The following is a 229,671-nucleotide window of genomic DNA, read 5'->3' as shown; positions in this document are numbered from 1 at the left end:
TCTCGCCCTCCAGGGTGCCCCAGGGCTGGGCGAGGATGGCGTCGTGGGTGGGGCCGCCGCCGCGGCCGACGGTGCCGCCGCGGCCGTGGAAGAGGCGCAGCCGGACGCCGTAGCGGTGGGCGACGTCGCGCAGGCGGCGCTGGGCGCGGTGGATCTCCCACTGGCTGGTGGTGATGCCGCCGAACTTGGAGGAGTCGGAGTAGCCGAGCATGACCTCCTGGACGTCGCCGCGCAGGGCGACGAGACGCCGGTAGGAGGGGTCGGCGAGCATGTCCTCGAGGATGGTGTCGGCGGCCTTGAGCTCGTCGGTGGTCTCGAGCAGCGGGACGATGCCGATCTTCGCCCAGCCGGCGTGCAGGTCGATGAGCCCGGCCTCGCGGGCCAGCACGGCGGCGGCGAAGACGTCGTCGGCGCCCTGGCACATGGAGATGATGTACGACTCGATGACCTCGGGTCCGAAGACCTCCAGGGCCCGCCTGACGGTCTGGAACACGCCGAGGGTCTTCTCGCCCGCGGCGTCGACGGGCGCCGGGGTGGGGGCGAGCGGCCTTCTGCTGCGCAGTTCCTTGGCGAGCAGCTTGGACCGGTAGTCGCGGGGCATGTCGGCGTACCGCCACGACTCCTCGCCGAGCCGGTCGAAGAGCTGGCCGAGGGCGTGGTGGTGGGCGTCGGCGTGCTCGCGCACGTCCATGGTGGCGAGCTGGAGGCCGAAGGCGGCCAGGGTGCGGATCGTACGGGCGAGGCGGCCGTCGGCGAACAGCCCGCCGCGGTGTTCGCGCAGGGAGGCCTGGACGATGCGCAGGTCGGTGATGAGTTCGCCGGTGCCGAGGTAGTCGCGGCCGGGTTCGTGCCCGGTGCCCTTGGCGAGGCGGAGCTTGGTGTTCTCCAGCTTCTGCCGGATGCAGGTGGCCTTGAGCCGGTAGGGCTCCTCGGCGTTGAGCCGCTTGTAGCGGGGGCTGATCTCGGGGAGGGCGTCGAGGTCGGCCTGGAGGGAGGTCAGCAGTTCCTCGGTGGCTCCGGCGTAGCGGATGGAGTTGGAGAGGAAGCCGCGCAGTTCGTCGATCATCTCCAGGGCGTCGTTGATGCCGTGTTCGTGCTGGAGGATGAGGACGTCCCAGGTGACCTGGGGGGTGACGTTGGGGTTGCCGTCGCGGTCGCCGCCGATCCAGGTGCCGAAGGTGAGGGGGCGGGTGTCGTCGGGGAGGTGGACGCCGACGCGCTCCAGCTCGGCCGTGAGGTCCTCCAGGACGTCGCCGACCGCGCCGGCGTGCAGCTCGTCGAGGTAGTAGATGGCGTTGCGGGCCTCGTCGGCGGGCTCGGGGCGCACCACGCGCAGTTCGTCGGTCTGCCAGACGAGGTCGATGTTCTCGGCGAGCCGGGTGTCCAGGCGGCGCCGGTCGGTGGCGATGACCGGGGTGTCGAGGAGGGCCGCGATCCGGCGGAGCTTGTTGAGGACGGAGCGGCGGGCGGCCTCGGTGGGGTGGGCGGTGAAGACGGGCCGCACGTTGAGGTGCCGCACGGTCTCCCGCAGGTGCTCGGGGTCGGCGTCCTTGAGCCGGTCGGCGGTGCGGGAGAGCAGCCCGCCCTCGGCGGCGCGGCGGGCGCGCAGTTCACGGCCGCGGTGCACCTGCTCGGTGACGTTGGCGAGGTGGAAGTAGGTGGAGAAGGCGCGGACCAGCTTGGCCGCGGTCTGGAGTTCGGTGCCCCGCAGCAGCTCGGCGGCGGCCTCGCCGTCCTCACGGGTGAGTCGGCGTACCTTCTCGACGAGGTCGAGCAGTTCCGGGCCCTCCTGGCGGACCAGGGTCTCTCCTAGGAGATCACCCAGCCGGCGGATGTCGGCACGCAGCTCGCTGCTCGTCGTGGTGGTCTGGTCGTCGGCACTGCTCACAGGTGCGGCTCCTTGCAGTGTTGAAGCTCGTCTGGGAGGGAACCCGGACGGCGTCTCGCGCGGCGTGCGCCGCTCACGGGCCGGGCGTCCGGGCAGAAATCAGAGCGGACCGCGCTGTCCGACCGACCTCAAGGATAGGTGCCGACCCGGACGCGCAGGCTCACGGGCTCTTGCCGCCGGGCGACGCACTGCCATACTTACGTTGCCGTAGGTTACGGAACCGTAGGAAGGCCGTCGGTTCCGCGGCCCGGCACCGACCCTCAGTCCACATACCCCACAGGGGACACGTATGACCTCAAGTTCCGACGTGCTCGACGAAGCCTCGAAGCAGTCGCGGTCCGACGACGTGGCGCCCTCCGCCACGCTGGGCGGCGAGCGCAAGCGTTCCATCGAGCAGATCACCCTGCTGCTCTTCATCACCGTCCCCTTCCTGGCGCTGGTGGCGGCGGTGCCGCTGGCGTGGGGGTGGGGGGTGAGCTGGCTGGACCTCGGTCTGCTGGTCTTCTTCTACTTCCTCGGGTGCCACGGCATCACCATCGGCTTCCACCGTCACTTCACGCACGGGTCGTTCAAGGCGAAGCGGCCCCTGAAGATCGCGCTGGCGATCGCGGGGTCCATGGCGGTCGAGGGCCCGCTGGTGCGGTGGGTGGCCGATCACCGCAAGCACCACAAGTTCTCCGACGCCGACGGCGACCCGCATTCGCCGTGGAAGTACGGGGAGACGGTCCCGGCGCTGATGAAGGGCCTGTGGTGGGCGCACATCGGCTGGATGTTCGACGAGGAGCAGACCCCGCAGGACAAGTACGCGCCGGATCTGATCAAGGACAGGACGCTGCGCGCGATCTCCCGGTGGTTCATCCTGTGGACGGCGCTCTCGCTGGCGCTGCCCGCGCTGATCGGCGGCCTGGTCACCATGTCGTGGTGGGGCGCGTTCACCGGTTTCTTCTGGGGCTCGCTGGTCCGGGTGGCGCTGCTGCACCACGTGACGTGGTCGATCAACTCGATCTGCCACGCGGTCGGCAAGCGTCCCTTCAAGTCGCGCGACCGCTCGGGCAACGTGTGGTGGCTGGCGGTCCTGTCCTGCGGTGAGTCCTGGCACAACCTGCACCACGCCGACCCCACGTCCGCGCGCCACGGGGTGGAGCGCGGGCAGCTGGACTCCTCCGCCCGTCTGATCCGCTGGTTCGAGCAGCTGGGCTGGGCGTACGACGTGCGGTGGCCGTCACGCTCGCGCATCGATTCGCGCCGCTACTCGGTGGAAGGCGGCGCCCGGCAGGGGACGGAGTCCGCCGAGGCGGCATGATGGTCGCTGTGGCGACCGACTCCAGCAGCACCCCGAGCAATGACAAGCCGCGGCGTGCGCGCCGCACCCGGATGACCGGTGCGGAGCGCCGCCAGCAGCTGCTGGAGATCGGCCGCACCCTGTTCGCGGCGAAGGGCTTCGAGGGCACGTCGGTCGAGGAGATCGCGGCGAAGGCCGGGGTCTCCAAGCCGGTGGTGTACGAGCACTTCGGCGGCAAGGAGGGCCTGTACGCGGTGGTGGTGGACCGCGAGATGCGGCGCCTGCTGGACATGGTGACCGGTTCGCTGACGGCCGGCCATCCCCGCGAGCTGTGCGAGCAGGCCGCGTTCGCGCTCCTGGACTACATCGAGGAGTACACGGACGGTTTCCGCATCCTGGTCCGGGACTCCCCCATCCCCCAGTCGACGGGGTCGTTCGCCTCGCTGATCTCGGACATCGCCACGCAGGTGGAGGACATCCTGGGCCGGGAGTTCAAGAGCCGCGGCTTCGACCCGAAGCTGGCCCCGCTGTACGCGCAGGCCCTGGTCGGCATGGTCGCCCTGACGGGCCAGTGGTGGCTGGACGTCCGCAAGCCGAAGAAGGCGGAGGTGGCGGCCCACCTGGTCAACCTGGCCTGGCACGGCCTGGACGGCCTGGAACCCAAGCCGCGGCTGATAGGTCACCGCAAGTCCTAGCAGGGGTGCTCGCCGCCTGTGGTTCACGGCGGCGAGCACCCCCTCAGGCCTGCTTGACGGCGACGGCGAAGACGCGGCGGAAGCGGAACGGCGTGCCGTGGGGGGTGGCGGGGTAGGCGGCGCGCAGGGCGTCGCGGTACTCGGCGACGAACGCGTCCCGCGCCTCCGGGTCGTCGGCGAGGGCGGTCAGGACCGGGCGCAGGCCCGTGCCCGCGACCCAGTCGAGGACCGGGTCCTCGCCCGCCAGCAGGTGGACGTACGTCGTCTCCCACGCGTCGGTCGCGCAGCCGAGTGCGGTCAGGCGCTCCAGGTACGCCTCCGGCCTCAGCACCGCCTCGTCGTGGCGCAGGACGCCGGACAGGCGGGCGCGGTGGCGCGGGGAGGCGGCCAGTTCGCGCATCAGTACGTGGCTGGGGGCGTCGAAGTTGCCCGGCACCTGGAAGGCGAGGGTGCCGCCGGGGGCGAGTCCGGCGATCCACTGCGGGAACCGGTCCGCGTGCCCCGGAATCCACTGGAGTGCGGCGTTGCTGACGATCAGGTCGCAGGGCTCGTCCGGTGTCCACGTGCGGACGTCGGCGTGGGCGAAGTCCAGCCGGCCGCCCCCGGGGGTCGGGCCCTCGTGGTCGACGTGGGCCCTGTCGAGCATCCCGGGCGAGTTGTCGTAGCCGGTGATGCGGGCGGTGGGCCAGCGGCCGGCGAGGAGCGCGGTGACGTTGCCGGCGCCGCAGCCGAGGTCGGCGATGCGCGGCCGGTCCCCCGGCGGCTCCGGGACGCGGGCGAGCAGGTCGGTGAAGGGCCGGGCTCGGTGACCGGCGTGACGCAGGTACTGGGCGGGGTCCCAGGTGGGGGTCGCTGCGGACATGGTGCCTCCCGATCGCCGATGACGGGTGCCCAGCGTCACCCCACATCCATCTCGACGTCAAGATGTTTGACATCAAGAGACTTCACGTCGACACAACCACTACACTGATCGCCATGGAGGACGAGGTCGATCGGCTGGTCGCAGCGTGGCGCCGGGAGCGCCCGGACCTCGACGTGGAACCGCTCGAGGTGCTCAGCCGGGTGAGCAGACTGGCCCGGCACCTGGACCGGGCGCGCCGGCTCGCGTTCACCGAGCACGGCCTGGAGTCCTGGGAGTTCGACGTCCTGACCGCGCTGCGCCGCGCGGGCACGCCGTACCAGCTCTCCCCGGGGCAGCTCCTCACCCAGACGCTCGTCACCTCGGGCACCATGACCAACCGCATCGACCGCCTCACCAAGAAGGGCCTGGTGGAGCGGCTGCCCGACCCCAGTGACCGACGCGGGGTCCTGGTCCGGCTCACGGACGAGGGCCGCGACCGCGCCGACCAGGCACTGGCCGGTCTGCTGGCGCAGGAACGGGCGATCCTCGGGGAACTCACCCGCGCCCAGCGCGGTGAACTGGCCGGGCTCCTACGCCAGTTGACCGCCCCGTTCGACAACGTCCCCGGTTAGGTCGACGGGCCCGACACCCGCCCGGCGGGCAAGGGCCACCGCGGCCAGGGTGGAGTGCACGCCCAGTTTCCCGAGGACGTTCTGCATGTGGGTGCGCACGGTGTGCGGGGACAGGTACAGGCGCTCGGCGACCGCCTTGCGCCCCAGCCCCGCCACCATGCACCGGAGCACCTCCCGCTCGCGCGGGGTCAGGGACTCCACGAGCCGCTCGCTCTCGGTGCGGTGCCGCCGGGCGGCGGTCAGTTCGCGCAGCACGCCGGTGAGCAGCGCCGGCGGCAGGTGCGTCTCGTCGCGCAGCACCCCCCGGATGACGGTGAGCAGCCGGTTCAGCGAACAGTCCTTGGCCACCCAGCCGGAGGCTCCCGCCTGCAGGGCGAGCGCGGCCCGCGCCGGATCGTCCTTCCCGGCGAGCACGACGATCCGTACCTGCGGCTGCGCCGAACGCACGCCGGTGACCAGCGATATCCCGTCGACGAGCCCGTCCTCGTCACCGGCCTGCACGGGTACGGCCGGCCGGCCGCCCGGCACCCTGCCGCCCAGATCGGCGTCGACGAGCAGCACGTCGAAGCGCCGTCCCTCGGAAGCCGCCCGCTCCAGACAGCGCAGCGCGGCCGGGCCGCTGCCCGCCGCGGACACGTCGACGTCCGGCTCCGCGGCCAGCGCCGCGGCCAGTGACTCGGCGAAGATGCGATGGTCGTCGACGACCAGGACTCGAACGCGAACCACGAAACCCCCTTCCCCAAGCTCTTCCCAGAGCAGGGAACTACCCCATCGTCGGAGGACGACACCGGCGCGGGTACGACGCCGAGGTCACCGTCACTTCACTCACCGGACGTGCGACGGACCACCGCGGCCACACGGCCGCCGCCGTGCGACAGCCGCCGGCCCCGCCTCGGACGCCGTACCCGACTGTCTCGCCCCCTGAACGGCGCCGGCCCCCACCGGCGCTGAACATCAGAGTACGGGCGGGGGCCGGGAGCGGAAGGTTATTTGCAGAACTGGCGGCCTTACGCGTTTATGGTGAGCCGCATGTTTCGTCTTGAGACAGAAGTCGACAAGGCCCGACGTGATCTGCTCCGCAGGCGCCTGAGGGACACCAACACGGCGGCCTCACCGGTCCTGCGCGCCCTGCGCGGAACCCCGGGTGAGCGTGAAGCGCCTTTGCACGTGTGGGCGTTGGACGCGAACGGTGATCTCGCGGGCGGTCTGGTCGGCCACACCTGGACGGCCTGGCTGCACGTGACGTACCTCTGGGTCGACGGCGGCCACCGGGGAGCGGGGCTGGGCTCCCGCCTGCTGGCGGAGGCCGAACGCGTCGCCGCCGCCGAACGCGCCTGCACGGCCTCCCGCGTGGAGACCTGGGACTTCCAGGCCCCGGAGTTCTACAAGCGGCAGGGCTACGAGGTGGTGTGCGTGATCCCCGACTACCCGCCGGGGATCACCGAGTACACCCTGACCAAGGCGCTGACCTGAGACTCAGCGCACCCGCCGCGCCCCCGCCGACGGCACCGCCCCGAAGACCCGGGGGGTCTCGAACCCGGCCGTCGCGAACGCCTCCTCGACCGCCTTGGTGACGGCGGGGACGTCGGCCTCCTCGGCCAGGACGATGGCCGAGCCGCCGAAGCCGCCGCCGGTCATCCGGGCGCCGAGCGCGCCCGCGCCCACCGCCGTGTCCACCACCAGGTCCAGTTCCGGGCAGGAGACCCGGAAGTCGTCCCGCAGGGAGGCGTGCCCCTCGACCAGGACCGGGCCGATCGCCCGGGTGTCACCCGACTCCAGGAGCCGGACCACGCGTTCGACGCGCTCGTCCTCCGTCACCACGTGGCGGACCAGCCGGCGCACCTCCTCCTCGTCACCCAGCCGCTCCAGCGCCGCGTCCAGCTCCTCGAACGGCACGTCCCTCAGCGCGTCCACGCCCAGCAGGGCCGCGCCCTTCTCGCAGCCGGCGCGGCGCTTGCCGTACTCGCCCTCGCTGTGGCTGTGCTTGACCCGGGTGTCGACGACGAGCAGGCGCATGCCCTCGGCGGCCAGGTCGAAGGGGATCTGACGCTGTGTGAGGTCGCGGGTGTCGAGGAACAGGGCGTGACCGGTCTCGCAGCACGCCGAGGCCGTCTGGTCCATGATGCCGACCGGGGCGCCGACGTAGACGTTCTCCGCGCGCTGGCACAGCCGGGCCAGCTGCCGGCCGCGCAGCCCGAGGCCGAACAGGTCGTTCAGCGCCAGCGCGACCACGACCTCCAGGGCCGCCGACGACGACAGGCCCGCCCCCGCCGGAACCCTCGAGGCGAGGTGGACGTCGGCTCCGGTGACCGCGTGCCCGGCCTCGCGCAGCGCCCACACCACACCCGCCGGGTAGGCGGTCCACCGCTTGTCGGACGCGGGGGCGAGGGCGTCCACCGCGAGTTCCACGACCGGCCCGTCCACGTCGGCGGAGTGCAGGCGCAGTACGCCGTCCTCGCGCCGGGACACCGCCGCGACGGCGGTGTGCGGCAGCGCGAACGGCATGACGAAGCCGTCGTTGTAGTCGGTGTGCTCGCCGATCAGGTTGACCCGGCCCGGCGCCGCCCACACCCCCTCCGGCGCGGCCCCGTACAGCTGCTCGAACCGCTCGGCGACGGACCCGCTGGTCTCGCTCATGCCCTGACCCCTTGCCCCTTCGTTGCCTTCTCCCCGGCCTGCTCGGCGCGCCGCCGCGCGAACTCCCACGCGTCCGCGACGATCCCGGCGAGGTCCGCGCGCGACGGGTTCCAGCCGAGCTTCTCGCGGGCCACGGCGGCCGACGCCACCAGGACCGCCGGGTCGCCGCCGCGGCGCGGGGCCACGACCTCGGGCACCGGGTGCCCGGTGACCCGGCGCACGGTCTCGACGACCTCGCGGACGGAGAAGCCGTTGCCGTTGCCGAGGTTGCAGATCAGGTGCTCGCCGGGCGCGGCGGCCCGCAGCGCCAGCAGATGGGCCTCGGCCAGGTCGGCGACGTGGATGTAGTCGCGCACGCAGGTGCCGTCGGGCGTCGGGTAGTCGTCGCCGTAGACCGAGATGGCCTCGCGCCGTCCCTGGGCCACCTGCAGCACGAGCGGAATGAGATGCGACTCGGGGTCGTGGCGCTCGCCGTACCGCCCGTACGCACCGGCCACGTTGAAGTAGCGCAGGGAGACCGCGCCCAGTCCGTGGGCCCTGGCCTCACCGGTGATCATGTGGTCGACGGCGAGCTTGGAGGCGCCGTACGGGCTGGTGGGGCTGGTCGGGGCGGACTCGCGGATCGGCACGTCCTCCGGTTCGCCGTACGTCGCCGCCGTGGAGGAGAACACCAGCCGGCGCACGCCCGCCTCGCGCATCGCGCCGAGCAGCGCCATGGTCCCGCCGACGTTGTTGTCCCAGTACTTCTCCGGCTTCAGCACCGACTCGCCGACCTGCGAGAAGGCGGCGAAGTGCAGCACGCCGTCGAACGAGGAGTCCAGCCATTCGGCGGCATCGCGGATGTCGCCCTCGACGAAGGAGGCGTCCGCGGGGACGCCTTCGCGGAAGCCGGTGGAAAGGTTGTCGAGCACGACGACCTCGTGACCGGCCTCGATCAGATGCTGGGCGACGACACTGCCGACATACCCCGCACCCCCGGTGACCAGGTACTTCCCGCTCATGAACTCGCTACCTCCCGCAGTCGCTCGGCCGCGCGCTCCGGCGGCACGTCGTTGATGAACACGTTCATGCCGGACTCGGAGCCCGCGAGGAACTTCAGCTTGCCGGACGTGCGGCGGATGGTGAAAAGCTCCAGATGGAGCGCGAAGTCGTCACGCGTGACGCCGTCGAACTCCTCCAGCGCGCCGAACGGCGCCTGGTGCCAGGCCGCGATGTACGGCGTGGGGGGCTCACCTTCGCCGAAGATCCGGTCGAAGCGCTTCAAGAGTTCCAGATACACCTGGGGGAACTCTGTGCGCGCCGCCTCCTCGAGACCGAGCAGGTCGGGCACCCGGCGCCTGGGGTACAGGTGGACCTCGTAGGGCCAGTGCGCCGCGTACGGCACGAAGGCCACCCAGTGGTCACTCTCCAGGACGATCCGCCCGCCCGCCGTTTCCCGCTCCACCACGGCGTCGAACAGGTTCTCCCCGCCGGTCGCCTCCTTGTGCGCGGCCACTTGGCGCAGCATCAGGGCGGTGCGGGGGGTGGTGAAGGGGTAGGCGTAGATCTGCCCGTGCGGATGCTGGAGGGTGACGCCGATCTCGGCCCCCCGGTTCTCGAAGCAGAACACCTGTTCAACGGAGGGCAGATGCGACAGCTCGGACGTCCTGTCGGTCCAGGCATCCAGCACCAGGCGGGCCTGCCGCTCGCTCAGGCCCGCGAAGGAGGCGTGGTGGTCGGAGGTGAAGCAGACGACCTCGCACCGGCCCGAGTCCCCGGCGAGCGAGGGGAACCGGTTCTCGAAGACCACCACGTCGTACGACGAGTCGGGGATCTCGCTCAGCCGTTCGCCCTCGGAGGGGCACAGCGGGCACTCGTCGGCCGGCGGGTGGTACGTGCGCCCCTGACGGTGCGAGGCGACGGCGACGGAATCGCCCAGCAGCGGGTCGCGGCGGATCTCGGACGTGGTGACGGTGGCGTCCAGCGGACGGCGGTCCACGGCGTCCCGCACGGTGTTGTCGGCGAGGTCGTAGTAGACGAGCTCGCGACCGTCGGCCAGTCGGGTCGAGGTCTTCTTCACTGCCGCACTCCTCTACACCCACCAATCATCCAACAGAATCAAACATAACACATCACAACCCACCAGTGGATCGCCCTCATCACAATCAAACAAAGAACGTCAACGAAAGTGTTCAATTACTGAACACGGAGGCGTAGGTTCCGCACCGGATCAGTTCGCGAACGAAGCGAGTGTGTATGCAAACCCCCACATACCTAGCCGCAGAGCTTCGACTCCCCACCAACTGGCTGGACTACACGATCCTCGGGATCTACTTCGTCGTCGTGCTGGGCATCGGCTTCGCCGCCCGCCGCTCGGTCAGGACCAGCCTCGACTTCTTCCTCTCCGGACGCTCCCTGCCCGCCTGGGTCACCGGCCTCGCCTTCATCGCGGCGAACCTCGGCGCGACCGAGATCCTCGGCATGGCGGCCAACAGCGCCCAGTACGGCGTCTACACGACCCACTGGTACTGGATCGGCGCCATCCCCGCGATGGTGTTCCTGGGCCTGGTGATGATGCCGTTCTACTACGGCAGCAAGGTCCGCTCGGTCCCCGAGTTCCTGCTGCTGCGCTTCGACAAGGCGGCCCACCTGCTCAGCTCGATCCTCTTCGCGGCGGCCGCCATCCTGATCGCGGGCGTCAACCTCTACGCCCTCGCGATCGTCGTCGAGGCCCTCCTGGGCTGGCCGCAGTGGGTGGCGATCGTCGTCGCCGGCTTCTTCGTCCTGGCCTACATCACCCTGGGCGGCCTGTCATCGGCGATCTACAACGAGGTCCTGCAGTTCTTCGTCATCCTGGCCGCCCTCATCCCGATCACGGTCCTCGGCCTGAAGAGCGTCGGCGGCTGGGACGGCCTGTCCGACTCCCTCACCGAGGCGCGCGGCGACGACTTCATGACCGCCTGGGGCGGCACCGGCATCGGCAGTGACAACCCGCTCGGTGCCAACTGGCTGACCATCATCCTCGGCCTCGGCTTCGTCCTCTCCTTCGGCTACTGGACGACGAACTTCGCCGAGGTGCAGCGCGCCCTGTCCGCCAAGAACCTCTCGGCGGCCCAGCGCACCCCGCTCATCGCGGCGTTCCCGAAGATCTTCATCGTGTTCCTGGTGATGATCCCGGGCCTGGTGGCGGCGGTCCTGGTCCCGAGGATCGGCACCGGCGGCTCGGACCTGCAGTACAACGACGCGATCCCCTACCTCATGCAGCAGCTCCTGCCCAACGGCGTGCTGGGCATCGCCGTGACCGGCCTGCTGGCCGCGTTCATGGCGGGCATGGCGGCGAACGTCTCGTCCTTCAACACCGTCTTCACCGCCGACATCTGGGCCAAGTACGTGGTGAAGCACCGCGAGGACGCGTACTACGTCCGCTTCGGCCGCCTGATCACCGCGGTCGGCGTGCTCGCCTCCATCGGCACGGCGTTCCTGGCCAGCTCCTTCTCCAACATCATGAGCTACCTCCAGACGCTGTTCTCCTTCTTCAACGTGCCGATGTTCGTGGTCTTCATCATCGGCATGTTCTGGAAGCGCGCGTCCATGAAGTCGGGCTTCTGGGGTCTGATCGCCGGCACCACCGCCGCGATGGTCAACTACTTCGTCATCTACAAGCAGGGCATCATCGACATCCCCTCCGACCAGGGCGCCAACTTCGTCTCCGCGATCGCGGGCTTCGTCGCGGGCGCGGTGGTCATGGTCGCCGTGTCGCTGTTCACCGCGCCCAAGCCGGCCGAGGAACTGGAGGGCCTGGTCTACGGCACGCGCTCCCCCGGCATGGCGGAGCCGCCCGCGGAGGGCGACGACGCGTGGTACCGCAAGCCGGCGCTGCTCGGCTGGGGCGCGGTGATTCTGGCCGCCGCCTGCTACATCCCGTTCTCGTTCTGACCGCGGGAGGATTGAGAGACCATGTCCGAGCACTACTCCGAGCGTGATCTCCAGCGGGAGATCACCGATCTGGAGACCAAGTCCGCGACGGCCGCCCGGTTGTTCGACATCCGGCGGATCATCGGTGGGCTGTTCGTCGTGTACGGCGTCATCGTCACGATCGCGGGCTTCACCGCGTCCGACGCGGACATCGACAAGGCGGAGGGCGTCAACATCAACCTCTGGACGGGGCTGGGGATGTTGATCCTCGGCCTGCTGTTCCTGCTGTGGCTCAAACTCCGCCCGACGGCTCCGCCACCGCCGGACGCCGTACCGGACGAGCGGGAGGAGTAACCCGGGCGCGGGTTGCGCCACCCTCCCCGGCAGGGTGCCCCGCGCGGGTACCGACCGGCGGAGGTGGCGCAGCCCGGCGCTCACGGGGCGCCGTCGCGCCCACCCTCCCCCATCGCCCCAGCGGCACGACTGCCCGCGGGAACGGCCGGCGCGGCACGACCGCCCGCGGGAACGACGGCGGAGGAGGCGCGTACGCCGCGTAAGGCGCGTACGGCGCGGAGGGGACGGGGCGGGGGTGTGCGCCCGCAGCGGCTGGTGCGAGTCAACGCCCCGCACCTCCACCGAGAGGCCCGATCGCGCCAGTCCGAGGACGTACACCCCCGACCCGGCCCCGACCCACCCACCGGCACCAGGCGCTACGCGCACCCCCACCGCACAGCCCGCTGCGCCGCAGGCATCAGTCGAGCGGGCCCGCCCGGTCCAGGAGGCCGGTCCGCGCGGCCAGCGCCGCCGCCTCAAGACGCGAACCCACGCCCAGTTTCATCAGCACCCGCTGCACATGCGTCCGCGCCGTGGACGGCGCGATCCCCATCCCCGCCGCGATCAGCCGGGTGTCCTCCCCCTCCGCCACCCGCACCAGCACCTCCACCTCCCGGGGCGTCAGCATCTGCAGCAGCCGCTGCCCCTCGTCGTCCGGCTGCGCCGCGGGATTGAGCAGCTCCCCGAACGCCCCCTGCAACAACTGCGGCGCCACCGCCGCCTCCCCCGCCCGCGCCTTCATGATCGCCCGCTCGACACCCTCGATGCGCTCGTCGTGCCGCACGTACCCCGACGCCCCTGCCGCGAACGCCGCCGCGATCCCCCGGGGCGACGGCACCGGCCCCAGCACGACCACCGCCACCTGAGGCCGCTCCCGCTTGATCTTCACCACCGGATCGAACGCCCCCGGCTCCGCCGGCGCCGCCGTCCCCAGCAGACACACCTCCGGCGCCCTGCTGATCACCAGATCCGCCGCCCCCACCGCCGGCGCCGCCGCGGCCAGCACCCGGTGCCCCCGCAGCTTCAACGCCGAGGCCAGCGCCTCGGCGAGCAGTCGGTGGTCGTCGACCACCAGCAACCGCACACCCATCGAACAACCAACCCCCCACACCAACGCACCCCCGGACCCCCGGATGCCCCCGGATGCCCCCGGAAGCTACACGCTTGTTCGACGCCGCGCTCCCCCTACCGGCGAGAATCGCCCCGGATCGCCGAAATTCTCGCATTCGGTGGCGATGAGCGCATGATGAGCGGTACGCGCACGGCCCCGTCCCTGAGCAGGGACGGGGCCGCACAAGAAACCGCGCGAACGATCAGCCGGTGCCGAACGCGATGACCAGATACTCCTTGTCCCCCGTCGAGAAGTCACTGGCGTACACCTTCGACATGTACAGACCCCCCTGCGAGTACAGGAGCTCCGCGGACGTCGGCAGCATCCGCCCCTCGACGTCCCGCACGCTCTCCGTCGCCGGGTTCTCCAGGAGCACGGTCTGCTTGAAGGTCCCCCCGTCGATGCTCACGATCTGCCCGCCCTTGTCGTAGGGCGGACGCTTGTACGCGATCACGTTTCCGCCGTCCATCCGCAGCGGAGTGATCTCGTAGTCGTCACCCGCGTCGGCCCGCTGACCGGTCTGCTTGCCGGTCGCGAGGTCGAACGCCACGACCTCGTTGGTCTGGCCGTACGAGTCCCCGCTGCCCTCGTGCTCCTCCGTCGCGATGTACAGCCGGTCGTTGCCGACCGTCAGCCCGGTGCAGTTCTCCATCTTGTAGATGGCGTCGCAGCGGGCCGCGAAGTCGTCGCCCGGCGCGGAGATGCGCTGGCGCAGCTTGCCGGTCTTGTTGTCGATGGAGAAGAAGTCCGAGATGCCGCTGCCGTCACCGGCGGAGTCACCGACGTCGGCGGCCACGACCAGCGGGTCGGTGGACACGACGGCGGCGTACTCGATGCCCTCGTCCATCTTGTACTCGGTGACGACGTTCCCGGACTTCGGGTCGATGGTCTGGATGTGGAGCTGACGCTGCTCGTACGAGCCGCACTTGCGGACCGCGACCAGCTTCTCCCCGCCGCCGTACCCGGAGTCGTAGCAGGAGTCGGACGTCTTGGGCGCCCACAGCTGCTTGCCGGAGGCGATCTCCCAGGCGGCGCCGCCGCTGGTGCTGCCCGCGGCCACGGTGCCACCGCTGAGGGTGACGTTGTTGAAGCTGATCGGCATCGTGCCGGACTTGGCGGACTTGGACCACAGCTGCTTGCCCGCCTCCAGGTCGACCACCGCGACCTGGGTGCAGGCCTGCGGCTCACCCTTGGCCGGCATCGCCGGCTTGTGGACGATCGCCGTCTTGTTGTCCTCGGTGACGTGCATGGTCGCGCTGCACACCGGTCCGGGCAGGTCGATCGTCCACTTCTCGGTGCCCTTGGCGCGGTCGTACCCGACGATCTCGGCGATGCCGCTCTTGGCGTACACGGTGTCGGTCAGCCAGGAACCGGATGTGTCGATGCTCGAGACGCCCTTGGGCACCTTGGGCGCGGGCACCTGGAAGAGCACCTTGGAGGCGGTGTCGGCGGGAGCCTTCTCCTTGGCTCCGCCTCCGGAGGAGGAACCCCCGGTCCCGCCCCCGCCCTCACCGTTCTTCTCTTCCTTGCCCCCGCCGCCCTCCGCGGTGGTCTTCTTGTCGTCGTCCTTGCCGGACGCGTACCAGACCCCGCCGCCGACGATCAGCGCGATGGCCACGACCGCGGCCACGATGATGGCCATCTGCGCGTTGAACTTCTTCCCGCCACCCGGCTGCGGCTGCATGGGCATGGTCGGCGGCTGCGGATACCCGTACCCGGGCTGCCCGTACGGCCCCGGCTGCTGCGGCTGCCCGTAGGCCCCCGGCTGCGGCTGCCCGTACGGCCCGGGCTGCTGCCCCGGGTACCCGTACCCGGCGGCCGGCGGCTGCTGCGGGTACCCGTATCCGGGCCCCTGCGGTGCCGCCGGAGGCGCGGCAGGCGGAGCGCTCTGCGGAGCCTGCGGATACCCGTACCCGGGCTCGGGGGCCTTGTTGAGATCGGGACCCGTAGGAGCGGACGGCTGCTGCGGAGGCTGCGCGGGCTGCTGCGAAGCGTTCTGCGGAGGCTGCGCGGGCTGCTGCGAGGGATCCTGCGGCGGCCCGAACCCCGGCTGCTGCGGGGGCTGGTTGGGCGGCGGGGGCGGCTGGGTCATGACGTGAGTACCTCGGGGAAGGGGACGACGGGCGGCGGGAAGGTGACGGGAGCGGCGCTCACTTGCCGTAGGCGAGCATCAGCTTCTCCTTCGACTCGTCGTTTCCGGTCAGCCGGGTCGTCGAGATGTAGAAGCGCCCGTCGACCCAGTCGATCGCCTTGCTGAAGAAGCTGTTCTCGATGTCCGCGACGCCCTGCGGGTTCTGCATCAGCTCGGCCGGCTTGTGGCTGCCGCCCGCGAGGGGAAGGGCGACGACTTGGCCGCCCGCGTTGTACGAGGGCTCCACGTAGGCGATGAGCTTGCCGTTCTCGGTCTTCATCGGGACCATCGACTCCTGGGCCGGGGAGGATTCCCGCCACCGCTCCTTGCCGTTGTCGAGGCTGATCGCGACGATCTCGTTGGCTCCGGTGGTCGCCTCGGTGGGCAGGTAGAGGGTGTCCCCCTCGACGACGACGCCCTGGCAGCCCTGGAGGTCGCGCGCGAGGATGGCCCAGCCGCAGCCGGGGTCGAAGTTCTCGTCGACCGCGACCTGCGAGCGCAGCGTGCCGCCGGCGGTGAAGGCGGCGATGTTCCAAGCCTTCTTGTCGCCGTCCTCGTCCTTGGTCGCGTAGATGACGACCGGGTCGACGGAGAAGGCGCGCTCGACCCTCCAGCCCTTCTCGTACGCGTAGGTCCACTTGACCTTGCCGGTCTTCGGGTCGAGCTCCCGCACCTCGTCGTGGGCGTTGTCGCCGCCGGCGCCGCAGGACGCGACCTGGATCAGCCGCTCACCGCCCGCGAAGGCGGCGGGGAAGCAGGGTGCGTCGCCGTACTTCTTGGCGTCGAACATCTCCTTGCCGGTGCGCACGTCGTAGGCCGTGCCGGACTGCGAGCGGCCCACCATCAGCGTGTTGCCGGTGAGGGACATCTCGATGGAGAGCGCGGAGTCGAACAGCTCGCCGTCGTCGACCTTGGCCGTCCAGCCCTTCTCGCCGGTGTTGAGGTCGACGAGCTGGAGCTGGTTGCACTTGGCGCGGTCGCTGCTGCCGCTCATGTAGGCGATGACGACCTTGTCGTCGGACGTCTTCTGCGAGGTGACCGAGCAGATCTTCTGCGGGAAGGCGATGGTCTCCCAGGTGGGCTTGCCGTCACCGACGTTGTAGGCGGAGAGCTCCTTGTAGGCCGCCTTCACCGCGGTCTTGTCGGTGATCCACATGCCGGGGGCGTCGGCGCCGGAACCGGGGGCGTCGGGCGCCTCCTTGTACCAGAGCACCTTGGACTCGCCGTCCTGGCGGCCCTCGTTGAGGTTCTCCGGGTCGTCGCCGCCGTCACCGCTGCCGTCACCGGGGTTGACCGGGGCGCCGCCGGAGGTGTCCGGCTTGGGGTCGTCGGTCTGCTTGGAGACCGGCTTCTTGTCCTTCTTGCCGTCGTCGCCGGAGACGGCCCACACGGTGCCGCCGATCACCAGCAGCGCGGCCACCGCGGCACCGGCGACGAGGGCGGGCCTGCCCTTGAAGGGGTTGCGGGAACCGGATCCGCCGGGCGGGGTGCCGGGCGCCCCGGGGAACTGCGGCTGCGGGTACCCGTACCCGGGCTGCCCGTACGGCCCCGGCTGCTGCGGCTGTCCGTAGGGCCCGGAGGCGTACGGACCTGAGGTGTAGGGGCCCGGCTGCTGGGGAGGCTGCTGCGGATAGCCGTACCCGGGCTGCGGCGCACCGGCCGGCGGTCCCTGCGGGGGCGGCGTCTGCGGTGGCCCCTGCGGGGGTGGCGGCGTCTGCGGCGGTCCGAACCCACCACCCGGCGGCGGTTCCTGCGGCGCTCCGAAGCCACCCTGCGGCGGCTGGTTGGGCGGCTGAGCCATCAGCGCTTTCCCCCTTGCTCACTGATTTTTAGCCACGCCCTGAGGTACGTGTTGAACCCAGAGTCGTCTTCAGACGGTTGTCAGACGGCTCTTTCTATCACCCGGTACCGACATGCCACCGGGCCGCGTCCGCCCCTGTTCCCAAGGGAGGACCGGCCCGTGATGCGCCCGTTACTGACCTTCACGCCGTCTCCACGCGGCGCGCGCTCCCCGCGTTCCGGCGCGCGGCGGGGCTCGCGCGCCGGTTCAGGCGTCCTCGGCCAGTTCCAGCCAGCGCAGTTCCAGTTCCTCCCGCTGGCCGGTCAGCTCCCGCAGTTCGGCGTCGAGTCCGGCCACCTTCGCGAAGTCGGTGGCGTGCTCGGCGATGGTGGCGTGCAGCGCGCTCTCCTTCTCGGAGATCCTGTCCAGCTGGCGCTCGATCTTCTGGAGCTCCTTCTTGGCGGCGCGCTGGCCGGCGGCGCTCCTCTCCGGCGCCGCGCTCTGGGACGCCGCCGCCGGTACGGCGGCCGCCGCGGCGGCGGCCTCCTCCATCCCCTTGCGCCGCTCCAGGTACTCGTCGATGCCGCGGGGCAGCATCCGCAGGGTGCCGTCACCGAGGAGCGCGAACACCCGGTCGGTGGTGCGCTCGAGGAAGAACCGGTCGTGGGAGATGACGATCATCGAACCGGGCCAGCCGTCGAGGACGTCCTCGAGCTGGGTCAGGGTCTCGATGTCGAGGTCGTTGGTGGGCTCGTCGAGGAAGAGGACGTTGGGCTCGTCCATGAGGAGGCGGAGCAGCTGGAGCCTGCGCCGCTCACCACCCGAGAGGTCCCCGACCGGCGTCCACTGCTTCTCCTTGTTGAACCCGAAGGTCTCGCACAGCTGACCTGCGGTCATCTCGCGCCCCTTGCCGAGGTCGACGCGCTCACGCACCTGCTGCACGGCCTGGAGCACCCGCCAGCCGGGGTCGAGTTCGGCGACCTCCTGGGACAGATAGGCGAGCTTGACGGTCCTGCCGACGCGGATGCCGCCCCCCGCGGGCTGGACCTCCCCCTCGCTCCTGGCGGCCTCCGCCAGCGCCCGCAACAGGGACGTCTTGCCCGCCCCGTTGACCCCGACCAGACCGATCCGGTCCCCGGGCCCGAGCTGCCAGGTCACGTGCTTCAGCAGCACCTTGGGCCCGGCCTGGACGGTGACGTCCTCCAGGTCGAACACCGTCTTGCCCAGGCGTGTGGAGGCGAACTTCATCAGCTCGCTGCTGTCGCGCGGCGGCGGCACGTCCTTGATCAGTTCGTTGGCGGCCTCCACGCGGAACCGCGGCTTCGACGTCCGCGCGGGAGCGCCGCGCCGCAGCCAGGCCAGCTCCTTGCGGACCAGGTTCTGCCGCTTGACCTCCTCGGTGGCGGCGATGCGTTCGCGCTCGGCGCGGGCGAAGACGTAGTCGGAGTAGCCGCCCTCGTACTCGTACACGTCACCGCGCTGCACGTCCCACATGCGGGTGCAGACCTGGTCGAGGAACCACCGGTCGTGGGTGACGCAGACGAGCGCGGACCGGCGGGTGCGCAGGTGCTCGGCGAGCCAGGCGATGCCCTCGACGTCGAGGTGGTTGGTCGGCTCGTCCAGGACGATCAGGTCCTGCTCCTCGATGAGCAGCTTGGCGAGCGCGATGCGGCGCCGCTCACCGCCGGACAGCGGTCCGATGACCGTGTCGAGGCCCTTGGGGAACCCGGGCAGGTCCAGCCCGCCGAACAGCCCGGTCAGCACGTCCCTGACCTTGGCGTTCCCGGCCCACTCGTGGTCGGCCATGTCGCCGATGACCTCGTGCCGGACGGTGGCGGCGGGGTCGAGCGAGTCGTGCTGGGTGAGCACACCGAGCCGCAGCCCGCCGGAGTGGGTGACCCGCCCGGTGTCGGCCTCCTCCAGCCGGGCCAGCATCCGGATCAGCGTGGTCTTGCCGTCCCCGTTGCGCCCCACGACCCCGATCCGGTCCCCTTCGGAGACGCCGAGGGAAATCCCGTCGAGCAACGCACGCGTGCCGTACACCTTGCTGACGTTCTCGACATTGACCAGGTTGACGGCCATTTCTCTCCTGCCCGGTGGATCGATCAGCTTTCAAGCGTAGGCCCTCGCGGGCGCAGGTCGACGCGCCGGGAGATCGTCACTCCTTGTGATGACCTGATCGGAAACGGGCGGCTACCGTAGAGGGCAGGCAGCAGGATCCCGTCCATGGGAGGAACCATGACCGGCGAGTCCTTAGAGCACCGCCACCCTCACTGGCCGGTGCCACCCCAGGACGGCTACACCGTGGACGACCTGTTCACGCTGCCTGATCTCCCGCCGCACACCGAGTTGATCGACGGGAGCCTGGTTTTCGTCAGTCCGCAGCGCCGTTTCCACTTTCTCGTGATCGACCTCTTGGTCAGCGGACTACGCGATTCCCTCGGCCCGGACTTCAGCGTCGAGCGGGAGATGACCGTGGTCCTGGACGAGCACAACGGCCCGGAGCCCGATGTCAGCGTGGTTCGAGCCGACGCGGTCACAGGGTTGGACCAGACCAGTTTCAGGGCCAAGGACGTCCTGCTCGCCGTGGAGGTCGTCTCACCCGACTCGTCAGACGACCGTAGCCCCCGGTACCGGACCTGCCGCCGTACGCACCGTGCGGCAGGTGCCCGAAGCCCTCAGGGCTCCGGCGATCGCCTCCGCCGCCCCCGCGTCCGGGGCGAGGAACGCCGTCGTCGGCCCCGACCCCGACACCAGCGACGCCAGTGCCCCCGCCGCACGCCCCGCCGCGAGGGTGTCCGCCAGTTCCGGGAACAGCGACAGCGCGGCGGGCTGGAGATCGTTGGAGACGGTCGCGGCGAGCGCGTCGACGTCCCCCTTGGCGAGCGCGTCGAGCAGTTCCCGTGAGGCCACCGGCACGGGAATGTCCCGGCCCTCCGCCAGCCGGTCGAACTCCCGGAAGACCGCCGGTGTCGACAGCCCCCGCGCGGCCATCGCGAACACCCAGTGGAAGCTGCCCCCCACCTCGAGTTCCGTCAGCCGTTCGCCCCGCCCGATGCCCAGCGCCGCCCCTCCCACCAGGCTGAACGGCACATCGCTGCCCAGCTCGGCGCAGATGTCGAGGAGTTCCCCGCGCGAGGCACCCGTGCCCCACAGCGCGTCGCACGCCAGCAGCGCGCCCGCGCCGTCGGCGCTGCCGCCCGCCATGCCGCCCGCGACGGGGATGTCCTTGGCGATGTGGATGTGGACGTCCGCGTCACGGCCGTACCGCTCGGCGAGCACCAGGGCGGCGCGGGCCGCGAGGTTCGTGCGGTCCAGGGGGACCTGACCGGCGTCGGGGCCGGCGCAGGTCACCCGCAGCTCCTCGGCCGCGGTGACCGTGACCTCGTCGTGGAGGCCCACCGCGAGGAAGACGTTGGCCAGGTCGTGGTAACCGTCGGGGCGGGCCGCGCCGACCGCGAGCTGGACGTTGACCTTGGCGGGGACGCGGACGGTGACGCTCACTGCTGACCGGGCTCCTCGTTCTCGGCGTTCTCGGCGTTCTCGGCGTTCTCGGTGTTCCCAGCGTTCCCGGCGTTCCGAGTGTTCCCCGCGTTCTCGGCGATGCGCGCGAACTCCTCCACCGTGAGGGACTCGCCCCGGGCCTGCGGCGACACCCCGGCGGCGACCAGCGCCGCCTCCGCCGCGGCCGCCGACCCCGCCCACCCGGCGAGCGCGGCCCGCAGGGTCTTGCGGCGCTGGGCGAAGGCCGCGTCCACGACGGCGAACACCTCGCGCCGGGAGGCGCTGGTCTTCACCGGCTCGGCACGGCGGACCAGCGAGACCAGCCCGCTGTCCACGTTCGGAGCGGGCCAGAAGACGTTCCGCCCGATGGCTCCGGCCCGCTTGACCTCCGCGTACCAGTTGGCCTTGACCGAGGGCACGCCGTACACCTTCGAGCCGGGTGCGGCGGCGAGCCGGTCGGCGACCTCCGACTGGACCATGACCAGGGTGCGTTCGATGCTCGGGAAGTTCTCGAGCATGTGCAGCAGCACCGGGACGGCCACGTTGTAGGGGAGGTTCGCGACGAGCGCGGTCGGGGCGGGGCCCGGCAGCTCGGTGACGTGCATCGCGTCGGAGTGGACCAGCGCGAACCGGTCGGCACGCCCGGGCATGCGGGCGGCGACGGTCGCTGGCAGCGCGGCGGCGAGGACGTCGTCGATCTCGACGGCGGTGACCCGGTCGGCGGCCTCGAGGAGCGCCAGGGTGAGCGAGCCGAGTCCCGGGCCGACCTCGACGACCACGTCGTCGGGGCGCACCCCGGCGGTGCGGACGATACGGCGGACCGTGTTGGCGTCGATGACGAAGTTCTGGCCGCGCTGCTTGGTGGGCCGTACGCCGAGGGCGGCCGCCAGTTCACGGATGTCGGCGGGGCCCAGGAGGGCGTCTGGGGTGGGGCTGGTCACGGGACAAGGGTACGGGGCGGCCGGGGCCGCCCAGGTCACCCCCGCAGGCGGGCCCCGCGGTGCGGCCACGCGCCCGCGCCGCTGCGCACGTACAGCTTCCTGGCGCGGTACGTCTGTTCCGCCGCCGGCGCGTCCCGGGGCCGTCCGTGCGTCCGTCAGTAGCCGAAGGCGCGGGCCGTGTTCGCCCCGAGGGCCGTGGCCAGGCTGTCCTCGTCGATGCCCCGTACGGCCGCCATGGCACGCACCGTGACCGGCACCAGGTAGGGGGCGTTGGGCCGGCCGCGGTAGGGCACCGGGGTCAGGAACGGCGCGTCGGTCTCCACCAGGACCAGTTCCAGCGGGGCCACGGCGAGCGCGTCCCGCAGGTCGCCCGCGTTCTTGAAGGTGACGTTGCCGGCGAACGACATGTAGTACCCGGCGCTCGCGCAGATCTCCGCCATCTCGGCGTCCCCGGAGTAGCAGTGGAAGACGGTGCGCTCGGGGGCGCCCTCCTCCTTGAGCACGCGCAGGACGTCGGCGTGGGCGTCGCGGTCGTGGATCACCAGTGCCTTGCCGTGCCGCTTGGCGATCTCTATGTGGGCGCGGAAGGACCGCTCCTGCGCCTCCTTGCCCTCCGGCCCGGTGCGGAAGTAGTCGAGGCCCGTCTCTCCGACGCCCATGACCTGGGGCAGCGCGGCCAGCCGGTCGATCTCCGCGAGCGCCTCGTCCAGCCCCGCGTCCCCGCCCGGCTCGCGGGCCCCCTGCCGGGACCAGCCGTCGGGGTCGCCATGGACGATCCGCGGGGCCTCGTTGGGGTGCAGCGCGACCGTGGCGTGGACGGCGTCGTACGCCGCCGCGGTTTCCGCCGCCCACCGGGACCCCTTGAGGTCGCAGCCGACCTGCACCACCGTCGTCACGCCCACCGACGCGGCCTTGGCGAGGGCCTCCTCGACCGTGCCGGACTGCATGTCGAGGTGGGTGTGGGAGTCCGCGACCGGTACCCGCAAGGGCTCCGGGAGCGGCGGGGCGGCGTTCTTGTCGGGGGCGTTCGCAGACATGTCCCCGATCCTACGGAAGCGCCGCCCGGGGCCGTGTCCGGTGCGCGGCCGCCGCGTGGGAGCGGCCGGCCCCCACAGCCGTCGGCCCGCGACGCACCGCGCCCCTAACGGCGTTCCCCGGAACCGGCGTCTCCGCCGGCGTTCTTGGACGCGACCACCGCGTCGAACACCTGCCTCTTGGGCAGCCCCGCCTCCACCGCCACCGCGGCGATCGCCTCCTTGCGCCGCTCCCCCGCCTCCTCCCGCACCCGCACCCTGCGCACCAGCTCGGCGGCGTCCACCTCCCCGGGTCCCCGCTCGGGCGCGCCCTCGACCACCACGGTGATCTCCCCGCGGACGCCCTGAGCCGCCCACGCGGCCAGCTCGGCCAGCGGGCCGCGCCTGACCTCCTCGTACGTCTTGGTCAGCTCCCGGCAGACGGCGGCCCGGCGCTCCGCACCGAACACCTCGGCCATCGCGGCGAGCGTGTCGTCGAGGCGGTGCGGAGCCTCGAAGTAGACGAGGGTGCGCCGTTCCCCGGCGACCTCGCGCAGCCGCCCCAGCCGCTCCCCGGCCTTGCGGGGCAGGAACCCCTCGAAGCAGAACCGGTCCACGGGCAGCCCGGACAAGGCGAGCGCGGTGAGGACGGCGGACGGTCCGGGCACCGCGGTGACCTTGACGTCCCGCTCGACGGCCGCGGCGACCAGCCGGTAGCCGGGGTCGGACACGGAGGGCATGCCGGCGTCCGTCACCAGCAGCACGCGCGCTCCGCCCGCCAGTTCCTCGACCAGCTCGGGCGTACGGGCGGACTCGTTGCCCTCGAAGTACGACACGACCCGCCCCTTGGGCGTGACGCCGAGCGCCTGGGTCAGCCGCCGCAGCCGGCGCGTGTCCTCGGCGGCGACGACGTCGGCGCCGGCCAGTTCCTCGGCGAGCCGGGGCGGCGCGTCCGAGATGTCGCCGATGGGGGTGCCTGCGAGTACGAGGGTTCCGGTCACGCCCCCATCCTCCCAGTTGCGGACAGAGGCGGGGCATACCGGCCATGCGCGGGACTCACACAGCGGGGTTCCCTACGATGGCGCGGTGACCAGTACCGCGTCCTCCACGGACACCCGGCAGGAGCAGTCGTCGCTCGACGAGCGGCAGACGTGGCAGCAGCGGCTGCGCCGTTTCGGCTACCAGGCGTCGGGCCCCAGAGGGGACGTCCGTGACCGCCTGGTCCCGCCGTACACCGAGCCCTCGGGCCGGCTGTGGACGACGCTCGGGGTGTCGCCGCCGCTCGCGCGGCGCATCACCCGCTGGTCGGCGTGGGGCGGTCCGCTGCTGGTCACGCTGCTGGCGGGGGTGCTGCGGTTCTGGAACCTGGGCCGCCCGAAGGCGGTGATATTCGACGAGACGTACTACGCCAAGGACGCGTGGGCGCTGATCCACCGCGGGTTCGAGGTCAACTGGGACAAGAACGCCAACCGTCTGATCCTGGACTCGGGCGGGGACGTCCCCATCCCCACCGACGCGGCGTACGTGGTGCATCCGCCGGTCGGCAAGTACGTCATCGGGCTGGGCGAGCTGATGTTCGGCTTCGACCCGTTCGGCTGGCGGTTCATGACCGCGCTGCTGGGCACGCTGTCCGTGCTGATGCTCTGCCGGATCGGCCGGCGGCTGTTCCGTTCGACGTTCCTCGGCTGCCTCGCGGGCGCGCTGATGGCGGTGGACGGGCTGCACTTCGTGATGAGCCGGACCGCGCTGCTGGACGGCGTGCTGATGTTCTTCGTGCTCGCGGCCTTCGGCTGTCTGGTGGTCGACCGGGACCGGGCACGGGAGAAACTGGCCGCGGCGCTGCCGGTGGACGCGGACGGCCGGACGCGGCCGGACGCGGAGGTCGCCGAGCACACCCGGATCGGCTTCCGTCCCTGGCGGCTGGCGGCGGGCCTGATGCTGGGCCTGGCGATCGGCACCAAGTGGAACGCCCTGTACATCATGGCCGCGTTCTGCGTGCTGGCGGTGCTGTGGGACGTCGGCGCGCGCAGGGTCGCGGGCGCCCCGCGGCCCCGGACGGCGGTGCTGAGGCGCGACCTGGGCTGGGCGTTCCTGTCGACCGTGCCGGTGGCGGTGGTCACCTACTTCGCGTCCTGGATCGGCTGGATCCTCTCGCCGTCCGACGGCACCGGCGGCTACTACCGCGACTGGGCGGTCAAGGACGGCCGCGACAGCGACTGGTCCTGGCTGTTCCCTGACTGGTGGCGCAGCCTGTGGCACTACGAGAACCAGGTGTACGAGTTCCACGTGGGCCTGTCCTCGCCGCACACCTACGAGTCCAACCCGTGGAGCTGGATCGTCACGGGCCGCCCCGTGTCGTACTTCTACGAGTCCCCCGCGCCCGGCGTGGACGGCTGTCCGGCCGACGCGGGTGAGAAGTGCGCCCAGGAGGTCCTGGCCATCGGCACGCCGCTGCTGTGGTGGGTGGGCGGTTTCGCCCTGCTCTACGTGCTGTGGCGCTGGTTCTTCCGCCGGGACTGGCGGGCGGGCGCCATCGCCTGCGGCATCGCGGCCGGCTACGCGCCGTGGTTCCTCTACCAGGAGCGCACGATCTTCTTCTTCTACGCCATCGTCTTCCTCCCCTTCCTGTGCCTGGCCGTGGCGATGCTCCTGGGCGCGCTCGTCGGCCCGCCCCGCGCCGGCGACACCCGCCGCGTCGCGGGCGCGACGGCGGCGGGCGTGCTGACCCTGCTGATCGCGTGGAACTTCATCTACTTCTGGCCCATCCACACCGGCATCCCCATTCCGATCGACGACTGGCGGGCGCGGATGTGGCTGGACACCTGGGTGTAGCTGCGCAGACACGCCCTGGGAGCACGGCGGCATGCCGTGCCCTCAGGTTCGTTGTCGGTCGTTAGTGGTCGTCACTGGCCCCCCTCGGACGGCCCGGAGACGGCCCGGCGCTGGTCCCAGCAGATTTACAATGGGCCGATTACACCACCGTTGAGCAGGCCACTTCCCGCGCCGTGTTCCCACCAGATGAATTCCGGAGGAGGTGTTCCAGATTTCTCCCGGGCGGTAAGTTCAATTCCCCTCATTGAAAAAGCGCCTCAGGTCCGGGCCAGCGCGCGGCTTGGCCCGGAGATCTCTACACCCGGTCACCTCCGGAAGAGGTGCCATCTCGTACACGGCCTACTTCGACTTGACTGAGTGCAGCTCGGCGAGTACAGGACGGCGTTCCTTCCGGAAGGCCAAGGCTGCCAGCTGTTATTTGACGTGAATTTGCACGCCTGGAATTTCCAGAGTGGCGACGCTCACACCGTCGGGGGTTTCACACCCAGTGAGAACCACCTGCCTGAGATTACCAAACTGCATGAAGGCGTCACGCTCGGAGGGCACAACGCAGTTATGCAGATACAGGTAGGTCAACGAGGGCGGGGCACTTTTGAGCGCCGTGAGCCAGGCGTTCACATCGAATCTGTAGAGATACAGACTGCCGAGGCGGGACATTCCTGCGAGCTCCTCGAAGCCTGTCGCCATGACCTTATCGACGCCAACCAGATGCAGGTCGCGCAGGCCGGTGAGTTCGGTCAACGGACGCAGGTCATCCTTCGCCTCGATACGGGAGAGGCTGAGGAACCACAGCTTGGAATTCAAGCGCAAGGTGGCCAGGTCCAAGTCTTCAGAGACCGGAAGTGCAAGCCAGCTCAATTTTTTGAGGCCAGAGAGAATCGACAGCCCTCTCACTGAACCGGCACCAAACAGCAGGAGTTGCTCCAGGTCGGGATGAGCCTGAAGAACAGACAGGTCAGCCTCTTCCCTCATCGCGCTCACCCATAGCTGCCGCAGGGGAGGAAACTCAGCAAGAAACCCAAGTTCCCGCACTGGATGCTCTATCCGGACATGTGTCAGCAAACCCAACTGGCTGGCCACGCGGAGCTGGCCTGAATGATTGATCGATACCTCACGCTCCGCCAGTGGCAGCCGAGACAGAACATCATCGACATATGCGTCTGCGTCGAAGTAGTCCCATGCGCGGATGAGTTCATCGATGACCCCCTTACGCTCGTCTCCCACGTATCCTGCCAGCATTTCTCGAGATTTTTCACCCCCGATCAGCGCCACGGTCCGTACCGTCTGTTTTGCGGCTTTCTCAGTTAGTTGTCCCAATGACCGTGGCAACCAGCGCAACAGGCTGGATCCCACTGCCGCCAGCGCGGGCGGATCCGTTTGCCGCCTTGCCGGAAGCAACTTGGTCACGGCCTCATCCAGACGGTCTGCCAGCCCACTCGATACGGAAGGCAGCGTCTCCTGGCAGGCTGCTGCCAAGAGACGCAGCGTGCGCGCGTGCCGGGCTTCCTCCTTGGCGCGATCGAGGATGCCACCAAGCAGCTCTTCCCGTTGGCGAGTGTTGGCATGACCCGCCACCATAATGATCGTCTCCCGCCACAGATCCAGATGCGCTCGGCCGACCAGGTTGCCGATACGGTCCTCCTCCGCGGCCTCCTCGGCAGCGAGGTACTCCTGGAAGGTGCGATGTACAAAGTCCACCCGCCCCTCGGCGGGGGACCGAAGGATCCCGGAGCGGTGCCGTAGCTGCTCTAGAACCTGGTCGCCGTCCAGAACATCCAGGTGGCGCATAGCCCTCAGCTTCGCCGCAACGCACGCGGCCGCCCTCTCCAGATCGGTCTCGCTTCGATTGTTGTCTGACAACCGCCACGCGAGATCCCTCAGTATGACGAGTTTGTCACTGAGGCTGAGCTTGCTATCCACCGCACTTGGCACATTCCGATCCGCGTCCCGGTCGTGGACCAAAGTGTGCAGGGCGTTGCGATACAGCTCCATGCGATCTCGGGGGAGTTGACGTCCCCTGTTCAGATGCATTGCGCACAGCATGGCGGCCAACAACGGCGTACCCGCCAACGATTGAAGGTGCGCGCGGTCTTTGAGGCTGGTGAGCAGAGAGTGCTCGTATTGCGGAAGTTCATCTACGGCGCAGGGCAGCTCGCCACCCAGTTCGCGTACAGCTTGATGCCATTGCCGTACGAATGCCGCCAAGTCTGGTGGCGTCATCCGGTCCAGGTGGAGGGCTGCGAATTCCTCACGACACAGCCAGTCCGCGCTGGCCGCCGCAGGACGCGAGGTGACGACCACCCGTACACCGTCGTACTGCCCCAGCAGCTTGCGCAGCCAGTCCCGCACCCCTCGGCGTTCCCGGTCGAGTAGCTCGTCCACGCCGTCGATCAGGAGCAGTACCTTGCCGCCGTCGAGTTGTCGCTCCACCCACCCCCTAGGCATGATCCCGGTAATGGGCCCAGCGATTCCGTCAAGCATCGCCTCCGGGTTGGGGGGCGTGCGGCCGCTATACTCACGCAGCTTGATGAAGATAGGGGTGAGTCCGTTCCAGTCGGCCAGCTCACCCTTAAAAGCCCCGCGCGCCGCCATAATGGCCAGCCAGCGCAGCAAAGTCGTCTTGCCCGAGCCAGCCTCGCCCCGCAGCAGTACACGGGGCGCGCCACTCAACGCGGCCTCAACCCGCATGCCGGAGCTCTCGCCCCCAACTTCCTCCCAGTAGCTCATGTCGGGCCTGACTGGTGGTAGGTAGCGGGCAACACGTTGACGCTTCCCGTCGTCCCCGGTGGCCCGCAGGCTGACGTACGCGACAGACAGCCGTACACGGGGTGCGGTCGCCTGGTCAGACGTTCGACGGAACAGTTCCACTTCGTCGAGGTCCCTGCTGACCAGTTCCAGGTACCTCCGGCGGAAGGCCGTGTCATGGTCCGTGCCGTCCGGCGCGAACAGGGAACGATCCGGAAGGCGTTCCAGGATTCCCGCTACCTCGGCACCCAACGTGGCTGTTCGTGCTAGCAGTTCCCCCGCTGCCCGCTCCTCGAAGACCGGCAGGCTCCGCACAACGCGGACGTAGTACTCGACGCATTCGGCAAAGAGCACCTCGTACAGGCGGGATTCCGCCTCGTTCAGACCGACCGGTGCGCTCGTGGAACCGGTGATGCAACGGATGAGCTCGGCCGGGTGGGCGTTCGCGGCAAGGAGAGCCTCGTCTGAGAGGTCCGCCCGCGTAAACGTGTCGACCACGCCATCGATTACAGCCTGACGGCCGCCTTCCTCCAAGCTTTGGAAAGCGTGCTTCAGAAACGGTTCCAGCCGGTCGAACACCGCGTTGGTGATCTGCTCAAACTGTTGCCTGACCTCGCGCTGGAGCCGCACGCCGCGTACCCGTACCCGGACTAGCTCCTCCATCGACAGCAAGCGCTCCTGCTCCTGCTGCTTGCCTCCCAGCCACAACTTCCCCGCTGCATTCGCCACGGCCGTACCCAGCCGTAACGCCGCCGTCTCCGCGAACATTGGCACCCCTCCTCCGCGAACCTAGTCATTCTGACAGCAGGCAATGGCAGAGGGGTCTACAACCGAAGAAAGAGTCCTCCCCGGCGCTCGTTCCCGCAGTTACCAACTTATGAGGGCGCCCCCGCACTGCGTCAGCACGGGCCCTGCCTAGAGCTGACCAGGCAGGGCCCAGTCTGGCCCAGCAGGCTTTGGACCTGCCAGCAATGTGTACGAGCACCCCTGGCCTTGCTCGACACGGGCCCCGGACCGGGGAGGCGGCAAAGCTGTGGAGCCAATGGGCCCCAGCCATGACATATCCCTATTTCCACGCTGCAGTGTCTGCCACGAGTCGGCTTGTGAACCCAGCATTGCGCAGGCACTCGTACGCTGCGGCCACGTCATCGGGGATGCGCTGTTCGATCATGAATCCCTGTTGAGGATAGATCATGAGCCGCTGCTGCGCACCGACCAACATGTCGATGACCAGGCGTGCGTCTCCGATCGAGTCGACGTAGTCAGCCAGGGTCATGGGCGTGGAGGCGCTGACCCACTCGACTTCGGGCCACAGTTTGCGTGCAGTCGCGTAGGCCCGTCGTTCCTCGTAGGGCTTGCTGACCAGCAGGACGGACGAGACGGCGGCCCGGTGCTCCTCGAGCAGTGCGCGCGAGAAGCGGATGTTCTCTCCTGTGTTCCGGGCTTGCGGCTCAACGAGGATCACATCGGCCGGCACCCCCAGTTCCATCGCCCGCTCGCGGTAGTGCTCAGCCTCGCCACGCGGCATGCGGTCGCGTGTGGTGCGGCTGGTCGCCCCAGTGAAGACGATCAGCGGCATCATGCCCCGGCGGTAGAGATCAGCGGTTGTGTCCGCGACTCCGAGATCATGACTGCCGAGTCCGATCGCGACAGAACATGGGCGCAGATCGTGCCCCATCTGCTGGAAGTCCCAGAGCCGTTGAGCGTCGGCCCATGCCTGTGCTGAGATCACTTGCTCTCGCCCTCCGCTTTCGCTGAGTCGGGGACCTTGAAGTCGTACGTCCAGGAGAAGCGCGTCGCCGCGTGAACTCCGATGGCGAACTCCACCACGGTGCCGTCGGCCGTGTACGTCGTCCGATGCAGCTCCACCACCCATTCGCCCGGCGCGAGCTGGAGGAGCTGAACTTCGTCCGCCGTGGGGATACGTGCGAACAGCGTCTCCTGCATGTGGTCGATCTCGTATCCGGCGTCGTACAGGACACGGAAGCCACCGCCCCGGCCGGCGGGCCCCGGCGTCGGGTCGACGATGCGCGTCCCTTCCACGTGCTCGGGGCGGTAGTAGCTGGTCAGCGTGTGCGTCGGCTGTGAGCCTTCCTTGACCACGCGCGCACGTGCGTAGACCTCCGCGCCCTCCGGCAGACCGTGCGCCTGGGCGACGGCGGCCGGCGCCGGGGCACGGCTGACGGTCTGGGTCTGTTCGTTCCGCTTGTACGTGCGTCCGGACGCCACGCGGTCCGCGATGAACGCCACCTCATCGCCGTCCCGCCACTTGGCCTTGTCGTACCGCGCGATGCCGAGCCGCTTGAGCGGGGCCCGCTCACGGACGACCGTGCCGTGTCCGCGCGACGACGTGACCAGCCCTTCGGCCTCCAGCGCCTTGTAGGCCGCGTGGACCGTGGACTTCGAGCCTTCGCCCGCTTCCACTAGGTCCCTGATCTGCGGCAACTGGGCACCGGGCGCGTACTCGCCGTTCCTGATCTGTTCGGCCAGTCGGTCCGCAATCTCCCGCCACTTGGGCGCCATGCAGCACTCCTCTCGACATCGACCAGTGAAACACAGTCCCAGGACTGTTGACAGTCCTGGGACTGTGCGCCATGGTCTTACTGAGCGGCTCACAGTCCTAGGACAGCGAGCCCGGAGCGTCCCTATTGGGCTGCTCCTATGCCGCCCGGAGGGCTCCGTGAAACGGGCTCGAAGGAAGCGCAAGCGCCTTGAGAACTTCACACAGGGAACTGCCGGTAACCCGTGGTCCGCCTGCCCGAAGGGGTCGGAAACAAGGCGGAGAAGACCGGCGCACCCCGTACGGCACCCGATCGGTTCGAATCCGGTCCGGGGTACTTCGGCCACTGCTCAGTGGCCGAGCCGCGTGTGACACGCGGCTTTCTCCAACAACGGCGCACACCCCCGGAGGGCCAACTCCGGGGGTGCTGTTCGGGCCGTTCCACCGCTGAGAGGAACACGACCCAATGGAGCACATCGTCACTGTTCAGGACGCTGTTACCGCGTTCGCCGACTTCATGGAGCCGACGAACGCCGAGCTGGACGCGATCGAGCGGGAGATGCCCGTCATCCTGGCGGACGTCGACCTGCTGGACGCGCACATCACCACGCTGGACCGCACGCCGACCGAGCTGGACAACCGGCGCATCCGCCGGGCCCGCCGCCGCGCCCTCGCCGCCCGCGTCGCCCTGCTCAACCACACCACGGCCGCGATCCTGCCCGGGGGTGCGGCGTGAAGACGCTGACCGCGCAGATGTCGAGCACCGGCAGCGCCTGGCGCCTGTACGTCGTGCTGTACGGAGTACCGGACTGGCCGGCCTTCCGGTGGGAGCGGTTCAGGCCGGTGCCCACTATGGCAGAGCGCCGGAAGGCATTGGCCGCCCTCGGCTACGAGGTGGCGCCGGGTGCGGAGTGGTCCTGGACGGAAGACCACCGAGACCCCGACGACGACTCCACCCCGGTCGCGCTGATCGCGGCCGTCACGGTGCGCGGCCGGGACGGGGGCGCCGCATGAGGGCCAAGACCGTTCTGCCGGCCGTCGCGATGACGGCCGTGTCCATGGTTCTCACCCTCGCGGTGGTCGTGATGTGGCTCGGTACGGCGGTGCCGTGGCCGGTCGCCGTGGTCGTCGGTCTCGGCATCGACGGGGGCTGGCTGGCCACCCTCGCCTACGAACGCCGCCTGGCCGCGCAGGGCGACCACAACCGGGCCGTGACCGCCGTCGGCTGGTCGTTCGGCTTCCTCGCTGCCGGCGTATTGGTCGCGCACGCGCTGACCGCGGAGCACTCCGCCGGCGCGTGGCTGGCCGTGGCGTGGCTGCCGATCGCGGCCAAGGCCCTGTGGCTCGTACATAGTCTGTGGGAGCGCACCGCGCTCACCCCAGTCGCACTAGATGCCATCCGCGGGATTCAGCAGGAGGCGCGCGACGAGGCGGCCGTGGCCCGCGCCCGACTGCGCGCCGAGGCGGCCACCGAGGAGACCAGGCTGACGGCCGTGACGGAAGCTGGGGCCCGCATCGCCCGCGTCCAGGCACGGACCGCACAGACCTTGTCGTCGGCGTGGTCGACGCTGGAGACGGCCCGCACCGGCGAGGAGACCGGCAGGGCGCTGACCAGCGTGACGAACCGCGTCACACCCGGTGTCACACCCCGCTGGGAACTCCCCGTATGGGGGCCGATCGAACCGGTTGCGGCACTGCCGTGGGAGGCCGGTCCGGCGCTCACCGATGACGTCCTGGACGTCATCGTCGACGAGATCCGCCGCAGCGAGACCCCAGCCCTGTCCTACCGCGAGATGGCCGCCCGCTTCCGGGCCGCTGGCCACTCCGCCTCCGAGGTCCGTCTTCGGGCCGCGTGGAAGCGCGTCGCCTGATCGCTACAGGTTCTCGACGAACCGCATGACAGCGTCCCAGACGCGATGCCAGCGGCGGTGCCGCTTGCTGCAGTAACGGCGCCTGCGCCACCAACCGCGCGGCTGTTCCACCGGCACACCACACCACCTGCACGGCCGCGTACGGACCGCGGTTTCCCCACCCATGCCGCACACCGTAACCGCCTGCTTGTTCCCGCACAGACGCGAAGGGACCACCTGATGAGCAACGCTGATCTGCGTCGCCTGGACCGCGAGATCCGGGCGACCACGAAGAAGCTGGAGGCCGTGCGGCGGGGCGAGCTGTGGCCGCTGAACGGCCGCGAGCGCCGCGTCATGCTCCGCGCCGCCGCCAGTGGCACCTACCGCGTCGCCCGGGGCCGCAGCACCGGCCGCGCGGAAGAGCGGATCGAGTCCACCGGTAGCGCTGCTGAGATGCGGCTGACCGCGGAACTGTCCGCCCTGCACGCCGAGCGCCAGCGGATCGTCACCGAGACCGCCCGCGCTAAGGCGAAGCGGAAGTCGTCCGGCTGGTTCTGACCAGCCATTTCAGTGCCGGGGTGGCCGCCTCTTTCCACGGATCCGGCCACCCCGGTGCTCTCCTTCACTCCCGCCCCCGCAAAGGGGGCAGTCAGGAGCTCTCCCAGCATGTCTGAGAACGTCGTTCACCTCCACAAGCACACCGATCCACCCGCCGCCGACACCGCGCCCACAGTGCTCACGGTCGTACCCGACGCGCCGCCCGCGCGGCCGGTGCCGTTGTGGGTGCGCTCCGGCCGCGCGGTGAAGACCGCGATCACGCACGAGCGCACCAAGTCGGCCGGCCGCGCTGCGGTCCGGCACGGTCTGTACACGTTCAACGGTGGGCGGATCGTGGCCCGCCGCACCTGGGACGGCCGCACCGGCTCCCGCTACGAACGGATGATCCGCGCGGCGGAAGCTGCGGGGAACCTGGAAGCGGCCGAGGAGTGGGAGGAGCGCTTTCAGCGCTTCCGCGCCGCCCGCCACCACCGCCGCATGGACCTCTTGCACTCCCCGGTCGACGCCGCCAAGGGCGTCGCCGTGGGCGCCGGCATGAGCGTCGGGGCGCTGGTCGCCCTCGGGGTCGTCATGGCCGTTAGCACCGGCGACGCCAGGGACGTCATCACCCCGCTGTCGGCAACGGTCGATTTCGTCGCGCTGCTCATGCGGATCGTTCAGGTGGTGTGGGGGCCGCTGGTGTCGATCGGCCCGCTCCTCGCACTGCTGGCCCTGTGGTCGGTCGGCCGTAAGCAGCACGCCGCCCCCGCCTGGGCCCTGCCGACGAACGTCCGCTCCGGTGAGGGGGAGCCGATCACGCCGTCCATCGTCGTCAAGGCCCTCCGAGACCTCGGAGTGCCCGCCCTGGCCCGGGCCATCAAGGAGATGGGCGACGCCGGCGCGTCCATGCTCGGACCGATCACCATCGCCGGATGCGGCGTGGAAGTCGACGTGACCCTGCCTTCCGGGGTGTCGACCAACGAGGTACAGAGCAAGCGCCGCAAGCTCGCCGAGAACCTCACCCGGCACGAGCACGAGGTGTTCATCACCATCCCCCAGGCCGCCCGCACGGTGCGGCTGTGGATCGCCGACAGTGGGGCGCTGGACGAGCCGATCGGCCCCTCCCCGCTGGTCACCGACGACACGATGACCGCCGACTACACCAAGGGCAAGGCGCCGTGGGGGCAGGACCTGCGCGGCGACGCCGCCGCCCTGTCCCTGTATCAGCGCCACCTGCTCATCACCGGTCTGTCGAACCAGGGCAAGACCGTGGCCCTGCGGTCCCTGGCTCTGTGGCTGTCGCTGGATCGGTCGGTGCAGTTCCTCATGGGCGACCTCAAGGGCGTGGGTGACTGGGCCATGTTCGATGGGCTCGCGACCACGCTGATCCAGGGTCCGACGGATGAGCACGTGATCCAGGTGACCGAGATGGTTGAGGGTGCGGTGGATGAGATGAACCGCCGTATCCAGGCCCCGCCCGGCACCGTGTTCCCGCCGCTCATTGTGCTGGTGGACGAGGCACAGGTGGCGTTCATGTGCCCGGCCAAGGACGCCGACAAGCGCCCCTACGGCGGGTCCAAGGCGAACTCCCGCTACTTCATGGCCGTGCGCAAGATCCACAATCAAGGGCGGGCGGTGAACGTGCTGATGTGGCAGGGCACCCAGGACCCGACCAACGAGAACCTGCCCAAGCTCGTGCGCGAGGGCGCGCACACCCGCGCCTCCCTCGCCCTGGGCACCGAATCACAGGCCCGCATGGCGCTGGGGGACAAGGCCGTCGACGGCGGCGCCGCACCGAACCTGCTCCGGCCCGGCCTGGACCGGGGCACGCTGGTCGTCGCCTCCGACGGGATCACCATCCCGGCCGGACAGTCGTCCATCACGGTGCGCACGCACTACATCGACGACGACGCCGCCACCGCCATCACCGACCGGGCCAAGGCCCTACGCGACGGCGTCACCACCCTGCACGCCATCGAGCGGGGCCAGGAGCATGACCCGCTCGCCGACATCGCCGCCGTCATCGGCGACGCACCCCGCGTCCGCACCAAGGACGTCCTCGCCCGGCTCGCCGCACGCAACCCGGGCGCCTACGGCGGCTGGTCGTTCCTCGACCTCAAGCGCGTCCTCGACGACGCCGGCGCCAGCCCGTACAAGTCCGACGGCGTCATGGTCGTCGCCCGCGACCGCGTCGCCCGCGCCCTGACCGACCGCGACACCGACGGTTCCGCTTCCACCGACTGACGACAGGGAGCCAACCCGCTGCGGGTCAGGGAGACAGGGAGAACTCCCTGAACCCCTCCCTGACCGTCCTCCCTGACCCTGACCTGCACGAATGATCGTCCAGGGAGTCAGGGAGGCGCACAGGTCAGACCCCCGAAAGCCCGTCCACACGGCACCCCGAAGGGGGTGCCGTTGCCTCCCTGGCCATGTGCCGGAAGGGATTCCGCATGCATCCCGAACACGCCCACCGAGTGTCCGGCGAACGGGCTGTGACCACCTACCACCCGACCCCGATACGGCCGCCTGCCGTCGTCCACCCGGCACCGGTCGTCCACGTCCAGCCGGGCACCGTTCCGGCGGTCGCGAGCATCGTCCTGCCGGACGGCCGGATCGTCACCGGCTACGCCATCGATCACCCGCAGCCCGCCCCGGTCGCGGCTAAGCCGGCCGTCTCGCGCACGGCGGTGAACGTCGCCCTTGGGGGCGTTGGATTCCTCGCGGTGTGCGGCGGACTGCTGTTGCTCACCTCATTCATCGCCGCCCTGACGGCGTTCGTCTCCCAGCTCATCATCCTGGCCGCCGTCATCTTCGGCGGATGGATCGCCGTCCAGGTCCTCGGTTCGAGCGGCCACAAGGGCGGCACCACGGTGAACATCCGCCGGGCGGTGTTCAAGCGCAACCACTTCCACGGCTAGCTACGCCAAGGGCGGCCCCCGATTCCGCCAAGAACACCGGGGCCGCCCCTGTCCACCAGCCATCACCTGACCTGTGGAGGTCTCCCAGCATGACCCAACCCACCACCATCCGGCGAGTGCCCGGCCCACAGCCGCGGCTGCCCGAACCCCTGCGGACCGCACTGGAGCTGGCCGCTACCGGTGTGCCGGTGCTGCCCCTGCGACAGGGGAAGGTGCCGTTCGGCAACTGCCACCAGTGCGCGCGGAATGCGTGCGGTGGCCGGCCGAACATGAAGAGCGCGGGCCCGTGCGGGTGCCCCGGCGTCTGCCACGCCTGGGCCGCCGCCACCACCGACCCGGCCGTCCTCGCCTCCCCGGCCTGGACGGCCGCATGGCGGCGGGCCGTCTCCGTCGCCTACCACCCCGGCGGCGCCGGCCTGACCGTGGTGGACCTGGACGACCGGGCCGCCATCGCATGGGCCCGCGAGACCCTGCCCGTAACGCGGACCGTGGTGACGACGCGCGGTGAGCACTGGATCTACCGGGGCACCATGACGTCACACAACGCGGTACGGCCCGGCATCGACATCAAGTCCTCCATGTCCTACGCCCGTTACCTCGGACCCGGCGCCGGCACCATGACCGTCCTGCCGGACGTCGTCCGCGCGCTGGCCACCAAGGATCACTCCCCGGTCCGGCCGGTACTGCAGGCCGTCGCCATGCCCGCACGGTCCGAGGGTGGGGAGTGCCCGCACCGCACACCCGCCTATCTGGAGCGTGGCATCGCCATGGCCGAGCAGCGCATCACCGAGGCCCGCAGCGCGGTGCACGCGACCGTGTACCGGACGTTCCTCGCCGTGCTGTCCACGCACGGCCGGTGCGGCTGCTTCACCGACGCCCACATGACACGGCTGTTCACCGCCGCGCAGGCCAAGGGCGAGACCCTGCGGCACTGCACCGAAGCGTGGACCAACGCCCGCACCACGTTGGGACTGTGACCATGTCCGACGACGACAAGGCTCCCGCCCGCGAAGTCATCGCCGACTACGCGCAGGCGCACTTCCGGTACTTCCGCACCGCCGACGGGACCGTGTACGCGCAGAGGAACGGCCACCCCGTGGCCCGTCCGATCCGTTCCCAGGGCACCTCGGGCAGTCACCGGCAAGAACTCATGGTCGGCCTGTTCAACGACGGGCACGGCGTGTTCAACGGCACTGCTTTGAAAGAGGCACTGGACTTGATCGAGGCACTGGCGATGAGCCAGCGAGTACAGGCCGTCCACATCCGCGTCGCCCCCGGATTCGACGGCGCGACGTGGCTGGACCTGGGCCGCGACGACGGGCGGTCGGTCCGTATCCATCCCACCGGCTGGGACATCGCCATTCCCGACCCGCGTGAGGTGTGCTGGCGCCGTACCCAGCTCACCGGGGAACTGCCCCTGCCCGCCAAGGACACCGACGGCAAGGGCATCGACGCCCTGCTGCGGCTGTGCAACTTCGCCACCGCGGAAACCGAGTGCCTGGCCATCGCCTGGCTCATCGGCTGCCTCGGACCGTCCGTGCCTGTCCCCGCCCCCTTCCTCACCGGCCCCCAGGGCGCGGGGAAGTCCACCGGCGGCCGGATGCTCGTGCGGATCATCGAGGGCATGACCGGCGACCTGCGCCGGGCACCGAAGGACGAGGAGAACCTGATCGCGGCTGTGGCCGCCGGATGGGTCACCGCCCTGGACAACCTCTCTCACCTCGCCCCGGACCTGTCCGACCTGATGTGCTGCATCGTCACCGGTGCCGAGACCATCAAGCGTGCCCTCTACACCGACGGGGACGTCGTCCGCGCCCGCTACCGCCGCCCTCTACTGCTGACCGGCATCGACGTGGGTGTCATCCGGCCCGACCTCGCCGAACGGCTGTTGCCGCTACGCCTGGAACGCCCCCGCACCCGGCGTACCGAAGCGGAGTTGTGGGCCGAGTTCGAAGAGGCCCTGCCCGTGATCCTGGGCTCCCTCCTGGACCTCACCGTGCAGGTGCGCGCGGCGGATGCGGACATCCCCACCGACCTGCGCATGGCCGACTTCGCCCACCTGTGCGCGCAGCTGGACGCGGCGACCGGTCTCGGAGCGCTGGGCGCCTACCGGGCCGCCCTGGACGACCTGAACGACGACGTCATCGAGGGCGACCTCTTGGCACAGACCGTGCTGAAGCACGCCGCCGGCCTTGACGCCGGGGCAGAGCAGCGGATGACGTCCACCGAGTGGCTGCACTGCCTCACGGGCCTCTATAGCGGTGAGGAGTGCCGCCCCCTGCCCAAGGGGTGGCCGACCACGGGCAAGGTGCTCTCGGACCGTCTCAAGCGCCTTCAGCCCACCCTCGCCGCCCGCGGCGTCCTCATCGACTGGGGCCGCACCAGCACGGCTCGCTACATCGAGATGACCCGGCCCCCGGCCCCGCCGCCCCCGCACGAGCAGGCACCGGCGTTCTGACCGGCGGCATCACTCCCCTGCACAAGCAAGAGGAGCACCCCCGCCCGGCGTGCTCCTCTTGCTGTTCGGCGGCGCAGCCGCCCTGCGATGTCGCGCCGCGAAGCGGCTCCTTCTTCGCGCTTGAACCGCGGACCACAACAGACACCCCCCTTCTCTTGTCCGAAGGAAAGGGACGCTGCGTCACCTGCGTCACCCGAAGACGGCAAGCGCCCGGCGACCTGCTGTTACAGCAGTGACGCAGGTAGGCGGAGGCTGCGTCATCCCGTGTCACTCGCGTCATCTGGTGACGAGGACCTGTGTCACCAGATGACGCGTCCAGAAGCCTTGCGTCACCGCGAGACTGCAGGTCAAAGCGACGCGTGTCACAGGTGACGCGATGACGCAGGATTCCGCACCTCGGACAGAGGCGGCCATGCTCTCCCCGCTTGGAGTTCCTATGGCACAGCCGACAGACCCCGACCCCCGCGCCACTCTCCGGGGCGGCCTCCCCGACCGGTACCTCACCCCCGCCGACATCGCCGAGATGTTCGAGGTACCCCTGGAGACCGTCTACCAGTGGCGCAAGAAGCGCACCGGCCCGCCCGGCTTCCGCATCGGCAAGCACCTCCGCTACGACCCCGCCGACGTACGCGCCTACGTCACCGGCCTCAAGAACAGCGCCACCGCCGCCTAGTCAGACACCACCGCAGACAGCAGGGAGAGCCGCCGTGCGCGGCTCTCCCTGCTGTCTGTTGAGAGAGGATCGCCGCCCCATGGCAGGCCACATCCAAGACCGCTGGTACAAGACCGAAACCGACGCCAACGGGAAGCCCGTCAAGGCCAAGACCGACCGTCACGGAACGGGCCTCCGCTACCGCGCCCGGTACGCCGGCCCGGACGGCACCGAGAAGAGCAAGTCCTTCCGTGACAAGGAGCTGCGGCTCGCCAAGCAGTGGCTTGCGCACATCGAGGCGGACATGTCGCGTGGTCAGTACGTCGACCCGCGAGCCTCCCGGACGACGTTCCGGCAGTACGCGGAACGCTGGGTGCAGACGCACACCGGCGAGATCAACAGCCGTGAGGCCGCGGAGCGTCGACTTCGGCTGCACGCCTATCCCCACATCGGTTCACGGCCGCTCGGCTCCTTCAAGCCCGAGCACATCCGTACCTGGATCGCCGCCCTTGAAGCCACGGTGCCGGCGGAGTCGCACCGGCGCATCATCGTGGGCACCGTCTCCGCAGCGCTGAGCGCGGGCGACGACGGGCTACTCAGCAAGAACCCCTGCCGGGCCCGCACGGTGCAGCTCCCGAAGGCCGGTAAGCCGCGCGTCGTCCCGTGGACGGCAGAGCAGGTCTTCGGCGTACGCGCCGCCCTCCCCCGGCGCTATCAGGCCGCCGTCGATGCCGGGGCAGGATGCGGTCTGCGGCAGGGCGAGATCTTCGGTCTGGCCATTGACGAACTCGACCTCAAGGGCGGATGGCTGGCCGTGGGCCACCAACTCAAGCGGATCCGGGGCAAGTACGTGTTCGCCCTCCCCAAGGGCGGCAAGGTCCGGGACGTACCGCTTCCCAAGGCTGTGGCGACCGTGCTCCGGGAGCACTCGAAGGAGTGCGAACCGATCGACGTGACGCTTCCGTGGCGTACGCCGGACGGCCCTCTCGTGACCAAGCGGCTCATCTTCAGCGGGGTCGAGGGCAACCACGTACGCGTGAGCGTCTTCAACGATCACCACTGGAAGCCCGCCCTGGCCGCCGCCGGCATCATCCCCGAGGCGAAGCCGGGCGAGCGCTACGCGTCCGCGCGCGAGCACGGAATGCACGCGCTCAGGCACTTCTACGCCTCCGTGCTGCTGGACGCCGGCGAGAACATCCGGGCCCTGAGCCAGTACCTCGGTCACAGCGATCCGGGCTTCACCCTCCGGACGTACACGCACCTGATGCCGAGCAGTGAGGGGCGCACCCGGAAGGCCGTCGACAGCCTCTATCTGGCGTCCGATCCTCAAGATCACGGCCCAGAGACGGCCCAAGCCGCCTGATTCGGCCCCGGCCAGAGGCAAACGCCCTGGTCGGGGCCTCACCGGGCCGGATCACGCGAACTTCATCTACTTCTGGCCCATCTTCACCGGCACCCCCATCCCGATCGACGACTGGCGCTCGCGGATGTGGCTGGACACGTGGGTCTAGCTGGACAGACGCCCCACGGGGGCGCGGTAGAAATCGGCAGATCTACAGCGGGCTGGCTATACCTCCGTTGAGCAGGCGGCTTCCCCGCCAAGCCCCCGCCGAAGGACGCCTGGGGAAGGCATTTTCAGCTTCATCTCGGGCGGTGAATGGACCGCCACTACCGGGAGCAGCGGATACCGACATTCACCTTCAGATGAGACATGCCACCAGTAGGGTGCTGATTCGAGCGGGTGAACGGAGATCGCGGTGCGAAGATCGGGGCTGGGTTTAGGGCTGGCAGCGACGACGGTAGCGACCGTTGCCCTTGGCCTGTTCGTCAACTGGGCGTCAGAAGACGGCCCTGACCGATGGACGTGGACGATCGCTGCCCTGGCCGTCGCGGGCCTTGCCGGCATCCTGGCCACGCCCCAGCTGGCCGCCCGGATCCTCCGCCGCCGTGCGGTGGACATCAACATCGCAAAGCCGCGGCACCTGCAGGTCCAGCCAGTCGGCGCCTGCTGGGCGCTGCCCGGTCCCCTGACCCGAGCGGACGCCGGACGCGCTACCAAAGCGGCTCGATCGAAACGGTCCCCGGGAGACGGGTACCGAGCGATCGACCGATACCTCTACGACCTTGGAGGCGCCGAGGTCAATGTCACCGAGCGGCGCATCACGCTCCAGGGAGCGGAGCTCCCGGCAGTCGTGACCGCCATGCGTGCCGACGTCCGCGCCAGGACGAATGTGCTGACCGGGACGTTTGTCACAGTCGGGCTGGGAGGGGGTGAGGAGCCGCTCCGGATGGAGATGGACTTGGACAGCGACCAGCCGGCGTCCGCCTGGTTCGAGAACCAGGTGATCACCGTTTCGCCAGGCGAGAGCATCGTCGTCCACCTCAGAGCCACGGCGGTCGCATCCTCGGTGACCTGGGACCTCCTGATCGACTTCGTGGTCGCGGGAAGGACGTGGACGGAAAGGTTGCGGTCGGAGGACTTTCTGCTGAGGACCACGGGGCTGCCCTGCCACACCAGCACACACGAGTGCTACGACTCCAGCTGCACCACCCATGAGAATTACCAGGTGCACGCGCACATCGGCAGTCAAGAGCTCGTGATCTCCTGACCGCACTGCTCAGTGTGCCCGCTCCGGATGGACGCTGTTCCTGCAAGCACTACGTCGCCACCGAAAGTGCCGTGCCGCAGGCCACGCTCGAACCGAGCCGCTTTCACGGCTGACGCTCAGTGACTACGGCGCCGCCCTCGCCGGGGGTTCGGGGGCGGCCAGAACTCCTGCGTCACCACCCAGCCCGCGGCAAGTCCGACGGCCAACGAGAGTGCGCTGCCCCACGACTGTCCGGTCAGGACCCGCGCGAGCACCGCGCAACGCCCGTAGACCACCAGGGCGACGGCGAATCTCCGCAGCCGTGATCCCCGGCGTGACCGAGCCGATCGGGGCTCAGCACCGCCGTTCCGTGCCTCATCCGCCATGCCGGCCGGCTACCCCGAAGGGCACCCATGTGCGGCATGCGCGGCCCTGCTCACCACAGGTCCTGGACCGCCCTCGCCTTCCCACCCCGGAGGACCGCATGACAGCGGCGGTCGCGGATGTGGCTGGATACCTGGGTGGAGGGCACCGGTGATGGCCGGATCGCGCCGGGCCCGGTCTCCGTTCGGACAATAAACGGAAACAGACGTCCCGGTCGGCACTTCCGCCGCTTAGAGTGCTCACGCGTCGGGCTTTCTGAACACGTTCAGAAGACGTGGGGCGCGACGGGGGAGGGGATCGCCCGATGGGCAAGGGGGTCAAGGCCGCCGTCATAGGCGGTGTGTTCGCGGTGATGGTGGGAGGGGCCGGGTACGGGGCCTACAACATCGTGTCGGCCGTGAGCGGTGACGGAGGCGGCGGCGCGTCGGAGACGAAGAGGTCGGGGCCGCCGGACGGGGACGAGGTCAGGAAGACGGCCGAGGCGTTCTTCGCGGCGTGGGAGAAGGGGCAGGCGGACCGGGCGGCGTCGTACACGAACAACGCGCAGGAGGCCGGCCTGCTGCTGTCGGGCTACGGCGAGGAGGCGCACATCGGCGCCGTCGAGATCACGCCGGGCACGGCCACCGGCACCACCGTGCCGTTCACCGTGAAGGCGGCCGTCAGCCACGAGGGGAAGTCGAAGCCGCTGCGCTACGACAGCGAGCTGACCGTCGTGCGCGGGAAGACCACCGGGCGGGCGCTGGTCGACTGGAAACCGTCCGTCGCGCACCCGGACCTGAAGGACGGCGACACCCTCGTCACCGAGGAGTCCGCGCAGCCGCCGATCGAGGCCGTGGACCGCGACGGCACGGTGCTGACGAAGGAGAAGTACCCCTCGCTCGGTCCGGTCCTGGACACCCTGCGCGAGAAGTACGGCGCGCAGGCGGGCGGCAGACCCGGCGTGGAGCTGGTGATCAGGCACGCCGAGGGGGCCACGGGCGAGGCCGCCGCCGACACCCCGCTGCTGACCCTCGCCGAGGGCGAACCCGGCACGCTGCGCACCACCCTCAGCGCCGGAGTGCAGACGGCGGCCGAGAAGGCGGTGAAGGGGTTCGCCGAGTCGTCGGTGGTGGCCGTGAAGCCGAGCACCGGCGAGGTGCTGGCGGTGGCCAACCACCGTGAGGACGGGTTCAACGCGGCCTTCCAGGGGCAGGTCGCCCCCGGCTCCACCATGAAGATCGTCACCGCGGCGATGCTGATGGACAACGGCGTGACCTCGATGAACGGCCCGGCGCCCTGTCCGCCCTCCGCGGTGTGGCAGAGCCAGACCTTCAAGAACCTCACCGGCATGGAGCCGAACGAGAGCGCCACCCTCGCCGACAGCTTCCAGCGCTCCTGCAACACGGCCTTCGTCAAGCTGGTCGACGAGCAGCCGCTCACCGCGGACTCCCTCACCCGGGAGGCGCAGGAGCGGTTCGGGCTAGGCCGGGACGACTGGAAGACCGGCATCGCCTCCTTCGACGGCAGCGTCCCCGCCGTCAGCGGCCCGGACCGCGCGGCGAACGCCATCGGCCAGGGCCAGGTGCAGATGAACCCGCTGACCATGGCCTCGGTGACGGCCACCGCCATCACCGGCGCCTTCCGTCAGCCCTACCTCGTCTCCCCGGACCTCGACGGCCGGCAGCTCGCGCGGGCCAAGGGCCTGCCGGCGGGCACCGCCGCCCAGCTCAAGCAGATGATGCGGCTGACCGCCACCCAGGGCACCGGGCAGGAGGCCATGGCCGGCCTCGACGGCGACATCGGCGCCAAGACCGGGTCGGCCGAGGTCGACGGCAACGCCACGTCGGACAGCTGGTTCACCGGCTTCCGGGGCGACGTCGCGGCGGCGGCCATGGCCCAGCAGGGCGGCCACGGCGGCGACGCGGCCGGTCCGATTGTCGCAGCCGTGCTACGAGCAGGAGGCTGATCGCGTCATGTCCCGGGCGGGACTCTAGGGTGGTGGCCGTCGTGGCGCACCTGAGCGCCGCGGGGGGCCAGGGGGTCATGGGCGCCACGAGAGCCACGCGGGTCACGGGGAGCCCGGCGGGCAGCGGAGGAACGGACAGCAGTGGGGAACAGAGTGCGCGCCGGTGAGCGGCGGAAGACGAAGCCCGCCGTGGTCGGCGCAGTGATCGCCGTGGTCGTCGGGGGAGGCGGTTTCGGCGCCTACGCGCTGCTCGGGGGCGGTGCCGCCGCCGACGACGGCACCCGCACCGCCTCCGCGCGGGACGACGTCAGGACCGGCCCGCTGTCCGCCGACGAGGTCACCACCGCGGCCGGGCGTTTCCTCACCGCCTGGGCGTCGGGCAAGGTGAGCGAGGCCGCCGCCGCCACGGACGACCCGGAGGCCGCCGCCGCCCTGCTGACCTCGTACGCCAAGGACGCCCGGATCGGGGCCGTCACCCTCACCCCGGGCACCGCCACCGGCGCCGAGGTGCCCTTCTCCGTCAAGGGCACGGTGTCGTACGAGGAGGCCGGCAAGCCGCTGGCGTACGACAGCGCGCTGACCGTCGTGCGCCGGGCCGGGGACGGGGAGCCGCTGGTCCAGTGGAAGCCGTCCGTCGTGCACCCCGGCCTCCAGGAGGGCGACAGGCTGGTCACCGGCGAGGCGGGCACCCCGCCGGTCAAGGCGCTGGACCGGGACGGCGGTGAGCTGACCACCGGGAAGTACCCCTCCCTCGGGTCGGTGCTGGACGGACTGCGGGAGAAGTACGGCGAGAAGGCGGGCGGCGAGGCCGGCGTCGAGCTGCGCATCGTGCGCGGCAAGGAGTCGGAGAAGGCCAAGCTGTCCGACAAGACCCTGCTGGAGCTGAGCGAGGGCACGCCCGGCACGGTGAGGACCACGCTGAACCCGTCCCTGCAGGCCGCCGCCGAGGCGCAGGTGGCGAAGAAGAAGCGGGCGTCGGTGGTGGTGCTGCGCCCGTCGACCGGCGAGATCCTCGCGGTGGCGAACTCCTCGCGGGGTTTCAACACCGCGTTCCAGGGGTCGCTGGCCCCGGGCTCCACGATGAAGGTGATCACCGCCTCGATGCTGATCGAGAAGGGGCTCGCCTCGATGGACGAGAAGCACCCGTGCCCGAAGTACTTCAGCTACGGCGGCTGGAAGTTCCAGAACGACGACAAGTTCGAGATCAAGGACGGCACGTTCAAGGCGAGCTTCGCGCGCTCCTGCAACACGGCCTTCATCAGCCAGGCGCCCGAGCTGAAGAACGACGACCTGACCAAGCAGGCCCAGCAGGTGTTCGGGCTGGGGCTGAACGACTGGCAGGTCGGCGTGCCGACCTTCGACGGCTCGGTGCCGGTGCAGTCGGCGGCCCCGATGGGGGCCTCCCTGATCGGACAGGGCGGGGTGCGGATGAACCCGCTGAACATGGCGTCGGTGGCGGCGACGGTCAAGGCGGGCGTGTTCCACCAGCCGTACCTGGTCTCGCCGGAAGTCGACGGGCGCCGGGTGGCGACGGCCTCGCGCACCCTGTCGGCCGGCACGCTGGCGCAGCTGCGGGAGCTGATGTCGTACACCGCCTCCTACGGCACGGCGGCGGAGGCGATGGCCGGGGTGAGCGGTGACCGGGGCGCGAAGACCGGGTCGGCCGAGGTCGACGGGCAGAAGAAGCCCAACGGCTGGTTCACCGCGTACCGCGGCGACCTGGCGGCCGCCGGTGTGGTGCAGGCGGCCGGCCACGGCGGCTCGACGGCCGGACCGATCGTGGCGGAGCTGCTGAAGAACGGCGGCTGAACCCGGCCGGGGCCGGACGGGTCAGTGCGCGACCGGCTCCGCGGCGGCGGCGTACGTGCGGCGCAGGAACCGGGTCAGGGTCTTCGTCTCGAACTCCACCACCGAGACGCCCTGCGGGGCGTGGAACTCCACCACGGCCTGCACCCGGCCGCACGGCCACACCCGTATGCCGCCGCTGGCCACGGGCGCGCGCAGGCCCCGTTCCAGCAGGTCCCGCTCGACGGCCCACTCCCGGGGCACGGTCCCGGGCAGCCCCACGCGCACGCGCCGGGGGTCGGACTCGGGGTCGTAGCGCAGCACCACGGGGACGGCCCCGCGGTCCTCGAGACGGGGATCCGCATCCGTGACGATGTGGACTCGCGCGTACTGCTCGACAACGGACATCGGTGGGCCCCTTACGCTGCGTCCCTCTGTGCATGAAAGGCGTGCAATCCGTATACCCACCCCCGGTGCAATCGTGCATCGTTTCCGGAATCCGCGCGTCCGGGAGGCGGACATCACATATGAGATGGACGCCGGGCGGGACGAGCCACTCGCTCTTGCAAAAGACTCGCAACAGGCCACATCATCGAATCCGTGCACGCACCTGACGGATTCATCAACGCCCCCGTGTCCGCCGCGGCCGGACTCGCCGCCGCCGGCGCGATCGCCGTGAGCCTGCGCGGCGCGCGCAGGGAACTCGGGGGCACCTCCCGCTCGAGCGCTGCCGGGAGTGGGGGAGAGCGGACGGCCCCGCTGGCAGGCCTGGTGGCGGCGTTCATCTTCGCCGTGCAGATGCTGAACTTCCCCGTCGGGGCGGGTACCAGCGGCCATCTGCTGGGCGGCGCCCTCGCCGCGATACTCGTCGGCCCCTACACCGGGGTCCTCTGCGTCTCCGTCGTCCTGCTGATGCAGGCCGTCCTCTTCGCCGACGGCGGACTGACCGCGCTCGGCGTGAACATCACCACCATGGCGATCACCACGACGATCGTCGCCTACGCGCTCTTCCGCGGCCTGGTGAAGGTGCTGCCCCGCACGCGCCGCTCGGTGACCGCCGCGGCCTTCGTCGCCGCGCTGGTCTCCGTCCCGGCCTCCGCGGTCGTCTTCACGCTCCTCTACGCCGTGGGCGGCACCACAGACGTCTCCCTGGGCAAGGTCGCCACCGCCATGGTGGGCGTGCACGTCCTCATCGGCGTCGGCGAGGCCGTGATCACCGCCCTGACCGTCGGCGCGGTCGTCGCCGTGCGCCCGGACCTGGTGCACGGGGCACGCGGGCTGCGGCAGAGGCTGAAGCTGCGGGTGAACGGCGAACTGGTCGACGCCCCGGCCACCTCGGAGCCGGAGCCCGTCCCCGTCGCCGCCCGCTCCCGGCGCACGGTCTGGATCACCGGTCTGGTCACGTCGCTGGTCCTCGCCGGGTTCGTCAGCTTCTACGCCTCCGCGAACCCCGACGGCCTGGAGAAGGTCGCCACCGACCACGGCATCGACCAGAAGGCGGAGGAGCACGCGCTCGCCGACTCCCCGCTGGCCGACTACGGCGTCGAGGACGTCGACGACGCCCGGCTCTCCGGCGGCCTCGCGGGCGTGATCGGAGTCGGCGTGACGGTCGTCGCGGGCAGCGGCGTGTTCTGGGTGGTCCGCAGGCGGCGCACGGACGACAGGCGCACGGCCGCCGAGGCCGACTCCGGATCACCCACCGACGTGGGTGTCTGACATGGGTGCGGGCCACGCGCACAAGCTGTACCGGCACGGGCACTCGCCCGTGCACGCCCTGCCGCCGCACACCAAACTCGCCGCCGTCCTCGCCTTCGTCGTGGTCGTGGTGTCGACCCCGCGCGAGGCGATGTGGGCGTTCGCCGCGTACGCCGGACTGCTCGGCCTCGTCGCGTACACCGCCCGCGTCCCGGCCGGGTTCCTGCTCAAGCGGCTGCTGATCGAGGTCCCGTTCGTCGCCTTCGCCGTGCTGCTGCCGTTCGTGGCGGAGGGCGAGCGGGTCGGCGTCCTCGGGCTGTCACTGAGCGTCAACGGGCTGTGGGGCGCCTGGAACGTCCTCGCCAAGGGCACCCTGGGCGTGGCCGCCTCCGTCCTCCTCGCCTCCACCACCGAGCTGCGCGAACTGCTGCTCGGCCTCGAGCGGCTGAGGCTCCCGCCGCTGCTGGTGCAGATCGCGTCCTTCATGGTCCGCTACGGCGATGTCATCACCGACGAGATGCGGCGCATGAGGATCGCCCGCGAGTCCCGCGGCTTCGAGGCGCGCGGGGTGCGGCACTGGGGCGTGCTCGCGAAGTCGGCGGGCGCGCTGTTCATCCGCTCCTACGAACGCGGCGAGCGGGTGCACCTGGCCATGGTCAGCCGCGGATACGCCGGTTCGATGCCGGTGATCGACGAGGTGACCGCGTCCCGGGCGCAGTGGTCGTACGCCCTCGCCCTCCCCTGTGCCGCCCTCGTCGTCTGTCTGCTGGGATGGACCCTGTGAGTACTGCTTCGCTGGAGGTCTCCGGCCTCGCCTTCGCCTACCCCGACGGCCACCAGGCCCTGTTCGGCGTCGACTTCTCGATCGCGCGCGGCGAACGGGTGGCGCTGCTCGGCCCGAACGGCGCCGGCAAGACCACCCTCGTCCTCCACCTCAACGGCATCCTGACCGGCGGCACGGGCACGGTGCGGGTGGCCGGTCTCGAGGTCGGCAAGCGGCACATGGCCGAGATCCGGCGCCGGGTCGGCATCGTCTTCCAGGACCCGGACGACCAGCTCTTCATGCCGACGGTGCGCGAGGACGTGGCGTTCGGTCCGGCGGCGGCCGGGCTGAAGGGGGCCGAGCTGGAGCAGCGGGTGGACCGGGCGCTGGGCCGGGTCGGCATGGCGGAGTTCAAGGACCGCCCGCCGCACCACCTCTCCTTCGGCCAGCGGCGCCGGGTGGCCGTGGCGACCGTGCTCGCGATGGAGCCGGAGATCCTGGTCCTGGACGAGCCGTCGTCCAACCTGGACCCGGCCTCCCGCCGGGAACTCGCCGACATCCTGCGCTCCCTGGACGTCACCGTGCTGATGGTCACCCACGACCTGCCCTACGCCCTGGAGCTGTGCCCGCGCTCGCTGGTGCTCAGCGACGGGGTGATCGCGGCGGACGGTGCCACGGCCGAGCTGCTCGCCGACGACGAGCTGATGCGCGCCCACCGCCTGGAGCTGCCGTACGGTTTCGATCCGCGCTCGGTGCCGGCCGCGCCGGGCCGTTCGTGATGTCGTAACGATCGCGTCGGGTCGGCTCCGCCCAGGAATCGCAGGCGGACCGGCACGGTTGCACCCACTGTCACAGGCGAGCGGAAGGACCGACAGGAACGTGGACGTCGACGTGCACGGCACAGTGGCCGAAGGTTTCGAGCCGGTCCGGGAGGCGTTCGCCCGGAACTTCGAGGCGCTCGGGGACCGGGGTGCGGCGGTCGCCGTGTACCGGGACGGGCGCAGGGTCGTCGACCTGTGGGCCGGGGTGAAGGACGTCGACGGCGCGGAGCCGTGGCGGCGCGGCACCGCACAGGTCGTGCGCTCGGCGACCAAGGGAGTCGCCGCCGCCGTGCTCCTGCTGCTGCACCAGCGCGGCGAGCTGGACCTGGACGCGCCGGTCGGCCAGTACTGGCCGGAGTTCAAGGCGCACGGCAAGGAGCGGCTGCTGGTCCGTCACGTGCTCAGCCACCGTGCCGGGCTGCCGGTCCTCGACCGCCCGCTGACGCTCCGGGAGGCGGCCGACCCGCAGCGGGCCGCCGAGGCGGTGGCCGCCCAGGCCCCCGTGTGGGAGCCGGGCACGGACCACGGCTACCACGCGCTGACCTACGGCTGGCTGCTCGACGAACTGGTGCGACGCCTCACGGGCCGGGGTTCCGGCGAGTGGATCGCGGCGGAGATCGCCGCTCCCCTGGGCCTGGACCTGTGGGTGGGGCTGCCGGAGACGCAGGCCCACCGCGTCGGCACGGTCGGCGGGATCGAGGGGCCCGAGCCGTCCGGGGCCCTCCGCGCCCGACCCAAGCGCTCGGTCACCGAGGCCTACGCCGACCCGTCCTCCCTCGCCCGCCGCGCCTTCGCCGCGATCACTCCCTTCCCGGACCAGAACGACCCCGCGTTCCGGGCGGCGGCCCTGCCCGCCGCGAACGGGGTCGCGACGGCGGACGGACTGGCCCGGTTCTACGCCTCACTGATCGGCCCGGTCGACGGCGTCCGCCTCCTCGACCCGGCCACCGTCGAGCGCGCACGCGCCGAGGAGTCTGCGGGCCCCGACCGTGTCCTGGTGGTCGGCACCCGCTTCGGGCTCGGCTACATGCTGCACGGCAGCGCCTCCCCCTTCCTGGCCCCGGGCTCCTTCGGCCACCCCGGCCGCGGCGGCTCCCTCGGCTTCGCCGACCCGGAGTCGGGCATCGCCTTCGGCTATGTCACCAACGGCTTCCGCAGGACGGTGACGGCGGACCCCAGGGCCCAGGCGCTGATACGGGCGGTGCGGCGGTCGCCGGCGTTCTGATCAGACGTGGATCGGGTGCGAGGTACGGCCCGACGCGTCGTCGATCTCGCCGTGCGCCTTGGTCAGCATCTGCATGGCGAGTTCGTTCAGCGCGCGTGCGCCGGCGATCTCCTCGCCGACCCTGGGCTGATTCGCGTCGGTGTGGTGGCGGCTCGCGTGTCCGTTGGCCCGCACCTCGGTCCCGTCGGGCAGCCGGACCATCGCGACCGCGCGCGTGTGCTGGTCGTCCTCCATGAACTCCAGCTCCACATGCCATCCCACTGCGGTGTGCATCATGACGATCACCTCCGGAATCCTCTCGTTCCAGGGTGCTCCTCGTACCGCTCCCGTGCACCCGCCCGCGCCGGACCCGGGGGCTAACCCGCGCGCAGCATCAGCCCGATCCCGACGACCAGCAGCCCGGCCGCCGCGATGCGCGGCGCACCGAACCGCTCCTTGAAGAACAGGGCCCCGATCGCGGCGCCCACGATGATGGATGTCATACCCCGCTCATACAGTGATTGGCATGACCCGACTCAAGTTAGCCAGGACCGCCATCACACCGGGCGAACCCGCAGCGATCTACTGCCGCATCTCCCACACCAGGGACGAGGACCAGACCGGCGTCGACCGGCAGGAACGCATCTGCCGAGACATCGCCGAACGCCTCCAACTCCGCGTCGAGCCGGCACACGTCTACGTCGACAACAACCGCTCGGCGTGGCAGCGCGACCGAAAGCGCCCCGGTTGGGAAGCGATGCTGACGGCGATGGCGGACGGAGAGATCCGGCACGTCATCGTCTACCACCCCGACCGCCTCATGCGGCAGCCCAAAGATCTCGAAGAGCTGCTCTCCATCGCCGACGACAAGCGCGTCCTCCTCCACGGCGAGGCAAACCGCCGCGACCTCTCGGACCCCGATGACCGCTTCATCCTCCGCATCGAGGTCGCCCACGCGTGCCGCTCCTCCGACGACACGTCCCGCCGCCTCAAGGACGCCCTGAAGGACCACGCCCGCGAAGGCCGGCCCCACGTGGGCAACCGACCGTACGGCTACACCCGAGACGGCCGCGCGATCGTCGAGGAGGAGGCGGAGATCGTTCGTGAGGTGTACCGCCGCTATCTGGACGGAGAGTCGCCGCACGCCATAGCTCAAGATCTCGTCGCACGGGGAGTCCCCACGTCGAAGGGCAAAGCGTGGAACCCCGAGAACATTCGGCATCTGCTGTCGTCCCACTTCGTGGCCGGGCTGCGGTTCCACCTGGGCGAGGAAGTGGCCGTCGGAACATGGCCGGCCATCATCGACCGGGGGCAGTGGGACGAGGTGCAGCGACTCCGGGAGTACCGCGCCCAACAGCACCAGGACACGAAGAAGCGCCCTATTAGGAACTACCTCCTTCGCGGAGTCGCCACCTGCACGTGCGGTGCGCGCATGGGAGGCACGAACGGCGGCCGGTACGCCTACTACCGATGCACCCGCAGCGACAACACCGACCAGCAGAAGTGCAACCGCTCCATCTCTGCCGGGCCGCTCGAAGAGTTCGTTCGGGATGTGGCGATCAAGGTACTGACCAAACTGGACACCACCGGCTACGAGCCCGCCACAACCACGCGCCCGGAGCCCGACGTCATCGCCGACGAGAAGGACCGCGAGAAGCTCCGGGAGCTGAAGGAGCTGTGGCTCAACGACGACGACTTCTCGACCGCCGACTTCCAGGCGATGCGCGCACCGATCGTCAAGCGGATGAAGGAGCGGCAGCGCAAGACCGTGAAGCGCCCCGTTGCCGTCCTGGAAGGCATCGCCGGGCCGGACGCTGAAGCCAACTGGGAGAGCCTGGAGAAAGCAGGGGACTACGCACGGATGAACGCGATCTACCGCTTCTTGTTCGCCGCCGTGTTCGTCCGCCCACCGACAAGAAAGGGCCGGGGGTTCGACACAGACCGGGTAGACATCAAGCCGAACCCTCTCGACTAGATCTTCCAGTTGCTTCTAGTCACGCTCCAGTCACTCGCTCCAGGAAAGTACAGAGGCGTTCGAGCACACGGTGAGCGTCCTCCCGTTGGCGAGCGTCAGGGCTTGTGCAAGCAAGGAAGGCGGCTACAACGACGGGTGCGCCAATGCTGAAAGCCAACGTCTGGCGGGGCATGCCGAGAAGGTACGGCGTCGAATCGGGCCCCTGCTGAGGCTGTGCGGCTGTCTGCTGTCGTGCGCTTTTGGGTGACATAGGCGTAGTACATCAAGAGCCAATAATCTCGCTGTCAACTCCGGGTAACTCGGTCGGAAATGATCACTCTTGACTAAGTCAGCAGCACGATGCGCTTCCGACCTGTCAATTTCACGAATCATTTCGTCCAGCGCTGAGAAGCCGCGCGAGCCTCGCCGCGCTCCTCGGGCCTATGCGAGTGGGGAACTTAGCCGCCTGGCGCTCGACGGCCCGCGCCCATTGCTCGCTTCCGCGTCTCGTCACGGAAGTGCCTCCCGCTCTTCGCGAGAAATCTCGCGGTTGAGGGCGATGTCTTCAGCTACTCCAGCGGCTAGCAGCGCCGCGCCAGGAGTGTGGCCAGAGCCGACGTAACGCCAATGCGCATCCGCGATGGCGTCCGAGGTGTCGGCGTGGCCGACGTGCTCGGCGCGTTCGGCGCGTAGTGCCGCGTAGGTGGTTGAGTAAGCGCGGGACTTGGTGAGGATGTGGCCGCGGTAGCCGAGGGTGTGGGTCCAGGTGCGCAGGTGCAGGGGCACGTACTCGGGCAGGCCACCGAGGCGCCAGCAGGTGCGCATGAGGGTGCGGACGTGACCGCTCACGGGTGCCGTGTCGATGTCGGCCCAGGTGGTGACCTTGTGATCGGTGCCGGCGCCTGTCTCGCCTGCTCCTTTGGTGACGTACTTGGCGACGTACGCGGCGACCGCGTCATCACCGGGCCCGTCACCGTCGGCGTACAGCAGACGAACATCGAGTTGGACGCCCCAGCGCAGGAGCAGTTCGCCCACGGCCGGGCTGTAGGGAGTGCGGACCAGGACCCGCCCGGCGGAGGCGCGCACGGCGCCGGTAAGTCGGTCGGCCGTGCCCCAAGACGGGGGTTCGTCGGCCGGTCCGCCGGGACCGTCGAGGCGGACGACGGCATGCACGTGGACGGCCGCCCGCTTCTGATACTCGGCTACACGCGCGAAGGACAACCGAGCGTGGTGAGCGAAGCGGGACTGTACGAGGCCGGCCGAAGAAGCCAGGCGCCGCCGAACGTCGATGACGAAGCGGTCCCACAGCTTGGAGGCATACGCGTGCCACAGCACATGGCTGGTGTAGTCGTAGCAGTCGGGGCACAGGGGCTGACCGACGAGAGGATCGTTCGCGGTGTGCTCGGTGCCGCAGCCGAGGAGACGACCGTGTTCGCAAGTGCCGCCGTCACGGCGGGGACGGCAGCGTTCCCCGGTCCGATGCACGGGCCCGAAGGACGGCGCGGTCAGGGTGACGAAGAGCCGGGGACGGTCGCGGACTGTGGCGGGGACATTCTTGCCGCCGATCAGGCCCGCGCGGACCAGGTGGAAGGTGTCGCCCGCGTGGAGCCGGGAGCAGGGCGCGCAGACGGTTGCCCGGCGGTTGCGGCAGCGGACGAGGAGGCGCTCGCCGGGTTCGTCGCGGGTGTCGTACTGGCGGATGATCTCGCCGGTCGTCCCATCCACGGTGGTGGTGGCTCCGGAGAGGTGGACGGGGTGGGCGCAGCCGCCGGTGGCGGTGACCTGTTCCAGCCAGTGTGAGAAGTGCGGATCTTGAGCGATACGGATGGCATCACGGTCTGCTTCGGGGAGTTGGCGCAGGCGCGCCGCGCGGTCGAGGACGGCGCGCCTGTCAGCCGGGGTGAAGTCCGGGGTGATGGAGGTGACCTTCCGGGGTGGGCCGCCGCAGCGGCACGGATAATGGTGGGTGGCGCGTGGTCGGTCATGGAGATCACCTCTCTTGCTCGGCCGGTGGGCGGGTGGAATCAGCGAATGTTCCCGGTGCCCCGGCAGACGCGGCAGCGGCGCAGCCGTCCGGTCCAGGTCTTGCGGGCCCCGTCGCCCTTGCAATGCGGGCACCTCACGCGAGGCATAGGCATGGTGGTGTGTCCTTCCTGCTCAGGTGTGGGAGAAGCCGCTGATCACCCAGGTCACGAGACCGTGGACGGTGAACAGCACGGGCGTCTGGCCGAGGTACAGGCCGAAGAGTCCGACACAGACCGCTTCCCAGGCGCGGACGTCACGGGAGCGGACGAGGAGGACGGTGATGATCCCGAAGATCACCGCGAACGTGAACGCCGTACCTTCGCCGATCACTTGCTCTCTCCTTCCAGTGCCGCCAGGGCGCGGACGATCGTGAGCAGTTCCGGGGTCATGGCGGAGTACTTCCGGGCCGTGGCAACGGCCTCATCAGTGGGGGTAAGGTGCGAGCGGGCACGGCTCCAACCGCCGTCCGGCCCGGTGCACACTGCGACCCCCCGTTCCTCGGGTGTGATCGCTTGCGCTACGGCCACGGCGTCCTTGTTGAGATCACCCAAGGTCATCTCTGCCGTGCCGGGATCGTTGACCCGGTGGCAGATACGACCACCGAGCTGGGCCCGCAGCGCGGTGGCACCGGAGCCGAGGTCGGAGCCGACACGTTGCCCGGCGACGACCAGGTGCAGGCCGAGTGCGGCTCCGAGCTGGGCAATGCGGAGCAGGAGCGTGGAGCACTGTTCGGCTTCCGCCTTGCTCTCACGGGTGCCGTCGGACAGGTACAGCTCCGCGATCTCGTCGACCAGGACGACGACCGGCACGGGCCGCAGCTTGTCGGGCAGCTCCCAGATCGAGCGCACTCCGGCCGTACGGCAGGCGTTCATCCGCTCCTGCATGTCGACGACGAGTGCGGAGAGCACGGCGACCGCTTCGCGCCGGCAGGTAGCGAGGGCGCTCAGCCGCCCGGCGAACAGGCCGAGTTCCATGCCTCCCTTGCAGTCGATGCCGACCAGGGCGACGCGCTGCGGAGCAAGCTGGGTGATCAGCCGGGCCAGCAGGGTGGACTTGCCGGAGCGGGTGGCCCCGGCGATGAGCCAGTGCGGGACAAGCCTCAGGTTCATCACCCAGGCGCCGCCGCTCTCCAGTGCGCCGATGAGTGCGGAGAGGAGTTCGGCGGGAGCGGTGGCTAAGCCGGGCCGCTGGAGCGGGTCCGTGGCCATCGCGGACAGCAGGACCAAACCGCGTTCCGGTGAGGTGACCCGCACCGCGTGGACCCGCCATGCGTGCACCAGAGCATCGGACGCCTTCATGTACGTCGCCGGGGTCTGGCCCGCGTGCAACCGCACGGACACCGTCAGCCCCAGCCGGGTGGCGCGCGGGAACGATGCCCTCGGAGCGATCGGCCGGACCGGATCGCCCTTTACCACTAGGTCCCCGAGCAGACCGCGGGGCGGACGACGGGAAACGGCGAGGTCGTTGAGCATGGCGACCTTGCGCCAGGTGAGAACCACCCGGCACGCGGTGACGGGGTAACCGATCAGGTACCAGTGCCAGGCCGGACGGTGCCGGCGCACCAGGTCACCGACGACGAGCACCCAGGCCAGCACCGCGAGCGCGAAGGCGAGCAGGATCGGCCCCATCAGGCACCACCGCCCTTGCCGTGCGCGGCAGCGCCGCCGTGCACGGGGGTGATCGCATCAGCTCGGAAGCTGACACCGTGCCGGTCACCCATGGCCCACATGAACGCCGTCAGGCCGGTGACCTTGACGATCTGCCCTTCCTCGATGCCCTTGGGCTCGCCGGTCACCGCGATCTCGATGACGGAGATCCGCCGCCGGTCCTGCCGCACGGTGACCGCCACGGTGAACACCGGGTTGCCGTCCCGGTCCTTCTTCACCTCCTGTGTCTCGGGGTTGCTGATCTTCGCTTCCGGCGCGATGGCGCACCGCAGTACGCCCAGCCGCGCCGTGTCCACGGGAATGGACTGCATGTTTCTTCGGCCTCCCTGGCCAGTCAGGACGCCCATCACATTATGACGTCACTTGTCCTTACGAGTTATGACTATGGAGTGGTGCACTGCGAGGGTGCAACTACTTATGCTGACGAGTGATGACGCGCGTGCGACGTGCCTACAACACCGAACCGGAGAAGCCGAGATGACGGAGATCCAGCGCCCCGGAGCTCTCTACCAGCAGGTGGCCGCCGCCATCCGCGAAGCGATCCTGTCCGGCGAGTTCGCGCCCGACTCCCCGTTGCCGTCGGAATCCCAACTGATCACTCGTTACGGGGTCTCCCGCCCTACCGTGCGCAACGCGATCGCCGCACTGCGCGCGGAAGGTCTCATCGATGTACGGCACGGCAAGGGCAGTTTCGTACGCTCTGCCGGTCAGCCCGCGGTCACCATCGAGCGCCGTATCAGCCGCACCAGCGACGACCGGTTCACCATGCCCAACGGTGACGAGTGGGAGGAGGCCGAGGAGCCGACCACGTACCGCGCCCGCACCACCAAGGCCACGGGTCGCTTGCTCCAACTCGCCGAGGAAGAAGCGCTCTTCAGCTGTGAACGATTGCTGATCGACCCCGGCACCGGCACCCGCGCCATGCACCGCACACTGATCCCCTTCGAGGTGGCCGAAGCCGTCCCACTGCTGAGCAAGGAGCCGTGCAAGCGCCCGGCAGCGATCTACCAGCTGCTCGCCCAGGACGGACACGCCCTGTGGTGGTCGGAGACGGTCCGCGCCCGTATGCCGCTGCCCGACGAGCGCGCCACGCTCCAGCTCCCGGACGCGACCCCGATCCTGCACCTAGCCCGCGTTACGCACGGCACCGACGAACGCCCGCTGGTCCTCGAAGAACTGCGCGTCGGTGCGGACCGTGCCGAAATCGCCTACCGGATCACCGCCGACAAGCAGCCCGCCCGACGCCGCCAGGCGTGAGGGACGAGGCGCATCGGTCGAAACCGCCTTCACTTCCTCAAGGGCGCGCCTACGGCGCGCCGGGTCGCCCGGCCGCCCCGGCCGGGCTTGCGGCGTGGCCGCCGGTCCCGTCCGGTCGCCGAGCGCCCCACACCGCAGCCCACCCAAGGAACCGAAGCGTCGACGAACAGTCGCGGGCCGGGGCGTGGTCGGCCGGGGGTCGCCGGCCTCCGAGACTTTAGGCAGCTCCCATGGGGCGAGCCTCGAAGAACAGGGGGCCCATCGGGCACATACGCGGGCAGGACCAGTGCCTGCCCGATTCGCCGGGCCAGCGTAGGGCCCCCTGTTCACTCGCCCCATGGCAGCTACCGCCCAAAGTCTCTCCGGCAGGCGACGTGCCCACGCACGCCACTCACCAGCGAGAAGGCCCTTCACGACGCACCGCCGCTACCCTCGGCAAGTTGCCCCAGGAGCCCGGCGAGCAACTCAGCCGCTTCCGGCCGGCCCGCCAGCCGCACGACCCCGCGCCCGTCCCCGTCCCCGTCCGTCGAGGCGACAGCCCGCACGGCGGACAGCTCGAAGCCCACTCCGAGGAGCGCGCGGTTCAACCGGTCGGCAGCCTCACGCGCCGTGCGCCAGCCCGAAACGTAGTCGACTCCCGGCACCCACAGGCCGCAGTCGTCCCCTGCGACATCATCAAACCCATCGCTCAGCCAGCTCTCACCCGAGCCAGTCACCTTGCCCACCTCTGTCCCGATCCAGGTAACACATCGTCAAATCTCTTTGGACCAGGGCAAACACGCAGCACGACGGCCCCGGTACCATCAGGCACCGGGAACCGCCGCGTTCCCAGCCGGGCCACCCTTCGCTTTCCAGGGCTGATGGGGTGGCCCGGTCTCGGATTGTGGTTGTCAGGCGCGGCCCTCCGGCCGGGAGGGGAGCTCGCGGAGGTCCCGGAGGAGCCGCGCCCTGGCCGGAGGGGTCAAGCTCCGGCCGGTTACCGGGCCGCCCCCGCTCCCGATCGCGAAGGAGCAGAACAAGGGCAGCGGCCCGGAGATCATCAGATGGGCACGGGCTCTTCTTCGCCGTTCAGGTCAAAGCGGGCCCAAACCGTCTTTCCGCCGCGTTCCTCCGGCGTCCACCAGACCGCCGCCGCCAATCGCTGAGCGATGAGCAGCCCCCGACCGCTGTCGGGCAGCACCGCTTCAGGCAACTCTCCGAGCAGGCCCGACGAGAACGCCTCTCCCACCGGAAGCAGCGGAGGAGTCGAGTCCTCGTCGGCGACACCGATGAACAGCCACTTCGGCCACAGCTTGAAGATCAGGTCAACGCGCCGGCAGCCACCGGGGGCGGACAGATGCCGGTCCGGAACGGCGTGGTTCACCACGTTGCCGACCAGCTCCGAGACGACCAGCCGAGCATCGTCCACAACCGCACAGGCGCCCGCACCCCGGAGGAACGCGGCCGTCATGTAGCGCGCGACGCGCGCCGTGTCACTGAACTCAGCGAACAGCGTCAATGTCAGGAAGTGCCCGTCCGAGTACGGCTCCGGCGTCGCGAACCAGTGCGCGTACGCGTCCAGCTCACCCGCCAACCGTTCGGTCTTCCCCGCATCCATGACTTCCCCTTTCGAGGCTCCGCGGCCCGCATGGCACCGCTTGCTTCACGCACGCCAGTACACGGCGAAGCAGGCGTGGCCGGGAGCGTTCACCAGGGGGTTCACGTGAACACCGGCGAAGGCAAAGGGGGTTCATCAATGAACCCCCAAGGCTGATACTGCTGTGACACGATGAACACTCGCCGTCATTCTCGGGTTGGCAGGGGAGCATGAGCCGAGAGCCGAACGCGCAGTTGATCGCCGTCATGGAACAGGCAAAGGTCTCGAACAAGGGCCTTGCGAAGCGCATGAAGGACACCGCCGCCGCACGCGGCATCAACCTTGGAACGACTCACGTCTCCGTGCAGCGATGGCGAGACGGCGCGGGCATCCAACCTCAGACAGCGGCGATCATGGCGGACGTACTGAGCACCAAACTCGGTCGCCGTATCAGGCCCGGCGATCTCGGCTTCTTCGACCACGCGCGGCCCGCCGCCCCTCAGCCGGTCGGCTACCCGAACACCGTTCCCGAAGTGCTCGCCACGCTGGGCAGCCTTGCAGACGAGACCGTCGGGCCTCCCCCAGATGAGCAACTGATCGTTACCGACGGCGACCTCAGTTCAGCCGTTCTGTCGTGGATGATCGCGCGCCCCGACGGCATCCAGGCCGACCGTCCCGGACGCCAACGCGTCGGTATGCGCGATGTACGCGCGATCAGGGACGCCGCAGGCATGTTCATGCAACTCGACTTCAAGTACGGCGGAGGCCACGGCCACAAAGCACTGCGCCACTACTTCCGCCACGAAGTGCTGCCGCTGCTGGACGTCAGTTACAGCGAGAAGGTGGGCACCGCCTTATTCGGTGCCGCCGCCGAGGTCTCCCAGCTCCTCGCATGGACCGCGTACGACACCGGGAACCACCGGCTCGCCCACCGCTACCTGTCGTCCACGCTCCGTCTGACGCAGGTCATCGACGACCGCATGTTCGGTGCCCGCATCCTCGGCAACCTCAGCCACCAGGCGAACTACCTCGCCAACCACACCCAGGCCATCCAGCTCGCCCGCGCCGCCGTCGAGGGAGCCAAGGGCCGGGCCACCCCACGCGCCATGTCCAACTACTGGGCCATGGAGGCCCGCGCCCTCTCCAACGCAGGCGAGAAGGCCGGCGCGGCCCGCGCGATGAACGAAGCGGAACGCCACTTCGAACAGGCCGACAGCGCCGACGACCCGACATGGCTAAGCTACTTCGACGAGGCGGAACTCACGGGCGAGTTATGCCACTGCTTCCGTGATCTGCGGATGCGCCGGGAAGCCGTCGAGCAGGCACAGCGCGCCGTCGACAGCACCGACCCGGCATACGCCCGCACCCTGGGGTTCTGCCGCATGGTGCTCGCCCAGAGCCAGCTCATAGACGGTGACTTGGAAGCCGCGGTCACCACCGCGAGTCTCGCAGTCGACGGCGGAGACTCCCTCCAGTCCTCCCGCTTCCAGCGCTACGTGACCGACTTCCAGGCTGAGGTGAGCACGCATGCGGCCCACCCCGCCGTAGTCGCGTTCAACGAGAAGGTGAGCGAGGCACTCGCCCGCCTCGACGACGACGAGTAGCAACTACCACGGCCGCCAGTCCCGAGGCGCATCGTCGTTACGCACGGCTGAGATGCGCCGGCGGTACTCGGCAGCCGTCCTCTCGTCCTCCCGCACGTTCTGCATCAGCCAGGTTGTCATGCCGAACTCTTGGAGCCGACGGAGCGTGTCATAGCCGGGCCAGTCATACAGGTCCCGCCCATAGGCCCGCACGAAGTCGGCGTACTGCTCGTCCGTCTGCCATCTAAGGCTGTGATGCTCCGTGGCTGTGACCATCAGGTCCCACTCCGGATGATCGAAGCAGAACGCCTCGAAGTCGATCAGGATGACTTGACCCCGATCGTCCACCATCAGGTTCTGCACGTGGGCGTCACCATGAACAGGACCCTTGGGAGTCTCGAAGCTCAGCTCTTCGAACTGATCACGCAGCTCAGCCCAGCGCTTCCGCAAGAAGGCCCGGTCGTCCTCCGGGATCGGGGCCCGCCCGATCCGAAGCTCTTGCTTGCCGAAGGGATCGAACGAGGGAAACTCCACCCCAGCCGGCAACGTCATCGAGTGGAGATCCCGAAGGATGCCGCCCAGCTCCCCGTACGTTGCCTTGCGGTCACCCTCACGGATGAGATGCCAGAACGTCACCGGGTGACCGTCGACCACGCACGGCTGTTCGAGGTCATCGAGGATGCGGGCCCCGGGGAAGCCCTCACCCGCCAACCACCGCGACACCGCCACCTCGATACGCGCTTTGGGTAGCCACTCCTCCCCCCGCGCCACACGCACGACCACGGGCGCTGACGCCAGACGGAACAGAGCATTCTCCCCGAACCGGATCAGCTCTGCGCTCCCGTCCTCCAGCCCCGCCGACCGGCACGCAGCACGCATCACCCGCGCAGCCCTCTCCGACGTGAATCCCTCATCCGATCGAGCAGCGTCAACCGCCATGCCCGTACCAGCTCCCCTAGTCGCCCGCGATCAACCAGCGCACGCCTACGGGTGACCAACCCGACGTGCACCGGACACGACGACGACCGTACCGAGGTTTCAGAGGGGAGGACGAGAGCCAGTCTTCCCGTTTGGGTCCGCGAGACCTTGGAGATGGCACACCTGAGCCATGCTCTCGGCGCTGCTACAGGATCTGCCGGGCGATGTGACCGCCTGGCGGGCAACGAGAGTGAGCTGAATGTGCAGAACACTCCCTGGGGTGAGTCATGCTGTTGTACAACTGGTGTGGGTTCTGCTGTCACGTCGTCGACACAGCGCGCCGCAGACCTGGGCGGCGGTCAGCGCGTGAAGTAACTGGAGGTACCGACGTTGCCGATCGTTGACGGTCGATTTGCCCTGCCGAACGCTCCAATTAGCGAAGGCGGCCACGCTAAGCTCTTCAAGGCTGTCGACCTTGAAAACGATAATGCCGCTGTAGCAGTCAAAGTGTTCAATCCTTCGAAGGCATTGGATAACCGTGTTTTGCAGGCGGCCTGGACTAACGAGCTAAGCGCCTACCAGGCACTGGGAGATCACGCAAATCTCGCTAGACTTATCGACTGGGGCCGCTGTGACGACGGATCCCCTTATCTTGTCTTTGAGTGGCTAGATCAGGACCTCTTCGCAGCGCTTGACGGTCTCCAATTAGAGGGATGGGACGACTTTTGGCCAATAGCCAAAGAAGTCCTTTCGGGGCTTGCAGTAATACATGCAGAAGGCTTTGTACATAGAGACGTTAAGCCGGAGAATGTACTGACTTCCGCGACAGGCGGATACAAGATTGCCGATTTCGGAACTACGCGACTAGCCGAGACGGTGAGCCTTGGGTTGACCATGGCACCGCTTGGAACTGTTCCGTATGCACCGGATGAAAGAGGAACTCGGACACCGGCAGCATCATACGATGTATACTCTTTCGCCGTGCTGACCGTTGTCTGCCTGACGGGAAAAGTCCCTGTTGATTCGGATCAGGTGCGCAATGAATTTGCGAATCTAGATCTTCCACCAGATATCGCCGATGCACTCCGCCCCTGTCTCTCCGACATTCCGGACGACCGGCCGGCAAGTGCTGGCGTACTGAAGGCTCAACTTCAGATTATCCAGGAGCGCAGGGAAATTCGACGCGCTCCAGAAGTTGAGCTTTTCCTGGACTTTCCCGATCAGGTACTCCAAACGTTTTCGAAGCAATACGGTATATCTATCTCCAGGGTCCAAATATTGGACGATATCAGAGAGGTAGGCGCACTAGCCTTTGATGGGCGCGTAGGCGCGAAGCCGGATCTTCAACTGTGTGGACAAAAGTTCATGCTCCGCCTTCAGGAGCATAGGACTCGCTCCGGCCTTATGCGGGTGGTCCGTGTACAACGCGCTCCGGCACAAGTACTTGAACTAGCTCGATCCACTTGGTACCGGCCATCTCTCAAACTGCGTATGAGCTCGCCAACGGACCCACATGGAGCAGCGGGAGATCTGACTGAACTGTTGGAGCTGGTAACTGAGAAAGACGGGGAGCGCGCTCAACGAGAGGTTATTTCAGCGGACGCGGAGGCATTCTCACAATGGCGCTCGGCATTGAACGCCAAGTTCGCGCTGGAAAACGATAGAGGGATCCGAGTTAAGTACGATCGGTACCGTAGGGATGGCAACAGGATCCGATTCAGCGTCGAAGACGCGACAGGCATCGAAATCGGCGAAGCACGCCTAATCAAAGACAGGAACAGGCGAGTACTCTTTGGCGAAGTGGAAGGAATCGAGAACAATAACGTAATCCTCTACGTTACGAACGTGCGCAGAAATATCGATTCGCTCCCTCGTCAAGGGTACCTTGAATTTGACTCTGAGGCGTCGAAGTCAAAATTGAAGAGGGAAAGAGACGCGCTCGAGCGTATCATTAACCGGCGATCCATTCGCGGAGATCTCCGCGATATTTTGCTCGATCCTCGTAAGAGTGTGGTTCCGCAATCAGGTAACGTAGAAACGTATATTCAGCACAATCTCGACGAGGCAAAGAAGTCCGCAGTAGCCGCGTCACTCGGCGCACGAGACTTTCTCCTAGTCCAAGGTCCGCCAGGTACCGGAAAGACTACCTTTATCGCGGAAATGGTGGCTCAGCACCTGCGGCGGGACCCTGATTCAAGGATCGTGCTGACCTCGCAGACTCACATCGCTCTCGACAATGCTTTGATGCGCATCGCTGAGCTTGACCCCTCCGTCACTCTGCTGCGCCTGGGCCGCGCAGATAGACTGGCTAGAGATGTGGAACCGCTCTCAGTTCCATCACAGATGGATCATTGGCGCCAATCTGTAGTGGAGCAAAGCCGAGCCTTCGTTAAGGAGTACGCCTCTAGGCTTGGGATCGACCTAGATTCCGCTGAGATTAAAAGTGTCGCCACAGAATTGCAACGGCGTCAGAGTCGCGTGAAGGAACTCGAAGTAGAGTTGCGAGGCAAGCAAGAAGAACGCAGAGACCTCGTTTCTGAAATTGATCAGGTCAATGCAATGGCCGGCCCACTACTTGACATCGCCGCAAAGATTGAGTCCGCCGCAAAAGAGGGAGTAGGGACCGATCTTTCTACTGCGGCTGAGCGTTTTATCGAAATCGGGCTTGACCTCGCCTCCAAGCTCGAAACCGGAGGGCCCTTGGGGCAACGTCTTGTCGAGATGGAGTCATTCCTTGCTGATGCACAGGAACAACTTGAGTTGCAGCGAAGCCAGCGCGACAGCATGCGTAATCAGCTGATCGAAGACCTTGGTGCTGAGCCCAATCATGCGACTGATGATCTAATCAGTACAGCCTTGGCGCGCTCAGCGATCGATGATCCTCGCTTGGCTAGCCTGCAGCGTATTGCTGCCGAATGGGAAGAACGGTTCGGCCGCGGTAACGACTTCACGGCTGTACTGATCGCTCGAGCACAGGTGGTAGCCGCTACATGTGTGGGGCTTACTGGCGTGCCTGGAGCAGATACGTCTGCATTCGATTTGTGTATCATCGATGAGGCTTCCAAGGCGACAGCTACAGAGGCCTTGGTACCATTGGCAAACAGCCGTAAATGGGTCCTGGTCGGCGATGACCGACAGCTTCCCCCATTTGTAGAAAAGGCTTTGGAGGAGCCCGCTCTCCTCGATAGATATAAGCTCACTCGCGAAGAGTTGAGTGAAACACTTTTCTCGACGTTGTCAGAGCGACTTCCCGAACCGTGCCGCTTCTCGCTGACACATCAACACCGTATGCACCCATCTATCGGGCAGCTTGTAAGCCACTGTTTTTATCGGGACACGCTCACCTCCGAACCGCGAAACATGTCACCCATTATAGAGCGCGCATTGGGAACTACAGCCGTTTGGCTCGACACAAGCCGCCGAAGGGACCGGCGGGAGAGCCGTGCCGGCAAGAGCATCAAAAACAAGGGCGAGGCACGATCTATCGTGCAGTTGCTCGATAGGCTCCAGTGGGTCGCTCAACAGCAGTCTTCAGAACCGCTAAGCGTTGCGGTACTGACTGGGTACGAGGCTCAGAGGCGTGAGATTGTCGAAACTCTGGCTCCAGGAGAATTCTCTCGAGACTTGTTGAATGTGCGGGTTGCTACGGTTGATTCATACCAGGGCCAAGAAGCGGATGTAGCCATCTTCAGTGTCACGAGGTCAAACGAAAAGCATGAATTGGGGTTTCTGCGCAGCGAGCAACGGGTGAATGTTGCCGTCTCGCGCGCACGGGATTGCCTAGTCGTAGTAGGTGACGCAGAGTTTATCGATGTCGCGTCGGATAGCAATAACCCGCTACGAAAGGTGCTTAGCTACATGCGTCGATCTGCCGACTGCGAGGTTGAAGTGGTGGAGACTTCATGACTGAGCCCTCGACTGAAGACATCGTTCGCCGCTTGTCGAAACGATCCGGTTACAGACTTGCGACGTATCGTGAGGTAGGGCTTCCTTTTTGGGAAGTGCCAATACGCTGTCGCCTCTTGCAGAAGAAATCTGTCAGTGTCCTCGATGAATTTATCCTCAAGTGCATTCAGGCAGAACTTAGAAACAGCACCGATGTGGCCAATTTTCTCGGAATGCCTGAGCAAGTAGTCAATTCAATCATGGGGAAACTCGTTAATTCGGGGTGCCTGGCCGCCGTAGCGAGAAGTGCAACAGAAATCCATTACGTGATCACTGAGCACGGACAGAAGGTTCTGGCTGACCTTGCGGAGATTACACCCGAGGAACGGACCCTTCGTCTGGCTTTCGACGGCTTGACTCGTACGTACACCGTCGTGGATAAGGCTATGCGTTGGCGACCGAGAGATCTTCGCCAGTTTGACATTCTTGAAATCCCGGCATTTCCTGTTGACCCGCCATCAGTGGGTCCAGATGACACGGACAACATCAGTTCAGCGCTGCGAAGCGTAACGGAAACTGCAGAACATGAACTATTGACCGTCATGTCCCTTGATGGAAAAAGGGAAAAGTTCTTTGTCCGCGCAATTTCCTTGATTTTCCAATCGGTAGATCGTCCTGAAGAAGTGTATGTTAGCTTCGCAATCGATGGAAGGGTCAGCGAAGAGCACGACCTTGCGTTTGCCAAGGCCGAAGGGCAGCGGAAAGTTGGCATTCTCGGCCAGATCAATGATGGCGAATCTCCAGATTCGTTGCTGAGTGAGGAACTACTGAAGCAGCGTACTGACTCATCTGAAGTAGCTGCCATTAGGCGCACGACAGAGCGCTACCGAGCTCAACTTTCGGCCATCGAGGAAAAGGTGGCAGTTTCGGCAGATCAGCAGAGGGAAGAACTTGTAGACCACGCAGCGGTAGCGGCAAAGCGCCTGGACGAAGCTGAGACGGCCCTGGATCGTATCCCGGTACGCGTCTTGGAAGTTCACGAGCATGCACCGATGCTGACGAGAGCTTTGCTCTCGTCTAGCAATCGGTTGCTTGTCATCTCACCCTGGATTCGGGCGGCTATCGTAGATGGGCAGTTCATTGACAATATCCGTAAGCTGCTAATCGCAGGTGTCGAAGTCGTCATCGGTTATGGCATCGGGGATGACAGCGGCCTACGGGAGCGCGATCGACTAGCGGAAAACCAGCTAGAAAGACTCGCTGCGGAGTTCGCCAACTTCACTTTTGCTCGTTTGGGTGACACTCACGCGAAGGTCCTGATATCGGATGACTCCTTTGCCGTTATTACGAGCTTCAATTGGCTTTCCTTTCGCGGAGATCCAAACAGGCCGTTTCGAGACGAGCGTGGAACCATGATTACAATCAAGACTGAAATTGACCGTCTTTATTCAGATTATCTGAATCGCATCAAGAAAATTTCAGAACAGGGTGGTTGAGCGGGACAGCCTACATCTGTACCGCCAAGATGCTGGTTTACGCTGTGCCCCTTGTTCGTACGTTTCGGACCCGTGAAAGTCCATGCTCCGCTGGGCCGCCGAGCCGGCGTTGCCAATCTTCAGTGCTCAGTACTCGACCTGTAACCACAACCCATTTTCGGGCCGAGGTCATGGCGGCGTTCCCCCTCTACAGGTGATGAGTCCCCATGTATGCTCACGCCGTGTTAGTCGGGCGTTCGGGGTTTTGACGACAAAACGTCTGCCGTACTGCTCACGCGACGGCTGGCCCTTCACCGGGATAGGCGCCATGTGTGGAATCGCAGCATGGACACCAGCCCTCCCTCCAACTCCCCCTCTTGATGCGGAGTTCCAAGGAGTCGAGCCCCCCGCAAACCCAGGTTCGCGATAGCTCCCCTCAAACCCCTTGAACAGCGAAGTTATTACTGCGCGAGCAAAACTTGACTGAGGACTCCCGCAGGGCCGCGATCGGGGCGAGTGCCGCGCGGGTCTGGGCCCACAGGACGAGGGCGTACGCGGCCACGGACATCGCGGCCCCGAGCAGTCCGAGTCCGGCGTACGGCCGCAGCCGGGCGGCCGTCTCCCGCCGCCAGCGCCAGAGGGCGTACGCCGGGATCACCGTGCCCTGCACCGCCATCAGCCAGGCGATGTAGCCGAACGACGAACCGGAGGCGCGCACTCCGAGCCCGTCGACGACCGTGTACACGGCGATCGTCGAACCGGTCGCCAGCGCCGCCCCGATCGCCGCCCAGTCGGGCCGGTGCCCGCGCAGGCCCCACAGGGCGACGCCGGTCAGGCCCGCGCAGGACAGCGCGATCCCGGCGGCGGCCCAGCCGTCGGGCACCTCGTGCGCGAACACGGCGGCCAGCACCGTGACGACCAGGGGCGCGCTGCCCCGGGCGAGGGGGTACGCCTGGCCGAAGTCGCCCAGCCGGAAGGACGTCATCAGCAGCGCGTAGTACGCGATGTGGATCGCCGCCGAGCAGAACAGGTAGGGCCAGGCCCCGGCCGCCGGGAGCGGCACGAACGGCACCGCCGCCAGGCCGATCAGCAGCCCGCCGCCGGAGATCAGCGCGAACCCGACGAGCTTGTCGGTGATCCTGTGCGCGATGGCGTTCCAGCCGGCGTGGGTGACCGCGGCGAGCAGGACGGCCGCGGTGACCAGCGGGGTCACGAAGTGCGCTCGCGCACGTCCACCAGGGTTCCGCCGGCGTGGGCGATCAGGGCCTCGGGTGCCATCGGGAAGACGGCGTGGGGGGTGCCGGCCGCCGCCCACACGAGGTCGTGGTGGAGCAGCGACCGGTCGGCGAGGACGCGGGTCCTCGTCCGGTGGCCGAAGGGGGGTACGCCGCCGATGGCGTACCCGGTGGTCTCGCGCACGACGTCGGCCGCGGCCCGGGTGACCTTGCCCGCGCCGAGTTCCTCCCGCACCCGCTCGACGTCGACGCGGGACGCCCCGTCCATGAGCACCAGCACCGGCACCCGGTCCGCCGCGAAGATCAGCGACTTGCAGATCTGGCTGAGGTCGCAGCCGATCGCCGCGGCCGCCTCGGCGGCGGTGCGGGTGGCGTCCGGGAAGCGGCGGACCCGGGGGACGAGGTCCCCGAGCCCGAGGTCCCTCAGCGCCTCGGCGAATCGGGGGTGGACTCCGGAGCCCTCTGCGTCGGTGGCGGCTGTCGTCATGCGGGGCACGCTAGCGGTCGGTGCAGAGGTCACGCGACCACATTCCGCGGCTGACCGAACGAGGGAAGCCGGTGAGGGCGCCCCGTCCCCACGGAGCCCTCACCGGCTGGTTCTGTGCTCGTTCGGGCCGTCAGACCCGTACGAGTTCCCGGTCCTCGTCCTTGTCGCCGTCGCCGTCGTGCGCGCGCAGGCCCTCGCCCTCGACGTCCACGTTGGGCAGGGCGCGGTCCAGCCACTTCGGCAGCCACCAGGCCTTCGTGCCGAGCAGGGCCAGCACGGCCGGGACGATCGCCATGCGGACGACGAACGCGTCGAAGAGGACGGCGACCGCGAGGCCGAAGCCGATCATCTTGACCATCGAGTCGCTGGAGCCGATGAAGCCGGAGAAGACCGCGATCATGATCACCGCAGCGGCGGTCACCACCCGGGCGCTGTACCGGAAGCCGGTGACGACGGCCTGGCCCGGCTTCTCGCCGTGGACGTAGGCCTCCCGGATCCGGGTCACGAGGAACACCTCGTAGTCCATGGCCAGTCCGAAGACCACGCCGACCATGAAGATCGGCATCATCGACATGATCGGGCCGGTCTCCTCGACGCCCATCAGGCCGGACAGCCAGCCCCACTGGTAGACCGCGACGACCGCGCCGAGGGCCGCCAGCACGGAGAGCAGGAAGCCGAGGGCCGCCTTCAGCGGGACCAGGATGGAGCGGAACACCACGATCAGCAGCAGGAACGCCAGCCCGACCACCAGGACCAGGTACGGCACCAGCGCGTCGTTGAGCTTCTGCGAGACGTCGATGTTCATCGCCGTGGCGCCGGTGACCAGGACGTCGGCGTCGGTGTCGGCCTTGATGCCGGCGCCGGTGTCACGGATGTCGTGCACCAGGTTCTCGGTGGTCACCGAGGAGGGCTTGGACTGAGGGATCACGGTGATCGTCGCGGTGTCGCCGGCCTTGTTGGGCTGTGCCGGGCTGACGTTCACGACGTTGTCGAGGCCCTTGATGTCGTCGCCGGCCTGCTGGAAGACGGCGTCCGGGTCGTCGCTGTTCCTGGCGTCGACCACGACGACCAGCGGGCCGTTGAAGCCGGGGCCGAAGCCCTCGGAGAGCAGGTCGTAGGCGCGGCGCTGGGTGGTGGACGCCGGCTGGGAGCCGTCGTCGGGCAGGCCCAGTTCCAGCGAGGCGGCCGGGACGGCGGCGGCACCGAGGCCGACCACACCGAGCAGCAGCACGGCCAGGGGGCGGCGTACGACGAAGCTCGCCCAGCGGGTGCCCATGTTGGGGCGCTGCGCCTTCTTCCCGGCGCGGCCGCCGCCGAGCAGCTTGCTCTTCTCGCCCGCGGGGCGGACCCGGCGGCCCGCGTAACCGAGCAGGGCGGGGATCAGGGTGAGGGCGATCAGGACCGCGATGGCGACCGTGCCGGCGGCGGCGATGCCCATCTTGGTCAGCATCGGGATGTTGACGACCGACAGACCCACCAGGGCGATCACGACGGTCAGACCGGCGAAGACCACCGCGGAGCCCGCCGTGCCGACGGCCCGGCCGGCCGCTTCCTCGCGTCCGCGGCCCTCGGCCAGTTCGGCCCGGTAGCGGGAGACGACGAAGAGCGCGTAGTCGATGCCGACCGCGAGGCCGATCATCGAGGCCAGGATGGAGGTGGTGGAGCCGAGGTCGAGCGTGCTGGCCAGCGCGGTGATGCTCGCGACGCCGATGCCGACGCCGATGATCGCGGTGAGCAGCGGCAGACCGGCGGCGAGCAGCGAGCCGAGGGTGATGACCAGGACGACCGCGGCGATGCCGATGCCGATGATCTCGGCGGTGCCGGTCTCCGGGACGGCCTGCAGCGCGTCACCGCCGATCTCGACGGTCAGCCCGGAGTCGCGGGCGTCCTCGGCGGCGGCCTCGAGGGCCTCGCGGGAGGTCTCCTCCAGCTCCATGCCGGAGACCTTGTAGCTCACCGAGGCGTAGGCGATGGTGCCGTCCCGGCTGACGCCGCCGCCCTGGTACGGGTCGGTGACGCGGGCGACCTCGGATCCGCCGGCGAGGGTGTCGACGGTGTCCCGGACGGTCGCCTTGTTGTCGGCGTCGGTCATCTTCTCGCCGGCCGGTGCCTTGAAGACGACGCGTGCGGTCGCCCCGTCGGCGCTGGAGCCGGGGAAGCGCTCCTCGAGCAGGTCGAAGGCCTTCTGGGCCTCGGTGCCGGGTATGGAGAAGGAGGAGTTGCCGGCCGCCGGGGCGCCGGCCGCGCCGACGCCCGCGAGCGCCAGCAGCGCCACCCAGAAGAGGGCTACGAAGTGCCGTCGCCTGAAGGCGAACCGGCCGAGTCGGTAGAGGAAAGTGGCCACAGGGGCGTACTCCCGGTCAGGTCGTGGTTGCTTCGGGGCAGGGGTGATCAGCCCGACGACGATGGGGGTACCGCCCACGCCGTTCAGGCAATGGGGGAGGTGACGTCAGATGGTGGCTGACTGGGGCGGGACGGTCAGTGAGAGGGAACGCCGAGGGCGGGGAGGACCACGGCGTCGATGTACGAGGTGAGGAATTCCCGCGTGGGCGGCAGGTCGTCGATCAGCGTCCGGGTGGCGAACGCGCCGACGAGCATGTGCACCATGTAGTCCAGCGCCGGGTTGTCGGGGCTGACCTCGCCCCGGTCGACCGCGCGCCGGATCATCCGCCGGAACTCCTCCATCTCCGGCTCGACCAGGAGTTCCTTGAACGCCTGGCGGAGATCGTCGTTCTGGTGCACGGCCATGGCGAGCGCGCGCATCAGGGCGGCGTTCTGCGCCATGACGCAGTCGTCCTCACGCCCGACGACGGCGTGCAGGTCGCCGCGCAGGGTCCCGGTGTCGATGTCGGCGAGGCCGCCGGGCTTCTGGCTGCGCATCGCTCTCACCACCAGCTCGGCCTTGCCGCCCCACTGGCGGTAGAGGGTGGCCTTGCTGGACCGGGTGCGGGCGGCCACGGCGTCCATGGTGACGGCGTCGTAGCCGACCTCGCGGAGCAGGTCGAGCACGGCACCGTACAGCTCGGCCTCGCGCTCGGGGGTGATCCGGCTGCGACGTGCCGTCGCGACTTCACTCATCCCGCTCACCTTTCCGCTCCCGTCCGCACCGCGCCGGAGAACGACACGGTTTCGTACAGGACCAAGGTACTCCACCCCCTAACGAAACGAAACGGTTTCGTTCGTGTCCTGCGTCACGGTTGTCGGTGCGGCATAAGTTGCTGCGGTCCGTCCCGCGGAAAAGCATGGGAAAGGTGACCTACCTGCGTCTGCCGCACCTCAAGGACGACCTGCTGTGCTTCGTGGCCGAGGACGACCTCTGGCTCGCCCCGCTCGACGGTCCCGGCCGCGCCTGGCGGCTCACCGTCGACCGCACCAAACTCGGCCACCCCCGCTTCTCCCCCGACGGCCGGCACATCGCGTACACGAGCTGGCGCAGCCTGGATCCCGAGGTGCACCTCGTCCCGGTGGACGGCGGCCCCGCCCGGCGCCTCACCCACTGGGGCAGCTCCGACACCCGGGTCTGCGGCTGGGCACCCCCCGACGGCGACGGCCACGCCGAGATCCTCGCCGTCGCCTCGCACGGCGAGCCGTTCTCGTACTTCACCTGGGCCTACAAGCTCGCCTGCGACGGCAGCCCCGGCCGCAAGCTGCCCTGGGGCCCGGTGTCCGACATCCAGGTCGCCGACATCGCCGGAGAGCGCAGGTCACTGCTGCTCACCGGCACCCCGCCGCACGAACCGGCCTCCTGGAAGCGCTACCGGGGCGGCGCCACGGGCAGGCTGTGGCTGCACGGGCACCGGCTGCTCGACGGGCTCGACGGCCACCTGCACTCCCCCATGTTCGTCGGCGGCCGGATCGCGTTCCTCTCCGACCACGAGGGCATCGGCAACCTGTACTCGTGCGCGTACGACGGCACCGGCCTGCGCCGCCACACCGACCACGACGCCTTCTACGCCCGGCACGCCTCCAGCGACGGCACCCGGGTCGTCTACCAGTGCGCCGGCGACCTGTGGATCGTGGAGGACCTGTCCCCCGGTTCCGTCCCGCGCCGGCTCGACGTGACGCTGAGCGGGCCGCGGGCCGGCCGGCGCCCCTACCAGGTGCCGGCCGCGCGGCACCTGGACGGCCTGTCCGTCGACGAGACCGGCCGGGCCAGCGCCGTCGTCGTGCGCGGCAGCCTGTACTGGCTCACCCACCGCGACGGCCCCGCCCGCACCCTCACCGACACCCCGGGCGTACGGGTCCGGCTGCCGGAGATGCTCGGCGCGGGCGACCAGGTGGCGTACGTGACCGACGCCGAGGGCGACGACGCCGTCGAGATCGCCTCACTGCCCCGGGCCACCGGCCAGCGCGCGCCCCGGCGGCTCGCCGCCGGAAAGCTGGGCCGGGTGCTGGAGACGGTGGCCGATCCGGAGGGGCAGCGGCTGGCCGTCGCCGCGCACGACGGGCGGCTGCTGCTGGTCGACACCGGCGAGGAGGGCGGGGGCGAGGTCACCGAGCTGATCCACTCCGGCAACGGGCCGGTGCGCGACCTCGCCTTCTCCCCGGACGGGAGCTGGCTGGCCTGGTCCCACCCCGTGATCGGGCGGTCCCTGCGGCAGATCAAGCTCGCCCGGATCAAGGACCGGCTGGTCCTCGACGTCACCAACGGGCGTTTCGAGGACGAGAACCCCGTCTTCACCCGGGACGGCCGCTATCTCGCGTTCCTGTCCTGGCGCGGCTTCGACCCCGTGTACGACGTGCACACCGGCGATCTGTCGTTCCCGCTGGGCTGCCGCCCCTATCTGGTGCCGCTGTCGTCGGCGACGCCCTCCCCGTTCGCCCTCAGCCCCGAGGGACGCCCCGCCGCCGGCGGCCTGGACCCGGTCGAGCGCGAGGACGCCGAGGAGGGCGGCGAGGCCGGCGCGGTCACCATCGAGGCGGAGGGCCTGGAGAGCAGGGTCACGCCGTTCCCGGTCGCCGCCTCCAAGTACTCGGGCCTGTACCCGGTCGCGGGCTGCGGACTGGTGTGGCTGCGCTGGCCGATCTCCGGCGCGCTCGGCGAGACCTTCGCCAACCCCGACGACACCAGCGGCCGGCCCGCCCTGGAGCACTTCGACATCGGCAAGGCGAAGAAGTCCGAACTCGTCGCGGACCTCGACTTCTTCGCTGTCAGCGGCGACGGCACCCGGCTGGTCGTGGTCGACGAGGGCGAGCTGCGCGCGGTGCCCGCCACCGAACCGGGTGACGGCGACTCCACCGTGTGGATCGACGCCCGCCGCATCCTGCACGAGGCCCACCCCGCGGCCGAGTGGCGCCAGGCGTACGCGGAGGCCGGCCGCCTGATCCGCGCCTACTTCTGGGACCCCGGCATGTCCGGCGTCGACTGGGACGCGATCCTGGAGCAGTACCGCCCGCTGGTCGAACGTGTCGCCTCGCCCGACGAGTTCGCGGACCTGCTGCGCGAGGTGCTCGGCGAACTCGGCACCTCCCACGCCTATGTCACCGCCGCCCGCCGCAACGAGGGCCCCCCGCACTACCAGCGCCGCCAGGGCCACCTCGGCGCCGACCTCGTTCCGCGCGAGGACGGCTGGACGGTCAGGCGGATCCTGCCCGGCGACTCCTCCGACTCCCGGGCCCGTTCCCCGCTGGCCGGCACCGGCATCCGCGAGGGCGCGGTCCTCACCCATGTCGACGGCCGCCCGGTCGACCCCGTCACGGGCCCCTACCCGCTGCTCGCGGGCGCGGGCGGTACGACGGTGGAGCTGACCTTCCGCCCGGCCGCCGCCGGCACGGAGGGCGAAGGCCCGCCCCGGCGCGTCGCCGTCGTCCCGCTGATCGACGAGACACCGCTGCGCTACCAGGACTGGGTGGCCAAACGCCGCGCCGTGGTGCGGGAGTTGAGCAGCGGACGCTGCGGCTATCTGCACATCCCCGACATGGGCGGCTCCGGCTGGGCCCAGTTCAACCGCGACGTGCGCATGGAGATGTCCCGGCCCGCGCTGATCGTGGACGTGCGCGGCAACGCCGGCGGGCACATCAGCGAACTCGTGGTGGAGAAGCTGACCCGCACCATCATCGGCTGGGACCTCACCCGCGGCGCCCAGCCCGTGTCGTACGCCTCCAACGCGCCGCGCGGGCCGGTCGTGGCACTGGCCGACGAGGCGACCAGCTCCGACGGCGACATGATCACCGCAGCCTTCAAACTGCTGCGGCTGGGCCCGGTGGTGGGCCGGCGGACCTGGGGCGGGGTGGTCGGCATGACCGGCCGGCACCGGCTCGGGGACGGCACGGTCATCACCGTGCCGATGAACGCCGCCTGGTTCGACGCCTACGGCTGGTCCGTGGAGAACAAGGGCGTCGAACCCGACCTCGAGGCGCTGCGCACCCCGCTGGACTGGGCCGAGGGGCGCTACGCGGTGCTCGACGACGCGGTGCGGCTCGCCCTGGACCTGCTGGAGTCCAACCCCCCGGCGACCCCTCCCACCTACCGCGACGTACCCGACCGTTCCCGCCCGAAGCTGCCGCCGAGAACCTGACACGGGGAAGGGGCGCGACGCGAGAAGGGGTGCCCCCTTCGCCAGGGGCACCCCTTCTGCCTGCGCTTCAGCGCGTCAGCGCTTCAGTGCCGCGAGGTCAGACCTCGTAGTCCTGGTCGAAGCGCTCCTCGGACTCGCGCTGACGGCGCTGCTCGTCCATGTCCTCGTCGCGACGGCGACCGCGGTTCTGCAGCTGCTCCTTGCCCTGCTGGGCACGCTGCTTGGCCTGCTGCTGGAACTGCTCGGACTTCTCCTGGAACTGGTCCTTCATACCCATGTGGGTTCACTCCCGTTGTGGGGTGGGGGAACTTGCCCGACCAGATTCACACGGGCCGTCACCCTGCGCATGTCGATCACTTACGGACCGTAGCGCGATGCTGCTCATCGGCGTTGCCGCCGGCTCCGACCAGCCCCGTGCGGACACCGTCGAGCCGGTCGGCGAACCGCCGCATCTCCCGCTGCCCCACGGTTCCGATGACCGCGGGCAGGTAGCCGCGCACCCCCTGCATGCCCCGCAGCCACCACTGCCCGTACACATGGGCCGACCGCCGCTCGATGCCGGCGACCAGCCGGTCCACCGCGGGTCCCAGCGGATAGGTCTTGTTGGACGGCCACGGCAGCCGCTGCCGCAACTCCCGCATCACGTCGTCCTGGTCGGCGCCGCGCACCATGTCCGTGTCGGTCCACGACAGGTACCCGACGCCCACCTTCACGCCCCGGTACCCGACTTCGGCGCGCAGACTGTGCGCGTACGCCTCCACACCGGACTTGGAGGCGCAGTACGCGGTCATCATCGGCGCGGGGGTGATCGCGGCGAGCGAGGCTATCTGCAGCAGGTACCCGCGGCTCTCGGTGAGCAGCGGCAGGAAGGCCCGCGCGGTGACCGCCGACCCGATCAGGTTGACCTCGATCACCCGCCGCCAGGACTCCGGTTCGGACTCGGCGAACGGACCGCCCGTCGCCACACCGGCGTTGGCGACCACGATGTCGACCCGGCCGAAGCGCTCCCTCACCTCCGCCGCGACCCGGGCCATCGCCTCGTGGTCGGTGACGTCGGCGTACCAGTGGCCGCTGTCGCTGTGCAGCCGCGCGGAGACGTCCTTCAGCGCGTCCGGTTCCAGTCCGACCAGCGCCACCTTCACGCCACGCGCGGAGAGCTTGCGGGCCAGCAACTCCCCGACACCGCGGGCCGCTCCGGTGACGACGGCGACCTTTCCTTCGAGACTGACCCTGCTCATGCGCTCTCCTCGGCGGGTACGGGGCGGTGGGGGGCTGTCACATGGGCGGCGACGAGGTCCCGGATCTTCCCGGTGACCAGGTCCGGCGCCTCGACGGGGGTCATGTGGCCGATCCCGGGCAGTTCGGTGACGCCGAGGCAGTCCGGCAGCGCGGCGGCGAGCGAACGGGCGTGCGCGGGCGGGGTCAGCCGGTCCGCGGCACCGATGACGATCTCGGTGGGTACGCGCAACTCCCGTACCCCGTGGTCGAGGTCGAGCGTGCCGAGGACGAGCGACCAGGCGTGGCGCGCCGCGCGCGGGCAGGCGTGCACGATGCGGGCGCACGCCTCGACCATGTGCGGGGCCGAGGCGGGTCCCATCGTGGCGTACTTGAGGATCCGCCGGGCGAGGGGGGTGACCGGTCCGAGCGGGGCCCGGGATTCGAGCACGCGATGGGTCAGCCAGGTCCGCACCCGGCCGGGCCGCAGCGGCAGCACCGTCGACTCGTCCACCAGCCGCGAACTGCCCGTGCTGCACAGCAGTACGGCGGCGGCGTGCTCGCGGAACGCGGGCCGGCCGGACGCGGCCATCACCGTCATGCCGCCCATGGAGTGCCCGGCGATCACGGCCCGTTCGCCCGGGGCGAGGGCGGCGCCGAGCACGGCCTCCAGGTCGTCGGCGAGCGCGTCCGTGCTGCACGCCGGGCTCGCGGGTGTCCGTCCGTGGCCGCGCTGGTCGTAGGCGATGACCCGGTGGTCGGTGGACAGTGCGCGGATCTGCGCCGCCCAGAAGGCCGTCGAGCAGGTCCAGCCGTGGGCGAGCACCACCGCGGGCGCTCCCTCGGGTCCGTGCACCTCGACGTGCAGCCGGGCGCCGTCGGCGGAGAGGGCGGTCAGTGCGCGGGCGGCGACGGGCGGGGCGTACGGGCCGGAGGTGACGTGGGTCAGGCGGCTCATGCGGTCACCTCGGCGTTCTCCTGGGTGTCCTCCTGGGCGTCCTTCGCCGCGGCCGGGACGTTGCGGAGCACGGCGTACTCGGCGAGGTCGACCCGCCGGGTCTCCCGCCGGAACTCACTCGTCGTACCGGGCCAGATGGTCGTGTTGCGCCCGCTCGCGTCGAGGTACCAGCTGGTGCAGCCGCCGGTGTTCCACACCGTGCGCTTCATCCGCTCCTGCACCCGGTGGTTCCAGGCGCGCACGGCGCTGGGACGGGCGTCGAGGGCGACCCGGCCTCCGAGGACGTCGAGCTGGCGGAGGTAGTCGGCCAGGTAGTTCAGCTGGGACTCGATCATGAGGATCATGGAGGAGTTCCCCAGGCCGGTGTTGGGGCCGATGATCGTCATCCAGTTGGGGAACCCGGCGGCGGCCGCACCGCGCAGGGCCTGCATCCCGCCCGCCCAGGACTCGGCGAGGGTCCTGCCCTCCGCGCCGACGACCCGCTCGGCGATGGGCATGTCGGTGACGTGGAACCCGGTGCCGAACACGATCGCGTCGACCTCGGCCTCACTCCCGTCGGCGCCGACCACGGTCGAGCCGCGCACCTCGCGCAGCCCGCTCGCCACGACGTCGACGTTGGGCTGGGCGAGCGCCGGATAGTAGGTGCTCGACAGCAGGATCCGCTTGCACCCGATGCGGTAGTCCGGGGTGAGCTTGGCGCGCAGGGCCGGGTCCTTGATGGCGCGGCCCATGTTGCGCTTGGCCAGCTGCTCGACGAAGCCGAGCTCGCCCGGGTGCTTGGTGAACGCCTGGACCTGCAACTCCCGTACGCCCCAGAGCAGTCCGCGGCGCAGCTTGGTGGTGAAGGGGAGCGTGCGGTGCAGCGCGCGCTCGGCGCCGCTGATGGGCCGGTCGACGCGGGGCAGGACCCAGGCGGGGGTGCGCTGGAAGAGGGTCAGCCGGGACACGAGCGGCTGGACGGCCGGCACGATCTGGATCGCGGACGCCCCGGTGCCGACCATGGCGACCCGCTTGCCGCGCAGGTCGTAGTCGTGGTCCCAGCGGGCGGAGTGGAAGACCTTGCCGGGGAAGGTGTCGAGCCCCGGGATGTCCGGCAGCTTGGGCTCGGACAGCGGACCGGTGGCGGAGACCACCACGTCCGCGCTGAGATTCCCGCTGCTGGTCTCGATCTCCCACCGCAGCCGCTCGCCGTCCCACGCCATCCGCTTCACCTCCGAGTCGAAGCGGATGTGGGGACGCAGGCCGAAGACGTCGGTGACGTGCTCCAGGTAGGCGCGGATGTGCTCCTGCCCGGAGAAGGAGCGGGGCCAGTCGGGATTGGGCGCGAAGGAGAAGGAGTACAGGTGCGACGGCACATCGCAGGCGCACCCGGGATAGCTGTTGTCGCGCCAGGTGCCGCCGACGCTGCCCGCCCGCTCCAGGACGACGAAGTCGGTGATCCCCTCGCGCCTCAGCCGCACGGCGGCCCCGAGCCCGCCGAATCCCGATCCGACCACCGCCACCCGCACGTGCCGGTGCTCCTGTTCGTGCTCGTGCTCGGCCATCCCGAAGCCTCCACGCATCGCTCAGAACCCTGCCAGTGAACACTGGCGCAATGGGGAGAGTAGAGCAGCTCCGTACTGATGGGTAGGGGGCACGCGAGGAAACTTACCGCCGGTACGCCCTAGGCTTCAGGAGTGGCAGAAGACAGCGAGGGACCCGGTGAGCGGCGCGAGTACCGCATGGAGGAGCTGGCCAGGCTGGCCGGCATCACGGTGCGCACGCTGCGGTTCTACCGCGAACGCAAGCTGATCCCGCCGCCCCGCCGCGAGGGCCGTATCGCCTGGTACGACGACCACCACCTGGCCCGGCTGCGCACGATCACGGCGCTGCTGGAGCGGGGACACACCCTCAACGGCATAGCGGAACTGGCCGAGGCCTTCGACCACGGCCGCGACGTCGGCGAACTCCTCGGCGTGGACACCCCCACCGAGGAGACCCCGGTCCGCCTCACCCCCGAGGAACTCGCCGACCACTTCTCGGGCGAGGTCACCCCGGAGAACCTGGCCGCCGCGCTGGACCTCGGCTACCTCGGCGTCGACGGCGAGGAGATCGTGCACATCAGCCGCCGCCTGCTCGACGTGTCCTCGGCCCTGGTCCGCGAGGGCATCCCGCTCGCGGAGGTGCTCCGCGCCGGCGCGGAGGTCCGCACCCACGCCGACGTCCTGGCCGACCTCTTCGCCGCCCTGATCCTGCGCCACGCCCCGGAGGAAGCCGTCCACCGCCTGCGCCCGCTGGCCCGCAGCGTGGTCGACGCGGAACTGTCCCTGGCCCTGGACCGGCGCCTGCGCACGCGGGACTGACGGCCGCCGGGCAGTCACTCGCCGGCGAGCTCCGCCTGCCAGAGAGGGCTGGCGCAGTAGTGGTTGTCGTACCGCTCGGAGCCGGCCTTGATGTCCTCGACGGTGGCCTCCCCCCGGTACACGCGCTCCAGCAGACGGTAGTAGTCGAAGCGCTCCACGCCGGGGGTGAAGACGACCAGGACGTCGGCCTCCTCGCCTCGCGCCGGGGCGAAGGCGTGCGGCAGTCGCGGCGGCACCGTCACGAGGTCGCCCGGCTCCAGGGTGACGATCCGGTCGTCGAGCAGCACCCGCAGACCGCCGCCGAGGACGAAGAACATCTCGGTCATCCTCGTGTGGAAGTGCGCGGGGGCACCCGGGGAACCCTTGCGCAGGGTGGCCCGGTTGGCCGTCAGCGCCCCCTGCGTCCGGGAGGAGTCGGCGAGCAGGGTGATGAGGCTGGTGGCCCCGTCCTGCAACGTCTCGGCGGAGGCGGCACGGACGAGAACGGGGTCGGTGGACGCGTTCAAGGGTCTCTCCTCGGGCATGGTCGGCTGCGACGGCGAGGAGCGGACCCGCACGGTTGCCCCGGGCCGTCTCCGGCCCCGGCCCCGCGCCGGGCCCCCGTTCCTCGTGACCACCACGCTACGGAGGCGAAAGACCCCGCGTAGGGTGCATTCCCATGGCGGATTCATGGGTCAATCCGGCCGAGCGCGTCGGCGGCGACCTCCACCTGGACCTGGACACGTCCGGAGGCGGCAGCCGCCGCGCCGTGCTCGGGCGCGCGCTGCGCGAGGCGATGGCGGAGGGGCGGCTGGCACCGGGCACCCGGCTCCCGCCCTACCGGTCGCTCGCCGCCGACCTCGGGCTGGCCCGCAACACCGTCGCCGAGACCTACGCCGAACTCGTCGCCGAAGGCTGGCTGGTCGCCCGCCAGGGGTCGGGGACGCGGGTGGCGCCCAGGGCGACGCCGGCCGCTTCCCCGCGCGTACCCAAGCCGGTGCCGGTCCGCCCGGAGCCGCCCGCCCACAACCTGCGCCAGGGCCTGCCGGATGTCTCCTCCTTCCCCCGTGCGGCCTGGCTGGCCGCCGCGCGGCGGGCACTGAACGCGGCCCCCAGCGAGGCGTTCGGGCCCGGTGATCCCCGAGGACGGCCCGAGCTGCGACGCGCCCTCGCCGGCTACCTGTCCCGCGTGCGGGGCGTGCGCACCAGCCCCGAGACGATCGTCGTGTGCTCGGGTGTCGCGCACGCCCTGAGGCTGCTCTTCGGCGGGAAGGTACTGCGCGGCCCCCTGGCCGTGGAGTCCTACGGGCTGCCGTTCCACCGGTCGGTCCTGGAGGCCGCCCAGGTGCGGACCGTGCCTCTGACGCTGGACGAGCACGGGGCCCGCACCACGGAGCTGTTCACGCTGAAGGGGGTACGGGCGGCGCTGCTCACCCCCGCCCACCAGTTCCCCACCGGAGGGCCGCTCCACCCCGAGCGGCGGGCCGCCGCGGTGGACTGGGCGCGCGGGAGCGGAGGCGTGCTGCTGGAGGACGACTACGACGGGGAGTTCCGCTACGACCGGGAGCCGGTGGGCGCCGTCCAGGGACTCGATCCGCAGCGCGTCGTGTACCTCGGCTCGCTCAGCAAGAGCCTCTCCCCCGCGCTGAGGCTGGGGTGGATGGTGCTGCCGGACCACCTGGTGGAACCCGTGCTGCGGGCCAAGGGCGCGCGCGAGGCGTGGGCCGGTGTCACGGACCAGCTGACACTCGCCGCTTTCATCGAGTCGGGCCACTACGACCGGCACATCCGCCGGAGCCGGCAGCGCTACCGGGACCGCAGGGACCGTCTGGTCGCCCTGCTCGCCCGCCGGGCGCCGCACGTCGCACCCACCGGCATCGCCGCCGGGCTGCACGCGGTGCTGCGCCTCCCGCCCGGCATCGAACGGCCGGTGACCAAGGCCGCGGCCTTGCAGCGCGTCGCCGTGGACGGGCTCGCCGGCTTCCGTCACCCGGCCGCCACCATGCCCGCGTACGACGGCCTGGTCGTCGGCTACGCCGCACCTCCCGACCACGCCTTCGGCGCGGCGCTCGACGCCCTCTGCGGCATCCTTCCCCCGCCGCCCGAGGGGGACTGACGGCCGCGTCGGCGGGAAGGACGGGCGGACCCGTGGTGACCCCGGTCAGCCGTCCCGCAGGTCCCCGGCCGCCTCCCGCGGCGGTGCGGGCGCGGGTCGCGTACCGGCGCTCACCGGCGGGTGCCCCGCCGGCCGCTGCCCGGCACCTTGGCCGTGCTTGGCTCTCCCCCGCCTCGCGGGCGTCGGAGGTGTGCGGGTGCAGGCAGTAGTCGCAGCCGTTGAGCTGCGAGGACCGGCTCGTCCGTCATGGCCACGACGCTACGATCGTGAAGGACCCGGCAGAGGGCGTTCCGGTGCCCGGATCACGGGTCGATCCACAGGTCGATCGGCCCTGCTCCCGCTGCTCAGCCCGCGCCGGCGGGAACGCCGTCGAAGACCACCGTCACCGGCGCGTGGTCCGACCAGCGCTCGGCGTGCGTGGCGGCGCGCTCCACGTACGCCTTGACCGCGCGGCCCGCGAGCCCGGGGGTCGCCACGGCGAGGTCGATCCGCCACCCCGTGTCGTTGTCGAAGGCCCGGCCGCGGTACGACCACCAGGTGTACGGCCCGTCCACGTCCGGGTGCAGCGCCCGGACCACATCCACGTAGCCGCCGTCGGCCGGGTCGAGGACCCGGGACAGCCACTCCCGCTCCTCCGGCAGGAACCCCGAGTTCTTGGTGTTCCCGCGCCAGTTCTTCAGGTCGGCCTTCTCATGGGCGATGTTCCAGTCGCCGCAGACGACGACCTCCCGCCCGTCGGCGGCGGCCCGCTCCCGCAGCCCTTTGAGGTGGACCAGGAACTGATCCATGAACCGGACCTTCTCCTCCTGCCGCTCGGTACCGGCCTCCCCGGACGGCAGGTAGAGCGAGGCGACGGTCACCCCCGGCAGATCCACTTCCACGTACCGCCCGCTGCCGTCGAACTCCTCCGACCCGAACCCGATCCGCACGCGGTCGGGCTCACGCCGGGTGTACAGGGACACCCCCGCACGCCCCTTCGCCGCGGCGGGAGCGTGCACCACGTGCCACCCCTCGGGCTCCCGCACCCGCTCCGGCAGCTGCCCGGCCTCCGCCCGCACCTCCTGCAGACACAGCACATCGGCGGAGGTCCCGGCCAGCCACTCCACGAATCCCTTCTTGGCGGCGGCCCGCAGTCCATTGACGTTGACAGAGGTCACAGTGAGCATCAGGGCACGATACGACACAGCACGTCCGGGCGTGTTTTACGGTGTTCGGCATGGATATCCGCCGGGTCCCCTACGACCACCCCGACGCCGTGAAGCTGGACGCCGAAGTCCAGGCCGAGTACCACGTCCGCTACGGCGACGGCGGCGACGCCACCCCCATGGACCCGGCGGACTTCACGCCCCCGAACGGCGTCTACCTGATCGCGTACGACGAGGCCGGGGTCCCCGTGGCCTCCGGCGGCTGGCGCGCCCAGGACGCCAACGGCGAGGGCAACCGCGACGGCGACGCCGAGCTCAAGCGCATGTACGTGATCGAGCAGATGCGCGGCCGGGGCCTGGCCCGCCGCATCCTGGCCGCCCTCGAGGAGGACGCCCGCGCCGCCGGCCGCGTCCGCATGGTCCTGGAGACCGGCACCAAGCAGCCGGAGGCCATCGCCCTGTACGCCTCCAGCGGCTACGAGCCCTGCGAGAAGTTCGGCTACTACCGCTGCCACGAGGAAAGCCGCTGCTACGCCAAGCAGCTGCGGTAGAGCGCACCAGGGGCGCCCGCGTCCGCGTTCCGCAACTCCCGGTACGAGGTCCCCGCGGAGGTGAGGTCCGATCCGGCCCCGCGGAAGCGGGCGAACAGCCTGGTGGCGTTCCGGCGCGCCTCGCACACCGGCCCGGGACGCCGTCGTGCCGTCCCGGGCCCTGCGGTGCTCAGAAGCGGCTGACCATTCCGGGGATGCCCCGAGGTGTGGGAAGCGGCGGAGGGCTGACGCCCCAGCGCTCGTGCGCCGCCCCGGCGGCCCGGCAGGTCGTGTCCTTCGCCGGCAGTCTGCCGGTGGTCAGGTAGGTGGTGGCCGTCTTGTCGGCGCACGACTTGGTCCCGTAGACGCCGTGTCCGACACCTCCCACGACGGTGACCATCTTCGCCCCCTTCAGCGCACGGCGCAGGCCCTGCGCGCTGGTCAACGGCGTCTGGGGGTCCCACTCGTTCTGCAGGATCAGCGCGCGGACCTTGTTGTTGACCGCGGTCGCGGGCTCGCTGCCCTTCTTCCTCCAGAAGGCGCACGGCTTGATGTGGGAGGCGAAGTCGCCGTAGAGCGGGTACGTGGCCTTGTCCCGGACGGCGTCGTCGCGGTATCGCCCGGGATCGCGGGGCCAGTTGCGGGTGTCGGCGCAGACGACGGTCCAGAAGCCGGCATCGCCGTTGTCCTCGGGCACCTCACCGAACGACGGCGGAAGCGGCGTGGGCGTGGTGTGCTGCCGACGCGTGGACCGCGGCTTCTTCTCGGCGGCCTTCTTCAACTCGACGACCCACTCGGCCGCGTAGCGCACGCTGAAGAACATGGTGCGGCCGCCGGAGCGGATGTCGTCTCCGGTGGTCAGGACGTCGTCGAAGTCGATGGGCTTGCGGTCGGCCCGCGCGACCAGGTCGTAGAAGGTCTTGCGGACCGCCTCGGGAGTCCTGCCCAGCTTGTACGTGGAGTCGCGCTCGGCGGTCCACTCGGCCCACCTCGTGAAGGCCGGCTCGGCGCCCTCGGCCCATACCTGGATCATGCCGCGCCAGACCCGGGCCGGGTCGACCGCGCTGTCCAGCACGAAGCGGTCGGAACGCTTCGGGAACATCTGCGTGTAGACCGCGCCGAGGTAGGTGCCGTAGGAGTACCCGAGGTAGGAGATCTTCTTCTCGCCGAGTACGGCACGGATCACGTCCATGTCCCGGGCGGTGTTCCGGGTGGTGATGTGGCGCAGCCTGTCGCCCTGCCGGGCATCGCACTTCTCGGCGAAGGTCCGGGCCCACTTCACGTCCTTGGTGAACGTCCCGGGCTTGTAGGGCCGTTCCCAGTTCAGCTCCCCGGTCGTCAGGCCGCAGCCGACGGGGGAGCTCCGGCCGATGCCTCGCGGATCGAAGCCGACCAGGTCGTACTTCGCCTTCACGGCCTTCGGCAGTTCGCTCGCCAGGTACTGCGGCATGTCGACACCCGGCCCGCCCGGACCCCCCGGGTTGAGCAGGAGCACACCGCGGCGTTCCTTCTTGGTGCTCGTCTTCATCTTCGATATCGCGAGGCTCAGCTTCTTGCCGCCGGGGCGGCGGTAGTCGAGCGGCACCTTGATCGTGGCGCACTGGAGGGAAGCGGGCATCGCCTTGTCGCAGCGATGCCAGGCGGGTCTCTGCTCGAGGTACTGGCTGAGGGGGTTCTCCGCGGCCGACGCCGTGGCCGGGGTCAGCGCGGGAACCAGCGTGGCGACGGCACTGGCCGCCACCAGGAGGGCTGTTCGACTGCTTCGCACGTGGATGAGCGCCCTTTGCATCTGTCGCGTACAGGACGCACTCACCCTTCCGTGCAGGGGAGTTGGGCGAATCCCTCGCCGAGGCGGAGTTTCTCCGACCCCTGGCGGACGGGTTGCGGGACAGATGGTCCTCGAGTCGCACAACCGCGAACGGGTCCGAGGCATCTTGTTCAAGTAGGCCTGGGCGGCACGGTCCGGGCCCGGCCACGACCCCGCGCGAGGCGACCTCCTCGCCGCCCCCCGGCGCACACACGTCGAAGCCCCGGCCGGGATATCCCGGCCGGGGCTTCGAGCTGTGCGTGGACCTGAGGGGATTTGAACCCCTGGCCCCCTCGATGCGAACGAGGTGCGCTACCGGACTGCGCCACAGGCCCTTGCAACGAGTGAAACTTTAGCATCCCGATCGGGGTGCTCGGAAATCCGTTGACCGGGGGCTACTCGTTGGCGGCCTTCGGACGCTCGCCGTCCTCGTACTGGTCGAAGAGGGGGGTGCGGCCGCGCTCGCGGGAGCGGCGGGCCGAGGCCGCGCGGCGGGCGTCGCTGCGCTCGTCGGCGGGGACGGGGTCCGGGTCGGCCTCCTCGGCCGGGGCCGCCTCCTCGGCCGGTACCGCGCTCGAGCGGGCCGAGCTCCAGGTGTCCGGTGCGCCCAGGTCCACGTCGCTGGTGGCGCGCGGGGCGACCGGGGCGGTCACGTACGTCGGGAGCGGCACCGGGACGGGGTCCCAGCTGTCGCCGCCCTGGCCGGGGCGCCGCTGCCGCTCGCGCTGCTGGTCGACCCACTCGGCGTGATCGGTCTGCTCGACGAGCGCGCGCCGGTCCGCGGCGAGCGCGGTGAGACCCGGGTCGGCGACGACTCCGGCTTCCGGCCCCTCCGGTTCGTCGGGGTCGGCCTCGTCGACGGACGGGCGGCGGCGCGGCTGGCGTTCGCGCTCGCGCAGCCGCTGCGCGGCGACCTCGGCCTGGCGGCGGTCCATCTGGTAGGCGAAGCGGCGGCGTTCCTGGGAGCGCAGGTACGCGATGTACGCGCTCAGCAGCACGGCCGGCACCCCGGGCGCCCAGAGGAAAGCCAGTCCGCCGACCGCCGCGACGACCGCGCCGAGCGTGAAGGCGAGGAAGAGGAGCGTGGTGGTGCGCCGACGGCGGGCCAGCACCTTCGTGCGCCGGGCTCGCGCGGCGGCGGCCTGCGCCGCACGCACCTCGGAGGGCCGGCGGGCGGTCGGGACGCGTCCCGGCACGACGGCCGGTTCGGGCACCGGACGCCGTCCCACGTGCTCGCGGGCCGGCCGGCCGGGCGCCGGTTCCGCCGGCTCCTCGGGGGGTGACGGTACGGGCGCCTGGGTCTGCGGACGGGTCTGGGACACGGCGAAGGCCCGGACGTCCACCGAGTCGGTGATCGCATCCGGGTCGTGGGCGCCCTGCTCCCCCTCGTCGGCGGAGCGCGCCTGCAGGTCCTTGGCGTACCGGCGCTCCATGCCCGCCCGTCCGGACAACAATCGGATGGCGGTGCTGAAGCGTTCCGTGGGACGGGCCTCGTTCAGCTCGTCCTGCCTACGGAGCCACATCGGCACCAAGTAGGCGGCCCAGGCCCCGACAATGACTGCGTAGATGAGGCCGCTGCTGCTCACGCCTCACACGGTAGAGGGGTTTGGACGGGGCCATCCGCCAATTGGGCCGGTGTGTCGCACGATCTGGCTGATATTTCGAACTTTTTTTGTGACGGATGCGATCAGACAGCCACTCGAACCCGGAAATTCCGTACCCGCAGGCGGTCACCCGTCGCATTAATTCGAACGTTTATTCAATTTCCTGGTCCGTGCGGGATTCCCCGGTTGCGCCGGTCGTGTCCGGGCAGCTCCTGGCCGGACCGCTCCCGAGAGCGTGCCCGGTGCCAGCGGGCGAGCAAACCGCCGGGGACCTCCTCCGCCGTGAGCGCGAAGACGAGATGGTCCCGCCAGGCCCCGTCGATGTGGAGATATCGGGGCCGCAGCCCCTCCTCGCGGAATCCGAGTTTCTCCACCACTCTGCGGCTCGGCCCGTTCTCCGGGCGAATGCAGACCTCGATGCGGTGCAGTCCGACCGTGCGGAAACAGTGGTCCACTGCCATCGCCACGGCCGTCGGCACCACTCCCCGCCCCGCCACGGACTCGTCCACCCAGTACCCGACATGGCCCGAGCACATGGAGCCCCAGGTGATCCCTGCGACGGTCAACTGGCCGACCAGACGCCCCTGGTACTCGATGACGAACGGCAGCATCCGGCCGGCGCTCGCCTCCGAGCGGAGGTGGCGGACCATCTGACGGTAGGTCGGGCGGTGCGTGACCGGGCCGCTGGGCGTGGGCGGCGGGATCGTCGCCTCCCAGGGCCGCAGCCAGTCGCGGTTGCGCCGGTTGACCTCGCGCCAGGCCTTCTGGTCGCGCAGCTTTATCGGCCGGAGGACGATGTCGCCGTCCACCAGCTCGACCGGCCAGTGTGGGCTGTTCAGCTCGCACCCCCGCCACTGGCGTCCGGCCTCGGGTGGTCACCGCCGCGCAACTGGTCCACGGCGTGCTTCAGCAGCGGCTCCAGGACGGCCAGGCCGTCCTTCACCCCGCCGCTGGACCCGGGCAGGTTGACGATCAGGGTCCGGCCCGCGACCCCGGCGACGCCCCGGGAGAGAGCGGCCGTGGGCACCTTGTCCCGGCCGTACGCCCGGATGGCCTCCGCGATGCCGGGGACCTCGTGGTCGATCACCCGGCGGGTCGCCTCGGGGGTGCGGTCGGTGGGCGAGATGCCGGTGCCGCCGGTGGTCACGACGACGTCGTACCCGGCGTCGGCGCCCGCGCGCAGGGCGGCCTCGACGGGGTCACCGTCGGGGACCACCTGAGGCCCGTCGGCCGCGAAACCGAAGCGCCGCAGGCCCTCCGCGACCAGCGGGCCGCCCTTGTCCTCGTAGACACCGGCGGCGGCCCGGTTGGAGGCCGTGACCACCAGCGCGCGGTACGGCTCGCGCGGCGCGCCGCCGGCCGTCGCGTCGGGTGTCATGCCCGGCTCCAGTCGCCCGACTTGCCGCCCGTCTTCTCCTCCACCCGTACGTCCGTGATGACCGCCCCCTTGTCGACCGCCTTGACCATGTCGATCACGGTGAGCGCGGCGACCGTCACCGCGGTGAGCGCCTCCATCTCGACGCCCGTGCGGTCCGTCGTCTTCACGGTCGCCGCGATCTCCACGGCGTCGTCCGCGACCGACAGGTCCAGTTTCACACCGGAGACCGACAACGGGTGGCACAGCGGGATCAGGTCGGGGGTGCGTTTGGCGCCCATGATGCCCGCGATGCGCGCGGTGGCCAGCGCGTCACCCTTGGGGACGCCCTCGCCGCGCAGCAGCTCGATCACGCGCGGGGCGACGAGGACGCGGCCGGTGGCCCGCGCGGTGCGGGCGGTGACGTCCTTGGCGGACACGTCGACCATCCGGGCGGCGCCCGCCGCGTCGATGTGGGTCAGACGGGACTGCCCGGAGGATCCGGCGGGCTCGGAGGGTTCGGAGGGTCCGGGGGTGGCCCCCCGGGATGGCACGGTCATGATCGTGTGGCGCTCCCGGTCCTGGCCCGTCGCGGTGCGGCGCACGGGCCTGCTGTGCGCGACACGGTACCGCCAACGGGCGGCGCTCAGCCGAGCAGGACCACCTCGACCTCGGTGCCGGGCGGGACGGACTCGGTGTCCTCCGGGACGACGATCAGGGCGTTGGCCTGCGCGAGGGCCGCCACGAGGTGCGATCCGGCGCCGCCCACCGGCGTCACCGTGCCGTCGGCGCAGCGGCCGCGCAGGAACTGGCGGCGGCCCTTCGGCGAGGTCAGCGCCCGGCCCGCGGTGAGCTCCGCGCGGACCCTCGGCCGGTGCACGTCCGTCAGGCCCATCAGGGTGCGGATGGCGGGGCGGACGAACAGCTCGAAGGAGACGTAGGAGGAGACCGGGTTGCCGGGCAGGGCGAGCAGCGGCGTGTGGTCGGGGCCGATGGAGCCGAAGCCCTGGGGCTTGCCCGGCTGCATGGCGAGCCGGCGGAAGTCGACGCCGCTGCCGGGCTCGTCCTCGTCCGCCGCGTACGACAGCGCCTCCTTGACGACGTCGTACGCCCCCACGCTCACCCCGCCGGTGGTGACCATCAGGTCGGCGCGGACCAGCTGGTCCTCGATGGTGTCCCGCAGGGTCGCGGCGTCGTCGGCGACGGCGCCCACGCGGTAGGCGATCGCCCCGGCGTCCCGCGCGGCGGCGGTCAGGGCGAAGCTGTTGGAGTCGTAGATCTGACCCGGGCGCAGTTCCTCGTCGGGCTGGACCAGTTCGCTGCCGGTGGAGAGCACCACCACGCGCGGGCGCGGGCGCACCCGGACCGTACCGCGGCCGATGGCGGCCAGCAGGGAGATCTGCGGGGGGCCGAGGACGGTGCCGGCCTCCAGGGCGCGGTCACCGGCCCTGACGTCGCTGCCCTTGGCTCGCACGTGCGCGCGGGCCCCGGCCGGGCGGTACACGTTCACCAGCCCGGTGGCGCCCTCGGGGGCCAGGCTGCGGGCGCGCATCCCGGTGGCCGGACCCTCGCCGAGGCCGCCGTCGGTCCACTCGACGGGGACGACCGTCTCGGCGCCGGGCGGGAGCGGTGCGCCCGTCATGATGCGGGCGGCCTGGCCGGGGCCGACGTGGAGGAGGTCGGCCTGACCGGCGGCGACGTCCCCGACGACCTCAAGGGCCGCCGGGTACTGCTCACTGGCGCCCGCGATGTCCGCGACCCGCACCGCGTACCCGTCCATGGAGCTGTTGTCGAACGGGGGCAGGGACACCGGCACCGTGATGTCCTCCACCAGGACGCAGCCCTGGGCGTCGAGGAGGTTCAGCTCGATGGGTTCGAGGGGACGGACGGTCGCGAGGATGTCGTCCAGGTGCTCGTCCACCGACCAGAGGTGGTCCGGGCCTGCGGTGCGGGGCGCGGCGGTGCTCAACGTTGCTGCATCTCCTCGGTGACGTAACGGTGGAGCCAGGTCCGGAAGTCCGGGCCGAGGTCCTCACGTTCGCACGCGAGCCGGACAATGGCACGCAGGTAGTCGCCGCGGTCGCCGGTGTCATAGCGGCGGCCCTTGAAGACGACGCCGTGGACCGGGCCGCCGATCTTCTCGTCGGCCACGAGCTGCTGGAGGGCGTCGGTGAGCTGGATCTCGCCGCCGCGGCCGGGCTCGGTCTTGCGCAGTATGCCGAAGACGGCCGGGTCGAGGACGTAGCGGCCGATGATGGCGTAGTTCGAGGGCGCGTCCTCGGGGGCGGGCTTCTCGACCAGGCCGCCGATCTTCACGACGTCGGAGTCCGCGGTGGTCTCGACGGCGGCGGAGCCGTAGAGGTGGATCTGCTCCGGAGCCACCTCCATGAGCGCGATGACGCTGCCGCCGTGCTGCTGCTGGACGTCGATCATGCGCTGGAGCAGGAGGTCGCGCGGGTCGATCAGGTCGTCACCGAGGAGGACGGCGAAGGGCTCGTGGCCGACGTGCGGGGCGGCGCACAGCACGGCGTGGCCGAGGCCCTTGGGGTCGCCCTGGCGCACGTAGTGCATGGTGGCCAGGTCGCTGGACTCCTGCACCTTGGCCAGGCGGCCGGCGTCGCCCTTCTTCTGGAGGGCGGACTCCAGCTCGTAGTTGCGGTCGAAGTGGTCCTCCAGCGGGCGCTTGTTGCGGCCCGTCACCATGAGGACGTCGTCGAGACCGGCGGAGACGGCCTCTTCGACCACGTACTGGATCGCCGGCTTGTCGACGACCGGCAGCATCTCCTTGGGAGTGGCCTTGGTGGCCGGCAGGAACCGGGTGCCGAGACCGGCTGCGGGGATGACAGCCTTGCTGATCCGAGGGTGTGACTGTGACATGGCGGACACCATATCCGGTGCCTTTGCAGGGAATCTGTGACTCCGGTTAATTACTGCTCATATGAGCATATTGGAACGGTACGGGTACAGACTTGAGACACAACGACCGCGCGGACGAGTCTGACAAGCGGGTGCTACGACGCCAAATCCTTCAGGTGAGGAACGGCTTGACGGCGGATGACGTGCGGGAACGCGCGACCGCCCTGGCCCGGCAGGCGCTCGCGCTGCCCGAACTCGAGCACGCGCGCACGGTGGCGGCGTACGTCTCCGTGGGGAGCGAACCCGGCACGCTCGCGCTGCTGGACACGCTGCGCGCGCGGGGCGTACGCGTCCTCCTGCCCGCGCTGCTGCCGGACAACGACCTCGACTGGGGCGCATACACCGGGCAGGGCTCCCTCGCACGGGTGCGGCACGGCGGCCGCATGGCCCTGTTCGAACCGGCCGGCGAACGCCTCGGACCGGACGCCGTCACGGAGGCGGACGCCGTCCTGCTGCCCGGACTGGCCGTCGACGCGCGCGGGATGCGGCTCGGGCGCGGCGGAGGCTCGTACGACCGTGTCCTCGCCCGGCTGGACCGCGCGGGCGCGCATCCGGCTCTGGTGGTCCTGCTGTACGACCGCGAGGTCGTCGCGGACGTCCCCGGGGAACCGCACGACCGGCCGGTGCACGCGGTGGTGACACCGTCCGGGGTACGGCGGTTCGGCTGACCCGCTGAGGCACCCCCGGGCACGCGATCGGCCTCCACGCGCGCGCGTGGAGGCCGATGAGGGCGGTGGGCCGGCCGGGATCAGGGCTTGAGCAGCAGGGTGTCGCTCGTGCTGTCCTGGACCGCCTTGTCCGAGAACGGCCACTCCAGCAGCTCGCCCTCGGCCCACTTGTCCGTCTGGTCGACGTAGTGGGCGCTGTAGGCGTGCCCGGAGGCGCCGGTGAGGTTGATCCAGCGCGACTTGTCGAGGTCGCCGAGGTTGACCACCATCCGCATGGACGGCACCCACACGACCTCGTAGCCGCCGGCCGCGTTCCAGCCGGTCGCGTTGACCGTCGCCTCGCCGCCGCCGAGCTTCCACGGGCCGCGGTTGAGGGCGTACTGCAGGAAGCCGGGGCCCTCGGTGCCGAGCGTCTGGTTCTTCAGGAACAGGCGGTGCAGCCGGCCCCAGCTCCAGGAGTCGATGTCCTTGCCGAGCTTGGCGGTCAGCTCCCAGCGGGCATCGATCATGGCCCGCTTGAACAGCTCGTCACGGTTGTCGGCGCCGGGACGGGTGCCCCTCTTGGGCGTCGTCCACCACTCGCTGTCCTTGTCGTCCTTCAGCTGGCGGACCACCTCGAACCAGCGGTCGCCGCCGTCCGGCTGCGCCTGGTCGGCGGCGCGCCGGCCGCACTCGCGGACCTTGCCCGCCTCGTCGGCGGGGCCGGTGGTGTTGACCGGGTCGACCCACAGGCACTGGCCCTCAACCCGCAGCTCCTTGGGCAGCTTGTGACCGAAGGCGAGCTTGAGGACGTTGCGCCACACGGCGTTGAAGTAGGCGGCGGCGGCCGAGTCGGCGTCCTGGGTGTAGTCCCAGCCCTCCAGCAGCTTCTGCGCCTCGCGCACGGCCTTGTCGCCGGTGTCGATCTTCAGCAGGTCGGGCACCAGCAGCCTGGCGACGGAGCTCGAGTTGTCGAGCTGCATCTGCCGCATGTCCTCGGTGGAGATCTTGCCGCCGTCCTTGATCTTCGACTGGATCAGGTCGGTGATGCGCTGGCTGCGGGCGCCGTAGCCCCAGTCCGTGGTCAGCGTGTAGGGGTAGTCCTCGCCGACGACGGCCTGGTTGGCGGTGACGATGTAGCCGCGCTTCGGGTCGAACTCGAAGGGCAGCGCGTCCTGCTCGATCCAGCCGGTCCACTTGTAGTCGGCGTTCCAGCCCGGGGCGGGGACGGAGCCGTCGTGCTTCTCCGCGCGGGTGGGGATCTTCCCGGGCAGCGTGTAGCCGATGTGGCCCTCGGTGTCCGCGTAGACCAGGTTCTGCGACGGCACCTCGAACAGCGCGGCCGCCTCGCGGAAGTCGTCCCAGTCCTTCGCGCGGTTGATGGCGAAGACGGAGTCCATCGTGCGGCCCGGGTCCAGCGCGGTCCAGCGCAGCGCGACGCCGTAGCCGTCACCCCGGTCGGGGGCCGAGCTGTCGACGGTGGCCTTCTTGCCGGTCCTCACCAGTTCGTCGGAACGGTCCGACAGCAGCGGGCCGTTGTTGGTCTCGCGGACGACGATCTTCTGCGCCGTGCCGCCGGCGACCTCGATGGTCTCCTCGCGGGTCTCGAACGGCACGACCTTGCCGTCGTACTGGTAGCCGTCGCCGGTGATCTTCTCCAGGTAGAGGTCGGTGACGTCGACGCCGGAGTTGGTCAGGCCCCAGGCGATGTCCTGGTTGTGACCGATTATGACGCCGGGCATGCCCGCGAAGGTGTAGCCGGTGACGTCGTACTGGCACGTGGCCGAGACGCTGCGGCAGTGCAGGCCCATCTGGTACCAGACGGACGGCAGCGCGGCCGACAGGTGCGGGTCGTTGGCGAGCAGCGGCTCGCCGGTGATGGTGTGGTCACCGGAGACGACCCAGGAGTTGGAGCCGATGCCGTCGCCGTTGACGCCGACGGCGGTGGGCAGGTCCCGCATGACCTCCTGGAGGCCCGTGAGCTGGCTCTCCAGGGCGGAGCCACCGGTGCCGGTGCCGGTCCCGGTGCCTGAGCCGGTGCCCGTCCCCGTGCCGGTGCCGGTGCCGGTGCCCGTACCGGTCCCGGTTCCGGTGCCTGAGCCAGTGCCGGTTCCCGTGCCGGTCCCGGTGCCGGTACCCGTCGCCCCGCCCTGGTCGTACGCCCCGGTGAGCTCGTTGTACTGGCCCTCCTGGATCACCGGCTTGTTCCTGCTGTACGGGTACGCCGGGTACAGGTCGGCGATCTGCTTCGGGCCGAGGCGGCTGGTCATCAGCGCGCGGTCGATCTCGTCCTGCATGTTGCCGCGCAGGTCCCAGGCCATCGCCTTGAGCCAGGCCACGGAGTCGACCGGCGTCCACTCACCGGGCCTGTAGTCGTTCTCGAAGCCCAGCGCCGCGTACTCCAGGGAGATCTCCTTGCCCTCCTTGCCCTCCAGATAGGCGTTGACCCCCTTGGCGTACGCCTGGAGGTACTTCTTCGTGGCGGGGGAGAGCTTCTTGTCGTACTCCTCCTTGGCGACCCGGTCCCAGCCCAGGGTGCGCAGGAACTCGTCGTTGTCGACCTGGCCCTTGCCGAACATCTCCGACAGGCGCCCGGCGGTCATGTGCCGGCGCACGTCCATCTCGTAGAACCGGTCCTGCGCCTGGACGTAGCCCTGCGCCATGAACAGGTCCTCGTCGGAGGAGGCGTAGATCTGCGGGATGCCGTGGCCGTCGCGCTTGACGTCGACGGTCCCCGACAGGCCCTGGAGCGTGATCGAGCCCTTGGTCTGCGGGAAGGAGGCGCGCACGGTGCTGACGGACCAGTACCCCCCGTAGGCGACACCGCCGATCAGGGCCAGCACGAGGACGAGCACGATCAGACGGGCTTTGCGCCCTTTCTTCCTGCCGGACTTGCCGGCCTGCTGACCCGTGGAGGCGGTGGTGTCGGTGGGCATCGCTGTCCTTGCTGTCCTAACGCGAGCGGCAGGTCGGGCTGTGCTTTTAACTGAGCGCTGGAGCAACGATAGGCGCAGGGCTCCGCGCGCCTTGACGCGGAGTCGGGAACCAGCCCGGACGGACGTTCGATCTTGCCCTCGCGAGCGTCAAGAAAGCGTCAAGAGTTAGGTAAGGTAACGAAGTAGTTTGCCGCGGAAGCGGTGGATCGCATGCGATGTACGTGAGCTCACGCGCGGTGCGCCTGAGCCAGGGAAGGGAACGGCCGCTGACTGTCCACCACCTCAACCAGCTCCTGCTCGTCTGTTCGATCGTCCTGCTGGTCGCCGTCGCCGCGGTCCGGATCTCCTCGCGCAGCGGGCTCCCCGGCCTGCTCGTCTACCTGGGCATCGGTGTCGCCATCGGCCAGGACGGCATCGGCGGCATCCAGTTCGACAACGCCGAGCTGACGCAGGTCATCGGATACGCGGCCCTCGTCGTGATCCTGGCCGAGGGTGGTCTGGGGACCAAGTGGACCGAGATCAGACCGGCTCTGCCCGCCGCCTCCGCGCTCGCGCTGGCCGGAGTCGCGGTGAGCGTCGGGGTCACGGCGGCCGCGGCGCACTTCCTGACCGGACTGGAGTGGCGGCAGTCGCTCATCATCGGGGCCGTGGTGTCGTCGACCGACGCGGCGGCCGTGTTCTCGGTGCTGCGGAGAGTACCGCTGCCCGCGCGGGTGAGGGGCACGCTGGAGGCCGAGTCCGGCTTCAACGACGCGCCCGTCGTCATCCTGGTCGTCGCCTTCTCCACGGCGGGACCGGTCGAGCACTGGTACGTGCTGGTCGGCGAGATACTGCTGGAGCTGGCCATCGGCGCCGCCGTCGGACTCGCGGTGGGCTGGCTGGGTTCCCTGGGGCTGCGGCACGTGGCGCTGCCCGCCTCCGGCCTCTACCCGATCGCCGTGACGGCCATCGCCGTCGCCGCCTACGCGGTCGGCGCGATCGCCCACGGCAGCGGATTCCTCGCCGTCTACCTGGCCTCGATGGTGCTGGGCAACGCCAGGCTGCCGCACTGGCCCGCCACGCGCGGTTTCGCCGAGGGGCTCGGCTGGATCGCCCAGATCGGCATGTTCGTCCTGCTCGGCCTGCTGGTCACCCCGCACGAGCTGGGCGACGACATCGTGCCCGCACTGGTCATCGGGCTGGCGCTGACCATGGTGGCCCGGCCGCTGAGCGTGGTGCTGTGCCTGGTGCCGTTCCGGACGCCGTGGCAGGAGCAGACGCTGATGTCCTGGGCGGGGCTGCGCGGCGCCGTGCCCATCATCCTGGCGACGATCCCGATGGTGGAGGGCGTCGAGGCGAGCGAGAAGATCTTCAACATCGTCTTCGTCCTGGTCGTCGTCTACACCCTTATCCAGGGCCCGACGCTGCCCTGGCTGGCCCGCACGCTGCGCCTGGGCGGGGACCCCGGCGCCGCCGACCTCGGCATCGAGTCGGCTCCCCTGGAGCGGCTCAGCGGACATCTGCTGTCGGTCGCCATCCCCGCCGGGTCGAAGATGCACGGCGTGGAGGTCGGCGAGCTGCGGCTGCCGGCCGGATCCGCCGTCACCCTGGTCGTCCGGGAGGGGACGTCCTTCGTGCCGCTGCCGTCGACGGTGCTGCGCCGCGGGGACGAACTGCTCGTCGTCGCCACCGACCCGGTGCGGGACGCCGCCGAGCGGCGCCTGCGCGCGGTCGGGCGGGGCGGCAAGCTGGCCGGCTGGCTGGGCACCGGTGAATCGCAGGCGGAAGGCTGAGAAGGTGCTCCTTTTCACAGAAGCACAAGCCCCCGATCCCTGTATTATGCAAGCGACCCCAGATCGAACCAACTCTGCCTGACGCAGAGCTGGCGCGACCGTATGGCGGCCGGAACGCCCTGAGCTGTGGCGCCGGTATCCACCGCAGTCAGCGCAAGAGGACAGCTCTCGGCGCACCCGCCCGACCCGGCGCGGGCCCGCGCTACCAGGTGGCAGAAAGGCACGGGCCGTGGCATCCACGGTCACCACGTCGAAGGACCCGGCGGCCACCTCCCGTCCGGGATACGGCCGGCTGCTGCGCACGCGCGGCGCGTGGACGTTCCTCCTCCCCGGCTTCGCGGCACGCCAGCCGTTCGCGATGCTCACCCTCTCCATCGTGCTGCTGGTGCAGCACACCACCGGCTCGTACGGGGCGGCCGGCGCCGTCGCCGCCGTCACCGGTGTCGCCATGGCCCTGTTCGCCCCCTACAGCGGCCGCCTCGCCGACCGCCACGGGCAGCGCGCCGTGCTGGTGCCCGGTGTCCTGGTGCACGCGGTGTCCGGCCTCACCCTCACCGCGCTGGCGCTGACCGACGCACCCCTGTGGGCGCTGTTCGCCGCCGCCGTGCCGACGGGCGCCTCGGTGCCGCAGATCGGCCCCATGGTGCGCGCCCGCTGGGGCGTCAGGCTCAAGGGCTCCCCCCTGATGGCGACCGCGGCGGCCTTCGAGTCCGTCACCGACGAGCTCACCTTCGTCGTCGGACCGCTGCTGGCCACGGCCCTGTGCACGGCCGTCGACCCGGCCGCCGGTCTGGTCACCGAGGCCGCGCTGACCCTGATCGGCGGACTGCTGTTCGCGGCCCAGAAGGGCACGCAGCCCCGGGTGGCCCGCGACGGGCACGCGCGCGTGGAGCAGGTTCCCGCGCTGCGCGTCCCGGGCGTGCGCGTGCTGATCGTGACCTTCCTCGGTATCGGTTCCGTCTTCGGCGGCATGCAGGTCTCGCTGGCCGCGTTCAGCGAGTCGATCGGCAACCCCGGGCTGAACGGCGTCCTCTACGGCGTCTTCGCCGCGGGCAACATGCTCGCCGGCATCGCCTGCGGCGCGATCGCCTGGAAGACCGCCCCGCAGCGGCGCCTGATCCTCGCCTACGCGGCGCTCGCGCTGACCGCGTCCGCCCTGTGGACCGCCCACTCGGCGCTGCCACTGGCCGGGCTCGGCCTCCTGGTCGGCATGTGCATCGCACCCGCCCTGATCACCGGCTACACGCTGGTGGAGAGCCTGGTGCCGGCCGGGGCCCGCACCGAGGCCTTCACCTGGCTGACCGGCGCCGTCGCGCTCGGCCAGGCCGCGGCCGTCACGGTCGCCGGTCAGCTGGAGGACCGCCTCTGGGACGGCGCCGGGTTCCTGGTGCCGATGGCCGGTACGGTGCTCGCCCTCGTGACGCTGCTGGCGCTGCGATCGCGGCTGGTAACGAGCCCGCGCGGGCGCACCGTGGCGCGTGGCGTGGGTCACCGCGAGCCCGTCGCAGTGGACTGAGCCCACGGAATACGTCACTATGGACCGTCGTTAGCACTCATCGAGTGAGAGTGCCAGGAGGAAGACAGTGCCGACCTACCAGTACCAGTGCACCGAGTGCGGCGAGGGCCTCGAGGCGGTGCAGAAGTTCACCGACGACGCCCTGACCGAGTGCCCCGACTGCCAGGGCCGCCTGAAGAAGGTCTTCTCTGCGGTCGGCATCGTCTTCAAGGGCTCCGGTTTCTACCGCAACGACAGCCGCGGCTCCTCGTCGAGCAGCTCGCCGGCGTCGTCCAAGGCCTCCGGCACCGCCTCCGCTTCCTCGTCCTCCTCCTCGGACTCCGGTTCCGGTTCGAGCTCGTCGTCCGGTTCGTCCGGCTCAGGCAGCTCCGCCGGCACCACCGCCGCGTAGCGCCGAACATCTAGGGGACCTCGTCGTCGTCCGACGACGGGGTCTTCGGCGTATCCGGCGGCGGCTAGGGTGCGGAGCATGGCGAACATGGCGAAGGCCGAGATCGGCGTGATCGGCGGCTCCGGCTTCTACTCCTTCCTCGACGACGTGACCGAGGTCCAGGTCGACACCCCCTACGGGGCGCCCAGCGACTCCCTCTTCCTCGGCGAGGTGGCCGGGCGCCGGGTCGCCTTCCTGCCCCGGCACGGACGCGGTCACCATCTGCCGCCGCACCGCATCAACTACCGCGCCAACCTCTGGGCACTGCGGTCGGTCGGCGCGCGCCAGATCCTCGGGCCGTGCGCGGTGGGCGGCCTGCGGCCCGAGTACGGGCCGGGCACGCTGCTGGTGCCGGACCAGCTCGTGGACCGCACCAAAGCCCGGGTGGGCACGTACTTCGACGGGCTGCCGCTGCCCGACGGCACCGTGCCGAACGTGGTCCATGTGTCCCTGGCCGACCCCTACTGCCCCACCGGGCGGGCGGCCGCACTGAAGGCGGCGCGCGGCCGGGACTGGGAGCCGGTGGACGGCGGCACGCTGGTCGTGGTGGAGGGGCCGCGCTTCTCCACCCGCGCCGAATCGTTGTGGCACCGTGCGCAGGGCTGGTCGGTGGTGGGCATGACCGGCCACCCCGAGGCGGTCCTCGCCCGCGAGCTGGAGCTCTGCTACAGCTCCCTGACCCTGGTCACCGACCTCGACGCCGGCGCCGAGACCGGTGAGGGCGTCTCCCACGACGAGGTGCTGCGGGTGTTCGCGGCCAACGTGGACCGGTTGCGGGGCGTGCTGTTCGACGCGGTGGCCGCGCTGCCGGCGACCGCGGAACGGGACTGCCTGTGCTCATCGGCGCTGGGCGGTATGGACCCGGGGTTCCCGCTGCCGTAGCCGCAGGGGAGGCCGTAGGCGCGCGAGAGGCCGCAGCAGCGCGAGAGGGCGTAGCCGCGCGAGAGGCCGCAGCCGCGCGAGAGGCGGAGCGCCCCGTTCGGGTGGGCGGGTTCTCCACAGGGCCGTGAGGCGTCCACAGGGCCCGGCGGGCCGGGGCCGGGGGCCTCATCGTGGGAGCCGCAAGCCGGTCCCTCGTCGCAGGTGGTGGTCTCCGTGTCCCGTCGTCCCTCCTCGCTGTGCTCCCCCTCCCCCGCCGTTCCCGGCCCGCCCGGGGCCGACGTCCCTCCCCCGTGCGAGGTGCCGCACTTCGCTCCGGTCCGGGTGCGGGCCGGTCTGCCCCTGGCGGGCCGGCTCGTACGGCACCGGAGGCGGGCCGTGGCGGCCGGTCTCGCGGTCACGGCGGCGGCGCTCGTCGCGGCGGGCCCCCGAGACGCCGACCGGTCGCGCGGGCATCCCGGCGGGTCCCCTGCCGCCCGGGCCGCCCCGGCGTCCCCGGGAGACCGCCCCGTACGGCCGCGGCGCGCGGGGACGACGGTGACGGCGCCGGTGCGGATCGCCGACGCGGCGACGGTGCGGCTGCTGCGGCCGGGCGACCGGGTGGACGTGATCGCCGCCGAGGAGACCGCGTCCGGCGGCGAGGCGCGTGTGGTCGCGCGCGGGGCACGGGTGACCGAGGTGCCGGAACCGGCGGACGGAGCGGGCGACGGCGGGGCGCTGGTCGTGCTGGCGGTGCCGCGCGCCACCGCGGCCGGGCTGGCGGGCGCGAGCGCCACGGCCCGGCTGGCGGTGACGCTGTGGTGAGCGCCGCCCTCCCGGACCCGGCCCGCCGTCCCTCGGGCCCGTGGGGCGGACGCCGCGACTGGACAGGCCCGCACGGGTGTGACGTAGGTTGCGGAGCGCTTTCCTCCGCACCCGGCGCACGAGAAATGAGGCCTCCACGTGAGCGACCAGGAGAAGACGAGCGTCCTGCAGGGCTTCAAGGCCTTCCTGATGCGTGGCAACGTCGTCGATCTGGCCGTGGCGGTCGTCATCGGCGCCGCCTTCACCAACATCGTCAACTCCGTCGTGAAGGGCGTCATCAATCCGCTGGTGGGTGCGTTCGGCACGAAGGACCTGGACAGCTACAGCTCCTGCCTCAAGGGCCCCTGCGAGGGCACCGGGGACGCCGCGACCGGCGTCAGCATCCTGTGGGGCTCGGTCCTCGGCGCGACGCTGCAGTTCGTGATCACCGCGGCGGTCGTCTACTTCCTGATGGTGCTGCCCATGGCGAAGTACCTGGCCCGGGTGGAGGCCCGCCGCAAGGCGAAGGAGGGCGCGCGCGAGGTCGTCGAGATCACCGAGCTGGAAGTCCTCAAGGAGATCCGCGACACCCTCGTGGCGCAGCGCGGCCCGGGAGGACGGGGCGAGCGCTAGGCGCTTCGCCGGCTCAGAGGTGGTGGGGCGGCTTCTCGTCGAGGAAGCGCTTGAGATCGGCGGCGCCGTCCCCGGACGGGCGCTCGCCCCACCCGCGGTCCGTGTCGTCCGCGGACCGCTGGTCCAGCGGGTCGTCGAAGACCAGCGCGGGCTTCTGATCGCGCGGCGAGGGGTCGGGGGCGGTACTCATGACCCCAGGGTACGGCCGAGTCCGGCCGGGCAAGACTGGCCACATGACAGCTGACGCTCTGACGGATGTGGCCGGCGTGCGCGTGGGGCATGCGACGCGTACCGGCGACGGTTGGCTCACCGGCACCACGGTCGTGCTCGCGCCCGAGGGCGGGGCCGTGGCCGCGGTGGACGTGCGCGGCGGCGGACCCGGCACCAAGGAGACCGACGCGCTCGATCCGCGCAACCTGGTGCAGCGGGTCGAGGCGGTCGTGCTGACCGGGGGCAGCGCCTACGGACTCGACGCGGCGTCCGGGGTGATGGCCTGGCTGGAGGAGCGGGGGCGCGGGGTGCGCGTCGGTCCCGACCCCGCGCACGTGGTGCCGGTGGTGCCGGCCGCCTGTGTCTTCGACCTGGGCCGGGGCGGCGACTTCCGGGCCCGGCCGGACGCGGCCACGGGTCGTGCGGCGGTCGAGGCCGCGGCGGCGTGCGAGCCGGGCGCGCCGGTGCCGCAGGGCTGTGTGGGCGCCGGCACGGGTGCCGTGCTCGGGCAGGTGAAGGGCGGGGTGGGCACGGCGAGCACCGTGCTGGACTCGGGCATCACGGTGGCCGCGCTGGTGGTGGCCAACGCGGTGGGGTCGGCGGTGGACCCGGAAACGGGGGTGCTGTACGGGGAGTTCTTCCAGGGCCGGGTGCGCCACCCGGAGCCGGAGGTGCACCGGGCCGCGCTGCGGCGGCTCGCGGAGGTGGCCGAACGGAACGCCCCTCCCCCGCTGAACACGACGCTCGCGGTGGTCGCCACCGACGCCGGACTGTCCAAGGCGCAGGCGCAGAAACTGGCCGGCACGGCACACGACGGCATCGCGCGGGCCGTCCGGCCGGTGCACCTGCTGAGCGACGGCGACACCGTCTTCACCCTGGCCACGGGCGCCCGGCCGCTCGACGCCGCGGACCCCCTCGCCCTCAACGAGGTCCTGGCGGCGGGCGCCGACACGGTGACCCGCGCGATCGTGCGGGCGGTGCGCGCCGCGGAGCCGGTGGACGGTCCGGGCGGGGCGTGGCCGTCGTACGCAGAGCTGTACGGGCGGCGGTGAAAAGGCAGCGCAACCAGCGCCCCGGCAGGAAGAGTTGGCGCCCCGTGGAGCCGGGTGGGAATTTCTCGCGCGGCCCGGCCGTTTTCCGGCCATACGTTTTCTCGGTTCCTGGACACGATGTCCGACCGAGGGGCTACGGTATGCACCCACAAGGTGACATGCAGCAACGCCGGGAGAAACCTTGAGCGTTCCGTACGAGACGGCAGCGTACGAACCACCCGACTCGCCCGAGTCTCCGGAGGAGCACCTCGCGCGGCTCCTCGGCCGCGCCCTGAACTCCTTCGAGTTGCCGGACGAGACGATCCGGCGGCTGGACTGCGCGTTGGTGCACGACGGTTCACTGCACTCCGCGCACCACAGCGCGGGTATGCACCGGGAGACCTACCGGCACACCTGGCTGCTCGCCGACGGTTCGGCGGTCACGCTCTGGGAGCTGGTGCACAACACCGCGCCGGGCAGCGAGCCCCAGCACGAGGTGTACGTGGACGAGGAGGAGCTGCGCACGGCCACCGCCCGGCTGCCGTTGCCGGCGGACGCCCAGGACTTCGAGCTGCCGGTGACGGTGCAGCTGCTTCCGGCTCCCGCGCTGCGGCAGGTGTACGTTCCGGACGACTCCCCGGACCACGCGCGCCGTTTACTGCGCCGGGCGGAGAACACCGACCGGCCGGGCACGGAGACGGCCGCCCTGCTGACCACGGCGTGCGGGCACCGGATCACGCAGGCCTTCGGCCGCCCGGCCCGCACCGGACGGGCGGGGCTGTCCTTCTCCCTGTACGAGCACGCGTTCCTGCTCGGTGACGGCGCGGAGCTGTCCCTGTGGGAGGTGGAGCACACGGTGACGCCGGACGGACGGCACATGTGCGAGGTGTACGTCAGCGAGGACGCGGCGCGGGACGCCATGGAGCGCCGGGCGGCGCAGGTCTCCTGACGTCGGCCGGGGTGAGGCTCAGCCTCCCCCACTGAGGCGCCGTACCAGCACGGCGAAGGCGTCGCGCTCGGCGTCGGTGAGCCGTACCGCCTCCGCGTGGGGCCCCGTCCGCCGCTGACGCGGGATCGTCGGGGTGCCGTGGGGCGTGTGGCGTCGGCCGGCCTCGAGGGGGCCGCGTGCGCGGGTCCGCCCGCGTCGACGCCGCAGGACATCGGCCAGACCCGCCGCGCAGGCCACGGCCACCAGGGTGAGGACGGTGGCGCCCGTCGTCCGCGAGAGTGTCGTGTACTCAGGCATGCGCCCCAGTACACACCACGGTCCGGGACTTTGGACCCGGACCGTAATGATCGTGATCTATATCGCAGTAGGCATGAACCGCGCACACCTACCCAAACGGACGCATCACCGTCGGACTACGCGGCCACCGCCTCCTTGGCCCGCGCCGCCGGGGCCGCGCCCTCGCCGTGGGGTGCGCCGGAGGCTCCCGGCACCGGCCCGCGCAGGCCCTTGAGGACGATCACCAGGGCCGCCGTGACACAGACGCCCGCGGCGACGGCGACCAGGTAGAGGAGCGGGTTGCCGATCAGCGGGACCACGAAGATGCCGCCGTGCGGGGCCCGCAGGGTGGCGCCGAAGGCCATCGACAGGGCACCGGTGACCGCGCCGCCCGCCATCGAGGCGGGGATGACGCGCAGCGGGTCGGCCGCCGCGAAGGGGATCGCGCCCTCGGAGATGAAGGAGGCGCCGAGCACCCAGGCGGCCTTGCCGTTCTCGCGTTCGGTCCGGTTGAAGAGCCTGCCGCGCGCGGTGGTGGCCAGGGCCATGGCCAGCGGCGGCACCATGCCCGCGGCCATCACCGCGGCCATGATCTTCATCGCGGAGTCGCTGGGGCTCGCGACGGCGATCCCGGCGGTGGCGAAGGTGTAGGCGACCTTGTTGACGGGGCCGCCGAGGTCGAAGCACATCATCAGGCCGAGCAGGGCGCCGAGCAGGACGGCGTTGGTGCCGGAGAGGCCGTTCAGCCAGTCCGTCATGCCCTTCTGCGCCTCGGCGATGGGCTTGCCGATGACGACGAACATCAGGAACCCGACGACCGCCGCGGAGATCAGCGGGATCACCACCACCGGCGTGATGCCGCGCAGTGCCGCCGGGACGGGCGCCTTCTGGATCGCGATCACCACGCCACCGGCGATCAGGCCGGCCGCGAGACCGCCGAGGAATCCGGCGTTGACGGTGAGCGAGATCGCGCCGCCCACGAAGCCGGGCACCAGCCCGGGCCGGTCGGCCATGCCGTAGGCGATGTAGCCGGCCAGGACGGGGACCAGGAAGCCGAAGGCCACGCCGCCGATCTGGAAGAGCAGGGCGCCCCAGCTGTCGGCCTGGGTCCACACGAAGTGGTCCATCACCGACGGCGCCTTGTTGATCTCGTATCCGCCGATCGCGAAGCCGAGGGCGATGAGCAGACCGCCCGCCGCGACGAACGGCACCATGTAGCTGACCCCGGACATCAGCCATGTGCGCAGCCTGGTGCCGTAGCCCTCGCCGCCGTCGCCCGCGCGCTCGACGGGCGTGCCGCCGGACGCGGCGGACCCCGCGCTGACCTCGCCGCGCTCCGCCTTGCCTCTCACCTCGGTGATCAGCTCGGCGGGCCGGTTGATGGCCGCCTTGACGCCGGTGTCGACGGTGGGCTTGCCGGCGAAGCGGTTCTTCTCCCGTACGGGGACGTCGTGGGCGAGGATCACGCCGTCCGCCGCCGCGATCACCGCCGGGTCGAGCCGGGTGAAGCCCGCCGAGCCCTGGGTCTCGACGACGATCTCGACGCCCGCCTCCCGGCCGGCGTTCTCCAGCGACTCGGCCGCCATGTAGGTGTGGGCGATACCGGTGGGGCAGGAGGTGACGGCGACGACCCGGAACGGGCGGTCCCGCCCGGGGACGGTGCTGCCCGTGGCGGCGCCGGCGGAGGCCGCCGCCGGCGCCGCCACGGAGTCCTCGGGGCCGCCGCCCGGGGGCTCGTCGCCCCGGATGAGCGCCGCCGCTGCCGCCGCGTCGTCCACCGACCGGAGGGCGTCGGTGAACCCGGTGTTCATCAGCTGCCGGGCCAGCGACGACAGGATCGTCAGATGGGCGTCGTCGGCGCCGGCCGGCGCGGCGATCAGGAAGATCAGGTCGGCGGGCCCGTCCGCCGCCCCGAAGTCGATCCCGGCGGCGCTGCGCCCGAAGGCCAGCGTCGGCTCGGTGACATGCTCACTACGGCAGTGCGGGATGCCGATGCCGCCGTCGAGGCCGGTCGGCATCTGTGCCTCGCGGGCGGCGACGTCGGCGAGGAAGCCCTCCAGGTCGGTCACCCGGCCCTTCGCCACCATGCGTTCGGCGAGGGCGCGTGCCGCCGCGTCCTTGGTGTTCGCGGACAGGTCGAGATCGACCAGGTCCGCGGTGATCATGTCGCTCATCGCGGGCTCCTTCGCACGCGTATCGCCCGTACTGCCGGGTGGGCGGGGGAGGGGACGGGGGTGAGGGGGTGGGTCATGACGCCGGCTCGCTCAGGACCCGGTCGACGGGGACCTCGGCCGTGACGGTCACCGCGGCCGGGGCCAGGTCGCCCGGCGCCGGCATCACGCTGCCGGGCAGCCGGACGGCCGCCGCTCCGTGGGCGACGGCGGAGGCGAGCGCCCCGGGTCCGCGCCCGCCGGCGACGAGGAACCCGGCGAGCGAGGCGTCGCCCGCGCCCACGTTGCTGCGGACGGCGTCCACAGGGGCGGTGCCGAACCAGGCGCCGTCGTCGTCGACGAGCAGCTGCCCGTCGGCGCCCAGGCTCGCGAGGACGGCCCGGGCACCCGCCGCGCGCAGGTCCTCGGCGGCCTTCACCGCGTCGCCCACGGTGGTCAGCGGGCGTCCCACGGCCTCGGCGAGTTCCGCCGCGTTCGGCTTCACCACGTCGGGCCGCTCGCGCAGGGCCGCGACCAGCGCCGGTCCTGAGGTGTCCAGGGCGATGCGCAGTCCGGCGGCGTGCACCCGGGCGACCAGTTCGGCGTACCAGGAGGGGGCGAGTCCGCGCGGCAGGCTGCCGCAGCAGGCGATCCAGTCGGCGTCCGGCGCCTGCTGGCGCACGGTGTCCAGCAGCAGTTCCCGCTCGGCCGCCGTCAGCTCCGGGCCGGGCGCGTTGATCTTCGTCAGTACGCCGTCGGCCTCGGCGAGCGCGATGTTGGAGCGGGTGGCTCCGGCGACCGGGACCGGGGCGACCTCGATGCCCTGCGCGTGGAGCAGGTCGGCGACCAGGGCGCCGGGCGCGCCGCCCAGGGGCAGTACGGCCACCGTGCGCCGGCCGGCCGCGGCGACGGCGCGCGAGACGTTGACCCCCTTGCCACCGGGGTCCACGCGTTCGCCGGTGGCCCGGACGACCTCACCGCGGTCCAGCGAGGGGACCTCGTAGGTGCGGTCCAGGGACGGGTTGGGGGTGACGGTGAGGATCATGCGCGTACTACTTCCGTGCCGCCGCGCTCGATGGCGGCGGCGTCCTGGGGGCTCAGCCCGGTGTCGGTGATCAGCAGGTCCACGTCGCTCAGGTCGCCGAAGCGGGCGAAGTGCTCCTGGCCGTGCTTGGAGGAGTCGGCGAGCAGGACCACGCGGCGGGCGGCGGCCATGGCCGCCCGTTTCACGGCGGCCTCGGCGAGGTCGGGGGTGGTCAGTCCGTGCTCGGCGGAGAACCCGTTCGCGGCCACGAACAGGACGTCCGCGCGGATCTCGGCGTACGCGCGCAGCGCCCAGGCGTCCACGGCGGCGCGCGTACGGTGCCGTACGCGCCCTCCGACCAGGTGCAGCTGAATGCCGGGGTGGTCGGCGAGGCGGGCCGCGATGGGCAGGCTGTGGGTGACGACGGTGAGGGAGGCGTCCACCGGCAGGGCGCCGGCCAGCAGCGCGGCCGTCGAACCGGCGTCGACGATCAGGGTGCCGTCGCCCGGGAGCTCCGCGAGGGCGGCCCGGGCGATGCGGTCCTTCTCGCCGGCCGCGGTGGTCTCCCGCTCGGCGAGGTCCGGTTCGAAGTCGAGGCGTCCGGCGGGGATGGCCCCGCCGTGCACCCTGCGGACCAGTCCGGCGCGGTCGAGGGCCTTCAGGTCCCGGCGGATGGTCTCGGCGGTGACCTGGAACTCCTCGGCCAGCGAGACCACGTCCACCCGGCCGCCGTCGCGGGCGAGCCGGAGGATCTCCTGCTGGCGTTCCGGTGCGTACATGTCCGCCTGCCTCCCGGTCCGTTCGTCTCTTCGTGCCCGAACGTGTGGTTCAGCTCGGAGAGTACGACGAGATGTCGGGAAAGTAAACAGAGACGGGCACGATCGGGCGTGAACGGACTTCTGTTTGTGTCTGTTCTTCGGGTCCGTGCACGGGGGAGGGCCCGGCACCCCCTGGGTGCCGGGCCCTCCCCCGTTCCTCGTCCGGTCCGCCGGAGGCGTCCGCTCAGGACACGAGCTCCGGCTGCTTCGCCACCGCCGCCGGGGCGTCCTCGGCGCCCTCCACGTGCTGGGCGGGGCGCTTGGGCAGGGCGAACATCAGCAGGAAGATCACACCCATCACCGCGGCCACCCAGCCCAGCGCGTGCTGGAAACCGTCCGTGAAGGCCGGCCCCACCTCGGCCGGGGCGAGCCGCTCGTCGATCACGCCGAAGAACACCACCGACACCAGGCCGAGACCCAGCGCGTTGCCCATCTGCTGCACGGTGTTGATCAGCCCCGACGCCGACCCGGCGTGCTCACGCGGCACCTCCGACAGCACCGCGTCCGTCAGCGGAGCCACGATCAGCCCCATGCCGGCGCCCATGACCACCAGCGGGAGCGCCATCTGCCAGGAGGCGATGGACTGGCCGTACCGCCCGGCCTCCCACAGGTAGATCAGCACACCGGCCGCCATCACCAGGGCACCGGCCTGGAGCACCTTGCGCCCGTAGCGCGGAACCAGCAGCTGCACCGACATCCCGGCCGCCACGGAGACGGCGACGGAGAACGGTATGCCGGTCAGCCCGGCCCGCAGCGCGCTCCAGCCGAGGCCGACCTGCATGTACAGCGTCCAGACCAGGAAGAACACGCCGAGACCGATACCGAACACCGTCTGCACCGCGATGCCCGCCGCGAAGCTCTTCACCCGGAACAGCGACAGTTCGATCAGCGGGGAACCGTCCCGCGCGCTCTTGACCCGCTCGTACGCCACCAGCGCGCCGAAGACCACCAGCGCGCCCGCCATCGACAGGTGCCCCCACAGCGGCCAGCCCAGCTCACGGCCGCGGGTGAGCGGGTAGAGCAGCATCAGCAGCGCCAGCGTCACCAGAGCGACGCCCGGCAGGTCCAGCTTCAGGGCGCGCGGCGCCTTCGACTCCGTGATGAAACGGCTGCCGAGGACCAGGCCCGCTATGCCGACGGGGAGGTTGATCAGGAAGATCGGCCGCCACCCGAGACCGAACAGGTTCCACTCGGTCAGCAGCGCGCCGAGCAGCGGACCGGACACCGCGCCCAGGCCGACGATCGCGCCGAACAGCCCGAACACCTTGCCGCGCTCGTGGGCCGGGAAGGTCGCGTGCACGATCGACAGCACCTGCGGCACCATCAGTGCCGCCATGGCGCCCTGCAGGATCCGGGAGGCGACCAGCATCTCCGGGGTGACGGCGAGCCCGCACAGCGCGGAGGCGAGGGTGAAGCCGCCGATGCCGACGAGGAAGATCCGCTTGCGGCCGTGGATGTCGCCGAGCCGGCCGCCGGTGACGAGCCCGGCGGCGAAGGCCAGCGCGTAACCCGCGGTGATCCACTGGATCTGGCTGAAGGTGGCGCCCTCGTCGCGCTGGATCGACGGGATCGCGATGTTGACGATCGTGACGTCGACGAGGTCCATGAAGGCCGCGGTCATCACGATCGCCAGCGCGAACCAGCGGCGACGGTCGCCCGCGACGGGCTGTGGTGCGTGCGGGGTGTCGGTGAAGGTCATGTCGCGGAAGCTATGCCCCAAGTAGGTCAGATCAGGTCCTACTTCTGAGGCATCCTCGATCCCATGACGACGGACACACCGGCCCGGCTCCTGACCCTCCTCTCCCTCCTCCAGACACCCCGCGAGTGGCCCGGTGGCGAGCTGGCCGAGCGGCTCGGGGTCTCCCGGCGCACGATCCGGCGGGACATCGACCGGCTGCGCGAACTCGGCTATCCCGTGCAGGCGACCCTCGGCGCGGACGGCGGCTACCGGCTCGTCGCGGGCAAGGCGATGCCTCCCCTCGTGCTCGACGACGAGGAGGCGGTGGCCATCGCGGTCGGGCTGCGGGCCGGCGCCGGGCACGCGCTGGAGGGCGTCGACGAGGCGTCCGTGCGGGCGCTGGCCAAGCTGGAGCAGGTGCTGCCCGGCAGGCTGCGCCACCGCGTCAGCACGCTCCAGGCCGCCACCACCCCGCTGACCAGCGGCGACGGAGCCACCATCGCCCCGGAGACGCTCACCGTCATAGCCTCCACGGTGGCCGGGCACGAGCGGCTGCGGTTCGCCTACCGGGCGGCCGACGGCACCGCGTCCCGGCGCGTGACCGAGCCGTACCGGCTGGTGTCGACCGGGCGGCGCTGGTACCTCGTGGCGTACGACCTCGACCGCGCGGACTGGCGTACGTTCCGCGTCGACCGGGTGAGCGAACCCTTCGCGACCGGGGCGCGGTTCACCCCGAGGGAACTGCCGACGGGCAGCGCGGCGGAGTACCTGCGCCGGTCCATGTACCGGGCGCGGGAGTCCTACGAGCTCGTCGTCACCTTCGCCGCACCGGCCGAGACGGTCGCGGCCCGCATCCCGGGCTGGCTGGGCGCGCCCGAGCCGCTGGACGCGGGCACCTGCCGGCTGCGGGCGACGGTGAGCGACGCCAAGGACTGGATGGCGGTGCGCCTGGCGATGCTGGGCCACGAGTTCACCGTGCACGAGCCGGCGGAACTGATCGAGGCGGTACGGGACATGGGTGCGCGCATGAGCCGGGCGGCGGGCGGCGGTGAGGGAAGCCGGGCGGAGCGTCCTGGGCCGTGACGGGGCGTCACGTCAGTTCGCCCCAGGGGAAGTCCCGTAGCGCCGTCAGGTTGGCCAGCGCCAGTTCGGCCGGTCCCCGGGGGCCGTCCGCGGGGCCGTCGTCCGCCGCCCAGCTCTCCATGGCCGTGCGTACGGCCGCACTCGCGACGGCCGCGGCGAAGCCGAGCCGGCCGCGGTCGGCGACGTCGCCGGCGTCGCAGGGAAGCCGGCCGGCCGGAAGCCGCTCCGCCAGCGCCTCCGTCAGGTTCCGTTCCGACGTCTGGCACGCCTCCGCCCACACCCGGCGCAGGGCGGGGTTCGCCTGCGCCAGCCGGATCAGGGTGCGCACCCGGTTCCAGGAGGCCACCGACACCCCGAGGCCGGGCGTCAGCGTATGGCGCACGGCGTCCTCCAGGACCCGCGGCAGGGGCACCCCGGCGGGGGCGGCGCGCACCGCCTCCACCCAGCGCTGGGCACCGGCCGCGTAGAGCGGGCCGACGGCCTCTTCCTTGCTGGCGAAGTACCGGTAGAAGGTGCGCGGGGCGATACCGGCCGCCTGGGCGATGTCCTCGGCCCGGGTGGCCCGCAGGCCCTGCCGGACGAAGAGACCTGCCGCCGCACGTGCGATCTCCATGCGGGTCTCGGCCTTGCGCCGTTCGGTCAGGGACGGCGCGGACGGCGGAGGAGGAGGGGTGGTGCTGCTCACGCCCGGCAGGCTATGCCCATGTGGCACAATCTGCCATCTGGCGGGTCACCCCGGGGTTCAGGTTCGGGGTGACCCGCTGACCGGTCCCGGTGGCATGAGAAAGCCGGGCCCGGCGCCCGGGGGGAGGGGCACCGAACCCGGCCTTGGGAAGTCCCGGCGCCGGGGGGGTTGTGCGTCGGGACGTGGCTCTCGCGGGTCCAGGGGAATCGAGTCCCCGAGGTCCGAACTCCTGGGCCCTGAATCTTTGTTCCCGGTGCCGCCGGGTTGAAGCGGCGGGGAACAGCCATGTTTTGCGCGGTCTTTCGCCACCCGGCGTACGCGGCCGGGGTGTTCACGCTACCGCGCCGGACGCGGTCGCCACCCAGCCACCCCCGGCGGGGTGGGCACCGGCGGTCACGCGGCCGCGTCGAAGCCGGTGTCCCGCGCCAGCTTCTTCAGCTCCAGCAGTGCGTGCTTCTCGATCTGGCGGATGCGCTCGCGGGTCAGACCGTGCTCCTTGCCGACCTCGGTCAGCGTCCGCTCGCGGCCGTCCTCGATGCCGTACCGCATCTTGATGATGGAGGCCGTGCGCTGGTCGAGGCGGCCGATCAGGTCGTCCAGCTCTTCGCTGCGCAGCAGCGTCAGCACCGACTGCTCCGGCGACACCGCGGAGGTGTCCTCCAGGAGGTCGCCGAACTGGGTCTCGCCCTCGTCGTCCACCGACATGTTCAGCGAGACCGGGTCACGGGCCCAGTCCAGCACGTCGGTGACGCGCTCCGGCGTGGAACCGAGCTCCGCGGCGATCTCCGTGGGCTCCGGGTCCCGGCCGTGCTCACGGTTGAACTCGCGCTGCACGCGCCGTATGCGGCCCAGCTCCTCCACCAGGTGGACGGGCAGCCGGATGGTGCGCGACTGGTCGGCTATCGACCGCGTGATGGCCTGACGGATCCACCAGGTGGCGTACGTCGAGAACTTGAAGCCCTTGCGGTAGTCGAACTTCTCGACCGCGCGCACCAGGCCGGCGTTGCCCTCCTGGATCAGGTCGAGCAGCGGCAGGCCACTGCGCGGGTACCGGCGGGCCACCGCGACGACCAGACGGAGGTTGGAGCGGATGAAGACGTCCTTGGCCCGCTCGCTCGCGTCGACCAGGGCCTGGAGCTCCTCGGGGGTGGCCCCGGCCTTGTTCTCCTCGAGGCCGTCGAGGATCTGCCGCGCGAACACACCCGCTTCGATGATCTGGGACAGCTCGACCTCCTTGGCGGCGTCGAGCAACGGCGTGCGCGCGATCTCGTCGAGGTACATGCCGACCAGGTCGCGATCGGCGATCTCGCCGCCATGGGCGCGAACACTGCTTGCCGAGTCGACCGTCTCGCCGGAGGCGGACTGACGACGGGCGACGGCACGGGTTGCCATGCGTGCTCCCTTGCGATGATGAGGTCAGCGGGTGGTCTCGCGGACGCTCGGCACGTTCTTCAGGTCTCTCCCGGACTCTGCTCGGGTGCCCGCATCCGTAGGAAACAACGACTGGAATCCGGACAGAATTCCCAACCCGACCCCCCAATTTTCTGATCATGCAGTACCCTGTCAGGCCACGCGGGGAGGCTCGATGCCGTCGGAGTATGCAGAGGTCCAGGTCAGGCCGGGCGGGGAGGACGACCTGGCGTCCCTCACCGACCTGTACAACCACTACGTACGTGAGACGGCGATCACCTTCGACACGTCGCCCTTCACTCCTGAGGAGCGCCGCCCCTGGCTGCTCTCCCACCCTGTAGACGGCCCGTACCGCCTGATGGTTGCCACGGACGGCGGTCCGCGGCGGATCCTGGGGTACGCCACATCGAGCCCCTTCCGCCCCAAGCCCGCCTACGCGACCTCCGTGGAGACGACGGTCTACGTCGCCCCGGACGCCGGCCGGCGCGGCATCGGCACCCTGCTCTACAAGGCCCTCTTCGAGGCCCTGTCGGACGAGGGCCTGCACCGCGCCTACGCCGGCATCGCCCAGCCGAACGACGCCTCGACGCGCCTGCACGAGCGCTTCGGCTTCCGGCACGTCGGCACCTACCGGGAGGTGGGCCGCAAGTTCGACCGCTGGTGGGACGTGGCCTGGTACGAGAAGGAGCTGTAGCCCGCTCCCGGGCTCAGCCGAACTGCACCGACCGCTTGGCCAGCCCCATCCAGAACCCGTCGATCACGGACTTCTGTTCCCCGAGCTCACCGGCCGCGTCCGCGGCGCCCATGGTCACGAAGAGCGGAGCGAAGTGCTCGGTGCGCGGATGGGCGAGCAGGCCCGCCGGGGACTTGCGGGTGAAGTCCAGCAGCGCGTCCACGTCCCGCGCCTGCAGCGCCTCCCGTCCCCAGGCGTCGAACTCCGCCGACCAGGCGGGGACGCCGCCCTGCCGCAGCGCGGCCAGGTTGTGGGTGAAGAACCCGGAGCCGATGATCAGCACGCCCTCGTCGCGCAGCGGCGCGAGCCTGCGCCCGATCTCCATCAGCCTCACCGGGTCCAGCGTCGGCATCGACACCTGGAGCACCGGGACGTCGGCCCCGGGGTACATCTCGACCAGCGGGACGTACGCCCCGTGGTCCAGGCCCCGGTCGGGGACGTCCTGCACGGGCGTGCCGGGGGCGCGCAGCAGCTTGCGCACGGAGTCGGCGAGGGCCGGGGCGCCGGGGGCGCCGTAGGTGACCCGGTAGTAGTGCTCGGGGAAGCCCCAGAAGTCGTGGACGAGGGGGACCGTCTCGGTGGCGCCGAGGGCGAGGGGCGCCTCCTCCCAGTGGGCGGAGACGACGAGGATCGCCTTCGGACGGGGCAGGTCCGCCGACCAGGCGGCCAGCTCGCCGGGCCAGACGGGGTCGTCGGCCAGGGGCGGGGCGCCGTGACTGAGGTAGAGCGCGGGCATGCGCTCCTGAGTGGCTGCGGTCATGACGGCGACTCCCTTCGGCGGGTTCCCCCGGATCACCCGGGGCGGTCCGGGAGGGCTGTTACTTGAAATCTCAACTTCCACCACCGACCGTACGGCATTTTTGTTTAACCTTCAAGAACGTTCGCCGTACAGTGGAGTACATGAAGACGGCACCCACATCCGCAGACCACGGGGAACCGCGCTGGCTCACCGACGAGGAACAGCGCGTCTGGCGCGCGTACATCGACGCCACCACACTCCTGGAAGACCATCTCGACCGTCAGCTCCAGCGTGACGCGGGAATGCCGCACGTGTACTACGGCCTCCTGGTCATGCTCGCCGAGGCCCCGGACAGGCGCCTGCGGATGACCGAGCTGGCGATGTCCGCGAAGATCACCCGCTCCCGCCTCTCGCACGCCGTGGCCCGGCTGGAGAAGAGCGGCTGGGTGCGCCGCGAGGACTGCCCCTCCGACAAGCGGGGCCAGTTCGCCGTCCTGACGGACGAAGGCCGGGACGTGCTGCGCCGGCACGCGCCCGGCCATGTGGACGCCGTGCGCCAGGCGGTCTTCGACCGGCTCACCCCGGAACAGCAGAAGTCCCTCGGCGAGATCATGCGGATCGTCGCCGAGGGACTTCAGCCGAGCGAAGCGGGTGCGGACCTGCCCTGGCTCCGCTGACGAGGCGGGAGCCGGGGCAGGTCCGGGGAGCCGTACGGGGGAGGCGTCCCCTCCTCCTCCGCACGGGTGGTGAGAGGCGGCCCGTCCGTCAGTGGATGGCCACCGGCACGGCCAGCTCGTCCCCGACGGTCTCGTCGGAGGACCCGGCGACCGTGGTGCCGCCCGGCCGGCCCGCGTTGATCAGGACCGCGGCGATGGCGGCGGCCGCCACCAGGATCCCGACGGCGAACCAGATGGCGCTGGTGTAGCCCTGCACCTGCCCCTGGAGCTGGACCAGCTGCTGCTGGGACCGGCTGGTGGCGCCGCCGATGTGGTCGGCGACGTAGGACGTGGTGGCCGAGGCGGCGATCGTGTTCAGCAGGGCCGTACCGATCGCGCCGCCCACCTGCTGCGAGGTGTTGACCATCGCGGAGGCGACACCGGAGTCACGCGGCTCCACTCCCAGCGTGGCCAGCGACATGGCCGGCATGAACGCCGTACCCATGCCCAGACCGAGCAGCAGCATCGCCGGCAGCAGCAGGGCCGTGTACGAGGAGTCGATCTCCAGCTGGGTCAGCAGCAGCATGCCGAGGGCGGCGACCACGAAGCCGGGGGCCATCAGCAGCCGGGGCGCGACCCTGGTCATCAGCCGGGTGCCGATCTGCGTGGACCCCACGATCATGCCCGCGATCATCGGCAGGAAGGCGAAGCCGGTCTTGACCGGCGAGTACCCCTGCACGACCTGCAGGTAGTAGGTGAGGAAGAGGAACAGGCCGAACATCGCGATGATCGCCAGACCCAGCGAGAGGTAGACCCCGCCGCGGTTGCGTTCGGTGATCACACGCAGCGGCAGCAGCGGCGCCTTGACCCTGGCCTCCACGGCCACGAAGGCGGCGAGCAGCACGGCGGACGCGACGAACATGCCGACCGTCACGGAGTCGCTCCAGCCCTCGGACTCCGCCCGGGTGAAGCCGTAGACGAGCGCGACCAGGCCCACGGTGGACAGGATCACGCCGGGGACGTCGAGCGGCGAGCGGTTGCGGCCGCCCTCCGGCTCACGGATGACGAAGTACGCGCCGACCGCGGCGACGACGGCGAACGGGATGTTCACGAAGAACGTCCAGCGCCAGTCCAGGTACTCGGTGAGGAACCCGCCGAGGATCAGGCCCACGGCACCACCGCCACCGGCTATCGCACCGTAGATGCCGAACGCCTTGGCACGCTCCTTGCCGTCGGTGAACATCACCGCGAGCAGGGACAGCGCGGCGGGCGCGAGCAGCGCGCCGAACGCGCCCTGCAGGGCTCGCGCGCCGAACATCATGGCCTCGTTGGTGGCAGCGCCACCGAGCGCGGAGGCCAGCGCGAAGCCGCCCAGACCCAGGACGAAGGCCCGCTTGCGCCCCCACAGGTCGGCGATCCGGCCGCCGAACAGCAGCAGACCGCCGAAGGCCAGGGCGTACGCGGTGACGACCCACTGGCGGTTGCCGTCCGAGATGCCCAGGTCCTGCTGGGCGGAGGGCAGCGCGATGTTCACGATGGTCGCGTCCAGGACGACCATCAGCTGGGCGAGGGCGATGAAGACGAGCGCTCTCCAGCGGTTGGCGTCCTGGCCGCTCGTGGCCTTCACGGCCGTTGAACCTGTTTCAGACATGGGGGTACCCACTTCGGTACTTGTGACGGAAATCGAGAATGTGTAACGAAAAATCGGGTGTCTTCAAGGAACGACTCGTCCCCGGGACGGCCGTTCGAGGCGAAGCCCGTGCTCGGGACGGGCGGCGCGGATGAGGTGTCAGGGCTCGCTCAGCGGCGCAGATCCTCCACGGTCACGGCGGAACCCGGCAGGGTGGTCCGGGCAGGGGCCCGCATCCCGTCCAGGAACAGCTGCAGATGGCGGTGGACGAAGCGGTCGGCGTTGTCGCAGCCGGCACCGGCCGGGGGCCGGCTCAGCTGCGCGACGCCCACCATCAGGTCGCCGTACTCCACGTCGGTACGGAGCTGACCGGCCGCCTTGGCGCGGTCCATCAGCTGGGCGACGAGGCTCTCGGCTCGCCGGCGTGCGTCCTCCAGGTCGGGGTGGTGCTGGTCGAAGGTGCTGGAGATCATCGGGCACAGCGCGCTGATCCGCTCGTCGGCGGCCGTGTGCGCGAACCGTTCCAGCGCCTCGAAGGCGTCCCCGGTCTCGCTCAGCGCCTGCTCGGCCGCCCGCACCGTACGGTCCATCACGGAGCAGACGACCTCGCGCACCAGCGCGTCACGGTCGGGGAAGTTGCGGTACACCGTGGCATTGCCGACGCCGGCCCGGCGCGCGACGTCGTCGAGCGGCACCTCGCACCCGAACTCGACGAACATCTCGCGGGCGGCGGTGACGATCCGCTCCCGGTTGCGCAGGGCGTCGGCACGGGGCCGGGGCGCCTTGCGCGTGAGGGGGGTCGCGGTCTGCACGGTGCACTCCTCGGTGGGGTGGCTGTCTCTGGTCCTGCGTGCCCCTTCGAATCCGGGGAGGGAATCCCCGTTTCGCGCGGACACAGGTCTAAACGGGGAAGGGATCCCCGGTTATTTCCTCTCCTCGGGAAGTTTTCCTGTGACCCACCTCACGTGCGGGCGTCCGGGCGCCCCACGATCGGCCCTCCCGGCGAGCGCCCCCACATCCCGCGACGCAGGGTGATCGGGAGGGTGCAGTCGGAGACCGGCGGCTGCCGTGTGGAGCGGAGGTCCCCGCATGCAGCCGCAGCCGAGCCGACGCCGGATATCCCCGCGCCGCCTGGCCGCTCTGGCTTCCGTGTCCGCCCTCACCTTCGCCGTCAGCACCTCGGCCGGCCACGGCCACCTCTCCCCCGGCGCCTCCACCGCCGGCGCCGGACCCGGCTCCCTGTCCCGCACGTCCGCACACGGCCCCTGCCTGATCAGCAGCAAGCGTGAGGTCCAGATGTCCGAGGGCATCCCCACGGCCCCCGGCTACACCCGCTCCACCGGCACGGTGCGCGCCCTCACCCTGATGATCGACTTCTCCGACGCCCCCGGTGAGGGCGACGCCCTCGACCGCTACCGGGAGTTCTTCCCCCGGACCCGCGAGTGGTTCACCACCAGCTCCTACGGCCGCCTCGACTACCGCCCCGAGATCCCGGTCCCCGACTGGCTGCGCATGCCCAAGTCCTTCCGCGCGTACGGCATAGAGCGCGGCGCCCCCTTCGACCCCGGCTACCGCGAACTGGTCCGCGACATCGTGGCCGAGGCCGATCCCGAGGTGGACTTCCAGTCGTACGACCTGCTGAACGTGCTGGTGACCCCCAACGCGGGCCCGGCCGCCCTCGACACGGTCCTGTCCGTCACCTTCGCCGGCAACGGGGAGGCCCCGACCGCCGACGGCGTCCCCGTCTCCAACGCGTCCTTCGTCTACTCCCGCCAGGACGACGGATCCGGCTCCTACGACCTCACCGGCTACCGCGTCCTGCCGCACGAGAACGGTCACGTCTTCGGCCTGCCCGACCTGTACACCGCCGAGGGCGGCGGCGCGGTCGGCCACTGGGACATCATGAGCGAGGACTGGGGCGCCAACAACGACCTCCTCGCCTGGCACAAGTGGAAGCTGGGCTGGCTGGACGCGTCCCAGGTCGGCTGCGCGGCGAACCGGGGCACGCGGGAGTACGTCCTCACCCCCCTGGCCCGGGCGGGCGGCCCGAAACTCGTCTTCATCCCCTTGAACGCCCACTCCGGCTACGCCGTCGAACTGCGCACCCGCGCCGGAAACGACGAGGCGGTGTGCCGCCCCGGCGTCCTCGTCTACCGCGTCGACGCGAACGTGGACACCGGCATGGGCCCGATCACCGTCTACGACTCCCGCCGGGACAGCGGCGGCTGCACCCGCGCCCCGAACGTCCACGCGGAACTCTCGGACGCGCCGTTCACACCGGGCGAGAGCTTCGAGGACCGCGGGGCGGGCATACGGGTGGCGGTGACGGCGGCGGGGGCGGAGGAGTACCGGGTACGGGTGACCCGTACGTCGCGGAGCTGATCCCCCGGCGCGCCGCTCGCCGAAGCGGCGCTCTCGGAGAGCCACCGCGCGCCGCCCCGCCCCGGCCCTGTCCGAACGCGCCCCGGCCCCGGGCCACCGCCGCACCGGTCAGGAACGAGCCGGGGACGCCGGCGCTCCCTCCTCCTCGATGCCCAGCAGGTTCAGGAAGGCGGCGGCGGCCGGGGTGCGGCCCTCCCGGCCCCAGATCACGTACTCGGCGCGGGCCGGTGCGTCCGTGACCTCGATCGTGGCCATGCCGGTGAGGCCCTCGACGTACGCGGGCGGGAGCAGGGCCACGCCCAGGCCCGCGCCGACCAGACGGGTCAGGTAGTCCGCGTTGGTCACCTCGAAGGCGACCTCGCGGGTGAGACCGGCGGCGGCGAAGGCCAGATCGGACTGGGCCCGGCCGGCGGTCTTCGCCGGGAGGTCCACGAACACCTCCGAGGACAGCCGCCGGAGGTCGACCGACGTCTCGCCGGCGAGCGGATGGTCCGGGGAGACCACGGCGACCAGCCGCTCCCGGGCCAGCTCCCGGGCCATGACGCCCCGGGGGCGGGCCGTGACCGGGATGCCGAGGAAGGCCACCTCGATCTCACCCTGCCTGACCCTCTCGACGAGTTCGTCGCTCGCTCCCACGCTGAGGCTGATCCGGGCCTTCGGATGACGCCGGTGGAACTCCCTGAGCACGGTGGGAACGTCCACCGCGGCGACGCTGGGGATCAGTCCCAGCGCGAGGCGTCCGCGCACCTCCCCGACGGCCGCCGCGACTTCGGCCGCGGCCCGCTCCGCCGCGTCCAGGCACTGCCGGGCCGCGGGCAGGAAGGCCGCGCCCGCCGCGGTCAGCCGGACCCGGCGACTGGTGCGTTCGAAGAGCCTCGCGCCCAGTTCCTTCTCCAGCCGCGCGATCTGGTGGCTGAGGGCGGACTGCACCACCAGGCAGCGCTGGGCCGCCCTCGTGAAACTGTTCGTCTCGGCCACGGCGATCACGTAACGCATCTGCTGGAGCTCCATGGATCCATCGTGATTCGTGATGCATCGCCTGACAAGCATGTGTTGGACTCATTGATCCGCCCGGCCCGACACTGGTGAGGACCGCACACGGCGGGAACGTCCTCGGGCCGGTTCCGCCGGGCGGGCCCTCGGATCGGGCTCCTCCGGCATGCCCGCACGCCCTGCTGTCACTGCCCTCTCCCCGCTTCCCGTACCCGGGCGCACCCCGCCGGGGCGTTCCTGCGCGCGCCCGCGACTCCGAAAGGACCGACGACCGCCATGAGCATCACGCTGAGCCGGCCGGACGAACGCCGGGGGCCGCGGTGATTCCCGCTGGATGCGAGGCGAGATGAAGAGCAGGCGGAACGTACTCACGGCGGCCCTGACCGGCCTGGCGCCGGCGGTCTGGGGCAGCACCTACCTGGTGACCACCGAACTGCTGCCACCGGACCGGCCGTTCCTGGCGACCACCGTGCGAGCCCTGCCCGGCGGCCTGTTCCTGCTGGCCCTCGGCCGCCGGCTTCCCGCCGGCGTCTGGTGGTGGCGCGCGCCGGTGCTGGGCGTTCTGAACATCGGCGCCTTCAACCTCCTGCTCTTCGCCGCGGCCTACCGGCTGCCCGGCGGCATCGCCGCCATGATCATGTCGGCTCAGCCCATGTTCGTCGTGATCCTCGCCGCCCCCTTCCTCGGCGAGAGGATCGGAGCCCTCCCCGCCCTGGCCTGTGTCATGGGCGCCGGAGGCGTGACGCTGCTGGTCTTCAAGGGCACGGTGTCCCTCGACACCGTAGGAGTCCTCGCCGCGGTCGGCGGAGCGCTGTGCATGGCCTCCGGCATCACCCTGACCAAACGGTGGGGCCGGCCCGGAGGCGTCGGCCTGCTCACGTTCACCGGATGGCAGCTCACCGCGGGCGGTCTGATCATGCTGCCGTTCTGGCTGTCACTGGAGAACCTCCCCGACGGTCTCACCGGTGCCAACGTCTTCGGGTTCGCCCACCTCATCACCCTGGGCGCGGTCCTGAGCTACATCGTCTGGTTCCGGGGCATCGGACGCCTGCCGGCCGTGGCGGTCTCCTTCCTCGCGCTGGGCAGCCCCGTCGTGGCGGCGCTGCTGGGCTACCTGATCAAGGACCAGACGCTGTCCGCCCTGCAGATCGTCGGCATGGCCGTCATCTTCCTGGCGATCGTGCTGGGCCAGATCCGCCCACCCCGGAAGAAGGCCGGGGAACAGTCCGGGGAACCCCCCTCGGCCACCCCCCGCACCACCCCCTAGCACCTCCCCGGCCAACCCGCTCCGGAACAGGAACGCAGCGGATGACAGCGGGCGCACCTCCCCACGCCATGACCTCCGTCGGACCCGGCGCCATGAGGCATTCGGGTACCGCGCCTGACGCATCCGGAGAGATGACATGACCATCAGAGAAGAGACACACACGCCCGCCACACCACAGGATCAGGTGTCCCCGGCCCGGGGATGGCTGGGTGTGGCTGCCATCACCGCCAGTCTGTTCGTCTTCCTCACCACCGAACTGATGCCGATCGGCCTGCTCACCCCGCTCAGTGAGAGCCTCGAGGTCTCCGTGGGCGCGGCCGGCCTCATGGTCACGGCGCAGGGTGTCGCGGCCGGTCTCGGCGTGCCGTTCATCGTGGCGTGGACCCGCCGCGTCGACCGACGCCGACTGCTGACCGCGCTGCTGGCCGTCCTGGCCGTCGGCAACCTGGTCACTTCGATCGCCCCGAACTACCCGCTGATCCTGGGCACCCGCCTGATCATGGGCTTCGCCAGCGGTGTCTTCTGGGCCATCGGTGTCAGCATGGCCATGCGCATCGTCCCGGAGAAGCACGCCAACCGGGCCGCCGCCGTGGTGATGTCCGGCATCTCGATCGCCACCGTCGTCGGCATCCCCCTCGGCACCCTGCTCGAAAGCGCCGGCGACTGGCGCACCACCTTCATGATCTGGGCCGGCCTCAGCGCTCTGGTCTTCCTGGCCGTCGCCTTCACGATCCCGTCGCTGCCGTCCGCGAACGCGGTCTCCGTACGCGAGGTCTTCGAACTGCCCGTCAAGAACGTGCAACTGCGCGTGGTCCTGGTCATGGTCGTGTTCTTCGTCCTCGGCCACTTCGCTGCCTACACCTTCGTCCGTCCCTATCTGGAGGAGAGCACCTCCGCCACCGTCGGCTTCATCACCGTCGTTCTCATCGTCTTCGGTATCGGCGGCGCGATCGGCAACTTCATCGGGGGCCAGACCGTCAACAAGAGCCTGCGGGGCAGCTTCGTCGCGGGCGGCCTGCTCCTGATCGCCGCACTCGTCATGCTGCTGACCATCGGCACGAACGACGTCGGCGTGATCGCCGCCATGAGCCTGTGGGGCGTCGCCTTCGGTGTCGTCCAGCTCAGCCAGATCAACATGACGCTCGCGGCCGCGCCCGAGACCTTCGAGGCCGCGATGTCGCTCAACACCATGGCCTACAACACCTGCATCGCCCTGGGCGCCCTCATCGGCGGCCTCTTCGCCGACCACACGGGCGTCACCAGCGTCGTCCGGCTCGGCATCGTCCTGGTCGCCCTCGCCGTGGTCCTCCGAGCCACCACCGGCCGCAGGACCGCCCCGACGGGCTGACCGCCCCCGACCACCGCAGCGCGGCCCCGGCCCCGGCCCCGCCCTCGCACCGAGGGGGCGGCACCGGGAAGCGGACCTCGCGCCACCCCCGTCGCGACGATCCGCACCGCCTTCGGTGCCGCGGGCACGTGTCTCCGGCCGAAACAGCCGAGCACGCGCCCGCCTCGCCTTCCACGTCCTCTCCAGCGAGCGATCTGGAGAATCCGCAGGTCAGCGAGTCACCTACCTGCCCGCTCCGCCCAGCGCACGCTATCCAAGTCCCCCCACCGACGCCCATCCGCTACCCTGTTCCCTGGTCAGCCGTTGGCGTGGCTCCCGTCGGGCAACAGTGCTGCCCAGCAGGGTCCGCACCGCGTCCGACCAGCGGGCTCGGCCTCCTTGCCGAAGATCCACTCGCTGGATCTCCTGCAAGGCTTGCTCCAAGCCCTCGCCTTCGTAGCTCAGGGGATAGAGCACCGCTCTCCTAAAGCGGGTGTCGCAGGTTCGAATCCTGCCGGGGGCACAGCCAGAAGGGCCAGCTCAGGAGGGGTTTCCTCCCAGGCTGGCCCTTCGTCGTGTCCGGGGTCGTGCCACACGCGTGCCACTAGAGTCCACACGGAGTCCACATCCTCTAGCCGGACGCCCCTCCCCCACCGTCGCGGATCATGGCCCCGAGCCGGTCGGCAATGGCCTGGTCCCGGTCGCTGGTCATGTGCTGGTAGATCAGCGCGGCCCGGGAACTGCTGTGCCCCATCCTCGTGCCCACTCACGTGTCCTTGTCACGGGCGGGCCGTCGTGCCTTGCTCTGGTCGATGGCACAGCAGCGTGGCCCAGGCCGCTGGTGGTCCAGCGAGGCATACGCGTGCGCGTTCGGTCGGCGCGCCCGCCGTCGTGGCTGACTGTCGTCGGCTGATGTTCAGACGGCGCATCGAGGGTGCCGGGCGCAGTCGACTGCGGCAGAGCTGGGCCGTCGTTGGGCCGTCCGAGGTCGCTCAACAGTGGCCAATGACGACCAACGACGACCACCAGGCGCACGAGCCCACCGCCCCTGACCGGCGAAAACCCAGCTCACAAAGACCCCGGCAAGTCCCAGGGCAAGAAGACTCCTCTGGCTCCGTGCCGATTATGGTGTCCCGGGCTGGCTGGACCGCCTGCTTCAGGGCGAGAGGCGCCTTTTAGCCACCGACTGACAACGCCGATCGGTGCCCCGATCTCTGCCGCGAGCGCCGTGATGGTTGGCCGCTTCCCCCTCGGACGCCAATAGCGCTCGCGCAGTTCGGCTATCAGCGAGTCGGAGTAGCGCCGGCCCATGTGGTGCCGCTCTCCTGACGGCATCGTCCCGTGGATCTTCTTGTCGGCGATGTTCTCAGCCTGCGTCCCTGCCATTAGATGGTCCGGATTATTGCAATTATTCCGGTAGGCGTCTTCCGTGCACCTATGCAAGATCATCTGGCACCGGATGTCAGCGAGCGTCAGTCCATGTGCAACCACGTATGCGATGCGATGTGCAGGTACGGTGTTCTGCCCCTCGAACCGCATGAAGCCATAGCCGAAAAGGTGTCGGGACTGAGCAATCCACGGCCAGCAGGCATCCGGACCACCAGAGCTGTCCACGCGAGCACGGAACTCGGAGACGCGAGCAAGATGGTCGAGTTCATTCAGGTCGTCCGCGGCAATGTTCCAGCCGCCGTGCGGGGTCGCTACCGGCTCGGCCACGTCTCGGGCTCCAGTGCGGCCTTCCCGGTGGGCTTCCCACCGGTCGGCTAGGTTTTCCGGGAGTACCGGGCTTGAGGTGAGCAGGATTGCAGCACGGCTTGTAATCGCATAGGTGCCGCAATACGAGAGCCCGGCCCGGCGCCTTGGGCAGGCGTCTGGCAAGAGTGAACGCCACCACATGAGCCAGCGCTGATCCGGTCATGCCTTGCCCGGCGGCCGTCTGCCCGTAGTGATTCGGCTTACCGCCGATCCACGACCAACAAGCGTTTGGTCCGCCGGATCGGTCCACCCGCGCCCAGAACTTCGCCTCCCGCCACAAGCGGCGCTCCGGCGTCTCATCGAGTCCATAGCGTAGGCCACCGTCGGAAGTCCTGGTTCCGGAAGTGCCGTGAAGGTGCTTGTAAGTCCGCCCGTTGACTAACTGATTGACTCTCGACAGCGTCGCGCCGAGCATCGCTGCTACCTGTTTTTGCGTCATCTTGCCTGAACGAACCATCTGTAGTGTCCAACGGGCCTCGGCATCCGACAACGACCGTCTCGTCATGGGCGGAAACCGTAGAGCATGCCACTGACAGCGAGCCCCTGCCGACCACGCCCTGCCGGTAGCTCAGCATCGCCGGAGCACCCAAACTCCCCAAGCTCAGGGCATGGCAGCAGGTTGGGGCTGAGACCTAAGATCGCTGACATGCAGCTGACACCCCATGAGGTACTCGGCCGTTGGCTTCTTATGACGCTTGGCGAGATGGGCGGCGCTGGCTCTAAGCAAGCCGTCCTTCGGAGGATGCGCGAGCGGTACGGCTCGCAGCTGACTGAGACTGACCATTTGCCACAACCTTCCAACGGGGAGGTCAAGTGGGAGAACCGAACTGCCTGGCAACGAAACCGTTTAGTGAAGGCAGGACTTCTCAAGCCGTACCAAGAACATGGTGACCCCTGGGCACTCACAGAAGCCGGGTGGGCAGCACACCGCGATCTTGTATCCGGCCAGGGCCAGTGACATCACCGCTTGACATCAACGGCAGCGCACAGACACGGCGGTGCATGGCCATAAGCGGCATGCAAGCTGACAGTTGGTGGCTGTGTAGCGCCCACTGGCTCGAACTCCTAAAGCGGGTGTCGCAGGTTCGAATTCTACCGGCGGCACAGAGAAAAGGGCCAGCTCAGGAGGGGTTCCCTCCCAGGCTGGCCCTCGCCGTGTCCGGGGTCGTGCCACACGCGTGCCACTAGCCTCGAAGTTTCGTGACGGTCCGCCGACGGAGTCGGTGGACCGTTTTCGTGCGGGCAGGTCGGGGGCCCGAGTGTCGTCTCGGGGTGGCGCCGGGTTCCACTGCTCCGGGTGCTAAGGTGCTGTCGTTGGGATGGGGAATCCGCTGGTCAGCCGGGGTTCGGCAGGAGTGCGAGCCGTTCGAGTGCGGTGGTGATGTGGCGGCTCCAGGGCCAGTGCCGGGCCAGGCGGAGGATCCGCCGACGGCCGGTGGTGACGAGCTGCCCGGCCGCGGTGAACAGCCGGAGCCGCAGGCGGCGGGGCTCCCAGAGGCGGGCTGTGCCGGTCAGCGCGAGCATCGGCATCCAGGCCAGCAGGTCGAGAGTGATCTGCACGATCTCGAGTCAGACTCGGTTCTGGGCCGCGCGGTGCAAGGGCAGGTTGCGCAGGCCGGTGGCCCGGGCGGCCCGGATGCGGTCCTCGGCCCTCGCCCGCAGTCGGTGACGGAGCTCGAGGTCGGCGATCGGCCTGCTGGTGGTGTTGGTCGCGAAGCAGGCCAGCCGCATGCCGTCCGCGTCCGTGAGCCGCAACTGGGCCCCGGAATGCGGTCGTTCCTTCCTGACAATCAGCCGCATGCCCTTGGGCCAGCCGTCCAGGACGTCGCCGGTGAGCTCGGCAACCCAGGCCCCGTCCCGGATCTCGCCGTCGGCCTCGACGGCCGGCGTCGACGGCCGGCGTCCAGGCGGATGCGGGCACCTCCAGGACGTGCTGGTGGGTCGCGTCGGTGATCATCATGCCGACCGAGTAAGACAGCCACCGTCCCCGCCGGGCGAGCCAGGCGACGAAGTCGTGAGTGCCGCCCGCGGAGTCGGTGCGGACCAGCGTCTGCCGGCCCCGTCGGTACTCCTTCGGCAGCTGAGCCAGGGCCAGGCGCGCGGTGGTGATTTGGTCGGACGCGGTGTTCGAGCCCGCGTTCCCGGGCCTGAGCAGGGCCGCGACCGGCTCCCCGGTGCCGCCCGGCCCGTGGTCAACGAAGGCCATGAGCGGGTGATGGCCGTAGGTCCGCTTCCAGGTGGGTGCGGCGTCCTCCTTGTCGGAGTGCGCGACCACCAGGACCCCGTCGAGGTCGACAGTCACCGTCCCGTCCGCGTCGGGCGCCGCACGGCCGGCCAACTGCCAGATTCTCTGCCGTGCTTGGGCCCGCGGAACGGATGGCCTGCAGGGCCTTCTCGCCGGAGTCGGCGAGGGTGTCGACGAGGCGGGAGACCGTCGGGTCGGAGGCCACCAGCTCGAACACGGCCGGCTCGGCCCGCAGCATGCCGACATCGGCGAGGCAGTCCCCGCCTAGCGCGACCGCCAAAGCCACGTCCGGCAGGATCTTGCCAGGATCGTGCACCGCTCGGGCCTTCCGCCATGGCGACAGCGCCGCCGATATCACGGTGTCCAGGCCGACCTTGCGAACGGTCTCGACCAGCAGCACACCCCCGGCCTGCGAGACCACCGCCTGGCCGCCACCCTCGACGCGGACACGCGGGTAGGACCCGACACGCTTCTTCACCTGGAGAGTGCTTCTTTCCTTGCGGCGACATGGACCCTAGACGAGTCCCATCGTTGCAAGTCAGGAGCACTCTCCGCTTATTTGATCAAGCCTCGGGCAGCCCGCCTCATGAAAGCGCTAGGTCAACCCACAGAAGCCCTGGAAGCAGCGAACCAACTTTCGACACAGGACAGCCTGTTGCTCACCCAGCGTACAGATGCTTCACTGATGCCCCGTCACAAGATTATCGCTATAGAGACATCCGATACGTTCGGGCTCAGATTTTGAAAAGCAGGAAACCTAACGTGAAGCTAGTCAAGCATTTCAATTCATTTCTTTCAGAGTGCGTGAACCTATCCGAGGCTCGCCTACAATCTCTGGATTCCAGGGTGAACAGCATTTCCAGCTTCTTCAAGAATGGTGACAATGCCATATCTAATCGCTACCTTGGCATGATCCCGCAAGGTTCCTACGCCCACAGAACCATGATCAATCCCGTGGGCAAGTTCGACGAGTTCGATGCCGATGTACTACTGGAATTGGAAGAGAATAGGGACTGGTCCGCAAGAGACTACGTGGAGGAGCTATACAAAGCTTTTCGCGCGAGCGGAAGGTACCGCCACATGGTGAGCCGCCATGCACATTGCGTCAAGGTCGACTATGCAAATGAATTCCACATTGATGTCGTTCCTTATCTTGAGCGACACGGCAGTCACTACGTAACAAATCGTGACGACGACGTATTCGAGCTAACCAATCCGGAGGGATTCAACGAATGGCTCGATGAAAGGAACAGAATCGCAAGCGGCAGACTTGTGAAAGTGATTCGACTCTTCAAGTACTTGCGGGATTACAAGAACACCTTTTCGGCCAAGTCGATTATCCTGAACATCCTGCTCGGTGGCAGGGTTAACAGCATTCTCCTACTCGGCAACGCAAAGCGCTACTGTGACTTGCCAACTGCTTTCACAAATATTCTCTCGGATCTAAATGACTACCTCCACGTCAATCCGACTATGCCGAGCATTGACGATCCGAGCTGTCCAGGACAGAACTTCAACCATCGCTGGAGTGAAGACCAGTACCAGAACTTTCGCAACAGAGTGCAGCTATATTACGGGTGGGCCCGTGCGGCGTACGATGAAGAAGACCGAGACGAAAGCATCCGATTGTGGCGTAAAATCTTCGGTGAGTCTTTCGCCGAGTCTTCGGTTTCCTCGCTCATGAAATCTTCGGTGGCAATAGTCGCTGCACACAACTTCGCCGACACCGAGCAATTTCTCGAGCGCGACTATGGAATCCCTGAGCTGTTGGACGCAAGATTCAAGGTCAGAATCACCGCCCATGTGATGGCAAGACCAGGATTCCGTAATTTCAATCTACGCAGACATGGAAATACGGTTGGGCCTGGCCGAACCATTGAGTTCCGCATCTCAGAATGCACCGTCCCTGGTTCTTACCAGATCTATTGGAAGGTGAAGAACACCGGACCGGAGGCCATAGACGCAAACTGCATCCGAGGCCAGATCGAGCGGGATAACGGATCTCGGTTACGCAGCGAACCAACGAAGTATCGCGGCAAACACTTTGTCGAATGCTATGTCGTTCAGAATGGGGTGTGTGTGGCAAAAGACCATCAGGTGGTCGTCATCAAGTAAAAGGAAGTCCACCCGATTCCTGGCGGCTCACAGGATCCGCTTGCTGTGGGCCGAAATTTCAATCGAAGGAGGCTGCCCAGGAACTATTCCGCGACGCTGGATCTGCTCTGCTGTCACCCATACGACCTCAGGGTTCTGAGCTGCCGCAAGGTCCTTGAGAGCCTGTGTTTGTTCCGGAGTGGGGACGAGTTCATAGATATCAGCTACTAGAATCTCGAATGCCTGCGCCCAATCACTCCAGCGAATACGATCCACGTCGCGCCTGAGGTAATTGTGCATGATGTGAGGAAATTTGTCTTGCGGCAGGATTTGTGAGGCTAGGAGCTCCTCTTGAAACTCCCGCCAGGGGGAGTCTTCGCGTCCTACCCGGGATTCGAACCACTGAAAAAACTGAAAGAGATGCTTCCCTGGAACTCGTACGCGCAAATCGCGGTAGCTAGCTTCGTCGACGGGAATCAGGTGGTCGTCAGTAACGTCCATCGAAGACAACACCCCGCTCCCCTGAGGCGAAACCTTATGAACCCCACCAACGGGCTGAAACTGGTTACGCCATCGAGAACCGCGAATCAAGAGGTACTTTCCGTCAATATAAATCTTGAACAGATAGGAGGTCGAAACTCTGACCGCCTGGTTGCGGTACCGGAATGAGTACCAAAGGATCCGCAAATTTTCACGATTCTGAGCGATTTGCTCAAACACAGGGACTGCGAGGCCCATACTGAGGCCGGCCGTCATGTTGACGACAGTGGAATTGGTAATGAAGAAGCTTGCCACTCCAGACGCGAGAGCCAGCAAGAAGTAGATGACGAGCCGCAACACCGTAACTCCTAACGAGGTAGTGGCACCAACGGGTTTCCGAGCAAATATCGACTAACCCATGTCAGTTGTGAATTTGAGTCAGCTAGGGCTTCCAAAAGCGTACGGGAGACAGACCTTGCTTCATACATAGCCACGAGCAGAGCCCTTCTCACATTTAGATCCGCCTCGTTCTCAAACTCACGGCGCAGGAGCTGCCCATCTGCGATGGTGCTCACTCTCCCCAGATAGCGGGCAGCAAATTCACGCGGTAGACTCGACTTATTCTTGTCTCCCAGTACGCACCATGCCATATCGCGGATTTCCGTAGATTGAATACCTTGTCGCGTAGCCGCCTGTAATACTCGCTGTTCGAGACTTTCGTATTTATGGCCAGCAGCACGCTGCATAGCTGAAATGTAGGATCTAGTAATTGCTGGAAGTCGGCTCGGGAAGCACTCCAGGTATCGGATGAGCTCGCTTGCCAAGTGGTGGCTTTCTTTGAGATTGCGCAGCACCCATGCAAGGGCCCGATCATCGCCATGGTTTCCCATGCGGAAAAGGGAGAACTTGACGTCTCGGTCATTCTGTTCCTCTTCAATTGCCTCCAGGAATAGTTTGTACAGTCTCTCCCCTGCGCCTATCTCGCCAATTTTGAGACCATAGGCTATGGCATCTTTTTCCAAGCTCTCCAGTTGCGAGATAGCCGATATGGTGTCGTAGATGTTCGTCTTTGTCATTGACATGGATAGGCGACGCGACCGCAGAATGGAATTTATCTCTAAAAGGGCACTCCTTAGGGATTCACGCTCTGTGTCAAATATCATCATGTCGTCGGAGTACCGCAGATAGTTTAACTTCGCGCGATGCACGAACTCATCCACCGGCAGCAGGTACAGGTTGGCCAGAATAGCTGAAGAATCCGGCCCTTGCGGTATCCCCCATGCATGGCTGGACGACTGAAACATGCGAAGCCAGGAAATCAGTCTATCCGTCACCCATGGGTGTGCGCCCGCTGATTGAATATCCACCGCGAGCGTGCCGACATCGATATGCTCATAGAAGGAGACCACATCCGTACGGGCCAATTGAAACGGCGTCTTACCGATCATCCTGACACCTCGCTTCTGCATGGCTACCCACGAATTGATCGGCTTCCAGAACGATTTCCCATCGTCTCCCCACCTCGCACTGTAGACGCTGTCGTGAAGTTGCTTCTCCACTAGTTCGGCGATGGAGAAGACCAGGGTGTCATAGACAAGTCGGTCATGCACTGAAAGCCTGGAAATCGGACGTACCGCTACTGCGTTTTTGGGGAGGTCGAGAATTTCAACGTAGTCAGGGCCGACCTGCCCACTTCGCAAAGAGTTGATTACAGAGGAACGGATGTCACCCCATGACGCCTCTACGTCTGCCCAGTTGATGATGTCCGGTACCTCTGAGCGCCCGCGGCCATGAAGAAGGCGATTCCACGCATCATCGAGATTGGCCCAGAAAGGACGCACCATGGCTCGCTGCTACCCCACTTTGTCGGACCCCCACGATCGGGCCCTAGCGTAGTAGGCCGCAGCCCTGACGCTGTTCCACGCATGCAGATACATGCCCGGTCGGGCGGGCGCGTGCCCCCGGAGCACATGAGCACCTCCGGCTCAGGTCTCGTTGCTTTGCTCAGGGCGAGGCCGTGAAGCCGACGGGTAGCCGAAGTGGTAGGCGCCCCCCGGGAAGTAGACGCAGAGCGGCTCTCTCCGGGCCGAGCCCTTCCCTGGCCAGGGGGGGCTGACCAGCCGATGTCCAACATGGGTACCGGTTGCACAGGCTGGCTTGCATCGATCCCGGATTAGGCGATGCCAGCCACGAGAGTCCGGACCCAACTGAGGCGCCAGTCTGTGAGAGTCCGTCTTGGGCGGCTGTGCTCAGTTTCGGTGAAAGGGCCGGCTGGGAGGACGGCCTGTTGTACATCTGCTAGACCAACATGCACGTCAGTGCTTAGGCCAAGAAGGGGGTTGGGATAGAGATGCGCGGAAGGGAGCTGCCGTACCCAGACGGGTTCGGCCAGGAAGATGCGGCCCAGTGGATGCAGGAGTGCTATGCCGATGAAGGTGTCGACCGCTTCGGCGAGCCCGCGGTGCTGGTGCGTGCGAGCGCTCCAGCCAGCCGCGACGTGTTCCACGGCGACGAGCAGTGCGGGCTCATCATCGGCGAAGGGCGGCAGCTGAATGACGCCAGCTGGATGCTGCTGGGCGACGCGCAGGCGGTGGGGTACCGGCCGTGCGGGCGCTGCGGTTCTCCCGCGAGGTAGGAAGGTGTGACCAGCCGAGACCTGCCTGAATCGCGCCGTAGCGATGCCAAGCGTGTCCAGGATCGGCGCCGCCGTGAGCGCATGCGGAGCAATGGGAGCGTCGAACGCTACACAGCGGTAGAGATCGGTGATCGGGACGGCTGGATCTGTGGCCTATGCCAAGATCCAGTGGAGCAGGCCTATCAGCATCCAGACCCGCGGTCGCCGAGCATCGATCATGTCCGCACTATCGCGGCCGGCGGCGCTAACACGCGCGACAATGTGCGCCTCACCCATTGGGGCTGCAACCATGAACGTAACGCCAGCACCCCGCTGGAGACCGTCGAGGAAGCCGCAGCGCAGCGCGCTGTCCTCATCCGGATACCCGCGCTCCAGGCCTACGCAGAAATCCTCAGGGCCGAGGACATGGTCCGCCGCTCTCAGGCTTTCCACTCGCCCGAGAGGTATCGCGCAAAGTTGGCGCGTCGGGTGGAACGCTACGAACCCGAAGGACGCTGACCGCACATGCCTCTACCAAGGAGGCGCGTGCCACAACCGTGCCAGATGCAGGGGTCAGCCACGGTCAACACCGGTGCCCTGCGGTTGAGTTGTCGTTCGCTTCCTAAGCCGGCAAGTCCGCAGCTCAGCCCGCAGATCACCCAGCCTCTCTCCTAAAGCGGGTGTCGCAGGTTCGAATCCTGCCGGGGGCACAACACATAGGGCCGGTTCGAAGGGCTTGATCCCTCGGACCGGCCCTGCTGCGTGATCACATCCGTGCCCCGGTGTGCTCCCACCGCACCAGTGCCCTGCCGTCAGCCTTCGTGGGGCACCCTCGGGCGGGTGACAGGCACGACGGTGAGGAGGTCGTCCAGCCCTTTGAAGTCGTCGGGGTTGGTGGTGAAGAGGGGAAGGTTCTCAGCCACGGCGATGGCAGCGATCATCAGGTCGGCCACCCGGCGTCGTGGCTTGCGGCCGGAGCTGATCACTGCGGCACAGATACGGCCGTAGATGCGGGCCGCTTCGGCATCGAAGGGGATGGGGTCGAACTCGTTCTCGGCGCGTTGCAGGACGTCGAGCCTGCGGGCACGTTCGGCGTGTTCGTCGTAGCTGCTCTGTTCGTCGTTGCGACGGACCTCGTGCGGACCGGCGGACAACTCGGCCAGGGTGATGGCAGTGATCGCCATTTCGTCCGGTAGCTCCTCAGGGGCCACCCAGCGGCGCAGAATCATGATGTTGGTGTCGAGCAGGCCCTGCTGATGCGTCGAGCGGTCAGCGGTCATAGGGATCGTCCCGGTAGGTGTCGGCCGTGGCGTCCTGATCGGCGCGGAACCTGTCAAGGTCGATGCCGGGGGCGGTCCTGGACATCGCGGCGAACTCCTGGCGGGAGACGAAGCGACGGCGTCGACGCAGCGGGACGAGCTGGCCGATCGGATGTCCGTCGCGGGTGACGGTGAACGACTGACCGCTCTGTATGGCATCCATGATCTCTCGGGACCGGCTGCGTAGATCCCGCTGGGTGATTTCGGGCTGAACGCTCATACCGGCCAAGGTAGCACCCGGTGCTACCGAGTGACACATGACGACCGATGGCTTGCGCCAACAGCTCTCGGCCGTACCGGCCGGGTATGGCCTTCGCTGATCGATCCGGCTGGAGCTGCGGATGAGAAGCCATCTGACATCCACAGCTGACATCAACGACGTCGGACGGGGCACACGCCAGCGACTCCCGGCGGCAGTCGCGCCAGTTGACGACAGCAGTCGGACCACGTTCGGACCGAACTTCTTGAAGCGGGTGTCGCAGGTTCGGATTCTGTCGGGGCACAGAGAAAAGGGCCAGCTCAGGAGGGGTTCCCTCCCAGGCTGACCCTTCGTCGTGTCCGGGGCCGCGCCAAAGTGGCTACCGCCCAGAAGTCGCTACGCCAACCTCACGCCGTCACCGGACCGTGCCGCTGCAATGCCTTTGCGGACGACGCGGTGGCGGTCAGGAGGCGGTGAGATACCACAGCTGTGAGCTGGTGGCGTTTCCGCCGGGCAGCTCACGCAGCGGAGCCCAGTTGTCGTCGCCGTAGGTGGCGGTGACGGCGAGGTCTTCGTCGAGGTAGGGCACCAGAGCGTATGCGTCACGGTTGGTGGTGGGCCGCAGCAGCCACCACTGGGCCTTCTTGCCGGACTGGCAGGTGGCCAGGTGGACCGATGTGCCGGCGTCACCGCGCATCTCCGCGCAATTGCCCGTGGTGGTGATCGTCCACTGGTACACCGTCTCCCCGTGGGATGTGGTGACCGGGGTGAACTGGAAGGTCCGCGGGAAGGGATGGTCGGCCCTGTAGTACACCTGCAGGTAAGTGCCGGCGTTGCCTCGGGTGTCGTCGGGGACGAGGTAGTTAGTGTATGCCACGCTGGTGATCACCACCGGGCCTCCGGGTACGGCCGCGGGGGCAGCCTGGGCAGTACTGGCGGCGGCTGGCAGCATCAGGCTCGCCAACGCCGCAGCGACCGCACCGAACGCGAACAGGCGGCGTCGAAGCGACAGGCCCATCGATCCTCCTTCTTGCGAGAACAGGGGACGGGAGCGGGACAGACGGCCGCTTGGGCCCTGCCCCGGCGTCAGCGGTCGGCTGACCTCCACCGCTGTACTGCCCGATACAAGCGCCTGTGTGCCGAAAGGCACCGATGTGAGTGACTAAGTCTGATCAGACGACCCGTAGATGCACACCCGTCTCCTCAGCGCCGCTCCCGTCGGCCGCGAGCGGGTCGACTCCTCGGCAACCGCTCCCGAGAGAGGTGGAAGGGCCTCCGCGCGTCCCACCGTCTCAGCGGGTCGGAAGCTGTCGACGGTCCGCGCGGTTGGCGGGAGGAGCGGGGACCAGGCCAGCGGCCAGGTAGGCAGCCTCATCGATTCGCTGCAGGTCAGCGCAGCAACCTCCTAAGGTCGGTGGGGCCGCAGCGAGGCACCCGCGTGCCTGGCCGGTCGGCGCACTCGCCGTTGTGGCGGGACTGTCGTCGGCTGAGGTTCGTGCCACAGCCGTGCCAGATGCAAGGTCCGGCCGTCGCACCAGTCACCGCTGCAGCTTCAGCGGTCCCGCATCGAACTCCTGAAGCGGTGATTGCTCGACCCACCGCTGAAAGCGGGCGCAGGCCACCAGTGCGCTGCCGTCTTCGGTGAAGTAGCACAGGAAGGTCCACCTCTGATCGGCGGAATCGATCAGCCCTCCGCGCACCGGCCGACCATGCTCACGGAGGAGCCGCACCATTCGTTCCAGCCCGAGAGGTTCGACTCCGTGCAGCCGTATACGCCGAAGCCGGCGCGCAAAGACCCCGGCATGCTGTTCCGCGGGAAGCGTCGCCTCCCGGACCTTGTAGGTGGCGCCGCTGCGGAGGGCGGCCAGAGCGGCCACGGACGCCTCGTCGTCACCGGCCAACAGCTTCTCCAGCACATGCCGTTCCATGGTCACCCCCACCGAGATCCTGCGGCACGGCGGCCAGGTACCACAACCCCAGCAATCGCCCGCGTCCGGTAGCGTCCCCCGGGGCCCGGCAACGGCCGGAATGACCGTCACTGGCCGATTCGACCAGAGCTCCAGAGCTGCGGAACAGCAAGCTCCCGACATCCACGGCTGACATCAACGGCTGACATCAACGACGTCGGACGAGGACGCACGCGCCAGTCGTCGGCAGCCGCCGGAGCAGGCGTGGAACTTCCTGGAGCGGTGGGTCGGAGGGATCGGCCGGGTCCGCCCCTTCGCCGCCGGGACTGCACTGCGTGCTCGGCACTTCCCGGGACTTGGGCGTGGGACATTTCGGGCAGCTCGGATCGGGGACCCGGTGGCTGGAGGCCGTGTCGCGTGCGGGTTCGGAAGGGAGCCGGCATTCAACTCGTCCGCCCGCTCTGCCGTCCGGCGTCGATCGCGGGCGGCAGAGGTGTGGGTGTGCACGCCCGCCGGACTGCCAGGTCATGCGGCCACTGCTCCGCGCCGCGGCGGAACGCGGAGTAGTGTGGACAGTACCGAGGGCATCTCGCACACCGGCTTCCACGCCGGGTCGTCCCCGGCGAAGGATGAAACCCGGGCCGCCGCAGAGGCGGTCCGGAGACGGGTCCGCATCATGTCGGCGACCTTGTACCCGACCCTGCCGCACCCTGAGCCCGTCGCTGCCCCGGCCGCGCGTCTCGCGCTGAGGACCGACGGCACCTCCCACGGACTCCTGGACGGGGCCTGGTGGCCACGCTCCCGGGATCTGCTGAGCGAACTGCCGGCGCTCACGGACGTGTTGGACCCCCTGTGGGGCCGCATCACCCGCATCGCCGTCAACCCGGAGCACTGGCCGGTCATCCCCGGCAAGATCCCCGTGGACGGTCACATCGTCAAGGCCGGCTGGTTCACCCCGGAGATCGACCCGCACACGCTGCTGCTGCTCTCCTACGGCACCGGCCGCTGGGACCTCCTGGTCATCCCGCCCGAGACCGGCGCGGAGTCGGCGGCGCGGCTGATGGCGGCCGCGTGCGACCACGACGGTCCGCCCCTGACCGCGAGCGCGCTCATCGCCGCGGACGCGGCCCGGCACGGCGTCTCCGCGGCCGACCAGCCGCTCGACCCGGACGAGGCATGGGAGTACGAGGGCGGCGCCCCGGCGGTGTCCGCGGCCGTTCCCCGGCAGAGCGGTCCGCACGGTCTGGCCAGCCGGCTGATCATCGGTATGTGAGGTGACCCCCATGAACGCCCTCCTGACAGCCGCCGCCTTCCTGGTCCTCGTCGCGGTGGCGGCGTACGTGATCCACCGGCTCAACCTCCAGCACGCCGACAGAATCGCCGCGTACCGGTACAGCGCCCCCCTGCCCGGCCGCCGCGGCCGCGGCCGCGGGACACCGCAGCCCCCGGCGGGACCGGACCGGATGGAGTCGCCGAGCTCCGGTGAGCGACGGGACCACGGCGACGGGGCCGCGGCCGCTCCGCGCCGCAGCCGTACCACTCGCCACAGGTGATCATCCGGCGTCCCCACCGGCCGCCCGGCCGCGCGTACGAACCGTCGGCTCGGTCCGCGGCGACGCGTGCCCAGCGCGTACACCCGGGCTGGGCCGGGCGAGGCGCGGGCGGGACCCGTGCGACCGATGCATCCGAACCGAGGCGTCATGACCCTTCCGCAGCTGAACATCTACCGGCACGACCGGGGCAGGCGGGCACTGGTCACCCTGGCCGGTGTGATCGATCCCGCCACCGCGCCCCAGGTGCGGGCCGCTCTGGAGCGGTGCCTGCATGACGGCATCACCACCATCGACGTCGATCTGACCACGGTCGACCGCTGTGACCGCAGCGGCCTGCGCGTCTTCCTCGACGCGTCACGGCACGCCGCCGGGACCCACGCGTCCCTGCGGCTGCACCACCCGTCCCCGCAGACCGCACGACTGCTCGCGGACACGGGTTCCGAACGTCTGCTCCGGCGGTGGCACCGCGAGCGACGCGGGGCACGGCGGAACGGAGAGCCGCGTGATCCCGCCCGCCTGGAGTGAGCCGACAACCGCGCCGCCAAGGGTCCGCCGCCGCGGCCGGGCCCTTCAGCGGACCGGGCGCCGAGGGGAGCGCCACAGGGAGCGGGCCGCCAGGTAGAGCAGGTCGACGATGAGGAGCAGCACTCCGGCGGACAGCAGGTAGAGCATGCCGTCGACGCCCGCCCCGATGGCGATCAGGGCGATGCCGGCGACGAGCAGGAACAGGAACAGGACCACGGCGAGATGCCTCCCTGGAAGGAACCACGGAGTGGACGACTTCGGCCCAGGGGATCTCAGGCGGCGCGTTGTGCGTGGTGGCGGACTTCGTTGAGCCGGACCTTCGTGGGGAGGCTGTCCAGGCCGGCCGAGTCCCGTGCGTGCGCGAGGGTCTCCCGGCTCAGTCGCCCCAGAGTCCGCGCCGGATCGGCGTGAGGCTCCAGCAGGAGCCGTACGCGTGCGGCCGGTGCGGTACTTCGGCCCGTCAGCCGTACATGAGCCCGCGAGACCCCCTCCAGGGCCTGCGCCTCTTCCTCGATCACGTCCTCCAGTGTGCGGCCGTCGAGTCGGGCCGCCGCGCCGTCCCCGCTGTCGACGAGGACGCCGCCCAGGCGGCGCCTGCGCTGGGCGAGGAGCCACCACAGCAGCAGGGCCAGCAGCACGGCGAGCACCGCGATGACGGTCGGCCACCACCAGCCCTCGTCCCGCCACCGGGTGCGTCCCTCGGTGCCCAGCACCACATCGTCCGGCCCGCGGAAGGGCCACCAGCCCGGCAGGCCGAAGTCCCAGCGGTTGGGCAGGTCCAGGGCGCCCAGCAGCACGCTGCCGCCCAGGGCGAACAGTCCGAGGCCGAGAAGCCCCAGCAGCACCCGGTTCGCCGTCTTGAGCATCGGGATCACTCAGCCCTTCTTCGGGCGCCGGACGCGCACGGTCAGCTTGGGTTGCCGGGCGAGACCCAGGAACGTCACGGCCTCGCCCAGCGTGGAGTCCAGGTCCGCGCGGACGTCCTCGATGTCGCGGAAATGGGCGCGTGCCCGGGCTTTGACCTTCCGGCGGCCGACGGCGACCCGTGCCGACTGGACACCGGGCACCTGCACGGCCCGGTCGCGCAGGACCAGGGCGGCCGCGCGGCGGTCGAGCCCGGCGCGGACCTCCTCCCTCCGGGGGATGCCGGAGGGCTGCCGCATGGACAGCAGCCTGCGCAGTCCCGGCGTCACCGCCAGCAGGAAAAGCCACAGGCCGAGGGCCATGGCCACCGCGGCCCCGACGATCATCCAGACGTCGTCCAGTGGTCGTGTGGCCAGTTCCTCGGCGAGCCGCCGCCGCCATCGCATCGCGGACCTGCCCGCACGGACCGAGACCACGTCGTACAGGAGCAGTCCCACGGCCGCGGCGGACAGCAGGGCCACCAGGGCCGCGGGAATCCGCCGCGTCGACCAGAATCGGCGCCGCGGCCGGCCCGATGCCTCGACAGCTGACGTCGAGCCGGCTGTTGTCGCGTCCTTGCCCGGGGCGCCGTACTCGCCCGGGGCAAGGTCCTTGCCCGGGGCGCCGTCCGTGGAAGGGTGCGCCTTTCCGGGTTCGGGGGGAAGGCCGCTGTCACCGGCCGGCTGCCGCCGGGGGTTCGCGCTCATCTCACCCTTTCCTGGTCCGTGTGCCGCGTGTGCCGCGTGTGCAGTCTCCCGACCGACACCACGAAATCCGACACGTCCATACCGGACCATGTGCTGAGCCGTTCGGTGACCTCCCGGCGCACCGCGGCGCACTGCGCACCGATGTCGGACGGATAGCCGAGCTCGACGGTGATGCGCAGCCGTGCCTCGCCGAGCGCCGGCCGTCCGGCGGCGGACTCGCCGTCCCGCCCTGCGGTCTGCCGCTCCGGTGCCCGCCGCACGGAGGTGGTCACATGGGGCGTCCGGCGGCCCGGCGGTACTCGGCCGGCCGACTCGGTGAACCGGCTCAGCGCCTCGCGCGCCACGCGGGAGGCGATCTTCGCGACGACCCGGTCGGCGACGGTGGTCGCACCGCGCTCCTCACGGGGGATGCCCGGACGCCGCTGCTCGGCTTCAACGGTCACTGCCGCCAGTCTCCTCGAGCCCGTCGACGGTCGTCGCGGATCCGGTCCTGCCGGTCCCGGCGGCGGACGAAGTCTCCCGGTTCGAGATCACCTTCGGTGAACCGCCCGACCACGAGACCGACGACGCCCAGCCCGAGCACCAGCAGGAACGCCCAGAAATCACCGAAATACGCGGCGAATCCCAGCGCCATTCCGGCCATCAAGCCCACCACGGACCTGCTCATCACGCGCTCCTTCGCTCACCCGGGCCGCTGCGGCCCCGGCTACTGGATCCGCTGCCGTTCCTCCCCTTCGTCCTCCTCGTCGGGGAGCTTCACATCGCTGACCGTGATGTTGACTTCGACGACGTCCCGACCCGCCATCCGCTCCACGGCGGCAATCACGTTCTCCCTCACCTCACCGGCCACGTCCGTGATCGACACGCCGTAGTCGACGACGATCTCCAGGTCGATGGCCGCCTGCCGCTCTCCGACCTCGACACCGACCCCGCGGGTGACGGACTTGCCGCTGCCGGCGCCGGGCATCCGCTCCCTCATGGATCCCATGGAGCGGGCGAAACCGCTTCCCAGGGCATGGACGCCAGGCACGTCCCGTGCCGCCATTCCGGCGATCTTCTCCACCACCACGTCGGCGACCGTCGTCCGGCCACGAGAAGCGGGAGCGCCACCGTGCCTTGCGCCGGTGTTCTCAGTCATCGGGATAATCCTCCCTCAGAGGTCCACCTTGCCCTGATTTTTCTGATTATATTCATCTTAGTGCGCACTGCAGGACTTGAATGCGGTGCGCAGCGAGAGGGTCGGACCAGTGGTCTGAGAGAGAGGGTGCGAGGGCGGTGAAGACCGAGGCGTGGACGCAGGCGGTACGGCGCCGGCTCGACCTGGGCCGGCTGCTTCCCCTGGGCGGACCCGCCGACGGGGCATGGATCACCGAGCAAGCGGCCACCCAGGCACTCGGGCGTGCCGCGGACGAGATCCCCGGGGTGCGGCTGGAGTCCCTGCGCATCGGGCCGGAGCCGCTCGAACCCGTGTCCGAGCCGGCCGTCCGTCCGCCGGCCAGCGCTATGCCGCCGGGCCCGCTCAGGATCGACGCCGCCTTTTCGGCATCACTCGGGCAGCCGCTGCCCGAAACAGCCGACCAGTTGAGGAGCGCGCTGCTGGACGCGGCCGCTCGACGGCTCGGCCTGGTCACGGTGACGGCCGACCTGCGCGTCACGGATCTCCATGAGGTCCCGCAGACGGGTACGAAGCCGCGGACCGCGGCGAGATCCATGACGCCCGCGCCTCAGGACCCGCCCGGAGCCGCAGCCGCAGCCGCGCGGGGTTCGCTCCCGGTGGCCGGAGCCGGCTCCCTGCGGGGGCCCGTCAGGGACCTGGCGGACGCCGCGACGGGTGTTCCGGGCGTCGCCGGCCTCACCACCGTGCTGGGGAGCCGCCCGGTCAGGATGGAGGACCAAGCCGACCCGCCCGGCCGGCGTGTCGAGGTCCACCTCTCGGTCGCCCCCAAGCACCACCCCCTGGAAGTCGCCCGCGCCGTCCGGGCCGCCGTGGCCCACGCGGCGGCCTCCGACGCCCCTGGACCGGTCACCGTTGCCGTCCTCATCACCGAGACCGCGGCTTGACCGGTCAGGCGTCCGCGCACTCATCACCGATCAGCGGGACCCGCCTCACCGGGCCGGAGTCGGTTCCGCCGGCATGCGAGACCGCTCCGGAAGCCCCGTCATGTGACGGTGTGAAACACCTCCGGCGGGGTACCCGGTCGCGGAAAGAGGGCCTGCGCAGCCGCTGACCGACGAAGCAGACGTCCCCCTTGCTCCGCGCCGGGCGCGATGCGTCCGCACGCACATCACGGAGGACGTGACGCTCTGCCTGCGGCCCGGTCCCAGCGGCTCCCGGGGCGGCGCCGAGCCATCGGCCTCCTTCGGAGAGAGTCCCACCATCATGAGCAGTGACACCACGGTCCGCCCCACGCCCTCGGAGGCGTCCGGCAGTGACTTCGCCCGCTTGTCGAGAAAGATCGCCGCCGCCGGGCTGATGGAGCGCCGTCCCGGCTACTACGCCCTGCGCATCACGGTGGTGGCCGGGCTCTACGTCACCGGTTGGGCCGCCGTCGCACTCGTCGGCGACAGCTGGTGGACACTGGCGGTCGCCGCCTTCCTCGCCGTCGTCTTCGGCCAGGTCGCCCTGCTCGCCCATGACGCGGCGCACCGTCAGGTGTTCCGCCGGCGCCGGGCCAGTGAGGTGTCCGGACGGATCGCCGGTGCCGGTATCGGGATGGGCTACGGATGGTGGCAGGACAAGCACACCCGCCACCACGCCAATCCCAACCACGAGGAACTCGACCCCGACCTCGCCCCGGACCTGCTGGTCTGGTCCCAGGACCAGGCGCGGGCCGCCAAGGGGCTCCCCCGCCTGATCGGGCGCCGGCAGGCGTTCCTGTTCTTCCCGCTCCTCACCCTGGAGGGGTTCAACCTGCACGTGTCGAGCGCGAGGGCACTGGCCAATCGCTCGCTCAAGCACCGCACGCTCGACGGTGTCCTGCTGTTCGCGCACTTCGCGCTGTACCTGACCGTGCTGCTGTGGCTGCTGCCGCCTGGCATGGCGATCGCTTTCGTCGCCGTCCACCAGTGCCTGTTCGGCGTCTACCTCGGTTCCGTCTTCGCGCCCAACCACAAGGGCATGCCGATCCTGAAGGGCGCGGACCGCCCGGACTTCCTCCGCCGCCAGGTGCTCACCTCACGCAACGTGCGCGGCGGCAGGTTCACCGACATCGCACTGGGCGGGCTGAACCACCAGATCGAGCACCACCTGTTCCCCAGCATGCCCAGCCCCAACCTGCGCAGGGCCCGGACCATCGTGCGGCGCCACTGCCAGGAACTGGGTGTGGACTACGTGGAGACCGGGTTGATCGCCTCCTACCGGCTGGCCCTCGCCAGTCTCCACCAGGCCGGAGCACCACTGCGGCACGCCCGCGTCCCCGCCTGAGAAAGCGGCCGGAGCCGTCGGAGGCCGTGACACGGTCACAGCCAGAAGGGCCGGCCTCGGACGGATCACCTCCCGGGCCGGCCCTTCGTCGTGGGGCGCCGAGCCACGCGCGTGCCACCACGGGGAGGAGCCCCCACCCAGTGGTCGCCACCCCGGACTCGGACGGCGCGGGCCTGAGCGCGGTCCGCGCGGCGGCCGGCCCACCAGTGCCCTGTTTCCGCCCTCGGTGACCGCATCCGGTCGGTCGATCCCCGCCCCGGCACGACCGCCGGCTGACGAGCGACGCCCGTCCCACGGCCGTGCTCGGGTACAGGAGACAGCCACGGTCCGATGGTGGCTCGGGCTTCCGCAGGCGAAGGGCGTGACCGTTCAGAAGCAGTAAGCAGGACCAGGCGCGGACAAGGAACCGCCGGCCTCGTAGCCCGCGTCGCGGTACGCGCGGCCCGGACGGTCAGCGCCCAGGCGGCGCCGCCCGCGGCGGCTCCGGACGCCGCGGCAGGGGAGGCAGGAGCCGGCAGGACATCGTCCGCGGCCGCTTTTCCCGGCTCCCGGGCACCCCGTATCTGCAGCCGCGGGACAAGAATTCAACGCGAAGTGCGGGCAGTTTCCTTGGAGCAGCGAACGGAGCGTAATTCACCGAAATACACGGAGCGCCGCAGCGTGCTACTGTCGATCGCAGTTGCAGTTGTGGTTCCCGAAACTTCAAGCACTCTCCGCCGGCATCCGTGCCGGGGGAAGTGCTTGTGCATTTCCGGTCTTTTCCGGGCGGGGTGATCATCGCGGCGACACGGTGTCCGCACAGGGCGGACGTCGACGCACTGCCCCAAAGGAGATATGACATGGCTACTGGAACCGTGAAGTGGTTCAACGCGGAAAAGGGCTTCGGCTTCATCGAGCAGGACGGCGGCGGCGCGGACGTGTTCGCCCACTACTCGAACATCGCCGCCCAGGGCTTCCGCGAGCTGCTCGAGGGCCAGAAGGTCTCCTTCGACATCGCGCAGGGCCAGAAGGGCCCGACGGCGGAGAACATCGTTCCCGCCTGACGCCGAAGCGCATCGCGCAGCTGGGGCCCGCATCCTTTGGGGTGCGGGCCCCAGCTGCTTGCGTTTTCACCGTGCACGGTCCCCTGCTTCGGAAGTCGCGGCCAATCGCGGGATTCTTCCGCGTTCCATTCGGCGGGCTTTCGACTGTCGACCGCCGATTTCCGGGACCGTCCCGATCAGAAAGCCGACCCATCACTGCAGGAGGTACCTCTTGACGCCGGTCCAGACGCATTCCCGTTCGACCCGTTCAACGCACCCCGCCGCTGTGCACGGGACCGTGGCCGACGTCATGTACGCGGCCGGGCCCCAGGTCTGGAACGACATGACCGTCGAGGTGGCGCTGTCCGTCATGGCCGCTGCCGGCACAGGTCACCTCATCGTGTGTGACGAGGACGGCCAGTGCACCGACCTGGTCACCCGGGCCCGGCTCACCGCCGTGCGGACCGGTCTCGGATACACGGACCGGGTCCGCCTGCGCGATGTCGCCGGCGTCGACGCCGGCGGCTTCGCCTCCCCGCTGACCACGGTGGCCGAAGCCGAGCACGTCATGCGGCACCGGCGGCTCGGGGTCCTGCCCGTGGTCGACGAGGACGGCAACGCTCTGGGCGTCATCGCCCTCTCCCGCTGAACCGCCCCGCCGCCACCGGCCCCCCTCGTGTGCCGCGGATTCAGTGGTCGGAGTAGCTGAAGTCGCCCACGGTCCAGGCGCTGACGTCCTCGATCGCGACGCGGTACATCCCTCCCGTCTCCGGGATTCCCACCGTGCCCTGCAGGATCCGGGCCACGTGGAAGTGCAGGTGCGTGGGCGGGCCGTCCTTCCTCGGGGGAGAGTCGAAGACGGCGGAGAATCCGCTCAGCTGGGCGGAATCCGTCAGCACCTCCGCCACCCTCCGGCGCCACACGGCTTCGGGAGCGAGGCGACCGGTGATGACGGCACCACCGGTGACCACGGTCAGGGACATCTGGCTGCTCTGCCCGGACTCCACGAGGGCGGCGATGTTAACGATCAGCTCGTCAGGCTTCACCATGGGAACGGATTCTATGCACCGGCCCTCCCGGCCGACTTGGGTGGTGGCATGCCGGGGGGTTCGCGGGTGAACGGGCCGGGGGCCGCACCACCGCCCCAGGCCGGACTGCGACGCCCGGCCCGATCGGCCGCCGGCCGCGGATCCGGGGGCTACCGCCCGCCGTCAGGGCCCGGGGCGGGCGTCCGCCTCGGGGCCTGGCCCGCCATCACCGCGCCCGCAGTTCCTCGTTGATGCGCCGGGCCTCTTCGAGCTGGTCCTCCAGGATGATGATGCGGCACGCCGCCTCGATGGAGGTCCCCTGGTCGACCATCTCACGGGCGCGGGCGGCGATACGCAGCTGGTAGCGGGAGTAGCGGCGGTGACCGCCCTCGGACCGCAGCGGCGTGATCAGCCGGGCCTCACCGAGCGCGCGCAGGAAGGCGGGCGTCGTGCCGAGCATCTCCGCTGCTCGCCCCATGGTGTAGGCGGGGTAGTCGTCGTCGTCGATCCGGTCGAGCGGTGTGTCTGCGGTCATCTGCACCTCTGGTGGAAACTGCGTGGTCGTGCGCGGGGAATGCGTCGAGGGGCCTTGGTGCCGTACGGCACCAAGGCCCCGAGGGATTTGTAACACCATCTGCCGGCTTACTGCACTGCCGGCCCTACGTATCCGCACCTGCCCCGGCGAGGGGCGGAGAGTGCGGGGATCGCGGATGCGTGACCGTGTGACCACCTTCCGTTCCGGGGCCTGCGGTACCCGGGCGGACCGTTCTCGCCCGGGCGATCCTGATGGCGTTCGCCTCCTTCTCTCTTTCTTCCGTGCGTGGCACCTCTTGATACTGCGGGTACTGCGTCCTGCCGGCGGCCCTGATGAGGCCACCGGGCCCGGCGGTCAGCGAGGGGACCACGAAACCTGCTCCGGCCCCGTCACTCCACCGCCGTGCCCTACCTCGGTCCTGCATGCGGGCAGTTCGTGTCTGCCCGCCTTCACGGATGTTCCTGTCGACAGAAGAGAGACTAACTCCTTCGCGGACACATGTCTACAGCGACCACTACAGGTTTTAGCCCGTGCGAGTGAACGGTTCTTCACCCGTGAGCGGGAGGCCGGAGACGGGTCATTCCGGCGGCGGTGCCGCTCCGGCGCGGGTACTGGAGCGCGTCGCGGGATCCGGTGGGCGGTCCTCGGCGGCCGGAAGGCTGAGGACCATGGTGAGGCCGCCGCCGGGGGTGTCCTCGGCCTGCAGCGTGCTTCCCGTGGCCTCGGCGAAACCGCGGGCGACCGCCAGGCCGAGGCCCACCCCGTCGCCCTGCGGGGCGTCCCCGTGGCGCTGGAAGGGGGAGAAGATGCGCTCCTTGACCTCGTCGGGTACGCCCGGTCCCCGGTCCACCACGCGCAGTTCCACCCGGTCGGCGAGCGTGCTGGCCGCGACCAGGACCGGCTCGCCCCGGGGGCTGTACTTGACGGCGTTCTCCACGACGTTGGCGACCACCCGCTCCAGCAGCCCCTTGTCCGTCGCCACCATGGGCAGGCTCTCGGGGATGTCCAGGACGACGGCCGTTCCCGGTTCCGGAATCCCTCCCAGGGCCAGCGGAACCACCTCGTCCAGGTCGACCTCGCGGATGAGCGGCGCGACGGTTCCGGTCTGCAGTCGGGACATGTCGAGCAGGTTGCCGACCAGGTGGTCGAGACGGTCGGCGCCCTCCTCGATCGCCTCCAGGAGTGCGGCCCGGTCCTCCTGCGACCACTCGACGTCGTCCGACCGCAGCGACGACACCGACGCCTTGATCCCGGCGAGCGGAGTGCGCAGGTCGTGACTGACCGCGGCGAGCAGGGCGGTACGGATGCGGTTGCCCTCGGCCAGTTCCCTGGCCCGGTCGGCCTGGGACTTGAGCCGCCGGCGGTCCAGGACGACGGCGGCCTGCGCGGCGAACGCGGCCAGGACGCGACGGTCGGAGGCGGGCAGGACCCGCCCGGAGATCGCGAGCACCAGGTCGTCGCCCACGGGCACGACCACGTCGGCGTCCTCCGGCCGCGGCACGGCGGAGGCGGCGCCGACGCTGCCGGCGCAGGTCCACGGCGCCTTGTCGTCCTGCCGTTCCAGCAGGGCCACGGAGTCGACCGCGAAGGTCTCCCGCACGCGGTCCAGCAGTGCCTCCACACTGGTCTCGCCCCGCAGCACGGTGCCGGCGAGGAAGGACAGGGTCTCCGCCTCGGCGCGCAGCCGGGCCGCCTGGTCGGTACGGCGTGCCGCGAGGCCCACCACCGAGGCCACGGACACGGCGACCCCCACGAAGACCACGAGGGCGACGATGTTCTGGGGGGCGGCGATGGTGAAGGTCCGGACCGGCGGCGTGAAGAACCAGTTGAGCAGCAGCGACCCCACCACGGCGGAGGCGAGGGCGGGCGGCAGCCCGCCGAGCAGCGCCGCCGCGACCGTGAGCGCCAGGAACAGCAGCAAGTTGTTGGCCAGGCCCACGTCGGGCAGGGCGGTCTTCAGCAGCAGGGCCAGCAGGAGGGGGCCGAGCACGCCGGCCAGCCACCCGGCCAGGATCCGGGACCGTCCGAGGCGTGCGCCCCGGGCCGCGGGGAGGCCGCGGCCCTTGCCCACCTCGTCGTGCGTGATGAGGTGGACGTCCAGGTCGGGCCCGGAGTCGCGGGCGACGGTGGCGCCCACGCCGGGTCCGAGCACGTACTGCCAGCCCTTGCCCCGGGACGCGCCGAGCACTATCTGGGTGGCGTTCGCCCCGCGGGCGAACTCCAGCAGCGCGGTCGGGATGTCGTCGCCGACGACGTGGTGGAAGCTGCCGCCCAGGTCCTCGACGAGGGTGCGCTGGACGGCCAGTTCCTCGGGCGAGGCCGAGGTCAGTCCGTCGCTGCGGGCCACGTAGAGCGCCAGTACCTCACCTCCGGCGCCCTTCTCCGCGAGGCGGACCGCCCGCCGTATCAGCGTCCGGCCCTCGGGGCCCCCGGTCAGGCCGACCACGATCCGCTCCCGCGAGCCCCAGATGGCGCGGACCCCGTGCTCGCTGCGGTACTGCTGCAGGTACTCGTCGACCCGGTCCGCCACCCAGAGCAGGGCCAGCTCGCGCAGGGCGGTGAGGTTGCCGGGGCGGAAGTAGTTGGACAGGGCCGCGTCGACCTTGTCGGGCCGGTAGACGTTGCCGTGCGCCATCCGGCGGCGCAGGGCCTCGGGGGTCATGTCGACCAGCTCGACCTGGTCGGCCCGGCGCACCACCTCGTCCGGCACGGTCTCCTGCTGGCGCACGCCCGTGATGGACTCGACGACGTCGCCGAGCGACTCCAGGTGCTGGATGTCGACCGTGGAGATCACGTCGATCCCGGCCGCGAGCAGTTCTTCCACGTCCTGCCAGCGCTTGGTGTTGCGCGAGCCCGGGACGTTGGTGTGGGCGAGCTCGTCGACGAGGACCACCTCGGGGCGGCGGGCCAGCACCGCGTCCAGGTCCATTTCCGTGAACGAGGTCCCCCGGTACTCCAGCCGTCTGCGCGGGACCTCCTCCAGGCCGTGCAGCAGCGTCCGGGTGCGGGGCCGGTCGTGGTGCTCCACGAGGCCGACCACGCAGTCGGTGCCGCGCTCCACCCGGCGGTGCGCCTCGGACAGCATGGCGTAGGTCTTGCCGACGCCCGGCGCCGCGCCGAGGTGGATCCGGAGTCTGCCGCGTGCCATGGTCTCTTCTCTGCTTTCGTGCCGGTGCGGATCGTACGGCCGGGGTCAGTGTCGTACGGCCGCCGCGGGCTCCCGCCGGGCGTGCTCGCGCCGGACGACGGCTGCGGCCGGCGCGGCCCCGATCCGGTCCGCACGCCGGCTGCCGGTCATGGCCGGACGCTACCCGCGATAATCGGGGCATGACCTCATCCCCGGCCGGTGTGGACGACGTGCACGAGCGGCTGGCGGGCGATCTGCTCGCCGTGGGGGCGCCGTACGCCCTTGTCCTGGCCGGTGGTGACGCCGTACGGGCGCACGGGCTGGTGGACGCCCGGATCAGCCGGGGGGTGGACCTGGCGACGGAGCATCCCGCGGCCATGGCGGAGATCGCCGACGCGGTCCGGGCCGGTCTTGAGGGGCGCGGATGGACGGTCGGGAGCCGGGAGGCCGATCCGCTGGCCGCGCGGCTGGCCGTCGGTGAGCCCGCCTCCGGTGCGGAGTGCCGGGTCGATCTGCGCAAGGAGGTGCTGTGGCGGCCGGCGGTGGAGACGCGGGCCGGTCCCGCGCTCTCCCTGGAGGACCTGACCGGTACGGCGGTACGGGCGCTGGCGGACCGGGGCCTGCCCCGTGACCTCGTCGACGTCCACGCGGTCTCGGACCGGTGGAGCCACCCGGAGCTGGAGGAACTCGGGCGCCGCCACGCCCCCGACACCTTCGACCTCGCCGAGCTCCAGTCCCGGCTGACCGGCACCGAATGGCTCGACGACGGCGAGTTCCGCGCCCACGGCCTCGACGGCCCGGCGATCGACGACCTGCGCCGCTGGGCCCAGGCATGGGCGGACGACATCGCGGAGCGGCTGGTGGAGGGGGAGGTCCCGGAGGAGGACCGGTAGGGCGGCAACGGAGCTCGGGGAGGCCGGTGGGCGGTCAGGCCCGGACGGCGGTCCGGTGCTTCGAGCCGGTCGCCGACAGGAGCAGGGTCACCACGGCCGACGCCACCGCCAGTGCGGTCATCGCGGCCGGGGGCGAGGTGAGCTGGGCGAGGCCGCCGGCCAGGGCCGCGCTCACGCCCTGCATCGTGAGCATGCCGGAGGAGTGCAGGCCGAGGGCGTGGCCGGAGAGTTCCGGCGGGGTGAGGGCCATCAGCCGCTCCTGCTGCACCAGGCTCGCCCCGAAGCCCACGGAGGCCACGGCGACCAGAGCCGCGGCCACGGGCACGGGCGGGCCGAGGACGAAGGGCAGGTAGGGCGTGGCGAGGAGCAGCAGCAGCGGGGTGGCCAGCCGTCGGCGGCGGTCCGGCGGCACCAGGCGGCCGACCGTGATGTCACCGGCGAGCATCCCCGCTGCCGCGCAGGCGAAGAGGGTTCCGGCGGACTCGGGGGCGTAGGAGACGTACAGGGATTCGCAGCCGACGATCAGTCCGTTGGGGATCCACAGGCCCAGGTGGACGCGGCGGCGGGGCGGGGACGACCAGAGCCGGGCGTTGGCCCGCCAGGTGGCCCGTACCGAGGGGCGACCCGTGGCGCGCGGCGGGCGGCGGGTCAGGCCGAGACGGGCGACGAGCGCCGCCGTGGCGTACAGGGCCGCCGCGAGCAGCAGCGCCAGGCGCGGGGAGAGGACCGCCACCAGGACGCCGCCGGCCGCGAAACCGGTGATCTGCAGGAGGCCGTTCATCATGTTGAAGGCCGAGCGGCCCAGGAGGTAGCCCCCCTTGGGGAGGATCTCGTTCAGCAGGCCCCAGCCGACTCCCCCGCCCACCGACGCGACCAGCCCCTGGAGCGGCAGGACCGCGAAGACGGCCGCGACGGGCAGGCCGGGGAGGGCGAGGAGCGCCGTGAGCGCCGCGAAGGACAGGGCCGTGCCGGCCGTGGTCGCCCGGGGCGGCAGACGGTCGGCGGCCGACAGGAACAGGGTCGCGCCGAGGACGTGCGCGAGGGACGGGCCGAACATGCTCAGCGCGGTGAGCAGGGGTGAGGCGGTCTCCCGGTGGACGAGGGTGGCCAGGGCAAGGCCGCTCGTCGTCCGGGCCAGGGTCTGGGCGGAGGCGGCGAGGAAGAGCGGAGTGAACTCGGGGGTGCGGAAGAGGTCCCTGTAGCTGCGCATGCGCGGAGTCTGGGGAGGGCGGCGGGGCGGTCGTTAATGTTTCGCGCACGGGCGAAACAACCTCCGGGAGGCGGGCGGTCGTGGGCTGGTGGCGGATCAGTGCGGACACGCTCGCCGGGAGCCGGTTCGTGCTCTCGCCGCTCGCCGAGACCTTCGCGAGTCTGCGGCTGCTGCACGCGGCGCGGGCCGCGCACCCCGGTGAGCGGGCGTGGCTCGACGCCCATCTGCCGGCCTACCGGGCGCGGCTGACGGCCGATCCGGTGACCGCCCTGCTCGTACCGTCCGCGCTCGGAACGGTGTGGATCGCGGACTTCCTGACCGTCACCCCGCGGGGTGACGAGACCTTCGAGGAGGAGGTCGAGCGGGTGCGCGGGGTCCCGCCCGCCACCGCCCGCGCGCATCTGCGGGTCTCCCTGGGCGGCCCGCTGCCCGCCCCGCTGGACCGCGACGACCTGGGCGAACGCGCAGCGGACCTCCTCACGCACGTCTGGGAGGACGCCGTGCGCCCCTACTGGTCGCGGCGCCGGCGGATCCTTCAGGCCGATGTGGTGGCCCGGACGGCGCGGGTGGGGCGGGGCGGCTGGGCGGCGGTGCTGGACGCGCTGCGGCCGGGGACGCGCTGGCTCGGCGACAGCCGGCTCCAGGTCAACGCGCACGAGCTGCCGCCGCGCGAGATCTCCGGGGCCGAGCTGCTGTTCGTGCCGGTGACCCCGCAGCGGGTGGGCTGGGTGTCGTGGGAGGGGACGCGGCGCTACGCGCTCGTGTACCCGTGCGCGGGCGCGCTGGCCGGCGAGGCCGGCCGGGAGCCCGTGCCGGCGGGCCTGGGAGCGCTGCTCGGCACCGCGCGGGCCCGGGTGCTGATGCTGCTCGGCTCCCCGATGAGCACCAGCCATCTCGTCGCCGTGACCGGGCAGGGCCTGGGCTCGGTCGGCCGGCACCTGCGGGTGCTGCTGGACGCGGGACTGGTGGAGCGGTGCGGCAGGGCGGGCCGGTCGGTGCTGTACGTACGGACGGCGGCGGGTGAGGTCCTCGCCGAGGCCGGCCGGGTCGGGCCGGTCGGGGACGGGTCACCTCGCGGGGCTAGGGTCGGCTCATGACGACTGCAGAGAACAACGGCACTTCACCCCTCGACGTCGAGATCGGCGCCCTGAACGGCGGTTCGGCGGACCTCGCCCGGTACGCGGGCCGGGCCGTGCTCGTCGTGAACGTGGCCTCCAAGTGCGGGCTGACCCCGCAGTACGCCGGCCTAGAGCGGCTGCACGAGCGGTACGCGGAGCGGGGCTTCACGGTGCTCGGCGTGCCCTGCAACCAGTTCCTCGGGCAGGAGCCGGGCAGCGCGGAGGAGATCGCCGAGTTCTGTTCGGCGACGTACTGTGTGACCTTCCCGATGACCGAGAAGGTCGAGGTCAACGGGGACGGGCGGCACGCGCTGTACGAGCGGCTGACCGGTTTCGCCGACGGCGAGGGGCACAGCGGGGACATCCGCTGGAACTTCGAGAAGTTCCTGATCGGGCGGGACGGCGAGGTCGTCGCCCGTTTCTCGCCGCAGACGGAGCCGGAGTCGGCGGAGGTCGTCGCGGCGGTCGAGAAGGCGATCGGCTGACCGTTTGACCTTGCCCCTGGGGCAGGGGTGAGCGTCTCTCCCGCCGGGCGGAAGGGCCGCCCGGTGGCGGAGGATGTCGGCGTGGACGAGGAACTGCTCTCCATCGGAGCGTTCGCGGCGCGGGCGCGGCTGTCGGCCAAGGCGCTGCGGTTGTACGACCGGCTGGGGCTGCTGGCCCCGGCGCGGGTCGACGGGGCCACCGGTTACCGGTTCTACCGGGCCGGTCAGGTCGAACGGGCGCGGCTGGTGGCGCTGTTGCGGCAGCTGGACATGCCGCTGGCCCGGATCGCCGAGGTCGTCGACGCGGACGGCGGTGCGGCGGGGGCCGAACGGCTCGCCGCGTACTGGGCGGACGTCGAGGCGCGGCACGCCGGGCAGCGGGCGCTCGCCGACTACCTCCGTGGACGGTTGTCGGGGAGGAGCTCCGAGATGTACGGGAAGTTCGTGGTCGAGACGGTGGACGTGCCGGCGCAGGTACTGATCACCGAGTCGCGGCACGTGCTGGCGGACGAGTTGCCGGCGTGGATCGGGGCGTCGCTGGGCCGGCTGGAGGAGGCGGCCCGGGAGTGCGGTGGTGTGGCCGGGACGCCGTTCGTGGCGTACCACGCCGAGGTGTCGACGGAGAGCGACGGCCCCGCGGAGGCGTGCGTCCCGGTCGCCGACGAGGCGGCGGCGCGCGCCTGGGCCGGGGGCCGGGGCCGGGCCCGGGGCACGACGGTCCGGGTGGAGCCCGCGCTGCGGCTGGCCTGCACCCGGATCGCCAAGGCGCAGGTGGCGCATCCGCAGATCCTGGCCGCCTTCGAGGCGGTGGAGGAGTGGATGGAGGCCGAGGGGCTGACGCCCACGGGCCCCTGCCGGGAGGTGTACTTCGCGGACTGGTCGGCCGCGGGTCCTCAGGACCCGGTGTGTGACGTGGCCTTCCCGGTGGGGCCGCCCGCGGAGGGCTGAGCCGGCGCGGTCGTCCTGGCCGGGAGGACACACGCCGAGCCCTCTCGGCTAGGACGGCGATCTGGTCGAGAGGGCCCTGCCGGTGGTGCTGGTGACGGGGTGGTCAGTCCTTGACCGAGGCCACGAAGGCGCTCCACGCGTCCGCGGGGAAGGCCAGCTTCGGACCCTCGGGGACCTTGGTGTCCCCGAGCTCCAGCGCCGCCTCGGTGGTCGACCTGACCATCACGCACGCGCCGTTGTTGTTGGTGTAGGAGGACGTCGTCCACGTTTCCGTGGTGCCCAGACGAATTGCCATGTTCGCTCCGTAGCCAGATGCTGAGTTGCTGTCACCGGCCTGCGCATTCCGGCATGGACCGCAGAACGGATTTCGCCAACCCTCACTGGTGGTTGGCGTGATCGACGCTACTCGCCAACATCTTCTTCCGGAGCCGCCGTTCACTCGACCGGATGGCATATTCCAGGCGAGACTTCCCAGCAGACATACCGACGATGTAGAGTCCCGCCCCACACCTGACGGCGGCTCAGCGTGCGTAGTCCTTCGCGAGACGTTCCACGAGCTGACGGGACTGTTCCACGTTCAGCGACTGCGCCCGCAGGTGCTCGTACATCACCGTGTACTTCTGCACGTCGTGCGGCTTCTCCAGATACAGGTCGCTCGTGACGCCCTCGATGTACACCACGCTCGAATCGGCCGCGTCGGCGAACTCCAGGATCGAGTACTGGCCGTTGATGCCGGCGTGCGCGCCGACCTCGAACGGCAGCACCTGCACGGTGATGTGCGGCAGCTGGGACAGCTCCATGACGTGCTCGAGCTGCTCCCGCATCACCTGGCGGCTCCCGACGACCCGGTGCAGCGCCCCCTCGTCCAGCACCACCCACAGCCGCAGCGGGTCCTTGTCCGCGGTGATGCGGCTCTGCCGGCGCAGGCGGACCTCCACCCGCTTGTCGTTCTCCTGCCCGGACGACTCCGGCGAACCGCCCTGCACGATCGCCTCGGCGTACGCGCGGGTCTGCAACAGGCCCGTGATGATCTGCGGTTCGTAGACACGCAGCGACTCCGCGTCCGTCTCCAGACCGATGTAGACGCTGTACGGGATGTCGCCGAACGCGTGCCACCAGCCCTGCTGGCGGGAGTCCTTGGCCATCTGCATCAGCGACTCGACGATCCGCTGGTCCTCGACCTCGTACACCCCGCACAGGTCGCGGACGTCGCGCTGGCTGATGCTGCGCCGGCCGTTCTCCAGGCGGCTGATCTTCGACTGCGAGACCAGCAGTCGCTCCGCCACCTCCTCGGCCGTCATGCCCTTGAGCTCACGGAGCCTGCGCAGCTCCTGGCCCAGCCGGCGCCGCCGGACGGTGGGATTGACATTGGACGCCACGGGACGTGCACCTCCGGCTGCGTGCCTCGTACTTGCCACTTTGCGTGTCTGCTCCTGAGCAGACTGCCACCAAGGCGCTTCCCACCGCTGGGAAACGGTGGATATACGACGGGTACACGCCACTTCACCGACGTGTGGCGGGCGTCGAGGCCGGGCGGGGCACGCCGAGCGGGGCGGAGAGCGCCCGTGCGCTCTCTCCGCCCCGCTCGGACAGCGGCTCCCGTGACCGGGTCTGCGGTGCCGTGGATCCGTGGTGTGCCGTGCCGTTCGGCCCGGGGGACGTACGGCTCAGTGGGCCACGGCGCGTGCCATGGATCCACGGTGCGGTTGCGCCGGAACGCCTCGGGCGGGTTCCGGCGCGCCCCTGCCGCCGGCGGCGGCCTGCCGGCCCGCCGGCGGTGCGGAGCTGCGGCGCGGCTGGGCCGCCGCGCCGTTCTGGACGTCCATCACGGCGTGCGCGACGAGCCCGCCCATCGGGTCGTGCCGGATCAGGTCCCGCAACCGGGAACGCGAGGAGCGTCCCTCGTTCCCCGGGTACAGGTGCTTGCCGAGACCCACCGCGTGCGCCAGTGCGGCGAGCGCCGCGGTCCGCGGGTCCGGCGGAACGCCGGTGCGGATCGCGGAGTCCAGCCGGGCCCTGATCTCCCGGCTGATCTCGGTGTCCGTCGCCTGGTAGCGAGTCGTCGGCAGCACCCCGCACATCTGTCCGGCCACGGCATGCACCATGCCGCACCGCTCCAGATGCGAGAGGTAGGTCTGGCGGAGCCCGAGACGCGGCCCGCCGATCCAGTGGACCGCCCGCACGGGAGCGCCACGCCTTCGCAGCAACTCCAACGCGCAGTCCAGTGTTGGGTCTCCAGTCGGCCGTGGCACCACCACGGCGATACGATCCCCGTCTGGGGCTATCCGTCCGGCCAGCGCCAGCTCCACTAGCTGTGCTCCGGCCAGACCGAGGTCGAGCGACTGCGGCTGTGCAGTGGTACCCGTGGCCGGGTCCAGTGCCAGCAGCAGAAGCTCCTCCGGAAGTGTTCTGCGGCTCCTGCCCATCCATGCCTCCCCGCGTGGATGAATGACAGGGTGACCCCTCTCACATTGGTCTGTCGAGGGTGCGTGACCGGTTCGTAGTGGAACCGGTAGGTATGTCGTTCTCGTCTACCGCGTGGGGTAAGCCCGCACACAGGACACTGGTACATGGTTCGGACAGCGCTGCGGAGCGCTGTCGGGGCGGGCGGTTCACGGTTCGGTTGGCGCACGCGGGGCGTGCGGCGCATGGAGGAGGCATCGGTGGCGGGCGAGTCCCCCGACAGGTCGAAGCAGCGCGAGTCGTCGGCAGAACGGACGTCGGGGAGCGCGGGTCCGGTTCCCGGGAGCCGGGATCCCCGGTTGGCGGTGGCCCGCGAGGCCGAGCCCTCGGAGGGCCGCGGAACCGCCGACACGGCCACCCGGGTGCTGTCGGTGCGCGACGACGGGCCGTCCGGCGAGCGTGACGATTCCGCGACGGACGGTGACGGCCGCCGGCTGCGCGAGGCGGTCGCCGCGTGGGTCCGCCCGGCGGAGCCCGGCGAGGACCTGAGCGGTGACGCCGGGCGGGAGCCGGACGAGGACGAGCGCGACGCAGCGTCGTCCCCGCCGGAGGCGGACGAGACCCCGCGGAACGACACCGCGGCGGACGCGGACGCCGGCCAGAAGGCCCCGACGGGCGACGCTTCCGGGAACACCGGGGCGGACGGCGGCTCGGGGGACACCGGCGCGGACGCAACCACGGACGACACCTCCGAGGACGCCGGCGCGAACGACGGCTCCGGGGACACCGGCGCGAACGCGACCGCGAGCGATGCTCCGGAAGACACCGGCGCGAACGCAACCACGGACGACGGCCCCGAAGACACCGGCGCGAACGCGACCGCGAGCGATGCTCCGGAAGACACCGGCGCGAACGCAACCACGGACGACGGCCCCGAAGACACCGGCGCGAACGCAACCGCGAGCAATGCTCCGGAAGACGCCGTGGCGGACGCCACCACGGACGACGCCCCCGAGGACACCAGCGCGTCCCGTGACGAGGACGAGCCCTCCGGCGCCGTGACCGAGGCGTCCGCGGCCGCCACGGCCGATGAGGGGGCCGATGCCTCCCGTGACGGCGACGCGGACGACGCCTCCGAAGCGACGTCGCCCGTGCACGGCGACGGCGCCGACGCGGATGCCGCCGCCTCCGACGGGACCGGCACCCCGGAAGGGGACGGCGCAGCCTCGTCCGGCGAGGACGGCGACGGCGCCGACGCGGACGCGGGCCCGTCGAGGACCGGCGGCGCGGGCTCGCCCCCCGCCGCCGAGGGGGCCGAAGCGAAGGGCGGCAAGGCCAAGGGCCCCGTCGATCAGCCCACCGCCGTCTTCCGGACCGGGCGGCCGTCCTCCGCGCCCTCCGTCGACCAGCCCACCACCATGCTCAAGCTGGGCGACGCGGCCGCGAAGGCCGAGTCCGACCGCACCGGCACGAAGGACGACGCGGAGACCGGGGCCGAACGGACCAGCAAGTTCGTCGCGCTGAAGAAGCTCGACGACCCCGGTGTCCGCAAGCCGCCGCGCGGCACGGACGCCACGACCGCGCTGCGCACCGTGCCGCCCGCCGAGGCCACCACCTCGCTCCCGCAGGTCGGTCCGGAGCGGACGACGCAGCAGCCACTGCCGCCCAGGCCGCCGCTGGACCTGCTGGCCGAGCTGACCAACACCCCGCCGCCCCCGCAGACCCCGCTGCGCACGGCCGTGCGGCGGGTCAAGATCTGGACGCCGCTGGTCCTGCTGCTGGTGATCGTCTTCGCGGTCGTGCAGAACGTCCGCCCGCTCCCGGCACCCACCCTGGAGCTCACCGCCGAGGACAGCTACACCTTCGAGGGCGACGAGATCGACATCCCGTGGCCGGCCAAGGGGCAGGCCGCGCTGGACGTCGACGGCATCGGCACCTTCGGCTCCTCCGGGGAGCAGAAGCCCGTACCGATCGCCAGTGTCGCCAAGGTCATGACGGCGTACCTGGTCCTGCGCGACCACCCGCTCAAGAGCGGCGCCGAGGGACCGAAGATCAAGGTCGACGAGCTCGCCGAGAAGCAGTCCGACGCCGGTCAGGAGTCGACCGTCGACGTCACCGCGGGCGACGAGATCTCCCAGCGGGAGGCGATCGAGGCCATCCTGATCGCGTCCGCGAACAACGTGGCGCGGCTGCTCGCCCGCTGGGACGCGGGCTCGGAGAAGGCGTTCGTCGAGAAGATGAACGACGCCGCCGAGGACCTCGGCATGACCAACACGACGTACACGGACCCCTCGGGTCTGAACAACACCACCGTGAGCACCGCCGTGGACCAGGTGAAGCTGGCCAGGGCCGCGATGAAGCAGCCCGCCTTCCGCGAGGTCGCCGCGATGATGGAGTACATCGACTACAAGGGCGTCAAGCACGGCAACTGGAACCAGCTCGTCGGCCGCAACGACGTCGTGGGCATCAAGACCGGTACCACCACCTCCGCGCTCGGCAACCTCTCCTTCGCCGCCAAGAAGGACGTCGACGGCGAGACCCACCGGATCATCGGCGCGGTGGTGCGCCAGCCCGAGGGCGGCGCGGACAACACCATCCTGGCCGGTGCCCTCTCCGCGGGTGACCAGCTGATCCGGGCCGCCCAGGGCGCGCTGAAGTCGGCGACCATCCTGAAGAAGGGCACCGTCGTCGGGTACGCGGACGACGGTCTCGGCGGCCGTACGCCCGTCGCCGTCACCGAGGACGTCAAGGCCGTCGGCTGGGCGGGCCTGTCGGTGAAGCTGACGTTCGCGGCGGACGAGCTGCCGCACACGGCGAAGGCCGGCACGAAGGTGGGCACGCTCACCGTGGGCGACGGCACGAGCAGTGCGGTCAAGGTCCCGGTCGCCCTCCGGGAAGACCTCGTGGAGCCCGGCTTCACGGACAGGCTGACCCGTATCGCCTGACACGGGCCGGCACGGCGCACCCGCACCCCGCGGGGCCGAAGCCCACCCGGGCGACGGCCGGCGGGGTGCGTGCTAGCGTCACGAAACGGGCAGGAAACGGGCGAGGAACGGGACACGGGGAGTGCCTTCAGGTGGCCACAGCGGAGCCGACACGCGCCGACGACGCCGATTCCGGTCCGGGATCCGACCCGCGAATACCCGTGTCCGCGGCACAGCGGCCCGCCCAGGACACTGAGGACACCCCCGCCGGCGCTCCGCGCACCCCCGGCGGCCCGACGGCCGCCGTCCTGGCCGTGCGCGCCCGCATGCTGCGCCACCCCGTGCTGTCCGTCACCGGTCTCGCCGGCCTGCTGCACATCGTCTGGTTCTTCACGTTCGCCAACAGTGGCGGCGACCTCGCGGCGCAGGACGCGTGGGCCGAGTTCGTCGGCCGGCACCCGGACTCCGCGTACAACCTCGCCTGGTACGGCGGCATGCACGCGGTGTCGTACAGCGTGGTGTCGCCCTACCTGATGTCCGTCCTCGGTGTGCGGACGACGATGATGATCGCGGGGACGGTGTCGGCCGGGCTGCTGACACTGGTGCTCATGCGCAGCCGGGCGGTGCGCAACCCCTTGTGGGCGGCCCTCGCGGGCGTGTTCGCGCTGCTGTGCAACGCCGCCTCGGGGCGGGTGACGTACGGGCTGGGCACGATGTTCGCGCTCGGCGCGGTCGCGGTCGTCTTCTGCTGGCCCCACCGGTGGCGCCACAGACGCTGGGCGAAGGCCCTGTGCGCGGCCCCGCTGGCGGCGCTGGCCACGATGGCCTCGCCGGTCGCGGGACTGTTCGTGGGTCTGGTGGCGGTGGCGCTGTTCCTGCAGAAGCGCCGGCCGGGGGCGTGGGCGCTGGGGCTCGCGCCGACCGCGGTGGTGGCGGTGTCGGCCTGGCTGTTCCCGTTCTCGGGGACGCAGCCGATGGGCATCGGCTCGGTGATCCTGCCGCTGCTGTACTCGGTCCTGGTGTACGTCCTGGTCCCCGCGGAGTGGAGGACCGTACGGATCACGGCCGCGGTGTACGGGCTCGGGCTCGTCCTGGTCTGGCTGATCAGTTCGCAGATCGGCTCGAACATGACGCGGCTGGCGATGCTGTTCGCCGGTGTGGCGCTGGTGGCGGCGCTGCCGTTCGCGGTGCCGAAGTCCCGCAGGTGGTACGTGACCGTCGTCGCGATCGTCGGCTTCTTCGGCTGGATCGGCTTCAAGTCGGTCGACGACGTCGTGCACACCACGCCGCGCGCGTCCTGGGCGCGCGAGCTGGCGCCGCTGGTGAACGAGCTCCAGGAGGTCGGCGCCGAGCGGGGCCGCGTGGAGGTCGTCCCGGCCGCCTCGCACCGTGAGGCGTCGGCCCTCGCCCCGTACGTGAATCTGGCCCGGGGCTGGAACCGGCAGGCCGACATGGAGCGCAACCCGCTCTTCTACGACGACACCCTGAACTCGGCGAACTACCACGAGTGGCTGAAGCGGTGGGGCGTGCACTTCGTGGTGCTGCCGAAGGACGAGCCGGACGGCGACGGCGGCCAGCGGGAGCGGGAGCTGGTGCAGCGCGGGCTGCCCTATCTGAAGCAGATCTGGGGCGACGCCAACTGGCAACTGTTCGAGGTGGAGGCGCCGACCCCGCTGGCGGAGCCGAACACGGTCGTGGAGCGGGCCGAGCAGGGCGGATGGACGCTGCGGGTGGAGAAGGCGGGCCGGATCCTGGTCCGCGTCCCGTACTCGCCGTGGCTGGGCCTCGTCGACGCCGAGGGTGAGGCGCTGGATCCCCCGCAGGAGACGGAGGAGTCCGAGAACCGCCCGGAGGGCGAGCCGAGGACGTACGAGAACGTCCACGGCTGCCTGATGGAGACGGAGGAGGACGCGAACGGCGACCAGTGGACGATGCTGCTCGCGCCGGAGCCGGGGACGTACCGCCTGGCGGCTCCGTACAAGTGGCAGCGGGGCACGCCCTGCCCCGACGAGCTGCGCTGACCCGCCCGGCCGGAGGGACCCGGCACTCACGTGACGGGTCCGGCATACCCCGCGCCAGTTCATGGACATGAACGTTATTCAGTCGATCGAACCTTTTTACTTGCTCTTGACCCGACGCTTTCTTGTCGTGCCCGCGCCACCCCGCCCACGATGAGCGGGCACTTCGCGGCCCTCCTCGTCCCTACCCCGCTCAGGCGAAGTGCCAACCAGCTGAGTGGAGTTCACAAGGCGGACCCTGGAAGGGGGGACATGAACGGTCTCGACTGGGCGGTTCTCATCGGCTACTTCGCCGTGATGGTCGCCATCGGTGTCTGGTCGCACAAACGGGTGGACAGCGTCAGCGACTTCTTCACGGCCGGCGGCAAGATGCCCTGGTGGCTCTCCGGCATCTCCCACCACATGTCGGGTTACAGCGCGGTGATGTTCACCGGGTACGCGGGCATCGCCTACACCTACGGCGTCACGTCCTTCGTCACCTGGTCCTTCCCCATCGCCTTCGGCATCGCCATCGGCTCGAAGCTGTTCGCCCCCCGGATCAACCGGCTCCGCTCCCGGCTCCACGTGTCCTCACCGCTGGAGTACCTGAAGAACCGCTACGACCTGAGGACCCAGCAGGCGTTGGCCTGGTCCGGCATGCTGCTGAAGATCGTGGACGTGGGCGCCAAGTGGGCGGCGATCGCCACCCTGCTGTCGGTGTTCACCGGCGTCTCGCTCAACCAGGGCATCCTCATCACCGGCGTCGTCACGGCGATCTACTGCACCATCGGAGGCCTGTGGGCGGACGCGCTGACCGAGCTCGGGCAGTTCGTCATCCAGTTACTGGCCGGCCTCACGATGTTCGTCGCGGTGGTGCTCGAACTCGGCGACCACGGCGGCTTCTTCGGCGCCTGGGACCAGCCGGAGCTCCAGGGGCACGGGGAGCCGCTGGTGGGACCGTACGGCACGGTGTTCCTGCTGGCGTTCCTCTTCATCAAGCTGTTCGAGTACAACGGCGGCATGCTCAACCAGGCCCAGCGCTACATGGCCACCCCCAACGCCCGCGAGGCCGAGCGCTCGGCGCGGCTGTCGGCGGTGCTGTGGCTGGTCTGGCCGGTGATCCTGTTCTTTCCGATGTGGATGGCGCCGCTGCTGGTGGAGTCGCAGAAGGCGGACGGCTCCGACTCCTACGCCCTGATGACCGAGCAGCTGCTGCCGCACGGTCTGCTGGGCCTGGTCATCGTCGGCTTCTTCTCCCACACGATGGCGATGTGCTCCTCGGACGCCAACGCCATCGCGGCGGTCTTCACCCGCGACGTGGCGCCGGTGCTGTCCGCGAAGGCCCGGATGTGGGGCGAGCGGTCGGGCCTGATCGCGGCCCGCGTGACGACGGTGGTCTTCCTCGGCCTGTCGATGGCGGTGGCGACCCAGGTCGACTCGCCGACCTTCAAGGACATCATCACGGTCGTCATCAAGTGGGTGGCCGGACTGATGGGCCCGATCGCGATCCCGATGATGCTGGGCCTGCTGCGGCCGTTCCGCCGCTCCGGGCCGACGGCGGCGCTCACCAGCTGGGCTCTGGGCCTGGTCGCCTTCTGGCTGGTGAACTACCCGGTCCACTGGGCCGTCGACGGCGGAGTGCCACTGGAGTACCAGGTCTCGGTCCCGCTGGCGGTCTCGCTGATCCTCTACGTCCTGATCGGCTTCGCGAAGCCGGAGGACACCCCGGAACGGCTGGCGATCATCGATCGCGTCAACACCGACGGCGACGACGGTTCGGCCGCGGCGGCGGTGCCGGCCCCGGCCGGGGAGAGCGCGCCCGCGCCGGTGAAGGAGTAGGTGCGGCGGGGCGCGGGGGCGGGGGTTCGTCGTGCCCCTGGCTTTCTCGCCCCCGCCGCCCCTTCCCTTCCCGTTCCTGGGGGCTCTGCCCCCAGACCCCCTTGCGCAGTTCCCCGCGCCCCTTGGGGGTCAGGCTCCGCGTGGGTAGCGGGTCAGCCAGGCCGGGGACGAGCCCGCGGGGCCGTGCAGGGCGGGGCCCTGGGTCATCTCCATCGCGAAGTCGTCGGCGAGTTCCAGGACCGTGGGGCGGCCCTCCAGCTCGGCCAGCCAGGCCGGCGGCAGGGCCGTCTCGCCGTGCAGCGCCCCGAGCAGCCCGCCGGTCAGCGCGCCGGCGGCCGCGCTGGGCCCGTCGTGGTTGACGGCGAGGCACAGCCCGTGCCGTACGTCCTCCCCCACCAGCGCGCAGTACACGGCGGCGGCCAGCAGCCCCTCGGCGGTGGCGCTCCCGACCAGCTCCGTGACCCGTTCCGGAGTGGGCATCCCCTGCCGTACGGCACCAAGCGCGTGCTGGAGCGCGTCCGACACCGGCTGGTGTCCCGGCAGCGCGGCCAGCAGGGCGAGCGTGCGCTGCACCGCCGTGTCCAGGCTCTCGCCCCGGGCCAGCGCGTGCACGATCACCGCGTACCCGCCCGCCGCGAGACAGGCGACCGGATGGCCGTGGGTCTGCGCCGCGCACTCCAGGGCGAGCTGCGCGACGAGCTGCGGCTCCCAGCCGACGAGCAGCCCGAAGGGCGCGGACCGGGCGGCTGCCTCCGGTCCGGCCGCACCGGGGTTCTTGGGCGCCTCGAGGGTTCCCATGGTCTCGTCCCCGAGCCCGAGCAGCAGCGGGCGGGCGGGGTCCCGGCGGGCGTACAGCCACTCCTCGCGCGCCAGCCAGCCGTCGTCCTTGCGACGCTCGTCCGGACCCCAGTCCCGCTGGGTGGTGGCCCAGCGCAGATACGCCCGGTGCAGATCGGTCGGCGGATGCCAGGCGCCGGTGTCGCGCCGCACCTGGGCGCGGATCAGCCCGTCCACGGAGAACAGGGTGAGCTGTGTGTGGTGGGTGACGGCACCGCGCCGGCCGTAGGCGGGGGCGAGGTCGGTGACGCCCTTCGCGCCGTGCGCCTCGCGGATCGCCTCGGCCGTCATGCCGTCCACGGGTGCGCCCAGCGCGTCCCCGACGGCCACCCCGAGCAGCGTTCCGCGCACCCGGCTGCGGAAGTCCTGCTGCTCACGACGCCCCCACACGGGCCCGGCAGCACCACCCACCAGAACCTCCCGGGCACCGTCCGCATGTACGACGCCCAGCACTGTAATCGAACGGGGACGGTCGGTTCAGGGGGCGGATCGGTATGCGGGATGTGACCCTTTTGATCGGAAGCGGTCGGTATCAGCCGTCACGGTGGCTCACGACCGCGTCCCGCTGGGCCCGCGCCCACGCGTAGGACGGGTTGAGTTCCAGGGCGCGTTCCAGGTCGGCCAGGGCCTCCGGGGTGCGGCCGAGGTGGTGGCGGGAGACGCCCCGGCTCGCGTACGCGGACGCGTAGCCGGGGTCGAGGGAGAGGGCGAGGTCGTACGCGACGAGGGCCTCCTCGTCCCGGCCGGCGGCGCGCAGCGCGTCACCGCGCTCGCAGTGGGCCCAGGCGGAGTCGGGCCGCAGGGCGACGGCCCGGTCCAGGTCGGCGAGGCGGCGTGCGTGGTCGCCGAGTTCGCGCGACACCCGTGCCCGGCGGAGCAGCGCCCAGAAGTAGTCGGGGCTGAGGTCCAGCGCGCGGTCGAGGGCGGTGAGCGCCCCGTCCGGGTCGCCGAGGGCGAGGCGGACGGCGCCGAGGGAGGCCCAGGCGTACGCGTGGCCGGGGTCGAGCCCGACCGCGCGCTCCAGCTCCGGCAGGGCCTCGTCGGGGACGCCCATGGCCCGCAGGCACTCCCCCTTCTCCGCGAGGATTCCGGCGTCGTCCGGTGCCAGGGCCTCGGCACGCGTCAGGTGCGCCACCGCGCCGACGTAGTCCTCCTGCGCGGCGAGGGCGACGGCCCGGCCCCGGTGCACCCGCAACCGCACCCCGGCGGGCAGCTCCGCCCTCCGGTCCCGCGGGCCCGCCCCGGCCGGGCGCCCGCCGGGCACGCCTCCCGGCCGGGCCCCGGCCGGTACGGCCCCGGCTCCGGCTCCGGCCGATGCGGCCACCGGCCAGGTCCCGGCCGGTTCGGCCCCGGCTCCGGCCGATGCGGCCACCGGCCACGTCCCGGCCGGTACGGCCCCGGCTCCGGCCGATGCGGCCACCGGCCACGTCCCGGCCGGTTCCGTCCCCGACGCGCCCGCCGGTGTCCCGGCCTCGGGCGTCCGCACGGGGTCCCTCCGCGGTCTGCGGCGCCGTGCGCTCCCCACCAGCCGGTCCAGTACGGCTCCGGTACCGCCCTGCTCGAGCGCCGCCACCAGGTCGTGCCCCCACGCGGCCGCCTCGTCCAGCCCCGCGTCCCGTCCGGCGTCCTCGAGGGCCCGCACCCAGTGCCTCGCGACGGACTCGCCCTGGTCGCACGCCTCGACGAGGTCCCGCAGCACCTCGGGCAGCGCCTGCCGGTCCCGGGCGCACAGGCGGTGGTAGGACTCGGCCAGCCGCAGCTCCCGCCACTCCTCGTCCACCCACAGCCGCCCGGTGTCCCGTCCGGCCTCCGCCTCCTCGCGCCACTGCCCGAAGACCCCTGCCAGCCGGCGCTGGCACTCCGCCCAGCGCCGCGGGGAGCGCCCGCGCTGGAGCCGCAGCATCGGGGCGCGCACGACGTCGTGGTAGTGGAGCCGGCCCCCGCGCTCGTCGACGAACGGCAGACCGCTCACCCAGGCGTACAGCTCGTCGAGCTGCTCCTCCGCGCAGTCGGCCGCTTCGCGGAACACGTCCGCGTCCAGTCGGCGCGGCAGCGCGCCGGCGAGGGCGGCGGCCCTGCGGACCGGGTGCGGTTCCCACTTCAGGAACCGCTCCACGGCGGTGGCGCTGGGGTCGGCGACGTCCTCGGGGCCGGTGGGGCTGGTGCCGGCGAGCATGGAGACGAGCACCGGCAGACCGCCGGTCAGCCGCAGCACCTCGGCGACGACCGGTTCCGCCGTGATGCCCCGGGCGGCGAGCAGCCCCCGCGACTCCGCCTCGGTGAACGGCAGGAGCGGGAGGGTGGTCATGAAGTCCGCGAAAGCGCCCCAGTGGGCGGTGTCGACGGGACGCTGACCGGCGGTGACGACGACGACCGTGGCGGGGAAGGCGCCGTGGCGTTCACTGGTCATGACGTCGTGCAGCCACGCGTCGAGGAAGGGGCCGGTGCGCTCGTAGGTGTCGAAGAACAGGACGATCCAGGGGACGTCGGCGGCGGCGCCGTGGAGTTCGTCCGCCAGGACCGGGGTGAGGACGCTCTCCGGGGAGAGGACGAGCTGGACGTCCTCGTGGCTGCGGAAGCGCGCGCTCAGGCCGGTGCGCAACCGGTCGGCGCCCTGCGCCAGTTGAGTGGGGTCGAGGACGGCGGCGAAGGCGCCGGCACCCGGGATGAGTCCCAGGCCCGCCAGTCCGGCCCGCGCGACCGCCATGCTCCCGGCGGACGGTGCGCCGACGGGCTCGGGCGCCAGCGCGGCGAGGGCGGCCGTCTCGGCCTCGTGGCGCCGCTCGCGGTGGGCGGCCAGCAGCCGCTCCAGCTCCTTGAACCGGTGCCCCTGCGCGGCGAACTGACGGCACATCTCGGCCAGCGCCTCCGGGATGGCGCCCACCCCCGCGTCGACGTACGACGTCAACGCGCCGCGCTCCCGGGCGATGTGCTCGAACTCCCTGAGCAGACGGGTCTTCCCGACGCCCGCGTTGCCGTGCACGTGGAACAGGAAGCGGTGACGCGCGTCACCGGGCGGGACGTCGAAGTTCGCCCGGAACAGCTCGCGTTCGGCCGCGCGTGCCACGAGTCCCGCGCGCCGCCGCTGCTGGACGATCTGCTGCATCGACAGCCGTGCCTGCGCCACGCGTACGTCCCCTCGCCCGTGTCCCGACGGACCCCATTCTGGCTCAACTCGTACGGGATACGGTTCGTGGAAAGGGGAATCGAACCACCATGGCCACCACCCCGCGCGGCGCCCTGTCCCTCACCGCCACTCTCCTGACCGCCTCCGTCGCCCTCTACATGGCGCTGGTCGCCTTCGGCAACATCACGGACTTCGGCACGAACCAGGAGTTCGTCCGGCACGTCCTGGCCATGGACACCACGTTCAAGGACGACGACCTGATGTGGCGCGCGATCACGAACGAGGGCGTGCAGGACGCCGCGTACGTCGCGATCATCGTCTGGGAGACGGCCGCCGCGCTGGTCCTGCTCCACGGAACCTGGCTCTGGGCCCGCAACGACCCCCCGCGCGCCCGCCGCTTCTCCACCTACGGCCTGCTGATGGTCATGCTCCTGTTCGGCGCAGGTTTCCTGGCGATCGGCGGCGAGTGGTTCGCCATGTGGCAGTCCGAGGACTGGAACGGCCTGGACGCGGCCCTGCGCGTCTTCGTCCTCAGCGGCGTCGTCCTCCTGGTCAACCACCTGCCGGGCACGTCGGCGGGCCGGGCGGATCCCGTCTGAGCGACGGCTACCCGACCACCCGGACCGTCGTGCCCGCCGTGCCGAAGGTCCACAGGGCCTTGCCGTCGGCCTTGGTCACGCGGATTCCGCCGGTCTTGGCGTCCGGGGCCGCGGGCGGGGGCGAGGAGCCGTCGACCGCGTTGGAGAAGGCCACGGAGATGCCGGACTTCGCGGCGAAGTAGATGATGTGCTCGACCTCCACACCGTCGCTGCCGGTCGTGGCCTCCGTGCGGGTGCCGATGGTGTAGGAGCCCGGGTCCGGGGAGACCGTACCGGGCCACACCGCGAAGGAGCGGCGGGCGGCGTCGCTGGCGTCGACCAGCCAGACGCGCTTCTGGTCGAGGGAGTAGACGATCCTGCGGCCGGTGCCCGAGTCGGCCGGCACCGCCGCGGGCTTCTTCTCCCGCGGCCCGGCGGACGGCTTCGCGTCCGCCGTCGCCGGGGCGCTCGGCCGGCTGGTGGCCGCGGTGGGCTTCGTCCCCTGGTCCGCCTGGACGGCCAGGACCGCCACCACGGCTATCGCCCCCGTGGTCAGCCCGGTCACCCAGGCCCACGAAGGAAGACGGGCAGACACCGGTACGCATCTCCTCAGCTACGGGTCCCGAACGCGCGTCGGATCATCCTACTGCGCGCCCTCGCGCTCCCCCGGCCCCGACCGGTCCAGCACCGGCAGCAGCTCCGGCAGGTGGCCGTCGGAGGCCTCCGCCGCCCGGCGGCGTTCCTCCGGCACCTCGCCGTACAGGGTGGTGCGCGGCCTCGCCGGGCGGCCGGCGGCCTCCGCGACCGCGATCAGGTCCTTGACCGACTTGTAGGAGCCGTAGGACGAGCCCGCCATCCGCGAGATCGTCTCCTCCATCAGCGTGCCGCCGAGGTCGTTCGCCCCGGAGCGGAGCATCTCCGCCGCGCCCTGTGCGCCCAGTTTCACCCAGCTCGTCTGGATGTTGGGGATCCAGGGGTGCAGCAGCAGCCTCGCCATCGCCGTGACCGCGCGGTTGTCGCGGACCGTCGGGCCCGGGCGGGCGATGCCGGCCAGGTAGACGGGGGCGTTGGTGTGGACGAAGGGGAGGGTCACGAACTCCGTGAAGCCGCCCGTGCGCCGCTGGATGCCGGCGAGGGTCCGCAGGTGGCCCAGCCAGTGCCGGGGCTGGTCGACGTGGCCGTACATCATCGTCGACGAGGAGCGGATGCCCAGCTCGTGGGCCGTGGTGACCACCTCGGTCCAGGTCGCCGCCGGGAGTTTGCCCTTGGTGAGGATCCAGCGGACCTCGTCGTCGAGGATCTCCGCCGCCGTGCCGGGGATGGTGTCCAGGCCGGCCTCCTTCGCCGCCGTCAGCCACTCGCGGATCGGCATGCCGGTGCGGGTCGCGCCGTTCACCACCTCCATCGGGGAGAAGGCGTGCACGTGCATGCCGGGGACGCGTTCCTTCACCGCCCGAGCGATGTCGAAGTACGCCGTCCCGGGCAGGTCGGGGTGGATCCCGCCCTGCATGCAGACCTCCACCGCGCCCACGTCCCACGCCTGCCGGGCGCGGTCGGCGACCTGGTCCAGCGACAGCGTGTACGCGTCGGCGTCCGTGCGGCGCTGGGCGAAGGCGCAGAAGCGGCAGCCGGTGTAGCAGACGTTGGTGAAGTTGATGTTGCGGGTGACGATGTACGTCACGTCGTCGCCCACCGCCGACTTCCGTACGTCGTCGGCGACCCGGCACAGGGCGTCCAGCGCCGGGCCGTCCGCGTGCAGCAGCGCGAGCGCCTCGGCGTCCGTGAGCCGCGTCGGGTCGTCGGCCGCCGTGCGCAGGGCCTCGCGCACGTCGGTGTCGATGCGCTCGGGGACCATCCCGGGGGCGGCCGCCTCGCGCAGGGCCTCCCAGTCGCCGTACACCTCGTCGAAGTCGTCGCGGCGGTCGGCGCTGCGGCCCTCGGTGTCGATGGTGCGGTGCAGATCGGTGCGGCCGGTCGCGGTGAACGCCTCGTCCGGCTCCTGCCAGGGCAGCCCCTCGGGGAGGGCGCCGGGGCGCGCCAGCCCCGTGGCCGGATCGGCGAGGGCGGCGACGTGCGGGCGCAGCCGCGGGTCCAGCCAGGGCTCGCCGCGCCGCACGAACTCCGGGTAGACGCAGAGCCGTTCGCGCAACTCGAAGCCGGCCGCCCGGGACTTCTCGGCCAGGTCCTCGATCTGCGGCCACGGCCGCTCGGGGTTGACGTGGTCGATGGTGAGCGGGGAGACGCCGCCCCAGTCGTCGATGCCGGCCGCGATGAGCCGCCCGTACTCGGAGTCGACCAGGTTCGGCGGGGCCTGGAGGCAGGCGGAGGGGCCGAGGACGTGCCGGGCGACGGCGACCGTGGCGACCAGCTCGTCCAGCTCCGCGTCCGGCATGCCGCGCATCGCGGTGTCCGGCTTGGCGCGGAAGTTCTGGATGATCAGTTCCTGGATGCCGTGGTGGGCGCGGGAGACCTTCCGCAGCGCGAACAGCGACTGGGCGCGTTCCTCGTAGGTCTCGCCGATGCCGATGAGGATCCCGGAGGTGAAGGGGACCGAGGAGCGCCCCGCGTCCTCCAGGACCCGCAGCCGCACGGCGGGCTCCTTGTCCGGGGAGCCGTGGTGGGGGCCGCCGGGCTCGGACCACAGGCGGGTCGCGGTGGTCTCCAGCATCATGCCCATGGACGGCGCCACCGGCTTGAGCCGCTGGAAGTCGGTCCAGGTCATGACCCCGGGGTTGAGGTGCGGGAGGAGCCCGGTCTCCTCCAGGACGCGGATGGAGATCGCCCGCACGTACGCGATCGTGTCGTCGTAGCCGTGCGCGTCGAGCCACTCGCGCGCCTCCGGCCAGCGGTCCTCGGGCTTGTCGCCGAGGGTGATGAGGGCTTCCTTGCAGCCGAGGGCGGCGCCCTTGCGGGCGATGTCCAGCACCTCGTCCGGCGACATGAACATCCCGTGCCCCGACCGGCGCAGCTTGCCGGGCACGGTGACGAACGTGCAGTAGTGGCACTTGTCCCGGCACAGCCGGGTCAGCGGGACGAAGACGCTCTTGGAGTACGTGATGACCCCGGGCCGCCCCGCCGCCTCGAGCCCCGCGTCCCGGACCCGGGCGGCGGACGCGGAGAGGTCCTGAAGGTGCTCACCGCGCGCCTGGAGCAGGACCGCCGCCTCGGAGACGTCCAGGGAGACGCCGTCCCGGGCGCGTCTGAGGGCGCGCCGCAGGGAGTTCCCGGTGGGGCCGCCGGTTCCGGTGGTCACGGAAGTCGTCATCCTTTGAGCATACGTTCGGAGTGATCAGGCCCCCTGGCCGTCCACGAACGGCTGGTAGGCGTCCAGCGCCCGCAGCACCTCCGCCTCCCCCGCCGGGGGCAGCTGCACCACGGCCTCCTCGATGCCCAGCTCGGCGAAGTGGGCCAGCTTGCCCGCGCTGGGGAGGACGGCGTACGGCACGACCTGGAGGTCGCCCGGGTCGCGGCCCGCGCCGGCCCAGGCCGTCCGCAGCAGGGGCAGCGACTCGGTCAGGCCCCGGCCGCCGATCGGCAGCCAGCCGTCGGCGTACTCGCAGATGTGCGCGAACAGCTTCGGTCCGGCCGCCCCGCCGACCAGCGTGCGCGGACCGACCACGGGACCGCGCGGCTTCCGCACCGGCTTGGGGTGCGCGAAGCTCGCCCGTACGCTGCCGAACTCGCCCTCGTAAGCCGTCGGTTCCTCCGCCCACAGCGCCCGCATCAGCCCCATCCGGTCGCGCACCAGCTCGCGCCGGGTGCGCCACTCCACCCCGTGGTCGGCGGCCTCCTCGACGTTCCAGCCGAAGCCGAGCCCCAGCGTGAACCGGCCGCCGGAGAGGTGGTCCAGGGTCGCGACCTGCTTGGCGAGGTCGATCGGGTCGTGCTGGGCGGCGAGCGTGATGCCGGTGCCCACGCCGAGCCGCTCGGTGACGGCCGCGGCCTGCCCGAGCGCGACGAAGGGGTCCAGGGTGCGGCCGTACTCCCGGGGCAGCTCCCCGCCCGCCGGGTAGGGGCTGGTCCGCTCGACGGGGATGTGGGTGTGCTCGGGCAGGTAGAGCCCGGCGAACCCCCGCTGCTCCAGCTCACGTGCGAGCCGGGTCGGGGTGATCGTCTCGTCGGTGAGGAAGATCGTGACGGCGATGCGCATGGGCGGCCTTTCGTACGCGGACGACGCCCCATCAATACCCGGGCGGAACTCCCCTGTCCATACCGACCGGTCGGAACAGGTCGCGCGGGCGGCGGCGCGGCCGGACGGTGCGGCGCCGGGCCGCACCGCAGGGCGGTCAGGACCACGGCGGCCGTGCGATCCGCGCCCCGCAACAGCTCCTGGCCGTGGCCGAGGTCGTCGACGTGCTGGGCGAGCCGGGAGAACTCAGCTGCCGTCGTGCGGCGGGGCGGCGGCGAGGATCCGCCGGGCGAGACGGTCGGTGCGGGCCGGGCGGCCCAGGCGGTGGAGCAGCAGCCAGCGGCCGTCGTCGTGCGCGGCGGCCACCACGGACGAGCCGGCGGTGGCGCCGTTGTGCCACAGGACGGACCGGCCCCGCCGCCAGGTGGGGGCGGGAGGGCCGAGCCTGCGGTCGACGAGCAGGCCGACCAGGACGTCCGCCATGGTCCTGCAGGTGGACCACAGGCCGCCGGCCGGCAGGACCGGCCCGGTCAGCGTCCACAGGCGCGGCCGGCCGAACAGGTCCCTCGGTACGAGCCGCCGGCCTTCCGGGGGGACGGCGGTGACCGCGCCGTCCTCCAGCCCGAGGGGCCGCAGGACGTGCTCGTCCACCAGACGCTGGTACGGCAGTCCGGTGGCGGTGGTGAGGGCGTGACCGAGGATCGCGTAACCGAGGTTGGAGTACAGCTCCTCGCCGAGCCTGCCCGTGCGCAGCCGGCCGAGGTCGCGCAGCGACCGCCGCAGGGCCTGCTCGTCGAAGGCGCCGTACGGGTCCCCGGGCGGGCCGGGCGGTACGGGGGCGAGGCGGGGCAGACCCGAGGTGTGCTCGGCGAGGTGCCGGAGGGTGATGCCGGTCCCCCGGGGCACCTCCTCCAGGTACTCCTCGAGCGGTGCGTCGAGGGCGACCGTGCCCGCCCGGTCCAGCCGGGTCAGGACGGTCCCGGTGAAGACCTTGGTGACGGAGCCGAGTTCGGCGAACCGGTCCGCGTCGTGGCCGTGTGCGGCCCGGTCACGCACGCCGGGTCCGCCCAGCAGGCACAGAGGTGTCCGCATGTCGTGTCTCTCCTGCCGGACGGGTTCGGGACGGGACGGTTCGGCGACGCCACCCGGCGGTTGCGATCCGCCGACGGGTGCCGGAGAGGAGGACGAGGTCCGCCGCGGGGAGGTTCACTCGTCGCCGAGGCCGCACACCGCCGGTGGTCCGGCCCGGGACGCGGTCCGCGGCCGCCGGTAGGCTCGGCGCACGATGACTTCTCGCGCCGAACGCAAGTACCGGGCCGCCACCGCCTTCCAGCGCCGGATCAACCCCGTCCTGCGCCGGCTGCCGTCGCAGACCCTCCTGGAGACCACCGGCCGGGTCACCGGCCTCCCCCGCGCGACCCCGGTGGGCGGGCGGCGGGTGGGGGACTCCTTCTGGCTGGTGTCGGAGTTCGGCGAACGGTCGCAGTACGTCCGCAACATCAAGGCGGACCCCCGGGTGCGGGTGCGCGTCCGGGGCCGCTGGCACACCGGCACCGCCCACCTCCTGCCCGACGACGACCCCGTCGCCCGGCTGCGTCTCCTGCCCCGGTTCAACAGCGCCGCCGTACGGGCCTTCGGTGCGGGGCTGCTGACGGTGCGGGTGGATCTGGACGACTGAGGTCGAATTGTGTGGGCCCGGTGGCGGGCCGCCGGTCCCCGTGTGATCGGTGTCTCGCACGGCTGACGCATCCGCCGGGAGAAGGCAAACTGGCTTGGTTGCACAGGATGTGGAGGGGGACTGCATGGACGGTGTGCCGCGAGGACCGGAGCAGCGGCGTCCCGGTGCCTCGGCGGAGCACGGGGCGCTGCGCTTCGGCGTGCTCGGTCCGGTGCGCGCCTGGCGCGACGACGAGCCGCTCGCCACCGGCAGCCCTCAGCAACGGGCGCTGCTCGCCGCCCTGTTGCTGCGCGAGGGCCGTACGGCCACGGCGGCCGAGCTGATCGACGCCCTGTGGGGCGAGGAGCCGCCCTCGCAGGCGCTGGCCGCGGTGCGCACGTACGCCTCCCGGCTGCGGAAGGTGCTGGACCCCGGGGTCCTGATCAGCGAGTCCGGCGGTTACGCGGTGCGCGGGCTCGGCGAGGGGGCGCTGGACCTCGCGGCGGCGCAGGAGCTGGCGGCGGAGTCGGAGAAGGCCCGCAACACCGGGGACCTGCGCCACGCGCGCGACGCGCTCAACCGGGCCCTGTCCCTGTGGGACGGCGAGACACTGGCCGGGGTGCCCGGCCCCTACGCGGAGGCCCAGCGGGTCCGCCTGGAGGAATGGCGGCTCCAACTCCTGGAGTCCCGGCTCGAGATGGACCTGGACCAGGGCTGCCACGCGGAGGCGGTGTCGGAACTGACGGCACTGACGGCGGCGCATCCCCTGCGGGAGCGGCTGCGCGAACTGCTCATGCTCGCGCTCTACCGCAGCGGGCGCCAGGCGGAGGCCCTGGCGGTGTACGCCGACACCCGCCGCCTGCTCGCCGACGAACTCGGCGTCGACCCGCGCCCCGGCCTCCAGGAACTCCAGCAGCGCGTCCTGAGGGCCGACCCGGGTCTCGCGGAGCCCGCCGCACCCATGGCGGAGCCGGTCGCGGTCCCCGTCCGCCCGGCCCAGCTCCCCGCGACCGTGCCCGACTTCACGGGCCGCGCGTCCTCGGTACGGGAGCTGAGCGAGGTCCTCGCGGCGGCGTCCGGCAACGAGGGCCGGGTGATGGCGGTGTCGGCGCTGGCCGGCATCGGCGGCGTCGGCAAGACGACCCTGGCGGTCCACGTGGCCCACCAGGCCCGCACCGCCTTCCCGGACGGCCAGCTCTACGTCGACCTCCAGGGCGCCGGCGCCCGCGCGGCCGAACCGGAGACGGTCCTGGGCTCCTTCCTGCGCGCCCTCGGCACGGCGGACTCGGCGATCCCGGACTCGTTGGAGGAACGGGCGGCGCTGTACCGCTCGGTGCTGGACGGCCGCAGGGTCCTGGTCCTGCTGGACAACGCGCGGGACGCGGCCCAGGTGCGCCCCCTGCTCCCGGGTACGGCGGGCTGCGCGGCCCTGGTGACCTCCCGGGTCCGGATGGTGGGCCTGGCCGGCGCCCACCTGGTGGACCTGGACGTGATGTCACCGGAGGAGGCGCTGGCGCTCTTCACGAGGATCGTCGGCGAGGAGCGCGTCGCCTCCGAACGCGAGGCGGCTCTGGACGTGGTGGCGGCGTGCGGCTTCCTGCCGCTGGCGATCCGCATCGCCGCGTCCCGTCTGGCGGCGCGCCGCACCTGGACCGTCTCGGTCCTGGCGGCGAAGCTCGCCGACGAGCGCCGCCGCCTGGACGAGCTCCAGGCGGGCGACCTGGCGGTCAAGGCCACCTTCGAGCTGGGCTACGGACAGCTGGAGCCCGCCCAGGCCCGCGCCTTCCGGCTGCTGGGCCTGGCGGACGGCCCGGACATCTCGCTGGCGGCGGCAGCGGCGGTCCTGGACCTGCCGGCGGAGGACACGGAGGACCTGCTGGAGTCCCTCGTCGACACGTCCCTGCTGGAGTCGGCGGCACCGGGCCGCTACCGCTTCCACGACCTGGTGCGGCTCTACGCGCGTGCGTGCGCCGAGCGCGACGAACAGCCGCCGGGCGAAAGGGAGTCGGCACTGTCCCGGTTGCTGGACTTCTACCTGGCCACGGCGGCGGGGGTGTACGCGATCGAACGGCCGGGGGACCGGCTGGTGGACGACCTGGAAGCCACCGTGTATCCGGGGCTGCGCTTCGACGACGGGTCCGCGGCGCTCGACTGGCTGTACAGCGAGGCCTCGCCCCTGCTGGCCTGCGTGCAGCAGTCGGCGGGCACGGACCGGCTGAGGCGGGCGGTGGACCTGCTCTGGGCGGCCAAGGACCTGATCGAGTCGGGGGCCAACTCCCACCAGTACGAGACGACGGCCCGCTCCCTGTGCGACGCCACACGGGCCGCCGGGGACGCCCGCGCCGAGGGAAGGGCACGGACGACCCTCACCAACGTGCTGCTGGTCTACGGCCGTATCCAGCAGGCCGGGGAGGAGGCACACCGCGCCATGGAACTTGCGGCCTCCGCGGGGGACGCGACCGCGGTCAGCTGGGTGGCCAACGACCGGGGGCTGATCTGCCTGCACCAGGGGCGGTACTCGGCGGGTGAGGCCTTCTTCGACCAGGCGATCGAGGGACACCGTGCGGCCGGCAACCGTCTCGGTGAGGCCGTGACGCTCGCCAACCTCTCGCGCGCCCATCTGGGCCTCGGCAACGTCTCCAGGGCAGTCGACATCGCCCGGCACAGTCTCGCCGTCCACTCCGAACTGGGCCGGCCCATGCGGCGCGCCAGCGCGCACTTCGCCCTCGGCCTGGCGCTGGCCAAGGCCGACCGTCACGCCGAGGCGCTGGGCCAGTTCATCGACGCCCAGGACATCTTCACCGAGCACCGGCAGCGGCTCTGGGTGGGCAACACCCATTTCCGCATGGCCGAGGTGCACTTCGACGCCGCCCGCCCCGCGCAGGCCGCCCAGCACGCCGACCAGGCACTCGCGCTGGGCTGTGTCGGAGGCGACAGGATGCGCGGGAACGTCGTGGCCCTGCTGGGCCGTTCACTCTTCGCGCTGGGTCAGGCGGACCGGGCGAGGGCATGCTGGCAGGAGGCGCTCAACCTGTACGAGCAGTGCGGGGCCGTGGAAGCCGCCGAGATGCGCAGGCTGCTGAACGGCGCCTCGGCGGCCTGAGCGCCGCCGCCGCCCGCGTGGCAGCCGGCGTTCAGCATTCGTTTATCGGTGCCCGGCACTCTCGAAGCAGTCGGACCGTCGCGTCGGGGGGCAGGCGGTCCCACAGGAGCCGGACCGGTTAATCTGCGGCTCCGAACGCCCGTCCGGCGGTCCTCGGGGGAGCTTCCGGACGGGCGTTCCCGACTCGCCACGACCCAGAGGAAGTCAACTCGATGAGCGACATCAACAAGGACGCGGACGCCACCACGCAGGACAACAGCATGCCCGCGCCGCCGAAGGACGGGGGCGCCACCACGCAGGACAACAGCATGCCGAGCGGGCCCGCCACGGGTGAGGCCATCACCACGCTGGACAACAGCATGCCCGCCCCGCCCGCCCTGGACCTGGACCGGGACGGCAAGTAGACCTTCCTTCCACACGGGGATCGGCCGCGGCGGCGCGGAGGGGGAGCCGTCGCGGCCGACGTGTGTCCGAAAGGGTCAGCGGGCCGCCGGGGCGTACGGGTCCGGGTCGCACTCGGCGACGCGGGTCACATCCGCGCCGTCACCGGCGTCCACCCGGGCCGTCGCCGTGTCGCCCGCGGGGACGTCGACGGTCTGCGTGCGGGAGGCGAGCATGCCGCCGGTGCCGTTCTCGAAGGTCACCGTGACCGTGAAGGTGCCGGCGACGGTGTTGGGGTTGGTGACCTCGACGGTGGCGTACGGCGTCTTCTTCGAGGCGCAGGTCAGCAGCTCCACCGTGGCGTCCTGGAGGGACGAGGACGCGCTCGTGCCGCTGGAGGAACCGCCGCTGCCGGCGCCCGTGTCACCGTAGTCGTCGTCATCGTCGTAGTCGCGGTGGGAGCCGCCCGTGCCCGACGAGTCGTGGTTCTGGTCGGAGCTGCTGCAGCCGCCCCCTCCCCCGTCGCCGCTGTTACCGCCGTGGCCGCGGCCGGTCGAGAACCCGGTGAGGGTGAGCACGACGAGGGCCGAGACCGCTGTGAGTTTGAGTGTGTTCCCCCGGGAAGTCATGTCCGTCAGGCTAGCGATCCCCGTGTCACGGGCATGTCACTGCCTGGCGACCGTCGCGCACCCGGCGTAGCGTCTGCGGTGGGAGTGGCGATCGGGCCGCTCCCCGCAGCGGCGGCCGCCGTCCGACGCCCCTTCCGTGCGACCGGCACGACGGCCGTCCCGGACCGCGCTCACGTCGTGCGCGCCGTGCCCGTCCCCTTCTCCGCGTCCAGCGCGTACACGCAGCGGTCCTTGCTGCACGCGTACACCACGCCGTCCCGGACCACCGGGGAGCCGGTGATCTCGCCGCCGGTCGCCAGCTTCCACCGCAGGCGGCCGTCGTCGGCCTTCAGGGTGTACAGCAGGTGGTCGCTGGAGCCGAAGTGGATACGGCCCTCGGCGACCGCGGGGGCGCCGACGATCTCGCCACCGGACTGGAAGCGCCACTTGGGCGTGCCCGTCACCGCGTCCAGGGTGTACAGCCCCTTGCCGCTGCCCACGTGGACGTGGCCGGCGGCGACCAGGACCGGTTCGGCCGAGGCGCGGGACTCGGTGGCGATGCGCCAGCGGTCGCGGCCGTCGGTGGCGTCGAGGGCGTAGACCGTGCCGAGGTAGTCGGCGAGGTACACGCCGCCGCCGGTCACCGCCGGGCCCGGCACGAAGGCCGGCGGGCACAGGAAGACCGCAGGGGCCTCGAAGTGCCAGCGGACGTGTCCGGAGGTGACCTCCAGGGCGAGGACGCGGGTGCCGGCGGAGACGTAGAGGTAGCCGTCGGGGGCGTGGGTGAGCCGGACCGGGACGCCGCCGCAGGAGGCCGCGTCGCCGATCGGGTACGCCCAGCGCTCGTCGCCGGTACGCGCGTCCAGGGCGCGCAGGCGGGCGTCCTGCCAGACGTAGACGGTGCCGTCGTGGACGGACGGTCCGGCCTCCGGGGACTCGAAGTCGGTCTGGCAGCCGGTGACCTCCCACAGCTTCTGGCCTGTGGACGCCTCCCACGCCTGGACGCCGCCGCCGCGCGTGCCGGTGACGACGGTGCCGCGGTCGGCCTTGAGCGAGTACACCCAGGCGTCCGTGGACAGCCGCCACAGGTCGCCGCCCTCACGGGCGTCGAGGGCGAACAGGGTGGGTCCGTCGGAGGCGTGGATACGGCCGTCGGCGACCGCCATCGACCAGGCGACGTCCCGGGTCTTGAAGCGGCGCCGGCCGGTGGCGACGTCGAGGGCGTGCACCTCGAAGGAGGTGACGTAGACGAGGTCGCCGTCGACGGCCGGGGTGCCCCAGACGTCGTTGGACATCCGGAAGCGCCACGGACGCCAGCCGCTGGGGTGCTCGGGGGGCGCGGCGGGTGCCGGTACGGCCGGGTCGGCGCCGTTGACGCCGGGGCGGGGCTTGGACCAGGTGGCGGCCAGGGCGGCCTCCGGCCCGGGCGCCCTGACGGCGGCCGCGCGCGTGTCGGCGACGCGCGGGCCGGGACCGATGGGGACCGCCGCGCCCGCCAGCCGTACGGGGCCGGTGTCGGGCGCGACCGCGGGGGCCGCCACGGACGCGCCCGCGGGCGCGCCCACCGGGGCCGGCCGGGACGGGGGTGGCGGGACGACCGGGTCGTGCGGGGGCGGGGGCGGCACGTGCGGACGGGCGCCGCCGGCGCTGCGGCCGGCCCCGTGCGCCGGCTTGGCCGCCGGACGGCCGCCGCGGCGCGTCTCGATCAGGCTCACCGCCCGCTCGGGCAGCCACGCCGACGCCGTACCGCTGTCGTCGGTTCCGGAGCCGAAGAGGTGCGGGGCGAGCTGGGCCTGGAGGTCGGCGGGGTTGGGCCGGGCCGTGGCCTCCATCTGCATGCAGGCCTCGATGAGCGGGCGCAGTTCGTCCGGGAGGCCGTCGAGGTCCGGGCCCTCGCGGAGCAGCATGAACACGGTCTCCACGGGGTTGGCGCCGTGGAAGGGCGGGTGGCCGGTGGCGGCGAAGACCAGCATCGAGCCCAGCGAGAAGACGTCGCTGGCGCCGGTGACGCTGCGCGAGTCCTTGGCCTGCTCCGGGGACATGTAGGCGGGGGTGCCGACGGCGACGTTCGTCATCGTCAGGCGGGTGTTCGAGACGCCGGAGGCGATACCGAAGTCGATCACCCGGGGGCCGTCCTCGACCACGAGGACGTTGGAGGGCTTGAGGTCGCGGTGGACGAGTCCGGCGCCGTGGATCGACTGGAGCGCCTCCGCGACGCCCGCCGCGAGCCAGCGCACCGCCTGGGCCGGGAGCGGCCCGCACTCGTTCACTATCTCCTCGAGGGAGGGCGCGGGGACGTACGCGGTGGCCAGCCACGGCACGGCGGCGCGCGGATCGGCGTCCACGACGGCCGCGGTGTAGAAGCCGGAGACCGCGCGGGCCGCCTCCACCTCGCGCGTGAAGCGGACGCGGAACAGCTGGTCCTCGGCCAGTTCGGTCCTGACCGTCTTGATCGCCACCCGCCGGCCGGACGCCGAGCGCGCGAGATAGACCAGCCCCATGCCGCCGGCTCCCAGCCGTCCCAGCACCTCGAACGGCCCGATACGCCGCGGATCGTGCTGCGTCAGCTGATCCACCACTTGCCTGCCACCTCCCCGTACGAGTCGCGCCACCACCTGTGCGCGACCGTAGTGCAGCGTCTCACCACCGCACCGCCGTGGCGGCACGCACCCCGATTCTTCCTGTCCGGGCCCCCGGTTGCGAACCGGCCGACAAATCGGGTGTCCAGGTTTACATATGACATGGGGGGCGGAAACGGATCAGCGGCGCAGCAGCGCGAAGGACGCCCCCTGATCGTCGGTGACCACGGCGACCGTGCCGTAGGACGCGTCGAAGGCCGGGACCTGGACCCGGCCGCCGAGCCGGGCGACCCGCGCCAGACCGGCCGGCAGGTCCTCCACGGCGAAGTGGACGAGGAAGTGGGGCGGCATCTCGGCGGCGAAGACGTCGGTGACCGGCGCGCGGCCGAAGTCGGGGTCGGCGTCCGGACCGAACAGGGCGTCGTGGAAGAGGTCGCCGTAGAAGGTGTTCGCCGCCTCGGTGTCCCGCGTGTAGAGCTGCACCCAGGCGAAGGTGCCCGGCTCGTGACGGCGGCCGAAGCCGGGGGTCCGCGCTCCCTGCCAGAGGGCGAACACGGCGCCCTCGGGATCGGTGACGAGCGCGGTGGAGCCCAGGTCGCCGAAGGGCAGCGGCGGGGAGACGACCTGCCCGCCGCCCGCGCGGATCCGCGCGCACAGCGCCCCGGCGTCCGGGGTGGCGAAGGACACCGTCCACACGGTCGGCAGCCGGCCGTCCGGCTTGTGGTCGAGGGAGGCGACGGGTTCCCCGTCCTTCAGCGCCCGGACGGTCCCCTGGGGCTGGTCCTCGAAGGTCCACCCGAAGAGCTCACCGTAGAACCGCTTGCCCGCCTCCACGTCGGGAAGCTGCGCGTCCACCCAGCACGGGGTGCCCTCCGTGTACTCCGATGCCCTGTTTTCGGCCATGCCGCCAAACTAACGGCGCGGCCCGCACCGCGCAGACCAGGCACACCAGCGTCCGGGCACCCGACCACCCCATTTGCAGTCGGCCGAATCGCGCTCGGATCACCCGTCGGTAAGCTGACGGCATGACAGGACAAGTGCGTACCGTCGACGGCCGCGTGGCCGGCCGGCGTGGGCAGGCGACCCGGCAGAAGCTGCTCGACTGCCTCAGCGAGATGCTCAGCTCCTCGCCCTACCGGGATGTCAAAGTCATCGACGTCGCCCGCCGCGCGGGGACTTCTCCGGCCACCTTCTACCAGTACTTCCCGGACGTCGAGGGCGCCGTCCTGGAGCTGGCCGAGGAAATGGCGGCGGAGAGCGGAGGGTTGACCGCGCTGGTGGAGGGCCGCTCCTGGGCGGGGCGGGCCGGCTGGCAGACGGCTCAGGAACTCGTCGACGGCTTCCTGGAGTTCTGGCGCCGGCACGACGCGATCCTGCGGGTCGTGGACCTCGGCGCGGCGGAGGGCGACAAGCGCTTCTACAAGATCCGCATGAAGGTCCTGAACGCGGTGAACACCTCGCTGGCCGACTCCGTCGCCGAGTTGCAGTCCAAGGGGCGGATCGACAAGGACGTGAATCCCGGCGCGGTCGCGGGCGCCCTGGTCGCCATGCTCGCGGCCGTGGCGTCGCACCAGAAAGGTTTCTCCTCCTGGGGCGTCAAGCAGGCGGAGCTCAAGCCCAACCTGGCTCTGCTGGTGCACCTGGGGGTCACCGGCAGGAAGCCGACGAAGTAGCCGCCCGGCGGCACACCCCCCACGCGATCTTCAAGTCCTGTCAGCCAGGCGGCGGTCCACCCCGGTGGACCGCCGCCTGTCGCGTGGGACGGAGCGGTGCCCGAGGGTGGACCTCACGGAGGAACAAGGCCCCGTGCGGTCGGCGTTGTCCCCCTTCGAGTCCGACCCCACGCCGGAGTGCCCCGGCCGTGGGCACCCGACGCAGCAGCCGCAGGAGGAAACCGTCATGGCCCTGACCCGCGCGGAGCGTGAACAGTTCCTGGCCGAACCCCACGTCGCCGCACTCTCGGTCGCCGCGGAGGACGGCCGCGCCCCCCTCACCGTGCCGATCTGGTACCAGTACGCGCCCGGCGGCGACGTATGGATCATGACCGGCCTCGACTCGCGCAAGAACCGGCTGATCGGGGCGGCGGGGCGGTTCTCGCTCATGGTGGACCGCGTCGAACCCACCATCCGCTACGTCTCCGTCGAGGGCCCGGTCGTCGACACCGCCCCCGCGACGATCGGACTGCTGCGGGAGATCTCCGCCCGCTACCTCCCGGCCGACAAGGTCGAGGGGTACGTCGACTTCGCCTGGAAGGCCCACGGTGAGCAGGTCGTCGTGCGAATGCGGCCCGAACGGTGGGTCTCCTCGGACCTCGGTTCGGTCTGAGCGAGCCGGACACCCGACAATCGGGGCATGGAACCCGATCTCCACGAGCTGCTGCGGTCCCTGCGGGTGTGGGACCCGGCGGTCACCGCCCTGCGACCGCTCGACCCGGACGCCGCACCCGCCGAGCCACTGCCGCTGTTCGCGCGGTGGCTGGCTCAGGCGGCGGCGGCCGGACAGGCGGAGCCGCACAGCATGTCGCTGGCCACGGCGGACGCCGAGGGCCTGCCGGACGTGCGGATCGTGACGCTGCACGGCGCGGACGACGACGGCTGGTCCTTCGCGACCCACGCGCACAGCCGCAAGGGCGGCCAGCTCGCCGGCCGCCCGTATGCCGCGCTGGCCTTCTACTGGCCCGTGCTGGGCCGTCAGGTGCGGGTGCGCGGGCCCGTCGGGACCGCGACGGCCGAGGAGGCGCAGGCGGATCTGCACGCCCGTTCCACGGGGGCGCTGGCCGCCGCCCTGACCGGCAGGCAGAGCGAGGTCCTCGGCTCGGTGGAGGAGCTGACCCGGGCCTCGGACGGGGCCTGGGAGCGGGCGCGCCGGGAGCCGGGGACGCCGGTGCCGTCCTGGACGCTGTACCGCCTGCGGCCGGACGAGGTGGAGTTCTTCCAGGGCGACGACCGGCGGCGGCACGTACGGCTGCGCTACCGGCGGGCGGCCGGCGGCTGGGTCAGGGAGTTGCTCTGGCCGTAGTCACCGGACCGCGCGGTTCGGGGTCGGTGGCGAGACGGGCGTGCAGGTGGGCGTCGCGGAAGGCGTCGTGCCGGTCCGCCGCGAAGGCCGCCCCGCGCATCGTCCCCTCGTAACGGAACCCGCACCGCTCGGCCACCCGGCAGGACGCCTCGTGCCCCACGGCGTGGTCCAGCTCCAGCCGGTGCAGGCCGAGTCCGGTGAACGCCCAGCGCGCGGCGAGCAGCAGCGCCCGGGTGGCCACGCCCCGGCCGCGGGCCTCGGGGAGCACCCAGTAGCCGACGCGGCCGACGCGCAGCGCGGGGCGGATCTCGTTGACGCCGATGTGACCGAGCGCCGTACCGGTGCCCGCGTCCTCGATCCGGAAGGAGGCGGCACCGCCGTCGGCGGCCTGTTCCGCCCGTGCGCGCAGTGCCTCCCGGGCACCGGCCCGGTCGGTGACCGGCCTGAGCGGGGTGTTCCAGCGCCGGAACTCGGGATCGGTCGTGCCGCGCAGCCACACGTCGACGTCGGCGGGTGACGCCGGGTCCCACGGGCGCAGGTGCAGACCGTGGCCGTGGAGTTCGGGCAGCGGGCGGAAGCGGGTGCGCTTGCGTGTGTCGGCCATGGGTTCCATTCAAGCCCGCGGCACCGGTGGAACGATGTGATCAATCCGCAACCAATTCCGGTCTTGACCGAGACCCATCAACCAGGTGCGGGATTACGCTCGCGCTCATGGCCGACTCCTCCCCCTCCGCGCAGCCCACCGCGCCGAACCCGGCGGACCGCCCCGTCTACGTCATCGGCGGCGGACCGGGCGGACTCTCCGTCGCTTACGCCCTGCGTGCCCGGGGAATACGGGCCGTCGTCCTGGAGCGGTCCGGCCACGTGGGCGACTCCTGGCGGCGCCACTACGACCGGCTGCGCCTGCACACCACCCGGCGGCTGTCCGCCCTGCCCGGGCTGCCGATGCCGCGCCGGTTCGGACGGTGGCCGGCCAGGGACGACGTGGTCCGGTACCTGGAGAAGTACGCCGAGCACCACCGTCTGGAGATCGTCACCGGTGTCGAGGTCTCCCGCGTCGAACGCACCCCCGACGGCACGGGCTGGCTGCTGCACGCCACCGGCGGCCGGGAGCTGACCGGGGCGGCGGTCGTCGTCGCCACGGGCTACAACCACACCCCGCGCGTCCCCGACTGGCCCGGGCGGGACACCTACACCCGCGAGTTCCTGCACGCCTGCGCCTACCGCGACCCGAAGCCCTACGCCGGCCGGGACGTGCTCGTCGTGGGCGTCGGCAACACGGGCGCCGAGATCGCCGTGGACCTGGTGGAGGGGGGCGCCTCCCGGGTGCGGCTGGCGGTGCGGACCCCGCCGCACATCGTGCGCCGCTCGACCGCGGGCTGGCCGGCGCAGTACTCGGGCGTCCTGGTCCGGCGGCTTCCGGTCGGCCTCGTCGACCGGCTGTGCCGCGTCCAGGCGCGGCTTGCCCTGCCCGACCTGTCCGCCCAGGGTCTCCCCCGCCCCGACTCCGGTCTCTACAGCCGGGTGCGCGAGGGCGCCATCCCCGTGCAGGACGTCGGCCTGATCGACGCCGTGCGCAAGGGGACGGTGGAGATCGTGGCCGCCGTGGAGGGGTTCGAGGAGGGCCGGGTCGTCCTGGCCGACGGCGAGCGCGTCGCCCCGGACGCGGTCATCGCGGCCACCGGCTACGCGCGGGGCCTGGAGACGCTGGTCGGTGACCTCGGCGTCCTGGACGAACGCGGCAGACCCGTGGCCCACGGCCCCCGCAGCGCGCCGGGCGCCCCCGGCCTGCACTTCACCGGCTACACCAACCCGATCAGCGGCAACCTGCGCGAACTGGCCCTGGACGCGCGGCGCATAGCGAAGGCGATATCCCGCACGGCGGAAGCCTCCCGCCTCCCCACGACGTAGCCGCGAACAGGGTCGCGCACCCGGCTGCGGGCAAGTCGTGCCTCCCCCAGTGCCTCAAGGGCCTGGGAGGTACCCCCAGGGCGGCACGGGTGGGCGCAGCGGCACGCCGTAGGCGCCGGGTCGCGCCACGCCCCCCGGCCCGCCATCCCCGGGAACCTCACGCAGCAGCAGCCGGCGCGGCGGCCGGCCGCCGGATCACCAGCGCCATCAGCGCCGCCGCGGCGCACAACGCCCCCGACGCGATCCAGACCACGTCGTACGACCCGAACGCGTCCCGGGCGACACCCCCCACGAAGGCGACGACCGCCGCCCCCACCTGGTGGGAAGCGAGCACCCACCCGAACACGATCGGACTGTCGTCCCCGTAGTGCTCGCGGCACAGCGCCAGCGTCGGCGGCACCGTGGCCACCCAGTCGAGCCCGTAGAACACGATGAAGAAGATCATCGGCGGATGCACGCCCGGCGCCAGCAGCATCGGCAGGAACAGCAGTGAGACCCCGCGCAGCGCGTAGTACACGGCGAGCAGCCGCCGCGAGTCGTACCGGTCGGTGAACCACCCGGACGCCACCGTCCCGACGACGTCGAACACCCCGATGACGGCCAGCAGCGACGCCGCGGTCGTGATCGGCATGCCGTGGTCGTGCGAGGCCGGCACGAAGTGCGTCTGGATCAGCCCGTTCGTCGAGGCGCCGCAGATCGCGAAGGTACCGGCGAGCAGCCAGAAGGGCCCGGTCCGCACCGCCGAGAACAGCACGGTCACCGCCCGCCGGGCCGCTCCCGGCACGGGCGCGGGCTTGGGCACGAACTCCTCGGCCCCGTAGGGCTTCTGCCCCACGTCGGCCGGATGGTCGTGCAGCAGCAGCCAGACGAACGGCACCACCGCGAGGGCGGCGAGCGCCACCGTGACGGCGGCGGGCCGCCAGTCGTACCGGTCGACGATCCAGGACAGCACGGGCAGGAAGATCAGCTGCCCGGAGGCGGACGCGGCGGTGAGGATGCCGCTGACCAGGCCCCGGCGCTCGGTGAACCAGCGGTTGGTGACGGTCGCGGCGAAGGCCAGCGCCATGGAGCCGGAACCGAGGCCGACGAGCAGGCCCCAGCACAGCATCAGCTGCCAGGCCGCGGTCATCCAGACCGTCAGTCCCGAGCCGAGCGCGATCACGGTGAGGGCCACCGCGACCACCCGGCGGATGCCGTAGCGGTCCATCAGCGCCGCCGCGAAGGGCGCGGTGAGGCCGTACAGCGCGAGGTTCACGGAGACCGCGGCGCCGATGGTCCCGCGCGACCAGCCGTACTCGTCGTGCAACGGGTCGATGAACAGGCCCGGCACGGAACGGAAGGCGGCGGCGCCGATGATCGTCACGAAGGTGACGGCGGCGACGAACCACGCGCGGTGGACGCGGGTGCGGGCGGTTCCGCGGCCGCCCGCGGGCGGCTCCACGACGGCGGCTGTCTCGCTTGTCTGGGTCACGTCATAGAGCTTCCGGGGCCGGGGGCCGCCGCATCCAGTGGCCCGAAGGACAGCGTTCGTTAGGATCGGGCCATGGATCCGGCCGAACTCCCGCACCCGTCCGCCGACGTCCGCCGCCACCGGGTCGTCGTCCTCGCACTCGACGGGCTGCTGCCCTTCGAGATGGGCATCGCGCACCGGATCTTCGGCAGCCCCCGCGACGGGCGGGGGCGGCGGCTGTACGAGGTCGTCACCTGCTCCGTCCGGCCGCCCGGGCCGGTCGAGACCGACGCCGACTTCGCGATCCACGTCGCCCACGGCCCTCAGGCCCTCGCCACCGCGGACACGGTGATCATTCCGGCCTCCTACGAACTCGGCCCGGTCTACGAGCGCGGTGAGCTGACCGGCGAACTGGCCGCCGCCCTCGCCCTGATCCGGCCCGGCACCCGGATCGCGTCCATCTGCACCGGCGTCTACGTCCTCGCCGCCGCGGGGCACCTCGACGGGCGCCGCGCGACCACGCACTGGGCGGACGCCGAGCGGCTCCAGCGGCTCTTCCCACGGGTCGAGGTCGACCCGGACGTGCTGTTCATCGACGACGGCGACATCCTGACCTCGGCGGGTGTCGCGGCCGGCATCGACCTGTGCCTGCACATGGTGCGGCGCGACCACGGGGCCGCCGTGGCCAACGACGTGGCCCGGCGCACCGTCGTACCGCCGCACCGCGACGGCGGTCAGGCCCAGTACATCCAGCGGCCGGTGCCCGACCCGCAGCAGGCGTCGACGAGCGGCGCCCGCGCGTGGGCGCTGGGCCGGCTGCACGAGCCGATCCAGCTGCGGGACATGGCCGCGCGGGAGGCGATGTCGGTGCGCACCTTCACCCGCCGTTTCCGGGAGGAGGCCGGGATCAGCCCTGGGCAGTGGCTGACCCAGCAGCGGGTGGAGCGGGCCCGGCATCTGCTGGAGTCCACCGATCTCTCCGTCGACCAGGTGGCGCGGGACGCCGGTTTCGGTACGGCGCAGTCGATGCGGCAGCACCTCCAGGCCGCGCTGGGGGTGACGCCGACGGCGTACCGGCGGACCTTCCGGGCGGCCGGCGGACGGCAGGACGCGCCGGCCGCCCCCTCGGCCGCGAGGTGAGCGGACGGTTGTCCACAGCCTGTGGACAACCGGGGCGCTCCTGTCGTCGGCGGCGGCGCGGCGCTGTCCGCCCCGAGCACGGCAGCGCCGCACCGCTCTTCGGCTCCGGTGCCCCCGCCCGGCTTCCCCTCGGTCCTGGAGGACACGGCGCCGACTCACGACCCACACTCGTCGAGGGCTCCCGTCGTCGGGCCCTCGCCGTCCCCTCGCGGCGAATCGCTGACGACCAGCGTGATCAAACAGTCACGGCGCGTCAACACCGGTTCGGGTGAGACGGCGGCGTATGCGGTATATGCCCTGTTCGCGCGCACCGCGCACGGAAGCACACCCGGCGCACCGGTTCACACGCCGTCCCGCGCGGCCGGCCCACCGTGCACCCGTACACCGTGTGTTCTCACACGGCTTCGTACGCCAGCCCGTCGTACGCCGCGGCACCCCCGCCGCAGGCCGGAGCGGCCCCGGACTTCCCCGCGCAGCGGTCCAGTTCGCACCAGATGCGCTTGCCCGTGCCCTCGGAGCTCCAGCCCCAGCGGTCGGCCAGGCCGTCCACGAGGGCGAGCCCGCGCCCGCCGGTCGACTGGCCGTCCACACAGCGGGGCACCGGTGCCCGGTTGCTGCGGTCGGCCACCTCCAGGCGGACGATGGCCTCCCCGGCCGTCCCCGCGCCCGGCAGGGACAGCCGCAGCACGGCGGGACAGCCGGTGTGCACCACGGCGTTGGTGACGAGCTCCGAGACGAGCAGGATCAGCGTCTCGGCCAGGGGTTCGTCGGCCCCTATGCCGGACCCGGCCAGGCGTGAGCGGGCCCACCGCCGGGCCCGTCCCACCTCAGCGGGGTCGGGCCGGATCTCCAGCTGCACTTGAAGCACCTGCACCGCTCACACCATCCGAACCGGCGGACACTTGGACTCGCGCCTCACGAGGGCCACGATCGTAGCCATTTTCTGCATGCCCAGAACAATGGCCTGGACGGGAGTCACGGAAAGTGAATCCCGCGTGAGACAGCATGGTTGACGTACAGTCACGCCAACAAGCGCTTCGGGCATATTCCAGCGCGAAGGAGTACCCGTGCGGCATACTGTGCGACGCTCACCACGGGAAGTCGAACAGGCGGCGGAAATCCGCCCGGACGCCCGGCGAGCAACCGCAGGCACCAGCGGAGACGGAGTCGCCTCGGGGGCGACTCCGGCGCGGTGCGTGCTCACAACGACTCGCATCCCACACAAGGTACCGGAGCGGACATCCGACTCCGGGCCGTGACGAGTCACGCGGAGGACACAAGCCCGCATCAACGCTCCGTGATCACGGGAATGCCACAATCCGCGACATCCGCGCGGGGCGCGTCACTCGGGCACGGTGAAGTAGCGGGCGAAGGCCCGGACGATCTCCTCCTCACCGATCCTGCCGTCACCGTCCGTGTCCAGCGCGGCGGCGACCGTACCGGCGAATTCCCCGGCGACGCCGAGCACTTCGAGCATGCGCGCGGTGTTCTCGACGCCGACCGCGTCGTCCCCCGCGGTGTCGGCGACGGCGAGCGCCGCGTGCAGGAAGGGGCGGGCGATCTCGGCGAAGCGCTCCGGGTTGTCCCGCAGCCGCTTGACGGCACCGTTCACGAACTCCTCGCGCGTGATGCGCTGGTCGCCGTCCCGGTCCGCGATCCCCGCCATGCCCTGCCAGAACGCCTCGGCGCCGACGTACAGGGCCTGGCCCCGGTCGGAACGGGCGGCGGTGCCGAACTCGGCGAGCAGCGCCTTGGCCGCTCCGCTGAAGTCCTCGCGGTCGATGTAGCCGTTGCCGTCCTGGTCGAAGGTGGCGAACCGCGCCGCGATCCTGCGCTCGTACTCGCTGGTGACCATGTCTCTTTCAGGCCGCCTTAGGTCAGTGGGGTCGTCTCGCAGGGAGCGTACGTGGTGAAGGGCCGCCGGGAGCCCGAAAACGGCGCCCGGACCAAGACCGGGGGAATAACGGGACAACCGTGTGACACGTGTGAGCGGTCGCACGACGCACGCCGTCCGGCCGGGCGGGGCTCAGGCGGACAGCGGACGGGAGTCCTCGTCGAGGGCGGAGGGGACGTCCGGGTGGATCTCGAAGAGGCGGCGGACGCCGAGGGCACCGAGCACCTTGTTGACGTGGCTGCCGTCGGCGGCCCCCCGCGCGGGGAGGATCAGCCGCAGGCTGCCCTGGCAGGAGCGCAGCAGCCGGCGGGAGGCGATGAGCACGCCCACCCCGCTCGAGTCGCAGAACCACACGTCGGAGAGGTCGAGGACGAGGCTGTGCCGGCCCTCGGCCACCACGTCGTGCACCCGCTGGCGCAGCACCGGGGACGTCATCAGGTCGAGCTCGCCCGACACCCGGAGCACGGCCCATTCGCCGTGCTCCCGATCGGTCACTTGGAAGGTCACCACCACGCCCCTCGCTCGCCGAAACGGAAGCAATGCCTACGCTTCCTTGCAGCGCGGCTGCCCACCGGCCGTTCCCTGAAACACGGCCGCGAAAACGGGCGCCGATCAAAAGGGGCTTGTTTTAGTCGTCTTCAATCCGATTCGATCGGTTCCGATCGACCCGAGGAGGGGTAGGCGTGGCCCGAAGAGCAATTCACTTGCCCCGGAGGCCCTTTACCACCTGCGGCTCCGCCGGGGGCGCACATTGCCGCAAAGGGGCGTGCGGCCACGTTCGTGCCGACTACATTCATGGGGTCGCCGGCCACACGCCGGCCCCGGGCACCGACCGGCCCGGGGTCCCGGCGGAGGAACAGGGGGTGAGGGACCGCATGCCGGAAAGGGACGTACCGCCCCGATGGGACCGCACCATGCAGCAACGGCTCGCGCGCGGTGAGGCGGCCGCCCTCGGTGAGCTCTACGACCGGTTCGCCTCCCTCGTCCACGGCCTCGCCCACCGCGTCGTCGGCGACGAACACGCGGCCGACGGCATCACCCGCGACGTCTTCGCCCACGTCTGGGAGCACCCGGACTCCTACGACCCCGGGCAGGGCCCCCTGCGCAGCTGGCTCGCCGCGCTGACCACCCGGCTGGCCGTGCGGCGGCTGCGCACCACCGAGACCGCGGCGCTCGCCCGGGGCGGCCCCGGCACCCCGGAGGACCTGGAGCGCACAGTGCGGCACGCCTCGGTCGCCGCCCGCGCCGACTACATCGTGCAGTCCATGCCGGCGCCCCTGCGGGCCGCCCTGGAACTGGCCTACTTCGAGCGCCGGGACTACCGCCGGACCGCCATGCACCTGGGCGTCACCGACGACGAGGCCCGCCGCAGGCTCCGCCTCGGCCTGCAACTGCTGGCCACCGCCCACGACTCCGGTGCCCCGGGCGCCCCGCCCGGAATCGGGGGTGCCGCGTGACCGGGCACCCCGGCGAGCCGTACACGGGGAAAGCCGGCACGCGCCCCGCAAACGGGCCGGACGGTATGCCCCTCGTGCTGGAGCACCACGTCCTGACGTCACTGCTGGGCGCCTGGGCGCTGGCCGCCTGCGCGCCGGCGGAGGCGGAAGCAGTGGAGGAGCATCTGGGCGACTGCGGCGACTGCGCGGACGAGGCGCTGCGGCTGCGCGAGGCGGTCGGCCTGCTCCAGCGGCCCGAGAGCCTCGACCTGGACCCCGGGCTGCGCACCCGTGTGCTCGACTCCTGCCTGGAGCGTCGCCCGCCGCGCGTCCCCGTACCGGAGTGGGCCGTCGCCTACGACGCCGAGACCGCGCGGCTGGACGCACTGCTCCAGGACTTCGGTGATGCCGAGTGGCGGGCACCGGTGCGGCTGCGCTGGTACGAGGCCGACGAGGCGAGCAGCCGCCGCACCACCGTCGCCGGGGTGATCGCGCACCTGCTGACGGTCGACGGGCTGGTCGCGGTCGCCCTCGGCCTGGACGACCCGCTCGGCGACGCCGCACCCGCCCGGCCCACCCCGTCGGACCGGACCGAGACCTGCTGGCGGACGGCCCGCCTCCCGCCCGACCGCTCCGTCCGCGCGCCCTGGCGGGAGCAGACCCACGCCCTCGTGCGGACGGTGTCCTTCACGGGCGACGGGACCGGGCGGACGACGGTGCCCTACGGCGACTTCGAACTGCCGCTGCACGACGCGATGCTGGACCGGGCCTTCGAGTGCTGGGTGCACGCGGAGGACATCGCCGAGGCGGTGGACTACCCCTACGACCCGCCCTCCGGACGGCATCTGCACCGCATGGTCGACCTGGCCGCGCGGATGCTCCCCGCCGTGCTGGAGCACCGCCGGCTGCACGGGCTGGCCTCCCCCGTCGAACGCCGTCTGGTCGCCGCCGGGGAGCCGGGGCGCAGCCTGCGGCTGGAGATCGAGGGGTCCGGGGGCGGGGAGTGGCTGATTCCGCTGGACTCCCCCGCGGCGAAGGGCTCCGCGGAGCACGAAGTGGCCCATGTCGCGCTGGACGGAGCGGAGTTCTGCAGGCTGGCCGCGGGGCACGTGCCGCCGCGGGAGGCTGCCGCCGGGCAGGAGGGGGACCGAGCGGCGATCAGGGACGTGCTGTTCGCCGCGGCGAGCCTGAGCAGGATGTAGGGGGCCGGTCACGGTGCATCGGCGCCTGCGGGCCGTCGGTGGCCGGTCGCGCGGTTCCCCGCGCCGCTGAGGTACGTGCGGTGGACGCACCTCCAGGGGCGCGGGGCTGTTTCGGTGGCGGCTCCGCCGCGTGGGCGCGACCGGCCCACACGAATGCGCGGCCGCCGACGAGACAGAGGCCCCGAGCTGTCAGGCGAACACAACAGTCCGGCGGCCGTTCAGCAGAATCCTGCGCTCCGCGTGCCACTTCACCGCCCGCGCCAGCGCCTGGCACTCCACGTCACGGCCGACGGCGACGAGCTGGTCGGGAGTGACGTCGTGCCCCACCCGCTCGACCTCCTGCTCGATGATCGGCCCCTCGTCGAGGTCGGCGGTGACGTAGTGCGCGGTGGCGCCGATGAGCTTCACGCCCCGGGCGTGCGCCTGGTGGTACGGCTTCGCGCCCTTGAAGCTCGGCAGGAAGGAGTGGTGGATGTTGATGATCCGCCCGGAGAGCTGCTTGCACAGGTCGTCGGAGAGGACCTGCATGTAGCGGGCGAGGACGACGAGTTCGACCCCCTCCTCGCGCACGATCTCCAGCAGCCTGGCCTCGGCCTCCGGCTTGCCGTCCTTGGGCACCGGGATGTGGTGGAAGGGAATGTTGTACGAAGACACCAGCTCGGCGAAGTCGGTGTGATTGGACACCACCCCGGCGATCTCCACCGGCAGCGCGCCGGTCCGCGCGCGGAACAGCAGGTCGTTCAGGCAGTGCCCGAACCTGCTGACCATGAGCAGGATGCGCATCTTCTCGTCGGCCCGGTTGATCTGCCAGTCCATGTGGAAGGCGTCACCGATCGCGGTGAAGCTCGCCCGCAGCTTCTCCACGGTCACCGGGGCGTCCGCGGAGAAGTGGACGCGCATGAAGAACAGTCCCGTGTCGTGGTCGCCGAACTGCTGGCTGTCCTCGATGTTGCAGCCGGTCATGAACAGGTAGCTGGACACGGCGTGCACGATGCCCTGCTTGTCGGGGCAGGACAGGGTGAGGACGTACTGGTCGGCCGGGGCCGCGGCTCGGGTGGACTGCTCGCTCATGGAGAAAAGGGTCCCACACGCGGGGTCGCGCCCGGCCGGCCGTTCCGCTACGCGGACCGCGTCAGGATGCGCAGCACCTCGAGGGTGCTGGGCGGGGCGTCGGGGTCCTCGCCGTCGCTCGTCGCCATCCGCACGTGGGCGTCCCGCGCGGCGCGCACCGCCTCCGGCCAGCCCTCGTGCTCGAGGTAGGCGATCACCGGCGCGTCCGGCCCGACCTGGTGCATGATCCGGAGCACGCGCAGCACCGCGGTGTCGACGAGCGCCGCCTCCTGGGAGTCGCGGAAGATCGTGCCGACGTACTTCTCGGCGGACCAGTTGTCCAGCCAGGTGTCCTCGACCAGCCGGTACACGGCGTCGGTGACGTCCCCGTAGCCGGGCACGCCCGCCAGCCAGACGTCCCGCTGGAAGCCCGGGTCGGAGAGCATGTGCAGCGCGGAGCGCACATTGCTGCGCCAGCGCCACCACGGCATGTCGTTGAGTGGCATGCCGCCCATGGTGGAGGAGCGACGGCCGCGACGGGAAGAGTTCTCCGAACCTTGCACGGTCGTCGATCGTACGTTTCCGTGCCCCACCCGTCGCAGGGGACCCCGCAATTCACCTCCACGTCACCCAGCGTTGAACAGAGGTGACTCCCAGGTTGGCCATGTGACGGAATCGTGCGGAGGCATGACCGGCAGGCGACAGACCCGCAGCACCTTCCTCTCCCGCCTCCTCACCCGGCCCGTCAGAGGCGGCGCCCTGACCACGGGCGTGCTGGTGGCGTGCGCGTCGCTCGCCGCCGGGTGCGGGATCGTCCCCGGTGCCACGGGGGGCTCCGGGGACGAGACCGTCACCGTGATGACGTGGGCGCCCGACGACACCAACGCCACCAACAAGCCCGGCATGCCCGCGTTCGCCCAGGCCTACGCCCGCTGGGTCAACTCCCAGGGCGGTATCAACGGCCGCCGGCTGAACGTGCTGACCTGCAACGAGAAGAACGACACCGTGACCGCCGCGCGGTGCGCCCGGCGCGCGGTCGACGAGAAGGCCGTCGCGGTCGTCGGCTCCTACAGCCAGTACGCCGACTCCTTCCTGCCCACCCTGGAGGCCGCCGGCATCCCGTACATCGGCGGCTACGGCATCACCAACGACGAGTTCACCAGCCCCCTGTCCTACCCCGTCAACGGCGGGCAGCCGGCGCTGCTGGCCGGCCTCGGCCGCACCCTCGCCGACATCTGCGGTCCGGTCACCCTGGTCCGGCCCGACACCATCGTGGGCGACCAGCTGCCCCCGCTGCTCGACTCGGGCCTCAAGGCGGGCGGGCACGCCCCCGCGGGCGACCAGCGCGCCGTGGAGGCCGCCACCGCGTACGACAGTCAGGTGGGGCGGGCCCTGGAGCGCGCCACCGCCGAGCCCGGTGAGGAGGGCTGCGTGGTGCCCGCGCTCGGCGATCGCACGGGCACCTTCATGGACTCCTTCCGGCGGGCCCGCGGCGACCGTCCCGACGTGCGCACGGCGACGGTGCTGGGCAGCGTCGACCAGTCGGCGATCGACGCGTCCGGCGGGGCGTCGGGGCCGTACGAGGGGTCGTACGTCACCGGCTGGTACCCGGCGGCCGGCGACCCCGCCTGGGACGGTATGAAGAAGGTGATCGAGCAGGAGGCGTTCGGCGACAACCGGATCGACGCGGCCGACGCCGGGGTGCAGACCACCTGGATCGCCTACACCGTGTTCCGGCAGACCGTCGAGTCGCTCGGCGACGGCGAGGTGACCGCCGACACCGTGAGCGGGGCGCTGGACGGCGGGCTGAAGGTCACCACCGGCGGGCTCACCCCCACGCTGCAGTGGAAGTTCCAGGACGAGCTCGCCGCCGTCGGCTTCCCCCGGCTGGTCAACGCGCACGTGACCCTGCAAGTGGTCGAGAAGGGCCGGCTCGTGGCGGCCCGCGAGGGCTTCACCGATGTGACGAAGACCCTGCGGGACGCGGACCTGTAACCGGCCGCCGTCCCTCAGGGGCTCGTCACAGCTGGGTCGGCTGGCGTTCGGTCAGGCCGTACTGCTTGGCGATCGCGTTCCACAGCTGGGCCGCCTTGCCCTTCTCCGCGGTCGCGGTGCCGCTGGCCCGGTTGCCGGCCTGGGTCTGGCCGGTCGACCGGGCCTGGCCCTTCTTGCAGAACTTGCCCTTGGCACCGGCGACCTGGTCCGCCCAGGCCGCGTAGTGGTTGTCGGCGGAGGCCGACGCCTGCCACGCCTTGGTGAGCGCGGTGGTCAGCGCCTGGTGGTCGGGCAGCTTGTCCACGGAGAGGGCGGAGAGGTCGGTCACCAGCCGGCTGCGCTGCCCGGCCGCGTCCCGCAGGTCCTTGGCCGCCCGGCCGAGGTCGCGGCAGGCCTTCACGTCGGCGACCGCGTTGATCACGGCGGTGCGGCTGTCGCCGCTGTCGGCCAGCAGCTTGTCGAGCTCGACGGCCTGCTCACGGACGGGATCGACGGACGGCGAGGGGGAGGCCTCCTCGCTCGCGGGCGCGGAGGCGGACACGGTCTGGTTGCCGCCGTCGTCGTCGGCGCCCCCGCTGCCGAGCAGGGCGCCCGCGCCGACGCCGAGGACGGCGATACCGACGCCGACGGCCGCGATGACCGGTACACGGGTGCCGGAGCGGCCGCCGCCGCGTCCGCCCCGGCCGCCGCGGGCCGGGCCGGCCGGGGACGGGGCGGGAGCGGACGGGGCGGGCCCGCCGTACTCCACGCGCGGGAGCTGCTGGGTGGATCCGGCCGGGCCGCCGTCGTCGCTGCGGAAGAGGTTGTCGAACTCGGCGGGCGGCTGCCGGTTGCCCTCACCGGGCGGCGGGGCCGGGGCGCCGTAGGGCTGCCCGGGGGGCTGGTCGGTGACGGGGGCGATGTACTGGGTGGCCTCGGCGTCGGGGTTCCCGGCGGGCGGCAGGTGGCCGGCACCGGGGGCGTGCTGCGGGGACAGACCCAGGTACCGGGTCGTCTCGGAGTCGTGCGCGGCGGGCATCTCGGGCGGCAGCGCACCCGGGCCCACCGGGGGTATGTACTGCGTCGCGCCCTCGTCGGCACCGCCGGCGGGTACCGGCGGCAGGAACTGGGTGGCCCCCTCCGCCCCGTCGGGCGCGGCGTGCGGCAGCGGCGCGCCACCGGCCGGGGAGCCGTACGCGTCCGGGGCGGGAGCGCCGTAACCGGAGCCGTGCGGGGCCGGCATGCCGGGGTGGCCGGCGCCCGGCTGGGGCATGGGGGCGGACGCGGCGGCTCCCCCGGCGTGGGCGCCGTACGCGTCACCGGTCCGGTGCGCGCCGGGCGCGCCGTACGTCTGACCGGCGCCGGGCGCGCCGTCCGTGCCCGGGTGGCCGCCGTACCCGGCGTCCGGCCGGGGACTGGCGGCGGACGCCGCGTTGTCGCCGTACCTCTGACCGGCGCCGGGCGCGCCGTCCGTGCCCGGGTGGCCGCCGTACCCGGCGTCCGGCTGCGGCGCGGCGCCGTTGCCGTCTCCCCCGGCAGGAGAGCCGTACGCCGTGTCCGGCCTGGGCGGGGCGGCGTGGGTGCCGTGCGCCGGAGGACGGGCGCCCTCGGGTGGCAGTGGGCCGGCGCCCCGGGGCGGGTTCTGCTCGCCCCAGGGGGACTGCTGCGGGGTGCCCCACTGGCCGGCGTCGGAGGCGGGCTGCTGCCAGTCCTGGCCCGCGGGCGGCCCCGGGTTCTGCCGGTCGGGACCCCACGGCGTGCCCCAGGTCTGGCCGCCGGGCGGTGCCGAGGCGGGGAAGCCGCCGGCGGACGGCGTGCCGTCCGCGCCGCCGGCGGGGGCGGCCGGTCCGGCCGTCGTGCCCGGCAACAGGGGTTCACCACCGTCGGAGGGCAGCACGATGCCTTCGCGCGCGGGGCGCGCCGAGGGCTCCTCGCCCTGTCCACTCTGCGTCACCGGGACTCCTACCAATGGGGGACCTTGTGAATCGTCGGCTCACGCTACCGGGTCCCCGGAGCCCCGTGCCACGCAGCACGGAACCCGGCCTCCTGCCCTGTGAGCGCGGTAACGAAACCAGGTCACCGCACGCCGATCAGGTCACCCCCTTCCCGTCCCGCCGCCCGGTCACCGGCGTCACGCCGCCACCTGGAGCTCCATACGCGCCCCGAACTCCCGTACCACCGGCTCCTCCCGGTACGGCTCGAGACGCTGCTGGAGGTCCTCCAGGTACTCGGCACCCCGGTTGGACCGCAGCCCGTTCAGCAGCCCGGCCGCCTTCAGACCCGTGCTGCAGGCCTGTTCGATTTCACGTTGCTGCACCTGCGCGGTGGCCAGCAGGACGTAGCCGATCGCCCGCCGCCGGGCCCGCGACTCGGGATGCCCCTCCAGGGACTGGCGGGCGCACCGCGCGGCGGCCTCGGCGTGCCCGAGGTCCCGGTGGCAGTGCGCCAACTCGTCCGCCAGGTACGCCTCGTCGAAGTGCGCGATCCACGCCGGGTCGTCGCCGGAGGCCGCGTCGGCGGCCTCCATGGCGCTCATGGCCCGCCCCGCCGCCCCCTGCGCGGCGTGCGCGTCGCCCATCAGCGCGTGCCCGCGCGCCTCCGCGGCGAGGAACATCGCCTCCGCCCGAGGGGTCACGCGCCCCCGCGCGCCCTCCTGCGCCGCGCGCGCCAACTGCGCGATCTCGCGCGGGTTTCCGAGCTGTGCGGCCAGGTGGCTCATGGAGGCGGCGAGCACGTACCCGCCGTAGCCGCGGTCCCCGGCCGCCTGCGCCAGCCGCAGCGCCTGGATGTAGTAGCGCTGGGCGAGACCCGGCTGCCCGGTGTCGACCGCCATGTAGCCGGCGAGTTCGGTCAGCCGCGCGACCGCGGCGAACAGGTCCCGGCCCACGGCCTCGCGGTACGACCCCGCCAGCATCCCCGAGACCACACTGTTGAGGTAGTGCACGACGACCGGGCGGACGTGCCCGCTGCCGTACTGGTGGTCCAGGTCGACCAGCGCCTGCGTCATGGACCGTACGGCCGCGACGTCGGACTGTCCCACGCGCGGGCCGGCGGAACGCGCCACCTGCCCGTCGGGGGCGGAGATCAGCCAGTCGCGGCTCGGCTCCACCAGCGCGGAGGCGGCGACGGAGGAACCGGACAGGAAGTCCCGCCGCCCCACGTCGCTGCGCCACAGCTCGCAGACCTGCTCGATGGCCCCCAGTACCGTCGGCGAGAACTGGAGACCGACACCCGACGCGAGGTTCTTGCCGTTGGCCATGCCGATCTCGTCGATCGTGACCGTACGGCCCAGTTTGCGGCCCAGGGCCTCGGCGATGATCGCCGGTGCCCGGCCCCGCGGCTGCTGTCCGCGCAGCCAGCGGGCCACCGACGTCTTGTCGTAGCGCAGGTCGAGGCCGTGCTCGACGCCGCACATGTTGACCCTGCGGGCCAGACCGGCGTTGGAGCATCCGGCTTCCTGGATGAGCGCCTGCAGCCGTTCGTTCGGCTGCCGCGCGACGAGAGGCCTTGCGGCCATGGCGTACCCCCTGAGGCTGCGGTGCCTGCCCACGCACCGGGTTGACGTTCTTCCGCGGCCGTACTTCTCACGTCCCGGCGAGAAGAACCGGCCGTGAAGATCAATGCCCCGCCGATGTGCCGACAATGCGGGACATGTGAGGATTGCCGGGGTAACGGCTGGTGCCGGCCCCCCTCGTGGTTACCCACCCGCGGATGCGGATCCTCCCGCGCGCCCCCACGGATGCACCCATGCGCCCCGAAGACGGAAACGATGCTCCTCCCCCGCGCGTGCGGGCGGGCGTAACCCCTGGTGACGGCCGTAGTTGTGTTCGTCGTGGAAGAGACGATCGCGGGCGCCGACGCCGTACAGATCCCGAAGCAGCGCGGGGAATCGCTGCTGGACACCGCCGTTCGCTATGCCGAGGAACGGCACTGGGACGTGTTCCCGGGCACCTGGCTCGAGGTCGTCGACGGGGTGCACGGCTGCTCGTGCGGTGACGCGGCGTGCCCGGCACCCGGCGCGCACCCGGGGCGCCGGGACTGGGCGACCCGGGCGACCGGCAGCGCCACCGTCGCACGGCGGATGTGGCAGGCGCACCCGGCCGCCTCGATCCTGCTGCCCACGGGGCGGACGTTCGACGCGATCTCCGTCCCGGAGACGGCCGGGTTCCTGGCGCTCGCGCGGATGGAGCGTATGGAACTGACGCCGGGGCCGGTCACGCTGACGCCGGACCGGCGGATGGAGTTCTTCGTGCTGCCGGGGGCGGCGGCGAAGGTTCCCGGTCTGCTGCGGAAGGCGGGGTGGTCGTCGCCGTCGCTGGACCTGACGGTCCTGGGAGAGGGCGCGTACGTGGCGGCGCCGCCCACGCGGTTCGGGTGCCGGGGGGCCGTGCAGTGGGCCTGCCGGCCGACCGCGGCGAACCGGTGGCTGCCGGATGCGGAGGAGCTGGTGTCGCCGTTGGCGTATGCGTGCGGGAGGGACCGGTAGGACGCCTGTTGTCCTGCGCGGCGCCTGCGGTATCGCGGCTGCGGTCCGTTGTGGCGTGCCGCGCCCACGCGGCGGAGCCGCACATCGGCACCGTCCCGCGCCCCTGAAGGGTGTTGCGCGCCCCGTAGTCTTCTGTGCCGACGGAGGGAGACGCGGTGGGTGTCAGTGCCGTACGCATACAAGGGCTCTGGAAGCGGTTCGGGCAGCAGGTCGCCGTCGGGGGGATCGATCTGGAGTTGCCGGCCGGGCGGTTCATCGGGCTGGTCGGGCCGAACGGCGCGGGGAAGACCACCACGTTGTCCATGGTGACCGGGCTGCTGCGGCCGGACCAGGGCACCGTCGAGGTCGTCGGGCACGACGTGTGGCGGGACCCGGTGGAGGTCAAGGCGCGGATCGGGGTGCTGCCGGAGGGACTGCGGCTGTTCGAGCGGCTGTCGGGGCGTGAACTGCTCGCCTACACGGGGCGGCTGCGAGGGCTGCCAGGTGACGAGGTCGACAAGCGGGCCACGCAGTTGCTGGACGTCCTCGACCTGGCCGGTGCCCAGCACAAGCTCGTCGTCGACTACTCGACCGGCATGCGCAAGAAGATCGGCCTCGCCGCCGCCCTGCTGCACAATCCCGAGGTCCTCTTCCTGGACGAGCCGTTCGAGGGCGTCGACCCGGTCTCCGCGCAGATCATCCGGGGCGTGCTGGAGCGGTACACCGCGTCCGGCGCCACGGTGGTGTTCTCCTCCCACGTCATGGAGCTCGTCGAGTCGCTGTGCGACTGGGTGGCGGTGATGGCCGCGGGCCGCATCCGCGCCCACGGTCCGCTCGCCGAGGTGCGCGGGGACGCGCCCTCGCTCCAGCGGGCGTTCCTGGAACTGGTCGGCGCGGACAGCCGGGACGCCGGTTCCCACCTCGACTGGCTGGGCGGCGGGGCCCGGTGAGCGCGCCCGCGATCACTCCCGTCTTCGTACGGCTGAAGCTGTCCCTGCTGCTCAACGGTCTGCGGCAGTCCGGCGGCCGCAAGGCCGCGTACATCGCCTCCGCCGTCGCCGCCCTGCTGTTCGCCGCGCTCCAGCTCATCGGGCTGATCGCGCTGCGCGGCGTCGACCACGTCGAGTCCCTGGCCGTGCTCCTCGTGGCGGTGGTGGGGCTGGGCTGGGCGGTGATGCCGCTGTTCTTCCCCGGCGGCGACGAGACCCTCGACCCGACCCGGCTGGTGATGCTGCCGCTGCGGCCGCGGCCGCTGGTGCGGGCGCTGCTCGTGGCCTCGCTGGTCGGCATCGGCCCGTTGTTCACGCTGTGTCTGCTCGCCGGTTCGGTGATCGCCGTCGCGCACGGCGGGGCGGCATTCGCCGTGGGTGCCCTCGCCGTGCCGCTGGCGCTGCTGGTGTGCGTGGCGCTCGCGCGGGCGGTCGCCGTGGCCAATGTGCGGCTGCTGACCAGCCGCAGGGGCCGGGATCTCGCGGTGCTCAGCGGACTGGTGATCGCTGTCGGGGCGCAACTGGTCAACTTCGGTGCGCAGCGGCTGGGTTCGTCCGGTCTGGCGGAGCTGGACGGGCCGGCGGACGTGCTGCGGTGGCTCCCGCCGGCGTCGGCGCTCGGCGCGGTGCACGCGGCGGGCGAGGGGTCGTACGGGGTCGCCGCGGCACAACTCGCTTTGACCGGTGCGGCGCTGGCGGGGCTGCTCGCCCTGTGGTCGCGCTCCCTGACCCGGCTGATGACCTCACCGGACGGCTCCACGCTCCAGGGCGGCGAGACGCCGGTGCGCGACCGCGCGTCGTCCGGGCTCGCCCGGCTGCTGCCCCCGGGCCGCACCGGCACGGTCATGGAGCGCAGCCTGCGCTACATCCGGCGCGACCCGAAGACCAAGACCGCGTGGGTGACCTCGCTGGCGATCGGGCTGATCGTGCCGGTGTTCAACGCCTGGCAGGGCACCGGCTCGGTCTACTTCGCCTGTTTCGCCGCCGGGATGCTCGGCGTGATGATGTACAACCAGTTCGGCCAGGACACCTCGGCGTTCTGGATGGTCGCGACGACCATCTCGTCGGCCCGGGACGCGTACGTCGAACTGCGCGGCCGCGCGCTGGCCCTGCTGCTGATCACCCTGCCGTACTCCGCGCTCGTCACCGTGCTGACGACGGCGATGCTGGGCGACTGGGCGCGGCTGCCGGAGGCGCTGGGCCTGTCCTTCGCCCTGCTCGGCGCGATGCTCGCGACGGGCGCGTGGACCTCGGCCCGCTTCCCGTACTCCATCCCGCAGGAGGGCTACAAGAACGTGGCCCCCGGGCAGGTCGGGCTGGCCTGGATCTCGATCTTCGGCGGGATGGTGGCGGCGGCGGTGCTGTGCGTACCGGTCATCGCGCTCACGATCTGGCTGAACGTCGACGCGGCCGGCCACGACCTGCTCTGGCTGCTGCTGCCGGCGGGCACGGTCTACGGGGCGGCCCTGGCCCTGCTGGGACTGCGGCTCGCAGCGCCGCAGACGGCCCGGCGGCTGCCGGAGATCATCACGGCGGTCAGCAAGGGGTGAGACCCGCGCGACGGGCGCCGCGCGGGTCGCTCAGTTCCCGGTGAGGGAGTCCAGGAAGGGTTCGATCGCGGCCAGCCAGGTCTCGGGCTGGTCGTAGTGGACGAGGTGGCCCGCGTCGGCGACCTCCGCGTACTGGCCGCGGGGCAGGACGCGCACCATCTCCTGGGCCTCCGCGCGGCCGAGCTCGCCGTCGAGGCCGCGGACCACCAGGGCGGGGCACCGCACCTGGGCCAGTTCCTCCCAGTGGGCGTCGTACACCCAGGTCTCGCGGGAACGCAGCATCTGGTCCGGATCGAAGACCGGACGCCAGCCGTCGGGGGACTCGGCCATCACCTCGGCGTAGAACTCGCCGCGGGCGGGGTTCGGCCGCTCCACCCAGGGGTCGTCCTCGCCGAACCACTTGCGTACGTCGGCGAGGGTGGCGAAGGGGACCGGCCAGGCCTTGAACCACTCCGCCCACTCGCGCTGCGAGGCGGCCCCGAGGGCGGAGGCGCGCATGTCGCAGATGATCAGGCCGCGCACCAGGTCGGGACGCCTGGCGGCCAGCTGCCAGGCGGTCAGCGCGCCCATCGCGTGGCCGACGAGGACGGTGGGGCCGAGGCCGAGCTGTTCGAGGGCGGCCTCGGCGTCGTCGACGTAGGCGTCGCGGGTGAAGGAGGCCTGCGGGGGCTTGTCGCTGCGGCCGTGGCCGCGCTGGTCGAGGGCGACCGCGCGGTAGCGCGCGGAGAGCCGGCGGGCGGTGGACGCCCAGTGCGAGGCACGGCCCATCAGGCCGTGGAGTAACAGCACACCGGGCGCGTCCGGCTCGGCGGACTCCGCCGGGCCCGTCCCGTTCTTGGGCGGGTCGCCGAACTCCCAGGCGGCGAGCCGTACCCCGTCCGCCCCGGTCACGTCGATGCGTCGCGCCATGGTCCTGGCACCCCCCAAGCTCGCTTGCCTGCCCACTGCTGTCCCGGCCCTGTCTGTCGCCCTTGCCCGCCCCAGGTTATCGAATGCACGTTCGAGGACGTCTTTTCGCCCGGCAACACCCCTCGTTCGAGTGACCCCCGGCGGGGATTGATCGCCGCGGGCCGGGGGAGATCTTCAGCGGGAGGCGGACCGCTCGGGGAAAACGGTCCGAGGGGAATGACCCTGAGAGCTCGGGGCTCCGGGTCAGCACAGGGGAGGACAGGCCCCGGCGCCACACGGCGCCGGGGCTCCTCACGTGGTCACGGCACACCGTCCCGCCCCTCCCCGGCCGGGGTGACATCGCTGTCGGCCCGGCCAAGAGCCCCTCAGGTCATATGCCTCACGCGACAGCCTCGCACGCGATTCCGGCGAGCGCTGCGATTCGACGTACTGGATCTTGGAATCGGCGCGTTCCCAGCGGCGGATCCCGTCTCCGGGCGCGGTCAGGGCTTGGCGACGAACACGTGGGAGGCGACCTCCGTCTCCAGTTCGGCCGCCTCGCCGCTGCTGCCCACCAGCACCCCGCCCGCCGACTCCGTCACGCTCACCACCGAACCGGGCTGCACGCCCGCCCTGCGCAGCGTGTACATCAGCTGCGCGTCCGTCTGGATCGGCTCGCCGATCCGGCGCACCACGACCGTCTTGCCCTCGGTGCCCGGGTCGAGATCGGCCAGGGACACCATGCCCTCGTCCAGGAACGGGTCGGCGCCGTCCTTCTCGCCCAGCTCCTCAAGGCCCGGGATCGGGTTGCCGTACGGCGACTCGGTCGGGTGCCGCAGCAGCTCCAGCACGCGGCGCTCGACGGCCTCGCTCATCACGTGCTCCCAGCGGCATGCCTCGGCGTGGACCTGCTCCCACTCCAGGCCGATCACGTCGACCAGCAGACACTCGGCGAGACGGTGCTTGCGCATCACCCGCGTGGCCAGCCGGCGTCCCTCCTCCGTGAGTTCCAGGTGGCGGTCGGTGGCGACGGACACCAGTCCGTCGCGCTCCATGCGCGCCACCGTCTGGCTGACCGTGGGCCCGCTCTGGTCGAGCCGCTCGGCGATCCGGGCGCGCATGGGGACCACACCTTCCTCCTCCAGCTCGAGGATGGTGCGGAGATACATCTCCGTGGTGTCGATCAGTCCGGACATACATGCCCCTCGATGAGATCTGCGAATTGGCTCTGCCGGAGGCTGGACTGCTCACCGGCGCGTGCGCTGGCCCAGGACTCAATTCTTACGCATGCGGCTGACAACCGTGTCGCACCGCGGGAACAGTGGCCGCGGGCCGGCAAGCGGGGCCCCCGGGCGCCGTATTGACACGGTACTGGTCCAGACCGCACGGTGATCCGCAACACTCCACCCGCGAAGGGATGCCGCATGAGCGACCGCACGCCGGCCGACCGGTTCCTCGACGCCGCGATCGACCTGCTCCGGCGGATCCGCGACGAGGAGGCCGACGCCGTCGCGGCCGCGGGCGCGCTGCTCGCCGACACGGTCGCGGACGGCGGCCGTCTCTTCGCCTACGGCGCCGGGCACTCCTCGCTCGCCGCGCAGGACCTCGTCTACCGCGCGGGCGGACTCGCCCTGATGAACCTGCTCACCGTGCCGGGCGCCGTCGGCGTCGACGTGAGGCCGGCGACGCTGGGGTCCGCCCTGGAGCGCGTCGACGGGCTCGCGAGCGTCGTGCTCGAGTGCTCGCCCCTCCGCGCGGGGGACACGCTGCTGATCATCTCCCTGTCGGGGCGCAACGCGCTGCCCGTGGAGATGGCGATGAAGGCGCGCGAGCTGGGCGTGAAGGTCATCGGCGTGACCTCGGTGGCGTACGCGGCACAGACCTCGTCGCGGCACTCCTCCGGGACCTTCCTGAAGGACCACTGCGATCTCGTCCTGGACTCCGGCATCGCGGTCGGTGACGCGGAGCTGACGCACGACGACGTGCCCGCGCCCTTCGCCCCCGCCTCCACGGTCGTCACCACGGCGCTGCTGCAGGCCGTCGTGGCCACCGCCGCGGCCGCCCTCGCCGACCGGGGCATCGAGCCGCCGCTGCTCCGTTCGGGCAACGTGGACGGGGGCCACGACTGGAACGCGCGCGTCTTCGACGAGTACGCCGACCGCATCTTCTACGGCCACTGAGCCGTACGCCCTTCGCCGGGGGCGGCGCCCCCGGCGAAGGGCGTGTCAGTCGTCCGGGGTGAGCAGGGCCGCCAGGTCAAGGGCCGTGGCGATGCGGACGGCCACGTCCTCCGCGTACATGGCGTCGGATCGCTCGAACGCGTTACGCCCCGCCGCCCGCAGAAACGTCACGGCGCCCAGCGTCCGCCCCCGGCTGCGCAGCACCGTGCACAGGGCGTGCACCGCGTCCGCCGGCCACTGCCGGGCCAGCGCCCACGCCCGCGCGTCCTCGGCGGACAGGGAGCCCGCCCCGGCCCGCACCGACCCGACCCGCTCCACGCACTGCACCGCGGGATGTCCCTCGCCGTACCGCACCGGCAGCCCCGCCCGCCCGTCGAGCCTGCTGGGCCCCGGCGCGCCGGACGGGGTGGCGGCGATCCGCACCAGCCGCACCCGGTCGGTGCCCTCCGCGCAGTCGGCCACGCGGTCGATCAGCGCGTGGTCGGCGAAACCGGCGAGCGCGAAGTCCAGGTGGACCGTCGCCGCCTCCGCCGGGTCCTCGCACTCCGCCGCCGCGCGCGCCGCGCGGTGCAGCTGCTGCGCGCGGAACCGCAGCAGCGACGCCTCCTGCTCGCCCTGCCGTGACTCGGTCACGTCCTGGAACAGCCACCCGACCCCGAGCGGCACCGGCTCCTCGGCGAGCGGTGACGCCAGTTTCACGAACCCGCTCCGCCAGCACCGTCTGCGCTCGCCCTCCGGCGTGCGCACGCTCACCCACAGCTCGGCCGGTGCCGGCGGCGCGCCCTCCGCGAGCACATGGGTGAGGGCGCTCTCCAGTTCCTCCGCGCCCTGCGCCAGCAGCTCCCCCAGCGGCCGCCCGAGCACGGACGTGCGCCCGGCGCCCAGGGCCCGCGCGGCGTGCGCGTTCACCACCGCGGGCCGCAGGTCGGCGTCGACCAGGACGACGCCCCAGCTCGCGTCCTCCAGCAGCGCCTCGCTCAGCGCGATCGACCGCTCGAGATCGATCTGCGCGTGCACCTCGCTGAAGGCGCAGTAGACCCCCGCGGGCTTCCCCTCGGGCCCGCGCACGGCCGCGGACTGCGTCCGCACCAGTACCCGGCCGCCGTCCTTGGTCAGCAGCGCGAACTCGTTCACCTGCCGGCCCGGCGCGTCCATGGCCGACATCAGCCGCGCCTCGACCTCCTCGGCGTCCGCGCTGCGCACGGCCCACCCGGCGAACCCGGCACGGCCCACCGCCTCGGCGGCGGTCCAGCCGAGGATCCGCTCCGCCTCGCGGTTCCAGTGCGTCACCACACCGTCCGCGTCGAACGCGCACAGGGCGGCGTCCATGCCGTCGAGCAGCGCGGCGAGGAGGTCGGAGCCGTCCGACCCCTCCCGCGCGGGCTCGGGCTCGTCCGGCCCCAGCTCGTCGGTGGTCCCACTACGCCGGGAAGCACTCACCTGGACCCCCTGCAGGCTGCGTCCGCACGTACGGCACGACGGTTCGCTCACTGCAATCATTCAACGTGAACGTGACACAGCGCACACCGGGTTCTCGACAAGATTGAGGGAATTGTTGTGCGCCGGGGTCCGGGTTCCCCGTCCGGGCGGGACATACCGCCCGTTCGCGGGGGTCAGCGGCTCTCGAACCGCGTCCAGAAGTGATGGACGATCTCCTCGAGATAGCGCCGCCCGCCCTCGCCGGAGTCGGCGCCGCCGCCCCGGCTGAGGGTGGCCGCCATGAGGGTCTGGTACTCGTCGTGCATGGCGCGCAGCGTGCTCTTCAGTTCCCGGCGGTCGACGGAGACCAGATCGGCGATCTCGCGGATGTGCGCCTGCCAGCGGGTGGAGACGGCCTCGGTGAGCAGCCGGGCCAGTTCCTCCTCACCGCCGGTGATGGAGAGCAGGGCCCGCGGGGGGAGCCCGAGGGCGGCCCCGAGCAGGGCCGACTCCCGCCGGCCGCCGGTCCAGCGGCCGCTCTCCTCCATGGCGAGGTAGGCGTGGAGCGGGACGCCGGTGGCGCGGGCGACGTCCTCCGGGGCGATTCCGCGGGCGATGCGGTGTTCCCGCAGGGTGCGCGGGGTGCCCATGAGGTCGCGGGGCGCGCACCACAGGGCACCGGCCAGGGCGGTCAGCTCATGGGCGTCGGGGACGGCCATGCCGCGTTCCCACGCGGTGATGTGGTCGGGGGTGACGTGGGTCATTCCGTAGGAGGCGCGCATGCCGTAGGCGACGTGGCCGGGAGCCATCCCGACTTTCTCGCGCAGGATGCGGGCGGCGCGTGCGCTGAAGGGGAGTGGAGGATGCACGGTGCGACAGTAGGGAGCGACGCAGGGTGAGCACCACGGCCCCTGTCGCCTGCATCCCGTTATGGCGGGAAGGTCGGCGCTGATTCTGTAGGAAGCAACGGAGATCATTGCGCTCGCAACTTCCTTTTCCTGCAGAGCTGTTGACCCTCTCGCAGGGCTCCGTAGGATCCGCTCGCAGGCCGCCGTGCGTGTGACCGCGTACCGAATGCCAAGCTCTCCGGCGGCATCGTCGTGCACCCCACCCCCGCGTATGCCCAGGAGACATCCCTTGCAGACCATGACGACCGGCCAGGCCGACCCCGCACCCCCTAGAGCCGGCGCCCTCGACAAGTTCTTCCGCATCAGCGAACGCGGCTCGACCTACGGTCGTGAGATACGCGGCGGATTCGCGACGTTCTTCACCATGGCGTACATCCTGGTGCTCAATCCGATCATCCTGGGCAGCACCGAGGACAAGTTCGGCGACAAGCTCGACCCCGCCCAGCTGGCGACCGCCACGACCCTGGTCGCCGCCGTGATGACCGTCATCATGGGAGTGGCCGGCAACCTCCCGCTCGCCCTGGCCGCCGGCCTCGGTCTCAACGCCGTCGTCGCCTTCCAGATCGCTCCCCTGATGAGCTGGGACGACGCGATGGGCCTGGTCGTGCTCGAGGGCCTGCTGATCTGCGTCCTGGTGCTGACCGGTCTGCGCGAGGCCGTCATGCACGCCATTCCGCAGCCGCTCAAGCAGGCCATCAGTGTCGGCATCGGCATGTTCATCGCCTTCATCGGCTTCGTGGACTCCGGGTTCGTGACCCGTATCCCGGACGCCGCGAACACCACCGTGCCGGTCCAGCTCGGCACCGGCAGCCTCACCGGCTGGCCCATGCTCGTGTTCTGCCTCGGCGTGCTGCTCACGGTCGTCCTTCTGGCCCGCAAGGTGCGGGGCGCCATCCTCATCAGCATCGTGGTGATGACCGTCCTCTCCGTCGTCATCGACCAGCTCGCCGACGTCAAGTCCTGGGGCCTGACCGCGCCGGAACTGCCGGACGAGGCCGTGGCCGCGCCCGACTTCGGACTGCTCGGTCAGTTCGACCTGTTCGGCTCGTTCGGCCAGATCAGCGTGCTCACCGTCGTCCTGCTGATCTTCACGCTCATCCTGTCCGACTTCTTCGACACGATGGGAACCGTCGTCGGCGTCACCGCCGAGGCCGGCCTGCTCGACGAGCGCGGACAGGTCCCCGGCCTCGGGCGGGTCCTGCTCATCGACAGCGCGGCGGCCGTCGCGGGCGGTGCGGCCTCCTCCTCGTCCGCCACCACCTACATCGAGTCCGCCGCCGGTGTCGGCGAGGGAGCCCGGACCGGCTTCGCCAACCTCGTCACCGGCGGCCTGTTCGCGCTCGCCCTCTTCTTCACGCCCGTGCTGACCATCGTTCCCATGCAGGCCGCCTCCCCCGCCCTCATCGCGGTGGGCTTCCTGATGATGACGCAGGTCAGGCACATCGACTGGAACCGCTACGACCTCGCCGTCCCCGCCTTCCTGACCATCGTCGTCATGCCGTTCACCTACTCCATCAGCAACGGCATCGGCGCCGGTTTCATCGCCTACGTGGTCATCAAGGCGTGCCTGGGCAAGGCCAGGGAGGTGCACTGGCTGCTCTGGGGCACCGCGGCGCTCTTCCTCGCCTACTTCGCCATCGAGCCGGTGAAGCAGCTCCTGGGCATCTGACCGGGGGCGGACCCCCTCCGGCGGACCGGTCCGGAAAAAAGTGGTTGATCCGGCGCCGATCGGTTCCTAATGTGGGCGGTACTTCGGAAAGGAGGTGGTTCGGCAGATGTATGCACACCGGACGGAAGAGGTGGCTGCGGGCTAGTGGCCCGCCGCCGTACTCGGTTCGGCGCCGGACCAGCGTGTGCGTGATGCACGCGACCGGCCCAATCCCACGCAGTCACCCGACCCGCGAGTCGCCGGTAACGTCCGGCCGGCTCCTCCCGAGGGAGGAACCAGACTCGCGGGTCGTCTGCGTTCCCGGGGTCCGCGGATCAGTGGGCGATGTCCCCGTGGCCCTCGATCTCGCGCGGGTCGCGGCTGCCGGGGCCGACATAGCGGGCCGACGGCCGGACCAGGCGGCCCGTGCGCTTCTGCTCGAGTATGTGCGCCGACCAGCCCGCCGTACGGGCGCAGGTGAACATCGAGGTGAACATGTGCGCCGGGACCTCGGCGAAGTCCAGCACGATCGCGGCCCAGAACTCGACGTTGGTGGCGAGCACCCGGTCGGGGCGGCGGGCGTGCAGTTCCGCCAGGGCGGCCTTCTCCAGGGCCTCGGCGACCTCGAAGCGCGGGGCGCCGAGCTCGCGGGCGGTGCGGCGCAGGACGCGGGCGCGGGGGTCCTCCGCGCGGTAGACGCGGTGGCCGAAGCCCATGAGGCGCTCGCCCTTGTCGAGGGCCTGCCTGACGTACGCCTCGGCGTCCCCGGTGCGCTCGATCTCCTCGATCATGCCCAGCACGCGTGAGGGCGCGCCGCCGTGCAGGGGTCCTGACATGGCGCCCACGGCCCCGGAGAGGGCCGCGGCGACGTCCGCGCCCGTCGAGGCGATGACCCGCGCGGTGAACGTGGAGGCGTTCATGCCGTGCTCGGCGGCCGACGTCCAGTACGCGTCGACGGCGGCGACGTGCCGCGGGTCGGGCTCACCGCGCCAGCGGATCATGAAGCGCTCGACGACGGACTCCGCCTTGTCGATCTCGCGCTGCGGCACCATGGGCAGGCCCTGGCCGCGCGCGGACTGGGCGACGTAGGACAGGGCCATGACGGCGGCGCGCGCGAGGTCGTCACGGGCCTGCTCGGCATCGATGTCGAGGAGCGGTTTCAGGCCCCACACGGGCGCCAGCATGGCGAGCGCGGACTGCACGTCGACACGGATGTCACCGGAGTGCACGGGGATCGGGAACGGCTCGGCGGGCGGCAGCCCGGGGTTGAACGCCCCGTCGACGAGCAGTCCCCAGACGTTGCCGAAGGAGACGTGCCCGACCAGATCCTCGATGTCGACGCCCCGGTACCGGAGGGCGCCGCCCTCCTTGTCCGGTTCGGCGATCTCCGTCTCGAACGCGACGACTCCTTCGAGCCCGGGTACGAAGTCGGACATCAGGCGGCTCCTCGTGAGGTGGGTGACAGATGGTGTTGTGGGGTGGGACGACCATGTGTCGGGTCGGCTCGGCGCGAGTGGGTGCGTCCGGTGGATCCGCGGTCACGCTGCGTGGACTCGCGGTCCTGGACGTACCCCTGTGATGCCCGGCTGGCGGTCACCCAACCGGATCAGTGCCAGCACGATATCCCTGAGTGCCAGCTTTGGGGAGGGTTCGCGGCACTCAGTGCCAGGGGGTGACGAAGGCCACCGCTCCCCCGGGCGCCGCGTTCATGCGGCAGGATGACGGCGTGACCGACCGAGACGCCGTGCCCTTCGCTCTCGCCGCGATGCGCAAGCACTACCGGACCGAGGGGCTCTCCGAGACCGACCTGGCCGCCACTCCCGTGGAGCAGTTCGCCCGCTGGTTCAAACAGGCGGCGACGGACGGCGGGCTGTTCGAGCCGAACGCCATGATCGTCTCGACTGCGGACACCGAGGGACGGCCCAGCTCACGCACCGTGCTGCTGAAGCACTTCGACGACGAGGGCTTCGTCTTCTACACGAACTACGGCTCCCGCAAGGGCCGTGACCTGGCCGGGAACCCGCACGTCGCCCTGCTGTTCCCGTGGCACCCGATGGCCCGGCAGGTCATCGTCACCGGCACCGCGCGGCGCACCGGCCGCGACGAGACCGCGGCCTACTTCCGCACCCGCCCGCACGGCTCCCAGCTGGGCGCGTGGGCCAGCGGCCAGTCGTCGGTGATCGCGGGCCGCGCGGAGCTCGACGCGTCCTACGCCGACCTGGCCGCCCGCTACCCGGAGGGCGAGCAGGTGCCGGTGCCACCCCACTGGGGCGGCTTCCGGGTGGTCCCGCGGGCCGTGGAGTTCTGGCAGGGCAGGGAGAACCGGCTCCACGACCGCCTTCGGTACGTCGCGGAGGCGGACGGGAGCTGGCGGGTGGAGCGGCTCGCCCCGTGACCCGGGACCAGGGCCGCCTCAGCGCAGCGCCTGCTCCAGCAGGGCCGCCCACTGGGCCACCACCCGCTCGCGGCGGGCCGTGTCGTCGCTGAGGAGGTTGGCGAGGCCCAGGCCGCGGGCCATGTCGAGGAGGCCCTGGACGGTTTCACGGACGCCGGGGCGGGACTCGTCGGCGCCGAGGAGCTCGACGGCGATGCGGTGGCTCTCGCGGCCGACGCGCGACTCCAGCTCGGTCACGCGCGGGCGCAGCTGTTCCTCGTTGGACGCGGCGACCCACAGGTGGAGCGCCGCGCGGAAGAGCGGACCGGTGTAGAGGTCGACGAGGGCCGCGACCACCGCGCGGCGGTCACCCGCCGCGGCGCCCTCCGGGAAGAGGGCGCGCAGGGCGGTGGAACGCTCCTCGGCGACGTACTCCACGGCGGCCGTGAAGAGGTCCTCACGGGTCGGGAAGTGGTGCTGGGCGGCCCCCCGGGAGACACCCGCCCGTTCGGCGACGACGGAGACCGTGGAGCCCGCCCAGCCGTGTTCGGCGAGGCAGGCCACGGCGGCCTCAAGGAGCCGCTGCCGGGTGGCCCGGCTGCGGTCCTGCTTGGGGACTCGTTCCGCACGGTCGGCCGCGCTCACACCACCCATTCCGGATCCCGTCGTTCGAGGAAGGCCGTCATCCCCTCGCGCGCGTGGGCGGAGGCGAAGAGGCGGGCCGAGAGCGCGGTCAGGCCGGCCGCGTCCCGGTCGAAGGTCTCCAGCACCTTAGCCGTGAGCAGCCGTTTCGTCTCGGCCAGGGCTTCGGGGGCGGATTTGCGCAGACCGTCGAGGATCGGGGCCAGGGTGGCGTCCACGTCCTCACCGGCCGCCGTGAGCAGGCCGGTGCGGACGGCCTCGGCGGCGTCGAGGCGCTCCCCGGTGAGGTAGTAGCGGGCCAGCGCGCGCGGGTCGGTGCGGGGCAGCAGCGGCAGCGAGATGACGGCCGGGGCGACCCCGATGCGTACCTCGGTGAACGCGAAGTCGGCCGCGAGGGAGGCGACGGAGATGTCGCAGGAGGCGAGCAGCCCGAGACCGCCCGCGCGGACGTGCCCGGTGACCCGCGCGACGACCGGTTTGGGCAGCTCGACGATCTGCCGCAGCAGGCCCACCAGCGCATCCGGCGCGGGCGGGTCGCGCAGGTCGGCGCCCGCGCTGAAGGTGGTGCCGGTGTGGGTCAGGACCACCGCGCGGACGGCGGTGTCCTCCCCCGCGTCGGTCAGTGCCCCGGCCAGCTCGGCGACGAGGGCGGCGGACAGGGCGTTGCGGCGCTCCGGGGCGTCGAGACGGAGCGTTTCGACGCCCCGCGCGCGGGTGCGGCCGATCAGGGTCACGAGGGCTCCTCGTGCGCCGCGCGGAGTTCACGGCGCAGGATCTTTCCGGAGGCGGCGCGCGGGACGCCGTCGATGAAGGTGACGCGCCGGACCCGCTTGTACGGGGCGACGCGCTCGGCGACGTACATCATGATCTCGCCCTCGGACAGCTCCGGGGCGGACGGCTGACGGACGACGTGGGCGTGCGGGACCTCGTTGCCGTCCTCGTTGTAGACGCCGATGACGGCGGCGTCGGCGATCCCCGGGTGGGTGAGCAGCAGCGCCTCGAGCTCGGCGGGTGCGACCTGGAAGCCCTTGTACTTGATGAGCTCCTTGACCCGGTCCACGACGAACAGCCAGCCGGCCTCGTCGACGTGGCCGACGTCCCCGGTGTGCAACCAGCCCTGCTCGTCGATCATCGCGGTGGTGGCGTCGGGCCTGCCGAGGTAGCCCTTCATGACCTGGGGGCCGCGGATGAGGATCTCGCCGGACTCGCCGGGGCCGAGGTCCTTCGCGGGGTCGTCGAGGGAGACGATGCGCATCTCGGTGCCGGCGATGAGCTTGCCGACGGTGCCGGGGGGCGCCTCGTCCATGGCGTCCAGGGGGACGACGTGGGTGCCCGGCGACAGTTCCGTCATGCCGTACGCCTGCCCGACGGGCGGCAGCCCGAGCCGCCGCGAGCAGGCGGCGGCGAGGCTCGCGTCCAGGGGCGCGGCGGCGCTGACGATGTGCTTCAGGGAGCTCAGGTCGTACTGGGCGACCAGGGGGTGCTTGGCGAGGGCCAGCACGATCGGCGGGGCCACGTACAGGCCGGTGATGCGGTGGTTCTGGATGGCCGCGAGGAACGTCTCCAGGTCGAAGCGCGGCAGGACGACGACGGTGGCGCCCTGCCGCAGCGGGGCGTTCATCAGGGCCGTCAGCCCGTAGATGTGGAAGAACGGGAGCACGGCGAGGACGCGGTCGCCGGGGCCCGCCGTGATCAGTGGCTGGAGCTGCGCGAGGTTGGTGGCGATCTGCCGGTGGGTGAGCATCACGCCCTTGGGGACGCCGGTGGTGCCGGAGGAGTACGGCAGCGCGGCGACGTCCTCGGCCGGGTCGATCCCCACCACCGGCTCGGGGGCCGTGGAGGCCAGCATGTCGATCAGGGAACGGTGACCGGGCGCGCTGTCGCAGACGAGGATCTCCTCGACCCCGCCCGCGAGTTCGGCGGCCCGCCGAGCGGTCCCCAGCAGCGGTGAGACGGTGACGATCCAGCGCGCCCCGGAGTCCTTCAGCTGCTTGCCGAACTCCTCGGGGGTCGCCAGGGGGTGCACGGTGGTGACGGACGCGCCCGCGCGGGTGGCCGCGTAGAAGGCGGTGGGGAAGGCGATCGTGTTGGGGCTGTGCAGCGCGAGCACGTCCCCCTTGCGGACGCCCGCCTCGGCCAGCCCGGCGGCGACCCGCCGGTGGAAGCGGTCCAGCTGCTCGTAGGTGAGGGTCGTGCCGTCGGTGCCGTCGATCAGCGCCGGGGTGCTCCCGAACTCGGCGGCCCGGGCGAGCACCGCTTCGTGGATGGGGAGTTCGACCGGCGCGACGTCCGCGTACTCGCTTCGGAACATGGTTCCTCCAAGACGGCCGTGAAGCCTGGCGGGCTCAGGGGGGTCCGACCCCTAGTACGACTTGGGCAGGCCCAGGGTCTGGTGGGAGACGTAGTTGAGAATCATCTCCCGGCTCACCGGCGCGATACGAGACACGCGCGCGGCGGTTATCAGCCTGGCGAGCCCGAACTCGCGCGTGAGGCCGTTGCCGCCGAGGGTGTGCACGGCCTGGTCGACGGCTTTCACACACGCCTCGGCGGCCGCGTACTTGGCCATGTTGGCGGCCTCGCCCGCGCCCACGTCGTCCCCGGCGTCGTAGAGGTACGCGGCCTTCTGCATCATCAGGCGGGCGAGTTCGAGCTCGATGTGCGCCTGGGCGAGGGGGTGTGCGATCGCCTGGTGGGCGCCGATGGGGGCCTTCCAGACGGTGCGCTCACGCGCGTACTCGACGGCACGGGACAGCGCGAAACGGCCCATGCCGATCGCGAACGCGGCCGTCATGATGCGCTCGGGGTTGAGGCCGGCGAAGAGCTGGAGCAGCCCGGCGTCCTCTCCCCCACTGCCGAAAGCGTGGGAGGGGCCCCCACCGACGAGCGCGTCGGCGGGCAGCCGCACGTCGTCCAGGACCAGCTCGAACTGCTTCTCGGCGGCGTTGAGTTCCATGTCGATCACCCGGCGCCCGAAGCCGGGGGTGTCGCGCGGGACGATGAACAGGCAGGGCTTGAGGCTCCCCGTGCGGGCGTCCTCCGTGCGGCCCACTATGAGGGTGGCGTCGGCGATGTCGACACCCGAGACGAACACCTTGCGGCCGGTGAGCAGCCAGTCGCCGGTGTCGGGGTCGCGCCGGGCGGTGGTGGTGATCCGGTGCGAGTTGGAGCCGGCGTCGGGTTCGGTGATGCCGAAGGCCATCAGGCGGCTGCCGTCGGCCAGGGCGGGCAGCCACTCCCGTTTCTGGGCCTCGGTGCCGAAGCGGGAGATGACGGTGCCGCAGATCGCCGGGGAGACGATCATCATCAGGAGGGGGTTGCCGGCGGCGCCCATCTCCTCCAGGACGAGGCAGAGTTCGGTGATGCCGCCGCCGCCACCGCCGTATGCCTCCGGCAGGTTGACGCCGATGTAGCCGAGCTTGGCTGCCTCCTGCCAGAACTGCCGGTCGCCGGGGGCGGGGGTGCGGGGGTGGTTCTTCGCGAACGAGGCGACGGCTTCGCGGAGGGCCTTGTGCTCTTCGGATTCGATCACGGACATGAGCGCTCCTAAGGGGGAGGGGCTTCAGGTCGTCGGGAGGGTGCGGGTTGTCTCCGGCTGGTCGCGCCCACGCGGCGGCAGCCGCATGTCGGGCACAGCCCCGCTCCCCTAGGCCGGCTGCACCACCGCCAGCAGCATGCCGGGCTCCACCTGCTGTCCCGGTACGGCGTGCAGGGTGCTCAGGGTTCCCGTGGCCGGGGCTGTGATCCTGTGCTGCATCTTCATGGCCTCCAGCCACAGGAGGGGCTGTCCGGCCTGCACCGCGGCTCCCTCGGTCAGGCCGTCGGCGATGCGGACGACCGTGCCCGGCATGGGGGCCAGGAGGGAGCCGGGGGCGTGCTGGGTGGTGGGGTCGGGGAAGCGGGGCAGCGCGGTGAGGGCGGTGGCGCCGACGTACACCTGGTCGCCGTAGCGGCTGACCTCGAACCTGCGCCGGACGCCGTCCACGTCGAGGATCACGAGCCCCGCGTCCGCGTGGACCACCCGCACCCCGTCGGCCGTGAGGCCGTCCCGTGTGTGCCGGTAGCGGGCCTCGTGCTCCTCGCCCGCCATGAGGTACCGCTTGGCCTGCGGCTGCGAGGGCAGGTTGCGCCAGCCGCCGAAGCGGGAGCGGCCGTGGGCGTCGGCGAGGGCGGCGGCGAGCGGGGCGTACGGGTCGGGGGCCGGGGCCGTCAGTTCGGGCAGGTGGCGGTCGTAGAAGCCGGTGTCCATGCGGGCCTCGGCGAACTCCTCGTGGCGCAGGGAGCGGACGAGGAGGTCCCGGTTGGTGACGGGACCGTGGATCACCGCGCGTTCCAGGGCGGAGGCCAGCTTGCGGACCGCCTCCGCGCGGGTGGGGGCGTGGGCGACGACCTTGGCGAGCATCGGGTCGTAGTGGACGCCGATGTCGTCGCCGTCCGTGTAACCGGTGTCCAGGCGCACGGCGCCGGGTACGGCGAGGCGGTGCAGGCGGCCGGTCTGCGGTGCCCAGTCCCTGGCGGGGTCCTCGGCGTAGAGGCGGGCCTCCACGGCGTGCCCGTGCGGGCGGGGAGGCCCGCCGTCGAGGGCGTGGCCCTCGGCGACGCGGATCTGCTCGGCGACGAGGTCGACGCCGGACACGGCCTCTGTCACCGGGTGTTCCACCTGGAGGCGGGTGTTCATCTCCAGGAAGTGCGCCCGGCCCCCGGCGACCAGGAACTCCACCGTGCCGGCGCCGACGTAGGAGACGGCACGCGCGGCGCGTACGGCGAGGGCGTGGAGCTCCTCGGTGAGCCGCGCGGACAGTCCGGGCGCCGGGGCCTCCTCGATCACCTTCTGGTGGCGGCGCTGGAGGGAGCAGTCGCGCGTGCCCAGCGCCCACACCGTGCCGTGCGTGTCGGCGAGCACCTGCACCTCGACGTGCCGGCCGCCCTCCACATACGGCTCCACGAACACCTCGCCGTCACCGAAGGCGCTCGCGGCCTCCGCGCGGGCGGCGGCCAGTTCGCCGTCCAGGTCGGCGAGACGCCGTACGACGCGCATGCCGCGTCCGCCGCCGCCCGCCGCGGCCTTGACCAGCACCGGCAGGTCGGCCTCGGTGACCTCCCGCAGGGGCGCGATACCCATCAGCTCCTTGGCGCGCGTCTTGGACGCCATCGCCTCGATCGCCTCCGGGGGCGGCCCGATCCACACCAGGCCGGCGTCCCGCACGGCCCGCGCGAAGCCGGCGTTCTCGGAGAGGAAGCCGTAGCCGGGGTGCACGGCGTCCGCGCCCGCGGCGAGGGCGGCCTTCACGATCAGGTCGCCGCGCAGGTAGGTGTCGGCGGGCGCCGCCCCGGGCAGCCGGACCGCGGTGTCCGCCACGCGCGCGTGGAGGGCGTTTTCGTCGGCGTCCGAGTGCACGGCGACCGTGCGGATGCCCAGCTCACGGCAGGTGCGCACGATGCGGCAGGCGATCTCGCCCCGGTTCGCGACAAGAACGGAAGTAATCATGTCCCTCACATCCGGAAGACGCCGAAGCCACCGCGCGCGCCCTCGTAGGGCGCGGTGTGGATGGCCGACAGGCACAGGCCGAGGACGGTGCGGGTGTCGCGCGGGTCGATGACGCCGTCGTCGTAGAGCCGCCCGGACAGGAACATCGGCAGCGACTCGGACTCGATCTGCTGCTCCACCATGGCGCGCAGCGCCGCGTCCGCCTCGTCGTCGTACGGCCGTCCCTTCGCCGCCGCCGACTGCCGCGCGACGATGGACAGCACGCCGGCGAGCTGCTGCGGGCCCATGACGGCGGACTTGGCGCCGGGCCACGCGAAGAGGAACCGCGGGTCGTAGGCGCGACCGCACATGCCGTAGTGCCCGGCGCCGTAGGAGGCGCCCATGAGGACGGACAGGTGGGGGACCTTCGAGTTGCTGACCGCGTTGATCATCATGGCGCCGTGCTTGATGATGCCGCCCTGCTCGTACTCCTTGCCGACCATGTAGCCGGTGGTGTTGTGCAGGAAGATCAGCGGGATGTCGCGCTGGTTGGCGAGCTGGATGAACTGGGCGGCCTTCTGGGACTCCTCGCTGAAGAGGACCCCCCGGGCGTTGGCGATGATGCCGACGGGATAGCCGTGGAGGCCTGCCCAGCCGGTGGTGAGGCTGGTCCCGTAGAGCGGTTTGAACTCGTCGAAGTCGGAGGAGTCGACGATCCGCGCGATGACCTCGCGCGGGTCGAAGGGGATCTTCAGGTCGCCCGGGACGATGCCCAGCAGTTCGTCCTCGTCGTACCTGGGCGGGGCGGCCGGTCCCGGATCACCGTACGCCTTGCGGTGGTTGAGGCGGGCGACGACCCGGCGGGCCTGGCGGAGCGCGTCCTGCTCGTCGACGGCGAAGTAGTCGGCGAGGCCCGACACGCGCGCGTGCATCTCGGCGCCGCCCAGCGACTCGTCGTCGCTCTCCTCCCCCGTGGCCATCTTCACCAGCGGCGGCCCGCCGAGGAACACCTTGGCCCGCTCCTTGACCATGATCACGTGGTCGGACATGCCGGGGACGTAGGCGCCCCCGGCGGTGGAGTTGCCGAAGACGACGGCGACGGTCGGGATGCCGGCCGCCGACAGCCGGGTCAGGTCCCGGAAGATGGCGCCGCCGGGGATGAAGATCTCCTTCTGGGAGGGCAGGTCGGCGCCGCCGGACTCGACGAGGCTGATGCAGGGCAGCCGGTTGGCGAGCGCGATGTCGTTGGCGCGCAGGGCCTTCCGCAGCGACCAGGGGTTGCTGGCGCCGCCGCGCACGGTCGGGTCGTTCGCGGTGATCAGGCACTCCACCCCCTCGACGACGCCGATGCCGGTGACGAGCGAGGCGCCGACCGCGTACTCGCTCCCCCAGGCGGCCAGCGCGGACAGCTCTAGGAAGGGCGTGTCGGGGTCGAGGAGCAGCTCGACGCGTTCGCGGGCGAGCAGCTTGCCGCGCCCCCGGTGCCGCTCGACGTACTTCTCGCCGCCGCCCGCGAGTGCCTTGGCGTGTTCGGCATCGAGTTCGGCGAGCTTGCCGAGCATGGCCTCGCGGTTGGCCCGGTACTCCGGATCGGCCGCGTTCAGGGCGGATTCGAGGGCCGTCAAAGCAGGGCCTCCGGGATGTCGAGGTGCCGGGAGCGCAGCCATTCGCCGAGCGCCTTGGCCTGCGGATCGAAACGGGCCTGCGCGGCGACGCCCTCGCCGAGGATTCCCTCGACGACGAAGTTCAGGGCGCGCAGACGGGGCAGTACGTGCCGGGTGACGGGCAGCTCGCGGGCCTCGGGGATCAGCGTCCGGAACCGCTCGACGGTCAGTTCGTGCGCGAGCCACCGCCAGGCGTCGTCGGAGCGGACCCAGACGCCGACGTTGGCGTTCCCGCCCTTGTCGCCGCTGCGGGCGCCGGCGAGGAGGCCGAGGGGCGCGCGTGTCGTGGGCCCCTCGGTCGGCGGATCGGGAAGCTCGGGCTCCGGCACGTCGTCGATTACGGCGGTGTCGTGCGGCGCGTCCACGGGAGCACGGCGTCCGTCGTGGAGGACGGCCACATGGTCGACGTCGCCCTGAGGGACGTACACATCCTCGAAGACCCCATAGGGGGAGCCCTTCCCCGGTGGTGCCATGACATGGAAGCCGGGACAGCTCGCCAGCGCGAGCTCGACGGCGGCCGCGCCCAGCACGCGCCCGGCCTTCTCCTGGGAGGGGTCCCGCACGACGAGCCGCAGCAGCGCGCTCGCCGTCTCCTGGGTCGGGGCGTCGGGCCGGTCGGTGCGCACCAGGTCCCAGCGGATCTCGGCGGGCGGCGACTTGGCGAGCGCCTCGCCCATCTGCTCCTGTACGAGGTCGGCCTTGGCCTCGATGCCGAGTCCGGTGAGCACGAACACGACCTCGTTGCGGAAGCCGCCGAGGCGGTTGAGCCCGACCTTGAGCGTGGGCGGGGGCGCCTCCCCCCGCACCCCTTCGACGCGTACCCGGTCGGGCCCGTCCTGAGTGAGCCGTACGGTGTCCAGCCGCGCGGTGACGTCCGGCCCGGCGTACCGGGCGCCACCGGTCTCGTAGAGCAGTTGCGCGGTGACCGTGCCGACGTCGACGAAGCCGCCGGTGCCGGGGTGCTTGGTGATGACACTGCTGCCGTCGGCGTGGACCTCGGCGAGCGGGAAACCGGGCCGCCGGAGGTCGCCGCGAGGGTGTTCGCCGAAGAACGCGTAGTTCCCGCCGGTCGCCTGTGCCCCGCACTCCAGCACGTGCCCGGCGACGACGGCCCCCGCGAGCCGGTCGTGGTCCGCCGGCGTCCAGCCGAAGTGGGCGGCGGCGGGACCGGTGACCAGGGCCGCGTCGGTGACCCGGCCGGTGACCACGATGTCGGCGCCCTCGCGCAGACAGGCGGCGATCCCGAACCCGCCGAGGTAGGCGTGGGCGGCGAGGCTGCCGGGGTACCGCGCGGTGAGGTCGTCGCCCTCGACGTGGGCGACCCGCACGGGGATGCCCAGCCGGGCGGCCAGCGCGCGGACGGCGTCGGCGAGTCCGGCGGGGTTGAGCCCGCCCGCGTTGGTGACGATCCTGACGCCCCGCTCGTGGGCGAGGCCGAGGGTGTCCTCGAGCTGCCGCAGGAAGGTGCGGGCGTATCCGCCGGAGGGGTCCTTGAGCCGGTCACGGGCGAGGATGAGCATGGTCAGTTCGGCGAGGTAGTCGCCGGTGAGGACGTCGACCTCGCCCCCGGTGAGCATCTCGCGCAGGGCGTCGAAGCGGTCGCCGTAGAAGCCGGAGAAGTTCCCGACGCGCAGGGTCGTCGCGGTCACCGCGCGGTGTCCCCCTTCGGCTCCCGCCCGCCTCCGGGCGGACCGGCGAAGGCCTGGGCGATGTCCAGCCACCGGTCGGCGTCGGCGCCCTCGGCGGTGAGGGCGAGGTCCGTGCGGTGGGCGCGCTGGGTGACGAGGAGACAGAAGTCGAGCGCGGGGCCGGTGACGCGCTGGGGCGCGTCCTCGGGCCCGTAGGCCCACACCCCGCCCCCCGGTGCGGCGAGCTCGACCCGGAAGGGATCGGACGGCGGGGTGAGCCCGTGCGCCCCGTACGCGAAGTCGCGGGTCCGCACCCCGAGCCACGCCACATGCCTGAGCCGGTCGGTGGGTGGCCGCGTCACACCGATCGTCTCCGCCACGTCCAGTCCGTGGGCCCAGGTCTCCATGAGACGGGCGGTCGCCATGGAGGCGGCGGACATGGGTGGGCCGTACCAGGGGAACCGCGCCCCGGCCGGCGCCTCCCGCAGCGCCTTGTCCAGCGCCGCGCGCCCCTCCCGCCAGCGCGTGAGCAGTTCGGCGGGCGCGGACCGGGCGTACGCCTCGGCGCCGTCGTCGACGAAGGTGTGCGGGGCGGCGAGCGCCCGCTCGACCAGCGCGCGGAACGCGTCGGCGTCCGTGACGGCGAGCAGGGCGGAGTGGTCGGTCCAGGCGAGGTGGGCGACCTGGTGGGCCACGGTCCACCCGGCCGCGGGCGTCTGAAGCCCCCACTGCCCTGGACTCAGCCCGGCCACGAGCCGGTCGAGCTCCTCGCTCTCCTCACGCAGGTCGTCGATCACGGGCGTCGGATCGGACACGAGGCGCTCCCCTCGGGGCACGGACACGGCGGTGTGCGGCGCGATTGCGTGGAGCATGGCAGCCCGCCCGGAAACAAGCAAGCATGCTTGCATGAATTGATCGGCCGCCTGGGCGTGACCTTTTCCCGGGCCGTCAGGGAAGGGGATCCGGCGTCACCTGCCAGATGGTGACGAGCTCCGAGCGTGGCGCGACCATGTACACGAAGAAACCGCCGACGACGAACGCGTGCCCGGCTCCTGCGTCAGCGCCTCCATATCCGGGACCGTGGAGATGAAGTACCTCAGCCGCCCTGACCAGTCAGGAGACAGCCCCCGTCCTCTTCACCTTCACCCGTCCCACCTGCGTCCGTACCGCCCCCATGCTCGCCGCGACGACCAGGGCGATGGCCGCGGCCTCCGGGGCGGACAGGGCCTGGTCGAGGATCAGGAAGCCAGCGGCGGCCGCGAGGGCCGGTTCCAGGCTCATCAGGATCGCGAAGGTGGACGCGGGCAGGCGGCGCAGGGCGAGGAGTTCGAGGGTGTACGGGAGGACGGACGACAGCACCGCGACCGCCGCGCCCAGGCCGAGGACCGTCGGATCGAGCAGCTTCGTGCCGGACTCGGCGATCCCCAGCGGCAGGAACAGCACGGCCGCCACGGCCATCGCGAGGGCCAGCCCGTCCGCCTGCGGGAAGCGGCGCCCCGTACGCGCGCTGAAGACGATGTACGCCGCCCACATGGCGCCGGCGCCCAGCGCGAAGGCGACGCCCAGCGGGTCGAGACCGCTGAAGCCTCCGCCGCCGAGGAGGAACACGCCGGCGAGGGCCAGCGCGGCCCACACGATGTTGACCGCCCGCCGTGAGGCCAGGACGGACAGCGTGAGCGGGCCGAGGACCTCCAGGGTGACCGCCGGGCCGAGCGGGATGCGGGCGACGGACTGGTAGAAGAGCCCGTTCATCGCGGCCATGGCGACACCGAAGACGATCACCGTGCTCCAGTCGGCGCGCGAGTGCCCGCGCAGCCCCGGCCGGCACAGCGCCATCAGCACCAGCGCGGCCACCAGCAACCGCAGCGACACGACCCCGAGCGCACCGGCGCGCGGCATCAGCGTGACCGCCAGCGCCCCGCCGAACTGCACGGAGATCCCACCGGCGAGCACCAGCCCGACCGGCCCGAGGGAGCCCCGCCCGCGCGGGACGCCGGCCGGCGTGGACGCGGGGGCGGCCCCCGGAGCGGTGGACGGGGTGGCGGCGCTGGGGGTGGTCACGGGGCCTTCCAGGGATGTCGGAGCGGACACTTGCCTGTACCGAGTGTGCGACTTGATGTACTTCGCAGTCCAGCGTATTGGACTGAGTCAGCACCGTAAAGCGCTTATATGCCTGACGATGCGGCCCCTGCCCCTCCCCGGTCAACTCCGTCCGCCACCTGGACCCCAGCGGGTACGGTTTCCCCTGGTGACACCCCCGTCCGCTCCCACGATCCGAGGTTCTGTGCGACGACTGCTCGTCCGGCTCTGGCGGCTCCTGCGCCCCGTGCAGGGCCGCATCGTGTGGTTGCTGCACGCCAAGTTCGTGGTCGGCGTGACCGGTGTGGTGCGCGACGACGAGGGCCGGGTGCTGCTGCTCCGGCACCGGATGTGGCCGCCTGGCCGCCAGTGGGGCCTGCCGAGCGGCTTCGCGCGCAAGGGCGAGGACTTCCGCGCGACCGTGGTGCGCGAGGTCAGGGAGGAGACGGGCCTCGACGTCGAGACGGGCCGCCTCGTCATGCTGAACAGCGGCTTCCGCACCCGCCTGGAGGTGGCCTTCGAGGCCCGTCTGCTGGGCGGGGAACTGCGCCTGGACCCCACCGAGATCCTGGAGGCCCGCTGGTGCCTGCCGGACGACCTCCCGGAGGGCGTCCAGCCGGTGTGCCACCCGCTGGTACGGGGCGAGACCACGCCCTGACCGGTGCGCACGAGCCGCGGCGCGTCCCGCCGCGCGTGCGCACCGGCCGTCCGGCGCCTATCGTCTCGTCCGTGCCGGTACGACTGTCGCCGCGGCTCTCCGCGATCGTGAACGCGCTCCCCCTCCAGCCGCACTCCCGCGTCCTCGAGATCGGGTGCGGGCCGGGGGCGGCCGCGCGAGCGGTCGCGGGACGGCTCACCACCGGTCACATCCTGGCCGTCGACAGATCCGCCACCGCCGTCGCCCAGGCGCGCGCCGCCGCGGCGGAGGAGATCGGGTCGGGCCGCATGAGCGTCCGGCAGGTCGCGGCCGAGGACTTCGTCCTGCTCCCGGACGAGGAGCCGTTCGACCTCGTGTTCGCCGTCCGCGTCGGCGCCCTCGACGGGCGGCACCCCGAGGCCGGTGAGCGGGTGCTGCGGCGTCTCGGCGAGGCGACCAGGACGGACGCCCGGCTCTTCGTCGACGGCGGCGATCCGCTGCGTGAACTGATCGTCCCGCGGCCCGAGTCACCTGACGGCCTCTAGGGATCGCCGGCCGGCCGTCCGCCGTCCCGCTCCGCCGCGGGCAGGGACGCCGCCAGCACCTCCGCCAGGTGCCGTCCCCGGACGCCCGCCACCTGCTCGAGCTGCGTACGGCAGGAGAAGCCGTCGGCCAGGACGACCGCCTCCTCCGGTGCCTCCCGTAGCGACGGCAGCAGCCGGTCCTCCGCGCAGGCCCGGGAGACCTCGTAGTGGCCCTTCTCGAAGCCGAAATTGCCCGCCAGACCGCAGCAGCCACCCGTCAGCTCGCCGGTGAGGCCGGCCGCGGCGCGCAGCCGGCGGTCGGCCGCGTCGCCCAGGACCGCGTGCTGGTGGCAGTGGGTCTGGCCGGTGACCTGGCGGTTCAGGGACGGCGGGGCCCAGTCCGGGGCGTACTGCTCCAGGGTTTCGGCGAACGTGCGCACCCGCGCGGCGAGCCGCGCCGCGCGCGGGTCGCCGGGGAGCAGTTCCGGGGCGTCCGTGCGCAGCGTCGCCGCACAGCTCGGTTCCAGGACCACCAGCGGGGCGTCCGTGGCCAGGACGGGTTCCAGGAGGCCGAGGGTGCGGCTCAGGACCGTACGGGCGCGGTCCAGCTGGCCCGTGGAGATGTAGGTCAGGCCGCAGCAGACACGGGCCCCGCGCGCCGTCAGCAGGGACAGGGGCGAGCGGGAGCGGGCGTCGCCCACCGGGCGGCCGGCCAGCCGCAGGGCCGGGGGGAGGGCCACGCGCAGCCCCGCCGCCTCCAGCACGCGTACGGCCGCCCGGCCCACCGACGGCGACAGGTGCTCCGTGAACGTGTCCGGCCAGAGGACCACCAGCCTCCCGTCGCCGTGCGGTGGCGCCGACCTGCCCCGCCACCACCGTGTGAACGTCTCCTCCGCCACCCGGGGGATCTCCCGCTCCCCCGCGATCCCGCCCAGCCGTTTCGCCGCGCTCGCGAGCGGACCCACCGAGGCCGCGGCGTTCACCGCCCCCGCGGTCCTCGTCCGCGCGACCCAGCGCAGCCACACCGGCAGCCACCCCATCGCGTAGTGCGCGGCCGGGCGGCGGCGGCCCGCGTAGTGGTGGTGGAGGAACTCCGCCTTGTACGTGGCCATGTCGACGCCGACCGGGCAGTCCGAGCGGCAGCCCTTGCAGGACAGGCACAGGTCGAGCGCGTCCCGTACCTCCGTCGACCGCCAGCCGCCGGTCACCAGCTCGCCCGCGAGCATCTCGTGGAGCAGGCGCGCGCGCCCGCGCGTGGAGTGCTCCTCCTCGCCCGTCGCCCGGAACGACGGGCACATCACCGCCGGCCCCGACACGGACGTCGTACGGCACTTGGCGACGCCCACGCAGCGGCGCACCGCCGCCGCGAAGTCGCCGTCGTCGGCGGGGTAGCCGAAGGCGACGTCCACCGGTTCGCGCGGGAGGACGGAGAAGCGGAGGTGGGAGTCCAGCGGTGCCGGCCTCACCAGCATGCCCGGGTTGAGGAGGTCGTCCGGGTCCCAGACGGCCTTCACGCGTCCGAAGAGGGCGACCGTCTCCTCGCCGTACATGCGCGGCAGCAGCTCGGCCCGCGCCTGGCCGTCGCCGTGCTCGCCGGAGAGGGAGCCGCCGTGGCTCACCACCAGGTCCGCCAGGTCCTCCGAGAAGCGCCGGAAGCGGGCGACGCCGGGACCGGTCAGCAGGTCGAAGTCGATGCGGACGTGGATGCAGCCGTCCCCGAAGTGCCCGTACGGCGTGCCGCGCAGCCCGTGGTCCGCCAGCAGGGCCCGGAAGTCCCGCAGGTACGCGCCGAGCCGGGCGGGCGGCACCGCGCAGTCCTCCCAGCCGGGCCAGGCCTCCGTGCCGTCCGGCATCCTCGTCGCCGTACCGCTCGCGTCCTCCCGGATCCGCCACAGCGCGCGCTGCCGGGCGGGGTCGGTGACCACCAGGGAACCCACGACGTCCGCCGCGCGGACGATCCCCTCCGCCCGCGCGCGTGCCTCCGCCTCCGTGTCCCCGCCCGTCTCCACGAACAGCCACGCACCCCCGCGCGGGAGGTCCGCCGCGGACGGCACCAGATCGGCCGCCATGCCCTCCACGGTCAGCGGCCGGTACGGCAGCAGCCCCGCCGCCGCCTGAGCCGCCCCGCCCTCCTCCGCGTACGCCAGCACGGTGAGGGCACGCGCGCGGGGGGCGCGTACGAGGTCCACGACCGCCTCCGTGAGCACGCCGAGGGTGCCCTCCGAGCCGCAGAGGGAGCGGGCGACGTCGGCGCCGTTCTCGGGCAGCAGGGCGTCCACGGCGTATCCCGAGATACGGCGCGGGAGGTCGGGGAAACCCGTGCGCAGGCGGGCCAGTTCGCCGTCGACCAGGTCGCGCAGCCCGGCCGGGGCGCCCGACCAGCCCCGGCCCGGACGCAGGTGCTCGCCGCGCGGGGTGACGACCGCGAGCTCACGCACGCTGTCGGCCGTCGTGCCCCAGGCCACCGAGTGGGAGCCGCAGGAGTTGTTGCCGATCATGCCGCCGAGGGTGCAGCGGCTGTGGGTGGAGGGGTCGGGACCGAAACGCAGGCCGTGCGGGGCGGCGGCCTCCTGGAGACGGTCGAGGACCAGGCCGGGCTGGACCACGGCCGTGCGCGCCTCCGGGTCGAGGGACAGCAGACGGTTCATGTGCCGTGTGAAGTCGAGCACCACGCCGGTGCCGGTCGCCTGCCCCGCGATCGACGTGCCGCCGCCGCGCGGCACCACGGGAACGCCGTACGCGCGGCACACCGACAGCGCCGCCGCCACGTCGTCGGCGTCACGCGGGGCCACCACGCCGAGCGGCACGCGGCGGTAGTTGGAGGCGTCCATCGTGGTCAGCGCCCGTGCGGTCGTCCCGAAGTCGACCTCGCCGCGCACGGCGGCCCGCAGCCGGGCCGACAGTTCCCGGTGATCCGTCATGCCCTCAGGATGCCTCCGCGGGGCCGGACGCACGCGGTGGCGCACAGGCGGCCGCGGCCTTCACGGAAGGCCCGCAACACGCACAGGACGGGTCGTTCAAGGAAAAGGGAAGCTGAATCTTCCCAAGCCGATCAGGAACTCTCATATAGTGACCGCGAGTTGCGCGCAGTTGCCGGACCGCGTTCGAGTAAGCGACCCCAGAACCAGGTCCGGCGCCCCCATCGAACCCGCCCGAGGGCCGCGCAGCCATGACGGTGCACGCCCGCGGACCCGACCGAGGACCCGACCGAGGACCCTGATTGATGACCTCTCCCCTGCTCCCCGGCGACCGCCCCACCCTCCGCAGCCTGCTGCCCGTCCCGCTGCTCACCGCGGGGATCGGCGCGCTCGCCGTGCTCGCCGCGGTCTTCCTCGTCCCGGACTCCGCGATCGGTTCCGTGGCGGTGACCGGGACGATCGCCGCCGTGCTGCTGTGCGCGGCCGCCACCGCGGCCACGTACGCCGCCCTGTCCGCGCGGGCGGCACGGGCGCGGCTGGAGGCCGTCACCGAGGACGTCGGCCGGCTGCTCCAGGAACGGGCCCGGCTGACGGAGGAGTCCCGCCGCCAGCACGAACGGCTGACCGGCGAACTCAACCGGGAACGCGCCCGGTTGTCCGCCGAGCTGGACCACGAGCGCAACCACCTCGCCGACACCCTGGCCGCGGAGCGCGACCGCCTCGCCGAGCAGCACGCCGCAGCCGCCGCCCGTTTGACGCAGGAGCACGCCGACGAGCGGGCCCGGCTCACCGACGAGCACACCGCCGAACTCGCGCGGGCCGCCGAGCGGCACGCCGAGGAACTGCGCCGCCTCACCGACGAACACGCCTCCCACGTCGCACGGTTGACCCAGGAGCACACCGAGGAGCGCGACCGGCTGAGCGCGGAGAACGACCGCCTCGCGCAGGAGCGGGTCCGGCTCACCGGCGAGACCGCGCGGCTGAACGCCAAGCTGCGTGAGGCCAAAGGCGCCCGCGCCGCCGCCCTGTCCGCGACCGCCAACGCGGCCGGACGGATGCAGGCGCTGTCCACCGGCATGCTCGCGGACCTGCGCGCGATGGAGGAGAAGCACCACGACGAGGAGGTCCTCGCCGACCTGCTCCACCTCGACCACCGCACCGCCCAGGCGGGCCGGCTCGCCGACTCGATCGCCGTCCTCACCGGCGCCCGCTCCGGCCGCCGCTGGGCCCGGCCCATCGCCATGGAGTCGATCCTGCGCGGCGCCATGGGCCGGATCAGCGGCTACCAGCGGATCCGCGTCCACTCCGCCAGCGACACCGCGGTCGCGGGACACGCCGCCGAGGGCGTGATGCACGCGCTCGCCGAACTCCTGGACAACGCGGCGAACTTCTCCCCGCCGACCGCCGAGGTCCACGTGTACGTCGAGGAGGTCCCGGCCGGGGTCATCGTGTCCGTCGAGGACAGCGGGCTCGTCATGGGCGAGGCGCAGCTGCGCCGCGCCGAACGCGCCGTCTCCGGCGAGTCCGCCGAACTCGGGGGCCTGACCGGCACCCGGCTGGGCCTCGCGGTGGTCGGCCGGCTGGCCCGGCGGTACGGCCTGAAGGTCTCCTACCGTCCCTCGGCCCGCGGCGGCACGGGGGTCCTGGTGCTGGTCCCGCAGGACATCCTCGTACCGCCGGACGCGGCGCCCCCGGTCCCGGCGACGAGCGCCGCGACGACCGGCGCCACCGCCGCGCCCGCGCCCCGCGCCGTCACGCCGGCCGGCACATCGGCGACCGGCACCGGCACGTCCGCCGGAACGCCGGCCTCCACGGCGCGGGACGCCTCGGGGAACTCCCGGGACGCGGCGGCCCACAGCCTTCCCCAGCGCCGTGACAGCCTCCGGAGCAGCCGCCCGGAGACCGCCCCGGCAACCGTCCCCGACCGGCCGGAACCGGAGACCGCCCACGCCACCGCGCACACCGGCACCGGCGCCGCCCCGGCCGACCGGCCGGCGTCCCCCGACGGCGCCCGGCCCGCGGCCTCCTACGCCGCCTCCCGCGCCGCGGCCGACCTCGACCCCGACCCGGTCCCCACCCACGAGTCCCCCGCCCCGGACGGCGACGCCGCGCCACCCCTGGTGCTGCCCCGCCGCCGCCGGGGCCGGACCCTCGCGGAAGCCGAGCGCACCCGCTCCGGCAGCGGCAGCGCGCCCGCCCCCCGGCCCGCCCCGACGGCCGAGGAGACCAGGGCCCGCACCGCCCGCTTCAGCAGCTTCCGCCAGGCCGTGCGCGCGTCCACCCCGGACGACACGGCCGGCCCGGACACCGGCACCCCCGCGGACGCCACGGACACCCCGGACACCGCCGGCACCCGCGCCACCCCCGACCCGACCTCCGAAGCACAGCCCACCCCCGCGACCCCGGAAGGCGACACCACCTCATGACCGGCACGACGACCGCCGACGAGAAGCTCACCTGGCTCCTTGAGGGCCTGCTGGAGCGCACGCCGGGCGCGCGGCACGCGCTCGTGCTGTCCCGTGACGGCCTGAAACTGTGCCGCACCCCGGAGCTGTCCGCCGACCAGGCCGACCAGCTCGCCGCGATCGCCGCCGGCATCCAGTCGCTGTCGCACGGCGCCTCGGTCGAGTTCGGCGACGGCACGGGCGGGGTGCGCTCGGCGATGACGGAGTTCTACGGGGGCGTCCTGTTCATCGTGGAGGCCGGTCAGGGCGCGCACCTGGCCGTCGTCACCACCGAGGACGCGGACGCCGGCCTCATCGGGCACAACATGAGCGAGCTCGTGGAGCAGATCGGCGAGCACCTCACCGCCCTGCCGCGCACCTCATGAGCAGGCCCGGCAGGGACGACGCCCCCGACCGGCTGTACACCCTCACCGGGGGGCGCAGCCGGTCCGGGCCGGACAACCCCTTCGACCTGGTGACCCTGGTCGTCGCCGAGTGCGATCCGGTGCCCGGCATGCAGTCCGAGCACGCGGCGATCCTGCGGCTGGCCGACCGCCCCACGGCGGTCGTGGAGCTCGCGGCCGAGCTGAAGCTGCCCGTGAGCATCACCCGGATCCTGCTCTCCGACCTCCTCGCGGCGGGCCGGGTCAGCGCCCGTCACCCCCGCAAGGCCGCCGTACCCGACCCCGACATCCTGGAGCAGGTGCTCGTTGGACTCCGCAACCTCTGAGACGCGTACGCCGCTGGGCGCGTCGGCCGACAACGGCCTGAAGATCGTGGTCGTGGGCGGCTTCGGCGCCGGCAAGACGACGATGGTCCGCTCGGTCAGCGAGATCCGTCCCCTCAACACCGAGGAGACGATGACCCAGGCGGGCGAGGCCGTCGACGACATCAGCGGGGTGCGCGGCAAGACCTCGACCACCGTCGCCTTCGACTTCGGCCGCATCTCCATCGACGCCCACAACGTGCTGTACCTCTTCGGCGCGCCCGGCCAGGAACGCTTCTGGTTCCTGTGGGACCGGCTGTTCTCCGGCACGCTCGGCGCGGTCGTGCTGGTCGACACCCGGCGCATCGACGACTCCTGGTACGCCATCGACCGGCTGGAGCGGCACGGCACGCCGTTCATCGTGGCCTGCAACGACTTCGGCGGCCCCGTGTTCACCCCCCAGCAGATCCGCGAGGCCCTCGACCTCGACCCGCACGTCCCGCTGGTGAACTGCGACGCGCGCTCCCGGGAGTCCAGCAAGATCGTGCTGATCACGCTGGTGGAGCACATCCAGAGCCTGTACGCCGACCCGGCCCGAGCCCCCCGTCAGGAGCTGGTGTGAGTCCCGCGTCCGTCCCCAACGCCGTCCGCTTCGGCGGCCCCCTGCTCCAGGACGACCCGGCCCGGGTGTACCGGGAACTGCGCCGTGAGCACGGCAGCGTCGTACCGGTGGTGCTCGACGGCGACGCACCGGCCTGGCTGGTGCTCGGCTACCGCGAGCTGCACCAGGTCACCGGCGACCCGGTGCTGTTCAGCCGCGACTCCGAACTGTGGAACCAGTGGGACAACATCCCCGACGACTGGCCGCTGCTGCCGATGATCGGCCGCCGGCAGCCGTCGATCCTGTACACCGTCGGCGAGCGGCACCGCGAGCGCGCCGGGATGCTGGTGAACGCGCTGGAGGCGGTCGACCCGTTCGAACTGCGCCGGTACGCCGAGAAGTTCGCGGACGAGCTGATCGACGGCATCTGCCCCAAGGGCAGCGCCGACATCATCAGCGAGTTCGCGATGCTGCTGCCGGTGCGGGTGCTCGCCCGGCTCTACGGGTTCCCCGACGACGAGGGGCCGGCCCTGGTCACCGCCCTCAACGACATGATCGACGGGCGGGAGCGCGCCCTGGCGGGCCAGATCCATCTGTTCACGTCGATGACGGAACTGGTGGCCGCCCGTCAGCGGGAGCCCGCCGAGGACGTGGCGTCCCGGATGCTGGCCGACACCTCGGGTTTCACCGCTGAGGAGATCTGCCAGGACCTGATGGTGATGCTGGCGGCCGGGCACCAGCCGACCGCCGACTGGATCGGCAACTCGCTGCACCTGATGCTCACCGACAGCAGGTTCGCCGCCTCCCTGTTCGGCGGCCGCAACAGCATCGCCGAGGCGATGAACGAGGTGCTGTGGGAGGACACCCCGAGCCAGAACGTGGCCGCCCGCTGGGCGTCCCGTGACACCCAGCTCGGCGGGCGCCGCATCCGCGCCGGCGACATGGTGATCCTCGGCCTCCAGGGCGCCAACTCCGACCCCCAGGTGCGGACCGACGCCTCGGCGCTCACCGGCGGGAACAGCGCCCACTTCTCGTTCGGCCACGGGGAGCACCGGTGCCCGTTCCCGGCGCAG

201 protein-coding genes, 3 tRNA genes and 5 pseudogenes (2 of these 209 running past the window's edge) are annotated in these 229,671 nt (G+C 71.2%); 94 read left to right on the top strand and 115 right to left on the bottom strand.

Annotated features, from left to right (window positions below; translation table 11 throughout):
* A protein-coding gene (ppc, locus tag F1615_RS11715) for a phosphoenolpyruvate carboxylase (RefSeq protein ID WP_149548845.1) crosses the window boundary here: on the bottom strand, positions 1–1,888 show its 5' portion. The gene continues 845 nt to the left of window position 1, outside the view; the window shows 1,888 of its 2,733 coding nt (coding positions 1–1,888); it begins with the start codon at positions 1,886–1,888; the stop codon falls past the left edge of the window.
* A gap of 289 nt (positions 1,889–2,177) precedes the next feature.
* Here ppc and F1615_RS11710 point away from each other — a divergent pair, with 289 nt between their 5' ends.
* Complete coding sequence (locus F1615_RS11710; protein ID WP_149548844.1) at positions 2,178–3,191, top strand: acyl-CoA desaturase; 1,014 nt, start codon at positions 2,178–2,180, stop codon at positions 3,189–3,191.
* On the top strand, positions 3,188–3,865 hold the full coding sequence (locus F1615_RS11705) for a TetR/AcrR family transcriptional regulator (protein WP_030870343.1): 678 nt from the start codon (positions 3,188–3,190) through the stop codon (positions 3,863–3,865). The genes F1615_RS11710 and F1615_RS11705 overlap by 4 nt, the downstream gene beginning before the upstream one ends.
* 43 nt (positions 3,866–3,908) lie before the next feature.
* On the opposite strand, the gene F1615_RS11700 is transcribed toward F1615_RS11705, so the two are convergent.
* A complete protein-coding gene (locus F1615_RS11700) occupies positions 3,909–4,727 on the bottom strand; it encodes a trans-aconitate 2-methyltransferase (protein ID WP_149548843.1) in 819 nt (272 codons plus the stop codon).
* Positions 4,728–4,840: 113 nt separating this feature from the next.
* On the opposite strand from F1615_RS11700, the gene tamR reads away from it, so the two are divergent.
* The gene (tamR, locus tag F1615_RS11695; RefSeq protein WP_149548842.1) at positions 4,841–5,338 is read left to right on the top strand and encodes a MarR family transcriptional regulator TamR; all 498 of its coding nucleotides are present in this window, start codon (positions 4,841–4,843) and stop codon (positions 5,336–5,338) included.
* Here the strand turns inward: tamR and F1615_RS11690 are convergent.
* Positions 5,297–6,064, bottom strand: a complete 768-nt coding sequence (locus F1615_RS11690; RefSeq protein WP_149548841.1) for a response regulator transcription factor — start codon at positions 6,062–6,064, stop codon at positions 5,297–5,299. The two genes, tamR and F1615_RS11690, sit on opposite strands and share 42 nt — an antisense overlap.
* Positions 6,065–6,355: 291 nt before the next feature.
* Between F1615_RS11690 and F1615_RS11685 the strand changes: the two genes are divergently transcribed.
* Complete coding sequence (locus F1615_RS11685; RefSeq protein ID WP_208818292.1) at positions 6,356–6,811, top strand: GNAT family N-acetyltransferase; 456 nt, start codon at positions 6,356–6,358, stop codon at positions 6,809–6,811.
* A 3-nt stretch (positions 6,812–6,814) separates the two neighbouring features.
* On the opposite strand, the gene galK is transcribed toward F1615_RS11685, so the two are convergent.
* Genes galK through galT form a run of 3 tightly spaced genes read right to left on the bottom strand, consistent with a single transcriptional unit; the run spans position 6,815 to position 10,034 of the window.
* Positions 6,815–7,975, bottom strand: coding sequence for a galactokinase (gene galK / locus F1615_RS11680; protein WP_149548839.1), 1,161 nt, complete (start codon positions 7,973–7,975; stop codon positions 6,815–6,817).
* Positions 7,972–8,976, bottom strand: coding sequence for a UDP-glucose 4-epimerase GalE (gene galE, locus F1615_RS11675; protein ID WP_149548838.1), 1,005 nt, complete (start codon positions 8,974–8,976; stop codon positions 7,972–7,974). Before galE ends, galK begins: the two co-directional genes overlap by 4 nt.
* On the bottom strand, positions 8,973–10,034 hold the full coding sequence (galT, locus tag F1615_RS11670; RefSeq protein WP_149548837.1) for a galactose-1-phosphate uridylyltransferase: 1,062 nt from the start codon (positions 10,032–10,034) through the stop codon (positions 8,973–8,975). The genes galE and galT overlap by 4 nt, the downstream gene beginning before the upstream one ends.
* Positions 10,035–10,210: 176 nt before the next feature.
* On the opposite strand from galT, the gene F1615_RS11665 reads away from it, so the two are divergent.
* Together F1615_RS11665 and F1615_RS11660 are read left to right on the top strand one after the other, a co-directional pair.
* Positions 10,211–11,890, top strand: a complete 1,680-nt coding sequence (locus F1615_RS11665) for a sodium:solute symporter family protein (RefSeq protein WP_149548836.1) — start codon at positions 10,211–10,213, stop codon at positions 11,888–11,890.
* A gap of 21 nt (positions 11,891–11,911) precedes the next feature.
* Positions 11,912–12,223: a hypothetical protein gene (locus F1615_RS11660; protein ID WP_149548835.1), complete on the top strand. Its 312-nt coding sequence runs from the start codon at positions 11,912–11,914 to the stop codon at positions 12,221–12,223.
* 397 nt (positions 12,224–12,620) lie between these two features.
* Here the strand turns inward: F1615_RS11660 and F1615_RS11655 are convergent, their stop codons facing one another.
* The 4 genes from F1615_RS11655 to F1615_RS11640 all read right to left on the bottom strand — a co-directional run bounded on the left by F1615_RS11655 (position 12,621) and on the right by F1615_RS11640 (position 19,306).
* Positions 12,621–13,292 (bottom strand): helix-turn-helix transcriptional regulator, encoded by a 672-nt coding sequence (locus F1615_RS11655; RefSeq protein ID WP_149548834.1) that lies wholly within the window; start codon positions 13,290–13,292, stop codon positions 12,621–12,623.
* A 223-nt stretch (positions 13,293–13,515) separates the two neighbouring features.
* Positions 13,516–15,405, bottom strand: coding sequence for a PQQ-binding-like beta-propeller repeat protein (locus F1615_RS11650; RefSeq protein ID WP_149548833.1), 1,890 nt, complete (start codon positions 15,403–15,405; stop codon positions 13,516–13,518).
* A gap of 58 nt (positions 15,406–15,463) precedes the next feature.
* Positions 15,464–17,245 (bottom strand): PQQ-binding-like beta-propeller repeat protein, encoded by a 1,782-nt coding sequence (locus F1615_RS11645; RefSeq protein ID WP_149548832.1) that lies wholly within the window; start codon positions 17,243–17,245, stop codon positions 15,464–15,466.
* Positions 17,246–17,491: 246 nt separating this feature from the next.
* A complete protein-coding gene (locus tag F1615_RS11640) occupies positions 17,492–19,306 on the bottom strand; it encodes an ABC-F family ATP-binding cassette domain-containing protein (protein ID WP_149548831.1) in 1,815 nt (604 codons plus the stop codon).
* A 144-nt stretch (positions 19,307–19,450) separates the two neighbouring features.
* Here F1615_RS11640 and F1615_RS11635 point away from each other — a divergent pair.
* A pseudogene (locus F1615_RS11635) lies at positions 19,451–19,834 on the top strand (Uma2 family endonuclease); the annotation flags it as partial.
* On the opposite strand, the gene F1615_RS11630 reads toward F1615_RS11635, so the two are convergent.
* The 5 genes and pseudogenes from F1615_RS11630 to rsmI all read right to left on the bottom strand — a co-directional run bounded on the left by F1615_RS11630 (position 19,835) and on the right by rsmI (position 23,683).
* Positions 19,835–20,728 (bottom strand): 4-(cytidine 5'-diphospho)-2-C-methyl-D-erythritol kinase, encoded by an 894-nt coding sequence (locus tag F1615_RS11630; protein WP_149548830.1) that lies wholly within the window; start codon positions 20,726–20,728, stop codon positions 19,835–19,837. It lies immediately after the preceding pseudogene.
* Positions 20,725–21,669, bottom strand: coding sequence for a 16S rRNA (adenine(1518)-N(6)/adenine(1519)-N(6))-dimethyltransferase RsmA (gene rsmA / locus F1615_RS11625; protein WP_149548829.1), 945 nt, complete (start codon positions 21,667–21,669; stop codon positions 20,725–20,727). Before rsmA ends, F1615_RS11630 begins: the two co-directional genes overlap by 4 nt.
* 35 nt (positions 21,670–21,704) lie before the next feature.
* Positions 21,705–21,815: pseudogene (locus tag F1615_RS11620) on the bottom strand (hypothetical protein); the annotation flags it as partial.
* A 9-nt stretch (positions 21,816–21,824) separates the two neighbouring features.
* Positions 21,825–22,706, bottom strand: coding sequence for a TatD family hydrolase (locus F1615_RS11615; RefSeq protein WP_149548828.1), 882 nt, complete (start codon positions 22,704–22,706; stop codon positions 21,825–21,827).
* A gap of 104 nt (positions 22,707–22,810) precedes the next feature.
* A complete protein-coding gene (rsmI, locus tag F1615_RS11610) occupies positions 22,811–23,683 on the bottom strand; it encodes a 16S rRNA (cytidine(1402)-2'-O)-methyltransferase (protein WP_149548827.1) in 873 nt (290 codons plus the stop codon).
* Between the two features lie 85 nt (positions 23,684–23,768).
* Here rsmI and F1615_RS11605 point away from each other — a divergent pair, with 85 nt between their 5' ends.
* Complete coding sequence (locus F1615_RS11605) at positions 23,769–25,514, top strand: dolichyl-phosphate-mannose--protein mannosyltransferase (RefSeq protein ID WP_149548826.1); 1,746 nt, start codon at positions 23,769–23,771, stop codon at positions 25,512–25,514.
* Between the two features lie 414 nt (positions 25,515–25,928).
* Here the strand turns inward: F1615_RS11605 and F1615_RS11600 are convergent, their stop codons facing one another.
* From F1615_RS11600 to F1615_RS11590, 3 genes are all read right to left on the bottom strand, one after another.
* Positions 25,929–29,027, bottom strand: coding sequence for an NACHT domain-containing protein (locus F1615_RS11600; protein ID WP_149548825.1), 3,099 nt, complete (start codon positions 29,025–29,027; stop codon positions 25,929–25,931).
* A gap of 298 nt (positions 29,028–29,325) precedes the next feature.
* On the bottom strand, positions 29,326–29,991 hold the full coding sequence (locus F1615_RS11595; protein ID WP_149548824.1) for a YdcF family protein: 666 nt from the start codon (positions 29,989–29,991) through the stop codon (positions 29,326–29,328).
* Positions 29,988–30,782: a GntR family transcriptional regulator gene (locus F1615_RS11590; RefSeq protein ID WP_149548823.1), complete on the bottom strand. Its 795-nt coding sequence runs from the start codon at positions 30,780–30,782 to the stop codon at positions 29,988–29,990. The genes F1615_RS11595 and F1615_RS11590 overlap by 4 nt, the downstream gene beginning before the upstream one ends.
* A gap of 443 nt (positions 30,783–31,225) precedes the next feature.
* Here F1615_RS11590 and F1615_RS11585 point away from each other — a divergent pair, with 443 nt between their 5' ends.
* The 13 genes from F1615_RS11585 (at position 31,226) to F1615_RS11520 (ending at position 45,900) form a co-directional block, all read left to right on the top strand.
* Positions 31,226–31,495: a DUF6284 family protein gene (locus F1615_RS11585; protein WP_149548822.1), complete on the top strand. Its 270-nt coding sequence runs from the start codon at positions 31,226–31,228 to the stop codon at positions 31,493–31,495.
* Positions 31,492–31,773, top strand: a complete 282-nt coding sequence (locus tag F1615_RS11580) for a DUF6303 family protein (RefSeq protein ID WP_149548821.1) — start codon at positions 31,492–31,494, stop codon at positions 31,771–31,773. Before F1615_RS11585 ends, F1615_RS11580 begins: the two co-directional genes overlap by 4 nt.
* Positions 31,770–32,630 carry a protein spdB gene (locus tag F1615_RS11575; protein ID WP_149548820.1) on the top strand — a complete coding sequence of 287 codons (861 nt, stop codon included), beginning with the start codon at positions 31,770–31,772 and terminating at the stop codon, positions 32,628–32,630. Before F1615_RS11580 ends, F1615_RS11575 begins: the two co-directional genes overlap by 4 nt.
* A 219-nt stretch (positions 32,631–32,849) precedes the next feature.
* Complete coding sequence (locus tag F1615_RS11570) at positions 32,850–33,167, top strand: hypothetical protein (RefSeq protein WP_149548819.1); 318 nt, start codon at positions 32,850–32,852, stop codon at positions 33,165–33,167.
* A 108-nt stretch (positions 33,168–33,275) separates the two neighbouring features.
* On the top strand, positions 33,276–35,390 hold the full coding sequence (locus F1615_RS11565) for an FtsK/SpoIIIE domain-containing protein (protein ID WP_149548818.1): 2,115 nt from the start codon (positions 33,276–33,278) through the stop codon (positions 35,388–35,390).
* A 206-nt stretch (positions 35,391–35,596) separates the two neighbouring features.
* Positions 35,597–36,064, top strand: a complete 468-nt coding sequence (locus F1615_RS11560) for a hypothetical protein (protein WP_149548817.1) — start codon at positions 35,597–35,599, stop codon at positions 36,062–36,064.
* A gap of 89 nt (positions 36,065–36,153) precedes the next feature.
* The gene (locus tag F1615_RS11555; protein ID WP_208818291.1) at positions 36,154–37,041 is read left to right on the top strand and encodes a bifunctional DNA primase/polymerase; all 888 of its coding nucleotides are present in this window, start codon (positions 36,154–36,156) and stop codon (positions 37,039–37,041) included.
* A gap of 2 nt (positions 37,042–37,043) precedes the next feature.
* Positions 37,044–38,522: an ATP-binding protein gene (locus F1615_RS11550; RefSeq protein ID WP_149548961.1), complete on the top strand. Its 1,479-nt coding sequence runs from the start codon at positions 37,044–37,046 to the stop codon at positions 38,520–38,522.
* Between the two features lie 436 nt (positions 38,523–38,958).
* A complete protein-coding gene (locus tag F1615_RS11545) occupies positions 38,959–39,195 on the top strand; it encodes a helix-turn-helix domain-containing protein (protein ID WP_149548816.1) in 237 nt (78 codons plus the stop codon).
* Between the two features lie 79 nt (positions 39,196–39,274).
* Positions 39,275–40,537, top strand: coding sequence for a tyrosine-type recombinase/integrase (locus F1615_RS11540; protein WP_149548815.1), 1,263 nt, complete (start codon positions 39,275–39,277; stop codon positions 40,535–40,537).
* Between the two features lie 589 nt (positions 40,538–41,126).
* Positions 41,127–41,783 (top strand): hypothetical protein, encoded by a 657-nt coding sequence (locus F1615_RS11530; protein WP_149548813.1) that lies wholly within the window; start codon positions 41,127–41,129, stop codon positions 41,781–41,783.
* A 667-nt stretch (positions 41,784–42,450) separates the two neighbouring features.
* Positions 42,451–44,091 (top strand): penicillin-binding transpeptidase domain-containing protein, encoded by a 1,641-nt coding sequence (locus F1615_RS11525; RefSeq protein ID WP_149548812.1) that lies wholly within the window; start codon positions 42,451–42,453, stop codon positions 44,089–44,091.
* A 141-nt stretch (positions 44,092–44,232) separates the two neighbouring features.
* Entirely contained in the window at positions 44,233–45,900 is a 1,668-nt protein-coding gene (locus F1615_RS11520; RefSeq protein WP_149548811.1) for a penicillin-binding transpeptidase domain-containing protein, read from the top strand.
* A 21-nt stretch (positions 45,901–45,921) separates the two neighbouring features.
* Here the strand turns inward: F1615_RS11520 and F1615_RS11515 are convergent, their stop codons facing one another.
* The gene (locus F1615_RS11515) at positions 45,922–46,284 is read right to left on the bottom strand and encodes an SsgA family sporulation/cell division regulator (protein ID WP_149548810.1); all 363 of its coding nucleotides are present in this window, start codon (positions 46,282–46,284) and stop codon (positions 45,922–45,924) included.
* 192 nt (positions 46,285–46,476) lie between these two features.
* On the opposite strand from F1615_RS11515, the gene F1615_RS11510 reads away from it, so the two are divergent.
* The 4 genes from F1615_RS11510 (at position 46,477) to F1615_RS11495 (ending at position 50,380) form a co-directional block, all read left to right on the top strand.
* Positions 46,477–47,592, top strand: coding sequence for an energy-coupling factor ABC transporter permease (locus tag F1615_RS11510; protein ID WP_149548809.1), 1,116 nt, complete (start codon positions 46,477–46,479; stop codon positions 47,590–47,592).
* A 1-nt stretch (position 47,593) separates the two neighbouring features.
* A complete protein-coding gene (gene cbiQ, locus F1615_RS11505) occupies positions 47,594–48,355 on the top strand; it encodes a cobalt ECF transporter T component CbiQ (RefSeq protein WP_149548808.1) in 762 nt (253 codons plus the stop codon).
* The gene (locus F1615_RS11500; RefSeq protein ID WP_149548807.1) at positions 48,343–49,113 is read left to right on the top strand and encodes an energy-coupling factor ABC transporter ATP-binding protein; all 771 of its coding nucleotides are present in this window, start codon (positions 48,343–48,345) and stop codon (positions 49,111–49,113) included. The genes cbiQ and F1615_RS11500 overlap by 13 nt, the downstream gene beginning before the upstream one ends.
* A 100-nt stretch (positions 49,114–49,213) precedes the next feature.
* Positions 49,214–50,380, top strand: a complete 1,167-nt coding sequence (locus F1615_RS11495) for a serine hydrolase domain-containing protein (RefSeq protein ID WP_149548806.1) — start codon at positions 49,214–49,216, stop codon at positions 50,378–50,380.
* Here F1615_RS11495 and F1615_RS11490 read toward each other — a convergent pair whose 3' ends face one another.
* Together F1615_RS11490 and F1615_RS11485 are read right to left on the bottom strand one after the other, a co-directional pair.
* Positions 50,381–50,656, bottom strand: coding sequence for a DUF1876 domain-containing protein (locus tag F1615_RS11490; RefSeq protein WP_149548805.1), 276 nt, complete (start codon positions 50,654–50,656; stop codon positions 50,381–50,383).
* A gap of 80 nt (positions 50,657–50,736) precedes the next feature.
* Positions 50,737–50,859 (bottom strand): annotated as a pseudogene (locus F1615_RS11485) (EamA family transporter); the annotation flags it as partial.
* A gap of 26 nt (positions 50,860–50,885) precedes the next feature.
* On the opposite strand from F1615_RS11485, the gene F1615_RS11480 reads away from it, so the two are divergent.
* Positions 50,886–52,334, top strand: coding sequence for a recombinase family protein (locus F1615_RS11480; protein ID WP_149548804.1), 1,449 nt, complete (start codon positions 50,886–50,888; stop codon positions 52,332–52,334).
* 489 nt (positions 52,335–52,823) lie between these two features.
* Here F1615_RS11480 and F1615_RS11475 read toward each other — a convergent pair whose 3' ends face one another.
* The 4 genes from F1615_RS11475 to F1615_RS11460 all read right to left on the bottom strand — a co-directional run bounded on the left by F1615_RS11475 (position 52,824) and on the right by F1615_RS11460 (position 56,316).
* On the bottom strand, positions 52,824–54,173 hold the full coding sequence (locus F1615_RS11475) for a replication initiator (RefSeq protein WP_149548959.1): 1,350 nt from the start codon (positions 54,171–54,173) through the stop codon (positions 52,824–52,826).
* A gap of 297 nt (positions 54,174–54,470) precedes the next feature.
* On the bottom strand, positions 54,471–54,668 hold the full coding sequence (locus F1615_RS11470) for a hypothetical protein (RefSeq protein WP_149548803.1): 198 nt from the start codon (positions 54,666–54,668) through the stop codon (positions 54,471–54,473).
* Positions 54,665–55,966, bottom strand: a complete 1,302-nt coding sequence (locus tag F1615_RS11465; RefSeq protein WP_149548802.1) for an FtsK/SpoIIIE domain-containing protein — start codon at positions 55,964–55,966, stop codon at positions 54,665–54,667. Before F1615_RS11465 ends, F1615_RS11470 begins: the two co-directional genes overlap by 4 nt.
* Positions 55,966–56,316: a hypothetical protein gene (locus tag F1615_RS11460; RefSeq protein WP_031062985.1), complete on the bottom strand. Its 351-nt coding sequence runs from the start codon at positions 56,314–56,316 to the stop codon at positions 55,966–55,968. Before F1615_RS11460 ends, F1615_RS11465 begins: the two co-directional genes overlap by 1 nt.
* Before the next feature lie 166 nt (positions 56,317–56,482).
* On the opposite strand from F1615_RS11460, the gene F1615_RS11455 reads away from it, so the two are divergent.
* A complete protein-coding gene (locus tag F1615_RS11455) occupies positions 56,483–57,262 on the top strand; it encodes a GntR family transcriptional regulator (protein ID WP_149548801.1) in 780 nt (259 codons plus the stop codon).
* 410 nt (positions 57,263–57,672) lie between these two features.
* Here the strand turns inward: F1615_RS11455 and F1615_RS11450 are convergent, their stop codons facing one another.
* Together F1615_RS11450 and F1615_RS11445 are read right to left on the bottom strand one after the other, a co-directional pair.
* Positions 57,673–57,978 carry a hypothetical protein gene (locus F1615_RS11450; protein WP_167533718.1) on the bottom strand — a complete coding sequence of 102 codons (306 nt, stop codon included), beginning with the start codon at positions 57,976–57,978 and terminating at the stop codon, positions 57,673–57,675.
* A 323-nt stretch (positions 57,979–58,301) separates the two neighbouring features.
* Positions 58,302–58,859 (bottom strand): ATP-binding protein, encoded by a 558-nt coding sequence (locus F1615_RS11445; RefSeq protein WP_149548799.1) that lies wholly within the window; start codon positions 58,857–58,859, stop codon positions 58,302–58,304.
* A gap of 209 nt (positions 58,860–59,068) precedes the next feature.
* Between F1615_RS11445 and F1615_RS11440 the strand changes: the two genes are divergently transcribed.
* Entirely contained in the window at positions 59,069–60,442 is a 1,374-nt protein-coding gene (locus F1615_RS11440) for a sporulation protein (protein ID WP_149548798.1), read from the top strand.
* A 3-nt stretch (positions 60,443–60,445) separates the two neighbouring features.
* Here F1615_RS11440 and F1615_RS11435 read toward each other — a convergent pair whose 3' ends face one another.
* On the bottom strand, positions 60,446–61,360 hold the full coding sequence (locus F1615_RS11435) for a phosphotransferase enzyme family protein (RefSeq protein ID WP_149548797.1): 915 nt from the start codon (positions 61,358–61,360) through the stop codon (positions 60,446–60,448).
* 369 nt (positions 61,361–61,729) lie between these two features.
* On the opposite strand from F1615_RS11435, the gene F1615_RS11430 reads away from it, so the two are divergent.
* Together F1615_RS11430 and F1615_RS11425 are read left to right on the top strand one after the other, a co-directional pair.
* Positions 61,730–65,245, top strand: a complete 3,516-nt coding sequence (locus F1615_RS11430; protein ID WP_149548796.1) for an AAA domain-containing protein — start codon at positions 61,730–61,732, stop codon at positions 65,243–65,245.
* 116 nt (positions 65,246–65,361) lie between these two features.
* Positions 65,362–66,720 (top strand): hypothetical protein, encoded by a 1,359-nt coding sequence (locus F1615_RS11425; RefSeq protein ID WP_149548795.1) that lies wholly within the window; start codon positions 65,362–65,364, stop codon positions 66,718–66,720.
* A 415-nt stretch (positions 66,721–67,135) separates the two neighbouring features.
* Here F1615_RS11425 and F1615_RS11420 read toward each other — a convergent pair whose 3' ends face one another.
* From F1615_RS11420 to F1615_RS11405, 4 genes are all read right to left on the bottom strand, one after another.
* Positions 67,136–67,912 carry an EamA family transporter gene (locus tag F1615_RS11420; RefSeq protein ID WP_149548794.1) on the bottom strand — a complete coding sequence of 259 codons (777 nt, stop codon included), beginning with the start codon at positions 67,910–67,912 and terminating at the stop codon, positions 67,136–67,138.
* Positions 67,909–68,421, bottom strand: coding sequence for a YbaK/EbsC family protein (locus F1615_RS11415; protein WP_149548793.1), 513 nt, complete (start codon positions 68,419–68,421; stop codon positions 67,909–67,911). Before F1615_RS11415 ends, F1615_RS11420 begins: the two co-directional genes overlap by 4 nt.
* Positions 68,422–68,551: 130 nt before the next feature.
* The gene (locus F1615_RS11410; RefSeq protein WP_149548792.1) at positions 68,552–70,765 is read right to left on the bottom strand and encodes an MMPL family transporter; all 2,214 of its coding nucleotides are present in this window, start codon (positions 70,763–70,765) and stop codon (positions 68,552–68,554) included.
* A gap of 134 nt (positions 70,766–70,899) precedes the next feature.
* Positions 70,900–71,499: a TetR/AcrR family transcriptional regulator gene (locus tag F1615_RS11405; protein WP_149548791.1), complete on the bottom strand. Its 600-nt coding sequence runs from the start codon at positions 71,497–71,499 to the stop codon at positions 70,900–70,902.
* A 173-nt stretch (positions 71,500–71,672) separates the two neighbouring features.
* Here F1615_RS11405 and F1615_RS11400 point away from each other — a divergent pair, with 173 nt between their 5' ends.
* Complete coding sequence (locus F1615_RS11400) at positions 71,673–74,939, top strand: S41 family peptidase (RefSeq protein WP_149548790.1); 3,267 nt, start codon at positions 71,673–71,675, stop codon at positions 74,937–74,939.
* A 97-nt stretch (positions 74,940–75,036) separates the two neighbouring features.
* Here F1615_RS11400 and F1615_RS11395 read toward each other — a convergent pair whose 3' ends face one another.
* The 4 genes from F1615_RS11395 to F1615_RS11380 form a co-directional block, all read right to left on the bottom strand.
* The gene (locus tag F1615_RS11395; RefSeq protein WP_149548789.1) at positions 75,037–75,216 is read right to left on the bottom strand and encodes a hypothetical protein; all 180 of its coding nucleotides are present in this window, start codon (positions 75,214–75,216) and stop codon (positions 75,037–75,039) included.
* Between the two features lie 76 nt (positions 75,217–75,292).
* Complete coding sequence (locus F1615_RS11390; RefSeq protein WP_149548788.1) at positions 75,293–76,177, bottom strand: SDR family oxidoreductase; 885 nt, start codon at positions 76,175–76,177, stop codon at positions 75,293–75,295.
* On the bottom strand, positions 76,174–77,112 hold the full coding sequence (locus tag F1615_RS11385; protein WP_149548787.1) for an alpha/beta fold hydrolase: 939 nt from the start codon (positions 77,110–77,112) through the stop codon (positions 76,174–76,176). The genes F1615_RS11390 and F1615_RS11385 overlap by 4 nt, the downstream gene beginning before the upstream one ends.
* Positions 77,109–78,656 (bottom strand): flavin-containing monooxygenase, encoded by a 1,548-nt coding sequence (locus tag F1615_RS11380; protein ID WP_149548786.1) that lies wholly within the window; start codon positions 78,654–78,656, stop codon positions 77,109–77,111. Before F1615_RS11380 ends, F1615_RS11385 begins: the two co-directional genes overlap by 4 nt.
* 177 nt (positions 78,657–78,833) lie before the next feature.
* Between F1615_RS11380 and F1615_RS11375 the strand changes: the two genes are divergently transcribed.
* Complete coding sequence (locus F1615_RS11375) at positions 78,834–79,454, top strand: MerR family transcriptional regulator (RefSeq protein WP_149548958.1); 621 nt, start codon at positions 78,834–78,836, stop codon at positions 79,452–79,454.
* A gap of 14 nt (positions 79,455–79,468) precedes the next feature.
* Here F1615_RS11375 and F1615_RS11370 read toward each other — a convergent pair whose 3' ends face one another.
* A complete protein-coding gene (locus tag F1615_RS11370; protein ID WP_149548785.1) occupies positions 79,469–79,978 on the bottom strand; it encodes a cupin domain-containing protein in 510 nt (169 codons plus the stop codon).
* A 134-nt stretch (positions 79,979–80,112) separates the two neighbouring features.
* Between F1615_RS11370 and F1615_RS11365 the strand changes: the two genes are divergently transcribed.
* On the top strand, positions 80,113–81,549 hold the full coding sequence (locus F1615_RS11365; protein ID WP_149548784.1) for a PLP-dependent aminotransferase family protein: 1,437 nt from the start codon (positions 80,113–80,115) through the stop codon (positions 81,547–81,549).
* Between the two features lie 127 nt (positions 81,550–81,676).
* On the opposite strand, the pseudogene F1615_RS36820 reads toward F1615_RS11365, so the two are convergent.
* A pseudogene (locus F1615_RS36820) lies at positions 81,677–81,772 on the bottom strand (carboxymuconolactone decarboxylase family protein); the annotation flags it as partial.
* 121 nt (positions 81,773–81,893) lie between these two features.
* Entirely contained in the window at positions 81,894–82,715 is an 822-nt protein-coding gene (locus tag F1615_RS11355) for an exodeoxyribonuclease III (RefSeq protein WP_149548783.1), read from the bottom strand.
* Between the two features lie 50 nt (positions 82,716–82,765).
* Between F1615_RS11355 and F1615_RS11350 the strand changes: the two genes are divergently transcribed.
* Positions 82,766–83,245 (top strand): GNAT family N-acetyltransferase, encoded by a 480-nt coding sequence (locus tag F1615_RS11350; RefSeq protein ID WP_149548782.1) that lies wholly within the window; start codon positions 82,766–82,768, stop codon positions 83,243–83,245.
* Between the two features lie 169 nt (positions 83,246–83,414).
* Here F1615_RS11350 and F1615_RS11345 read toward each other — a convergent pair whose 3' ends face one another.
* The 8 genes from F1615_RS11345 to galU all read right to left on the bottom strand — a co-directional run bounded on the left by F1615_RS11345 (position 83,415) and on the right by galU (position 90,866).
* A complete protein-coding gene (locus tag F1615_RS11345) occupies positions 83,415–85,013 on the bottom strand; it encodes an alpha/beta fold hydrolase (RefSeq protein ID WP_149548781.1) in 1,599 nt (532 codons plus the stop codon).
* Between the two features lie 279 nt (positions 85,014–85,292).
* Positions 85,293–85,366, bottom strand: a tRNA-Ala gene (locus F1615_RS11340).
* 60 nt (positions 85,367–85,426) lie between these two features.
* Positions 85,427–86,617, bottom strand: a complete 1,191-nt coding sequence (gene glpR, locus F1615_RS11335) for a gephyrin-like molybdotransferase receptor GlpR (RefSeq protein ID WP_149548780.1) — start codon at positions 86,615–86,617, stop codon at positions 85,427–85,429.
* Positions 86,618–86,790: 173 nt separating this feature from the next.
* Positions 86,791–87,444: a GNAT family N-acetyltransferase gene (locus F1615_RS11330; protein ID WP_208818290.1), complete on the bottom strand. Its 654-nt coding sequence runs from the start codon at positions 87,442–87,444 to the stop codon at positions 86,791–86,793.
* A gap of 26 nt (positions 87,445–87,470) precedes the next feature.
* On the bottom strand, positions 87,471–88,013 hold the full coding sequence (locus F1615_RS11325) for a MogA/MoaB family molybdenum cofactor biosynthesis protein (protein WP_149548778.1): 543 nt from the start codon (positions 88,011–88,013) through the stop codon (positions 87,471–87,473).
* Positions 88,010–88,549 (bottom strand): cyclic pyranopterin monophosphate synthase MoaC, encoded by a 540-nt coding sequence (moaC, locus tag F1615_RS11320; RefSeq protein ID WP_149548777.1) that lies wholly within the window; start codon positions 88,547–88,549, stop codon positions 88,010–88,012. Before moaC ends, F1615_RS11325 begins: the two co-directional genes overlap by 4 nt.
* Before the next feature lie 86 nt (positions 88,550–88,635).
* Entirely contained in the window at positions 88,636–89,958 is a 1,323-nt protein-coding gene (glp, locus tag F1615_RS11315) for a gephyrin-like molybdotransferase Glp (protein WP_149548776.1), read from the bottom strand.
* Entirely contained in the window at positions 89,955–90,866 is a 912-nt protein-coding gene (gene galU, locus F1615_RS11310; RefSeq protein ID WP_149548775.1) for a UTP--glucose-1-phosphate uridylyltransferase GalU, read from the bottom strand. Before galU ends, glp begins: the two co-directional genes overlap by 4 nt.
* A gap of 92 nt (positions 90,867–90,958) precedes the next feature.
* On the opposite strand from galU, the gene F1615_RS11305 reads away from it, so the two are divergent.
* Positions 90,959–91,573 carry a 5-formyltetrahydrofolate cyclo-ligase gene (locus F1615_RS11305; RefSeq protein WP_149548774.1) on the top strand — a complete coding sequence of 205 codons (615 nt, stop codon included), beginning with the start codon at positions 90,959–90,961 and terminating at the stop codon, positions 91,571–91,573.
* 80 nt (positions 91,574–91,653) lie between these two features.
* Here F1615_RS11305 and F1615_RS11300 read toward each other — a convergent pair whose 3' ends face one another.
* Positions 91,654–94,488, bottom strand: a complete 2,835-nt coding sequence (locus tag F1615_RS11300; RefSeq protein WP_149548773.1) for a penicillin acylase family protein — start codon at positions 94,486–94,488, stop codon at positions 91,654–91,656.
* A 215-nt stretch (positions 94,489–94,703) separates the two neighbouring features.
* Here F1615_RS11300 and F1615_RS11295 point away from each other — a divergent pair, with 215 nt between their 5' ends.
* The 6 genes from F1615_RS11295 (at position 94,704) to mscL (ending at position 100,501) form a co-directional block, all read left to right on the top strand.
* Complete coding sequence (locus F1615_RS11295; RefSeq protein WP_244328701.1) at positions 94,704–96,260, top strand: potassium/proton antiporter; 1,557 nt, start codon at positions 94,704–94,706, stop codon at positions 96,258–96,260.
* A 229-nt stretch (positions 96,261–96,489) separates the two neighbouring features.
* Positions 96,490–97,776: an MFS transporter gene (locus tag F1615_RS11290; protein WP_149548772.1), complete on the top strand. Its 1,287-nt coding sequence runs from the start codon at positions 96,490–96,492 to the stop codon at positions 97,774–97,776.
* A 67-nt stretch (positions 97,777–97,843) separates the two neighbouring features.
* Complete coding sequence (locus tag F1615_RS11285) at positions 97,844–98,167, top strand: FmdB family zinc ribbon protein (protein ID WP_149548771.1); 324 nt, start codon at positions 97,844–97,846, stop codon at positions 98,165–98,167.
* A gap of 78 nt (positions 98,168–98,245) precedes the next feature.
* Complete coding sequence (locus tag F1615_RS11280) at positions 98,246–99,088, top strand: S-methyl-5'-thioadenosine phosphorylase (protein WP_149548770.1); 843 nt, start codon at positions 98,246–98,248, stop codon at positions 99,086–99,088.
* A 213-nt stretch (positions 99,089–99,301) separates the two neighbouring features.
* Positions 99,302–99,889, top strand: a complete 588-nt coding sequence (locus F1615_RS11275; RefSeq protein WP_244328700.1) for a hypothetical protein — start codon at positions 99,302–99,304, stop codon at positions 99,887–99,889.
* A gap of 138 nt (positions 99,890–100,027) precedes the next feature.
* Complete coding sequence (mscL, locus tag F1615_RS11270) at positions 100,028–100,501, top strand: large conductance mechanosensitive channel protein MscL (RefSeq protein ID WP_149548769.1); 474 nt, start codon at positions 100,028–100,030, stop codon at positions 100,499–100,501.
* 13 nt (positions 100,502–100,514) lie between these two features.
* Here mscL and F1615_RS11265 read toward each other — a convergent pair whose 3' ends face one another.
* Positions 100,515–100,691, bottom strand: coding sequence for a hypothetical protein (locus F1615_RS11265; RefSeq protein ID WP_149548768.1), 177 nt, complete (start codon positions 100,689–100,691; stop codon positions 100,515–100,517).
* Positions 100,692–100,734: 43 nt separating this feature from the next.
* Between F1615_RS11265 and F1615_RS11260 the strand changes: the two genes are divergently transcribed.
* Positions 100,735–101,763 carry a P1 family peptidase gene (locus tag F1615_RS11260; protein WP_149548767.1) on the top strand — a complete coding sequence of 343 codons (1,029 nt, stop codon included), beginning with the start codon at positions 100,735–100,737 and terminating at the stop codon, positions 101,761–101,763.
* Positions 101,764–101,944: 181 nt separating this feature from the next.
* Complete coding sequence (locus F1615_RS11255; RefSeq protein ID WP_149548766.1) at positions 101,945–102,691, top strand: DUF6227 family protein; 747 nt, start codon at positions 101,945–101,947, stop codon at positions 102,689–102,691.
* Between the two features lie 18 nt (positions 102,692–102,709).
* Here F1615_RS11255 and F1615_RS11250 read toward each other — a convergent pair whose 3' ends face one another.
* From F1615_RS11250 to F1615_RS11230, 5 genes are all read right to left on the bottom strand, one after another.
* Positions 102,710–102,988 (bottom strand): hypothetical protein, encoded by a 279-nt coding sequence (locus F1615_RS11250; RefSeq protein ID WP_149548765.1) that lies wholly within the window; start codon positions 102,986–102,988, stop codon positions 102,710–102,712.
* 116 nt (positions 102,989–103,104) lie between these two features.
* Positions 103,105–105,141: a PTS fructose transporter subunit IIABC gene (locus F1615_RS11245; RefSeq protein ID WP_149548764.1), complete on the bottom strand. Its 2,037-nt coding sequence runs from the start codon at positions 105,139–105,141 to the stop codon at positions 103,105–103,107.
* A gap of 73 nt (positions 105,142–105,214) precedes the next feature.
* The gene (pfkB, locus tag F1615_RS11240) at positions 105,215–106,162 is read right to left on the bottom strand and encodes a 1-phosphofructokinase (protein ID WP_149548763.1); all 948 of its coding nucleotides are present in this window, start codon (positions 106,160–106,162) and stop codon (positions 105,215–105,217) included.
* Complete coding sequence (locus F1615_RS11235) at positions 106,159–106,920, bottom strand: DeoR/GlpR family DNA-binding transcription regulator (RefSeq protein WP_149548762.1); 762 nt, start codon at positions 106,918–106,920, stop codon at positions 106,159–106,161. Before F1615_RS11235 ends, pfkB begins: the two co-directional genes overlap by 4 nt.
* A gap of 223 nt (positions 106,921–107,143) precedes the next feature.
* Positions 107,144–108,658 carry an MFS transporter gene (locus tag F1615_RS11230; RefSeq protein ID WP_149548761.1) on the bottom strand — a complete coding sequence of 505 codons (1,515 nt, stop codon included), beginning with the start codon at positions 108,656–108,658 and terminating at the stop codon, positions 107,144–107,146.
* 63 nt (positions 108,659–108,721) lie between these two features.
* On the opposite strand from F1615_RS11230, the gene F1615_RS11225 reads away from it, so the two are divergent.
* On the top strand, positions 108,722–109,720 hold the full coding sequence (locus F1615_RS11225) for a helix-turn-helix transcriptional regulator (protein ID WP_149548760.1): 999 nt from the start codon (positions 108,722–108,724) through the stop codon (positions 109,718–109,720).
* A 7-nt stretch (positions 109,721–109,727) separates the two neighbouring features.
* On the opposite strand, the gene F1615_RS11220 is transcribed toward F1615_RS11225, so the two are convergent.
* Both F1615_RS11220 and F1615_RS11215 read right to left on the bottom strand, forming a co-directional pair.
* A complete protein-coding gene (locus tag F1615_RS11220) occupies positions 109,728–110,405 on the bottom strand; it encodes a TetR/AcrR family transcriptional regulator (protein WP_244328699.1) in 678 nt (225 codons plus the stop codon).
* 393 nt (positions 110,406–110,798) lie between these two features.
* Positions 110,799–111,797: a sigma-70 family RNA polymerase sigma factor gene (locus F1615_RS11215; protein WP_149548759.1), complete on the bottom strand. Its 999-nt coding sequence runs from the start codon at positions 111,795–111,797 to the stop codon at positions 110,799–110,801.
* 193 nt (positions 111,798–111,990) lie between these two features.
* Here F1615_RS11215 and F1615_RS11210 point away from each other — a divergent pair, with 193 nt between their 5' ends.
* Positions 111,991–112,509 (top strand): GNAT family N-acetyltransferase, encoded by a 519-nt coding sequence (locus tag F1615_RS11210; RefSeq protein WP_149548758.1) that lies wholly within the window; start codon positions 111,991–111,993, stop codon positions 112,507–112,509.
* A gap of 13 nt (positions 112,510–112,522) precedes the next feature.
* Here F1615_RS11210 and F1615_RS11205 read toward each other — a convergent pair whose 3' ends face one another.
* Positions 112,523–113,284 (bottom strand): dioxygenase family protein, encoded by a 762-nt coding sequence (locus tag F1615_RS11205; RefSeq protein WP_149548954.1) that lies wholly within the window; start codon positions 113,282–113,284, stop codon positions 112,523–112,525.
* A 164-nt stretch (positions 113,285–113,448) separates the two neighbouring features.
* On the opposite strand from F1615_RS11205, the gene F1615_RS11200 reads away from it, so the two are divergent.
* Complete coding sequence (locus F1615_RS11200) at positions 113,449–113,964, top strand: MarR family winged helix-turn-helix transcriptional regulator (protein ID WP_149548757.1); 516 nt, start codon at positions 113,449–113,451, stop codon at positions 113,962–113,964.
* Positions 113,965–114,052: 88 nt separating this feature from the next.
* Here F1615_RS11200 and F1615_RS11195 read toward each other — a convergent pair whose 3' ends face one another.
* Together F1615_RS11195 and F1615_RS11190 are read right to left on the bottom strand one after the other, a co-directional pair.
* Positions 114,053–115,594, bottom strand: a complete 1,542-nt coding sequence (locus F1615_RS11195) for an MFS transporter (RefSeq protein ID WP_149548756.1) — start codon at positions 115,592–115,594, stop codon at positions 114,053–114,055.
* 149 nt (positions 115,595–115,743) lie between these two features.
* Entirely contained in the window at positions 115,744–116,385 is a 642-nt protein-coding gene (locus F1615_RS11190; RefSeq protein WP_149548755.1) for a TetR/AcrR family transcriptional regulator, read from the bottom strand.
* A 277-nt stretch (positions 116,386–116,662) separates the two neighbouring features.
* Here F1615_RS11190 and F1615_RS11185 point away from each other — a divergent pair, with 277 nt between their 5' ends.
* Complete coding sequence (locus F1615_RS11185) at positions 116,663–117,955, top strand: M6 family metalloprotease domain-containing protein (RefSeq protein ID WP_149548754.1); 1,293 nt, start codon at positions 116,663–116,665, stop codon at positions 117,953–117,955.
* Between the two features lie 108 nt (positions 117,956–118,063).
* Here the strand turns inward: F1615_RS11185 and F1615_RS11180 are convergent, their stop codons facing one another.
* Positions 118,064–118,966 carry a LysR family transcriptional regulator gene (locus F1615_RS11180; protein WP_149548753.1) on the bottom strand — a complete coding sequence of 301 codons (903 nt, stop codon included), beginning with the start codon at positions 118,964–118,966 and terminating at the stop codon, positions 118,064–118,066.
* A gap of 328 nt (positions 118,967–119,294) precedes the next feature.
* Between F1615_RS11180 and F1615_RS11175 the strand changes: the two genes are divergently transcribed.
* The 3 genes from F1615_RS11175 to F1615_RS11165 all read left to right on the top strand — a co-directional run bounded on the left by F1615_RS11175 (position 119,295) and on the right by F1615_RS11165 (position 122,065).
* Positions 119,295–120,215, top strand: coding sequence for an EamA family transporter (locus F1615_RS11175; RefSeq protein WP_149548752.1), 921 nt, complete (start codon positions 119,295–119,297; stop codon positions 120,213–120,215).
* A 211-nt stretch (positions 120,216–120,426) separates the two neighbouring features.
* On the top strand, positions 120,427–121,563 hold the full coding sequence (locus F1615_RS11170; protein ID WP_244328698.1) for an MFS transporter: 1,137 nt from the start codon (positions 120,427–120,429) through the stop codon (positions 121,561–121,563).
* A gap of 429 nt (positions 121,564–121,992) precedes the next feature.
* Positions 121,993–122,065: transfer RNA gene (locus F1615_RS11165), tRNA-Arg, on the top strand.
* A 108-nt stretch (positions 122,066–122,173) separates the two neighbouring features.
* On the opposite strand, the gene F1615_RS11160 is transcribed toward F1615_RS11165, so the two are convergent.
* Both F1615_RS11160 and F1615_RS11155 read right to left on the bottom strand, forming a co-directional pair.
* Positions 122,174–122,308, bottom strand: a complete 135-nt coding sequence (locus tag F1615_RS11160) for an integrase (protein WP_244328697.1) — start codon at positions 122,306–122,308, stop codon at positions 122,174–122,176.
* A gap of 302 nt (positions 122,309–122,610) precedes the next feature.
* A complete protein-coding gene (locus F1615_RS11155) occupies positions 122,611–123,258 on the bottom strand; it encodes a hypothetical protein (protein ID WP_149548750.1) in 648 nt (215 codons plus the stop codon).
* A gap of 562 nt (positions 123,259–123,820) precedes the next feature.
* On the opposite strand from F1615_RS11155, the gene F1615_RS37075 reads away from it, so the two are divergent.
* Positions 123,821–124,255 (top strand): winged helix-turn-helix domain-containing protein, encoded by a 435-nt coding sequence (locus F1615_RS37075; protein ID WP_149548749.1) that lies wholly within the window; start codon positions 123,821–123,823, stop codon positions 124,253–124,255.
* 377 nt (positions 124,256–124,632) lie between these two features.
* Here F1615_RS37075 and F1615_RS11145 read toward each other — a convergent pair.
* A pseudogene (locus tag F1615_RS11145) lies at positions 124,633–126,020 on the bottom strand (IS1380 family transposase).
* A gap of 29 nt (positions 126,021–126,049) precedes the next feature.
* Between F1615_RS11145 and F1615_RS11140 the strand changes: the two are divergent.
* On the top strand, positions 126,050–127,657 hold the full coding sequence (locus tag F1615_RS11140) for an SMODS domain-containing nucleotidyltransferase (RefSeq protein WP_244328696.1): 1,608 nt from the start codon (positions 126,050–126,052) through the stop codon (positions 127,655–127,657).
* Positions 127,658–127,684: 27 nt separating this feature from the next.
* Here the strand turns inward: F1615_RS11140 and F1615_RS11135 are convergent, their stop codons facing one another.
* Both F1615_RS11135 and F1615_RS11130 read right to left on the bottom strand, forming a co-directional pair.
* Complete coding sequence (locus tag F1615_RS11135) at positions 127,685–128,476, bottom strand: hypothetical protein (RefSeq protein WP_244328695.1); 792 nt, start codon at positions 128,474–128,476, stop codon at positions 127,685–127,687.
* Between the two features lie 8 nt (positions 128,477–128,484).
* Positions 128,485–129,960, bottom strand: a complete 1,476-nt coding sequence (locus F1615_RS11130) for an RNA-directed DNA polymerase (protein ID WP_149548747.1) — start codon at positions 129,958–129,960, stop codon at positions 128,485–128,487.
* 506 nt (positions 129,961–130,466) lie between these two features.
* On the opposite strand from F1615_RS11130, the gene F1615_RS11125 reads away from it, so the two are divergent.
* The 3 genes from F1615_RS11125 to F1615_RS11115 all read left to right on the top strand — a co-directional run bounded on the left by F1615_RS11125 (position 130,467) and on the right by F1615_RS11115 (position 131,437).
* The gene (locus F1615_RS11125) at positions 130,467–130,751 is read left to right on the top strand and encodes a hypothetical protein (protein WP_149548746.1); all 285 of its coding nucleotides are present in this window, start codon (positions 130,467–130,469) and stop codon (positions 130,749–130,751) included.
* A gap of 6 nt (positions 130,752–130,757) precedes the next feature.
* Positions 130,758–131,249, top strand: coding sequence for an HNH endonuclease (locus tag F1615_RS11120; RefSeq protein ID WP_244328694.1), 492 nt, complete (start codon positions 130,758–130,760; stop codon positions 131,247–131,249).
* 121 nt (positions 131,250–131,370) lie between these two features.
* Positions 131,371–131,437: transfer RNA gene (locus tag F1615_RS11115), tRNA-Arg, on the top strand.
* A 105-nt stretch (positions 131,438–131,542) separates the two neighbouring features.
* Here the strand turns inward: F1615_RS11115 and F1615_RS11110 are convergent.
* The 4 genes from F1615_RS11110 to F1615_RS11095 form a co-directional block, all read right to left on the bottom strand.
* On the bottom strand, positions 131,543–132,010 hold the full coding sequence (locus F1615_RS11110) for a type II toxin-antitoxin system VapC family toxin (protein WP_149548745.1): 468 nt from the start codon (positions 132,008–132,010) through the stop codon (positions 131,543–131,545).
* Entirely contained in the window at positions 132,000–132,269 is a 270-nt protein-coding gene (locus F1615_RS11105; protein WP_149548744.1) for a type II toxin-antitoxin system Phd/YefM family antitoxin, read from the bottom strand. The genes F1615_RS11110 and F1615_RS11105 overlap by 11 nt, the downstream gene beginning before the upstream one ends.
* A 442-nt stretch (positions 132,270–132,711) precedes the next feature.
* The gene (locus F1615_RS11100; protein WP_208818289.1) at positions 132,712–133,266 is read right to left on the bottom strand and encodes an RICIN domain-containing protein; all 555 of its coding nucleotides are present in this window, start codon (positions 133,264–133,266) and stop codon (positions 132,712–132,714) included.
* Between the two features lie 520 nt (positions 133,267–133,786).
* A complete protein-coding gene (locus tag F1615_RS11095; RefSeq protein ID WP_341873426.1) occupies positions 133,787–134,164 on the bottom strand; it encodes a hypothetical protein in 378 nt (125 codons plus the stop codon).
* A 559-nt stretch (positions 134,165–134,723) separates the two neighbouring features.
* On the opposite strand from F1615_RS11095, the gene F1615_RS11090 reads away from it, so the two are divergent.
* The 3 genes from F1615_RS11090 to F1615_RS11080 all read left to right on the top strand — a co-directional run bounded on the left by F1615_RS11090 (position 134,724) and on the right by F1615_RS11080 (position 136,233).
* Positions 134,724–135,428, top strand: a complete 705-nt coding sequence (locus F1615_RS11090) for a DUF5994 family protein (RefSeq protein WP_149548743.1) — start codon at positions 134,724–134,726, stop codon at positions 135,426–135,428.
* Positions 135,429–135,438: 10 nt separating this feature from the next.
* A complete protein-coding gene (locus tag F1615_RS11085) occupies positions 135,439–135,708 on the top strand; it encodes a hypothetical protein (RefSeq protein WP_149548742.1) in 270 nt (89 codons plus the stop codon).
* A gap of 147 nt (positions 135,709–135,855) precedes the next feature.
* Positions 135,856–136,233, top strand: coding sequence for an STAS domain-containing protein (locus tag F1615_RS11080; protein WP_244328693.1), 378 nt, complete (start codon positions 135,856–135,858; stop codon positions 136,231–136,233).
* Positions 136,234–136,278: 45 nt separating this feature from the next.
* Here the strand turns inward: F1615_RS11080 and F1615_RS35595 are convergent, their stop codons facing one another.
* The 6 genes from F1615_RS35595 to F1615_RS11055 are packed head-to-tail and all read right to left on the bottom strand — an operon-like array spanning position 136,279 to position 138,981.
* On the bottom strand, positions 136,279–136,449 hold the full coding sequence (locus F1615_RS35595; protein ID WP_167533715.1) for a hypothetical protein: 171 nt from the start codon (positions 136,447–136,449) through the stop codon (positions 136,279–136,281).
* 56 nt (positions 136,450–136,505) lie between these two features.
* Positions 136,506–137,099, bottom strand: a complete 594-nt coding sequence (gene amaP, locus F1615_RS11075) for an alkaline shock response membrane anchor protein AmaP (protein WP_149548948.1) — start codon at positions 137,097–137,099, stop codon at positions 136,506–136,508.
* A gap of 9 nt (positions 137,100–137,108) precedes the next feature.
* Entirely contained in the window at positions 137,109–137,843 is a 735-nt protein-coding gene (locus F1615_RS11070) for a DUF6286 domain-containing protein (RefSeq protein WP_149548741.1), read from the bottom strand.
* Positions 137,840–138,286 carry an Asp23/Gls24 family envelope stress response protein gene (locus F1615_RS11065; RefSeq protein ID WP_149548740.1) on the bottom strand — a complete coding sequence of 149 codons (447 nt, stop codon included), beginning with the start codon at positions 138,284–138,286 and terminating at the stop codon, positions 137,840–137,842. Before F1615_RS11065 ends, F1615_RS11070 begins: the two co-directional genes overlap by 4 nt.
* Entirely contained in the window at positions 138,283–138,510 is a 228-nt protein-coding gene (locus F1615_RS11060; RefSeq protein ID WP_149548739.1) for a hypothetical protein, read from the bottom strand. The genes F1615_RS11065 and F1615_RS11060 overlap by 4 nt, the downstream gene beginning before the upstream one ends.
* A 39-nt stretch (positions 138,511–138,549) precedes the next feature.
* Positions 138,550–138,981, bottom strand: coding sequence for an Asp23/Gls24 family envelope stress response protein (locus F1615_RS11055; protein WP_149548738.1), 432 nt, complete (start codon positions 138,979–138,981; stop codon positions 138,550–138,552).
* Positions 138,982–139,118: 137 nt separating this feature from the next.
* Here F1615_RS11055 and F1615_RS11050 point away from each other — a divergent pair, with 137 nt between their 5' ends.
* The 4 genes from F1615_RS11050 to F1615_RS11035 all read left to right on the top strand — a co-directional run bounded on the left by F1615_RS11050 (position 139,119) and on the right by F1615_RS11035 (position 142,938).
* On the top strand, positions 139,119–139,904 hold the full coding sequence (locus tag F1615_RS11050) for a hypothetical protein (RefSeq protein WP_149548737.1): 786 nt from the start codon (positions 139,119–139,121) through the stop codon (positions 139,902–139,904).
* Positions 139,905–140,223: 319 nt separating this feature from the next.
* A complete protein-coding gene (locus tag F1615_RS11045) occupies positions 140,224–141,267 on the top strand; it encodes a fatty acid desaturase family protein (RefSeq protein ID WP_149548736.1) in 1,044 nt (347 codons plus the stop codon).
* Between the two features lie 839 nt (positions 141,268–142,106).
* Positions 142,107–142,310 (top strand): cold-shock protein, encoded by a 204-nt coding sequence (locus tag F1615_RS11040; RefSeq protein ID WP_004986771.1) that lies wholly within the window; start codon positions 142,107–142,109, stop codon positions 142,308–142,310.
* A 211-nt stretch (positions 142,311–142,521) separates the two neighbouring features.
* Positions 142,522–142,938, top strand: coding sequence for a CBS domain-containing protein (locus F1615_RS11035; RefSeq protein WP_149548735.1), 417 nt, complete (start codon positions 142,522–142,524; stop codon positions 142,936–142,938).
* A 40-nt stretch (positions 142,939–142,978) separates the two neighbouring features.
* Here the strand turns inward: F1615_RS11035 and F1615_RS11030 are convergent, their stop codons facing one another.
* The 3 genes from F1615_RS11030 to F1615_RS11020 all read right to left on the bottom strand — a co-directional run bounded on the left by F1615_RS11030 (position 142,979) and on the right by F1615_RS11020 (position 147,000).
* Positions 142,979–143,338, bottom strand: a complete 360-nt coding sequence (locus F1615_RS11030; RefSeq protein ID WP_149548734.1) for a hypothetical protein — start codon at positions 143,336–143,338, stop codon at positions 142,979–142,981.
* A 205-nt stretch (positions 143,339–143,543) separates the two neighbouring features.
* Positions 143,544–143,852, bottom strand: a complete 309-nt coding sequence (locus tag F1615_RS11025) for a MerR family transcriptional regulator (protein ID WP_037934223.1) — start codon at positions 143,850–143,852, stop codon at positions 143,544–143,546.
* A gap of 577 nt (positions 143,853–144,429) precedes the next feature.
* Complete coding sequence (locus F1615_RS11020) at positions 144,430–147,000, bottom strand: sensor histidine kinase (protein ID WP_149548733.1); 2,571 nt, start codon at positions 146,998–147,000, stop codon at positions 144,430–144,432.
* Between the two features lie 179 nt (positions 147,001–147,179).
* Between F1615_RS11020 and F1615_RS11015 the strand changes: the two genes are divergently transcribed.
* A complete protein-coding gene (locus F1615_RS11015; RefSeq protein ID WP_149548732.1) occupies positions 147,180–147,872 on the top strand; it encodes a nucleotidyl transferase AbiEii/AbiGii toxin family protein in 693 nt (230 codons plus the stop codon).
* A 34-nt stretch (positions 147,873–147,906) separates the two neighbouring features.
* Here F1615_RS11015 and F1615_RS11010 read toward each other — a convergent pair whose 3' ends face one another.
* Positions 147,907–149,082, bottom strand: coding sequence for an MFS transporter (locus F1615_RS11010; protein ID WP_149548731.1), 1,176 nt, complete (start codon positions 149,080–149,082; stop codon positions 147,907–147,909).
* An 80-nt stretch (positions 149,083–149,162) separates the two neighbouring features.
* Between F1615_RS11010 and F1615_RS11005 the strand changes: the two genes are divergently transcribed.
* The 3 genes from F1615_RS11005 (at position 149,163) to F1615_RS10995 (ending at position 151,633) form a co-directional block, all read left to right on the top strand.
* Positions 149,163–150,179 (top strand): ArsR/SmtB family transcription factor, encoded by a 1,017-nt coding sequence (locus F1615_RS11005; RefSeq protein ID WP_149548730.1) that lies wholly within the window; start codon positions 149,163–149,165, stop codon positions 150,177–150,179.
* Complete coding sequence (locus tag F1615_RS11000; protein ID WP_149548729.1) at positions 150,176–150,685, top strand: glutathione peroxidase; 510 nt, start codon at positions 150,176–150,178, stop codon at positions 150,683–150,685. Before F1615_RS11005 ends, F1615_RS11000 begins: the two co-directional genes overlap by 4 nt.
* Positions 150,686–150,748: 63 nt before the next feature.
* Entirely contained in the window at positions 150,749–151,633 is an 885-nt protein-coding gene (locus tag F1615_RS10995; RefSeq protein WP_149548728.1) for a MerR family transcriptional regulator, read from the top strand.
* A 103-nt stretch (positions 151,634–151,736) separates the two neighbouring features.
* On the opposite strand, the gene F1615_RS10990 is transcribed toward F1615_RS10995, so the two are convergent.
* The 3 genes from F1615_RS10990 to F1615_RS10980 form a co-directional block, all read right to left on the bottom strand.
* Positions 151,737–151,928 carry a DUF397 domain-containing protein gene (locus F1615_RS10990; protein ID WP_149548727.1) on the bottom strand — a complete coding sequence of 64 codons (192 nt, stop codon included), beginning with the start codon at positions 151,926–151,928 and terminating at the stop codon, positions 151,737–151,739.
* A gap of 226 nt (positions 151,929–152,154) precedes the next feature.
* Positions 152,155–153,012 carry a helix-turn-helix domain-containing protein gene (locus F1615_RS10985; RefSeq protein WP_149548726.1) on the bottom strand — a complete coding sequence of 286 codons (858 nt, stop codon included), beginning with the start codon at positions 153,010–153,012 and terminating at the stop codon, positions 152,155–152,157.
* Positions 153,013–153,300: 288 nt separating this feature from the next.
* Complete coding sequence (locus tag F1615_RS10980) at positions 153,301–154,059, bottom strand: GOLPH3/VPS74 family protein (protein WP_149548725.1); 759 nt, start codon at positions 154,057–154,059, stop codon at positions 153,301–153,303.
* Positions 154,060–154,296: 237 nt separating this feature from the next.
* Between F1615_RS10980 and F1615_RS10975 the strand changes: the two genes are divergently transcribed.
* The 3 genes from F1615_RS10975 to F1615_RS10965 all read left to right on the top strand — a co-directional run bounded on the left by F1615_RS10975 (position 154,297) and on the right by F1615_RS10965 (position 160,796).
* On the top strand, positions 154,297–156,981 hold the full coding sequence (locus F1615_RS10975; RefSeq protein WP_425385635.1) for a D-alanyl-D-alanine carboxypeptidase: 2,685 nt from the start codon (positions 154,297–154,299) through the stop codon (positions 156,979–156,981).
* Positions 156,982–157,112: 131 nt separating this feature from the next.
* A complete protein-coding gene (locus tag F1615_RS10970; RefSeq protein WP_149548723.1) occupies positions 157,113–158,981 on the top strand; it encodes an MFS transporter in 1,869 nt (622 codons plus the stop codon).
* A 249-nt stretch (positions 158,982–159,230) separates the two neighbouring features.
* Positions 159,231–160,796 carry a sodium:solute symporter family protein gene (locus F1615_RS10965; protein WP_149548722.1) on the top strand — a complete coding sequence of 522 codons (1,566 nt, stop codon included), beginning with the start codon at positions 159,231–159,233 and terminating at the stop codon, positions 160,794–160,796.
* A 129-nt stretch (positions 160,797–160,925) separates the two neighbouring features.
* Here F1615_RS10965 and F1615_RS10960 read toward each other — a convergent pair whose 3' ends face one another.
* Positions 160,926–162,044 carry an ADP-ribosylglycohydrolase family protein gene (locus F1615_RS10960; protein WP_149548721.1) on the bottom strand — a complete coding sequence of 373 codons (1,119 nt, stop codon included), beginning with the start codon at positions 162,042–162,044 and terminating at the stop codon, positions 160,926–160,928.
* Between the two features lie 121 nt (positions 162,045–162,165).
* Positions 162,166–164,739 (bottom strand): tetratricopeptide repeat protein, encoded by a 2,574-nt coding sequence (locus F1615_RS10955; protein ID WP_149548947.1) that lies wholly within the window; start codon positions 164,737–164,739, stop codon positions 162,166–162,168.
* Positions 164,740–164,849: 110 nt separating this feature from the next.
* Here F1615_RS10955 and F1615_RS10950 point away from each other — a divergent pair, with 110 nt between their 5' ends.
* A complete protein-coding gene (locus F1615_RS10950) occupies positions 164,850–165,359 on the top strand; it encodes a DUF2165 domain-containing protein (protein ID WP_149548720.1) in 510 nt (169 codons plus the stop codon).
* Positions 165,360–165,366: 7 nt separating this feature from the next.
* Here the strand turns inward: F1615_RS10950 and F1615_RS10945 are convergent, their stop codons facing one another.
* From F1615_RS10945 to F1615_RS10930, 4 genes are all read right to left on the bottom strand, one after another.
* The gene (locus tag F1615_RS10945; RefSeq protein WP_149548719.1) at positions 165,367–165,933 is read right to left on the bottom strand and encodes a hypothetical protein; all 567 of its coding nucleotides are present in this window, start codon (positions 165,931–165,933) and stop codon (positions 165,367–165,369) included.
* A gap of 48 nt (positions 165,934–165,981) precedes the next feature.
* Positions 165,982–168,603 carry a bifunctional FO biosynthesis protein CofGH gene (locus tag F1615_RS10940; RefSeq protein ID WP_149548718.1) on the bottom strand — a complete coding sequence of 874 codons (2,622 nt, stop codon included), beginning with the start codon at positions 168,601–168,603 and terminating at the stop codon, positions 165,982–165,984.
* Between the two features lie 24 nt (positions 168,604–168,627).
* The gene (locus F1615_RS10935; protein ID WP_149548717.1) at positions 168,628–169,488 is read right to left on the bottom strand and encodes an LLM class F420-dependent oxidoreductase; all 861 of its coding nucleotides are present in this window, start codon (positions 169,486–169,488) and stop codon (positions 168,628–168,630) included.
* 225 nt (positions 169,489–169,713) lie between these two features.
* The gene (locus F1615_RS10930; protein ID WP_149548716.1) at positions 169,714–170,559 is read right to left on the bottom strand and encodes a serine hydrolase domain-containing protein; all 846 of its coding nucleotides are present in this window, start codon (positions 170,557–170,559) and stop codon (positions 169,714–169,716) included.
* A 193-nt stretch (positions 170,560–170,752) separates the two neighbouring features.
* Here F1615_RS10930 and F1615_RS10925 point away from each other — a divergent pair, with 193 nt between their 5' ends.
* The 3 genes from F1615_RS10925 (at position 170,753) to F1615_RS10915 (ending at position 174,631) form a co-directional block, all read left to right on the top strand.
* Positions 170,753–171,145, top strand: a complete 393-nt coding sequence (locus F1615_RS10925; protein ID WP_149548715.1) for a nitroreductase/quinone reductase family protein — start codon at positions 170,753–170,755, stop codon at positions 171,143–171,145.
* Positions 171,146–171,269: 124 nt separating this feature from the next.
* Positions 171,270–174,227 (top strand): AfsR/SARP family transcriptional regulator, encoded by a 2,958-nt coding sequence (locus F1615_RS10920; protein WP_149548714.1) that lies wholly within the window; start codon positions 171,270–171,272, stop codon positions 174,225–174,227.
* Between the two features lie 212 nt (positions 174,228–174,439).
* Complete coding sequence (locus tag F1615_RS10915; protein WP_149548713.1) at positions 174,440–174,631, top strand: hypothetical protein; 192 nt, start codon at positions 174,440–174,442, stop codon at positions 174,629–174,631.
* 75 nt (positions 174,632–174,706) lie between these two features.
* Here F1615_RS10915 and F1615_RS10910 read toward each other — a convergent pair whose 3' ends face one another.
* The 3 genes from F1615_RS10910 to F1615_RS10900 form a co-directional block, all read right to left on the bottom strand.
* Positions 174,707–175,237, bottom strand: coding sequence for a hypothetical protein (locus F1615_RS10910; RefSeq protein ID WP_149548712.1), 531 nt, complete (start codon positions 175,235–175,237; stop codon positions 174,707–174,709).
* A gap of 170 nt (positions 175,238–175,407) precedes the next feature.
* Positions 175,408–177,795 (bottom strand): PQQ-binding-like beta-propeller repeat protein, encoded by a 2,388-nt coding sequence (locus tag F1615_RS10905; protein ID WP_149548711.1) that lies wholly within the window; start codon positions 177,793–177,795, stop codon positions 175,408–175,410.
* Between the two features lie 180 nt (positions 177,796–177,975).
* Positions 177,976–178,698, bottom strand: coding sequence for a VOC family protein (locus tag F1615_RS10900; protein ID WP_149548710.1), 723 nt, complete (start codon positions 178,696–178,698; stop codon positions 177,976–177,978).
* Between the two features lie 134 nt (positions 178,699–178,832).
* Between F1615_RS10900 and F1615_RS10895 the strand changes: the two genes are divergently transcribed.
* The 3 genes from F1615_RS10895 to F1615_RS10885 all read left to right on the top strand — a co-directional run bounded on the left by F1615_RS10895 (position 178,833) and on the right by F1615_RS10885 (position 180,813).
* Complete coding sequence (locus tag F1615_RS10895) at positions 178,833–179,468, top strand: TetR family transcriptional regulator (protein WP_149548946.1); 636 nt, start codon at positions 178,833–178,835, stop codon at positions 179,466–179,468.
* A 226-nt stretch (positions 179,469–179,694) separates the two neighbouring features.
* Positions 179,695–180,120 carry a pyridoxamine 5'-phosphate oxidase family protein gene (locus tag F1615_RS10890; RefSeq protein ID WP_149548709.1) on the top strand — a complete coding sequence of 142 codons (426 nt, stop codon included), beginning with the start codon at positions 179,695–179,697 and terminating at the stop codon, positions 180,118–180,120.
* A 27-nt stretch (positions 180,121–180,147) separates the two neighbouring features.
* Positions 180,148–180,813, top strand: a complete 666-nt coding sequence (locus F1615_RS10885; RefSeq protein WP_149548708.1) for a pyridoxine/pyridoxamine 5'-phosphate oxidase — start codon at positions 180,148–180,150, stop codon at positions 180,811–180,813.
* On the opposite strand, the gene F1615_RS10880 is transcribed toward F1615_RS10885, so the two are convergent.
* On the bottom strand, positions 180,791–181,417 hold the full coding sequence (locus F1615_RS10880; protein WP_149548707.1) for a GNAT family N-acetyltransferase: 627 nt from the start codon (positions 181,415–181,417) through the stop codon (positions 180,791–180,793). The genes F1615_RS10885 and F1615_RS10880 overlap by 23 nt on opposite strands.
* 107 nt (positions 181,418–181,524) lie before the next feature.
* On the opposite strand from F1615_RS10880, the gene F1615_RS10875 reads away from it, so the two are divergent.
* Positions 181,525–182,724, top strand: coding sequence for a flavin-containing monooxygenase (locus tag F1615_RS10875; RefSeq protein WP_149548706.1), 1,200 nt, complete (start codon positions 181,525–181,527; stop codon positions 182,722–182,724).
* Positions 182,725–182,881: 157 nt separating this feature from the next.
* Here the strand turns inward: F1615_RS10875 and F1615_RS10870 are convergent, their stop codons facing one another.
* The gene (locus F1615_RS10870) at positions 182,882–184,195 is read right to left on the bottom strand and encodes an MFS transporter (RefSeq protein WP_149548705.1); all 1,314 of its coding nucleotides are present in this window, start codon (positions 184,193–184,195) and stop codon (positions 182,882–182,884) included.
* 72 nt (positions 184,196–184,267) lie between these two features.
* On the opposite strand from F1615_RS10870, the gene F1615_RS10865 reads away from it, so the two are divergent.
* A complete protein-coding gene (locus F1615_RS10865) occupies positions 184,268–185,314 on the top strand; it encodes a GlxA family transcriptional regulator (protein WP_149548704.1) in 1,047 nt (348 codons plus the stop codon).
* A gap of 394 nt (positions 185,315–185,708) precedes the next feature.
* Here F1615_RS10865 and F1615_RS10860 read toward each other — a convergent pair whose 3' ends face one another.
* From F1615_RS10860 to F1615_RS10845, 3 genes are all read right to left on the bottom strand, one after another.
* Positions 185,709–186,173 carry an ATP-binding protein gene (locus F1615_RS10860; RefSeq protein ID WP_167533722.1) on the bottom strand — a complete coding sequence of 155 codons (465 nt, stop codon included), beginning with the start codon at positions 186,171–186,173 and terminating at the stop codon, positions 185,709–185,711.
* Between the two features lie 483 nt (positions 186,174–186,656).
* Positions 186,657–187,169, bottom strand: a complete 513-nt coding sequence (locus F1615_RS10850; protein ID WP_149548701.1) for an EF-hand domain-containing protein — start codon at positions 187,167–187,169, stop codon at positions 186,657–186,659.
* A 171-nt stretch (positions 187,170–187,340) separates the two neighbouring features.
* The gene (locus F1615_RS10845) at positions 187,341–187,721 is read right to left on the bottom strand and encodes an STAS domain-containing protein (protein WP_149548700.1); all 381 of its coding nucleotides are present in this window, start codon (positions 187,719–187,721) and stop codon (positions 187,341–187,343) included.
* Between the two features lie 362 nt (positions 187,722–188,083).
* On the opposite strand from F1615_RS10845, the gene F1615_RS36965 reads away from it, so the two are divergent.
* A complete protein-coding gene (locus tag F1615_RS36965; RefSeq protein ID WP_149548945.1) occupies positions 188,084–188,665 on the top strand; it encodes a sigma-70 family RNA polymerase sigma factor in 582 nt (193 codons plus the stop codon).
* Positions 188,662–189,846: a maleylpyruvate isomerase N-terminal domain-containing protein gene (locus F1615_RS10835; protein WP_341873425.1), complete on the top strand. Its 1,185-nt coding sequence runs from the start codon at positions 188,662–188,664 to the stop codon at positions 189,844–189,846. The genes F1615_RS36965 and F1615_RS10835 overlap by 4 nt, the downstream gene beginning before the upstream one ends.
* Positions 189,847–190,035: 189 nt before the next feature.
* Here F1615_RS10835 and purU read toward each other — a convergent pair whose 3' ends face one another.
* Positions 190,036–190,917, bottom strand: coding sequence for a formyltetrahydrofolate deformylase (gene purU, locus F1615_RS10830; RefSeq protein ID WP_149548698.1), 882 nt, complete (start codon positions 190,915–190,917; stop codon positions 190,036–190,038).
* 47 nt (positions 190,918–190,964) lie between these two features.
* Positions 190,965–191,402, bottom strand: coding sequence for an SCO4402 family protein (locus tag F1615_RS10825; protein ID WP_244328691.1), 438 nt, complete (start codon positions 191,400–191,402; stop codon positions 190,965–190,967).
* A 181-nt stretch (positions 191,403–191,583) separates the two neighbouring features.
* On the opposite strand from F1615_RS10825, the gene F1615_RS10820 reads away from it, so the two are divergent.
* On the top strand, positions 191,584–192,891 hold the full coding sequence (locus F1615_RS10820) for an ABC transporter substrate-binding protein (protein ID WP_149548697.1): 1,308 nt from the start codon (positions 191,584–191,586) through the stop codon (positions 192,889–192,891).
* Between the two features lie 25 nt (positions 192,892–192,916).
* Here F1615_RS10820 and F1615_RS10815 read toward each other — a convergent pair whose 3' ends face one another.
* On the bottom strand, positions 192,917–194,824 hold the full coding sequence (locus tag F1615_RS10815) for a hypothetical protein (protein WP_149548696.1): 1,908 nt from the start codon (positions 194,822–194,824) through the stop codon (positions 192,917–192,919).
* A 177-nt stretch (positions 194,825–195,001) separates the two neighbouring features.
* A complete protein-coding gene (locus F1615_RS10810; RefSeq protein ID WP_149548695.1) occupies positions 195,002–196,387 on the bottom strand; it encodes a transcriptional regulator in 1,386 nt (461 codons plus the stop codon).
* A gap of 306 nt (positions 196,388–196,693) precedes the next feature.
* Between F1615_RS10810 and F1615_RS10805 the strand changes: the two genes are divergently transcribed.
* The 3 genes from F1615_RS10805 (at position 196,694) to F1615_RS10795 (ending at position 199,874) form a co-directional block, all read left to right on the top strand.
* Positions 196,694–197,356 carry a bifunctional DNA primase/polymerase gene (locus tag F1615_RS10805; protein ID WP_167533721.1) on the top strand — a complete coding sequence of 221 codons (663 nt, stop codon included), beginning with the start codon at positions 196,694–196,696 and terminating at the stop codon, positions 197,354–197,356.
* A gap of 155 nt (positions 197,357–197,511) precedes the next feature.
* Entirely contained in the window at positions 197,512–198,285 is a 774-nt protein-coding gene (locus tag F1615_RS10800; protein ID WP_244328690.1) for an ABC transporter ATP-binding protein, read from the top strand.
* Positions 198,282–199,874, top strand: a complete 1,593-nt coding sequence (locus tag F1615_RS10795) for a transporter (protein ID WP_149548692.1) — start codon at positions 198,282–198,284, stop codon at positions 199,872–199,874. The genes F1615_RS10800 and F1615_RS10795 overlap by 4 nt, the downstream gene beginning before the upstream one ends.
* A 30-nt stretch (positions 199,875–199,904) precedes the next feature.
* Here F1615_RS10795 and F1615_RS10790 read toward each other — a convergent pair whose 3' ends face one another.
* Positions 199,905–200,783, bottom strand: coding sequence for an alpha/beta fold hydrolase (locus F1615_RS10790; RefSeq protein ID WP_149548691.1), 879 nt, complete (start codon positions 200,781–200,783; stop codon positions 199,905–199,907).
* 482 nt (positions 200,784–201,265) lie between these two features.
* Complete coding sequence (locus F1615_RS10785; RefSeq protein ID WP_149548690.1) at positions 201,266–201,958, bottom strand: metal-dependent transcriptional regulator; 693 nt, start codon at positions 201,956–201,958, stop codon at positions 201,266–201,268.
* Between the two features lie 228 nt (positions 201,959–202,186).
* Between F1615_RS10785 and F1615_RS10780 the strand changes: the two genes are divergently transcribed.
* The gene (locus F1615_RS10780) at positions 202,187–202,942 is read left to right on the top strand and encodes an SIS domain-containing protein (RefSeq protein ID WP_149548689.1); all 756 of its coding nucleotides are present in this window, start codon (positions 202,187–202,189) and stop codon (positions 202,940–202,942) included.
* Positions 202,943–202,987: 45 nt separating this feature from the next.
* On the opposite strand, the gene F1615_RS10775 is transcribed toward F1615_RS10780, so the two are convergent.
* On the bottom strand, positions 202,988–204,382 hold the full coding sequence (locus tag F1615_RS10775) for a PAS domain-containing protein (RefSeq protein WP_244328689.1): 1,395 nt from the start codon (positions 204,380–204,382) through the stop codon (positions 202,988–202,990).
* A gap of 173 nt (positions 204,383–204,555) precedes the next feature.
* Positions 204,556–205,230, bottom strand: coding sequence for a helix-turn-helix domain-containing protein (locus tag F1615_RS10770; RefSeq protein WP_149548687.1), 675 nt, complete (start codon positions 205,228–205,230; stop codon positions 204,556–204,558).
* 277 nt (positions 205,231–205,507) lie between these two features.
* Here F1615_RS10770 and F1615_RS10765 point away from each other — a divergent pair, with 277 nt between their 5' ends.
* Positions 205,508–206,938 carry an NCS2 family permease gene (locus tag F1615_RS10765; protein WP_149548943.1) on the top strand — a complete coding sequence of 477 codons (1,431 nt, stop codon included), beginning with the start codon at positions 205,508–205,510 and terminating at the stop codon, positions 206,936–206,938.
* A gap of 314 nt (positions 206,939–207,252) precedes the next feature.
* On the opposite strand, the gene F1615_RS10760 is transcribed toward F1615_RS10765, so the two are convergent.
* On the bottom strand, positions 207,253–208,353 hold the full coding sequence (locus tag F1615_RS10760; RefSeq protein WP_149548686.1) for a citrate synthase 2: 1,101 nt from the start codon (positions 208,351–208,353) through the stop codon (positions 207,253–207,255).
* Between the two features lie 272 nt (positions 208,354–208,625).
* Here F1615_RS10760 and pdxH point away from each other — a divergent pair, with 272 nt between their 5' ends.
* Positions 208,626–209,312 (top strand): pyridoxamine 5'-phosphate oxidase, encoded by a 687-nt coding sequence (gene pdxH, locus F1615_RS10755; protein ID WP_149548942.1) that lies wholly within the window; start codon positions 208,626–208,628, stop codon positions 209,310–209,312.
* An 18-nt stretch (positions 209,313–209,330) separates the two neighbouring features.
* Here the strand turns inward: pdxH and F1615_RS10750 are convergent, their stop codons facing one another.
* The 9 genes from F1615_RS10750 to F1615_RS10705 all read right to left on the bottom strand — a co-directional run bounded on the left by F1615_RS10750 (position 209,331) and on the right by F1615_RS10705 (position 220,750).
* Positions 209,331–209,945 (bottom strand): TetR/AcrR family transcriptional regulator, encoded by a 615-nt coding sequence (locus tag F1615_RS10750; protein WP_149548685.1) that lies wholly within the window; start codon positions 209,943–209,945, stop codon positions 209,331–209,333.
* Complete coding sequence (locus F1615_RS10745) at positions 209,933–210,667, bottom strand: enoyl-CoA hydratase family protein (protein WP_149548684.1); 735 nt, start codon at positions 210,665–210,667, stop codon at positions 209,933–209,935. Before F1615_RS10745 ends, F1615_RS10750 begins: the two co-directional genes overlap by 13 nt.
* Complete coding sequence (locus F1615_RS10740; RefSeq protein ID WP_149548683.1) at positions 210,664–212,244, bottom strand: 4-coumarate--CoA ligase family protein; 1,581 nt, start codon at positions 212,242–212,244, stop codon at positions 210,664–210,666. Before F1615_RS10740 ends, F1615_RS10745 begins: the two co-directional genes overlap by 4 nt.
* Before the next feature lie 51 nt (positions 212,245–212,295).
* On the bottom strand, positions 212,296–213,468 hold the full coding sequence (locus tag F1615_RS10735) for an acyl-CoA dehydrogenase family protein (protein ID WP_149548682.1): 1,173 nt from the start codon (positions 213,466–213,468) through the stop codon (positions 212,296–212,298).
* Between the two features lie 108 nt (positions 213,469–213,576).
* Complete coding sequence (locus F1615_RS10725) at positions 213,577–215,418, bottom strand: biotin carboxylase N-terminal domain-containing protein (RefSeq protein WP_149548681.1); 1,842 nt, start codon at positions 215,416–215,418, stop codon at positions 213,577–213,579.
* Positions 215,419–215,423: 5 nt separating this feature from the next.
* Complete coding sequence (locus F1615_RS10720) at positions 215,424–217,064, bottom strand: acyl-CoA carboxylase subunit beta (protein WP_425385634.1); 1,641 nt, start codon at positions 217,062–217,064, stop codon at positions 215,424–215,426.
* A complete protein-coding gene (locus tag F1615_RS10715) occupies positions 217,019–218,710 on the bottom strand; it encodes an acyclic terpene utilization AtuA family protein (RefSeq protein WP_149548679.1) in 1,692 nt (563 codons plus the stop codon). The genes F1615_RS10720 and F1615_RS10715 overlap by 46 nt, the downstream gene beginning before the upstream one ends.
* Positions 218,707–219,504, bottom strand: a complete 798-nt coding sequence (locus tag F1615_RS10710; RefSeq protein WP_149548678.1) for a TIGR03084 family metal-binding protein — start codon at positions 219,502–219,504, stop codon at positions 218,707–218,709. The genes F1615_RS10715 and F1615_RS10710 overlap by 4 nt, the downstream gene beginning before the upstream one ends.
* A 298-nt stretch (positions 219,505–219,802) precedes the next feature.
* The gene (locus F1615_RS10705; RefSeq protein ID WP_149548677.1) at positions 219,803–220,750 is read right to left on the bottom strand and encodes an EamA family transporter; all 948 of its coding nucleotides are present in this window, start codon (positions 220,748–220,750) and stop codon (positions 219,803–219,805) included.
* Between the two features lie 223 nt (positions 220,751–220,973).
* Here F1615_RS10705 and F1615_RS10700 point away from each other — a divergent pair, with 223 nt between their 5' ends.
* Entirely contained in the window at positions 220,974–221,426 is a 453-nt protein-coding gene (locus tag F1615_RS10700) for an NUDIX hydrolase (RefSeq protein WP_149548676.1), read from the top strand.
* Between the two features lie 71 nt (positions 221,427–221,497).
* Positions 221,498–221,950 carry a methyltransferase domain-containing protein gene (locus tag F1615_RS10695; protein ID WP_149548675.1) on the top strand — a complete coding sequence of 151 codons (453 nt, stop codon included), beginning with the start codon at positions 221,498–221,500 and terminating at the stop codon, positions 221,948–221,950.
* Here F1615_RS10695 and F1615_RS10690 read toward each other — a convergent pair.
* Positions 221,947–224,850, bottom strand: coding sequence for an FAD-binding and (Fe-S)-binding domain-containing protein (locus F1615_RS10690; RefSeq protein ID WP_149548674.1), 2,904 nt, complete (start codon positions 224,848–224,850; stop codon positions 221,947–221,949). The genes F1615_RS10695 and F1615_RS10690 overlap by 4 nt on opposite strands.
* A 302-nt stretch (positions 224,851–225,152) precedes the next feature.
* Here F1615_RS10690 and F1615_RS10685 point away from each other — a divergent pair, with 302 nt between their 5' ends.
* The 5 genes in view from F1615_RS10685 to F1615_RS10665 are tightly spaced (each overlapping or abutting the next) and all read left to right on the top strand, a layout consistent with a single transcriptional unit that may run on beyond the window.
* The gene (locus F1615_RS10685) at positions 225,153–227,273 is read left to right on the top strand and encodes a sensor histidine kinase (protein WP_149548673.1); all 2,121 of its coding nucleotides are present in this window, start codon (positions 225,153–225,155) and stop codon (positions 227,271–227,273) included.
* A complete protein-coding gene (locus F1615_RS10680; protein ID WP_037930502.1) occupies positions 227,270–227,677 on the top strand; it encodes a roadblock/LC7 domain-containing protein in 408 nt (135 codons plus the stop codon). The genes F1615_RS10685 and F1615_RS10680 overlap by 4 nt, the downstream gene beginning before the upstream one ends.
* On the top strand, positions 227,674–228,021 hold the full coding sequence (locus F1615_RS10675; RefSeq protein WP_149548672.1) for a DUF742 domain-containing protein: 348 nt from the start codon (positions 227,674–227,676) through the stop codon (positions 228,019–228,021). Before F1615_RS10680 ends, F1615_RS10675 begins: the two co-directional genes overlap by 4 nt.
* The gene (locus F1615_RS10670; RefSeq protein WP_244328688.1) at positions 228,002–228,619 is read left to right on the top strand and encodes a GTP-binding protein; all 618 of its coding nucleotides are present in this window, start codon (positions 228,002–228,004) and stop codon (positions 228,617–228,619) included. The genes F1615_RS10675 and F1615_RS10670 overlap by 20 nt, the downstream gene beginning before the upstream one ends.
* A protein-coding gene (locus F1615_RS10665; RefSeq protein ID WP_149548671.1) for a cytochrome P450 crosses the window boundary here: on the top strand, positions 228,616–229,671 show its 5' portion. The gene runs 180 nt beyond the window's last position; 1,056 of the gene's 1,236 nt are visible here — the first part of the coding sequence; it begins with the start codon at positions 228,616–228,618; the stop codon falls past the right edge of the window. Before F1615_RS10670 ends, F1615_RS10665 begins: the two co-directional genes overlap by 4 nt.

This window comes from Streptomyces marokkonensis (assembly GCF_008312835.1).
In the GTDB taxonomy this organism is placed as follows: Bacteria; Actinomycetota; Actinomycetes; order Streptomycetales; family Streptomycetaceae; genus Streptomyces; species Streptomyces marokkonensis_A.
Note: the sequence above shows the minus strand (reverse complement) of the source record. Positions and strands in the feature narration are given on the sequence as shown.

Bases quoted from the DNA above. Each gene is read 5' to 3' on its own strand.
- F1615_RS11710 (WP_149548844.1), top strand. From the start codon at position 2,178: ATGACCTCAAGTTCCGACGTGCTCGACGAAGCCTCGAAGCAGTCGCGG.
- F1615_RS11705 (WP_030870343.1), top strand. From the start codon at position 3,188: ATGATGGTCGCTGTGGCGACCGACTCCAGCAGCACCCCGAGCAATGAC.
- F1615_RS11700 (WP_149548843.1), bottom strand. From the start codon at position 4,727: ATGTCCGCAGCGACCCCCACCTGGGACCCCGCCCAGTACCTGCGTCAC.
- tamR (WP_149548842.1), top strand. From the start codon at position 4,841: ATGGAGGACGAGGTCGATCGGCTGGTCGCAGCGTGGCGCCGGGAGCGC.
- F1615_RS11685 (WP_208818292.1), top strand. From the start codon at position 6,356: ATGGTGAGCCGCATGTTTCGTCTTGAGACAGAAGTCGACAAGGCCCGA.
- galK (WP_149548839.1), bottom strand. From the start codon at position 7,975: ATGAGCGAGACCAGCGGGTCCGTCGCCGAGCGGTTCGAGCAGCTGTAC.
- galE (WP_149548838.1), bottom strand. From the start codon at position 8,976: ATGAGCGGGAAGTACCTGGTCACCGGGGGTGCGGGGTATGTCGGCAGT.
- F1615_RS11665 (WP_149548836.1), top strand. From the start codon at position 10,211: ATGCAAACCCCCACATACCTAGCCGCAGAGCTTCGACTCCCCACCAAC.
- F1615_RS11660 (WP_149548835.1), top strand. From the start codon at position 11,912: ATGTCCGAGCACTACTCCGAGCGTGATCTCCAGCGGGAGATCACCGAT.
- F1615_RS11655 (WP_149548834.1), bottom strand. From the start codon at position 13,292: ATGGGTGTGCGGTTGCTGGTGGTCGACGACCACCGACTGCTCGCCGAG.
- F1615_RS11650 (WP_149548833.1), bottom strand. From the start codon at position 15,405: ATGACCCAGCCGCCCCCGCCGCCCAACCAGCCCCCGCAGCAGCCGGGG.
- F1615_RS11645 (WP_149548832.1), bottom strand. From the start codon at position 17,245: ATGGCTCAGCCGCCCAACCAGCCGCCGCAGGGTGGCTTCGGAGCGCCG.
- F1615_RS11640 (WP_149548831.1), bottom strand. From the start codon at position 19,306: ATGGCCGTCAACCTGGTCAATGTCGAGAACGTCAGCAAGGTGTACGGC.
- F1615_RS11615 (WP_149548828.1), bottom strand. From the start codon at position 22,706: ATGTCTGCGAACGCCCCCGACAAGAACGCCGCCCCGCCGCTCCCGGAG.
- F1615_RS11600 (WP_149548825.1), bottom strand. From the start codon at position 29,027: ATGTTCGCGGAGACGGCGGCGTTACGGCTGGGTACGGCCGTGGCGAAT.
- F1615_RS11590 (WP_149548823.1), bottom strand. From the start codon at position 30,782: ATGGCGCCCAAGTGGCGGGAGATTGCGGACCGACTGGCCGAACAGATC.
- F1615_RS11585 (WP_149548822.1), top strand. From the start codon at position 31,226: ATGGAGCACATCGTCACTGTTCAGGACGCTGTTACCGCGTTCGCCGAC.
- F1615_RS11575 (WP_149548820.1), top strand. From the start codon at position 31,770: ATGAGGGCCAAGACCGTTCTGCCGGCCGTCGCGATGACGGCCGTGTCC.
- F1615_RS11570 (WP_149548819.1), top strand. From the start codon at position 32,850: ATGAGCAACGCTGATCTGCGTCGCCTGGACCGCGAGATCCGGGCGACC.
- F1615_RS11565 (WP_149548818.1), top strand. From the start codon at position 33,276: ATGTCTGAGAACGTCGTTCACCTCCACAAGCACACCGATCCACCCGCC.
- F1615_RS11560 (WP_149548817.1), top strand. From the start codon at position 35,597: ATGCATCCCGAACACGCCCACCGAGTGTCCGGCGAACGGGCTGTGACC.
- F1615_RS11555 (WP_208818291.1), top strand. From the start codon at position 36,154: ATGACCCAACCCACCACCATCCGGCGAGTGCCCGGCCCACAGCCGCGG.
- F1615_RS11550 (WP_149548961.1), top strand. From the start codon at position 37,044: ATGTCCGACGACGACAAGGCTCCCGCCCGCGAAGTCATCGCCGACTAC.
- F1615_RS11545 (WP_149548816.1), top strand. From the start codon at position 38,959: ATGGCACAGCCGACAGACCCCGACCCCCGCGCCACTCTCCGGGGCGGC.
- F1615_RS11540 (WP_149548815.1), top strand. From the start codon at position 39,275: ATGGCAGGCCACATCCAAGACCGCTGGTACAAGACCGAAACCGACGCC.
- F1615_RS11525 (WP_149548812.1), top strand. From the start codon at position 42,451: ATGGGCAAGGGGGTCAAGGCCGCCGTCATAGGCGGTGTGTTCGCGGTG.
- F1615_RS11515 (WP_149548810.1), bottom strand. From the start codon at position 46,284: ATGTCCGTTGTCGAGCAGTACGCGCGAGTCCACATCGTCACGGATGCG.
- cbiQ (WP_149548808.1), top strand. From the start codon at position 47,594: ATGGGTGCGGGCCACGCGCACAAGCTGTACCGGCACGGGCACTCGCCC.
- F1615_RS11500 (WP_149548807.1), top strand. From the start codon at position 48,343: ATGGACCCTGTGAGTACTGCTTCGCTGGAGGTCTCCGGCCTCGCCTTC.
- F1615_RS11490 (WP_149548805.1), bottom strand. From the start codon at position 50,656: ATGATGCACACCGCAGTGGGATGGCATGTGGAGCTGGAGTTCATGGAG.
- F1615_RS11480 (WP_149548804.1), top strand. From the start codon at position 50,886: ATGACCCGACTCAAGTTAGCCAGGACCGCCATCACACCGGGCGAACCC.
- F1615_RS11465 (WP_149548802.1), bottom strand. From the start codon at position 55,966: ATGGGGCCGATCCTGCTCGCCTTCGCGCTCGCGGTGCTGGCCTGGGTG.
- F1615_RS11460 (WP_031062985.1), bottom strand. From the start codon at position 56,316: ATGCAGTCCATTCCCGTGGACACGGCGCGGCTGGGCGTACTGCGGTGC.
- F1615_RS11455 (WP_149548801.1), top strand. From the start codon at position 56,483: ATGACGGAGATCCAGCGCCCCGGAGCTCTCTACCAGCAGGTGGCCGCC.
- F1615_RS11445 (WP_149548799.1), bottom strand. From the start codon at position 58,859: ATGGATGCGGGGAAGACCGAACGGTTGGCGGGTGAGCTGGACGCGTAC.
- F1615_RS11440 (WP_149548798.1), top strand. From the start codon at position 59,069: ATGAGCCGAGAGCCGAACGCGCAGTTGATCGCCGTCATGGAACAGGCA.
- F1615_RS11435 (WP_149548797.1), bottom strand. From the start codon at position 61,360: ATGGCGGTTGACGCTGCTCGATCGGATGAGGGATTCACGTCGGAGAGG.
- F1615_RS11415 (WP_149548793.1), bottom strand. From the start codon at position 68,421: ATGACGACAGCCGCCACCGACGCAGAGGGCTCCGGAGTCCACCCCCGA.
- F1615_RS11405 (WP_149548791.1), bottom strand. From the start codon at position 71,499: ATGAGTGAAGTCGCGACGGCACGTCGCAGCCGGATCACCCCCGAGCGC.
- F1615_RS11395 (WP_149548789.1), bottom strand. From the start codon at position 75,216: ATGGGTATGAAGGACCAGTTCCAGGAGAAGTCCGAGCAGTTCCAGCAG.
- F1615_RS11390 (WP_149548788.1), bottom strand. From the start codon at position 76,177: ATGAGCAGGGTCAGTCTCGAAGGAAAGGTCGCCGTCGTCACCGGAGCG.
- F1615_RS11385 (WP_149548787.1), bottom strand. From the start codon at position 77,112: ATGAGCCGCCTGACCCACGTCACCTCCGGCCCGTACGCCCCGCCCGTC.
- F1615_RS11380 (WP_149548786.1), bottom strand. From the start codon at position 78,656: ATGGCCGAGCACGAGCACGAACAGGAGCACCGGCACGTGCGGGTGGCG.
- F1615_RS11375 (WP_149548958.1), top strand. From the start codon at position 78,834: ATGGAGGAGCTGGCCAGGCTGGCCGGCATCACGGTGCGCACGCTGCGG.
- F1615_RS11370 (WP_149548785.1), bottom strand. From the start codon at position 79,978: ATGCCCGAGGAGAGACCCTTGAACGCGTCCACCGACCCCGTTCTCGTC.
- F1615_RS11365 (WP_149548784.1), top strand. From the start codon at position 80,113: ATGGCGGATTCATGGGTCAATCCGGCCGAGCGCGTCGGCGGCGACCTC.
- F1615_RS11355 (WP_149548783.1), bottom strand. From the start codon at position 82,715: ATGCTCACTGTGACCTCTGTCAACGTCAATGGACTGCGGGCCGCCGCC.
- F1615_RS11350 (WP_149548782.1), top strand. From the start codon at position 82,766: ATGGATATCCGCCGGGTCCCCTACGACCACCCCGACGCCGTGAAGCTG.
- F1615_RS11345 (WP_149548781.1), bottom strand. From the start codon at position 85,013: ATGCAAAGGGCGCTCATCCACGTGCGAAGCAGTCGAACAGCCCTCCTG.
- F1615_RS11325 (WP_149548778.1), bottom strand. From the start codon at position 88,013: ATGACACCCGACGCGACGGCCGGCGGCGCGCCGCGCGAGCCGTACCGC.
- moaC (WP_149548777.1), bottom strand. From the start codon at position 88,549: ATGACCGTGCCATCCCGGGGGGCCACCCCCGGACCCTCCGAACCCTCC.
- galU (WP_149548775.1), bottom strand. From the start codon at position 90,866: ATGTCACAGTCACACCCTCGGATCAGCAAGGCTGTCATCCCCGCAGCC.
- F1615_RS11300 (WP_149548773.1), bottom strand. From the start codon at position 94,488: ATGCCCACCGACACCACCGCCTCCACGGGTCAGCAGGCCGGCAAGTCC.
- F1615_RS11295 (WP_244328701.1), top strand. From the start codon at position 94,704: ATGTACGTGAGCTCACGCGCGGTGCGCCTGAGCCAGGGAAGGGAACGG.
- F1615_RS11280 (WP_149548770.1), top strand. From the start codon at position 98,246: ATGGCGAACATGGCGAAGGCCGAGATCGGCGTGATCGGCGGCTCCGGC.
- F1615_RS11265 (WP_149548768.1), bottom strand. From the start codon at position 100,691: ATGAGTACCGCCCCCGACCCCTCGCCGCGCGATCAGAAGCCCGCGCTG.
- F1615_RS11260 (WP_149548767.1), top strand. From the start codon at position 100,735: ATGACAGCTGACGCTCTGACGGATGTGGCCGGCGTGCGCGTGGGGCAT.
- F1615_RS11250 (WP_149548765.1), bottom strand. From the start codon at position 102,988: ATGCCTGAGTACACGACACTCTCGCGGACGACGGGCGCCACCGTCCTC.
- F1615_RS11245 (WP_149548764.1), bottom strand. From the start codon at position 105,141: ATGAGCGACATGATCACCGCGGACCTGGTCGATCTCGACCTGTCCGCG.
- pfkB (WP_149548763.1), bottom strand. From the start codon at position 106,162: ATGATCCTCACCGTCACCCCCAACCCGTCCCTGGACCGCACCTACGAG.
- F1615_RS11235 (WP_149548762.1), bottom strand. From the start codon at position 106,920: ATGTACGCACCGGAACGCCAGCAGGAGATCCTCCGGCTCGCCCGCGAC.
- F1615_RS11230 (WP_149548761.1), bottom strand. From the start codon at position 108,658: ATGACCTTCACCGACACCCCGCACGCACCACAGCCCGTCGCGGGCGAC.
- F1615_RS11225 (WP_149548760.1), top strand. From the start codon at position 108,722: ATGACGACGGACACACCGGCCCGGCTCCTGACCCTCCTCTCCCTCCTC.
- F1615_RS11215 (WP_149548759.1), bottom strand. From the start codon at position 111,797: ATGGCAACCCGTGCCGTCGCCCGTCGTCAGTCCGCCTCCGGCGAGACG.
- F1615_RS11210 (WP_149548758.1), top strand. From the start codon at position 111,991: ATGCCGTCGGAGTATGCAGAGGTCCAGGTCAGGCCGGGCGGGGAGGAC.
- F1615_RS11205 (WP_149548954.1), bottom strand. From the start codon at position 113,284: ATGCCCGCGCTCTACCTCAGTCACGGCGCCCCGCCCCTGGCCGACGAC.
- F1615_RS11200 (WP_149548757.1), top strand. From the start codon at position 113,449: ATGAAGACGGCACCCACATCCGCAGACCACGGGGAACCGCGCTGGCTC.
- F1615_RS11195 (WP_149548756.1), bottom strand. From the start codon at position 115,594: ATGTCTGAAACAGGTTCAACGGCCGTGAAGGCCACGAGCGGCCAGGAC.
- F1615_RS11185 (WP_149548754.1), top strand. From the start codon at position 116,663: ATGCAGCCGCAGCCGAGCCGACGCCGGATATCCCCGCGCCGCCTGGCC.
- F1615_RS11180 (WP_149548753.1), bottom strand. From the start codon at position 118,966: ATGGAGCTCCAGCAGATGCGTTACGTGATCGCCGTGGCCGAGACGAAC.
- F1615_RS11175 (WP_149548752.1), top strand. From the start codon at position 119,295: ATGAAGAGCAGGCGGAACGTACTCACGGCGGCCCTGACCGGCCTGGCG.
- F1615_RS37075 (WP_149548749.1), top strand. From the start codon at position 123,821: ATGCCACTGACAGCGAGCCCCTGCCGACCACGCCCTGCCGGTAGCTCA.
- F1615_RS11140 (WP_244328696.1), top strand. From the start codon at position 126,050: ATGGACCCTAGACGAGTCCCATCGTTGCAAGTCAGGAGCACTCTCCGC.
- F1615_RS11130 (WP_149548747.1), bottom strand. From the start codon at position 129,960: ATGGTGCGTCCTTTCTGGGCCAATCTCGATGATGCGTGGAATCGCCTT.
- F1615_RS11125 (WP_149548746.1), top strand. From the start codon at position 130,467: ATGCGCGGAAGGGAGCTGCCGTACCCAGACGGGTTCGGCCAGGAAGAT.
- F1615_RS11110 (WP_149548745.1), bottom strand. From the start codon at position 132,010: ATGACCGCTGACCGCTCGACGCATCAGCAGGGCCTGCTCGACACCAAC.
- F1615_RS11105 (WP_149548744.1), bottom strand. From the start codon at position 132,269: ATGAGCGTTCAGCCCGAAATCACCCAGCGGGATCTACGCAGCCGGTCC.
- F1615_RS11100 (WP_208818289.1), bottom strand. From the start codon at position 133,266: ATGGGCCTGTCGCTTCGACGCCGCCTGTTCGCGTTCGGTGCGGTCGCT.
- F1615_RS11085 (WP_149548742.1), top strand. From the start codon at position 135,439: ATGAACGCCCTCCTGACAGCCGCCGCCTTCCTGGTCCTCGTCGCGGTG.
- F1615_RS11080 (WP_244328693.1), top strand. From the start codon at position 135,856: ATGACCCTTCCGCAGCTGAACATCTACCGGCACGACCGGGGCAGGCGG.
- amaP (WP_149548948.1), bottom strand. From the start codon at position 137,099: ATGCTCAAGACGGCGAACCGGGTGCTGCTGGGGCTTCTCGGCCTCGGA.
- F1615_RS11070 (WP_149548741.1), bottom strand. From the start codon at position 137,843: ATGAGCGCGAACCCCCGGCGGCAGCCGGCCGGTGACAGCGGCCTTCCC.
- F1615_RS11060 (WP_149548739.1), bottom strand. From the start codon at position 138,510: ATGAGCAGGTCCGTGGTGGGCTTGATGGCCGGAATGGCGCTGGGATTC.
- F1615_RS11055 (WP_149548738.1), bottom strand. From the start codon at position 138,981: ATGACTGAGAACACCGGCGCAAGGCACGGTGGCGCTCCCGCTTCTCGT.
- F1615_RS11045 (WP_149548736.1), top strand. From the start codon at position 140,224: ATGAGCAGTGACACCACGGTCCGCCCCACGCCCTCGGAGGCGTCCGGC.
- F1615_RS11040 (WP_004986771.1), top strand. From the start codon at position 142,107: ATGGCTACTGGAACCGTGAAGTGGTTCAACGCGGAAAAGGGCTTCGGC.
- F1615_RS11030 (WP_149548734.1), bottom strand. From the start codon at position 143,338: ATGGTGAAGCCTGACGAGCTGATCGTTAACATCGCCGCCCTCGTGGAG.
- F1615_RS11025 (WP_037934223.1), bottom strand. From the start codon at position 143,852: ATGACCGCAGACACACCGCTCGACCGGATCGACGACGACGACTACCCC.
- F1615_RS11020 (WP_149548733.1), bottom strand. From the start codon at position 147,000: ATGGCACGCGGCAGACTCCGGATCCACCTCGGCGCGGCGCCGGGCGTC.
- F1615_RS11015 (WP_149548732.1), top strand. From the start codon at position 147,180: ATGACCTCATCCCCGGCCGGTGTGGACGACGTGCACGAGCGGCTGGCG.
- F1615_RS11010 (WP_149548731.1), bottom strand. From the start codon at position 149,082: ATGCGCAGCTACAGGGACCTCTTCCGCACCCCCGAGTTCACTCCGCTC.
- F1615_RS11000 (WP_149548729.1), top strand. From the start codon at position 150,176: ATGACGACTGCAGAGAACAACGGCACTTCACCCCTCGACGTCGAGATC.
- F1615_RS10990 (WP_149548727.1), bottom strand. From the start codon at position 151,928: ATGGCAATTCGTCTGGGCACCACGGAAACGTGGACGACGTCCTCCTAC.
- F1615_RS10980 (WP_149548725.1), bottom strand. From the start codon at position 154,059: ATGGGCAGGAGCCGCAGAACACTTCCGGAGGAGCTTCTGCTGCTGGCA.
- F1615_RS10965 (WP_149548722.1), top strand. From the start codon at position 159,231: ATGAACGGTCTCGACTGGGCGGTTCTCATCGGCTACTTCGCCGTGATG.
- F1615_RS10955 (WP_149548947.1), bottom strand. From the start codon at position 164,739: ATGCAGCAGATCGTCCAGCAGCGGCGGCGCGCGGGACTCGTGGCACGC.
- F1615_RS10950 (WP_149548720.1), top strand. From the start codon at position 164,850: ATGGCCACCACCCCGCGCGGCGCCCTGTCCCTCACCGCCACTCTCCTG.
- F1615_RS10940 (WP_149548718.1), bottom strand. From the start codon at position 168,603: ATGACGACTTCCGTGACCACCGGAACCGGCGGCCCCACCGGGAACTCC.
- F1615_RS10935 (WP_149548717.1), bottom strand. From the start codon at position 169,488: ATGCGCATCGCCGTCACGATCTTCCTCACCGACGAGACGATCACCCCG.
- F1615_RS10930 (WP_149548716.1), bottom strand. From the start codon at position 170,559: ATGCGGACACCTCTGTGCCTGCTGGGCGGACCCGGCGTGCGTGACCGG.
- F1615_RS10925 (WP_149548715.1), top strand. From the start codon at position 170,753: ATGACTTCTCGCGCCGAACGCAAGTACCGGGCCGCCACCGCCTTCCAG.
- F1615_RS10920 (WP_149548714.1), top strand. From the start codon at position 171,270: ATGGACGGTGTGCCGCGAGGACCGGAGCAGCGGCGTCCCGGTGCCTCG.
- F1615_RS10915 (WP_149548713.1), top strand. From the start codon at position 174,440: ATGAGCGACATCAACAAGGACGCGGACGCCACCACGCAGGACAACAGC.
- F1615_RS10910 (WP_149548712.1), bottom strand. From the start codon at position 175,237: ATGACTTCCCGGGGGAACACACTCAAACTCACAGCGGTCTCGGCCCTC.
- F1615_RS10900 (WP_149548710.1), bottom strand. From the start codon at position 178,698: ATGGCCGAAAACAGGGCATCGGAGTACACGGAGGGCACCCCGTGCTGG.
- F1615_RS10890 (WP_149548709.1), top strand. From the start codon at position 179,695: ATGGCCCTGACCCGCGCGGAGCGTGAACAGTTCCTGGCCGAACCCCAC.
- F1615_RS10885 (WP_149548708.1), top strand. From the start codon at position 180,148: ATGGAACCCGATCTCCACGAGCTGCTGCGGTCCCTGCGGGTGTGGGAC.
- F1615_RS10880 (WP_149548707.1), bottom strand. From the start codon at position 181,417: ATGGCCGACACACGCAAGCGCACCCGCTTCCGCCCGCTGCCCGAACTC.
- F1615_RS10875 (WP_149548706.1), top strand. From the start codon at position 181,525: ATGGCCGACTCCTCCCCCTCCGCGCAGCCCACCGCGCCGAACCCGGCG.
- F1615_RS10865 (WP_149548704.1), top strand. From the start codon at position 184,268: ATGGATCCGGCCGAACTCCCGCACCCGTCCGCCGACGTCCGCCGCCAC.
- F1615_RS10850 (WP_149548701.1), bottom strand. From the start codon at position 187,169: ATGGTCACCAGCGAGTACGAGCGCAGGATCGCGGCGCGGTTCGCCACC.
- F1615_RS36965 (WP_149548945.1), top strand. From the start codon at position 188,084: ATGCCGGAAAGGGACGTACCGCCCCGATGGGACCGCACCATGCAGCAA.
- purU (WP_149548698.1), bottom strand. From the start codon at position 190,917: ATGAGCGAGCAGTCCACCCGAGCCGCGGCCCCGGCCGACCAGTACGTC.
- F1615_RS10825 (WP_244328691.1), bottom strand. From the start codon at position 191,402: ATGCCACTCAACGACATGCCGTGGTGGCGCTGGCGCAGCAATGTGCGC.
- F1615_RS10820 (WP_149548697.1), top strand. From the start codon at position 191,584: ATGACCGGCAGGCGACAGACCCGCAGCACCTTCCTCTCCCGCCTCCTC.
- F1615_RS10810 (WP_149548695.1), bottom strand. From the start codon at position 196,387: ATGGCCGCAAGGCCTCTCGTCGCGCGGCAGCCGAACGAACGGCTGCAG.
- F1615_RS10790 (WP_149548691.1), bottom strand. From the start codon at position 200,783: ATGGCGCGACGCATCGACGTGACCGGGGCGGACGGGGTACGGCTCGCC.
- F1615_RS10785 (WP_149548690.1), bottom strand. From the start codon at position 201,958: ATGTCCGGACTGATCGACACCACGGAGATGTATCTCCGCACCATCCTC.
- F1615_RS10780 (WP_149548689.1), top strand. From the start codon at position 202,187: ATGAGCGACCGCACGCCGGCCGACCGGTTCCTCGACGCCGCGATCGAC.
- F1615_RS10765 (WP_149548943.1), top strand. From the start codon at position 205,508: ATGACGACCGGCCAGGCCGACCCCGCACCCCCTAGAGCCGGCGCCCTC.
- F1615_RS10760 (WP_149548686.1), bottom strand. From the start codon at position 208,353: ATGTCCGACTTCGTACCCGGGCTCGAAGGAGTCGTCGCGTTCGAGACG.
- pdxH (WP_149548942.1), top strand. From the start codon at position 208,626: ATGCGGCAGGATGACGGCGTGACCGACCGAGACGCCGTGCCCTTCGCT.
- F1615_RS10750 (WP_149548685.1), bottom strand. From the start codon at position 209,945: ATGGGTGGTGTGAGCGCGGCCGACCGTGCGGAACGAGTCCCCAAGCAG.
- F1615_RS10740 (WP_149548683.1), bottom strand. From the start codon at position 212,244: ATGTTCCGAAGCGAGTACGCGGACGTCGCGCCGGTCGAACTCCCCATC.
- F1615_RS10735 (WP_149548682.1), bottom strand. From the start codon at position 213,468: ATGTCCGTGATCGAATCCGAAGAGCACAAGGCCCTCCGCGAAGCCGTC.
- F1615_RS10725 (WP_149548681.1), bottom strand. From the start codon at position 215,418: ATGATTACTTCCGTTCTTGTCGCGAACCGGGGCGAGATCGCCTGCCGC.
- F1615_RS10720 (WP_425385634.1), bottom strand. From the start codon at position 217,064: ATGGCTGCGCTCCCGGCACCTCGACATCCCGGAGGCCCTGCTTTGACG.
- F1615_RS10690 (WP_149548674.1), bottom strand. From the start codon at position 224,850: ATGACGGATCACCGGGAACTGTCGGCCCGGCTGCGGGCCGCCGTGCGC.
- F1615_RS10685 (WP_149548673.1), top strand. From the start codon at position 225,153: ATGACCTCTCCCCTGCTCCCCGGCGACCGCCCCACCCTCCGCAGCCTG.
- F1615_RS10680 (WP_037930502.1), top strand. From the start codon at position 227,270: ATGACCGGCACGACGACCGCCGACGAGAAGCTCACCTGGCTCCTTGAG.
- F1615_RS10675 (WP_149548672.1), top strand. From the start codon at position 227,674: ATGAGCAGGCCCGGCAGGGACGACGCCCCCGACCGGCTGTACACCCTC.